We start from the raw sequence: 230,686 nt of genomic DNA, 5'->3' as shown, positions 1-230,686 counted from the left end.
GTCCAGATAATTAGTAAGAAAAAACCATCTCCGATTAAATCTTACTCCCTTCCTTCACCATAACTGCCTTCCTTTTTGGCCGTGCGCGAACCACAATCCCATACCATATATCAACGCCACAACCTCTTAATTTCCTGCCAAATTTGTGATTGTCCTAACTGAGTATTTGGATGAGTTAAAACTCCCTGACTGGGACTAAATAAAAATGCCAGCATAAATAAACCAAAAGCTACTAAAACAATTGCTGGTCCAGAAGGCAGATTAAAAAAATAACTCAGGTACATACCAGTAATACTAGCTACTACCCCAAGGGCTGAACCCAAAATCATCATCTGGTGTAACCGATGGACTAATAAGTAAGCTGTTGCTCCTGGTGTGATTAACATCGCTAGCACCAAGATCACTCCAACTCCTTTGAGGCTAGCGACAATGGTCAAGGCAATCAAAATCATCAGACCAAAGTTTAGCAAGTTGGTTGGTAAACCTGCTGCTTTTGCCCCTAAGGGATCAAAGGTATAATACATTAATTCTTTGTACAGCAGGAGAATAATTGATAGTACAATCGCGGTGATAATGGCTGTATTGATCACTTCTTCATTGGTGACACTCAGAATATTACCGAATAGGAAGTGATTGAGGTCAATTTTGTTATCTTTCTGAATCACGGTAATTAAGGTGATGCCTAGGGCAAAGAAAGCGGAAAACACAATCCCCATGGCGGCATCTTCTTTAATTTGCGATCGCGTCCGGATCCAAGTAATCACGACAGTGCTAACCACCCCAGCAATAAACGCTCCTACAAAAATGTCAGCACCGATCATAAATGCGATCGCTAATCCCGGTAGTACAGAATGACTGATAGCATCTCCGAGTAAGGCAAGTCGCTGTACCATGAGGTAGCTACCAACTGCGGCACAAACGATGCCCACTAATACCGCAGTAATTAGCGATCGCTGCATAAACCCATAGTGCAACGGCTCAATTAAAACCTCTAACATATAGCATTTTTAGGTGAGATGTCAACATAAGATTGATGGTAAAAGGGAACAGGGAACAGGGAACAGGGAACAGTATAAAAGAGCAATAGTAATATTTTTTTGTGCTATCATAAATCAGCTTTAGCATGCATGGCTTTTGCCTTCTTTCACTTTACAGCAACTGGATCTAACCAAAAAACGACTTGACCACCATAAGCCTGTTGCATATTAGCTGCACTCAATACCTCTTGCCTAGAGCCACTAGCAATTAACTCCCGATTCAACAAAATCAAATCATCAAAATTCCTGATCGCTTCTCCCAAATCATGGTGAACGACTAGCACAATTTTTCCGGCATCGGCGAGTTGATGGAGGATAGTAAAAATTACAGCTTCAGTTTTTTTGTCAATACCAGCCATCGGTTCATCAAAACAGAATATATCTGCTTGTTCAGCTAATGCTTTAGCCAGAAAGACGCGCTGCTGCTGTCCTCCCGATAGCTGTCCAATCGGACGATTGCGGTAATCACTCATGCCAACTTGTTCGATGGCATCCGCTGCGATCCGCCGGGATACCGTGGAAAAGCGACGAAACCATCCTGTTTTCCGGACTCTACCCATTAGCACAACATCCCAGACAGTGGCGGGATAAGTCCAGTCAATTTGCGTCCGCTGTGGCATATAAGCCACATTTTCTAACTGTTCGATCAAGGGTTTTCCCTGATACATAGCAAAGCCCGTGGCAGTGGGAACTAACCCCAGCATGGCTTTCATCAAAGTACTTTTCCCTGCACCATTCGGACCAATAATTCCGGTTAATCGTCCTGGTTTGATCTCACAGTTGATATCCCTGAGTGCTTCTACTAGGCGGTAGTGTACACCCAGTTGCCTCAGGGTAATGGTTCCTGTCTGGGACACATGGGTATATCCAGCTTGGTGTTTCCTCTTAGGAGAAGCAAGGTGATGAACCGAGGCAGCATCTGGCATAGAGGGTTCCGGAAACAAAAAATGAAACAAATATGAAAATAGTTTACCATGAACAATGAAAAGAATATGATAAGACTTATGCTGCAAACCCAGTTTCTTAGGCATGTAGCGCCTTCATGAGGCGGTTTCCACGCCAGTTGCTCATGGCGCATGGGTCTGTGTGGGTTACCTGCGTCCGCACCTTGTAAGTCCTGTGGAACGCCAGTCGCTCATGGGGGGAACCCCCAAGACCGGGCTGGATCGCTGTTTCAATCCCCTGAATTCCTTCGTGGGGTATTTTTGAATTTTGAATTGATAATTTTGAATTGGAGCAAAGCGGTTGAGAATAATTACTCAGTCCTACAGTAGAAAGCGCCAATGGTGGCTGACAGTAGTAATCATTTTAGGAGTCTGGATCAGTGGGTGTGATACCACCGGAACAAACCAGAGTGGTATTGATGGCGATGATAAGCCCAATGTAGTTACCACTAGCACTATCCTTACCGACTGGACGAAACAAGTAGGAGGAGATGAAATTGAACTGACGGGTATCCTAAAACCCGGAGCAGATCCCCATGTCTATGAGCCAGTCCCAGCAGATACTATTGCGTTGGAACAAGCTAATCTGATTTTATACAATGGCTACAATCTGGAACCAGCACTAATTAAGCTGATTAAGTCTGCTGGGGTTAACATCAAGAGCTTTGCGGTTGGGGAAGTGGTGTCACCCTTGGATTTTGAATACGAAGGAAAGAAGGAACCGGATCCTCATGTTTGGGGAGATGCTAAAAATGCGATCGCAATGGTGAATGCCATTCGGGATCAGTTGATTGAACTCTCACCGGAGGACAAGGAAGAATTTACCAAGAATGCAGCACAGCTAACTGCTGAATTGAAAAAGCTTGATGCTTGGATTATCCAGCAGATTCAAACTATTCCTCAGAAGCACCGCTACCTAGTCACAACTCATGATGCTTTTCAATATTATGCTAGTGCCTATGGGATACCAGTAGCTGGAAGCTTAATTGGCATGAGTACTGAGGAACAACCCAGTGCTCAGACTGTCAAGGGTTTGGCAGAGGCTATCAAAAAAATTGGGGTTCCGGCGATTTTTGCTGAAACCACGATCAACCCAGCTTTGATCAACACTGTAGCTCAGGAAGCTGGAGTGAAGTTAGCCCCACAAGAATTATACTCTGATTCCTTAGGTGTACCAGGTAGTGAAGCTGATACTTACATCAAAATGTTAATCACTAATACTCACACAGTTGTGGAAGCATTAGGAGGGAACTATCAAACGTTTAATCCAGTTTACTAATGTAGTTTACTAATGCAGTTTACTACTTTCCATAAACTTGTTTTAGTTTTTAATAATTTAGCTCCCTGCTCTCTAGATTCTAGCAAAGGTAGACGAAAATATAAATACCATGGTCAGATTTATGGATTAATTAGGTCTTGCAACCGTTGCTCGTCTTTAATCATGTCAAAATCCGCATCAATATTAATGATAGACTTAAGTCTATCATTCAAACTCATCGCTTGTTCTAAACTGGCAATTGCTGAGTCAATCTCACCGTTTAAGGCATAATAACAAGCTTCGTTGTAGTAAAGATTAGATGAATTTGATTTTACCTGCCGTACTCTTTCCAAACTGTCCCAGGCTTCTTGATAGCGACCAAGTTTGATCAAGGCATAGGCTCTATGGTTCCAAGCATGATGAAAATCTGAGTTGAGCTGAATAACCTGATCATAGGAAATCAGTGCTTTTTCATACTGTTCCATGTATCTGAGAGTATAACCTTGTCCAAACCAACTCCTAAAGTTGTTCGGATTAATTTTAATGGCCTCGGCATGGGCAGCGAGAGATTCTTCATATCGCTTTAATCTCTGCAGGGCTTGGCCTTTTCCTGACCAAGCCACATCGGAATCTGGCTGGAGCTGAAGCGCTTTTTCATAGGATGCGATCGCATCTTCATAGCGATTTTCAATCCAGAGAGCATGCCCTTGATTGATATAGTCATCAACCGTTAAATAAAGCTGGGGATTAGCAGACTTTAACGACTCCAGCTGTTTAGTTAGCTCTTCCAGTTTTTGTTGGACTTCTGGAGCAACAAATTCTTCTTGGATAATCGACGGAGTAATTCGAGAAATTTCGTTAAAAATCTGCTCTTTCTCATGTTGAGCAGCCACAACTAGATGCTGGAGTTGAGAAACAAAATCAGATTTAAGGGTTTCCAGCTCCTGCTTAAAAGCTTCAACTTGTCGTTTTAATTCCGTAGTGACTTCAGCATCAATTTGCTCTTTTATTTTTTGTTCAGCTTCTTCTTGGAATTGCTTTTGCGTCTCAGACACTAATTGGTTGATGATGCTACGACGTAGCAATAGCACTGCCAGACTAGTAACAATAGGAATGGCGATTAGTACTGTAATTAAAAGGTTAAGCAGGTTAATCGTCCAGTCAAAGGTTCGATGAACTTCCGATTGGATCTGATTGCGAATTGTGTAACTTTTCTCTAGATGATCATTAATTAACCTTTCCACTTCCTCCCGTTGTTGGTTCGACAGTAGTGGAGTCGGTGGTGTAGCGTTAGGAAATGATGAATTAGGTTGAGCAATTGCCCCCTCAACTGATAGCAGTAAAGTAGCCAAAGTAATAGCAAGGTTAGGCTTGATTTTCATAACAAGTGATATCAAGTATTGCCAATCCGAATCAACTATGTTTTCATAATTGAGCGACAAGTAATTACATTTTATATACGAGCGCGAACATTTCGGATGTTAGGCAGTACAATTTGGATCTTATTGATGGGCTTTTTTGGGGGTCAACTTGCCCGTCGGTTGGGAGCACCTCCTTTGATTGGCATGATTGTGGTGGGTATCCTAATCGGACCAGAAGTGGGGGATGCGATCGCACTACAAGTCCTAGTTATTGCTGATGACCTACGCACCTTCGCAGTTATGGTCATTTTAATGCGGGCAGGACTAGGATTGGATATTGAGAAACTCATGGAGCAAGGAACTGTTGCGGTAAGGTTAGGCTTTTTGCCCGCCATCACCGAAGCGATCGCAGTAGCTGTTGCTGCCATGATACTGTTTAATTTCGATTTTCCCACTGGATTACTCCTAGGCTGTGTAGTCGGAGCAGAATCCCCCGCCGTGATTGTGCCAGGAATGCTGCGACTCAAAAGTTTAGGCTGGGGCGTAGCTAAAGGGATACCAGATGTGATTCTAACTGGGAGTGCCTTATCCGATGTTTTAGTATTGCTACTCTTCAGTTTGATGGTGAATTTCTTGGCACAAGGAACCATCAACAGTAATGCTCTCCAGTTCCTGCCCCTGCAAGTTCTAATCCAGGTCGCCCTTGGTGTCTTAATTGGATATATCGCTGCTCAGTTAATTATTTTTATAATAACCAAACAAAAGTGGACCGAAACTATCGTCCAAGATACCTTAATTACCGCAGCAATTGCCTTATTATTAGTAGTGTTAGCTAAAAGTATGCCATACTTTTCTGGCTATTTAGCTACCATGGCAATGGGATTTTTCCTAATACAATTAGACCCTCCCTTAGCACGACGCTTGCGAATGGAGTTTAACCATCTGTGGGTAGTAGCAGAGATTATTCTATTTGTCTTGATGGGAGCTAGTATTCAACTGCGGGTATTAGAAACAACCCTGTTACCTGGCATTTTAATCCTAGCCATTGGGTTATGTATCGGTCGGATGGTCGGGTGGTATCTCTCCACATTGGGCAGTAATTGGACTTGGCGAGAGAAACTGTTTTTGTTGCCCGGAAACTCCGCAAAAGCCACAGTACAAGCAGCGATTGGTGGTATTCCCTTGAGTCAAGGGCTAGAAGGAGGTCAGACAATTTTAGCGATCGCAGCCCTCTCAATTTTGATTACCGCACCCCTAGGGGCTTGGGCAATTCCCACCTTTGCCCCTAAACTCTTATCCCAAGACCCTGTAGACCCCACCAAAGTAACCGTTGCCTCTCATACTCTGCTACTAGCCGCTGTCGATACCTCCAGTTTAGCCACCCACGTATTAACTAAAGTAGCAGATTTAGCAAGACGAAGTAATGGGGAAGTTATTGTTTTACATGTGATCACCACATCAAATCAGTTAGAAGTCAAGCAATTAAAGAACCAAACCAAACGCTTGCTCTTAGATATTCGGCATCAGTTTATTACCGTAACCGGTTCGATTCCCGAAGAAATTGTTCGCATAGCCCAAGAGCATCAAGTAACAGATATTGTGCTCGGAAAACGGGGACATCAACCCTGGCAGCAAGTTCGGATCGGTTCCGTATCTCAGGCAGTGTTAGAAACCAGTCCAATTCCAGTAATTTTGGTTGAAGAAGTAGAAATAAACAAAGTCAATTATCCTAGCAAATAACAACTATTGTAGTGATCGAAATGCTATCAGGTGCTAGGCTTTAATAAGGACTAAAACCTAACACCTAAAAGCTAACACCTAAAATCTAACATCTTGCCCTAACCCTAAAAACTAAATTAACAGGGTATTAGTACTTAAGCTATCAGCTATCAGCTAATGCGCGTAGCGCAATCGGTGATTTTGAATAAAATAAGCTGAGCGCTGACGGCTGACTGCTGAATACTTACATTAGTACCGCTCCCAATAAGGCTGAAAACCTCGCCGTTTCAGAATATCTACCTCCAGCCGCAGGATGCGATTATCGAGCTTAGGATTAGCTGTCCCTGTAGACTCTTGCTCTTCCGAGTTGAGTCCTTCAAACCGTTGGAGGGCTGTAAACGGAAAATCTTGGGCAACACTTAATTCAGCCAAATTTTGGCGAGCCGATAAATTCTTTGGCTCCAGTTCTAGTATCTGTTTATAAAACCCCGTTGCCTTAGCATAGTGCTGTTGAGTAAAGCTAATCCCTGCCAAAGCTAGTAAGGCACCAATGTTATCAGACTCCCGTTCTAAAATTTCTTCGTAAGCGTTGCTAGCTAATCGCAAATCCTTCAATCCCATAGCCAATTCTCCCTGCACAAAATAGGCATCAATATTATCAGGATTATCCGCAATCCACTCAGCTATTTCAGCTTTAGCTAACTTAGGCTCTCGCTGTGCTAAAACCTGTAGTCGTCGCAATTGTACAGGAGCATTATCTGGTGAGACCTCTAGTAGAGTAATGTACAGGGTTTCTCGTGCTGGGTCAGCAGGCAAAGCACCCACCAAACTCAACAATTCCGGCGGTGGATCAATAGAAGGCTGAGTCTGTAGCCATTGATTGAGTACCCCTTCCGCTTCCTCTTGGTCAATACCTTTAGTTTGATATGCCACACTAGTACGCCCCAGCTGGGCTAATAAATCATTGGGATCGCGAGATACCAGCTGGTCATAGATAACCAGAGCTTTCTGTGGATCACCTTGGGCAATATAGATTCCCGCTAACCCCCGCAAAGCACCATTGAACAAATTATTATTTGGATTACTCTGAATAATTCTCTGATACCGCTGGATACTAGCATTAAGATTTCCCTGGCGACGGTCAATCTCTGCTAGCAATAATTCCGTACTCTGGTCCGATCCACCAGTAGACGTTGCCCTGTAACTATCAATCGCACTTGTTGCCTGGGCTAGTCGATTCTGCTTTATCAAAATCTGAGCAACACGGAAATGCAAAAACGGTACATCTACCCCTGTAGCCAGCAAATCTTGGTAAACACTCAGCAGTTCTGGCTCAGGAGGGTCTAGACGCAACAAAGCTTGGGCTAAATCTCGCTGCTGAGCTGGTTCACTCGGTAGAGTTTGGGTTATCTCAAGCAACCGCTGTCGCCGTTGAGTTCCGGATAACTGTCCCAATTTACCTTCTAGAATAATCTGCTTCACCAACAAGCTTTGGTTATTCGACTTCACCAACAAGCTTTGGTTATTCGACTGCTCCTCGGTCAACTGCTGATAAAGCTGTAGAGCTGAGGCCCACTGGCTTGGTACCTCACTCATCACATCAGCCACTTCCCTGACTAAAGCAACAGATGGCTTTGGTTTTGAGGCCAGTACCTGACGGTAGAGAGTAACCGCGTCTTCGGTTAGGTCAGAGCGACTCTCACGACGACCAATTTCTGAAAGGGCCCGGGCTAAGGGTAAAGCCGCCTCATCCCTCCCTCGCAACGGTTCTAAGACAGACAAAGCTTCTGTCAGTTGCCCAGAAGCTTGATAAGCTTGAGCTAAATCAGCCCGTAGATAGCTATCATTGCCATAGAATTGGGAAAATTGATTGAGCTGAGCTTCCAATACCTGTACCGCCTGAGCAGGATTCCCAGTTTCCCGTAGAGCCAGAGCATAGGCTCCCGCTGCATTTCCCGGAATCGGCTGACCGTTAGCTTGGTAACGATCAAATAGCTCTAGCCCTTGCTGATAGTCACCACTGTAGGTATAGATTTGAGCAGCACCAACAATGATTTCTGGTGTAGGATTGCTCTCCAGCACAATTTCATAATCAGCTAGGGCTTCCGGAAAACGACCTTGGTAGCCCAGCAGTAAAGCCCGCTGAGCACGAACACCAGTATCATTAGGAGTTAGGTTTAATAAAGTGGTTAGGGCTTCAATCCCATCCGCCTGCCATTCAGCACGATAACCTCCCAATTCTCCTACCGCTTCCAGAGCCTCTTTATTGTTTGGGTCGATGGCTAGGACTTGTTGATAAGCAGCCCAAGCATCGGCATCTCGCCCTGCTCGCTGATACGCTATCGCTAGACCTAACCTCCCTTCCTTCGATTGGGGAGAGCCTTTTAGAGCTTGTTCAAAGGTTGCGATCGCATTATCTACCCATCCTTTCTTTAACAGATCGTAACCTCGGCGTACAGCAGAAGTAACTTGTGCTTGGAGCGCTGGTACCACCGATTCAACTGGGCTGAAGATTAATACTCCTGCTAACCCAAAAACCATCAAAAAGACCCACCAACGCTGCCAGTATAAATTTTTTTTGCCAAGAGAATCGTTATTCATTGGTCAAAAGCATGAAGGATAAACTATCAAGCATGAAGGATAAACTATCAAGGATGAACTATCAAGGATGAATCAGTGTTTATGTTCTATCTATGTCAGCAATTCTATTAGCGAGTAGCTTGAAAAACCTATTACTCATTACTCAGGACTGATTACTGAGCACTCAGCACTCAATCCCACAGATCACTCACATCAAAATCAGCCCTGACTCGAACACCAAGAATTGTATCTGAAAACTCATCTCGTCCTTGCAAAGTCACACCTGCACGCACATTAGGTGAAACACGCACGTCATAGAACAATTCCCAAACATCTGGTACTTTATTACCTTGGTCCCGGCGCAAGTCATCATTAGACAATTGCCGACCATAGCCAAGCCCTAGTCGGTCATCATCCATAAACAAATCTAAGAAGTTCAGACCCACACTGTAGGTATCCCCGCTTTTATCTAAATCAAGATTTTCGTACCAACCATAGCGCCCAAACAGTCCCATCTTGAGGGCAGGAATATATAGTTCTCCGTTAATACCGTAAGCTTGTTCGCGGTCAGAGGACTTCGGACCAAACTCGTTATCCCCTCGGTTCAAAGAAAAAATTTCCTGGAATCCATCTTTCTGAGCATCCCGAGCCGATAGGTAAGTCCCCCGAATGATTGCTGTACCTACCCGGAAAGCTAGCTCTGAAGAAAACCCATCAAACGCAAAATCATCCAGGTCTCGGTCTGAAGAAAAGCCCGCAGCTCTTACTTCCAGGTTGTCGGTTAGATTCCAGTTGAGCAGTACCCCCGGACGAGACGCTATACCTGCTGCTGCCAGAGCAGGATTCGTCTGAAACACCGGGTTAAAGAAATGGGTCGTACTATCTTTAGCAAAGCTATTGCGGTCAAAATAAGATGTCAAATCCATTAGACCAACCACAAAGCGCAGATTAGAATAGCTAGGCACAGAAGTGGTAAAGTAAAGTTCATTGAGACTTAATCCCGTTTCCTCGGTGTCGGAAAAGCCCTCCCCAGTGGTGAGGTCAACTGTGGCACCAAACAAAGCATGGGGAGAAAGGGGATAAGTTCCTTGCAGCCGTAGTCTCGCTGATGTGTCTTCCTGATTCACCAAGGCACCTTGTACGTTTAGGGTCGGAGCTAACGGGTTATCATCCTTAGGGTCAATCTCTGGAATTAATTGACGCTCTGGTGCTTCCTCAAAGTTGGTTTGTGCCAGCTTCTTAGGCTCAATCGATACCCAATCATCTTCACTGGGGTGGAAGTTCTTAGGGTCATATTGCTTGGATAAACCTACAGTCCTATCAAAGTCCCTCAGGCAGCTTTCGTTTGTGTAGCCACAACCAAATTCTTGTCCGCTACTAACCGAGTAGTATTGGCTGTTCGGGTTTGCTTGAAACCTAGCCCTCATCCTCGTGCATGAATCCTTAACAGCCCAGTCCTCCTGGGCCTTTTCAGACAAATTTGTAGAGTTGAACCTGTCCAGCCGGTCTTGGTCTGTGTTGCTCCAGACATTATTCTGTGATGGTTTCGAGGTTTCGCTCTTAGGGCTAAGAGGTTTTTCCGAAACAATTTGATCCGGAAGACTAAGACATAGCCCCGAAAAATGAGCATAGGCTGGTTCTGTTTTCAGACTAGCAACACCTAACAAAAGTGATAGGGTGATCGGGGCTATAAAACCCCATTTGGCTAAGGGGGAAGTCGAGGCAATGGATAATAAGAAGTAACTTAGCCCAACCGAACGCTTTAAGGCGCTCATACTTGGTTGATTAGGATCAATAGCAATAGGGATTTGATTTATGTCTATCATGAGCACCACAATCAATTAAATATAACTGTGCTTAGTTCACATTTATAGGGAATAAACGTTGTTTTACCAGCAGATAAAATATTATCCGTTTTTTTTTCGGTATAGATAATTATGTAGGTTATATAATTACGAAGCTTGATTACTTTGTTCAAAGTATTAGGGTGAATTTTATATCACAAGGTTTGGTAATTAATCCATGTTATTATACCAAGGCTAATAGACTTGATATCACTCTCAAATTCATACAACAAAAAAAATAAATAATTGCTTATTAGGAGATAGTTAACGCCCAATTATTCATCATATAAATAATAGATATGGTTGAAATAGCCGCCTGAAACCATAACATAAAAAAATTAAATCAATAAATAAAAATTAACCAGAGTAAACCTTAATCAGTTTTATTTGATTAAAATAAAATTTAACCTGTTAAAATTTTATTTAATGACATTTTTATGCAAGTATCGGCTATGCACAAAACCTTTATTTTTATTTGGGCAAAAAAAATAGTCAAACAAAATCTGACCCATTTGTTGAAAAGGGTATTTAGCATCTTTATACTCTTACTATTAAGTACTGGATGCACCCAGATTCCATTACCAGGACGGCAATTAACTAATCGATTACTCCGTCAACCTCCCGAAGCAATTTTTCAGCTTACGGTGACCAAATCAGACCGTCCAGGGATCTACACCGTAGCAGGAACCACGAATCTTCCGGAGGAAATTCCCATCACGGTAGCAGCGATTCGCTATTTGCACCCTAATCAACAGCTCTCTTTCAACAGAGACGCAAATTTTATCTATTCAATTCTGGCTTATCAAAATGTCGATGTAAAGAAGGGAAGATGGCAGACCGACTTGAAACTATGGCAAATTGCACCAGACGGTCAGTTTCAAGAAGTCTGGCAAATGGATCAGTCCAAACTTGGCTTATCACTAAAACCAGCAGAGGAAGTAACCTTCCTAGCCACCCTCACCCCCAAAGAGTCCCTCTGGGAACTAGAAGAGGAGTTAAAGAAGCAGCGAATAACCCTAGCAAGCAGCCTGATCAACAATACATCTGATGGTCAACGGTATGTCCAGGCACGTCAAGTTCTGTCCGTTGCCTTACCCACCGGTCAGACCAAACCACCTGAACCTAGACCTGAGGATATTAATCATGGCTGGGGCAAGCGGTATCTGCTGCTACCAGAACCACCGATTATTTATAAGCTTGACAAGCCTAATCAACGTCGAATCGATGCTCCCCTTTCAACTCCTGAGTTTTTACAATGATATCTAGTTTAAGGAGTGATGGAGTAGGGTGGGCAATGTTTTGCCCACCCTACCCATGGAGTCTGTGCGTAAGTCCTGATCTAGTTTAAGGAGTGATGGAGGGATGGAGTGATGGAGTGATCACTCCATCCCTCCGTTCTTGTGCTTAGACAAAAAATAGTGTGGAAAGGGAATTTTCCTGACCCGTTCATCCCCTCAACTGTTCATCCGCTCACCCCTTGAGAGTAGTGATACTAATATCCCCCATCACAACACACTGGCAAGCTAGACGTGCATGAGGATTGTCTGGAGCTAACACATCAAGCAAATCCTGCTCATCAAAGGAGAGCTTATACGTCCACCCATCCCTTTAAAGGCAGCTAATGTTTTATCCATATCCTTAGGTTTGGTTGACCTAGGACAGTGAAAAACTGTTTCGCCCATTAGGGCTAATTCTGTCTTATTACCAATAGTGTTAAAGGCACGAACGTGGTAACATTCTTGATTAGTTTCAACATCTAGCCCATGGCAGATAACTTCGTAATCATCAAAGGGTAAGAAGCAGGGTAATTGCAGCTATTTTGTATAAATTGTACTTGACAAAATAGGTATTTAACATAGTCAGTGATAGGACTAGACAACTCTTCTGGAATGAAGGACACTACAAACAGATGGAATCAGTCCCTTTCACATCCTTTCAATCCTCATGTCAACAGGTTTTGGTGCTCCTAGCATATCCCCTCCTTCGGTTACGCTGAAAAAGCTCAGACTTCGTGTGCTTAAGGAGTTTGAGAGATTGGATGAGCCTCGGGTGAAACGGCAGCCACAGCAAAAACTGGTCGAAATCATAACTATTGCCATCCTGGCCACCCTATCTGGGGCGGATAGCATGGTAGGGATTGAAACCTATGGAAAAGCGAAACGGCAATGGTTAGAGACATTCTTGACATTGCCTCATGGTATTCCCTCACACGATACCTTTTCGAGAGTCTTAGGGTTGATTGACCCCCAGCAGTTGCATGAGTGTTTTTTGAGTTGGGTCGGACATATTACCGACCAGCTGGAGATTAAGCTGATCAACATAGATGGCAAAACAGCCCGTAGCTCCTATGACCGAGAGCATCAACTTAAAGCCTTACATACAGTCAGTGCTTGGGCTTCAGAACACCATCTGGTCTTGGCCCAACAACGGGTAGAGAGCAAGTCGAATGAGATTACAGCCATTCCAGAGCTACTGAATCTATTGGATATTCAGGGTGCGATTATCACCCTAGATGCAATGGGTACTCAGCGCGATCTTGCTGCCCAAATCCGAGACCAAGGTGGGGAGTATATCCTGGCACTCAAAGGGAATCAAGGCAAGCTCCACAAGGCAGTGAAGACATTCTTTAAGGCGGCTGAAAAAAAGCATTGGGAGGGGACCCACGTATAGCTATCACGAGCATACAGAAGCAGGTCATCATCGGACCAACGCATCGACAAGTGTGGGCGGTGCCCATCAGCCAATTGCCCGATTTGCCCAATCCTTCGAAATGGCAGGGCAAAACCTGCGTGGTGATGGTCAAACGAGAGCGACGTCTTTGGAATAAAACGACTACAGAGGTGTGTTTCTACATCACCAGCTTAGGTGCAGATGCCAGGGTTTTAGGGAAGGCGATCCGCTCCCACTGGGGGATTGAAAATAGCCTCCATTGGATCAATGATGTCACCAATGGCTAAGACCATAGCCGTATTCGCACGCCTTCATGGACCAATGAATATGGGACTGCTGCGACGCTTATCGCTGAATTTACTCAAACGAGAACCCTCTAAGCAAAGTATTGCCCAGAAACGCTACCGAGCGGCCATGGATAATGACAAAGTCATAAACCTGTTGCTCAGCAATCATTCCTGTTAGGTTTTGCTAGACCAGCACAGTGAGGACTGCACAACTTCTTAGAGGAAACCACAACAAAGCACATCCCAACCCCATCATGCCGCCAGATTGTTCCGACCCCGTTGGCATGCTCCTTTAACCAACCAAAAATGAGAAATATTGTGGAAAACAAGTCCAATCACTTTAGCTTCGTTGGTTTTCCTGATTTAGATGCGATTGCCCTGGGGTAAGAAGGCATTTGCTGTCACTTCATTGAATAAGATTGTATTAGTTTCAGTAGCAGCAATTAAATAGTAATTCAAAGCCTAATAGAGATGGTTTAGAGCTTTTTGTTGTGAGGGTGAAGCCGCTTCATAGAGGGGGGTACCGTACAGCAGTGAAAGCTCAGGTTCACCCCAGTAATAATCGCTATTGCTGCTATAGTCGAAGTTTTTATACAACTGCTCTATTTTTTCGGTGTAATCCGACTCAGTGTTACGCCGATAATTAACATCCATCAGCTTAAGATTCTTGCGACCATGGACAACTTTTTCTGATGGAGTTGAAAATTGACTTCCTTTTTCTGGTGCTTTATGGGTTTTTAGCATACTATTATCCTTAGGACAAAATTTACGTAATCTACGTAATCTATAAGTTAGATGGTCTCCAGTACCCTGCAGTAGTGTTCATAGTAAACGTGGCAATTGGTAATGGGTAATGGATCAATAGTAATTACAATTACCAATTACTAATTACCAATTACTAAGCTTGACAATATCAATAATTAAAAATTACCAATTTAGGAAAGAGGAACTGGGCGATACTGACTGTAGTAATCTGGCATTTGGAGTCCTTGAATTTTCAAACTTTGTATTCGGTGTAAAAATGCAGCCCCATTCATGATGTGGTGAGCCACATCAACCACACTGCGATTATTTGGAGCAGCGAGGTAAGACCCTTGCACCCAGTTATTAAAGCTGCCCATTGCAGGTCCGCACCAAATCTGATAATCGATTTCTCTGCCTTTCTCCCCTGACTTCGACCAACGCGATGACAATCCTAGGTACCAGCGAAAAATCAGAGCCATTTTTACCTTAGGATTATTGGCAGCTTGTTTTATTTTATCAGGATTTCGTTGGGATATATAAGCTATTGTATCCTCCCAGATAGCTTCGATTTTTCTCTTGAAAATTTGTTTTTCCAGTTTTTCTCTTTCCTGGATAGGAATCGCTTCAATCGAGTCATAGCTTCTATATAACTCAAAGAGTTTCTGCGCCCGTAGGGGGAAGAGGGTACCTTTTTTGAGGACTTGAAGTTTTACCCCCATTTCAAACATATCTGCTGCTGGAGCCATGGTGACATCAGTCATATCAGCTTTAGCCAACACTTCCTTAGTATGTTGAGAGGTTCCAGCTTCAAGGCAAGACTGATTAATAGAGCCAGTCACAACATAAGCCGCACCCATCATAAAAGCAGCTAAGGCTGATTGTGGCGTACCAATCCCACCAGCAGCTCCAACTCTAATGGGGTTTTCATAACCATATTTTTCCTGAATTTCATCCCTCAAGTCCAAGATAGAAGGTAACAGACAAACCAAAGATCGATTATCTGTATGACCACCTGAATCAGCTTCTACGGTGATATCGTCTGCCATGGGAACTTTTTCTGCCAAAGTTGCCTGTAACTCACTGATTAATCCCTGTTCAACGAGTTTTTTAAGAATTTGTCTTGGAGCAGGTTGGAGAAATTTGGCAGCAACTTCTCTTCTGGAGATTTTAGCAATAACTTTATTTTTGATTTCGATTTGATTAGCTGTATTGAGTCCCAATCCAGCAGCTCGATAATAAACAATGTTGGGAGTTAAATCTAGAAATGCAGAGGCTTCTACAGTTTTAACACCATAATTGAGGAATAGATCAACAGCATGGCGTTCAATCGCAGGTTCACTGGGACTATGAATTAAATTAAAGGCGTAGGGACCTTGGGGTAAGGCCTGTTGAATACGCTTAATAGCTGCTTCCAGGCGGGAAGGACTTAATCCGCCAGCACCAAATGAACTCAAAATTTTCTCTTTGCCGAGAGCAATGACCATCTCCTCAGATGCAATTCCACCAGCCATCGCTCCAGTAACATAGGCAGATTTCACCCCATGAAAGGATAAAAAACTGGGATCGCCTAACTGTTGAATTTGTATTGGTGGAACTGCCATCAGCAGTTCTACTTGAGAGCTCTTGCCATTTTCCGAAGGATACCAGTAGCCTTCTTGGGTTATGCCAATCTGTCCTTGGGATCTAACGATATAACAGGACTTCTCTAAATCTAGCAGTTTAGCCTTAATTCCTCGATCATCAAATGCTATCTCATCCAAAGACCCTTTCCAACCTTGATTTTGACCATAAAAACAATTAAAAAATCCGATTTTATGATCCTTTTGATTATTATTTTTGCTTAGAGGTTTATCTAAACAAATGAATGCTTTAGAGCTAGTTTTAGTCATTATAATACAGCTTTTTTCAATTAATTATTAGAAGTCCATTACAGTTACCTGTCAAAACTTTGGTAATATCAAGTCCGATAGCTTATTTTAATTGGGTTTTAACGCTACCAGACTTGATATCAAATCAGGCTAGTTCAGGACTTACGTAAAGACACCAGATATGGAGTATAGTATGATCAGGCTAAATTCATAACTAAAGAAGGTTTTTGAAGTTCTTTAGTTAAATATGAAGATAAACTTTGGTGCTTAATTTTATAAACTGTACATTGATTCAAGTAAGCTAGTTTTTTCATAAAATTCCACACCAAAATGGCACAAGCAATATGGTTTCTTTGGATTCGAGATTTACGACACTGACAAGATTGTATGCCAGTCAATTGTTTAAGTTCCCGGTGAAACTCCTCTATTTTCCAACGATAAGAACAAGTTTATTTTACCTGTTCAATATCTGAGGCAGTTAATTCATTTGTGGCAATGTATTCCGTTCTATTGGTAGAAATAGTAACCCGAAATAACTTCACCTTTTTCTGGGAAGGAAACTTTTTTATTTTGAGCAATTTTCCTTGTTTAACATCTAAATCACTCCACTCCAATGAGTCAATTCTTTTGTATTTTTCTTTACCTCCTGTTTCATCCACCAATCGATTCTTTTTTAAAGGACAGTAGTAGATTTTTTTCCAGTTATCAATTAACGCCATTAGTCTTTGAGTGGCATACCAACTATCCATTAATACCCTTTTAAAGGGGAGTTTCTTATGAAACACAACATTTCTGAGTATATCTTCTACATGGTCTAGTTTAGTTTTTCCATCCTCTTCTGGAGCATATATACGGTAATCTATTACCCAAAATTTCCCAGTTTTAATATTAACATATATACAAGTTACTACTCCTATTCCTCGAACCACACTATGAGTATTACCACTGTATTGTTTTCGCACCAATTCTATTTTATTTGAAGGGTTTTTATCCAACACTGTATCGTCAAATACTAGATAGCCGTCGTCATCTAATTCAATAGATTCTTTGACATTTAACCACAAGGTTTTGGGAGTAATTTTTTCGGTTTTTAAATATCGGTTAATTTGAGCATGACTTAGTTTGGGAAGATGCTCTGCCAAATTAGTTATGGTGTAATTGTTTTGGCTACTCAACAAATATTGACAGTAATCTAGCTTGTCCAATCTTTATTACCATTATTTTTTTAGTTGGTTTCTCCCTTGATCTTATCATTTACTTTATCTGTTTTTACCGTTTAGGGATTGATTTTCTTTTTTATCGGCTTTACACGCTATATATAGCGTGCTTGCGTAAGTCCTGTAGTTAAAAGAGCCCACTGGTCCATGGTATTTAACTCAGGGACGCCCCTTGGACAGGAGTCGGAACTGTCCGTATTATGATTCAGAATCAAGCAACTGCTTTGAAAACGTTACTTGGTGCTGAATAATGTCGCCAATTTGCTTCAATGATTCTTGTTGATTCCTTAAAAAAGCAGCATGGTTTTTGGTGATGTGAGATGTATTATAACTCAGTTTTTTATACTGATTTTTGTATAATTCGCTGAAGTTTACTCCCAGCATCAAATTGTTACTGTTTTGGGCTAACTCTAGACTGTGATTATTCTCCAGCGGTATTTTAAGAGGCGGCTGACCAGAGTTAATTTCTTCGGAGGTTATAACGCTGTAATTTAAAGAAATATTAGCACTATTTTCAGGGTTGATGAGAGTCTTTTTAAGAGTTGGTGAAGTTACAGGTTTAGATGGTTTAAAATTGAGCAAAGTTTGTGGATGTTCCGAAGTCTGATGAATCAGGACTTTTGATGATAGAGCTTCGGCTATTTCCTGGTTAGTATTGGTCAAAATGGTGGACTTAATCGGGCTCCCACCCAAGGTTATAGTTTTAACCATTGAGCGCTGTTTCCCGGAATTTTCTGGTTCCTGAGTATACAGTGGCGACAAATCCAGAGAGACGTGATGACTAACTAGTTTTGCCAAGGCTTTGACAATAGAGGTATGGTCGTTTGAACCTCTTTTATTGAGGGAAACTGTGACATGTTCCTGATCCTTGAGGTTTTCACCAATCCATCTAGAACAAGTACTGCCAGCGCCTACCTCCACAAAGATCTTGGCTCCATTCTCGTAGACTTGGTTAATTAGCCGACGAAAATCGAGGGGCTGACAAAGACCCTTGGCGATCGCGTGACCAATAGCATGACTCTCAAGGGTAATGGGTTTGTAGTCGGCTGCGGAATAAAAAATAGTATCTGGTTGACTGGAGATAGGTAAACTTGTGAGTCTAGCAAGTTCATGGTATTCAGAAGCCATGGCGTCACAATGAAGTACATCATCGGCAGGAGCACGGAAGGCATCGCATTTGAGAGTGTCAATCATCCTCCGACAAGCTTGAGGATCACCAGCAATTACCACTTCTTTTGGCGTATTGATATGAGTAAGATAGACGCGATTCTCATGTTTGAGATATTCCACAACTTGGGATACCGGAGTCATCAGAACATAGGTACTCCAAATTTGTTCGTGCTGATCATCGTTGCCTTGGGGTAATCCCCAATACTCACGAACTGCGTTTTTAGGACCAGACAGTCTTCTGCGAAATATCTCAGAGGAGCTTAAGCCATCGATAGCTTGATCATAGTTACTCCAGACCGACTGACCAATCATCATACTAAGTTCCCCTAGGCTGTACCCAAAGGTAGATTGAGCCTGAACTTGGAAATAATCCCTCATGATTATGGTCAAGAGTCTAACAAAGCCCATTCCAGAGATGAGCATGCTATGGGAATCATCTAACAGTTGCTTTTCAAGGACTTCGACTTGCTTTCTGGATAGGGAATTTAAGCTCCTTGGATAAAAAAGTCTTTCCCTGAGCATCGAAGCCATACTGGCGATATGTTTATCTACCTCCTCGTAGACTTTGGGAAACAGTCGAAAAATATTCTGACCTAGTCCGATATAGGAATTAAAAGCACCAGGATAAACAAATGCAACGGTACCCCGTTTAGCCAGTGGTTTAGCTGTAAAATAGCTTCCCATAGGGGTTTGCCAGTCTTTACCTGTATCAAAAGCTTTGGGAATCCCTTTAATTGCACGCTGGATCTCTCGTTTTAATTCATCGTTGTTGTGTCCAAGAATTGCCAGGGTATAAGCGGCCTGAGAACGTTTTTTAAATGTGGCAAAGGTTTGGCGAGCAGCAGTAGATAGAGAAACACTATTTTCGATAGTTTGTTCTAAATTATGGAGCTGCTCGAGTAACTCCGATTGACCATCAGCAGCAATGGGAAACAGATAAAACGGTGTTTGCTCCAAATAGTTGCTGTTGCGATCGCACTGACTCTGTTCCTCTGACAAAATTATATGGGCATAAGTCCCATCCATTCCCATACCGTTAATTGCTGCTACTCGTTTGGTGCTCTCTGGTTCTAAAAACCAAGCTCTTGATGCACTTGCCACATAAAATGGACTACCTTGCCAAACCTCAGGCATTTTAGGACCAGTCCATTGAGGTGTTGCTGGAATATATCGGTGATAGAGACAGAGTGCCGTTTTGATTAAGCTAGCAATTCCTGAAGCAGCATAGGTATGACCAATATTTGCCTTGACACTACCTATGGCACAACTTAAATCAGCCTTAACAGTTTGATAGGCTTGGGTTAATCCGCAAATCTCTGCCTCATCCTCCTGAGCTACTCCACTACCAAACACCTCTAAATAGCCAATATCCCCAGGTGTGATGTCTGCTTGAGTATGAGCCTGTTGACACGCTTGTATGACAGCTTCAGCCAGAGGCGGTTGCGGGAAGGGATTGACCTGGTCTGATGCGTCACGGGCTTGTACCAAACTCATAGCATCAATCACTGCATAAATACGGTCTTGCTCCTGCTTGACTGTATCAAGACGCTTTAAAACCACAGCGCCAGCCCCTTCACCAACCATCCAGCCATTAGTGTTTTGGTCGTAACTGAGGGTATTGACTCCTGTGTTGACCTTTGCCAATTGGTTTCGCAACAAAACATTTTCCACACTGCCAGCTAGGTCAACAGCACCCACAACCACCGCATCTACCTCCCCAGCAGCGAGTAATAGTTGTGCCGTTTCTAGAGCTTTGAAGGTGGAATTTTCCCCAGCACCGAGGGTGAAGGAAAGCCCGTTGAAATCCCACAGAGCAGAAATACGACTGGCTGTGATCACACCGAGGTAACCGAGATAGTCACTGGTTTTTGCCTGGTGGTGGATGCTATCTTTAACAATGCTTTCTAAGGTATCGATAGCTTCGGAGGTTGAGGATTGATTCGTATCAACAAAACCTTCTTTGAGTTGCCAAGACAGATGCCATCGCTGCTGAAGCTGATGACCAGAAAGTTCGGTTTCTGCAGCGATAATCACTGCCACATTTCCCCCCTCACTTAGTCCTGCATCTTTGATAGCACGCTCGGTTACCTTAAGCATTAGCAGTTGTTGAGGGTTGAGTGTCTCTGCTTCATTGGGCGGTATCTTAAACCGTAATGTATCAATGTCAAAATCTTGGATGTAAGCGCCTAAGGGTGCTTTACCATCTGTCAAGCCATAGTGCTTGAGCAATTGCTTTTGGTCGTCGATTCCCTTCCAGCGTTGCTTAGGAAGGGGCATAAAATGCTGGGTTCCATCATAAATACTACGCTCAAACCCATCCAAGCCATCACAAGAGCCAAAAAAGCTGTCCATGCCCACAATCGCCATCTTAGTAGCCGGCACCGGTGTAGAGGCTTCCGGTTCAAAATCAGGAATTTCTTCGACCTGAGTGGATTGCTCAAGAATCAAATGAGCATTATTTCCGCCAAAACCGAAGGCATTGATGGCTGCGCGTTTAAGCGGTTTATTGTTCGGCCAGGGAGTTGCAGCTCGAACCACTTGCTCCGCTGCAATCACATTATTAGGAGAGCTGAGGGGAGTCGTTATATTAATGGTCGGGGGTATTACACCCTTAGACATACTCAAAATGACTTTAATCATGCTAGCCATACCAGCAGCAGTTAGCAGGTGACCCAAATTAGATTTGACAGAACCCACCAGCATAGATGCTTGATGCTGACCAAAGAAGGTATCTACAGAGCCTAATTCAGTGGTATCACCAAGGAAAGTACCAGTAGCATGGCATTCTAAGTAATCGATGCTCTTTGGACTAATGTTTGCCTCAGCATAAGCTCGTTTATAAGCTAAAATTTGGCCTCGGGGGTTCGGACTCAGCAGGTGCTTTCCCCGACCATCATTGGATAATCCGTTACCACAGATTGTGGCATAAATTTGATCACCATCTCGAATCGCGTCACTGTAGCGCTTGAGCACCACCATACCAATCCCATCGGCTGGGGTTAGACCTTTGGAAGATTGATCTAAGGGTCGGCTGATATCATGTTCAGGGTAACCCTGAACACCAGAAAATAGCATGCGAACATAAATTGGATCGGCATGACTAATGGCTCCCGCTAACATCAAATCAGCTTTGTGGGATAGTAGGTAATGACTTGCCAATTTCACAGCATACAGTGATGAGGAACAGGCCGAGTCTAGGGTATAGTTAATATCGGATAGAGAAAAAGCTTGGGCGACTAACGCTGAGAGCACCCCAGAGTTCATCCCATTATACAGAGATAATTTGGCAGATTTCGGTAATTTTGCCAACTGAAAGTTTTGATTCTGCAAAAGCTCCCTAAGTGCAGCTTCGATAGTGTGCTGATAAATCGATCCAAAGAGTTCATTCGAGAGTGGAGTAAGGCTTGAGAGATTACCCAAAATTACACCACACTTTGAGAGCACACTGTCATTGCTCAAATAATTACTGTCTTGTAGTGCTTGTTTGGCAACATACAGGCACCTTTGGAAGAGAGGATCTAACCCTTCCAGAAGTTCTGACGGCAAGTTGTATCCAGTGACATCGAACGTAAAATCTCGGATATATCCTCCCATTAAGGAGTAGGTTTTATCCGGTTTATTTTTTAATGGATTAAAAAATTTTTCCGGATCAATTCCCATATCCTCTTCAGTTAATAAGGAAGTGGAATCTTTTTGGGTAATCAGATTCTGCCAGAATTCTTCTGGAGTTTTGGCATCAGGGAAAAGGCAAGATAATCCAATTATTGCTATTTTATCCATAGATAATTTGTAAGAAAGAAAATAATCAGTTTAAAAAAATGATAGTTACGGTATTCAATTAATTTCTATTAGAAAATTAGATGCCCTTTGATCCTATAGGATAAATAGTTCCTTTCCAGCCAAGCCAACGGGAGTAGATTTGTCCTTCACGATTATGAGTTATAATATCAACAATGACATTTTTATTGACTTTAGATTTGAGTTCCGTAGATACATAAAATGTTTCTCCCGCTGGAATCATGGCAAATTGTTCAAATTTTTCCGATTGGGCAGGTAACAATTCCTCTTGATGAAAATAATAAATCAAAATTCCAGTCGCGTGTGTCTTAAGATCAGCGATGTAGGGATTGAAATTTTGAATGGGAAACTGCCCTTGTTGTCGGTCACTAATAGATGACCAAGCACAGGCTGCCGTAATTTTTGTAGGAGTTAGATTCAAGACCCGTTTCACCCCCCAAAAGGAAGGGCCATGAAATAAGGAAGATTCTTCACTTTGATATAATGATGATGGAATCTTTTCAGTAATTTTAGAATCTTCCTCAACGTTAGCATTCTCATAAGTGGGAGCACTAGGAATTTCTCTGACTAGCTTAATATGAACCCGATAATGCTCATGATAAGGAATTTTACTTTCTTGTTTTTTCGTCCGAATTTTTGCTTCAAATTCTATTGAACCGTCATTGGTCTTAGCAATTTCTTTCAAATCCAGAATATATTCCCTTGCCAGAGTATGATTGAAAATAATCCCTTTAAAGAACTTGAAATTTGTGTAACTGAAGAATTTGTAACCGGGATAGAGTTGTTCACAGGCATTAATAATCCATCCTACGGCACAAGTAGCTGGCAATACTGGATAACCGCCAATGACGTGATCTTGTAAAAAGGGATTAGCGTCCACTGTCAACTTGCGGCGAATACGATAGCTTCGTAACTCAGGGTTTAACTCCCCTAACACCGGTTCCAGTGGAGTGCCAATCACCACTTGCGCCGTGTCCTGATTGGCACTATCCAGTTCTTTAACTAGCATGTTTGTCCCCACTGGGATCGGAATAATTTCAATGTTGCGCTTAGCAAACGCCTTCTTGAGTCCGGAAGTCACCATACCACTGTCCCAAGGTCCCCAATTGATGGCAACTACATGGCAGGAGGGATGATGTTGCTTGACCAGATGAGCTGATTTGTTGAGAATTTCATTTGCGATCGCATAATCCGACTGACCGATATTTCCGTAAAAACCAGCTACAGAGGAAAATAGAACTAAATAATCCAGTTGACCTGGGCTGACACAACTCAGCAGATTTTGGAAACCCTTTACTTTGGTAGCATAAACCCTTTCAAAATCTTGTTCCGATTTCTTTTCAATTAATTTATCCGCTAAAACCCCTGCTCCGTGGATAATACCGGTAATTGGACCCATGCGCTCAACCACAGTCGCGAGCTTTTGCTGTAAGGCTAAAGCATCGGTTACATCAACATCAATATAGTCTGCCTGACCGCCTGCTTCTTCAATTGCCAAGAGAGTTTTGTGAATTTCTCGACTCGAAACAATTGTCTTAAATACCCGTTGTACTTCCATGGGGGTAGGCTTCTGTCCTTGGCCAAGGATATTGTTCATAATCCGTTTTTTCAATTCAGATTCATCAAAACAATCCTTTGCCCAATCTGGTTCATCTGTCATGATTGATGAACGACCCAGTAGGATAAATTTGCATGGTTGGTGCTGTGCTATCCGAATCACGCACTCAGCGGTAATGCCTTTTGCTCCCCCACTGACAAGAAACACTGATGATTGACTGATTTGAATTGTTTGGATCATAAAGTCTGCCAAGAATTTTAGAATTAATTAATTGATAAATAGTTATGATTATTTAACTCTCATTGTCAGGGGTGTCCAACTAGCCTTTGTGGCACTCCGTCAGGGGTCAAGCTACATTGGCTGAGCAAGCCTCAATAAGACACAAAAGGAAATTGTTAGTAAATATTTATATCGTCTCCTTACTGATTGATGGCTCAGAAAAAATAAAATTTAAAATCATTTTTTCGTTAAAGGTTGTAACATCAAGCAATACACTTCCCCCACGGGCTCTGTTCGCTGCTGCAAAGCTTATTTCTTCTAGTGTAAATGAACCATATTTATTAGGTATATGAACTTTACCAATATTGCTTATAGATACGGTTTATGAGCCTCGATTAGCGTTACTAAATAACTTCTTAGTCAAGGCTGTAATTATCAAAATAACTCTAAATATATTCACTCCCTTCAAACGATATTCGATCTGTTTTTTAACATTCCGAGCTAAATCCCAAAATGATAAATTGCTTTGTAAGGTGTGATATGAGGTAACACCTGAAACTACCATCCCCATGACCTCATCACTGACCACTGGTTCCAAGCGTCTGCGCAAATCAACATAGGATAGGCAACTGACAGACAACCTTTTTTTATTATTTGCTGTGATGCTTTTCGCAGCACTCAACAGCATCGCCCCACACAGGGCACCGTGTACTGTTGTCTTTTCCTTTTTGCAATGATTGATTAACTGTTGGGTTAAGCCTTTGTCTAAGGATTTTTGCACCATACCACAACGGCGTAAATTAATGGGTACGGACTTTTCAAAGCTGAGAGTTTTTGGTCGATGCCAAACCTGATTAAAAATTATTCGTAATAATATAAATGATCTATGCCAAATCCCTTGGAATCCCCTCGTTGATATAGGAATTAACCTATCTATGGGTGGGAGTATCGGCAAGGGAAGTACTGAATTTATTGGTTCCGCACAGTGAATTTTCTGGCAGTAGGTCAAAATTGCTGAGTGCAATTGGACACAAGATAAGGCGTCTGATATGGCGTGGTGGGTTGATGTAATCAGATAGCTCGCACTATTTTCACTCTCAGCACGAACTAGTACTGCCCGCATCAAACCTTTATCACTCTCAATTCCCTGATTCAGCTCTTCGAGAACAACCTCTTGCCAGTGTTCGTTGTAGAGATTTTCAACCACACGCAAAGGAATCTTGGACACCCCTCCAGTTTTAAACCAGAGATTATCTAACGAGCCAACAATACGACAGTTAAGACAAGGGTAACGGTCTTGAATCAGGTCAAGAGCTTGTCTAAGAATTTCTTCACTCAGAGGTCCTTTGACGCGACTCATCGTTACTACATAACTCGATGTAGCAAGGCGATTTAAGATTTCCGTCCCTTCCTCGACAGGAAGTAGCTTTCTGTTTAGGGTTTCTTCTGGGGAAATTTGCGACATTGTTAACATATTCAAGGTTTTGCTTGATTGTTCCAGTTTGTTAAAGTAGACCCTAATTTTTGCTACTCGTTACACTCAGCACTCAGCACTCATTACTCAAGCACTATATAGTAAACTACACCCTGCTTTTTGCCACTAGTTACACTCAGCACTCAAGCACTATATTTAGATGGATGGCTCAGTGCTCAGGGTTACTCGTCCGAGTGAACTATATCCAACTTCAGTAATATAATGGTTAGGATCGTGAAGTTCAGCCATGATGTACTGAGCCGAGCCCTCAGCATTCAGCTCAGGACTCAGATCAATGCCCCGACAAAATACCGATTTCCATTCAATGTTTAGGGTTTTAGTCAATCCAAATAGACCCGCACCAATTGCACCAAAGTTCACGTTTTTTGCTAATCCAAACGCTCCATCAAGACGAGTAACAGTCATGAAACAACTGCGTCCTTGACGCGCTGCTTGATTCAGTGATGGTTTGAGATGTTTGGCAATCAAAAAGACCTGCTTAAGAAGAGCTTTTTCTAGGTCAAGAAAGGTAATCCCATGATTGGGCCCGGTCTCAAGGGCAGGATTGAGATGAATGAATGCAGCAACCGAACCATAGTTAGCAGTAATTGCTGCCAATTGTTGTTTCAAATGCTCCTCACTCAAATCGTTCAACACAATACGACTAACTCCTTTCGGTAAAGGTAGTTGTTCTGCAATCAGGGATTGGGGAAAACTTAAGACCACCACTTTCCAGTCACGGTCTGTTAGGGATTGAGCCAGTTTGGATGTAGTTAGTGAACCATCATCGGTTAACAAAACAATATGCTTGTCAGGTAACGCGAAATCCAAACTATCTGGCTCAGGTAGAGTTTTAAGTTTTACCAAACAGCGTGGAATATTATGATCTAGCTCAAGTTGCTCACTAGAAGGCTGCTGCTGGAACTTTTTTTTTTCAGTCGTCGCTGTCTGCTGTTGAAGATACTCAACAATTTGACCAAGAGTGCGAAGTTCTCCGAGTTGCTCTGGATTCGCTTGAGGCAAATCAGGATACATCTCTTGCAAAGCACCTAGAATTTCGACCCGTTTGATGGAGTCAATGCCTAAATCCGCTTCCATGTCCATATCCAGCTCTAACATTTCCGCTGGATAGCCGGTTTTTTCGCTAACCACATCGAGCAGAGTTTGACCGATGGCGTTAACATCTATAGCTGGTAGTGGTGTGGGATTTTCTAGCGCTATATTGTCACCAACTGGTTTAACCTCATTACTTTCCACTGGCTCAGATTCGATTATTTGCATCTGAGCTAAGTCAGTATCAGTTGTTGCTTCAGGTTGGACAGGGAGAAACTTAGAACCATAGGACTGTAGGTATTCCACGATTTGACCAAGGGTACGCAGTTCTCCAAGTTGCTCTGGATTGGCTTGAGGCAAATCAGGATACATCTCTTGCAAAGCACCTAGAATTTCGACCCGTTTGATGGAGTCAATGCCTAAATCCGCTTCCATGTCCATATCCAGCTCTAACATTTCTGCTGGATAACCGGTTTTCTCGCTAACCACATCGAGCAAATTTTGACTGATGGCGTTAACATCTATAGCTGGTAGTGGTGTGGGATTTTCTAGCGCTATATTGTCACCAACTGGTTTAACCTCATTGCTTTCCACTGGCTCAGATTCGATTGTTTGCATCTGAGCTAAGTCAGTATCAGTTGTTGCTTTAGGTTCGACAGGGAGAACCTTGGAACCATAGGACTGTAGGTACTCCACGATTTGACCAAGGGTACGCAGTTCTCCAAGTTGCTCTGGATTAGCTTGAGGCAAATCAGGATACATCTCTTGCAAAGCACCTAGAATTTCCACCCGTTTAATCGAGTCAATGCCTAAATCCGCTTCCATGTCCATATCCAGCTCTAACATTTCCGCTGGATAGCCGGTTTTCTCGCTAACCACATCGAGCAGAGTTTGACGAATGGCATTAATAGCCGTAGCTGCTGATGCTGAAGATACTACTTTTGCTGTTGGCTCAACCTTGACTTCAGTTACTAAACTTTCCTCAACGGATGTTGAGACATTGCTTAAAGCTGGCTGTGTTTCTGGCTCCTTAACCAGGGTAGTCCTAGGAACAGTTATAAATGCTCTCGAGCTACTTGAGCTATCAGAAAGATTCTGTTTAACTGTTTCTTCTTGCTTTACAACCTCCCCATTGTCAGAGGTTTGGCTATCCTGCTGGTCTACTAACTTATGTTTTGGCTTAGTCGCTGTAGTGAGTTTGGTAGTGCCTGGCAAATTATTGAGACTATCCTGAGCGCTAGTAACTGATGTTGTCACCGTTGTAGGAGTAGGTTGTTTGGTTAACTCCTGATTCCCCACCAATTGATTCCCTACAGCAGTTTCTAGCACTGGTTGATCAACAACCTCACCTGTGAGAAGCTGTTGATACTGCTGTTTTACCAGTTGGAAAAAGTTTTTAGTATAGTCTACCTGATGGTTTAAATATTGTTCATGGACGTTGAGAGTTTGAGCTTGCTGCTGGTGAAACTGCATCATACTGCGCTCTAAGCTCTGTAGGACAACTTGCTTGGTTTGCGCTTGTTGATCAGTTCCGTTGCTGTTGCCAAACAAGGAATGCTGCTGCTGCATCAGTTGAAAAAAGGTTTTGGCATATTCCAGCTGATTGTTCAGATATTGTCCGTGAACCTGTAACGTTTCACCTTGATGCTGACTAAATAACTTCAAGCTGTACTCTAAGCTCTCTAAAAGACGTTGAGAATTTACAGATAGGGTTGGTGTTGAGGGCATGTTCGATTCAAGAGCGGGTTGAGTAAGAGCTAGTGCTGGTTTGGCATCAGACCTGTCATTGGTGCTACTCCCAGAGGAGGTCACAAGATGCCCATTTGGCTTTTGAGTAGGTTGAGTGGGAATTGATGTGGGTTTGCTCTGAGAAGTCTCCATGGGACGTAACCGAGATGTGGGCTGGATGAATGGCGAGAGTGCAATCCTGTTTCTTGGGTTCTGGGCCATAGCCCCCTTGCCATTGCTCTGGCTAGAGCGATGTCCATTACTCAGGGATGGTGTCGATGGAGTAACAACCTTAGTTGAAGAACTCTGCTGATGATTGGCCTTAGCTGTCTTACCATTGCTCTGGCTAGAGCGATGTTCATTACTCAGGGATGGTGTCGGTGGAGTGACAACCTTAGTTGAAGAACTCCGCTGATGATTGGCCTTAGCTGTGTAACTATTGCTCTGGCTAGAGCGATGTCCATTACTCTGGGATGGTGTCGGTGGAGTGACAACCTTAGTTGAAGAACTCCGCTGATGATTGGCCTTTGCTGTGTAACTATTGCTCTGGCTAGACCGATGTCCATTACTCAGGGATGGTGTCGATGGCTTGACAACCTTAGTTGAAGAACTCTGCTGATGATTGGCCTTTGCTGTGTAACTATTGCTCTGGCTAGACCGATGTCCATTACTCAGGGATGGTGTCGATGGCTTGACAACCTTAGTTGAAGAACTCTGCTGATGATTGGCCTTTGCTGTGTGACCATTGCTCTGGCTAGACCCATCTCCATTGGTGAGCATTTGTGTCAGTGAAGTTTCCACTGTAGACCCATGAGTTGCCCCATTATCCTGAGCAAGAGATGTCACTTGATGTCCATCCTGCAAAGCCTTTTCAAAAGCCTTTTTCGTCTTTTCTGACACATAATTAGCGCAATTTAACCGGACATTGAGCCGTTTTTTGTCAGTCTTGGGTGCTGGAGGCTCAATTTGGTAGGGGTCGAGGTTTTTCAAGGGCAAACCAGCAACGCGCAACTGGATAACCGCTTGACGCAATTGGCGATCGCTATCCTGTTGACGACTCGCATTTAAGGCTACGGCGACATGGGGTTTATCACCAAGAATATCCTTTACTAAGTGGGTCAGGATGCTCCGAGGTCCAAACTCAACAAAGCAATACCCCCCTGCATTGTAGATAGTTTCGATTTCCTGCTTGAACAGTACTGACTTGCTTGAATGTACTCCCAAAATGTTTTTAATGTCTTGGGGTTCAGTGGGATAACGCTCCCCAGTCACATTGGTATAAACCGGAATTTTTGCTTTTTTGAACCTAACTGCTTCACTCGCTTGAGCAAAAACTTTTTGGGCATGCCCAATCAGAGGAGTATGGAAGGCAGCGGAAACTGGCAGCAAAGTAGCAGAATACCCTTTTTCAGTCAACAGTTCCTTTACCTTCGCAATTTCTGCTGTTGAACCGGCTAAGACCACTTGGTGATTGGAATTGAAATTGGCAATGGTAACTTGAGGAAAACTATCAATAACCGCTTTGACTCGATTAACTTCTCCGTTCACCGCCAGCATTGCTCCCGGATCAAAATTTGGATCATCTGGGGTTGCCATTGCCTGGCCTCTAGCTTTAACTAGGAAAAAGTAATCCTCATCACTCAAAACTTCAGCAGCCCAGAGAGCAGTGAGTTCTCCAAAGCTGTGTCCAGCAATAAAATCAGGCTTAAATCCTGCCTGTTGTAGAATCTTATAAAGACCAACACTGAAGGCTCCAATGGCTGGCTGAGCATAATCTGTACGTTGCAGTGCTTCAGCCTGGATATGCCGTTGAGCTGTATCAAACACAGGCGCAGGAAAAACCTTTTCTGAAACGGGCTTCAAACTATCCTTGAGGAACAGACTATCCATATAACCATAGGTCTGGCGCAAACAAGGGAAATTCATCACCAGTTCCCGCCCCATTTCTAGATACTGGGAACCTTGACCTGAAAACAGGGCAACGACTTTTCCTTCCAGCTTGATACCACTGTCACGATAGTAGATCCCTTGGGGATGATTCCACGATTGTGCTTGTGGTTTCTTTTTCAGGTAGTTAATAGTTTTTTGTAAGCATCTGCAAGCTTGTATTAGAGAATCCGCCACAAACCCCACTCTGGCTTCAGTGACCGGAATTTCTTCAGCTTTACAGCTATCAATCAGTTCCTGGTAGTGCTCCTCTCCAGTCTTAAATTGTAATTTTTGTAAGGTATCTTCACAACGAGCTAACAATTGCTCTGGTGTTGGCGCAGACAGGAGAATGGACTCGGAAGTGTGGTGTAAACGATAGGCATGATTGTTTTCCTGTTCATATTCTTCTAGAACAACATGATAATTCGTGCCACCAAAGCCAAAAGAACTCACACCAGCACGCCTTGGCCCATCTCCTTGAGCCCGAATCCAGGGTCGGCTTTCAGTATTCAAATAAAATGGTGAATTATCAATATCCAGTGTTGGGTTGGGGTTGGTGATGTTGATAGTAGGTGGCAAGATTTTGTGGTGTAGAGCCAAGGCAGTTTTGATTAGACTAGCTGCACCAGCCGCAGCTTTGGTATGCCCAATCTGGGATTTAACAGTACCGAGAGCAACATACTGTTTTTTGGGGTTGTTTTCACTAAAAACGTCCTTTAGAGCCTTGAATTCACTGGGATCCCCAGCTCTAGTCCCCGTGCCGTGTGCTTCAATCAGGCTGACACTGGTAGGAGAGAAACCTGCATCTTCGTAAGCCCGCTTCAAGGCTTTCGCTTGTCCTTCTGGGCGAGGAGCGTAAATGCTTTTATATCGACCATCACTGGACGTACCAATGCCTTTGATCACAGCATAGATTGTGTCATTATCTCGCTTAGCGTCCTCCAGACGTTTGAGTACCAGCATCCCGATGCCTTCACCCAGCATCATTCCATCCGACTCAGCATCGAAAGGCTTAATAGTCTGGCTTGGCGAGATGGCAGGGGTTTTGCTGAAACAAATATAGGCAAACAGAGAGTTATCCGTATCAACCCCTCCAGTCAGCATCATGTCAGCGCGATGCTCACTCAGCTCACTCATTGCCATTTTTAAAGCACCTAATGAGCTGGCACAGGCGGCATCCACTACACAGTTTGTTCCCCCCAAATCTAGACGGTTGGCAATGCGTCCAGCAATAACATTAGCTAGCATCCCGGGAAAGGCATTTTCGTTCCACTGCACATAGGCTAGCTTGATTTTTTCTACAATTTTTTTAGTATCCTGATCCGATAACCCACTACTTTTTAGGACTTTCTCCCAAATCGGATACTGCAATCTCACTGAAAGTGGTGTACCTAGTTGTTTTCCCAGTGCCGACCCTAGGATCACCCCAGTACGCTCTCGATTAAACTCCCGGGATTTGCCATAGCCCGCATCTTCCATCGCCTCCTTTGCCACTACTAGACTTAACAACTGGGAAACATCTGTTACTTCGAGGATATTCGGAGGGAGCCCAAACTCCATGGGGTTAAAATCGATATGTGGGATAAATCCCCCTTTTTTACAGTAGGTTTTGTCCGGTGCCCTGGGGTCTGGATCGTAGTAGTCGTCTACATTCCAGTGGGACGCAGGAACATCAGTAATGCAGTCGATTTTTGCAATAATATTCGTCCAGTATTCTTGCAAATTTCTGGCTTTCGGTAAAAGCGATGCCATCCCAACAATGGCGATAGGAGTTTGTGGCAGTTTTTGGTTAATATTGCTTGATTCTGTTAATTTATCCGACATCGTGTCTTTCCCTTGGATACGTTGGATCAGATTCTTTTCAAAGCTATCCAAGTCCTCTTGGAGCTGGGCCAATGCCATGTCAAGTTTAGAATTAGACATAGACTGAGTCTTAACCACGGTAAACTAGTTAACTTAATTTATAGTTTCATTTTTTTGTGATAATCAAACTAGTGTTATAAACTGAATTGCCAAGTTTATTTATTTAGTTTTACGGCTTTTAAATAAAAATTAATAGTATTAAAAAATATATTGTTTACCAATTATCACTGCTATTTAAGCTATTGTAAATAGTATGGATTGCCCTAGGGGATGACTTGGATAATATTTTTACAAATTTCATGTGCTGAATGTTTATTCTTGACTGTTTGTAAAGAGACATAAAAAACTACCAAGAGAGGGACGTGTGGGAATAGAGGGAAGTAGGAGAAGAGCAGGGGTGATTGTGTTTTAACCCTCACCACTATTGGCGCTTATTAGACAGGTTTATTTAGCATAAATTAGCCCCTGAATTTCCAGCAAACTACTCTATAGCAGTCCTAAATGATTCGTGAAATATATTGGCCAAAGCAAACGCTGTAACCCTTGCCCAGCAAAGATTCCAGATTTTGCTAATTTTACAAATGATTTAGGATTGCTATATCTGGTTCAGTTATGATTAACAGGTTTTAATTACGGCTTAATTTGACCCTATACCCTTTCAAGTTGTCATCCCCTGAAGTATTCAGCCATCAGCTAAGGCGCTACATGCTTACTGTACTTGCGAGCTATCAGCTATTGATGATTCCTGCAACAGAACTGAGTCAGAAGCAACCCATCACGAAGCGCGTCGCTCACGAAAACAAGCTTATGGGGGAACTCTCTTTATTGATCAGACGTTGGATTAGATTAGCTGTTTGCACAGCATGCCTGTAGCGCCTTAGCTCAGGATTTGATAGGTGAATGCTTACCCTAAAATACCAAACTTTTTTCTCCAGACAAAGTTTATCTATCTAGACCGATAGCAGCAATATACTTGGTATAAATGATAACATTGACCACATTAATCGTAGAAAAATTATCTGAATTTAACCTAGTCAATCTCTACGGGTTGACACCTTGAATCAGATAAACATTCAAGAAATAAAATAATTTTTCCTCAACTAGTAGCACAGGAGTGTCGCCTGTTACCGTTTTTTTCTGTTGAGCTAAACTAGGGTTAGCATCGTCAAATTAGTTTCAATAAGTCATGTAGTTTGACAAATAAATCCAGAGTTACAGGTTGAACTATCACTTAAATACAATAATCATCCCATTTATCAAATATCAGATATCTATTTGATAAATTTTGTATAAATTATTGATTAAGATAATGGCGATTATAGCGTTAGGTAGAGCTTTGAGTCGTCAAACACTAGGACTCTGTCAATTTAGTTTTTAGGCTTAGGGCAAGGTGTTAGATGTTAGCTGTTAGCTGTTAAGTGTTAGGCTTTTACATCCCTCACGGGAAGAAAAATTAGCTCCTAGCCACGGCATCAAATCCCCTGTACCCACTTCACGCCAAATCACCTCCCCTTTTACGGACAATGACTTCTTCGAGATCAGATAGAATTAATCGGCTGCCAGCCTTTAATAACTGTTGGGTTAACTCCTGTCCAAAACCACCCGCTGCACCGGTAATGAGTACAACTGCCTCTCGTAGATGAGTCATATTCCTGATTCGTAATTGATTTATACAGAACTTCTATTAAATCATTCAAAAACTGTGAATGAAATTCCGAAAAATCAAGATCAAGTAATGGTAAAAAATTGGTAAAGACCTAAAATTTACCCGCACAGGCCGATATCGTGCCTATAACGTTAAAAAGTACCTAAAAATAAAAAAGTCTCTTTTCCTCAAGCTTATTAATAAATTGAATCCGTATTTGAATAGACGAAAAATATATATTTTATACAGAGTGATTTTATCCAAATACAATTTTTTATTTTAATTTATCTAGAGTTAATCCCAGAGCCAATTCATTGACAGTTTCAGGTAATAATTAGTATGATTGAGCATTCACTATGTTGTTTCAATAAAGATCTCCAAAATCTGTGGTTGGATAGGCTCGGGGTATGCAACAATTAGTTGAGAAGCTAGCGGCTGCTTAGGTAACTTGAGTTAATTATCTCAGGATAAATATTTGTCTTGGTTGTAACTAATGCCTTGACCACTACCTTACCGTTACCTCTAATAGGGATGACAGACTGTAGCCTCAATCACCCTATATGACTTCAGAAACGGTCATGGTTTTGACCAAAGCCGCCTGGGAGCATAATTTTTCTACCAAGTACAAGGAAGAATAGGGAGTTTTAATTTTGGTGAAAGCCTCCATTTTTGCTACCGCTAATATTTTATTAGCTACTTTAGGAATTTTGGGAGTTGAGGTCAAACCTGCTACATCTCAGTCCTTAAATTTGGCTGATCAGGAACAATCTGATATCAGGAATTTTTTGAGCAGCCTATCGTCAAATAATCCAACTATTTCCAATAATAATTCCTTCTTGAACAGACTATTGCCTTTGCCCATAGTCAACAGCAGAACATCAGGTAGTAGTCAAAGCTCAGATAATATACTAGCGGAATTTATTACTGTCCTGAAAGTAGGCACCCCAGGTCCCGATCCTTTTGTAGGGGATTCAGGGACTAATATCATTTTCACTCGTACTGGCAATGATATTTTACTGGGTGTCGATCCTGGTGCTCCTATACCTGGTCAAGGAGAAATTGATATCTTAATTGGTGGTCCTGATAGTACTAGTGACGGATCGAGCGCCAATGCCCCTACCAGAGACCGATTTTTGTTGGGGGATGAAAATAATCCCTACTACGCTGGCGGTACCGGATTCCGAGGGAAGAAGGACTATGCTTTAATTGGAGACTTCGATCCCAACCAAGATACTATTCGGCTTCACGGCGACTCAAGTAATTATACTCTGAAACCGATCGGACCGAAAAAAAATGGCACAGCCATATATCTGAATAATCCTAGACCTGATCTGATCGCCGTTTTGCCAGGAGCTTCTGGTCTGAGTGTAGATGGTGACTACTTTGAATACGATAATACTCCCCCATCCCAACAACCAGCTTTCGATAATGCTCAGCAGTTGGGAAGTGCCAGTGTTGATATCGCGTTTAACGTTGGTACTGATAGCGTTGGTAATGTATACGTTACAGGATGGACTCAAGGGGATTTGGGCCAATCCAATGCTGGATCTCAAGATGCCTATGTAGCTAAATACAATAGCCAGGGTCAACAACAGTGGGTTAAACAGTTGGGGACTTCTGGTGAGGACCGCTCCTTTGATATTAGCTTTGACAGCAATGACAATGTTTACATTGCAGGCACCACCACGGGTAACTTAGGGGGGTCTGTGGTTGGAGGAGATGATGCCTATTTTATTAAGTTAGACAGTAATGGCAACACGCTGTTGAGTCAACAGTATGGAACTTCCCAATTCGACACTGCCTTTGCCATTGATGTTGATAATAACGGTAATATCTACACTGGGGGATATACTACAGGTGACTTAGGGGGAGTAAATGCTGGATCAGATCAGCCCATTCCCCTGTTTGATGATCCCTATGTGGCCAAGTTTGATAGCAATGGTAACCAGTTGTGGGCTAAACAGTTTGGTACTGTTGAGTTTGACGAACTTTACGGTGTCGCCGCCGACAACAATGGTAATGTCTTTGCTACAGGATTCACTACTGGTAAATTAGGCGAAGAGCATGCTGGCTTGTATGATGGCTGGTTGACGAAGTTTGATAGTAACGGTGAGCAGTTGTGGATTGAGCAGTTTGGTACTTCTAATTATGATTTTGCCTGGGATCTTGCTCTTGATAGCTCTGGTAATGTCTACAGCACAGGATTTACCTTGGGCTCTTTAGGGGGACCGAATGCTGGGTATTATGATGCCTTTTTGGTTAAATATGACACCGATGGCAACCAGCTATGGACTCAACAGATTGGGACTTCTGGTTCTGATAGCGCCTTTGCTATTGACATCGACAGTGACGGCTTTATTTATATTTCAGGAATCACTGATGGTGATTTAGGAGGAACCAATGCCGGACTCAATGATGTCTTTATTGCCAAGTTCGACAGTGACGGTAACCTGTTGATGACTGAGCAGTTTGGAACCCCCGAAGATGACTTTGCCTTATTTGGTATTGATGCCCAGCAGGCTGCTCAGGTTTACTTAGCCGGATTTACTGATGGGTCTTTGGGAGGAGCTAATGCCGGATCCTTTGATGCCTGGGTAGCTAGTTCCAGCCTTTCTGCTGGATCTGTGCCTTCAGCTCCTGAACCCACCACCATTTTGGGTTCCTTAGCCACACTGATTTTTGGTGCTGGGTTCAAGAAAAGACTTGGTAAGAAGTTCCACACCACTGTCTCCAAAAAAAGTACTTAACACGTTTAATCTAAAACCATTAAGCTAACACCAGCAAAACCTTATCATGTAAGTATTCAGCGTGTCGCGTATCAGCGTGTCGCGTATCAGCTTATGGGCAAGCTACTTGGGGTGCCAAAGGCCAACAACTGAACACTGACCACGGGTGCATCTCAATGCATGCAAAAATACGACCATTGAAAGCTAAAAAACTTCTACAGTTCCCTGAGTGATAGATTTACAACTTTGAGATGCACCCCTGACCACTGACGACTGACCGCTGACGCCTGAATGCTTACCTTATGATTTCCTAACTTAGTGATCTACTGAGAGTAGCTAAAACCCAATAGCTAAAACCTGAGCGGTCTTGCTTGAGGGTGTCTTCTACCACTTGATCAGACTTAGTACTTAGGCTCGAAGCTTATTGATTTAGACTGGTAGTGGGCTATAGGATGTGGAGTGTAGTGAGCAAAATTGGAACATTGATTGTTGGGTTTACTGCTTAACTGCTAAGACTTTTCTTAAAGCGATGGAGCAAGGGAACAGGGGAGCCAGTGCGTTCAAAGGAGGCCACCCCACTCGCTATTGCATCAAGACAGTTACAAATTTTTTATATAAAAGTTTTAACTATTACGTTGAACAAAAATTATTCAAAAAAATAATTATCAACTTATCATTCACTTCAATTAAGGGTCCTGGATATGCGGTTTTTTTAAAAATTAAAAAATATTCCCAAAATTCCCTTGCCATAACTTGGAGATCATGACAGAATATTTCAAGGTATAGAAATAGGTTACTTTTCAAATCAATCAAGTTTAATTTAGGGTAATAACCGTTTTTTTTTAAATAGGTTCAGTGCTGTACGGGCAACATTCATAAATAATTTTATTTTTACCAACTTGCCAAACTTTGTAAACACTAGTGCCATCTAGTGATGGTCAAGATCCTATAGGGTTTATCGTACTTATGAGGTAAAGTCAATTTTATTCTCGCTACTCCCTACTCCCTTCCTCCCTTACTCAGGGTGGTTAGGGGGGATTCCTGCTCCCATTAACCCAGGACGAAAGTACCTCACCAAATTCATAAATGCTATATATGTATGATTTGGTTTTATTGCTGAATCAATAGCAAATTTAGCCACTTAAAACCATCCATGTTTCCTGCCTCATGTTCTTAGATGAGGTTAATGTACAACAGAATTTATTATACAGTGAACCCAGTGGCATTGCGATGCACTTCTCCACTACTATTGCCAACTAAGGATTATCGTGCATAAAGAAAGTCAATCATTTACAAACCCTGTAAGTCAATGGTATCTGATTTTCTCAGCAGCTATGACTTTAGCTACTGGGGGGATTTATCTATATGGCTTGCCCCAATTTGAATCGAAACGTCAAGGTTCTATATCAAATTCCCCAGAAAATACCATGGTCATGGTTGGGGTCACTGCCCTTGGACGTCTAGAGCCTCAAGGAGGAGTGACTCGTTTGTCTGCCCCTAATTCTGTAGGAGGTACCCGAGTTGACCAACTTTTAGTGAAGGAAGGAGACAAGATTAAGGCAGGGCAAATCATCGCTCTGCTAGACAGTTATGCTCTTCGTTTTGCTACTTTAGAACAAGCTAAGCAAAAGGTTAAAATTTCCCAAGCTCGTCTGAAGAAAGTCAAAGCTGGGGCTCAGGCAGGAGAAATTTCGGCACAAGAGGCAACGATTGCTCGCTTACAAGCTCAGTTACGAGGGGAAGTGGCGGCACAGGAAGCAACCCTGGCTCGCTTACAAGCTCAGTTACGAGGGGAAGTGGCGACACAGAAAGCAAACCTGGCTCGCTTACAAGCCCAATTGCGTAATGCTCAAGCCGAGTATCGACGTAATCAACAACTCTATCAAGAAGGGGTAATTTCTGCCTCTCTTTTTGACAGTAAACGTCTGCAAGTGGAAACGATTCAAGAGCAAATTAATGAAGCAAATGCTGCTCTGAAACGAACTGTGGAAACGATTCAAGAGCAAATTAATGAAGCAAAAGCGACTCGGCGACGGACTATGGACACCGGTCAAGAACAGATCACTCAAGCAAAAGCGACTCTAGACCGTATTACTGAGGTTCGTCCAGTAGATGTACAAATATCTCAGGGAGAGATTGAGAGTGCGATCGCTGCTGTCAAGCTTGCTCAAGCTGAACTAGATTTAACCTACATCCGTTCTCCTATCGATGGACAAGTCCTGAAAGTTCACACCAAATCTGGAGAAATTATTGGCAGTAATGGGATTGTTGAGCTAGGTCAAACCGACCAGATGTATGTAATCGCAGAAGTCCATGAAACGGATATTAGCAAAGTCCATCTGGGTCAAAAAGCTACTATTAGTAGCGCTGCTTTTGAGGGGAAAATACAGGGAACAGTCGCTGAGATTGGTTTACAAATTGACAGACAACAGGTTTTTGATGTTAATCCTGGATCAGATACAGATCGTAAAGTGGTGGACGTTAAAATCCGCCTTGATGATTCCGTAGACAGTCAACGAGTTGCAGCATTTACGAACTTACAAGTAGAGGTGAGGATTCACCTGTAACTCGGTTAACCAGATTCAGAAGTGTTGAATCGGCAATAAACGTTTATCAAAATGGCTGATGTCTGTCTATCGTTGTTGTCAAGCGATGCAGCGCCGCATCGCTACTCCCTACTCCCATTAACCCAGGACGAAAGTCCCTCACCCCATTTAAAACTACTATATTAAATTCCCCAGACATCTCATTTAGCAAAATGCTTGAATAATGATTCTCCAACTTCCTATTGCCTGGTTACAACTAGCGAGACAAAGAGTTCGTTTTCTGGTTGCTCTAGCTGGTATTGCGTTTATCGTTGTTCTTATTTTTATGCAAATTGGGTTTAATGATTCTCTCTATACTAGTGCTACCAAGGTGCATCAGATTATCAAAGGTGATTTGTTTTTAATCAGTTCCCAATATAAATCATTGACAGCTAAGCAGAGCTTTCCTAGAGAGCGTTTATATCAGGCTCTAGGATTTAATGGAGTAGAATCAGTTAGTCCCTTATATCTAAGATTTGCGAAATTTAAAAATCCCATTACTGATCAAAAGTTCTCAATCTATGTTATTGGCTTTGATCCGGGAAAGCCTGTACTTAATTCCCCGGAAGTTAATCAAAATATGGATATGCTTAAACTTCCTAATGTAGTTTTATTTGACCGGAAGTCTAGATCTGATTTTGGTCCAATTGCTGAGAACTTTGAGCAGGGAAACACGGAACAAACTATCGAAATATTTGGTTTTGCAGCAAGAAAAGGTTATCGAGTTAAGGTTGGAGGCTTGTTTAGTCTAGGACCTTCCTTTGGGGTGGACGGTAATTTAGTAGTTGGCGACTCAACATTGTTCCGGATATTCGATCTCAATTCAGGGATGGTTGATGTAGGAGTCATTACCCTCAAACCTGATGCAGATCCTGCAATGGTTTTAAAAAATTTGAGAAACCACTTATCTAAAGATGTTCTAGTTTTTTCTTATCAAGAATTTATTGACTTTGAAAAAAAGTATTGGCAGACAAGAACTCCCGTTGGATTTATCCTTGGTATGATGCTATTTATGGCCGCAGTTGTTGGTATAGTTATTGTCTATCAAATTCTTCATAGTAATATTTCTACTAACTTAGTTGCCTATGCGACTCTAAAAGCAATTGGCTATCCAAACCAATACTTATTATCTGTAGTATTTCAACAGTCTGTTATATTAGCTGTTTTAGGGTATATCCCAGGATTGACAATCTCTATAGGTCTGTATAATGTTGTCAGGGATGCTACTGGGTTACCAATGGAGATAAGACTTAATCAAGCCTCTATAGTTTTAATAGTAACCATTTTAATGTGTTTTGCTTCTGGTGTCTTGGCTGTTAACAAAATGCGGTCTGCTGATCCAGCTGATATTTTCTAGTTTTCTTATCAAAAGTTTGATAGTTACTAGACAGAAACTTGATAATTACTAGATTATAATCCAAGAAGCCGATGTCCCAAGAAATTTTGATTGATCTAAAAAAACTGAATCATTACTTGGGTCAACGGTCATTAAGGAGCCAAATTTTATTTGACATTAATCTGGAAATAAAATCTGGAGAAATTGTCATTCTAACGGGGCCATCGGGGTCAGGGAAAACAACGTTGTTGACGTTAATTGGAGGATTGCGTTCTGTACAAGAGGGAAGTCTAAAAATTCTAGACCGAGAATTGTATGGCGCTAGTCCTGAACAATTAGTGTCAGTGCGTAGCCACATTGGTTATATTTTTCAAGCTCACAACTTACTAGAGTTCTTGACAGCCCGAGAAAATGTTCAAATGGCGATTGAACTGCATCGAGGCATCTCTCACCGGGAAGCTCGCACTAGAGCTGAAGCTATGCTCCAACTGGTTAAGCTGGGGGATCGAGTTAATCACTACCCTCAAAACCTTTCTGGGGGGCAAAAACAACGGGTAGCCATTGCCCGTGCTTTAGTCAATAATCCCAAATTGGTCTTAGCAGATGAACCAACTGCTGCCTTAGATAGTAAGACAGGTCGAGATGTGGTTGATCTTATGCAACGACTAGCTCATGAGCAAGGATGCGCTATTTTGATGGTGACTCACGATAACAGAATTTTGGATGTTGCTGATCGCATCCTTCGTATGGAAGACGGGTATCTACTCACACCACAGTCACCAGCTAATGACGAAGTAGAAAATGCAAAAGTCGAAAGACAAATTGAAAATTGAAAATTGACAATTGCCATTAACATCAATTAACTGCAATTACCAATTAGTAATTGGCAATTTACTTTTGACTAATTACAAATTATAAATCACTAAAAAAGTAAACAAAATGCTTGAAACTATCCCTGATAAAATCGATCAAGAATGTCATACTGAAGAAGCTATTCAAGCCTGGTTAGTTTCTCAACTCGCCGAAGGACTGGAGGTTGATCCTGAAGAGATAGATATCCAGGAACCATTTGAAAGCTACAACCTAGAATCAGCGGATGCTTTGATTCTTTTAAGTAGATTAGAAAACTATCTTGGCCGTGAGGTATCTCCCACCCTGTTGTGGAACTATCCCAACATCGAAGCCCTAGCAGAACGTTTAGCTGAAGATCCCAATAGTTAAACATCAAGCAGCCAGTAGTGGTAATCATGACCAAAGTTCAGATGAAGGTTAAGAAATGGATGCGATCGCAATTATTGGTCTAGGTTGTCGTTTTCCTGGTGCCAGAAACCCGGAGGAGTATTGGCGGCTCCTATGTAACGGGGTAGATGCCATTACAGAAGTACCAGCCGATCGGTGGGATATCGATGCGTTCTACGATCCTAAACCTGGTACTCCAGGAAAAATGAGTACTCGGTGGGGTGGCTTTTTAGAACAAGTAGATCAATTTGACCCCCAATTTTTTGGAATTACTCCGAGAGAGACAGTTTATATCGACCCGCAGCAGCGACTTTTGCTAGAGGTAGCTTGGGAAGCTCTGGAAAATTCTGGGCAGGTATTAGAAAAACTAGCCCACAGTAACACAGGTGTTTTTGTTGGTATTTCTGCCGGTGATTACCACCAGCGCTTTCAGGAAGGAGGGTATAATGCCATCAATGCCTACATGGGGACTGGCAATGCTTTAAGTATTGCTGCTAACCGCCTCTCCTACTTATTTGATTTTCGAGGACCGAGTATGGCGATTGACACAGCCTGTTCCTCTTCATTGGTGGCTGTACATCTTGCCTGTCAAAGTCTGCAGAGTGGAGAGTCTAATTTAGCCTTGGCGGGTGGAGTTAATCTGCTGCTGTCTCCACAGTTGACCATCATTTTCTCTCAGGCACAAATGATGGCTACAGATGGGCGTTGTAAAACTTTTGATGCTAGAGCCAACGGTTATGTCCGGGGAGAAGGCTGTGGTGTTGTAGTACTCAAACGTCTGGAGGATGCGATTAGAGACAATGACAATATCATTGCTCTGATCAAGGGTTCAGCCCTTAACCAAGATGGCCGTAGCAACGGACTTACCGCTCCCAATGGTCCGTCTCAAGAAGCAGTTATCCGCCAAGCCTTGGCAAATGCTGGAGTGGCACCAGCTCAAATTGACTATGTCGAAGCTCACGGTACAGGCACTCCCCTAGGAGACCCAATTGAGGCGGAAGCACTAGGGGCTGTGTTGAGTCAAGACCGTTCTCCGGACAACCCCTGTATTATCGGTTCCGCTAAAACCAATATCGGTCATCTAGAATCTGCCGCTGGCATTGCTGGTCTAATTAAGGTAGCGCTATCGTTACATCATGGCAAGATACCACCGAGCCTGCATTTCCAAACAGCGAATCCCTATATTGCCTTCGACAAACTTCTGCTTCAGGTACAGCAAAGCCTGACCCCTTGGCCGGAAACCGATGGTCTAGCTTTGGCTGGCTTGAGTTCCTTTGGTTTTGGCGGAACTAACGCCCATATCATTCTAGAGCAAGCTGCCCAAGGGGATGAGGAGTTGGAGAAAAACACAGTTGTTTCTCCTGAGATCTCCTCGTCACCTTATCTGCTTCCCTTATCTGCTCGCAGTCCAGAAGCTCTCATAGCTTTAGCTCAGCAGTATCAGAAACTCGTAACACCAGCAGCGTCTGGTAGCACTGCCTCATTATCAGACATTTGTTATACAGCTAGTGTACGACGTTCTAATCATGACCACCGTTTGTCCCTGGTATTTCAAAACTGTGAGGAACTGACTGAGGGCCTTAAAGCATTTTGCTCTGGAGAAACTTACTCTGGTCTGTCTTGGGGTCGTAAGCAACGGAACCGGCGTCCTAAGCTAGTTTTTGTCTTTTCTGGTCAAGGACCCCAATGGTGGGGGATGGGGCGTGAATTATTATCTACTGAACCGGTCTTTTCGTCCACTATAGAGAAGTGCGATCAGCTGCTACGTTCTTATGCCAACTGGTCACTGCTGGAAGAACTGACTGCTAATGAGTCAACATCCCGCTTGGCAGAAACTGAGATTGCCCAGCCAGCTATTTTTGCCTTGCAAGTCGCTTTAGCTACTTTGTGGCGGTCTTGGGGAATAGAACCCAATGCCATTATCGGGCATAGCGTGGGAGAAGTAGCAGCAGCTCATGTTGCGGGAGCTCTTAGCTTGGAGGATGCAGTAGAAGTTGTTTTCCACCGTGCTCGCTTAATGCAGCAGGGAACAGGTTTTGGGAAAATGGCAGCTGTGGAGTTGTCCGTAGCTGAGGCAGAAGAACTCTTAGCTAAGTATGCCGGTCGTCTGTCTATTGCTGCCATCAATAGTCCTACCTCACTGGTTCTATCAGGTGAAGCAGCAGCCCTGGAAGAAGTGCTTGAGTCCCTTGAGCAGCGACAGATTTTCTGTAAGATGATGCGGGTGAATTATGCTTTCCACAGTCCCCAGATGGAGCCGTATCAAGATCAATTAGTGCGATCGCTTCAAGGAATTACACCTCAAACTGCATCTATTCCAATCATCTCAACCGTTACAGGTCTAGCTCATGAGGGTGAAAATTTTGATGCTGCCTACTGGGGACGCAATATCAGAGAGCCCGTGCATTTTGCCGCTGCCATTGATAAACTGATCAAGACTAAGCATAATCTATTTGTAGAGATTAGCCCCCACCCAGTCCTAGGGATAAATATCTCCCAGTGTCTGAAAAACTCAGACAAAAACGGAACAGTATTGCCTTCTCTACGGCGACAGCAACCGGAAACAGCAGTTATGTTGGGTTCTTTGGGTACTCTCTACACCCAGGGCTACTCAGTAGACTGGAGCCGACGCTATCCATCTGGGGGTCAGTGTGTTTCCTTGCCCTCTTATCCTTGGCAGCGATCGCGTTACTGGTTGGATGTAGTTCCTAACTCAACTGAACAGGAGAGTTCAGGGGTAACCCTAACCGTGAGCATGCCATCAGAACTTAATGGGAAATCGACCCCTAATGATGGTGTCGCACCAGAAGCTAAGCCAAGTCTAACCCGCGCTAAATTGCTGGCAGCAGAACCAGAAGAACGCCACGGACTGTTGGGGTCTTACTTGACAGAATTATTAGCCAGGGTTATGGGAATTGGTGTCAGCCAACTGGACTTACAGCAGCCCCTTCATAGCATAGGACTTGACTCCATAGTGGGTGTTGAGCTCAGGAATCAAATTGAGACTGATCTAGAGGTGCTTGTCCCTCTAGAATACTTCATTGGTTTGAGCATTGAAGATTTTATCACCCAAGTTCTTCTGCTGGTTGTTAAAGAAGCCAACTCATCACCTAATGAAGGAACTGAAGGCAAACCAAGCAGTACGGACTCAATGGATTCAACTAATGAGTCTTCAGGGACAATCACCTCTTCCGAGAAGGTAGTAGCTCAAGCCAATCTTTGGGTCACCCGTCCAAAGCTGAATCCTCACGCAAAACTACGTCTATTTTGCTTTCCCTATGCCGGAGCTGGTGCTTCTATTTTCCGCTCTTGGTTAGAATTTCTACCACCAGACATTGAGGTTTGTTCAATTCAACTGCCTGGGCGAGAGAACCGACTCGAAGAAGAGCCATTTACTCGCCTCTCAGCTTTGATTAAGGCGCTCACACCTGTTTTGCGTTCTTACTTAGACATTCCTTTTGCCTTTTTCGGTCACAGTTTAGGAGGGTTAATCAGCTTTGAGCTTGCCCGTGAGTTACGCAAACAGAATTTACCGAGCCCAGTTCACCTATTTGTTTCTGCAAGCCCTGCTCCTCAGGTACCGGATCTGAATCTACCCATCCATCGACTGCCTGATGATGAGTTTATCGACTCACTAGGTCGTTTAAATGGAACACCAGAGGAAACATTACAAAACCCTGAGCTGATGGACCTATTCCTCCCGGTGTTGCGAGCAGACTTTGCGATTTTGGAAACTTACTTCTACTCCAGTGCAGATCCCCTCGATTGCCCAATCACGGTGTTTGGTGGCAAATCCGACCCCAAAGTCAGTGATTCGCAACTTGAGGCTTGGCGCAAGCAGACCCAGAGAGACTTCACCATGCAAATGTTTCCCGGCGACCACTTCTTCCTGAAGAGCCATGACCAGCTTTTATTGGAAGCGATCGCTACCCAACTTAGCCAACTTGTCAAGGTGATGGAGTGATGGGGTGATGGGCTGATGGGCTGATGGGCTGATGGGCTGATGGGATAGTGTCAAATCCTACTCCCTGATCCAGAGTAGGCTACCACCGAGATACTATTCCTCAGAACAAAGAATAACAATCTTCCTAATCTAAGTGCTAACTACTAACTACTCACTACTAATTACTAACCACTAACCACTATTTTGACAAAGCAGCAAAATCTTTCAACCTTGGCAAAAAGGCCACGCTACGCGAAAAACCGACTAACTTGCAACCTTAAAACAACTAACTTTAAACCCACTAACTTTTAAGCTATTTAAGACTAAAATTATCATGCCTGTTATTGCTGGTACTGCCTTCACCTTTCCCGAGCACTACTATCCTCAAGAAGTGCTAGCCACAGCGGTCAAAAAGTTTTGCATCGCGATGAATCTAGATTTTGATCTAGATACCATCGACCGCTTTTTCACCAATGTCAATATCAAAGGCCGTTATTTCACCCACTCCCTAGATTTCTTCTTTGACCCATCGACTCCCGGAGTCACTGCTGAGCGGTCTATAAACCTTGCTCTCGATAACTTTGAAAAAACTGTGGGGTCATTGTTATCTTCAACCGGCATCGACCCCGAGGAGATCGGATTAATCGCTTCCTCTACACTAACCATTTCGGTTCCCTCCCTGGAAGCTCGGTTAATGAATCGCATTCCTTTCTCACGGTACATTAAACGACTACCAATGTTTGGCTATGGCTGTATGGGTGGAGCAGCAGGTATAGCGCGAGTGACAGAGTACCTAGAGGGACACCCCAAGGATGCTGCAATTTTCTTTGCTGGTGAACTCTCCTCTACTCTGTGGCAGGGTTCGTTGCAAATGGAATTGCAAACAATGATTTCTAAACTACCAGACGACCCCTCTCTGTACAGCGAAATCATTTGCTCTATCGTTACTGCTGCACTGTTTGCTGATGGGATGGGAGCAGTCTTAATGGTAGGTCGCGATCATCCCTTAGCCAAGCCAGGTCAACCTCGGGTAATTGATATTGCCTCAATGTTGCTTCCCAATACCACTCACTTGATGGGAATGGATATTGCCGATACCGGGTTCAAGAATATTCTCAGACCTGAAGTGTCTGACCATCTCAAAGGAGGACTGCGAGAGGTGATTGACCCACTGCTGAACAAGCATAACTTATCAACAGATGATATATCCACCTGGATTGTGCATCCAGGTGGACCGAAGGTAATTAAAACTATACAAGAGGAATTTGGACTGACTCAGGAAGCAGTACAGCTTAGCTGGGACACCCTAGAAAAAATTGGCAATATGTCTTCATCCACTGTGCTCTATATGCTTAATGAAGTCTTATCTCAAGAGCAGCCGAGTCCAGGTAGTTATGGCTTGATGGTCGCAATGGGACCAGGTTTCTCCCAAGAAATTCTGCTATTGCAATGGTAGGAAGCGCTCCATGATTACTAAGGTTCTCTTCACGCTTATTGTAGTTGCGGTGATTTTACAGCGACTGATTGAACTTCGTATCAGCAAACAGAATGCAACATACTTGCTTACTAACGGAGGACGAGAATATGGCTCAAATTCTCTTTGGATAGTAAAAGTATTGCAGGTGAGCTGGTTTGCAGCAATGATTAACGAGGTTTGGTGGTTCAACCGCCCTTTTATGCCAGGATTGGCAGCGATCGCACTGATGCTTACTGTAGCTGGTCAAGGCTTGCGGTATTTATCAATGCGATCGCTAAAAAAGCGTTGGACTCTTGCGATCATCACCTTCCCAGACAACCCTGTAGTTAACTCAGGAATTTACCTTTACCTAAAGCATCCCAATTGGCTAGGAGTAATTCTGGAAATCGCCGCTTTACCCCTGATCCATACTGCTTATTTCACCACTATCGTTTTCAGCATCGCTAATGCTCTATTAATGAGTCGGCGTATTCACACTGAAGAACAAGCCTTAAGCGAAGACACCAACTATGCTGATGTCTTTGCCAATCGACCCCGTTTTATTCCAGTCATTGGATTTATTAAAGGAGCTAATAGTTCTAGATGAGAGTTGGTATTAATCCTGAAAACTTGCTCGAAAAGAGTGCCCTTGCCTTGGGGCAAGTACCCCAACCTGCGATTGAAACTCAAGCTTGCCTGATTCTAGCTCGATCTATCATAGCAGCAACAGAGCTAGGTGTATTTGAAGCCATAGGCTCAAGTTCACTTTCCGCCCAAGAGATTGCTGAGCGGTGTAATCTCAACAAGCATGCCTTAAGCCAGCTTTTAGATGCTCTTGTTGCTACAAATTACCTTGCCAAAGAGGGGGAGTCCTATAGCTTGGCTGTAGTTGCCCGTAAATGGCTACTAAGTGAGAATGAGTCGTCACTTTACGATTTCACCATTAGCCGGGTTTTGGCCTGGGAATGGCTGACCCACTTAGAAGAGTTCATCCGCACTGGAGAGCCTCTGGAATCTCAGGATAAAATGACCCCCCATCACTGCCAACTTTATCATCGGGGTCTGCGCTCAATCGCTAGCCTAGCTGCTCCTGAGGTAGTTCAATACACACCTGTACCAACTCGTGCTCAGAATATGCTAGATGTTGGTGGCTCTCACGGCTATTTTTCAGTAACCCTCTGCCGCCGCTACCCTGACCTTGAAGCGGTCATCCTCGATTTACCTGAGCAGATTGAATATGCACGACCGCTTCTTGCCGAGGAAGGCATGGGCGATCGCGTGGTGTACAAAGCTGGCAATGTTCTTACAGACGATCTAGGCACCAATGTCTATGACTTAGTCTTTATGGCTAACCTAGTACACCAGTTTGATGAACAAACCAATATTGAGCTATTTCAGCGTTTGGCTCAAGCTCTGCGACCTGGAGGCCATCTCGTCGTTCAGAAAACTATACTTCCTTCCAAACAAGATGGACAACTGGGTGGATTGGGGAATTTGTTTTTATCCTTGACCACTGCTGGTAGTAACTGGTCGTTCTCTGAGATCGCTCAATGGCAACAAAAGGCAGGTTTAGTTCCCCGCAAACCGATTCAGTTCCGGCGAACACCAGCCAGTGGTCAACAGGTGGCAGTAAAGCCCTAAGCCTGTTCCACAGACACACTAATTAGTTATTATAGCAGTTCTCAAATATTGAGAACTGCTATATATGTCTATTTTTAATAAAAATTATTTACCATAATTGGGACATAAAACATGTTAAAAGTTTATTACAGAATTATTATTTCCTGTTGGAAAACCTTTGGGATCAGCCACTGGTTTTTTTTATGGGTATTTTTGCCACCCTTAGCTTTTATTTTGGTTAGACTAACCCTGGCTTTAGATGAAATTTTATTTTCTAAGTATCGTGACATTAAAGTGGTGAAACCGATATTTATCATTGGACACCCTCGGAGTGGAACTACTTTCCTCCATCATGTATTAACCCAGACAGAAGAATTTAGCACATTCAAAGCTTGGCATATTTTTGTGCCATCACTTACAGCTCGTATTTTAGTTAAACCTCTGGTTGACTATTTAGTTAAACACAATCTAAACTCCCTGATACCTGATGATATTGGACATGGAATTTATCTTGACAAAGTAGAAGAAGAAGAACTATTATTTCTTCACGAAGCCGATACTCAATTTGTGCTTTTAACAACACCCCTAGCCTTTGATGATCAGGAGCATCCCGAGCTTCGCTTCCATGATCAGCAACCAGCATCTCGTCGTCGAAGTTCAGTAAAATTTTTTGAAAGTTGTTTAAAGCGGCATATCTATTACACAGGGAAAAAACAAGTAATTGCCCAAATTCATTTTTCTACTCACCGTATTAAAACATTGCTAGAAATATTTCCAGATGCCAAATTTATCTATTTAGTTCGTTCACCTCACGAAACAATTCCTTCTCATCTTTCCCTGGATAGAAATTTTATCGATAACCAATGGGGGATAAAAAATATACCACTAGATAAAATAAAACGATATGAACAAAGGCGATATCGCTATAATGTAGACCTTTATCGCTATTTTTATAAGCTTAAAAAAAATCAAGAAATACCAGAAATTAACGTCAGAATTATGCGTTATAATTTATTAATATCTGATTTATATAAAGCCTTCGAAGAAATAGTTAATTTTACGGGAATTAATCCCAGCGAGCAATTAAAATACTCTATCAAAGAACAAGCGCAACAACAGAAAAACTATAAACGCAAACATCGTGTCAGAAATCTTGAAGAATTTAACTTAACAAGAGAGCAGATTATGAAAGACCTTTCATTTGTTTATCAGGAGTATAAATTTGACCAGATCACCAATAAACTATAAATAACAATAAACGGGAGCCACAAACCCTTAAAGACATTTGTGGTATCTACAGGTAACCAAGTTTTTTATCAAACATAGAAATAAGGCTGATAGAGAATATGCAATCTAAAACTAATAATACTGTTTCTGACAAACCTTACCTAAATTTGCTACAAAAAGTAGATTTTAATCCGATCTTTATTATGGGAGATCATCGGTCTGGTACAACTTTATTATACAAACTATTGGTGGCGACGGAGTGTTTTAACTTTGTCAAAGCTTATCATATCCTGAAATATGATGAGCTTTTGTTTAATCATATTAATCAAACTGAAGAACAGGCTATTCAAGAATTAGCGCAACTTTTTAAATCATTGGGGATAAGTAATCGCACTATTGATAAAGTAATTGTAACTCCAAATTTACCAGAAGAGTATGGTTTTATTATTAATAATAAAACCGGAAAAAGAGCAGGTCTAAACCCTAATAATTTACCTATTTTAAAAGAGTTATGCCGCAAAATTCAATTGGTATCCGATCCAGATAAACCTCTGTTGCTGAAGAATCCATGGGATTTTCCAAATTATATGTATGTGAAGAGTGTTTTTCCGGCAGCTAAGTTTATTTTCATTCACCGTAATCCGATTCATATAATCAATTCTAAACTAAAAGCCATACGTCTGATGTTATCTACTAGGTGCGAATACACTGCTCTAATTTCCAGAGATTACAGAAATATATTAAACCAACCGCTTCGACATTTAATCTCTCGAATTTTATATTCACCTTACTTTAACTTCGCATTAAGCAAAGTTACTCAAAAGACTGTTCAATTCCATCATTACTACTTCAATAATATTATTTACTTACCAAAAACAGACTATATTTATATCACATACGAACAACTATGTGATGCCCCTAAAACTACCATTTTAAAGAGTCTAGATTTTCTAAAATTAAAATCAAAATCAAATTTTGATTATGAAAGCGTCATCGAACCACGTCCCATAAACTTATTGCCAGAAGTCACCAAAAAATATGATAAAATTTTCCAGAAGTTAGAACCTTACATGAGGGAAATATCAGGTTCATATGCGGAAGGTTATAAAGAGGCAAAAAAATATGCTGAAATATTGGGTATGTAAAGCTAATAGCATTGTGTAGTCTAAAAAGATAGGTCTCTAATTTGCCAAAAGACCTACCTATTTAAAATTTTACCAACACTCTACGAAAACTACCTAATGGGACTAAGCGCGAGAATTTGCGACAGAAATAGTGCTAATATATATAGCAACTATACAACTTTTGATATACAAATTTATGAGGTGCGACCCGTGGCTAATTAAATTAGCCACGGGTCGCACTTAAGGTTTTAGGGAGCAGGGAGCAGGGAGCAGGGAGCAGCGATGCAGCGATGCACCGCTGCATCAAGACGGGAGCAGAGAATAAAAAAGAGGAAAGAGGGAATAGGCACAAAATAATGTGTACTTCATAGCTACGATAAACGCTATATAGGGTAAACTTTTTAGCTTAAATTTAACCCTTCCTCGTAACAATACTTTCAGGAGTTTTTTGCCCCATTAAGCATCAGGGATTTTGGTAATCTCTTATTCCTAGATTCAATACTTTTGGTTTTGTTGAAACAAAAACTGGTTTACCTGTAGCAACAACCTGTTCGATAATATCAGCAGCTCGACTCACTCCCCCTGCTCGTCTAATTCCCTCTTGTAGCCTCAAAGCATTCTTTTTATAGGAATTTTCGGTTAAGACTCGTTTGATAGCCTTTTGTAACTTCTCCACTCTGACTTTTCCCAAAGGTATTACCTCCCCTGTTCCTGTCCAAGCGATCCGCGCCGCCACTCCTGGTTGATCGTTGGTAATGGGAATAGCTACCATTGGTACCCCATTACTCAATGATTCTAGAGTCGTATTCATTCCTGCGTGAGTGATGGTAAGAGTGGCTTTTTGTAAGAGTTCTAATTGAGGTGCATAGCCAACAACTATGGGATTTCCGGGCAATTCTGGCAAAGATTCTGGACTAGCACTCCCACCTAAAGCAATCACTAATTGAGCATCTAATCCCACACAAGCTTCTGCAATCATTTGAAAAACCCAGAGAAGCCGATTTTGTAAAGTTCCCATAGAAGCATAAATTAATGGTTGTCCAGTCAACTTTTCATAAGGAAAAGGCGCAGGTTCTCGACTCCCTGGATTACTATAAGGCCCTGTGAAATGAAAACAAGACGGTAGTTCTGTTCTAGGAAATTCAAATTCAGCAGGTTGTTGACTTAGTTGAGCCAACTGGGAATAGCTGTGATTGGGATTATGATAGGGATATAAATTCCACTGCTTACGATACTGATCAACAACTTTTCGCATAGATTTGATCACTATAATAGAAAGCAGTGCATAAGCCACTCTGTTACGTAGAATTCCCCACCATGAAGGGTCATAATTCCAGTAGGTTATACAGGGAGGAACACTTATTTCCCGATTCAGCATTAAGGCACTGCATACACTAATAAAAGGAATGTCTAGATACTCAGCAATAGTTCCTCCTTCTGGAGAAACTTGATCGACTAACAATAGGTCTATACCTGCTGCTTTAATTACTTCTGGAGCATCTCGAAGAAATATTTTTGCTACATTGACCATCCTATTCATTGTATACTGAAATGCCTTAAATCCACTCAGATTAGCTAGTTTAATAAATACGTCTTTTGTTGTTCCTTTGGGAAAATCCGACTTGCCAATCACTTGAAATTCTAATCCTGCGGCTAGAACTTTTGGTTGAGCATCTTCAATTCCTAATACGGTGACGCGATGACCACGCTGTTTCAGTTCGTAACCTAAAGTAGTCATAGGATTAAGATGACCAGAAGTAGCAGGACAAATGATGCCAATATGAGTCATTTTATTTTATAAAAAACTATAATAATGTATAATTAATACTAATTAATCGTGTTTAATTAGTGATTTATTACGATTTATAGTAGTATATATTTCGTCGATATCGCCATAGTCAATAGTATATCAATGTTGGGTAGTGATCTCAGAAATAACGGGTTTACCTGTAGCAACAACCTGCTCGATAATATCAGCAGCTCGACTCACTCCCCCTGCTCGTGTAATTGCCTCTTGTAGCCTCAAAGCATTCTTTTTATAGGAATCTTCGGTTAAGACTCGTTTGATAGCCTTTTGTAACTTCTCCACCCTGACTTTTCCCAAAGGTATTACTTCCCCTGTTCCTGTCCAAGCGATCCGCGCCGCCACTCCTGGTTGATCGTTAGTAATGGGAATAGCTACCATTGGTACTCCATTAGTCAACGATTCTATGACAGTATTCGTCCCGCCGTGAGTGATAGTTAGAGTGGCTTTTTTTAAGAGTTCTAATTGAGGTGCATAGCCAACAACTATCGGATTTACCGGCAATTCTGGCAAAGATTCTGGACTAGTACCCCCACCTAAACCAATGACTAATTGCGCATCTAATCCCACACAAGCTTCTGCAATCATTGAAAAAATCGAGAGGAGCTGATTTTGTAACGTTCCCATCGAAGCATATATTAAGGGTTGTCCAGTTAATTTATCATAGGGAAAGGGAATTGATTCTCGACTAGCTGAATTTGAATAATGATACGGACCTGTGAAATGAAAACAAGATGGTAGTTCTTTTCTGGGAAATTCAAGTTCAGGAGGCTCTTGACTAATTTGAGCCAATTGGGAATACTGTTCATTCACATTATTATAGGAAGATAAATTCCATTTTTTACGATGATAACCAATAACTTTTCGCAGAGACTTACTCATAAAATAAACCAGTACATAACCTAGTCTATTCCGTAGAATTCCCCGCCATGAAGGGTCATAATTCCAGGACGTCATAACGGGAGGAACACTTATTTCTCGATTGAAAATTAAGGAACTGGATACACTAACAAAAGGAATGTCTAGATAGTCAGCGATAGTTCCTCCTTCTGGAGAAGCTTGATCGACTAACAATAGCTCTATACCTGCTGTTTTAATTACTTCTGGGGCATCCCTAAGAGACATTTTGGCTACATTTACAAACGAATTGATTGTATACTTAAATGCCTTAATTCCACTGAGATTACCTAGTTTAGTAAATATGTCTTTCGTTGTTCCTTTGGGAAAATCAGACTTGCCAATAACCTGAAATTCTAATCCTGCAGCTAGAACTTTTTCTTGAACATCTTCAATTCCTAATACGGTGACGCGATGACCACGCTGTTTCAGTTCGTAACCTAAAGTAGTCATCAGGTTAAGATGACTAGAAGCAGGAGGACAAATGATGCCAAAATGAGTCATGATATTTGATCAGCAAAAAACGTTTTTAATGGAGTTTATAGCTATAGCGGGATTTAATGGGACTTGATCAAAAATTCAGCTCAAATATACCCTAAACTAGCTTTGTAAGGGATGAATAGGTTCCGATACTTGTCTAACCAATCGATAAAACGACAAGATATGGCTGTACAAACTGCTTCCGCAGCATTCCTAGCGCTGATTGTTAATTGTTAACGGTAGCTAGCATCGAGATAAGTTTATTCCTAACGTTATTCCTAGAGTGGGGGACAATTACTCCTAGGATAGACTGCAGCAGTAACCTCTTGTCTAAGCTAACTATTTTTTGGCGTCTCCCTGTAGAGCGGGAAACGTCTTGATCAAATCACCCTGTTGATGGAAAGCAAGTCTTTGCTGGCAATCACACAAAGTAATTACTATAGTAGTATACTAATATATATCTTGCACTAGCCTCCCAAACCCGTGCATAGTAGGGTTATATAGGGGCTATATAAACGTAGACGCTTTCTTCGACTTGCCTACGGCAAGTCCGACTTCAGTTTTCAAATTAAGTGTGTAACACTTTATTCGAGCTCCATCGATTATAACTTTAAAATAATGCTATTGACAAGTGCAATTTTGGTTATATTAACTAACTTGTTGTTAATTTCATTAGCCAAATCGTCAAGGCATTTTAGCTAAGCTTCTTATTGATTACGGTAGTACTGCCGACTATCAGGATAAATTACGAGACTTTTACCATGACCTATTGTTTGGTAATATTCTCTACCAGCCACTAAATACTCACTCAGTAATTACACTAACTTCATCCATTGTAAAAACTATTTATGTAAGCTTTACACAGATGATACACAATCTTGTTATGATAATTGACAACGAGTGAATTTTTGGTTAATCTAGTATTGGGAAAGTTTTTCTGTCCCTAGAGGGTGTATGCAAGCTGACTATAGTTACCCTTCACTCTTGGATGTCATGGTGCAATGCAAATGAGAATCCACCCCTCATTTTTTTTCAAATAACTTAAAACCGTTTAATTTTTGAATCTCAGCTCCCATTCATTTCTGAGATATCAAATTCAGGGAAGCAGCTACTACCTAAGTTGATTAGGTAATCTTTACTAGTCACATAACCTATTGTACAGTTTTAGTTAGGGTATGGCTGTTATTTGTTTGGAAAATCGATTTTTAGTTAAAAAAATAATTTCACTTCAATAAAACTTTACGGAATCTACCCTAGCTAGGATGTAGCTAACTATTACGCCAAGTCAATCAATCATTAGTATTGATTTTTTTCATCAATTGATTTACAGCGGATTAGATAAAAATGAACTCCACCTACATCAATAGCTACAGGCATGATAAAAAACTAAACCCCCTTTCCTTATTGGCTCAATTATCCAGTCGTCATGCCAATGGATGTTTACAAGTATCTAGTGGTTCAGTTTCTTGGTCAATCTATCTAGAAAATGGTAAATTAATCTATGCCTCAAACTCCATCAACCCCTTTGATCGCCTAGACCATTACTTATCTCGTCTAAGTCGTAGAATTACTACCCTTGTTAGTGCCGTTCGGGTTCAGGTTCGTCTGCTCTTTGAAGCCAACTTAAACAGTACTTCAAGTTATCCTTCAGATTACCAAGCAATTTGTTGGTTGGTCAATCAACATTATCTGAATTCCGTTCAGGCAGCAAGTCTAATCGAAGAATTGGCTGAAGAGGTAATAGGTTCTCTGCTGTCAGAGAAAGAAGGAACCTACCAATTACTTGAGACTAACCCATCTGAGGATTTGCCTAAATTTTGTAGGCTTGACCTTCGCACAATTGTTGAACACTGTTACGAACAGTTACAAAATCAGGCCTCTTCTCAATCAAAGCCAGTGAATAATCCCTATAGCTCTCATTCTGTAGTCCCAATCGGAAATTCTACACCATTGAACTCAATTCACGAATCCTCTCTAAATAACTCGGCTCCATTAGAGCAGAGATTTCAGCATCATACCTCGGTTAATCAACAACCAACGTCTACCAGTAAAACTTACAAGATTGCTTGCATTGATGATAGTACAAGTGTTTTAAATGCCATTAACTCCTTCTTGGAAGATAAAAGTTTCTCTGTTGTCATGATTAATGACCCAGTTAGGGCATTAATGCAAGTTATCCGCATTAAGCCTGACCTAATTTTACTCGATGTTGCCATGCCAAACTTAGATGGTTATGAGCTATGTTCTCTGTTACGAAAGCATTCACTTTTTAAACATACCCCAATTATTATGGTAACTGGCAATACTGGTTTCCTAGACCGAGCTAAGGCTAAACTTGTTGGAGCATCTGGTTACTTGACTAAACCGTTTAACCAATCCGATCTCCTCAAGATAGTGTTTAAACATCTCAACTAATCATTGGGTATCTATCTACTTTATATCTATGAAGGATAAAAAGCTGAATTCGGTGTTGATTTATTCAGACATTTAGGGTGGTTTTATAAAAACATATCCCTCTGTTATAGGTTACTATTATAGGTTAGTCTATTGGTTAGAGTTTACTTAACCAATATCTTGGCAAACTCAGCAATTATATATCAACTCACCAATGATCGGTCTCCTAACATAGGTTTACTTGTGAATTAATGAACACGTCAGCACTAGCCAATATCCCCCAGACCTGGTCTCAGTTAGCTAGTATAACCAAAGCATCTGAACAACACAATAATATCGGGGATGCTTATCTTAAATTTTTGTTAAATGAACAAACCCCTGCGGTTATATCTATGAATCAAGCCCAGGAAGTTCTAGTCTTGCCCCAAGAGCGTCTGACCCCCATGCCAAATATGCCTCTGTACGTACAGGGGTTGATGAATCGGCGTTCTCGTGTGTTGTGGGTAATTGATCTAGCTCAAATGCTAGGTTTACCGACCGTAGAAACCAATGTTCAACAGTACAACATAGTGACGCTCCGTAATCAGTCAGCGTCTTTAGGGGTTGCAGTCCAAAGCATTGAAGGGGTGTTGCGACTAACACCCGATTGTATTCAATCTCCACTGGGACAAGTGTCATCGGGTTTGGTTCCCTACTTACGGGGATGCGCTTTGCAAGAGCAAGAAATTTTGTTAGTACTAGATGGTTTGGCAATTATGGCTTCATCCCTTTTACACAACACCTAATTTAACGGGAATTAACTTAAACTCAAGGGCAGCTGGTAATTATTGATTGTTAATTTAATACTATCCTTTTTTTTAATAGATTTATAAATGCTTTTATAAAAACTAAGTTAGTAGCCAGGTAATGGTGCTTTTTTATGGTGAAAGAATTTGATAAATCAATATATAATGAAATTAATAAGGATTTAACTAGTCAGGGTGTAACCAAAGATAGGTATCGTCACCATGCTGAATTGGACTCAGTTATAAATTTGACTAGCACAGAACCAAGCCAAAACTCGGCTCAGGATGGGGCTGAGCCTATAGGCTCCTCTGAAGCACCTAGCAGTTCCAAACGCTCTGGGGGTCTTAAACTCAGCTTAAAAACTAAAGTAACATCATTATTGATCACCCTAGGCACTATTCCTGTGCTGCTGATTGGCTCTATTGCCTATAACTTAGCTAAGCAATCTATTACCCAAGAAATTTCCCAAAATAACATTGCTAGGGTAGTTAGCCTAGAAGACAACCTCAAGGGCTTCATACAAGACCGCTATGCCGATATTCGAGTTCTAGCTACGCTCCCAGTTTTTACTAATTCCAGTCAACAGCAGACCAGCTCCCTTTCGGAAAGACAATCCCTATTATTAAACCGCTACGAAGACATTTACCAAGTCTACGACAGTATAGCTGTTTTCGACTTAACAGGCAAAGTGATTGCCAAATCTAATCAGACTCCGGTAGATAATCCCAGCTCCCGGTCTTATTTTGAGCAGGTGATCAAGACCAAACAACCGGCGATTAGTCAACCGATACACTCGGATGCGTCTGGTCAGTTATCCCTTTACTTAGCTGCACCGGTACTTGACGAAAATACACAAAAGCTGGTCGCAGTTATCCAATCCCGGATGCCCATCCAATACCTTCAAGATTCGATCAACCTGATGGGCAGCGATCGCGAAGAACTTTACTTAATCAATACCACCAACGGTAAAATTTTTCTCTCCAACCAAAGCAAGATCGTTAATCAGCCCCTAACCAAGGTATTCCCGGACGCCAAAGAACTGCTAACTGCTGATAAACCAAATACTCTAGTCACATCTGATCAGGTCAAAAAGCATCAGGATCTGCTAGCCTATACCCCCTTTCGTAAAATCAACGACTTACCTGACCTGCCCTGGGTAGCAGTCATGGCCACCCCAGATGCGATCGCATTTCTGCCCCAACGGCAATTACTCCTGACCCTGACCCTCGGAACCTCCCTGACCACCTTATTAGTTGCTGCAGTAGCTGTCTATCTCGCTAACCGTTTGACCAGTCCCCTGTTAGCAGCTACCAACGCAGTGAAAGCCCTCGGCGAAGGGGAACTGGATACCCGTTTGGAGCTAGTGGGAACTGATGAGCTAGGGGTACTTGGGTCAAATATCAACCGCATGGCATCTCAGCTACAGACCCTAGTTGCTAACCAACAAGCTTCCCTAAACAAGGCCCAGTTATTTGCTGATGTTGTCACCCATGCTGCCAAACCTGATGAAAAAGCCCATGCCTTTGATTTAGTGGTTAATGCTGCTAAGGAAAAGTTAGCTGCCGAGCGGGTGGTGATCTATTATTTTGACCCAGGCTATCGGGGAACCATTGTGGCTGAAGCGGTAGACTCCCCTTGGCCAAAAGCGATCGCCAACGAAATCACCGATGCTTGTATTCCCAGAAAATTGCTGGAAGCCTACCGCAAGGGCAGGGTTGTGCCCACCAGTGATGTCCAAGCAGAGAAATATTCCTCGGGCCATATGCAGTTGTTGAACCGACTGCAAGTGAAGGCAAATCTGGTTGTCCCGATTGTGGGGGTCGATAATCTAATTGGCTTATTGGTAGCTCATCAGTGTTCTAGGACTCGGGTATGGCGCACCGATGAGATTGACTTTCTACAGGAATTAGCCACCCACTTAGGACTAGCTTTAAGCGGTGCCACTCTCGCCACAGTGAAAACCGCTGAAGCCGATCGAGCTGGGCAAGTCATTGAGATTACCTCCCGTATCCGGCAATCCTTCACAGTCGAGGAAATCTACCAGTCAGCCACCAGTGGCATCCGAGAAGCTCTGAAAACCGACCGAGTTCTAGTCTATCTGTTTGACGAAATAGCCCAAGGAACCATTGTCGCCGAATCCGTGGGTCATGGCTGGCCGAAATCCCTAGGAGCAGAAATTGCTGACCCCTGCTTTGCCCACCAATATGTGGAAAAGTATCAGCAGGGTAGAGTTAGTGCCTTGGATAACATTTACCAGGCCGGCTTGAGTGATTGTTATTTGGGTCAACTTGAACCGTTTAAAGTCAAAGCTCACCTAGTCGCCCCCATCTTAGCAGAGGACAAATTACTGGGACTGTTGGTCGCCCATCAGTGTTCCGGTACCCGGCATTGGGAAGAATCAGACATCAACTTTTTCAGGCAGATGGCCATTCAATTGGGCTTTGCCCTTGAGCAAGCCAAGCTAGTAGAGCAGCTCAAACAAGCCCGCATTGCTGCGGAAGTAGTTTCCCAGGAGCAACAGCAACAACGGGAAGCCCTACAGTTGCAACTGTTAGAACTGGTCAATAAAGTGGAAGGAGCTGCCCAAGGTGACCTCACGGTAAGGGCTGAGATCCTCAGTGGGGAAATTGGCACTGTGGCTGACTTCTTCAATGCCGTCATCGAAAGTCTACGAAGGATTGTTACCCAAGTCAAAACTGCTGCCACTGAGGTAAACCAGTCCGTTGGGGACAATGCTGGAGCTATTCATCAACTGTCTGAAGCCGCTCTCCAACAAACCCAGGAAATCACCAACACCCTAGATTCTGTGGCTCAAATGAGTCGTTCTATTCAAGAGGTAGCTTCTAACGCCCGCCAAGCCGCTGCCGTGGCTCATACCGCTGCCAACACCGCCCAAAGCGGCACCCACGCTATTGAGCGCTCTGTTGCCAGTATTCTAATTTTGAGAGACACAATAGCAGAAACTGCCAAAAAAGTCAAGCGCCTTGGGGAATCCTCCCAGCAAATTTCCCAAGTGGTGGCATTTATTAATCAAATTGCTCTGCAAACCAACCTATTGTCGATCAACGCTGGCATAGAAGCCGCCCGGGCTGGGGAAGAGGGGCAAGGATTTGCCGTGGTTGCCGAAGAAGTTGGGGAACTCGCTGCTCGCGCCGCCACCGCCACTAAAGAAATTGAACAAATTGTAGACAACATCCAACAAGGCACCTCCGAAGTGGTGGAAGCGATGGAACTGGGTACTACCCAAGTGGTCGAAGGTACCTATCTAGTTCAAGAAGCCAAAGACAGTTTTGGTGAAATCCTGAACGTCTCCACCCAAATCGACCAATTCATTCAATCCATATCCCAAGCCACCGTTTCCCAAGCGGAAACCTCAAGCGCTGTGACAAACGTAATGAAAGACATTGCCCAAATCTCAGAACGCACCTACCAGTCAACAGAACATATCTCCCACTCCCTCCAAGACACTGTCAGTATTGCTGAAGAATTACAAACATCGGTTGGCAAGTTTAAAGTTGATCAGAATTATGACTAATGACCACTGACCACTAACCACTAACCACTAACCACTAACCACTACACATGTCACAGGACAAAGAACTGGAAATTCAGCTACAGTTTCTGGAAGAGGCAAAGGAATACTTAGATACCATTGAATCGGTGCTGCTGGGTTTAGCCAGCGCTCCCATTGATAGTCAGAAAATGGATGGGATTCTGCGAGCGGTTCATTCTGTCAAAGGGGGAGCTGGGATGATGGGATATGGCACCTTGAGTCACCTAACTCACCGCTTAGAGGATTCATTTAAAGTTCTCAAGGCTAAGAAAAATGCGATCGCAATCGAAAACCAACTCGAAAGTCTACTCCTACAGGGGGTAGACTGTCTGCGCCAGGTACTCGATATCAACCGCCAGGGGAATCGGATAGACTCCCACTGGCTAGAAACCATAGCTAACCCAGTATTTGATCAACTTCACGAGATTCTAGGGGACCCGGTCGCAGATGATGCTAGCACTATGCTAGGAGCAGAGGATGGCACTAATGTGACTGCCATGCTGTTTGAAACAGAAGTGGAAGGGTGTCTAGCTCGCCTAGAAGGGGTGTTAGCAGACCCCGAAAAGCCCTGCTTGCTAGAAGAAGTGTCCATCATGGCTCAAGAATTAGGCGGGTTAGGCGAAATGCTGCAGCTCGAGGCTTTTAGCCAGTTGTGCGAAGACATCAATCACCAGCTAGAAGCTGCCCCAGACCAAGTGGAAGCGATCGCCCAACAAGCTCTAATGGTGTGGCGGCAATCCCAGGCTTTGGTACTTGTTGGTCAACTAACTCATTTACCCCGCCGCCTCGAAGCTAGGGAGTTTCAGGAGAATGAAGGAGAAGCTACAGAGCCAGGGGTGGCAGAGGAAGCTATATTAGTTGGGGAATTGGAAACCGATCAGCCAGAACTAGTCGGACAAGGGGATGAGGCATACCAGGAAGACCAGCCAGACCAGCCAGACCAGCCAGACCAGCCAGACCAGCCAGACCAGCCAGACCAGCCAGACCAGCAAGACCAAGGGGAAGTAAACGTATTTCAATGGGTGGATAGCAATCTCCATATCTCTTCCCCCTCTGCCTTGTCTTCCCCCTCTGCCTTGTCTTCTCCCCCTCCCTTGTCTTCCCCCCCTTCCCCTGAACCCATCTTCCTGAGGGAGAACAATCAGGAAGACTCCTCAAAAGACCCACACCAGGAAAATACTGTGCGCATTCCTGTGCGACAGTTGGATCGACTCAATGACTTGTTTGGAGAACTGACTATCGAGCGCAATGGTCTTTCGCTGCAACTGGGACGACTGCGCACCCTAGTAGACAACCTCAGCCGCAGGGTCAAGATTCTCGAAGCCTCCAATCACAAGCTCCGCACATCTTATGACCAGATTGCCACCCCAAGAGGAATGACAGCAAGACAGGGGGATGGGGAAACCAGCAAATCCGATGGACTTTTCCTGCCATCTTCCGTATCTTCTCCCGCCGCTTCTGACACTTCCCCTGCTTCCCTAGCTATTACTGTTCAAGGGTTTGATGCCTTAGAGATGGATTCCTACAGCGACTTGCACCTGCTATCAAGGGAGGTGATGGAAACCATTGTTCAAATCGAAGAAGTCACCAGCGACTTGGAATTGACCCTAGACGATACTGATAGCATTGCCCATGAATTAAACAAAACTGCCAAGCAGCTGCAAACCAATCTGACTCAGGTTCGGATGCGTCCCTTATCTGATTTAGTGGGACGATTTTCCCGAGCTTTGCGGGATTTGTGTGTCGAGCATGGCAAACAAGTAGAACTGAAGGTAGTGGGGAAAGGTACCCTGATTGACCGCACCATCCTGGAAACCCTGAGTGACCCGCTAATGCATTTATTGCGCAATGCCTTTGACCATGGCATTGAAGACCCTAGCACCCGTCAGGCTATGGGGAAACCGCCAAAGGGAACTATTGAAATCAAAGCCATCCACAGGGGGAACCAGACCCAGCTTACCCTCCGTGATGATGGCAAAGGCATTAATTTAAGCAAAATCCGAGCCAGAGCAGAGGAAATGGGATTAGACCAGGAGCTGCTCGCCAGCGCCAGTGACCAGGAATTGCTGTCCCTGATTTTTGAACCCGGATTTAGTACCGCTGATCAAGTCACCGACCTATCTGGTCGTGGTGTGGGGATGGATGTAGTGCGCAACAACCTCAAGCAAATCCGGGGGGATATCCGAGTCGATACCCAACCGGGTTGGGGAACGACCTTTACCCTCACCGTCCCCTTTACCCTATCGGTAGCACGCATCCTGTTAGTGGAAAGTAACGGCATGCTATTGGCATTTCCCATCGACGTGATTCAAGAGATGCTGATGCTCAAATCCCAGCAAATCTTAACTACCCTAGGCAACGAAGTCATCAACTGGCAAGGGAAAATGGTCTCCCTGATTCGCCTGAAAAAGTGGCTGAAATTTTACTGTCGCCGTCGGGTCACCACCCTAGAAGAAACCCCGAGCATTAATGAACCTACTATTCTAATTATCAATCAAGCCGAGCAATTAATCGGCCTGTGTGTAGACCGCTCCTGGGGAGAGCGAGAAGTCACCGTGCGTCAAGTAGAAGGAACCCTAGGGTTACCTGATGGATTTAGCGGCTGTACCATTCTCGGCAACGGTCGAGTGGTTCCCCTGGTAGACCCCAATGCCATGGTACGCTGGATAATCAGTTGTCAGCGCACCAGTAACCTAGAGAGTTTATCCCCACAACTTTGCTCCACCTCAAAGGGATTTGTGGAGCAACAACCTCCCTCAATCGGTATACAACCAAGTACCAAAGACACCATCTTAATCATTGATGACTCGATTAACGTGCGCCGGATGTTGGCATTGGGGTTAGAAAAAGCTGGGTATATTGTAGAACATGCCAAAGATGGTCAGGATGGGATAGAAAAACTGCTTCGGGGATTAGAGGTGAAAGCCATTATTTGTGACATCGAAATGCCCCGGCTGGATGGCTACGGCTTTTTAACTCGGGTCAAAGTAGAGCCGAGCTTAAAGACTTTACCCATTATTATGCTCACCTCCCGGAGTGGCTCTAAGCATCGCCAACTAGCTATGACTTTAGGGGCATCTGCCTATTTTTATAAGCCTTACAATGAGCGGGAGTTATTGAAAACTTTAAATGAAATTATGGTAGAAGACGTATTGATTTAATATTGCTGGTAAGATCATGTCCGACAGAGTATGCGATCGCGAAGCGTGGCCTTAGGCCAATCGCATTCGCTAGTTTTGCGTTGTTTATTTTGCGTTGTTTATTTTGCGTTGTTTGTTTTCCGTTGTTTTTGAATGAGTACACACAGCTTTTGAGATCTCCTGCATCGATCCCTTTCCCTAAAAAAAAATAAGAGAGCCGTCTTCAAGCTCTCTTGATCATCAGGGTGCATCTACATAATCACAATATAGCAGATTTTATGAGGGGTGACACCCCTCATATTAATAAGTGATTTACTCAACAGTATTAGTAGTCCATATTGGATCGGGATGGGGCTGATAAATTACAATGTTGCCATCATCCTGGAGCATGAGGTAAGCACCTAGACTCCCACTAGTACCAGAAGACCAAAGTGCCTCAGGGTATCCATAGGTAACAAAATTGCCATCATCCTGCATGATGGTTCTACTCACTGCTTTGCCATGTTGCCCGTTAGCCCACAAAGGGAGTCCAGAACCGTTGTAGAGAACGAGGTTTCCATCTTCTTGCTGAATGAACTTGTATTGACCATTCGGAGAGGTTATGAAATCACCTCTTTTGAGTTCTTCACCTGGGTAAAGTGTAGTTTTAGCTAGTGCAGTGGCAGGGCTGGTTAGAAATAGTGTTGTAACCAAGCACAGTGCTACCAATAGCGTAATTAACAACTTCTTCATCAGAGTCTTTTTAATCCCTAAGTCAGCTCTAAGATTTTCTTCGAGTATAGTAGCAAAAAATACAGAATGCACATCAGATCTAAAGGATTTGTCAAGTAATGCAAGCTAACAAAATGCTTAACATATAAATCAAAAAAAAAATCCATATCATCCCATGCCCTAATTTACCCATTTATCCCTATACCTAGGCTCAAATTGGATTGCGGAAGAGTTACTGAGGGTGGGATATTCTCGAATCAATAATTAGTACAGGGCTTACACAGCAAGACCCTTAAAACCAGGTTTCTCTTATAAGTCAAAGGCTGAAATCGGTGTAATGACCCTCAATAAACGGGTTTGCGCCGTAAGTCCTATAGGATTTCTCGAACGTTACGAATTCATAGGCTTTTTAAACAAATTTTAAGTTTAGCAAATTTCTCTGAACAGAGTCTACCAAAAGTTCAGCCAAGTTGATACATTAATCATAGGCACACAAACCAATCGGAATTCAGGACTGTGCCTCCTGTCCTGAAGAACTTACAGCCCTAAAAACTTAGTCGTAGAGATTAACAAGACATGTAGGGTAAGGTAGGCGTTAAATCAGCATGAATGGGAGTAATTGAGTTTAATTACCACCTACCCTAGACAACTGAAACCATGTCTAGCCCTAATTGGTAGATGTTTTAACTAGCTAGTGGTAATGATCTGAAGCATCTTTGTTCAGTATCTTTAGGCTAGCCAAACTGCTAAAACATCAAAAGCCAAACCACTCAGGAAAGTAAGTAATGGAGGAATATACTTTTTTGTTGAGCGTCGGCTGTAAGACTGTGTAAACCCTAGCTAGATATTTTGTTGAATAAGTATAGCCATGAACCAGGTACCGCTACCTGGTTCATGTTCGTTTTAGCCACTATCAAAAGAAACCTAACACTTTACTAATTAAACAGCCACCCCTTTTTCAGCTCGATCGGCCTCCCTTAGGGCGCGTTATGCTGCCTCTAACACACCAATCTAACTCTGTGCCTGTAAAATTGCGATCGCTATTCTTGCATCCCGGCATACAACAAACGTGCAAATAGCCGTACCCCATCATCCTGCTTCAGCTCTTCATAGGAAGGGGGCTGCCGCAAACCCACCACCCGCAGATCTGCCAGCAATTCCGGATGAAACTGACAGGTAAACGATCGCCGAACGGTTTTACTTTCAAAATCTCTGTAATTGATGCAAGTGGCAGAACACTCTGTCAACACCTCATCATCATCATCCGCCGTCGAGCACAAAATTTCAACAGCATCAGGGAGCTGGATAAGCCAAGACAAAGCACTATTCGCCACAATGTGACGGCTGGGAATGAGAGCATCATGAATTAACCGATACGCCCAGTTTGCAAATAAGATTGCCTCTTCGTTCACCTCGTCCGAATGAAACATTGCAATGTTGAGTTCATGCTCATAGGCAATCGACGTATCAATCACCCCTTCGTGCTCATCAGCGGTAATCTCATGGGCAACAATCAGTGCCTCAGGAACACCGGAGGTCTCATGGTCAGGGGATTCATACTGCCGCAGCTGGCGATCACCAATCTCTTTTGCTTCGTTGTGAGCCACCGCAAACTCCTGATGCTCCCAATTGTCTGCCACCACACGGCCATCCCGCTTCTTGATGACCAGGGATTGCCCTACTGCCTGGATTTCTTGACAGATACGTTGTAAAGCCCTCAAAGCCTTGCCATTGCCATCCCCCTCCAAAACATCTAGAGCTAACACTTCCCTGACTGCCCGACGAATCAGGCTGATGTGAGCCTGAGCCGCAAGCTGGTGCCCTAAACAAATAAATATGGCAGGTGCGCTTGCAGGAGTCCGAGACAGGAGAATTTGCTCAGATAGACGGAGAAGATCCTGATGGGAGCAACTTGCCCCTGCAAAGGTAGAGGGATTCCGGAGAGATGGATCCCCCCCCTCTACCACAATTGCCAATCCTGAGCTGATGACGGGGATCAGTCGCTCCAAATCTAACGGACCTGAGGCCCAATAGGGAAAGAGAATTGAATCACAGTCAGCAACTTTTTGCNTACTCGGGATTTTGGGCAAATTTATCGTTCCCTTACACCAAGGCCGTTAACAAATTGTTAGTGATTTGAGTTGATTGAAGGCGGTTAATTCGTAAGATTTTAATGACTAAATTTGGGCATTTTTCGGGAAATTTTAGTTTATTTCCCTATCCCCCTATCCCCCTATCCCCCTATCTCCAATAATCGTTAACTTACTAAAGTTTGAAACAGCCCTGCCCAGAATTGGGGGGCTAGGGGGGCGAAACCATACCCATAATCAGCAACACCGAAGAAGCTGCATCGCTTTTGTAAAGGTGCCCATTCCACCCACCGGGTCAAACAGCTTTTAGGAAATGCACCTCACTTAACCGTTAGGTTAGGTGGGGTTGTTAATTTTAAATCACTGATAACTTTGTACACTTGGAAAAGTGGATTATTATTTGATCAGCTCAAACCACAACCAGTGCGGTTTTTGATCATAAAAACTCCTATAAAGGAGATAAGCATGCGCGATTTATCAGGTTACCAAGTTACGGAAAAACTCCATGAAAGCACCAACTCCCTAGTCTATCGCGGACATCGGCGGGCAGATCACCAACCTGTTATCCTTAAAATGCTCAAACAGGCTTATCCTTCCCCGGAAAGCATTGCTTGGTTCAAGCGAGAGTATGAAACAACTCAAACTATTAACCTACCCGGTGTAATCGATGTTTACAGCTTGGAAAAGCTAGAAACTAACTGGGTAATGGTGTTAGAAGATTTTGGGGGCGAATCTCTCAATCGGATCATTCCGAAGCAGGAATTCACCATTGCTGAGTTTCTCCACCTGGCCATTGAGATTGTTGACATTCTCGGTCAGGTTCACCAGCAGCATATTATTCACAAAGATATTAACCCATCAAATATTATCTTAAATCAGAAGACTGGTAAGCTTAAGCTAATTGATTTTGGCATTTCAACCACACTGTCGCGAGAAATATCTACCTTTCGCAACCCGAATGTATTAGAAGGAACCCTAGCTTATATCTCTCCAGAACAAACGGGTCGCATGAATCGAGCAATCGATTACCGCACTGATTTTTACTCCCTGGGGGTGACCTTTTATGAATTGCTGACGGGACAGTTACCCTTCCCCAGCAATGATGTTTTGGAATTAGTCCATTGTCATATTGCTAAACAACCGACACCACCACAGGAACTAAAACCAGACATTCCAGCAATTCTTTCGGCGCTCCTGTTAAAATTGATGGCGAAAAATGCTGAAGAACGCTATCTATCAGCCTATCGGATCAAGGCAGATTTAGAAGAATGTCTCAGACAGTGGCAAACCAAAGGGCAAATTGATGCTTTACTGATCGATCAGCACAATGTTTCCGATCAATTTCAAATACCACAAAAACTGTATGGGCGAGAACAGGAGATTTCTACCCTATTAGCTGCTTTTGATCGAGTCAGCCAAGGAGCCAGTGAAATGATGCTGGTTTCGGGGTATTCCGGTATTGGCAAGTCCGTATTAATACAGGAAGTATATAAGCCACTGACTCGCCAACATGGCTATTTTATTTCTGGTAAGTTTGACCAGTTTCAACGAAATATTCCCTACGCTTCCTTAATTCAGGCATTTCGGTCATTAGTACAACAGTTACTCACCGAAAGTGAGGCAGAGATTCACAATTGGCGAGAGAAGCTGCAAGGGGAATTAGGGGAAAATGGACAGGTAATCATTGAATTTCTTCCTGAAGTCGAACTGATTATTGGTCCACAACCACCTGTCCCAGAGCTTCCTCCAACAGAACTGCAGAATCGCTTTAATTTTGTTTTTAAAAAATTTATTAAGATATTTACTCAACCGGAACATCCGTTAGTCATTTTCTTAGACGACTTACAGTGGGCAGATAGAGCTTCCCTGGAATTAATTCAACTGCTGATGACAGCAGCAGATAATAAATATCTGTTTATAATTGGGGCATATCGGGATAATGAAGTAAACGACGTACATCCTTTGAATCAAAGCTTGGAACAGCTTGAAAAAGCAAGAGTAACAATTAAGATAATACTACTTCCCCCCTTAGCGTTAACTGATGTTACCCAACTTATCGTTGATACGTTTTTCGTAGATTCAATAACTGCCAAGCAGCTTGCCCAATTGATACAGGAAAAAACGGGTGGAAATCCGTTCTTCATAAATGAGTTCTTAAAATCTCTGTATTCTGAAGGCTGGTTGTATTTTAACTATCCTTATCAGAAATGGGAGTGGGATATAGAGCAAATAAAAGCGCAACCACTTACAGATAATGTTGTGGATTTGATGACTAAAAAAGTCAAAGAATTACCCACAAAAACTCAGGCAGTATTAAAATTAGCAGCTTGCATAGGGAACCAGTTTGACCTGAAAACACTGGCAGTGATATCTGAAAAATCTATAGGGGAAACTGCAACTGATTTACGGTCAGCACTCCAATCTGGTCTAATTATACCCCTTAGCTATGCCTACCAGTTGGTGGAACTTGATGTAGAAGGATTGTCAAATCAGTTAATTGTAGAATACAAATTTGCCCACGACCGCATCCAACAAGCAGTTTACTCGCTGATTCCCAAAGCAGATACCCAAGCAGTACATCTGGGTATTGGCAAGTTGTTACTGCAAAATACATCCTCTGAAGAATCTGAACAGAAGCTGTTTGAGATTGTTAACCAGTTGAACAAAGGTCGGGAACTAATTGAGCAACAAACAGAGCGAAATGAGTTAGCTCTCTTAAATCTGCGGGCAGGGAAAAAAGCCAAATCTTCAGCTGCTCGTCAACCGGCTTTCAATTATCTCCAGACCGGCTTAAGTTTATTAGGTAACCAGAGTTGGTCGCAGCAGTATAACCTCAGCTTAGATTTGTATATGGAGGCAGCAGAAGCAGCTTATACAATTGGCAACTACGATGAAATGGAGCCCTTGACTGAGATAATCTTGCAAAACGCCCAAACACTGTTAGACAAAGTCAAAGTCTATGAAGTCAAAATCCAAGCCTATTGTGCTCAAAGACAATTTCTAGAAGCAATCAAAACTGGGCTAGACGTTCTGAAATTACTTGGGATCGAATTACCCGAACAACCCAACCAATCTGATCTGACGGGAGAGATAGAGCAGATCAAGTCTGCCTTGGGGGGCAGGCAAGCCCAGCAGCTAATCGACTTACCCCAAATGACCGATCCGTATAAACTAGCAGCTATGCGGATTATGAGCTACTTGTTGAGCTCTGCCTACATAGCAATGAATCAACTCAGCTTGGTAATTTGGTGCCGACAGGTGAATTTATCGATTCAGTACGGTAATTCCCCTGATTCCCCTTTTCCCTATGCCGGTTACGGGCATATCCTCTGTTTATTAGGGGAGCTTGAGGCTGGCTATGAGTTTGGTCAACTGGCTTTGAAGTTACTAGAACGATTTAAAGATAAAACATTCAAAGCAAGAACTTATGTGATGTATAAGGGATTTATCAAGCATTGGAAGGAACCGCTCAGGGACACATCATCTTTATCCATAGAAGCTTATCAAAGTGCGATAGAAACTGGAGATATTGAATTGGCTGCTAGTGTCATGGGTACCTATGCCTATGCTTTGTACCTAAGTGGTGTGGAACTAATCGATGCTAAGAAAGAGACGGCAAAAGCAATTGCAGCTACTATTCAAACTCAGCAGGAAGCTTACCTTCATTGGAATCAAATCTATATGCAGGCTATCCTTAACTTGATGGGAGAAGCAGAAAATCCCTGCCGTTTGATTGGTGAAGCATATGATGAAGAAAAGATGATGCCAGTCCATCTTGCCAGTGGAGATCAAACTGGGATGATGCATGTGTATTCACATAAACTCGCTCTGTGTTATCTTTTCCAGGAATTTCAGCAAGCAGTTGAAAATGCCGACCAGTTTGAAGACTATGCTGCTAATGCTGGCTCATCATTCATCCTTAGCACTGCCTACTTCTATGATGCCCTGGCTCGGCTAGCATTTTATCCTGATGCTTCAGAGACTGAAAGAGCAGAAATTTTGACCAAGGTTGCTGCTAAACAAGAAAAAATGGAACTCTGGGCAAAGCAAGCTCCGATGAATTTTCTGCACAAATTTTATCTAGTCGAAGCTGAACGATCCCGAGTTTTAGGCAAAGATAGCGAAGCTAGAGACTATTACGACCGCGCTATTACCTTAGCCCATAAAAACGACTATCTCAACGACGAAGCCCTAGCTTATGAACTAGCAGGCAAATTCTATTTAGCTAGAAACCAAAACCACGTTGCTCGCCACTACCTACAAGATGCCCACTATACTTATCAAGGCTGGGGAGCTGTGGCTAAGGTAAAGGATTTGGAAGCTCGATACCCACAATTTTTGGCTACAGTTTCAACAGATAGTATTAAAACTAGCTTAAATCCGTCAATTACCGACTCAGGTAAAACTACATCCGGTGTTTTGGATATCAATAGCATTCTCAAAGCATCGCAAACTATTTCTGGGGAAATTATCCCAGACAAGTTGCTGGAAAAGTTAATGAAAATCCTGATTGAGAATGCAGGGGCTCAAAAAGGTTTTCTGATACTGGATAAAGACGGTGATTGGGTAATTGAAGCTGAAGGAACAGTGGATTCTGATCAGGTGACTACATTGCAATACCTGCCAGTAGACTCTGTGGATGCTGCCAGTAAAACCCCGATATTGTCAGTCTCTATCGTCAATTATGTGGCTCGCACCCAGGAAAATTTAGTTTTAAGTGATGCGGCTAATCAAGGACAATTTACTCGTGACCCCTACATTGTTGCCACTCAACCCAAATCGATTATCTGTACTCCTTTGTTAAATCAAGGTAAACTAAGCGGTATTTTATATTTAGAAAATAATTTAACCACAGACGCATTTACCAGCGATCGCATTGAAGTTTTAAGAATGCTTTCTGCTCAAGCTGCTATCTCTATTGAAAATGCTCGTCTGTATGGGCAGTTAGAAGACTATAACCGAAATCTAGAGCTTAAAGTAGAAGAGCGCACTCAAGAACTATCTCAAACTTTGGACGTTCTCAAAGCTACTCAAGCGGAACTAATATTTGAAAACGAGTTACTCAAGAGTGACGAACAAGCGTCGAATTTTGATTATCAAGTGGGGGGAAGTTTACCGATGGATGCTCCCACTTATGTGGTGCGTTCTGTTGACAGAACTCTCTATAAATCATTAAAGCAAGGGGAGTTTTGTTATATTCTCAATCCCCGCCAGATGGGCAAGTCAAGCCTGATGGTACGTATGATTAACCACCTGAACCATGAGGGGATTAGCTGCGCGGCCATCGACCTGACTCGGATTGGCAGCGAAAATGTTACCCCTGACCAATGGTATAAGGGATTGGCAGTAGAGCTATGGCGAAGTTTTGGTTTACGAAGAAAGGTGAATTTAAAAAAGTGGTGGAATGAAGGAGGAGATATTTCTACGGTTCAGCGGTTGAGTCAATTTATTGAAGAAGTCTTGCTGGGTGAGGTTGATCAACCAGATAACAGTTTACCCAATAAACGGGTAGTTTTTATCGATGAAGTTGATAGCGTCTTGGGCTTGAATTTTCCAGTTAATGACTTTTTTGCTCTGATTCGCTCCTGCTATAATCAGCGTACTATCAATCGAGACTATGGCAATTTAACGTTTGCTCTCTTTGGGGTTGCTACTCCCTCTGGCTTAATTACTGACCACCAAAGAACTCCTTTTAATATTGGTCAGGCCATTCAACTGGAGGGTTTTAAAGAGCATGAAGCCCAACCTTTGCTTCAAGGATTAGCAGAGAAAGTGACCAATCCTCAAACACTGCTCAAAGAACTGTTAGCATGGACGAGTGGTCAGCCTTTTTTGACCCAAAAGATCTGTCAATTCATCCGCAGTACTTCATCTGCTATCCCTACCAACAACGAAGCTGAATGGATTGAAAATTTGGTGCGAACCAAGGTGATAGAAAATTGGGAATCACAGGATGAACCGGAGCATTTGAGAACTATACGCGATCGCATCCTGGAGAGTAAACAATCTGTTGGGCTATTGGAGATATATCGACAAATTGTGGAGCAGGGAGAAGTGGTGGCTGTTGACAGTCCAGAGGAAAAGGAATTGCTGTTGTCTGGGTTAGTGGTGAAGCAACAGGGATGTCTGAGAGTCAATAACCGGATTTATGAATCCATCTTTGACCGCAGTTGGGTTGAGCAGCATGTCTAACTGGGATGTTGGATCTTCAATTAAAATAGTAAAGGGAATAGGGAATAGGGAGTAGGGAGTAGGGAGTAGGGAGTAGGGAGTAGGAAACAGAGAGTAGGGAGTAGGGAGTAGGGAGTAGGAAACAGGGGACAAAAATTATCACTCACAATTCATTTAGGTACACTATATAGAGATTATTAATTATTAGTGCTAAGATATTAATTACCAATAAGTTTATCTATTAATTAAGCTGATGAAAGCTGCCATTGTACGTATTGGAGATTCCCAAGGAATTAGAATTCCTAAAGCAATTATTGAAGAATGTGGTTTAGCCAATGTAGTTGAAATAACAGTAGAAGATGGGAAGGTAATCATTTCGCCAGTATCCCAGTCTCGTCAAGGATGGGAAGAAGCGTTTAAAGAAATGGCAGAAAATGGTGATGATGAATTATTAATTGATGATCGGATTAAAAATTATTGGGATGAAGAGGATTGGAAATGGTAGCGATTTCTAAGCCAAAAGATAGTGTTGGGTTTCCTTGCTTCAAACCAAGCTACAAGAGAATGCGATCGCGTAGCGGCTCCAACTTCGATCTTCGATTCGGCGCAAGCGTGTAAGTATTCAACCCGATAGAATTGAATCTAGCGACCAAACCTCTCTGTTAAGCCAATGACAACTTCCCTTGAAGAAGCCCTCAACACGGTTAGTCAACTGCCTCCTGAACAGCAGGCTATGCTGGTTGAAATCATCCAAAACCGTCTGATCGAATCCCGTCGTAAAGAAATTGCTGAGGATGCCAAAGAATCGATTGCTAGATTTAAACAGGGCAAGTTACGACCTCAGTCAGCAGAGACTGTAATTTCTCAATTGCAAAAGGCTCTTGACGAAAACCCATGAGGCAACTGGTACTTACCCCAAAATTTAAGCGGGCTTATCGTAAGTTTGTCTCTCGCAACGCCAAACTCCAGAAACGCATTGAAAACACCCTGAGGCAAATGGAAGAAGATGTTTTTGACCCAAAACTAGGTACCCATTCTCTGAAAGGAGAGTTATTGGGCCTCAAAGCCTGCTCCTGTGGATACGATTGCCGGATTGTGTTTTCCATTGAGACAGACCAACAGATTCAAGATGAAGTAATTATTTTACTCGATATTGGCACCCACGATGAGGTGTATTGAGGGTGCATTGTGGGTATTCCCGTCTTGATGATATTGACCACATTCCCCTAAAAAAGGCGAAGTTCAATCCGCTTACCTAAAGCAGCTAGTGCCCGTTCCAGTGTAGGAAGTTTCGTCCCGTGATCGGGGTTGAGAATGCGCCTGACTTCCTGTTCATCGGTATTGAGAGTATGGGCTAATTGGAGTGATGTGATCCCTGCCTCGGACATGGCCAGGTAAAGGGCAGCTTTTAAGGCAGTCTGAATTGGCACTGGGACTAAATAGTCTCCGCCTGCCGGGGGTGAGGGGTTGGGGATGTCGAGTTGGTCATCAATCCTCGCAGCGATCGCTTCTTCCAAACAGTCCGCTGCTTCAGCCAAGCCTTGTTCCATGGAATCTCCCTGAGTAATAGCTTCTGGCAGATCCTGAAAAGTTACCACAAACCCGCCATCCGACTCGTCAGGGGTAAATGTAGCTGGGAATGAAAATCGACTCATAGTAATGGCATGGTTAAATCTCATCTTCCTGTAGACCAAGCTGACGTAGCATTGCCTTCAATGTCCCAGTCTTGAGTTCATCTTTGGGATTGCGGACAATAGTAAATCGGTCACCAAAATAAAGTGTGACGTGGCTTCCTTTCCCGCGCTTTTTGTCAACACGAGATTCGAGACCACGCTCTCTGGCTAACTTTTTTACCCTCCTAATGAACTCACTTCCTTTCATGATAAAACTATGGGACATTATTGTCCGCTAGTCAAGGGTGAAATGACTCGTGTTGGGTTTATCAAAGATTTGCGATCGCTCTTAGCGGAAGCTTCGCTTCATCCCATAGCGACTCCATTCGCGTAGCGTGGCCCAAAGGCCAAGGAGCATCGCACTTCCTCTCCCTATTCCCTATTCCCTGTTCCCTATTCCCTATTCCCTGCTCCCTGCTCCCTGCTCCCTAAAACCCAAGACTTTGTACCTCACCCAATTGAAAACTTCTATAGTTCAATCAACTCTCCATCAAAATCAACCGCAAAGCATCTAACTGCACATACCATGGCTGAGGCCAAGCTTTAATCTGATGCCATTTTTCCTTGAAAACTTCAGCTTGGAGGTGGTATTGCTGAGGATTGTAGGACTTACCAAGTTTAGTTGGTTTTGCCCCCCTAACCCCCCAACTTTGGGGGGGAATCATGTCAAAGTCCCCCAGAATTGGGGGATTTAGGGGGCAATCTATAACTCCTGTATTCCTAGAAGCAGTATATAAATTCAGATACAGTGTAACTCTGTGCTGGGTTTCACTCATCGTCACCAGCCAACAGGGAAACGTATTGTCGTGATTTGGCTCTTTGAGAAATATCAGATGATGGGCACGGATGCCAACATAAGCCAACGATTTCCTGATCGGTTCTACAACTGAAAGACTACAGTTCCAGTCCAGGGCTTGAATTTTTTGGTGGTCAATAATTTCAACCCGAGAAAAGTTTTTACACTCCGTTAATTGTGCTACCCTAAAGCTAGGAGGATGCTCAAAAATAGCTTCTTTAGAACCAGAAGCAATAACCTTTCCTTCGGAAAGGACTAACAGATTACCACAAACTCGGTAAGCTTCCTCTAATTTATGGGTCACGAAAAGAGTGGCTCCTTGATAAGTAGAGAAAACTTCCGTTAGTAGCATTTCGATCTGATTCCGGAGATAGGTATCAAGGGCAGAAAGGGGCTCATCTAATAGTAACGCTTCTGGTGCGATCGCCATTGCTCTTGCCAAGGCTACCCGCTGCTGCTGTCCCCCAGAAAGTTCGTGAGGATAGCGCTTTTCTAGTCCCTGTAAATGCATCAGTTCAATGTATTTCCATACCCGTTCATTCCTTTGGGCTTTCGGCAATTCCTGCAAGCCAAAGCCGATATTTTGAGCAACATTCATGTGGGGAAAGAGGGCGTAGTTTTGAAACACAAAACCAATGCGACGTTGGTGAGGAGGAAGATTAATACCCTGTTTAGAATCAAACAAAACTCTTCCGTTCAAGACAATGCGGCCTTGAGTGGGTGTAGCCAAACCAGCAATACACCGTAGCGTCATACTTTTACCAGAACCAGAAGCCCCTAAGATACCTAAGGGCTTACCATTAGCAGTAAATTTAGCATCTAGGGTAAAGCTAGAGCTTACCTCTTTTCGTAACTCTACTAAAAGTCCTTGACTTGGTTCTATGTTAGATTTTTTCCCTGTTCCCTGTTCTTTTCCCCCCTGATTAAGGAAAGCTCTAGTCCCCCCCTTATTAAGGGGGGTTAGGGGGGATCCCTTCCTTACTTCTATGTTAGATTTTTTCCCTATTCCCTGTTCTTTTCCCCCCTTAATAAGGGAAGCTCTAGTCCCCCCCTTAATAAGGGGGGTTAGGGGGGATCCCTTACTTACTTCTATGTTAGATTTTGTCCCTGCTCCCTGCTCCCTGCTCCCTGCTCCCTGCTCCCTGTTCCCTGCTCCCTGCTCATAGTTAATGATGGTGATTGCCACGAGAGCGATCGCAACCATGATCAACACCCATAGTAGTGCTTCCCCCATCCTCCCGGCTTGGGCTGCAAAAAAGATAGCGATCGCAATGGTTTGGGTTCTGCCAGGAATACTCCCGGCTAGCATTAACGTAGCGCCAAACTCTCCCAAAGCTCTAGCAAAAGCCAGAACTGTCCCCGCCATCACCCCTGGCCAAGCCAACGGTAGCAACACTTGCCAAAATACCCTACATTCAGAAGCTCCCAAGGTACGGGCACAGTTAATCAAATCCTGATTAACTTGTTTGAAAGCTCCCAGTACAGTTTTATACATCAAAGGAAAGGCAACGACAGTAGCAGCAATCACAGTAGCAGGCCAAGACAAGATTACAGATAATCCCAATTGCCTTAATAGCTGTCCCACTGGGCTATTTCTACCTAGTAACAACAGTAATAAGAAGCCAACTACTGTAGGCGGTAGCACTATCGGAAGGGTTAAGATACTATCAATAATTCCTTTAGCTTTCCCTTGATAGCTAAACATCCAACCCGCTACTGTAATTCCCAGAAAGAAAGCAAAGATAGTAGCCAAGCCAGCAGTCTTTAGGGAAATCCATAAAGGAGATAAATCTTCCATAGTGTTGAACAAAGAGTATGGGTAGTGTGGAAAGTGTGGGTAGTGTGGGCAGAAAAAACGGCATATATAGGGTCTCTAATAGTTATAATGCAAATTCAATTTTATTACCCCGACTCCCGACTCCCGACTCCCGACTCCCGACTCCCTATTCCCTATTCCCTGTTCCCTATTCCCTATTCCCTACTCCCTACTCCCTACTCCCTTATCCGCCATAATAAACCCATACCTCAAAAATATAGTTTTAGCTGAATCACTGATTATAAACTGTACAAACTGGTTAGCATGATCATGGTTTTTAGACTCCTTTAATACTGCTACTGGGTAGATAATCCGGGAGTAAGACTCTGGCGGAGCAGTAGCAACTCGTTTAACTTGGTTTGATACCTTAGCATCTGTTGCATACACCAATCCAGCATCCACATTACCTGTTTCCACATAGGATAGAACTTGACGAACATCTTTGCCAAAAACCAACTTCGGTTTCAGCTGCTCAAACAAATTAAGAGTAGTGAAAACTTCCTTAGCATACTGTCCAGCTGGTACACTTTCCGGGTCTCCCATTGCTATTTTACTAATTTTATCAGAGGTTAAGTCCTGAAAATTAGAGATACCCGTCTGGTCTTTAGGAGTAACTAAAACTACCTGATTATTAAGAAGACTTTGCCTTGTCCCTTCTAGTAAAAGCCCCTTAGATTCCAGAGCATTCATCTGTTTCGGAGCTGCTGAAATAAAAACATCCACTGGCGCTCCCTGTTCGATTTGTTGCTGCAACGAACCAGAGGATGCAAAATTATAAATAATGGTAACATCTGGTGTTTCCTTAGTGTAGAGTACTTTGATAGCTTTCATCGCATCTTGTAAGCTAGCAGCCACTGATACCGTTAGGCTCACCACTTCTGGCTGTTGATTGTTAAAGGTAAGAGCATTGCAAGCTATTAACACTAAGGATAGACTTAAGCACAGAAACCATGATCTAGTTAGGGATTTAATCATAAAAGTTATTAGTAGAGTTATAGCATTTTATAGTAACCGTGATATACATTTAAATTTTCTTCCCTACTCCCTACTCCCTACTCCCTACTCCCTACTCCCTACCCAATTAGATACTTAACAACAAAAAAAAATAGCCGTAGAAATAATGTCCACGGCTATTTCAAGTCCACAGTAAGTGGATTCAAATCGCTATGTCACTCAGTTCCCGAACCTATCGAGAAATGCTCCTATTTAATCATACCGGAACTTTTGTTTTTGCCAAGGGGGGGCAACCCCCCCAGAAACTAACGTTTTAACGGAGCATCCAATACTTAGTGATGATCGTAATCACCTCCCCTGGCATGCCCGTAGGTTGCAGAGGACTCCACTCGGAAGCCTGTGCGTAGTTCATGGCAGACAGGGTATGAATAGTATTAGTTACTCCTTGACGAGGCCCCTTTAAAATGTGCTGAACAGGTTGTTGCTTTGGGAAAAAATCTTCAAGATTAATTCCGGGAATTTGATCTTCAGGATTATTGTCGGGGTTAGGGATAAATTCTTGCGACATAGCTCAATAGTTTAATTTAGTTTATTTGATTATTGTAATGATTATATATTTTATTGTCAAGGGTTTTTAGAATTTTTTTGGGGGGGGTATTTTAATGGTAAAAAAAAGCGATCGCGTAGCGGCTCTTTCAGAGCATCGCAAAGATTATGCGATCGCTTTTTTTGTATAGCGGTCTGTAGGCTAATTAGGTAAACAATTTTTTTTCCCTGTTCCCTATTCCCTGTTCCCTGTTCCCTATTCCCTATTCCCTACCTTTACAGATCAAGTTTAAGCTTGGTGCAATAATATATTATTTATGCTTGCCCCTTTCGCGTCATACCGATACCAGAAAGATAAAGATCAGGAACTTTATAACGTTTAACATCATCTTTAGTACCTTCATAAATAGATAACAAACCCACTTCTCTAGCAAAACTCAATTCATCATATAATTCACTTACATCAGTTGCATAGAAGGGCGAACGTCCTATTCCTTTAAGACAATCAATCAACTCTTGAAGTTCACTAAACTCTTCATTTATCAAAGCATCTAATGCTTTTTCTGATACCTTTTCAAGAGATGAACTCAAAGCCCGTGGTCGGATGATAGTTTTCTGATAAGGATTTCGCTCTTGTTCGTTTATTTCCCAATCTTTCGCCTCAGCAAAAAGTTGTAACAGAGCACGGGGACTATGGTTGTTACTGCCATCAGCAATTCGCTTCCAGACCCAGTTCCGAGTAAAGGCAGATTTACCCCCTTTCATCCGCTCACCAACCAAAAGATTCCAAATTTCAAAGACCTGTGATTCACTCAAATAGTCACTAAAGGCGTCACTACTTGATGACAAATTTGATAACAAACTACCTTGCTGAATTGAGTCTACTACAAGTCCTTTAAATCTATCCGATTTCAGAGCTTGCTTAATTATAACTTTAAAAAAATCTGATCGCTCACGCCATTCAAGGACTACAGATCGCCCGAAAAAGTGACTTTTATTATCGAAACGAAGGCTACGCCAGATATCTTCTCGCAATAGAACTTTGAATTTTAAGTTTTTCATATTGTCCCCTAAGTCAGTAATCAACGAAAGCAGTCCTTCAATGGCTTTAGTGCGTCTTTCTCGATCTGCCTGTGTATTTCCAAATCCTGTATCCAGTCCATCGAAAAGAAGAAGAATAGTAGATTGTGCAGCACCATCGAAACGAGTCAGCCAATCTCTTGCCAATAAACCAATTTGAGATTGTGGTAGTAAATTCTGAAACCATCGGACAAGTTCTAATTCGTTAGTAGGATCAGTTCCTAGAACTTGTGAGACAGCGTCATCTGGTTGAGGCTTCTCTCCACGCCAGGATAGGTGACAGGCAAGACAAGTCTGGAGTAACCAAAAGTCACGCCAGCTTTTTCCCGTAGTTTCTAAAGCCTCATCAATGGCCTTGAAACCTTCAGAGTTAATAACCCACGGGCGATCGCCTTTAAGAGGACTGGGAGATAACACTACAATGGAATCTTGCTTAGAATCTTCCAGGAGGCGGCGGAAAATAGCCGTTTTACCAGTACCTTTACGACCACGGATTAGAACTATGTTAGGCTTAAGGGCGCGATTGACTAACTGTGTTTCTACAAAGGTTTCCAGAAAATTATCTTGGTATTCTGCTGTTCCTGCAGAAAATTCTAATTCCTGTAAAATTTGCCCCTTACTATCGGGTAAACTATCCGGTAGCTCTTCTTCACTAGCTGTAGGGATAAAACGTTCTAACCATTCAGCAACCGGCTCAAAGTCACGCCACGTTTCTTGATTAGATAAGATTTTATCTGATGTAGCAATCTCTTCTCGATAGGGAATAAAATGTGTAATATCTGATTCTTTAATCGGCTCTGATCTCGATTGTTTATCCCTCAGAATAGAGAGCCACTCTCCAATCCATTCAATAGCTCTATGTTGATATCGTTCCACAACTTCTGGTGCTTTACTAGCAGGAATTGGAGACACAATAAATCGTGGCTCTGGAGTAAGCCGCTGTTCAGTTTCAGTTCGTCTAGTCTCAGCAGCAAGCAATGCACGAACCAGTTCACCCGTACCCCTTTGAGCTTGAGGATGAGGAAAGAACACAATAATTGCCAGATCAGCCAAGTCAAACAGGAGCGGTCCATTGAGAGGAGTCATTCCTGTGCGAGCATCTAGTAAAATGACATCAGGTTTGAAAGGAAGACGATCACTACTTAAAATCTGAATCAGTTCACGTAATGGATTTCTATCTTCCCGATACCAAGCTCCAGGTTCCATAAAGCTCAGTAAACGCGCATAATTGGCATTGGGCAAACCTGCCGGAATACAGTAAATCTCATCAGTTTCAGAAACCCTCAGAATATGATTACGGATGTCAGGCTCTTCCCCTTGCTCCAAACTTAGTAACACAAATACCAACCCCTGTTGATCCTTAACCTCGTCTTCCTTTCCAAACAAAGCCGCTAATCCTGGAGCTTCTAAATCCATGTCAACACAAAGCACAGTGCGTCCACGACTAGCAAGAATTCGGGCAGTATAAGCCAGGGCAGTTGAGCGACCAACTCCTCCTCTGAGGGAATAAAATGTTGCAACGATCGGTCGGTCAAGGTCTTCGTCTAGATCCGATGGAAATAGGATTGCTTCAGGATTACTAGAGCCAGAGCGAGAACGAGCCAGAGCTTCAGGCCAAAAGGGTACGTTTTCCAGGGTAGAATCAATGGGAAGAGGGCCAGCCCATTGCTGCTCTTCAGGAGTTAGTAAATCTAACCATTGAATTGTCAATTCTTCTAGCCCCTCTAGAACAATGTTCTTACGTTCTTCTTGGAATTTGTGATCAAATCCTGGGGAAATGACAGCAATACGCCAGCCTAGAAACGGATCCGGTTGAACCCGCAGCTCTGTAATCTCTAAAGCTGCACGTGACATATTTTGATGAATACGCTGTTTGATTTCTGAATGGTTCATCTGCGCCTCCCGGATTTACGACTAATTTTAAACTTTATAAAGTTTGTTAACTGCTTTGCTCCATCTACCAACTCCGCCATTGTCAGGCTACTATTACAGGTTATTTTATAACGTAGGGATGTATCCCAGTTTTCTATAAAAAATGTCTTTGCACCTGTAGAGTCACGGATATCGGAGAGACGAAATCCCGCTGCTTCCCATAAACCCTGTAGATTATGCCCCTGATTGCCATGTTTCGGAAATGATGTATTTCTAGATTGTAATAAAGCCTTGAGACTAGATTCAATGGCATAGCCTGCCATATAAACTGATCCAATTGATTGACTTCTATTTTTGAGTATAGCCTCTGCATCTGCCGCCCGTTCATTTGCAATATCTAGCCAGTCTTTGGAATTATTAGGATCCATTACAAGTATAATTACAATTAATTTGATATATTATAACACAAAAAAAGTACATAATAATGGACTTAACTCGCTCTACAATTATGGTGATATTTTTAGTTGATAGGACTGAACCAGAATCCCTTATTATTTATCCTTTCTTTTCAAAAAAGAACCAGCACCTAAAGCACTAAGTCCCAGCAGCGCTAATCCAGAAGCAGGTTCAGGTACACTGGTTGCATCTGGCTTTGAAGGATCCTCGGTGATAGTTTCCTTAAAATTAGGATTGGGATCAACATAGACAGTTGGAGGTAATAGGGAACCTCCAAGAGTAAAGGTAATTCCTGACTCTCTGTTCCAGGTAAGGATATAAGCCCCGGCATCAAAAGCCCTACCAAAATCGATATCTATAATCCAACTATCAGGGGTAGCGTTAAAGGTAGTAACAAAGGTTCTAGGAGGAAGAGGAAACGGAGAAGGAAACGGTTCAAGAGTAATATCAGAACCGACTTGCTCTAACCCTTCTACATCAAGAAACCAAGAAAGTAATTCTCCTTCAGGATTGTACTCAACAAACCCCTCGTAATCTCTAGTTTTGGGAGGAGGCTCTGGCAGAAAACTAGGAAAATCCGACAATTCAAGTTCGCCACTGAATTCTTGGTTAATTATTTGCTCAGCAGCAGCCGGTAAAACTGCAACAGTAGCAGAGGTTAAAGCGACAGCAGTAGTCACAAGAGCTAATTGGTGATAAATATTAGTCACAGAAAGTATCCTCCTTCAGTATGTATAAAATAATAGGGAATAGGGAGCAGGGAACAGCAAGAAAGAGTTACCAGGATTTTTTTGTTATGATAAATTATTATGATTTATCATAATCGCTTTTAAACTAATAAATTTAGCTTGAATTATAGTCACATAAAAAATAAATGTCAATACTTGATAAAAAGCCCTAAAATTGACGATGCCAAATTGCCTGATTAGTATAGGATTGATAATAGTAATGAATTAATTAATTTTGAAATTAGGCAAAAATTATAATAAAATCCCCATCTCCCCATCTCCCCATCTCTTCATCTCCCCATCTCCCCATCTCCCCATCTCCCCATCTCCCCATCTTCCCATCTCCCCATCTCCCCATCTCCCCATCTCCCCATTTCCCTACTCCCTAAGACGAAAGTCCCTCACCCAATTTAGAACAGTCTATAATATGTAAAGCGCAATAAAAACTAGGAGGTGATCGTGATGCTGCTCAACTACCAATACCAGGCTTATCCAAGTACTCAACAAAAACTAGAACTAAATGATTGGCTACGGATTTGTCGGTACTGGTACAACTGGCAGTTGGGCGATCGCTTTCGGTGGTGGAATGAAAACCGCACTGCTGTTAATTCTTGTCCGTTGATTACTTATCTACCAGAACTCAGAGATAACCCCGGTTATTTCAGTCAAAAAAAGCTGTTACCAATCTGGAAAAAAGACTTGGTGACAGTTGTCCACTCAGGTGAATTGCTGGACTTTACCCGAGTTCCGGCGAATACTTTACAGGACGTATGTAAAAGAGCAGACCTAGCTTTCAGTCGATTCATCAAAGGCGATTGTAATGGTAGTCGTAGCGGAAAACCTAGATTTAAAAATCAAGCTAGATATAGGACTTTAAAGATAGATGGGAAAGACTGTTTTTCTGTAGCCAGAATCGAGAGGAAATGGATATGGCTAAAGATAAGTAAACTCAAGGGCTGGCTCAAAGTACGCCTACATCGTCCGCTGCCCGACGGGTTTAAGATCAAGAATATTCTAATCACCAAGAAAACCGATGGTTGGTACACAACCTTATGCTTAGAAGATTCTACAGTACCAGCGTTTACACCAGAAAGTGTTATTCCCACTTGGGATAATGGCATAGGGTTGGATGCCGTACTTTACGGAGACGATTATCTAGCAACATCTGAAAATACCAAACTACCTTCACTTAAGTCTTACCGTAAGAATCATTCTTATTTAGTAGGACTTACGCAAATCCCTCAATTTAACGCTACCTGTAGGGTGGGCAAAACCTTGCCCACCCTACCCATGGATTCTGTGCGTAAGTCCTATTTAGAAAAGGTACAGACAAAAAAGAATGCCAAGACAAAAGGCAGTAAAGCTAGAAGGAAATTGCAATCCCGTGAAGCGAGAATACATCAACGGATTGCTAGGAGCCGAAAGGATCATGCCTATAAAACAGCTCATGTGCTGGTTAGAACCGGAAAAAAAGTTTTCTATTACGAAAATTTGAACCTTACTGGTTTAAATAAACGAAATAAACCCAAGCCAGATGGGAAGGGTGGATATTTGCCTAATGGACAGTCCGCTAAATCTGGATTAAATAAGTCTTGGTTGGACGCAGGGTTTGGGCAGTTCTTTGAGGTACTGGACTACATAGCTGGAAAAGCTGGAGCAGTAACGAAAAAGTGTAACCCTGCCTATACCTCTCAGCTGTTAAGCTATCGAGACGAGTTTGTATTCACGGATTGCGACCTCCGCGAGTATTGGGATGAGCAAGAAATGTTATTGGTTGACCGCGATATTAATGCCGCAATTAACCTAAAACGAGTGGGGCTGGGCGTGTTCCCCACTATAAAACGCGCTCATAGGGAATCCGGTTATAAATAGCTCTATAACTAATAGTACCTCAAAGGAAGTTTTAGTAGCTCTAAGGAGTGCTAGAAGCTTACACTTCACGGATAGTGAAGTGTAGGAACGTCACCTAGGCAGACCTCAGCTGTGGCAAACATAGGATTGATTCTAAAACGAAGCAATGCCAAAATAACTACATCTTTCCGAAAAACTATCAATATCTAACTTTTGTAAAAACGATAGAACAGATATGGAAGCCGAGTACATTATACAAGCATTGCAACTCGTACCACATCCTGAGGGGGGGTTTTATCGAGAGATGTATCGATCAGATCAGGTCGTAAAGACACCTTTTGGAGTACGGTCTGTTGCTACCTCAATCTATTATCTCCTCCGTAGTGGTGAATATTCATCGTGGCATCGTATCAGGTCTGATGAACTGTGGTTTTATCATGCTGGTGTACCATTGTGTCTCAACTACCTTGACGAGACCGGTTCACAACGGGGCATACTACTGGGAGCCAGTTTGACAGACGGTGCTCATCCTTACTATTGTTTGCCAGGCGGTACATGGTTTGGGGCGATTCCTTCACAAGATGATAGTTTTTCTCTGGTGAGCTGCGTTGTTGCACCAGGCTTTGACTTTGCCGACTTTGAGTTGGCAGAAAGCGGAGTTTTCCCTCAGATCAGCCGGGAGTTATTGTGATTGAGGAGCTGTTATGGGATGGTTCTAGCGAGCCGCTATGGGATTGACCTTGGCCAAAAGGCCACGCTACGCGAATGGTCACGCGGGGCGCGTTCGCAAATTACTCGATTGACCTTTGGTCACGCTGCGCGAACACAAATTAAGCGATCGCATAAAAGAGATGAGTCTAGGTAGCTGTTATGTATCTTTGCTAGGACTATTGAAAGATTGATTGTAAGGAAACAGAGTATCCAGTAATCGGTTCAAGCTCCCCTGCCCATGAACAGTAGGTTGAGTCTTCGGGGCTGGTGATTCTGTCTGCGACTCAGCCGTCGTCTCAGCCTCAATAGTTTCTGTTGTGTTAGTCTCTGTAGAATTGGTATCTGTAGTATTAGTCTCTGTTGTATTAGTCTCTGTTGTCTCTGTAGCCACCGTATTACTGGTGGATGGCACTTGACCATTCACAGATTCCGTGGTAAAGCTGTTTTCAGGTACAGTTGATGACGACTCCTGAGGTTTCTGCTCCAAGCTATCAGGATTTGGTTGAGACTCTTCCGGTAATGGACGCCCCTTATCTCCCAACACCGACGCTGATGGCACCACTTGTAGGGATTCTACAGAATGATTCCAAATTGTGGTCAGGGAGCCAATACTAGCATTAGCGCCAATTTTTCCCTTCCCCACGACCAGAACCCCAGCGCCTAAACTCGCTCCTGATTCCACCTCCAGAGTCCCTTTGTGAGCATGAAGAATTGCTCCCATACCGATACAAACACCGGCTGCAATCGTTATTTTACTATCTCGATCCGCTCGCAAAATTACCCCTGCTGAAATAACAGCACTAGGATCAATGCTCACATTTCCTTCCACGTATATATGAGAATTATTACTCAATTGAAGTTTAGGCAAGTGCATAATTTTTGGCACAGTAGACTTCGCCGCAGTTTTGGGGGTAAAGGGTTTTGGGTAAAGGGTTTTGGGATTAAATTTGACTCTAGCACTATCATTTTTGAGGGCTTCTTTACCGTTGCAAGAAGTCTAATACCTATAAATAAGCTGGTCTTGATTTAAATTAAATGGTTCTCGCAGCAAGGGAGTAGGGGGATAGGGTTTGACGGTTTGTTTTCTAAGGGATGCAGTGCGGTATTGGGGCTTCCCCCCATCTACCCACACTTCCCACACTTCCCACACTTCCCACACTTCCCTATCTGTTCCCTGTTCCCTGTGCTATGCTTATAAATTAAGGCTTTTGAATCAGCGTCTCTAGAACACGCCGTTTAGCTTTCGGATCAATACCAATCAACCGTACATACTCACCCGAATGTTGAACCAAGCAGGTTTCTAGACCTTCAACCACCTCTGAAACCCGAGTAGAGTCAATGGGGGAGCAACTCTGCCAAGAACTGGTGCGGAATCGACGTTTATCCGCATGTTCAGTACCAATCCGATAACCTTGGGACAACAGGTTACGGATCTTCTCAACGATATCTTGACTCAAGGATGAACCAGAAACCTTGCTGCCATTGAATCCTGAGGATTGGGTTGAACGGGGAGTATAGCTATAACTACTACTAGGTTTAGCACCAGGGTTTACCGTGTCCCCAGGTTTTTGAATAATCTTTTCCATCACCCGGCGCTTGGCTTTCGGGTCAATCCCAATCAGTCGGACATACTCACCAGCGTGGTCTGCCAAACAAGCCCCTAGGTCTGCCAAAGCCTGTGATAGGTTATCGGAGCTTATGCCAGGAGCACTCTTCCAGGAACTAGTCCGGAAGCGACGCTCATCAGCATACTCAATACCAATCCGATACCCTTGGGACAACAGTTGACGAACTAGATCATCGACTGATGAGTCTAAGCCATTGCTAGAGAAACCCGCAGTAGGTTGAGGAGCAGAGCTGTAGGGGCTGTAGCTAGTTGAACCAGATCCACTGGAACTCCGAGACACTTGGCCACCCGGTTTTTGGATAATCTCTTCACACACCCGGCGCTTGGCTTTCGGGTCAATCCCAATTAGTCGGACATACTCACCAGCGTGGTCTGCCAGACAATCATCCAAGGCTTGCAGCACTTCTGATTCACGATCGGAGTGTATTCCGGAAGCACTCTTCCAGGAACTAGTACGGAAGCGACGCTCATCAGCATATTCAGCACCAATTCGGTATCCTTGGCCTAACAGTTGACGAACTCGTTGTTGAAGCTCTGAACTTAATCCTGTATTTGAAGACATTGATCTGAAAGATTTATGGGAACTATCAGGGCTACTATGACCATTAGAGTCAGCATTTTCAGCAATTTCCTTGCGGATGGGCATCATGCAGGAATCATCCTCTGCACACTGATAACCCGCCCGCAATGCCTCATTGATTGCCACCACATGGTTAGCAAACGTTCTATCTTGCTCTTCTACATCCGGTAGTCGGTCAGCTTGCTGCTGATTAGTAATCACCGCTCCGGAAGGAACATATTTACCGGGAGGAATTTCGACATCCTGAACAAGGGCATGCATCATCACAATACAGCCCTCGCCAACTCTAGCATTAAACACCGTAGAGCGAAAGCCAATAAAGCAATCATCCCCAACATAAGCAGGACCATGAATCAGGCTCATGTGGGTAATCGATGCATTCTTGCCAATCCACACCGAGTACTCTTTCTGGTCATCCCCAACAACCCGACCTTCTTCAAGACCATGAATCACAACACCATCTTGAATATTGGTACCTTCACCGATGTAAAATGGTCCCCCTTCATCAGCTCGAATCGAGGTTCCCGAGGCAATCAATACATTTGGCCCAATCTCTACATCTCCAATAATGTTGGAAAAAGAATGGACATAAGCTGTGTCATCAATTTTTGGTTCAGCCAGATCCCGTGACCAAGGTGTTGGGGGAGCTGCCTGGGTGCTAAATGCCATAGATGTTTTCCTCCTAATTTTTATTTGAGATACACTGTCATGAAATAGATTTTTGTCAAGCCCCACACTTGAGGATTGGGGTTAGTTATTTCTGCTGCTCCCACTCGGGAAATGTAATCATGCAGAAATTGCTGGATTGTTAATAGTTAACCTCTACCGTTATGGCTTATCGTTACAAATAACTGCTTTGGAAAGCTATAGGGGTCGGGTCAGAATCGAGCAATGGATAACAAGCCATAAGCTACTACCCAAAGCTACTACCCAAAGCTACTACCCAAAGCTACTACCCAAAGCTACTATTGTCCGAACCTACTCACTAATACTGGTCTTTTTTGCTGTAGAGCATGCTATTGTCCACACTGACCGTGTCAATAATCCCCACCACCATAGCGTCGATGGGACGCTTGTCACTCTCACCAACTTGCCGAGCCGCGCTGCCACGGCTGACTAGCACCCACTCATTTATACCAGCACCGACTATGTCAGCAGCTACCTCATACTTGGGCAGTGGTTCTCCTGCATCATCTAGGTATTGCAGGAAAAGGAATTTAGTTCCTCTAAGACTAGGATCTTTATAAGTACTAACGACCGTGCCTCGGACCTTGGCAATTTGCATTGACCTAAATTATTACAGGACTTGGGGTGACAGGACTTGGGGGGAGATGGATTAGGGAGCAGTTATATGGCCAAGCCAAAACTAGTGGATCAAGCAATCTCTCCCCTCATGGTAAGCACATCCCCTACTTGACACCGGCATGTCTTGAATCTCAAATTGGCGGACGATTATGGACGGTTCATCGGACGGATGGCGTTAGTACTCTCCCGGAACTGTTCCACATCTTCGGTATAACGAATTGGTAGAACATACTCCAGGTTTTCGTGAGGTCGAGCAATAATATGGGTAGATAATACCTGACCTCCATTGACACGCTTAACGTTATCAATTCCAGCAGCTACCGAGGCTTGCACCTCAGACACATCTCCCCGCACAATCACGGTTACACGAGCGCTACCAATTTTTTCATAACCCACAAGGGTGACACGAGCCGCTTTCACCATAGCATCTGCGGCTTCTACAACCGCTGGAAAACCAAGGGTTTCCACCATTCCCACAGCAATTGACATGAATTTTACTCCTAGACGTTTATCAAGATTTTGATCAACCCACGCGCTGACCACACGTGGGATGGTTGTGACGGCATATAAGCGCTCTTTGCTAAACCTATAGTCACTGCATACCAACGAGTTCAGCACCCAAGCTTGTGCCAATTGCCTCTAGACTCTCTATGGTTTTTAGGAGCATCTTGGCTAGTAGCTACGGAACTGTTCCACAGCTTCGCTGTAACGAATTGGTAGGACATACTCTAAGTTTTCATGGGGACGAGCGATGATGTGGGTTGATACCACCTTACCTCCATTCACCCGGTTTGCTGATTCTATCCCAGCGGATACGGAAGCTTGCACCTCGGAGACATCTCCCCGCACAATCACGGTTACACGAGCGCTACCGATTTTTTCATAACCCACAAGGGTGACGCGAGCGGCTTTAACCATCGCATCAGCTGCTTCTACAACAGCTGGAAAGCCCTCAGTTTCAATCATTCCAACAGCAATTGGCATTTCGCTTTTCTCCTAGTGGATTAGTCAAATAAGAGTGATTAACGCTCCCTAACTAACCTTGCAGTGTAGTTAGGGCAGTGTAGTTAGGGTTTCTGTGGTATTGCAGATAACTGCAATGTTGCCGGGTAAATCGGCCTTTTCGATACACCGTCAGAACGTGAGCCGACCAACGTCATAGCAGGTAGCTAACTTAGCTAGCTAACTGACCTAGCTAATTCACCTAGCTAATTCAGGTAGCTAACTGTATTGGTCGTGCTTCTGTGCTTCCCTTGCTCCGGTCTTAATCCGCCTCATGGTTAGTTTGGGGGGGATTAAAGGGTGGAGGGGGGTGTGGGTTTGCCTAACCAAAAGTGATTGTTTCCCTGGCCAATAGGCCACGCTACGCTAACACCCCGGCTGAAACAAAGATAGTAGACGGGGAATGCCCTCAACATCTTTGTTTAAAGGACAACCAAAACTAAGCATAGAGAACCTTGGCGTATTTGACAATATAAAATATGATAATACTTCTTAATGAGAGACCTTAACAAAACTTAACATTCCGAGGGGGTCAGCTAGATTAGTTAACGAAAATTCACCGTTTTGGAGAATGGTTGCTTTTGTTTTATAATTTTTTTATAACTTTTAGATAAGTAATCCTCACTAAGCGCCAGAATTTGAGTGCGGTCACCGAGTTCCTGGGTTACGGCACTGGGAACTGGGTCGCTCTAACCTGACTAAGGATAGATGGGTGGATAGATGGGTTGTCAAGCCTGATTTGAGCTTTAATCCCTTAGCTTGATCGGTTGTCAAGCCAGACTTGACCTTGAATAAGTTAGCTTGATGGGTTCTATAAAGGTTACTTGTCATGATTCCAAAAGCAGTGTTTTATGGTAATAATCAAAAAAATATTCGGAAAAAATAAGCCTGGATTATGTCCAAGATAACCCTTAACTGATAAAGTTGTAAAAATAGTAATGATTTAAGACAAATCACCACATTATTAGCTGTAAACCGAGGAAAATCGTCACTTTAAAAAGACGTTTGGGCTAATTAGTACCGATTTTTATTTAATTGATTGCAGAAATGATGAGGTCAAGGCGTGATGACTGAGTTGCTTACTCAGACGATTTGGGTAGTTCCCATTTACAGTTGGATTGGGGCATTTTTAACTATCCCCTGGGCAACAGGAATAGTGCGTCGTACGGGACCGAGACCAGCGGCTTACTTTAACCTGTTGATGACACTTTTCGCCTGCATTCATGGCTGGCTGATCTTCCAAGCTTCATTACAGGAAGCGGTGCAAGAGATAGAGTTTCACTGGCTAATGGTTGCTGATATTGACATATCATTTGTTCTGGAAGTCTCACCAGTGAGTACTGCAGCAATGGAGTTTATCACCAGCCTAAGTCTATTGGCGCAACTCTATGCTCTCGGATATATGGAGAAAGATTGGGGATTAGCTCGCTTCTTTGCCCTGATGGGATTTTTTGAAGGGGCATTGATCGGAATTGTCTTGAGTAATTCCTTATTCCTGACCTATGCTCTGTTGGAGATGCTCACGGTGTGTACTTTGCTCATTGTGGGTTTTTGGTACGCTCAGCCTTTAGCACTCAAAGCTGCCCGAGATGCTTTTCTAACCAAGCGTGTAGGAGATATCTTGCTGCTAGTTGGGGTGGTGAGCTTAGCCACCTTTGCGGGAAGCTTAACCTTTTCAGACTTGTATACCTGGGCTTATTCAGCTAATCTACCGCCACTAGTGGGTAACTTACTGGGATTGGCTTTGATTGCTGGTCCAATTGGTAAATGTGCCCAATTCCCCTTGAATTTATGGTTGGATGAGGCGATGGAGGGACCCAATCCCGCTTCAGTACTGCGGAATTCCTTGGTGGTGACTTGTGGTACTTATGTGCTGATTAAACTGGTGCCGATCGTGACCATGGTCTCACCGTTGACCTTATCGGTGTTAGTAGTTATTGGTACTATCACAGCACTAGGCACCTCAATGGTAGCGATCGCACAAATCGATATTAAGCGATCGCTTTCCCATTCCACCAGCGCTTACATTGGTTTAGTATTTATCGCGGTTGGAATGCAGCGCGCTGATATTGGTGTGATTTTACTGGTTGCCCATGCCTTTGCTAAAGCCTTGATGTTTATGAGCATCGGGGGGGTAATCTTCAACACTAATAACCAAAATTTAGCTGAATTGGGGGGCTTAGGGTCAAAAATGCCCGCTACTAGCACTGCCTTTGCCGTGGGTATCGTTGGTCTGATTGGACTTTTCCCCCTGGGTGGCTTTTGGGCAATGAGTGAAGGGATTAACGCCTTTTGGTTTGATGCCCCTCTTCTGGTCATACCCTTTCTCTTCGTTAACGCAGTTACTGCCTTAGGTTTAGTCCGGGTGTTTCGGCTAGTTTTCCTAGGGAAACCCCAAGCGAAGACCCGTCGAGCACCAGAAGTACCGTGGGCTATGGCCTTACCAATGGTAGCGTTAACCATACTGACATTGCTGGTACCAGTGCTAATACGTCCGATGGAATTGCTATCGGAATGGGAGGATCTCAATCTCCTAGCCGAGGTAACCTTGATAATCTCTGGTGTCGTAGGTTGCACTGCAGGGGCTTTAATTTACCTACCCAGAACCTGGTCGCGGTCAATTCGGATGCCGTTGAAATTGTTCCAAGACCTATTCGCCTATGACTTTTACCTGGACGAACTGTATCGTTACACCATCGTGTTTGCTGTTCTCCTATTTTCCAAGATTACAGCTTGGGTTGATAGATATATCGTTGATGGGTTAGTCAATCTGGTTGGTTTAGGAACAGTATTTAGTGGTCAAAGCTTAAAATACAGCGTTTCCGGTAAATCACAGTTTTATGTACTGACTATCCTATTAGGAATCAGCTTATTAGCAATCTTCATCACCTGGCCCTTGAATCAGTGGTCTTTGAGTAAGTGGTCTTTGGAGCAGTGGTCTTTGTTGATAGGTGATTAGTTGTTCGCGTAGCGTGGCCAATAGGCCAAGGTGAGCAGGTTGAATGTTAGCAGGTTGAAGGTTAGCCCGTTGAAGGTTAGCAGGTTGAAAGTTAGCAGGTTGTTCGCGTAGCGTGGCCAATAGGCCAAGGTGAGCAGGTTGTTCGCGTAGCGTGGCCAATAGGCCAAGGTGAGCAGGTTGTTCGCGTAGCGTGGCCAATAGGCCAAGGTGAGCCCGTTGAAAGTTAGCCCTTTGACTGTTGAACCTTGGCCAAAAGGCCACGCGATCGCTGAAAGCGGGCCTATCGGCAGAGCCGACGCTACGCGAACGTCCATCGCGTTCAACCAATCAACCTTGGCCAAAAGGCCACGCGATCGCTGAAAGCGGGCCTATCGGCAGAGCCGACGCTACGCGAACGTCCATCGCGTTCAACTAAACAACCTGCAACCAAACAACCTTCAACCAAACAACCTTCAACCAAACAACCTTCAACCTTCAACCAAACAACCTTCAACCAAACAACCTTCAACAAACCAACCTTCAACCAAACAACCTTCAACCAAACAACCTTCAACAAACCAACCTTCAACCTTCAACAAACCAACCTTCAACCTTCAACAAACCAACCCCATAACAACAAGTAAACAAATGATTAGGAGACTGGTCGATTTATGTTGAGTGCCTTGATTTTGGTACCAATACTGAGTGCCGCTATAGTGGGGTTTTGGCCCGGGAATGTCACCGCTAAAGCAGCTCGTCAAGTTGCCTTGGTGGTTACTGGTGGTATTTTCCTCTGGTCAGTAATATTGATGACCATGTTTAACCCCGGTGACGTGAATCTACAATTTCAGGAAAATCTTCCTTGGATTCAGGTGATTGGTTTGACCTATAGTTTAGGGGTAGATGGTCTATCGTTGCCCTTACTAATCCTAAATGGTCTGCTAACCGCAATTGCCCTGTACTGCACAGATTCCAACGTCATTCGCCCTAGGTTGTATTACGCTCTGATGCTGTTGCTAAATGGCGCTGTTGCCGGTGCCTTCCTAGCTCAGGATTTACTGCTGTTTTTTATCTTCTATGAGCTGGAACTGATTCCCCTATATTTGTTGATTGCAATTTGGGGGGGTAAGCGCAGAGGCTATGCTGCAACCAAGTTTCTCCTCTACACAGCCCTTTCCGGAGCCTTGGTTCTAGCGTCATTCCTGGGCTTAGTGTTTTTGAGTGGTTCCTCTAGCTTTAGCTACGCCGAGACCAGGGAGCTGGCATCATTACTACCCGTTGCTCAGCAATTAATTCTCTTAGGAGCGGTTCTAATTGGCTTCGGGATTAAAATTCCCTTTGTGCCATTCCATACCTGGTTGCCAGATGCCCACGTGGAAGCATCAACCCCAGTTTCAATTCTATTAGCTGGTGTGCTCCTGAAATTAGGTACCTATGGTTTGTTGCGGTTTGGCTTAGGTTTGTTTCCGGAACCTTGGACAATTCTGGCACCTTGGTTGGGAATTTGGGCAGCAGTGAGTTCCCTTTACGGAGCATTCAATGCCATTGTCCAGAAAGATATGAAAAAAATGGTGGCATATAGTTCTGTCGCTCACATGGCATACATTCTGTTAGCTGCTGCTGCTGCCACTAAGCTAGCGTTGGTAGCCTCAGTTTTGCATATGATCAGTCACGGTTTAATATCAGCGCTACTGTTTTTATTAGTCGGTATCATTTATAAGAAAACTGGCTCACGGGATATCACTATCCTCAATGGTCTATTAAATCCGGAACGGGGTATGCCAGTAGTTGGTAGTTTGATAGTGCTTGGTGTAATGGCTAGTGCTGGTATCCCTGGCATGGTGGGATTTATCTCTGAGTTTCTGGTCTACTGGGGTAGTCTCCAGGTGTTACCAATCCCAACTATCCTATGCATGCTCAGCACCGGTTTAACGGTTGTTTACTTTTTACAACTAGTTGGTGGAGCCTTCTTTGGTCGTCTGGCTAACCATTTAACTGATTTACCAACCGTTAAGTTCACAGAACAATTACCAGGGCTGGTTTTAGCACTATTGATTGTGGTTCTGGGACTACAACCAGGATGGTTACTTAATTTAAGTGAACCGATCACAGCAACTTTGGTAACGACACCACCGAATGTAGCTGTGAATGTATCAAGCAATAGTTGAAGGTTAACAGGTTGTTCGCGTAGCTTGGCCGAAATGTAGAATTTAGAATTTAGAATTTAGAATTTAGAATTTAGAATTTAGAATTTAGAATTTAGAATTCTACATTCTGCATTCTTCATTCTACATTTTGACAGATAACCTTCAACAACCTTCACCCTTCACCCTTCACCCTTCACCCTTCACCCTAATTATTATGGTAGTTAGCCAGAAAACCAAACGAAAGCATCCCTTAGAGGAGTATATAAAGCGACTACAAACTGGTAGTGCCCTGCTATCGGATTCCCCAGAAAACCTGATGGAAGTAGTCGGTATACTTCACAGCTACGGCATTGTTTTAGATGCTTACTCCCGCAATCTTATCTACACTGCAGATCATCAATTTTTAGTATTTTTTCCCTTCTTTAAATACTTCAATGGCGACATTTCATTCTCAAAGCTTTTACGTCATTGGTGGCACGACCGAATTAACTTTGAGTACGCTGAATACTGTATGCGCTCGATGTTATGGCACGGTGGTGGGGGCTTAGATACTCATCTCGATACCGATGAATTTGAGCAGCGATGTGCCGAAGCAATTCAGGCAAAGTTTAAGAGCAATCCCTTGATGCTGGGAATGAACAAGCTATTTCCTGAATTCCTGCCCGAACAAGTGCGAATGCTTGCCTATACCAGTGGATTAGGGCAATTCTGGCGGGTGATGAGTGATATATTCATGTCCCTATCTCAGGGCTATGACGAAGGGGAAATTAAGTCGATTCCCCAAGTAGTAGACCATATTAAAGCAGGGTTAGTCGCAGCAGCAAACAAACCCATTACCTATGCCCCTCAGATTGGCGCTCAAAGGTATGAGATTATTCCCGAATCGGTTGGTTTGACTTTCTTGTCTGATACAGGAGTACCCTATGTAGAGGCAATTTTCTTCCGGGGAACACCCTTTCTGGGGACAGTATCTCTGAATGCCCAAGCCTACCAGATTTCCCCAGATCAAACCCGATTTACCTATGGCGCATTGTATGCTGACCCATTGCCTATTGGTGGTGCTGGAATTCCACCGACATTGCTGATGCAGGATATGAGGCATTATCTACCCAAGTATCTCAGCGATTTTTTTATGCGATCGCATCGGGGTGAAATTGACTTGCGGGTCAAAATTTGCCAAACTTTCCAGAAATCTATGTTTTGTGTCACTACAGCTGCGATTTTGGGGCTAGCACCTCATCCGATGGATACCACGGATCCTGCTGAACTTGAGGAAAATCGAGCCTATTTGGAATACTGGATGGATCGATTGATCCCCTCCCGCTTAAGAGCAGCCAATGGTCAAATGACCAACGCCTAAAACTGCCCATTACCCTGAACTACGTGTTTAAGGGTAGTGAGAGTCTCCAGGCTAATCATGCCGCGAGAATGTCCTTTTTGATTAGACATACCTAGAAACACGGAGTCTCCTGGTTGCGGATTCCGTGAAAATCTTGGTGAAGAATTAATGTAAACCGATGCACTATCTACACCTAAGGCAAACTGACGGCTTTCCTGATAAGAATCTGTCACCAGGCAGTCAGCATGACCACTACTATATTGATTAATCCAAGCAATGCCTGATTCTATAGAATCTACCACTTTCAACGCAATAGTTTTGGTCAAGTAGGCTTGACCCCACTCGGATTCTGCTGCCAAGGTCAATTGTTCAGGAAACTTAGCCACTAGATTGGCATCACCTCTGAGTTCAAAACCGTTTTCCTTGAGGTTGTTCAACAGGGTAACTAAGGCAGAGGTTTTTTGATTCTGATTAATCAGAATTTTTTCAATAGCATTGACGGGATCCGGCTGACTGGCGTGGCTATCTAAAACCATATGCCTAAGCAGATCGACGTTACCATTAGCAGACCAGTAAAGGTAGCAGTTACCAATGGCCGATTGCAAAACTGGTGCAGTTGATTGCTGGATCACCTGCTTGAGCAGGGTTGGTCGTCCGTGGGGAATTACCAAATTCAGATATGGATTTTGAGTGACCAAATCCCGAATCGAAGCTCCCTGTCCAGAGGGGAATAGTTCCAGACATCCCGTTGGCAAACCGACCTCATCCAAAGCATTTTGCAACGCTTGAGCAATCACCTGGTTAGATTGACTGGCTTCGCTACTGCCTTTGAGAATCAGGGAGTTACCAGTTTTGAGACAAAAGCCTGCGGCAATTGCACCTAGTTCAGGGAATGCCTCATAAATTAGAGCAATCACTCCCAACGGCATTAGCTGACAGTAGGTCTGAGATTGGTCAGTTTGATAGGAAGCGTTCATTACCCGCCGGATTGGATCAGATAACTTTCCAATCCTTTCCAGGATCCCGATAGCCATCTGTAGCCTTTCTGGTGTTAGCTTCAGCCAGTCCAAAATTAGGTCTGGCACTGCCATGTCCCTACTGGTTTCCAGATCTAGGGTGTTAGCTTCCAAAATATCATCAAAGGAATTTCGCATTCCTTGAGCCATGGCCTCGATGCCACGAGAGCGCTCTTCTCCCTTGGTGTTTGCCAATGCCCGAGAAGCATGGTGGACACTGGCCATTAAATCATGTAACTTCGAGGCCTTGCTCCCAGAGTCTGTGTTCATTGTTTATTAACGCCGGTAAGCTAGCCAAACCATCATAGCCGGAAGTACTGCTAGCAGTACTGCCAGTAATGCCCAGACTATGATACCTGGCCCTTTTTGGGAGTGAAGTGCCAAAGGCAACCAGACAATCAGCAGAACTAATACAATACCCAACGCTACAGGTAAGTAGCTTTCCCCAAGACTACCATGGATTGTATTCCAACGATGTCCTGTCCAACGCCAAGCTTTTTTATAGGGGTAGTGGGTGGATAGTTGCTCAATCACATAACCACTTTCGTCTACCACAAAAATTTGCTGACAGCGATGGCAGCCAAGGGCTTCTGTCAGTGTAATTGGCACTAAATGACCCCGACGCCGACAAGGGCAGGGATACTCAGAGTTTAAGTCAATCTTTTGACCTTTTTGAGATTGCACAAGCGTTATTAAAAACCAAAAGACATCTGGATGGGATAGGACGATTATTCCCAGGTAATTCCTGGTATTTATTTGCAAAAGTTGTAAACGTATCCATCTTTTTTATGGACTTTAGTCAAATTTTTAACGTGTAAGCTCACGGCCTTTTTCCCTGGAACTGTGTAATTGAAAGAATTGCTTTTACTCCTAGGGTTGACTCTTCCAAACTCACCGGTTAACACATTCTTGGCTATATCTCCACTGCACCAGCCCTTAATCGGCTTTAATGGGTTGTGCCTAATGGGATAGCCATACTTATTGAGCGCTGCCTTCTGTCTACCTCCCTGCCCTTTGCAGGTAACTAATAGTGGTTGATTTGTCCTTAACCATAAAGGCTCAATATCCCCAACACAGGCAGCGTCAATCCAATGCTCTTTAGGAAAACCTAACTTAGTCCGGTTGTACTTGGTTTGTGCTCCGGTTCCAGTAACCACAGACTTGATTGCTCGAAGCACTTTTACTAATTTTTGGCGAGTTGCATTGACTGCCGCTGCATCTTTCAATGGTTGTTTGGCTTTGGTCTTGATTTTCTGAAGTAAGCTTGGTTTCTTGTTCAAAAACTCTTCTATTGGTTTATTACCTTTCCGTTGATTACATTTCTCGCAGGCTAGACAAAGATTGCTCACCCGATTACTTCCTCCCTTAGACTTTGGGTGAATGTGTTCGATTTGCAATGGTACGGATTGTTTACCGCAGTAAGTGCATTCCCTTCCCCATTTTTCTAGTAAGTACTCTCTCACCTCATATCCGCGTCGCTCACCTTGCTGGTACTCAACGCCGCTGATTTCAGGATTCTGCATCTTTTGAGCATCAAATTTAACTCTTTCGATCCAAATCTCGTTAACCGGACAAAATTTGATTAATCGTTTTACCCAAGTCTCAATAGTCAAAATCCTATGCTCTAAACTAGGTGGAAGCCAGCCCTCTGAACGTTTGCGGTTAAGGAATCTTGGCTTTCTGTAACGGGTATTGCGATTACGTCTTCGGTGTCTTACAGCTCTTCTAGATTCTAGTTTTTTCTTGATTAGTCCTCCCCTGTGCTCTAATTCCATTCCCCAAATAACCTGATTGTTTTGGACTAGAGCAAACCCAGTGACCTGGCTACCAGGATCAATTTTTAGTTGACAGTTGGTAACAACAGGATTCTCGTTCGCGCAGCGTCGGCTTTGCAGAATCGCAGTTTTCAAAATAATAGTAAAAGGGTACATCCTAAAAACCGCCGCTTTGCCTTTGTCTAATAACCTTCGTGCCTTCTTTGGTGGAATGGGGTTTAATGGTTGTTTGTTTGTGTCAATGACAAATACATAATTCTGCATTTTTAGTGCATCTCAATTCGGTAATGTTTTCCTCGACAAGGTTGTAATAGCTTGTTAGGTTAACCACACATTTGCCTTCACCTTAATGGTTAACGATAGAGCCAGGGACTGGAGTTCATCCTTGGGTATCTTGACCAAAACAACGTAGGAAACAAATCCTTAGTCTGCAACCTAGTCGGCAATCCCAGAAATTACCGGGAATTGCCTAGGCTTAAACTAGGTGGTTAGGTTTATCAAAAAACCTTTAATTGGTTGGTAGTGCTGCTTGATTTAATTAAATATAGGGACACTACAAAGCCAAGCATGTCCCCATCTATTATATAAGCTTATTCATTGCCACGGTTGGCATCAAGTGGGATGCTTAAGCTTAACACAGCCTCCCTCAGGTTCCCTTACTCTAGGTCTGACAGGTTTATTTACTATTCGCAAGCGGGTAACGCGATTCGAACGCGCGACATTCACCTTGGCAAGGTGACGCTCTACCACTGAGCTATACCCGCACCTCAACTTATCTCCTTCTAGTATGTCAGATCCGCCAAAATTTGTCAACCCCTTCTACTGAGTTTTTAGATTCAAGAAAATTAGGAAAATGTTCCAAGATTAACTCATATGTTAGGAATCAGGGTCAGATTCTGAAGCAATTGTCCAATTTGTCGAGAATGGTAGAGTTTGTTGGCCTAAAGTTCCCTGCTCAGACTCTTCATAGCCTAATATTGACTCTTGACCCCGAAAACTCCGGATCAGGTTAGCCATTTCTATGGCATTCATGGCATAATCCCAACCTTTATTGCTCTTGATTCCCGCCCTTTCTAGAGCTTGCTGCATGGTATCTACGGTTAGAATACCAAAAATAACAGGTACCCCGGTTTTAAAACCGGCAGCAGCAATGCCCTTAGCTACTTCAGCAGCGACGTAATCAAAATGGGGAGTTTGACCCCGAATCACTGATCCCAAGCAAATCACTGCATCATAACGACCGCTAAGAGCAGCTTGCCGAGCCATCAATGAAATTTCAAAGCTACCCGGTACCCAAATATAGTCAACTTGAGTACCTTGGGGATTGGGATCAATGCCATGGCGTTTTAAGCAATCTTTACACCCCTCTAAGAGTTTACCTGTCACTAGGTCATTAAAGCGACCAATGATAATCGCAAACCTCAGGGAGGTAGATGACGTAAAATTTCCCTCGAAAACTGCCATGACTATCGTTCTAAAGGCTGATTACAGTAATAATTTAGGTCTAGCTGAGGGCAATTATAACCTAAACCACCAAAAAGTTGAGGGCACCGACTAGAAGCACTAGAAGCACCCAGACCCCTGAACCAAGCCAAAGCAAGCGTTTTGATTGCTCCCAGTTCTGAGGTGTGGCATAAGCTACTGGTACACCGACTACCAAGACAAATGACAATAGGACTAGGGCAGTGAGTAATAGTTGGAATATAATAGTCATTTTCTGTGCTGATACCTTGACGCTAAACTTTCCTAAAACTTGTTTAAAACAGGCTAATGCCTAGCTAAGCACTATAGATTCTACCAGATGGTTTTACCTTTTCTGCCAAAATTTGTTGCAATCAATGCGGTTTGAACTTTCCGATCCAGGTGATGAGTACGAGGAGTGTGGGGAATGCGAGGAGTGTGGGGATAGGGAATAAAGGGTTAAAAAAGTGTAAACTATTGATAGATTAATAGCATCAATAAAGTCAAAAGGGAGAGATGGGGAGATGGCCAGATGAAATTGATGTTTAGCCTTAATTTCCAGAATTGGTAGACTAATCACTATGGATCTGATTTTGTGTCATACCACTGCTGACTTTGATGCCCTAGGAGCAGCTGTAGGACTGACTCGCCTCAAGCCAGGAGCCAAAGCTGTACTAACTGGGGGGACTCATCCGGCTGTAAGAGATTTTTTGGCACTGCATCGGGATGAGTATGCCCTGATCGAGCGCCGCTCTGTACAATTGGCTCAGATTAATTCCGTAATTATTGTAGATACTCAAAAACGCGATCGCTTAGGGAAAGCAGCTGAGTGGTTAGACTTACCACAGTTAAAGGCTATTGAAATTTACGACCATCATCCCGTACCCCAAACTGATATCCAGGCTACCTATACACAGATTGAACCTGTCGGAGCAACCACCACCTTAATTGTGGAGCAATTACAGCAATCCCAAATCCAGTTAACTACTGCTGAAGCCACGGTGATGGCATTGGGAATCCATGTGGATACAGGTTCCTTGACCTTTGACCAGACAACACCAAGAGATGGGGCTGCTTTGACCTGGTTAATGGAGCAGGGAGCTAATCTGCGGCAGATAGCTCAGTATGTTGAGCCAGGGCTATCTCCTCAATTGGAAAAATTATTTAGGCAATCTCTAGACCTTTTGCAGCGACAAACCCACTTGGGTTACACCATTTCTTGGGTATTCCTAAAGACTCCTGGGCATGTGCCTGGCTTATCCAGTTTGGCATCACGCTTACTAGAAGTAACTGAAAGCGATGCCCTGCTTTTGGGGGCTGAGTATAAACGAAAGTCCAAAGGGGAAACCTTACAACCGGCAGATTTACCAGTTGTAAGGTTTCAGGTTGAAGGTTATTCACCGTTGCCGGTTGGCGGTTTAACGGTTGAAGGTTCTGGAAATTATTATAACAAGCAAAATTTCAAAATACAACCTCCAAGCCAAAATAACCTTGAAACTCAATCCCAGACTAACTTTCAACCAAATAACCTTCAACCAAATAACCTTCAACCAAATAACCTTCAAGCAAATAACCTTCAACCAAATAACCTTCAACCAAATAACCTTCAACCTTCAACCGACACTAACCTACCCTACTCGAAGGCCAAGGGTGAACAACTGTCAACCTCAGTTACAAAGCTGACTATAATTGGGCGGACGCGAATTGAGGGGACGGATTTGAACCAGTTGTTGCAACCCCTAGGAGGGGGTGGACATTCCCAAGCCGCTGCGGTTACCTTACGAGACTGTGATGCCCAGACAATCCTAGAGCAGCTGGTCAACCAACTAAAAGACCAAATTCCCCAACCTCTGACCGCTCGGGATTTAATGTCCTCCCCCGTGCGCACCATTCGCCCCAATACCAAGATTAAGGAAGCCCAGAGAATTTTGTTGCGCTATGGTCATTCGGGGCTTTCAGTAGTAGATAAACTAGACCAGCTGGTGGGAATTATCTCTCGAAGAGACCTGGATTTAGCCTTGCACCACGGTTTTGGCCATGCCCCAGTCAAGGGCTACATGACGAAGGATGTTAAGACCATTACTCCGGAAACCTCGATGGCAGACATTCAGTCCTTGATGGTGACTTACGATATTGGGCGTTTACCCGTTCTAGAGGATGGGCAACTAATGGGGATTGTGACCCGCACTGATGTATTGCGGCAACTGTTTCAGGAAGAGTTGAAGGTTAAGCAGTTGAAGGTTGATGGGTCAAACCTGAAACCGGCTAACCTGAAACCGGCTAACTTAAAACCTCTGTTGGCTTCGCCCCTATGGGAACTTCTGACCATAGCTGCCGAGAAAGCTCAGGAGCGGGGTTGGCATCTGTACCTAGTTGGGGGAGCTGTCAGAGACTTGTTACTAGCGGATGGGAAAAAGCAACTACTCCTAAATGATATAGACTTGGTTGTCGATGGCTTTAACCGCTCAGCGGATGCGATCGCAGGAGTCACCCTGGCCAAGGAACTCCGGAAAATTTACCGTAAGGTGCGCTTGGAAGTACACGGGTCTTTTCAAACCGCTGCCTTGCTATGGCATAATGACCAGACATTTGGCTCCCTTTGTGTAGATATTGCCACTGCTCGTACAGAGTTCTATCCTTATCCCGCTGCTAATCCTCAAGTCGAAGCTAGTTCCATTCGTCAAGACCTTTACCGCCGAGACTTTACCATCAACGCCATGGCGGCAAGGCTGACAAAGGTTAATCCCCAATCTCAATTGCCCCTGTTGGACTTTTTTGGGGGTATGTTAGATTTGCGATCGCAAAAAATTCGAGTCCTACACGCCAATAGCTTTATTGAAGACCCGACCCGAATCTATCGAGCGGTAAGGTTTGCGGTGCGATTGGGATTTGAAATTGAACCCCAAACCAAGGAATATATCCACTATGCCATTGAGAGCGGGGTATATCAGCGCACCCTAGCCGAAAACGCCAAAGTGCCAGCACTCCAAACCCGACTCAAAGCAGAACTTAACTATATGTTGCAAGGCCCCTACTGGGAACCAGCATTGCAATTATTGTTCTCATTGGGAGCGTTGCGGTGTCTTCATCCTACCCTGACCCTAGATAAACCATTATGGTGGCGAGTGCGTTTGGTTGGGCGCTGGCTACAGAGATTTGACCCAAAGCAAACCTTAAGGCACTGGCAGATGCGTTTGGAAGTATTGATTGCTGATCTAGCACCAGAAGAACGGGTGAAGGTGGCCAAGAATCTACAGTTGCCCGTAGACAGTGTTGAGCGTCTTCAAAAACTTGAGGGATTGCAAGGGGATTTCCTAGAATCTCTACCAACATGCCAGCTCAAGAGTCAAATCGTCCACATGTTGCGCGAGTATAAATTACCTACCTTAGTATTGATTGGGGTGCATAGTCCTAGAGCGATCCGACGTAAAATTTGGCAGTATCTCACCACTTGGAGGAATGTTAAACCGCCACTGGATGGCAATGATCTCAGAAAGTTAGGCTATAAGCCAGGAGCACACTATCGGGAAATTCTCGATGCACTCTTAGACGCCACCCTAGACAGGGTGATTCAGGATCAGGCTGAAGCTAAAGCATTTCTGGCCATACACTATCCACCTCTTGACCGAAAACCCTGAGGGCGCAAGCCCCTGGATTCTATCCATGGGGTTAGCCCGAACGGGAATTTATTCCCTAACTGTCCGGGAACTTTTGCCCTGAAATATTGACTATAATAAGCAAAGCAAACGAACCAAGGAGGTGATTTTGAGTGTTAGTTATGGAGTTCAAGGCTGTTCTTAAAGAGCCTCAAGAGTTGGCAATAAACGAAGCTATTAGAACGGCTCGCTTTGTCCGTAACAAGGTACTTCGGTATTGGATGGACAACAAAGGGGTTGGTAGAAAAGAACTCTATCGCTACAACACTCAATTAAGAAACGAGTTCAAGTTTGTCAAAGACCTTAATAGTCATGCTTGTCAGGCATCTGTTGAGAACGTTGAACGCGCTATCAAACGTTTCTTTGATAACTGCAAAAAGAAAGTCCCTGGAAAAAAGGGTTATCCTCGCTTTAAAAAACATTCTAGGTCGGTCGAATATAAGCAATCTGGATGGAAATTATCCCCAGATAAGAAGTCCATCAAATTCATCGACAAGAAAGGGATTGGGCAAGTCAAGCTCAAAGGTACCTGGGACTTGTGGCGTTTCGACCAGAAGCTGATCAAGCGAGTTCGGATTGTTCAAAGAGCCGATGGGTACTATATCCAGTTTTGCGTCAAGGTAGACAACTCTGTTCGCGTTCGCGCAGCGTCGGCTTTGCCGAAAGCGTGGCCTACGGCCTTGCGATTAGAAGCTACTGGCTTTACTGTTGGCCTAGACGTTGGGCTAAAAGAATTTTACACAGACTCTGATGGACATTCCGAGCCTAATCCTAGATTTTACAGAAGCGGTGAAAAACGTTTAAGGTTTTATCAACGTCGGGTTTCTCGAAAAAAGAAAGGCTCTGCTAACCGAAAGAAAGCCATTAATAGGCTAGGCAGGACACACCTCAAAATAAGTAGGCAACGTGAAGAACATGCCAAAAGACTGGCACGTTGCGTAATCCGATCTAACGATCTGGTCGCCTACGAAGATTTGAGGGTCAAGAACTTAGTAAAAAATCACTGTCTCGCCAAGTCTATTAATGATGCAGGTTGGTACCAGTTTCGAGAGTGGTTAGAGTATTTCGGCCAAAAATTTGGTCGGATAACTGTCGCAGTTAATCCAGCCTACACAAGTCAAAATTGTTCTAATTGTGGCGAGGTGGTCAAGAAGTCATTATCAACTCGAACCCATGCCTGCAAATGTGGGTGTCGGCTGGATCGTGATGTTCCTTCGGAACCGCTTCGCGAACACAATGCTGCTAAAAACATCCTAACCAGAGCCTTGAGTACCGTGGGGCACACGGGAACTTATCAAAACGCTTGGGGAGATCTGTCCTCTACTCTTTCTGGCTCCGGCCTGGTTGAGCAAGACGGGTCTATGAGCCAAGAATCCCCCGGCTTCTAGCCGTGGGGAGTGTCAAAAACAATATCTTGACAAAAAATAAGGTAAAAGGTATTAAGGAAAACCGACAAAATAGAACTGATAATGCTAGAATTCATCCGGTCAGATCTAGCCGAATTAACGGCCTACACACCTCATCCTGGGGGCGAGGAAGGGAAAACACCAGAATCAACTGTTCCCCTGGATCACCTGGATACCAATGAATGCCCCTTTGACTTACCAGAAGAGTTAAAGGAAAAATTAGCTTGGAGCTATCAACAGCTGATTCAAGCTAATCGATATCCCGATGGCGGACATGGGGAACTCAAAAATGCGATCGCAGAATACGTTAACGAATCGGCTGCCCTAGACGACCTAATAAAACCAACCCAGATTTCCGTAGGCAACGGTTCCGATGAACTAATTCGTTCTATTTTAATAGCCACCTGCTTAGGAGGAGAAGGCTCGATCCTAATCGCTAATCCCACCTTCTCCATGTATTCTATACTGGCACAGACCTTAGGAATACCAGTAGTGAGTGTCGGGCGTCGGCAAGAAAACTTTGAAATCAAGATCGACGATGCCCAAGCAGCCATTGAACAGACCTTAACAGAAACCACGACCCAACGACCACCAATACGAGTAGTATTTGTGGTTCATCCTAACTCTCCCACCGCCAACCCCTTGACTCTCCAGGAATTAGAGTGGCTACGTGGTCTACCAGAAAATATTTTAGTGGTTATTGATGAAGCGTACTTTGAATTCAGCCAAGCCTCAGTAGTCCAAGAATTAGCCGACCATCCCAACTGGATAGTATTGAGGACATTTTCCAAAGCATTTCGTTTAGCCACTCACCGTGTTGGTTATAGCATCGCTCATCCAGAACTAATTGCTGCTCTCGAAAAAATTCGCTTACCCTACAACTTACCCAGCTTTTCCCAAGCTGCTGCCATACTCGCTCTCAATCACAGACAAACTCTGCTGGCATCAATTCCCGAGATTATCGCCGAGCGAGATAAGTTACTAAAAGCCCTATCAGAACATCCAGCCTTACAGGTTTGGCCAAGTGCTGCCAACTTCATCTACCTGCGTCTAGCACAATCCGGTAACGAGTCTACTAGCAAAGACCTGACTCAGGTAACTCAGGCTATGAAAGATCAAGGCACCCTAATACGTCATACTGGAGGAGGATTGCGGATCACCGTAGGCTCTCCTGAGGAGAATACTCGCACATTGCAACGACTACAAGCGGTCTTCTCCTAATTTACTTATACCAAGTTGCGGTCAAACGTACAACTTTCTCTTCCGCCTATCTCCCTATCTCCCTATCTCCCTATCTCCCTATCTCCCTATCTCCCTATCTCCCTATCTCCCTATCTCCCTATCTCCCTATCTCCCTATCTCCCTATCTCCCTATCTCCCTATCTCCCTATCTNACCCATGAGTGGTGGTAACTTTCTCCCCAGTGGTGACATCCAAATTGAAACCACTCTCCAACCGGATTTACTGCCACAGCTATTAGAAAACGCTTCCACCGCAGAAGAAGCTGCTAACTACCTGCTTGACCTTTGTCAACAACCCGAAAACCCCTTAACAAACAAACTACTCAACACCGAAAGCTGGCTATGCTTATCCGTAAAACAGCAACAACCCAACGGTGAAGTCGGTTATAACACCTTCTGGAACTACCTTAATCCTTCCACCATTAACCACCCAGAAGCTACCAGCGAAGAACTTTCCGCAGGAATTGTTAACTTTTTCCAAGAATGGACCCAAGCCAATTTAGCTGAAGCTACCCAAAACGCTACCTCTGAATTTCTTGAGGGAATTACCAGCATTTTAAACGAATTAGTTGATGAAAAATTCTCCGACACAGAAGAAGATACCACCACAAACCAATCAATCTTTACCGCAATAGTTAACTTTTTTGAATCAGACGAATGGCAATTTGTCAATATACCAGAAACATCAGCCTTGCGTCTTTTATTCCGAGGGGAAAATGGACAATGGACTTGCTACGCCAAAGTCATAGAAGAACAAAGACAATTTGTATTTTATTCAGTTTGCCCCGTTAAGGCTCCAGAAAACAAGCGCCTACCCATTACAGAATTTATCACTCGCGCCAACTATGGCATGATTATGGGTAACTTTGAATTCGATTTAGACGATGGAGAAATCCGCTACAAAACCAGCATTGATGTACAAGAGGACAATCTTAGTTTTGCTTTAATTAAACCAATAGTTTATGCTAACGTGATGACAATGGATGAATATTTACCGGGAATTATGGCAGTTCTTGAATCAGAGGTGGAAGTGAAAGAAGCGATTTCATGGATTGAGGGTTAAGACATATAGCAATTCTACGACTTGTGAGGTACAAATTTATGGGTTTTAGGGAGCAGGGAGCAGGGAGCAGGGAGCAGGGAAATTTTTAAAGCTGCTCCAGCAGCTAATTCATTCGCCACAGCTTGAGGGACAATAACGGAGCCATAAAGTTGTGGGAGTAAATCTAGTAAATTTGTTTGATAGAGATATTAGATTGGTTAGGTATAGTAATCCTAAATCAATTGAGAGAATGTTTGTTACCTGTTCCCTACTCCCTGCTCCCTGCTCCCTGCTCCCTGTTCCCTGTTCCCTGTTCCCTTTGCTATATCAGCAATCACATTAGGCATTCGCTAAATCCTCTGTTAATTCTGCTTCTGTTAATCTGAAAGTGTTGATACCATAGTCACTCAACTTAGATAAAAAAACTACTCGCTCAATACCAGCTAGTTGAGCAGCAGCACCAGAGTAAAGTTTACCTAATTTATAAAGTTTCATCGCAGCACTTAAACATAATTCTTCTCCTAGTGTGGTGTTAGGTTTAAAGCCTGTGCGGTTTCTTCTGGAACAGATAGGGTAAGTTGATACATAATCAAAGGGAAAGCTACTTTGCTATAAATATAGCAATTATCATAGCTATAAGGTACACAATTTCGGGATTTTAGGGAACAGGGAACAGGGAACAGGGAACAGGGAACAGGGAAGAGATAAGAGATAAGAGAGAAGAGGGAAGAGGGAATAGGGAATAGGGAATAGGGATGCGCTGCATCAAGACTGTACCTTATAACTGCCAGAAACGCTATATAGCATTTATCAAATACGTGAGGTACAGTACGTACCGGAAGCGCTACCCCTTTGGTCTAATCGCCGATAGAAACAATTTCCTCAACATGGACAAAGCCAGGCTTTAAAGATAATTGAAAATCTAAAGTACTATTAACGTTAACAAGGATAACTTCGAGGTGCGCAATGGATCTACACAAATCTAAAACTATACTCTTGAGTAGCATACTCTTAGCATACTTGAGTCTCAATGCTTGTAACGAACAAGGGACACCGCCACCGGATACATCCACTTCCTCTCCATCTCCTATAACAGAAGTAGAAACATCCCCAACTCCTACCCAAACTCAAAATACCCCTAAGCAAAGAAAAGTTAAGGTTTTTTTACCCAAGCAACCTCAAAGTAATGAGGATTTTAGGTATGTGGAACCTGTAGTCAGAAGCACCAATAGTCGTGCAGTGGCTACTTTTGCCATTGAACAGTTGATTATTGGTCCGACCACAGCAGAAACTAAAATTGGTTTCACCGAAGCACTAAAACTTAAAGGTAGCTCCAACTGTGGTAAAGATTTTACTCTCTCTATTGCAGCAGAAACCGCCACCCTCAAGTTTTGCCGTGCCATTCCTTCCCCTGGAGTAGGCTATGATGCTAGAGCTACCAGTGCTATTCAATCTACCCTCAAACAGTTCTCAACTATCAAATCGGTAGTTATCCTCAACAAAGACGGCAATTGTTTTGGGGACTTAAGTGGTGAAAACCTCTGTTTGAAGACTGGGAGCAAGAAACAACCGCTTTCTACTAAATCTAAAATAGCAATTAATGGCATTGGCCCCATCACCGTGGGCATGACGGTGAAAGAAGCATCCCAGGCTGGGCAAGTTAAATTAGTGCAAGAAGTTAGTGGTGGAGAAGAGCATGGTTGCTTAATCTACAAGCCAGAAGGAATAGAAAATCTCTGGTTTATGGTGACAGAAGGAAAAATTACCAGGGTAGACACACGTTCTCCACAGATTAGCACAATTAGCGGGATAAAAGTGGGGGATAAGTTAGATAAAATTATGTCTTTGTATCGTAACAAAATAGAACTTGAACCCCATCAATATGTACCGGGTGGTAAATATGCAACCTTCGTACCAACAGATACTTCAGATAAAAATTATCGAGTGATTTTTGAAACCAATCCAGAGGGTAAGGTAACTAGTTTACGCGCTGGTAAACTACCGGAAGTGGCATATGTAGAAGGATGTGTTTAACTCAAGTTGGAAAGAAGTACTGCGCTCTAATGAAGGTGAGCTTCCCTTGGGAGAGCCAACCCAGAATCTAGAAAATCGGCTCTTCGGTACCGGTTATATCATGTCCGGTTGAATACTTACACAGATAGATTCTGATCAAACCAAAAAATCCTCGGATCTCTTTCCTTCTGTTCCCTGTTCCCAGATCCGCTGTTCGCTGTTACCTTCTCCTTATTTTCGATTCCCTATTACCTGGTAAACACGTCAGTAATTTTTATTTAATTCGAGATAATAACTTGACAAAAATATCCGTGGCGAAGTAATATCATTTTGGTTTCATCAGAAACAAACATTAGAGATAAGTTAGGTGATGAAAATCTTAAAAGTTATCAAAAACGGCATGAACTTCAAATTCGCCCAAGCGTTGAAAGTGCTGTGCGCTTTGTTGGTAGCGGCACAACTGTTTTTAACTAGCGCCCCCCCTGCGATCGCACAACCCATTGGCCCTTGTGTACTAGATCCGGCTGATATTGGTGTGCCCTGTACTCGTGATATCAATCCCTGTGGCAATCCTAGCATTTGCCTCTGCCCGGATGGATATTCCTATGATCAATCTGTCGGCAAGTGCATGATCAAAGACATTTCTATGGCAGGCGGTCCTGGAAAACCTGTTGATAGCAAGTGTGCAATCCCACCGCAGGGTATTTGCACCCGAGACATCAATGCGTGTGGCTATCCGAGCATTTGCCAATGTCCTGGAGGAACCGAATACAGTGCGTTGACTGGTTCTTGTGAAGTACAGGTCGGATACTAGAACCTCACTCTGTTAGTAATTCTATCCAATCCCAGGTGATCACAAGTTAGATTCAGATCATAATTAACAGTTGAGGGTTCACTTTCAGCAGTGAACCCTCAACTGAACAGACTTAGCCAGTTTTGTCAACATTAATTAAGTCAGTAATTGTTAATTAAAATAAAAATCCTATTACCCTTGATTTTTAATTAACATTACCTCTATAATTTTTACGCCAGTTTCCTCTGATATCTCTAAAGCCTGAGAAAGCTCGTTCAAAAAGTCTTCTTCCTCATCGGTAATTTCTCCATCTGCTAAGATAATATCAGTGGCGATCGCAAAGGCTGTTCCTTGTAGCTCATAGGGGAGTGATTTCAGGGCTGCACTAAGAAGAGGATAAGAACCTTGTCGCTGCAGGAGCATCAAAATTCGTTCAAACATTCTTGCCATTACATCAGCTGAGTAGCTCCTAAACAGCTGCATTCGAGATAAGGCAGTAATAATGGCTTGTACTTCAGAATTAGTCGCGTATCCGTCAGCAGCAACAGCGATTAATGCGATCGCAGCAAATGCTTCAGCTGGTCCGAGTGTTGTCTGGCTGTGTTGACGACTAATTGAAATTTTATCAAACAGACCCATTTTTGTTGTCTCTTGGAAAAGTACCTTAGTTAATACCAAGATGACATTGGTGACCGCAAATGGAATTAGTGGAAATACTGAACTTGTGACTAGACTTTGCGAAAGTTTCCTATTCCACCTCAAGCAGGGCTATAGTTAATCTGGTTAATCTGACCAATAAACTAGAGTCAATCTCCATCAAGGATAATCACCCCTGTGGCACCAGTAACCCCCGACGTAAACCAGCGAGTTCAGGAACTGCGGCGACTGTTGCAAAACGCTAGTTATGCCTACTATGTCCTCGACAATCCCATCATGGCAGATGCCATCTACGATCAACTCTACCGGGAACTGCAAGAGCTGGAAACAGAGTATCCTGAGTTAGTAACTTCTGATAGTCCAACCCAGCGGGTAGGAGAAAAACCAGCTACTGGTTTTGTTTCCGTGCGCCACAATATCCCACTGTATAGTCTGGATAATGCCTTTAACCTTGAGGAATTTAATCAATGGCAAGAACGATGGCAGCGTCATATTTCTGGTGATATTTCCCAAGACTCAGGACTCAATACTGAATACGTTTGTGAACTGAAAATTGACGGTTCAGCATTAGCACTGACCTATGAAAATGGGATTTTAGTGCGGGGAGTGACCAGGGGTGATGGGTCCACAGGAGAAGATATTACTCAGAATGTCCGCACTATTCGCTCCATTCCTTTGCGGCTGAATCTAGATCAACTTAATCTAGACGAAAATCTAGACCAACTGCCAGCTTTAGTAGAAGTGCGTGGTGAGGCATTCTTACCTCTGGATGTATTTGAGAGGATTAATCAGGAACGAGCACAAGCAGGTGAGCCATTATTTGCTAATCCTCGTAATGCCGCTGCTGGTACGTTGCGCCAATTAGAACCTCGAATTGTTGCTAAACGGCAATTGGCTTTCTTTGCTTATACCTTACATATTCCGAATCAGGATAGTAGTGAGGAGTACACCATCCCAATGCCCAATTCCCAATGGGATGCTCTAGATTTGCTGCAAAAGCTTGGTTTTCCGGTGAATCCCCATCGCCAATGTTGTGCTTCCCTACAAGATGTTCAGGATTATTACAATCATTGGGATGCGAAACGGAAAGATTTACCTTACCTGACCGATGGGGTAGTGGTGAAAATTAATGCTTTCCCGATACAACAACAATTGGGGTTTACCCAGAAGTTTCCTCGTTGGGCGATTGCTCTGAAATATCCGGCTGAAGAAGCTCCCAGTCGTGTGGAAGCAATTACAGTTAATGTGGGACGCACCGGAGCAGTGACACCCTTGGCTATTTTAGAACCAGTGCAATTGGCAGGGACAACAGTACAACGGGCTGCCCTACACAATGGTGATTATGTTGCCCAATTAGATTTGCGAGTTGGGGATACGGTGATTGTACGGAAAGCGGGGGAAATTATCCCGGAGGTGGTACGTGTCTTACCAGAGTTACGTCCTGATCATGCTAAACCCTTCGAGATGCCTACCCATTGCCCTGTTTGTAATCAACCCTTGGTGCGTCCTAAGGGTGAAGCAGTGACTCGCTGTATTAATTCATCTTGTCCTGCTATTGTTAAGGGCACTCTCACCCACTGGGCAAGTCGTAATGCTCTTGATATTAATGGTTTGGGGGAAAAGATTGTAGAACAATTGGTAGACCAAGGCTTGGTCACATCGGTTGCTGACCTTTATGATTTAACCCTAGAGCAGCTGGTGTCATTGGAGCGTATGGGCCATAAGTTAGCCCAGAAGTTGCTAAATGCGATCGCAAAATCCAAAACCCAACCTTGGTCACGAGTCCTGTATGGGTTAGGGATTCGTCATGTCGGTAGTGTCAATGCTCAAACCCTTGCCCAGACTTTCCCTACCATTGAGCAGTTGGATCAAGCAACCGTCACCGATATTGAGGGAATCTATGGCATTGGACCAGAAATTGCTCAGTCTGTCTGGGGTTGGTTTCAGATTTCCAGCAACCAAACCTTGATTACTCGATTGCGAGAAGCAGGTTTACAGTTAGTAGCCTCATCTAAAACAATAGCGCTAGATAATAAACAACCCTTAACCGGAAAAATCTTTGTGATTACTGGCACCTTGCCTACCCTCAAGCGTAGTGACGCGAAAGACTTGATTCAAAACGCTGGTGGTAAGGTTACTAGTGCCGTTAGTGCCAAAACTGATTATTTGGTGGTTGGGAAAGATCCTGGTTCTAAGTTAGAAAAGGCTAAAGCATTAGGAATTACCCAATTACGTGAATCCCAGCTATTAAGATTTACCCAGAAGTTTCCTGCGATTGTGAAGGGAACTATCACCCACTGGGCAAGTCGTAATGCTCTTGATATTAATGGTTTGGGGGAAAAGATTGTCGAACAATTGGTAGACCAAGGCTTAGTCACATCCGTTGCTGACCTTTATGATTTAACCCTAGAGAAGTTGGTGTCATTGAAGCGTATGGGGTATAAGTCAGCCCAAAAGCTGCTAAATGCGATCGCAAAATCCAAAACCCAACCTTGGTCACGAGTCCTGTATGGGTTAGGGATTGGTCATGTGGGTAGTGACAAGGCTAAAACCCTTGCCCAGACTTTCCCTAACATTGAGAAGTTGGCTCAAGCAACCATCTCCGATATTGAGGGAATCTACGGCATTGGACCAAAAATTGCTCAGTCTGTCTGGGATTGGTTTCAGATTTCTAGCAACCAGACCTTGATTGATCGATTGCGAGAGGCAGGTTTACAGTCGATTGACAAGAGACCTCTGACCCGCTGGGCAAGTCGTGATGCTCTTGATATTAATGGTTTGGGGGAAAAGATTGTCGAACAATTGGTAGACCAAGGCTTAGTCACATCCGTTGCTGACCTTTATGATTTAACCCTAGAGCAGCTGGTGTCATTGAAGCGTATGGGGTATAAGTCAGCCCAAAAGCTGCTAAATGCGATCGCAAAATCCAAAACTCAACCTTGGTCACGAGTCCTTTATGGGTTAAGGATTCGTCATGTGGGTAGTGTCAAGGCTAAAAACCTTGCCCAGACTTTCCCTACCATTGAGCAGTTGGCTCAAGCAACAATCCCCGATATTGAGGGAATCTACGGCATTGGATCAGAAATTGCTCAGTCTGTCTGGGATTGGTTTCAGATTTCCAGCAACCAGACCTTGATTGATCGATTGCGAGAAGCGGGTTTACAGTTATAAGGATCACCTTAAACTATAGCGCTATATAAAATCCAACCATTAACCGGAAAAACCTTTGTGATTACTGGCACCTTGCCTACCCTTAAGCGTAGTGACGCGAAAGACTTGATTCAAAACGCTGGTGGTAAAGTTACTAGTGCCGTTAGTGCCAAAACTGATTATTTGGTGGTTGGGGAAGATGCTGGTTGTGACATACTCCTACACTGATCTTTTCAGATTCAGTGTAGGCTTCTTACCAACTCCACCTATTGGTTCGGATACTCGGTAAGCTTTACTTCGGACGGGATGCCCCACCGCCAACTTCAATATATTTTTTGCCGCATTCACGTCCCGGTCTTCCGTGTATCCACAGTGAGGACAAGAATGAATGCGGTCTTTTAATTTTTTTTGAACTTTTTTGCCGCAATTAGAACAGTTCTGACTGGTGTTTCGGGGGTTCACTGCTTTCGTGGCCAGTCCAGCGATCTCGGCTTTGACTGATAAGATTGACAGAAATTGACCCCAACCAGCATCTAAAACTGACTTGGCCATTTTGCTCTTAGCCAGACCCTTAATGTTTAATTTTTCATGAGCCACTAGATCGTGATTGTCTAGTAAGTCTTTCGCGGTCTTAAAATGGAAGTCTTTCCTGGTATCAGCTACCTTTTTGTGAGCCTTTCCCAATTTAAGAACAGCCTTTTTTCTGTTGTTGCTTCCCTTCTTGGAGCGGCTAACGGCTTTCTGAATTTTTTTTAGCCGTTTTTGAGCTTTTCGGTAGTACTGAGGGATGGGTACCTCGGTACCGTCAGATTTGATAAGGAAAGACTTAAGACCCATGTCAATCCCGACAGGATTAGTGACACTGTTGATCGGGATAATCTCCGGTGCAGAGTCATCTTGAATCAACAGGGTAACGTAATAACCATCGGCTTTTCGGGTTATCGTGGCGGTCTTAATTGTGAATCCATCAGGGATTGGTCTGTGATATATCATCTTGACCTTACCAAATTTTGGTAGGGTCAGAATATTGCCGCTAACTGGATTTTTAGACAAGGATGGAAAAGTAAAAGAGCGGTATCTGCTCTTACTCTTGAATCTTGGTTTTCCGCTCCTGTTGCCATTGCAGTCTCCTTTCAGAAACCGCTTAAAAGCCAGATCTACCCTCTTTACACAGTCTTGTAAGACCTGAGAGTGGATTTCTGCATACCAGGGTCTACTTTTCTTTAGTCCAGGTAGTGTCTTTTTCTGAGAAAAATAGTCTGGTTTTTTTCTTAGTTCTGGTAGATAGCAGGTTAGTGGACAGGAGTTAATAGAACAGCGATTCCGCTCATACCAATTAAATCTGTCAGCTAACAAGTAATTGTACTGACAACGCAACATATCAAGCCATTTTTCGATCTTGGCTATTTGATTTTTGTTTAGTCGCAACTTGTACTGGTAAGCTGATATCACTTTACTGTTCTCCTGTCTATCGACCTAAAACCATGCTAGCATGTGGGTGACCAATTGCAAACCCAGAATAGCCCAAAAATTGAAATACAAAAAACTAGTAGTCAGATTGACTGATTTTGAAAAAAGGCAGTTAAGACAAGAGGCCGAGCGGAGGGGTATGACTCCATCTGAGGAACGTAAGAAGCTTCATAGCTCGCCTACCAATACCAAAAGACCCAGTGCAAAATTCATCCCACACTCATGCTACGCATTGAGATGTGGGATGAATTTTGCCGGACGGCTAAGTTAGAAAAGGCTAAAGAATTAGGAATTAGCCAATTAAGTGAATCCCAGTTGTTGGAATTGCTGTAAGTCACCGTATCCCATACCAAATCTATGTTATCGATTCCCGATTCCCTTACTGTGGTTGGTTAAACCGGTCAGGTGATGGCAAGTAAGTCAACCAAAAAACCCCGCGTCTCATGACCGGGGAGTGTTGACAGTGGATTGAAGGTTTAGCGGTAACGACGCTTGCGTCTGCGAGCGATCGCTTTGCGCTTTTTCTTTTCAATGGGAGTCTCAAAGTGCCGTAGACGCTTCATATCAGCAAAAATTCCTGCTTTAGATACTTGTCGCTTAAATCTACGCAGGGCTGACTCAATGCCTTCATTTTCACCGACAACCACTTGGGTCATACTAAATTAATCCTCCTAAATTTGAACAAAAAATTCTACCTATAGTATCATACAATTATACTATCTAGCAAGATTGGTGATAACAAGACGTCATAAGATATTACCAAAAATTTTGGGTAATCGCGCCCTGTCCTTATAGGACGGCTTTTATTTAAACTTTATCTTGACAGTTTGTGATAGGTGTGCTAAAATAAAAATATAAAAGACTAGATAGATACTATCTAACCATAAGTAGACAACGTAAAAAATATGTATCAGATACATATTGCGTAATTTGGTCTAACGACTTAAACGTCTGCCGAAAAATTTAGATAAAAAAAAGTACCTATCTATCTAATATAAAAAAAAGGTACGGTGGGGCACACCGGAACCTGGATCTGAAATGATCTAAACGCTCGGGGAGATTTGTCCTCTACTCTTCCTGGTTCCGGCTGGCCCACGCAAGACGAGTCGTTGATCCAAGAATCCCCGTTCTTATAGGACGGGGAGTGTCAAACCGTCAAATACTGGAAAAAAAGACTATTTCATTAACAATTGCGGTTGATCTCGATGAAGGTAAGGATTCAGCAATCAGCAATCAGCAATCAGCAATCAGCAATCAGCTATCAGCTGACGGCTGACGGCTGACGGCTGATTGCTTACGGATGAAGTTTAGCGATCGCATTTTCAATCAACTCAACTCCTTGCTCAACCGTCTCTATTCTACTGAGTTTCTTACGCAATTCCCCTGCTCCAGGAAACCCTTTCGCGTACCAACTCATGTGTTTCCGGGACTGATAAATACCCCGCTCCCCCTTATAGTGCCATAGACCTTGTAAATGCTCCTTAGCACATTCCAGCAGTTGTACCGGTGTGGTTGGGGGTAACAGTTGTCCGGTTTTCAGGAAATAGTCTATTTCTCCGACTAGAAAGGGATAGCCCAGGGTTCCCCGAGAACACATTACCCCATCAGCACCGGTTTCTTCCAAGCAGCGCACTGCTGCATCGACGGACAAAATATCCCCATTAGCAATCACTGGGATTGACAGCACATCTTTTACCCGCTTAATCCATTCCCAGCGAGCCGAGCCATTATACCCTTGGTCACGAGTACGGCCATGGAGGGTCAACATCTGAGCCCCGGCATGTTCCATACGTTGGGCAAATTCTACCGCATTGATCTCCTGATTAGTCCAGCCAATACGGGTTTTGACCGTTACAGGCACCTCCACTGCCTTGACTACTGATCGTACAATTGCTTCCGCCGTTTCTGGATCTCGCAGTAAGGCAGACCCGCCACCATTTTTAGTAATTTTATTAACAGGGCAACCCATATTGATATCCACAGTATCTGCCCCTTCTGCCACTGCCCTTTGTGCTGCTTGAGCCAGAAAGTCCGGGCGACAGTCGAATAATTGGATACTGATCGGTTTTTCTAATGGGTCTACCTCCATAATCTTGGGCAATTCTCGGAGATACTTTAACTGGCTAGCATGAACCATTTCGGTATACATCATCGACTCAGTGGCGTAGCGACGCACTAGGCGACGAAATACCAAGTCGGTTACTCCAGACAGGGGTGACTGTAAAACCCGGCTGTTGACCTCAACCGAGCCAATTTTAAGGGGTGACGCTAACCGTTGCTGTAATTGTGGAGATAGAACTGCCATGGGTAATGGTGCTGTTTCCGTCGTGATCGCCCTTATTAATAGATAATTGATGCTTTAAAGATACTATAGTGCTGATTATACTTAGCTGATCATACTTATCAGGTAAAGTCAAGTTTCTTACCCCTATTCCCTACTCCCTACTCCCTACTCCCTACCCGGTTTCAGTTTCCTCCACTACTCTCAAGACGGCAAACACAACTGATTTTTTACGGTTCACACCAATCCCAACAGCAGTTAATTTTCGTAAATTAGACACAGGCAAGGCAAGAAAAACGGATAAGGAAAAAAGCAGACATGGGTTTTGACCATAGCAGTCCTAATTGAAACGTGACGGAAATCAGAACTCTGGGTGGATTCTTCCCCAACTTCGGTGATCTTCCCTATGTTCCGACTATCACACCTAATCGAAAATGGCGCTGATTAACCATAACTTTTTTCTTTCCTGCTGCCCCTTGACCGAGAAAATCAGTAGATAATCGGTTATCGAAGAGGGGAGTTTGTTCGCGTAGCGTGGCCTTTGGCCAGGGTAAAATTCATCCCCGTCCTCTTAGGTCGGGGATGAATTTTACCCTCAATGGCGTTAATAAACGAAAAAACTGGGTATCAATCCTACCCGGCTACCCCCGGAACGTTCGCGCAGCGTGGCCAAAGGCCAGGGAAAGTTACGCCCATGGAGTTAACAGCCACTTAGTTGGTTGTGCCTGGGAATCCCCATCCTCTTAGGTTGGGGAGGTTCAATCAATAGAGAACCGTCCCATCTTAGGTTCGGGAAACCACCCTTCATTAGACTGGCAAATAAAGTTCAGTATAAATAATGGTAATCCAACCGATGGTATAAAAACTGGCAACGGTTATTCCTTGAACCAATCTGACGGATCCTTCTCTAATCCTCTCCTACCCTACCAGTATTTGTAGTTATACGCACCCGGAACACTCTTATGGCAAAAGTTGTTGGAATTGACTTAGGTACAACAAACTCCTGCGTAGCAGTAATGGAAGGTGGTAAACCCACGGTTATTGCTAATGCAGAAGGTTTTCGGACAACCCCTTCAGTCGTAGCTTATGCCAAAAATGGCGATCGCTTAGTCGGTCAAATTGCTAAGCGTCAGGCGGTGATGAACCCCGAAAACACTTTTTATTCAGTCAAACGCTTCATTGGACGTAGATACAGTGAAGTCACCAACGAGGCTACCGAAGTATCTTACAAAACTCTCAAGGTTGGTGATAATGTCAAGCTAGATAGCCCAGCTCAAGGAAAGCAATTTGCGCCAGAAGAGATATCAGCTCAGGTGCTACGCAAGCTGGTTGATGATGCTAGCAAGTATCTTGGGGAAACCGTTACCCAAGCGGTAATTACTGTGCCAGCTTACTTCAATGACTCCCAGCGTCAAGCTACTAAGGCAGCGGGTAAGATTGCTGGTGTTGAAGTGCTGCGGATTATCAACGAACCGACTGCAGCGTCTCTGGCTTATGGTTTAGACAAGAAGAGCAACGAAACTATCCTAGTGTTTGACTTGGGTGGTGGTACCTTTGACGTCTCCATTCTAGAAGTAGGTGACGGGGTGTTTGAAGTGTTAGCTACCTCCGGTGACACTCACCTCGGTGGTGATGACTTCGATAAGAAAATTGTTGATCACCTAGCCAAAGAGTTCCAAAAGACAGAAGGGATTGACCTACGTAAGGACAAGCAAGCTCTACAACGTCTGACTGAAGCCGCAGAGAAAGCCAAGATTGAGTTGTCTAGCGTTATGCAAGCTGACATTAACTTGCCTTTCATCACCGCTACCCAAGAAGGGCCTAAGCACCTGGATATGACCTTGACTAGGGGTCAGTTTGAAGATATTTGCTCTGACTTAATCGACCGTTGCCGCATTCCGGTAGAAAATGCTATCAAGGATGCCAAACTCGACAAGAGTGCCATTGATGAGGTGGTCTTGGTTGGTGGTTCTACTCGGATCCCTGCAGTGCAACAGGTGGTCAAGAAGGTACTTGGCAAGGATCCTAACCAGACCGTTAACCCCGATGAAGTGGTAGCGGTAGGTGCTGCTATCCAAGGTGGTGTATTGGCTGGTGAAGTCAAGGATATCCTACTGTTGGATGTCACCCCCTTGTCCTTGGGTGTGGAAACTCTCGGTGGCGTGATGACCAAACTGATTACCCGTAACACCACTGTCCCCACCAAGAAGTCAGAAACCTTCTCTACTGCTGTGGATGGTCAGACCAACGTAGAAATCCATGTTCTTCAGGGTGAGCGGGAAATGTCCTCTGACAACAAGAGCTTGGGAACTTTCCGATTGGATGGAATTCCCCCTGCACCCCGTGGCGTGCCTCAGATTGAGGTAACCTTTGATATTGATGCCAACGGTATCCTTAATGTTACCGCTAAGGACAAGGGCACTGGTAAGGAACAGTCGATCAACATTACTGGTGCGTCCACCCTATCCGATCAGGAAGTAGACCGGATGGTGAAGGATGCTGAAGCTAATGCAGAGGCTGACCAAGAGCGTCGTGAGAAGATTGACCGTAAGAACCAAGCTGATTCTCTGACCTACCAGGCCGAGAAACAGATTAAAGAACTCGATGATAAATTGCCAGCAGCTGATAAGGAGAAGATCGAAGGGTTGATCAAAGACCTGCGAGAGGCAATTACCCAAGAGGATGATGAGAAAATCAAGACTCTGACCACTGAGTTACAACAAGCTCTCTACAGTGTTAGTGCTAACCTCTATCAACAAGCTGAGGGGGCTGCTCAGCCTACTGATGCTGGCGCACCAGGTCCTGATGCTGGTGCTTCTAGTAGCTCTGGTGGTGATGATGTCATTGACGCTGAGTTTTCTGAAAGCAAGTAGGGGTTTGGTAATAGTTAATGGCTAATAGCTAATGGCAGAAAATCCTAAAGGTTAGTCTATCTCTGTCTAAAGTGTAATTAAGGTTGATGAGTGATAAAATGCTCATCAACCTTTTGTTTATTGGATTTTAGGGAGTAGGGAGTAGGGAGTAGGGAGTAGGGAATAGGGAATAGGGAATAGGGAATAGGAAATAGGGAATAGGGAAAAAAATTCTCACAATTACGACACGGATTGCTATATGATAAATTAGTAGCTAAAGTCTAGGCAAAAGGCAAAGGGCTAGAGGGAATAGTCGTCAGTTATTAGAGTTTATTAAAAATAGGGTTATCAGTACTTTTGGCAAAATTAGTAAATCTTTAAAGTAGTTTATATGTGACATTTTTAAAGCATAAAAAATCCAACTTAAATAAACTTTTGCCTCTTGCCTCTTGCCTCTTGCCTCTTGCCTCTTATGAATTCCCGATTCCCGATTCCCTACTCCCTACTCCCTACTCCCTACTCCCTACTCCCTGCTCCCTAAAAACCTTACCCAACTGAAAACCCTATTGTGGATAAACAAACGATTGATTCAATTCAATACCTCCGCTACCAAGCTGCATCTTTGCTAGTTTATCAATCAGTATTGAGTGAAGGAGTAGGTTTAGCGTTTTTGAAACTATTAGAAGCTATGGTGAACAGTGATGTGGATGACATCAGTTGTTTAAAAGCTTATGGTGACTGGTTTCAAGGGTTAGCTAACAAAAACCAAAGTTGGCAAGATTATCTGTTTAGGAAAATCCTGAGGGCTGATAATTCCTTTACCAGGCAAGTGCAAAGTTCTGAATTAGAAACATTACCACCAGCATTGGTAGAGGCAGCTCGTCATGACTTACAAGCTTTACAAAATATCTATAATTGCAGCAGTAAACAACTTTGTAAGTGGGTCAAAAGAGCATCTGTTTTACCGGTTGAACTGGTGCCTTGGAATTGTGAGTCAAGTCAATCAAGGTCTGGGTCTGACCAGATTGATAAACGTACTCAATGGCACGCTGATCTACAAGCTAAACTAAACAATTTAGACAATTGGGCTGATGGCTTGGAAGCGATCGCAGCATACTATCGAGAGTTTGGGACTGGACTTTTTGCTGACTATCAGGGGTTTCGTTGGCAATCGGGTCAGTTGCTTGGTATTGCCAATCCAGATCCGATTAGACTCAGTGAGCTGGTGGGCTATGAATTGGCGCGGACGCAATTGCTCAAGAATACAGAGTTTCTGCTGAAAGGCTACCGAGCCCTGAATGTATTACTTTACGGTAGTCGCGGTTCAGGTAAGTCTTCTTTGGTCAAGGCGTTGTTAAATGAATACGGTGAGCAGGGATTGCGAATTATTGAAGTCCCGAAATCAGAGATGATTGATTTACCGGTAATTACCGAGCAATTGCGAGACCAGCCTCAAAAATTTATTATCTTTATCGATGATTTATCCTTTGAAGAGGATAATGATTCCTACAAAGCTTTAAAGGTAATCTTGGAAGGGAATTTAACGGCACGACCTGCTAATGTTGTGGTTTACGCCACCTCTAATCGACGACACTTGATTCGAGAATTCTTTGAAGACCGTCCCCGTCCTAGCAATGAAGAAGTCCATGGTTGGGATACGGTTCACGAGAAACTCTCGTTTAGCGATCGCTTTGGCTTAACCCTAACCTTTGAGAAAGCTGACCAGAAAACCTACCTCAAGATTGTCCAACATCTAGCTACCCTAGCCCAAATCCCCCTTGAGCCTAGTGAAATCAGACGTCGTGCCTTACAGTGGGCAATCCGAGCCAATGGTTTCTCTGGTAGAACAGCACGACAGTTTATTGATTTTTTACGAGCAGAGGAATTAGGGAGTCGGGAGATGTAGGAGATGTAGGGTGGGCAGTACACAGACCGATTAACTCAGCTTGCTAATCCTGTAGCTAGCTACTGCCCACCTAGTCACAATCAATTCATTCAACTATCTTGATTTGGTATTATATCACACTTATCACATTTATTATAATTATCGCCTTATTTCTTGAATCAACTTCCCCGACTCCCGATTCCCGATTCCCGTTCCCCTCCTGGGAGGGGTTAGGGGTGGGTTCCGATTCCCGATTCCCTACTCCCTACTCCCTACTCCCTCTATTATCATCAATTTTCCATAGGAAAAGCCCCTGGTCGCACGGTGATTAATTTAGTCTTACCGTTACGAAGCACTTCCACCTCTAACTGGGCACCAACCTCTGAGGCTTCCACACCCTGCTGAACCTCAGTGGCATTTTTAACTGCTTTCGACGCAACGGTTTTAATGATATCTCCTGATTTGAAACCAGCTCTCTGGGCGGGGGAGCCTGGCACCACCCGGACGATTAAAACCCCATCATCTTGGTTGACTTTCATGTCAAAGTTTTCGTCGAGATTAATTTTTTCTCTCAACTCTGGGGTCAAGGTCACCATCTGAATGCCTAGGTAAGGATGCTCAACTTTACCTTTAGAAAATAGTTGATTGGCAATCCGTTCCGCAGTTTCCACGGGGATAGCAAACCCTAAGCCTTGGGCATTGGCTCGAATAGCGGTGTTAATCCCAACGACTTCACCAGTGGCATTCAACAACGGCCCACCAGAATTACCAGGGTTAATGGCGGCATCCGTTTGGATAAAGCTGACCCGTTTTTCAGGAACCCCGACTTGGGAACTGGAGCGCCCTAAGGCACTGATGATACCGACGGTTACAGTATTATCTAAACCGAGGGGATTACCAATAGCGATCGCCCATTCTCCTGGAGTCAAATTCTCAGCTTTACCCAAGTTGACTGTGGGCAAGTCCGTTGCTTCAATTTTGACTACGGCTACATCGGTGACTGGGTCAGTGCCCACGACTTGACCGTCAAAGCTGCGACCGTCTTTTAGGGTGACTTTAACTTCCTCTGTGCCTTCTACAACGTGGGCATTGGTAATCAAGCGTCCATCGGAGCTGAGGATAAACCCAGAGCCGGTGCCTTGCTCGATGCGCGGTTGTGGCATGGGCAGGTCATCCCCAAAAAAGCGCCTAAAGAAGGGATTTTGGAAGGGTTGTGGGATATCCCGTGATACCTGACGGGCGGCATCGATTCTCACTACTGCCGGACCTACTTTTTCTACCGCTTTAGCAATGAAATTCAGGTTTTTCTGGGGTGTAACTGTTGATCGTTGTGGCGTGAATGGTTGTAATACTGCTGGAACGATTTGTGGGCGTCTGATTACCTCTTGCTCTGCCATGAGATAGCGACTACCCAAAACCCCTGCACCTCCGCCCAAGCCCAGCAATGTCAGATAAACGGTCAGCTGCTTTAGGGATAAACTCATGGTTCTAGAATTTTTAATAATTGCTTTTGGGGTCTATATACTTACACTTTACTGAAAAATGAGAAGTGTTGACGGAATAATATTTTTGAGTTAGGGAAAATAGGGGGTGGGGAGTGTGGGAGGTGTGGGGAGTGTGGGAGGTGTGGGTAGAGGCATGAATATAGGGTAATATTATATTGTAGCGCTTTTGATAGGAATTTGGTAAACAGAGCTATTGTTTGGTTGTTGGGTTGAGAATGCGATCGCGTAGCGTGACCATTCGCGAAGCGTGGCCTAAAGGCCAAGGTCAATCGCTTTTAGCGGCTCCAAAGGAGCATCGCGTAGCGTGACCATTCGCGAAGCGTGGCCTAAAGGCCAAGGTCAATCGCTTCCTGTGAATTATAATTTCTTTTGATAACTGATCAGTTTTAGGAATAAATCACACAAAATAGCCAATTTTTTCCTAAAATAATTCAAAAATTAGGGATTATTACGGATATCACGCAACCTTTCCAGATTATCACGAAAGGTTACCGTTTTAGGATGATTTGACCCTAACTTCCGCTCTGCAATCTCCAATGCCTCGATATATAGAGGTTCTGCCTGATTGTACTGCTCCTGACTATAGTAGAAATTTGCCAGGTTATTGAGACTATCAGCTATATGGGGATGTTGTTCACCTAAGCAGCCCTTTCTCATCTCCAATGCTTGCATATAGAAGGTTTCAGCCTGATCGTATTGCTCCTGACTATAGTAGAGGTCAGCCAGCCTGTTGAGACTATCAGCTATATGGGGATGTTGTTCACCTAAGCAGCCCTTTCTCATCTCCAATGCTTGCATATAGAAGGTTTCAGCCTGATCGTATTGCTCCTGACTATAGTAGAAATTTGCCAGGTTATTGAGACTGACGACTAAATCTGGATGGTTCTTACCGAGCAACTGCTTTTTCATATCCAATGCCTCGATATATAGAGGTTTTGCCTGATCGTACTGCCCCTGAATATTGTAGAGATTTGCTAGGTTATTGAGAATGTGGGCTACATAGATATGCTTGCGACCCAGCAACTTCTTGTTCATGTCCAATGCCTGCTGATAGAGAGGTTCGGCCTGATCGTATTGCTCCTGACTATAGTAGAGGTTAGCCAGCCTATTGAGACTCTCAGCTATATGGGGATGTTGTTGACCTAAGCAGCCCTTTCTCATCTCCAATGCTTGCATATAGAAGGTTTCAGCCTGATCGTATTGCTCCTGACTATAGTAGAGGTCAGCCAGCCTGTTGAGACTCTCAGCTATATGGGGATGTTGTTCACCCAACCAGTGCTGTCTAATCTTCAATGCCTGCTGATAGAAGGTTTCAGCCTGATCGTATTGCTCCTGACTATAGTAGAGGTCAGCCAGCCTGTTGAGACTCTCGGCTATATGGGGATGTTGTTCACCCAACCAGTGCTGTCTAATCTTCAATGCCTGCTGATAGAAGGTTTCAGCCTGATCGTACTGCCCCTGAAGATTGTAGAGGTTACCCAGGCCATTGAGAATGTGAGCTACATGAGGATATTTTTTACCTAGGCAGGGTTTTATAATATCCAATGCTTGCAGCAATAGGGGTTCGGCCTGATCGTACTGCCCCTGAATATTGTAGAGATTTGCTAGGTTATTGAGAATGTGAGCTACATGAGGATGTTTTTCACTCAGGCGGTGCCTTGCGATCTCCAATGCCTTATGATAGAAATCTTCTGCCTGATGGTAGTCCCCCTGGGCAGAGTAGAGTGCTCCTAAGTTGTTGAGAATATATATTTTATAAGGATGGTCTTCACTCAACAACTTTTTTGTCATCTCCAATGCCTGATCTAAGAGGGATTTTGCCTGATCGTAGCGCTCCTGAATCCCATAGACTCTTCCCAAATTATTTAGACTTAGGACTAGATCAGGATGGTCTTCACTGAGCAGTGTCTTTCTTATCTCCAATGCCTTGAGGAAAAAGGATTCTGAGCGATCGAACAGCCCCTGATCTTCGAGGAATACTGCCAGGTCGTTGAAAGTTTCGGCCACATCAGGATGCTCTTCACCCAGTAACTCTTTTCTGAGCTCCAATGCTTTGACATAGAGGGACTGAGCCTGATCGTATCGCCCCTGATTAAAGTAGATTTCTGCTAGATGGTTGAGACTGGTGCCCACATCGGGATGTTTCTCACCCAGGCGGCTTATGGTTATGTCTAAACATAGCTCCCACCACCGTTCAGCCTGGTTATAGCTACCTTGACCTTCATAGAATCTTCCTAAGCCAGTAAAGAGTGATAGTAAATCTTCATCCCTGATCCAATTAGTGAAGACTGTGGCAGCTTCGGCTAAATGGGGGATGGCGGGTGTCACTGCTGCAATCTGATCACGAGTTGGTGTCTTGGGAATTTCTTTTGCCTTAGCCGCCATTGCCTGACAAAAGCTTTGCTTGTAGGAATCAGCCTCTGGTAATTGAGCGAGCTTGGTCTGGAAGAATTCTCGCATCAGTTGATGGAGTTGATAGGTTTTATGTTCAGTCAGTTGCAACAGATGACGATTGACCAGAAAGCGATCGCGTAATTCTTCTAATTCTTCTTGTTCTTCTTCCCAGTCATCTTAATCTTCAGTTTCGATAACACAAGACTCTACCAGGAACCAATCAAAAGGAGCTTGAGCAAACAGACTCAGAAAACATCCCAACTGCTGGGCTTCTGGTGGCAACTCTTTCCAGGATAATTCAAATGCTGCTGCTACTCCCAACTGAGTTGTCATCTCCCCTTGTTCTGTTGGACAAAGTAATACCTTTGCTGCTAATTTCTTTTTCTCTAAACGTTTCTGAACTTTAGCGATAGTTAAATTCTGATCTAGATCTAAATATCGTCCTACTAATTCCAAACCCAAGGGCAAATAACCCAACCATTCACATAAGGCTTCTGCTTCTGTTAGTTCTTTGTCAATGCGCTCTTTACCAACAAGGGTACACAATAATTCCAATGCTGCTTCTGGGGATAATACATCCAAGTCAATTCGTCGGTAAGAAGCCCCTGGCCGCTGACGACTGGTGACCAGTACTTTGAAACGGGATTGGGCTGGAGGTAAATAGGGTTCAATTTTATTTTTGTAGTCCTTGCCGAAATAAGGCACATCATCCAGCACGATCAATGCTGTTCCCTCTGGCCAATGCCCCCAGCAGTATTCTACCTGTTCGTTGAACTCTAGTTCATCTGGAATCGTTAATCCTAATTTAGTACGGGCAAAATTGACAATTTGAGTCCCGAGATCCAACCCTCGCACTGGAAACCAGCACAACCCACCAGGGTAGTTGTGCTGATATTTCAGAGCATATTGTAGAGCTAACTCGGTTTTGCCCACACCGCCCATTCCGGCAATGGCACAAATTGCTAGTTTATCGGTCTGTTGAAGTTCCCGATGGAGCTGTTCAAGTTGATCTTGTCTACCGACAAAGTGGGGAGTGCCACGATTAGTAATGTTAGTGGGGGGATTTAACTTTGTCCGTTCCCGGTCGGACGACTTCAGCTAATGCTCATGAATACGAATCTCGCCAACATAAACTGTTCCGTTGCTGTCATCCTTTAGGCGCACAGGAGTTTTGAGGCATTCTTTGATAAATTTCTTGACACCAAGATAGACCTGACTGTCTTGAGACTCTGGTTTGCATAGGTCAATATGGTTCTTTGCTATGGCAACCGGCTTAACTTTTTCAATGCCTGGGTTAGCACTATCTGGGTCTACCACTAAAATTCCTTTGAAAGGCTGGGTTTCATAATAGACCTTTGTAGCAATTCCTAAACTCCGAACATGTTCTCGATACCACTCATTTAATTCCCGTAACTGAGGGTGATGAGCTTTTAGTTCCTCCACAGTTACGGTGGTTCGTGTCAAAACGCCAATATTATCAATTAAATTAGCTAGATTAGCACCAGTGTGGGGAGTAGCCAGAAATACAATCCCTGTAGTCTGTTCAAGAATAGCTTGCTTTTGAAAGGTCAACGCACTGTTAAGCATTTTCTTGACTAAAAGCCCGCCCATACTGTGAGTAATAAATACTAATGGACGCTTGCCAAGATCGTGGATATTTAACCAATCTAATAAATTACTGGCTTGATCGAAAAGGGGCATACTGCTGTTGCTTTTCCAGTTTGTCCCTTCAGCGTTATACCCAAAAGACCAGATATTAAGACCTAGCTTATCGTTTCCTAACCAAACTGGCCAGAAGTCATAATCATCCCGTTTTTCCTTAGGATGCCACGTGCTTATCGCATTCCCTCCCAGCCCGTGAACAAACACCACATCTGCCTTGGCAAATGAGTCCTGGTGGCTTGAGATTTTTATCAAGCCGGTTAATTTACTCAAGGATTAGCCTCCAGTTAATTATATAGCATTAACTAGTAGATGCTTTAAACCCAATCTCGATTTAGTTTAACACAGGGAAATATAGGGAGTAGGGAGTAGGGAGTAGGGAGTAGGGAGTAGGGAACAGGGAACAGGGAACAAAAATTATCACAATTCATTACTTTACCGATTTACTGTTTCCGTAGTTCTCGATAAAATTACTTCTCAAAAAAATGCGATTCTCTGAAAGAGACGCTACGCGATCGCATTTCAAAATTTACCCTCTGTTCCCGATTCCCGATTCCCGATTCCCGATTCCCGATTCCCGATTCCCGATTCCCGATTCCCGATTCCCGATTCCCGATTCCCGATTCCCGATTCCCGATTCTAAATTCTTCATTCTTAATTCTTCATTCTTCATTCTTAATTCTTCATTCTTCATTCTTAATTCTTCATTCTTAATTTCATTTTCTTTCAATACCCCCTCAAAAAAAAAAATCTAAAACCCCTTGACACATTTTAATATAATCGTTATGATTATAGTGTTAACTTCAAACAAAGGTTTTAACGATGACTGAAGAGTTTATCCCAAACGAAAACAACAATCCTGAAGAGATTACTCCCGCTAATACTCCTCAGGAACCTTCTCAAAAAAAATACCCAGTTAAGCACATTTTAAAAGGATCACGTAAGGCAATAATCAAGACCATGCATACCCTATATGCGCTGCGTTACGCGGAAATCTCCGAGTGGAGCCCCCTTCAGCCCACTGGCATCTCAGGGGAATTCATCACGATGATGACCAAATACCTGATTATCGATTAAACTAATTTAGGGGGGGGTAACCCCCCTGGCCGAAACATTAGGTCTCATCACATGGGATTGTGTTTAGGTTTGGTTGAAAAATTGTAGTCATCATCAAAACCTCTAGCCGTGGAAAAGATTTCTGCGGCTATTTTTTTTGGAGTTGAAGGTTAGGATGTTGAAGGTTGAAGGTTTAAGGTTAGGATGTTGAAGGTTTAAGGTTAGGATGTTGAAGGTTGAAGGTTAGGATGTTGAAGGTTTAAGGTTAGGATGTTGAAGGTTGAAGGTTAGGATGTTGAAGGTTGAAGGTTAGGATGTTGAAGGTTTAAGATTAGGATGTTGTTCGCGTAGCGTGGCCTTTTGGCCAAGGTTATTAAGGTTGAATTTTGTTCGCCCTTGGTCTTTCAGTAGGGTATAGTAATCAGTTGAGGAATTGTGAGAATTGTTGATGCCATTTCCCTACTCCCTACTCCCTACTCCCTGTTCCCTGTTCCCTGTTCCCTATTCCCTTTCCTTGATAAGCTTTAGCGGAAGCTCTCAGCCAAATGAATGCTCCGGTCGCGAAGGGAATTAGTAGGAAAAGGGTACCAAATGTCAGGGGATGTTCTCTTACATATTCGCTGTAAACCATCAGTCCTATTGCTGACCCACAATAAATTAACCCACACAGGGGAATAGCAATAACTAGTAAAGCAAATTTAGTATCTTTATCCATGGTATAGCGGTTTTTAAGCTAGTAAAGTACAATTTTTTGGGTTTTAGGGAGCAGGGAGCAGGGAGCAGGGAGCAGGGAGCAGGGAGCAGGGAAGGAGAAACAGAAGTCATTGTTCTAGCTTTTTAATAAGAGCAATAATCATTCGACTTTCTTCTTTAAGTAAAGAAACAATTACTTCTATATCTGTTTGCTTAGATAAGCCTACTCTAGAAGATAAAATAATATGTGTTTCTAATTCGTTAATTGAGCCTTGGGCAATATTAAGAAATCTGACGTACTCAGCGGTTGACCTTCTCCCATATCCTTCTGCTATATTAGCCGGAATAGATACCGCAGCTCTCCTAATTTGTTGAACCATGCCGTATAATTCATCTTTAGGAAAAAATTTAGTTAATAAATAACACTTTTCGGCTATATCCATGCCTTTTTGCCAAATTATTAAGTCTTTAAAATTATTAATGTTTGACATTTATAAACTTATTTATTTATAGAGTATAGTGTTTACGGCGGTTTGCATAACTATCAGGTGCACAGGATTGTTTTCCGTCTTATGACTTCCCTCTTCACTGCTCCCTACTCCCTGCTCCCTGCTCCCTAAAAACCCAGAACTTTATACCTAACTGAATGGCAAACCGCTGTATGCTAGTTATAGCACTTTCCCTAAAAAAATGAGGTACATTAAATTTTATTACCCCTGCTCCCTGCTCCCTGCTCCCTGCTCCCTAAAAAATCTACCTCACCTAACTGAAACCCCTATGTTCAGCTTTCCCCAACACATCGATAAAGCTTATAACTGTATTGACCAGCCCACTTTCGAGAGCGCTTTTCTCGAAAACATTGCTGAGAGTCTAGGTCAATTTTGGTACGGAAATTGACTAACCATAAATCTAGTGGTCGTGGCAATTCCATTAATTTTTGTTGCAATTGTTTGACAGAATCCTCGTAACTGGAACTATTCCGGTCACGATCTACTAAGAAAAATTGGGGAAAATCCTTGGAATTACCATTAGAACCATTAGCAACAGCCATACCTTTCAATCCCCAAGCTAATCCCATCATGCGCCCGGTCTGTCCATGGTGTTTGTAGGTCGTTGCGATCGCAACCGGTGCTTCACTTGCTTCCTTAACAATAGACACTAATAGATCCGGGCGTTCGTTTTGAAGATAACCAAGATTCGAGACTGTCACTAATCCACCCAACAGCCCAATCAACCAGACCGCTACCACTATCCTTTTGCCAAAGTAAGACTTATAGCCTTTTTCAGATGAATTGACCTCACTGCCTTTAGCTGCAAGCCCCCTAAATCCCCATCTGTCAAAAAGCGAAGCATCCGCTAATTCCCCCCAGAATTGGGGGGTTAGGGGGGCGGGGGACTTTGACTCAATTTCCCCCCCAAGCGAGCAATCCCTCGCTTGGGGGGTTAGGGGGGCGGAATTTGCTGTATACCCTTTGTCATCCCGATCAGGTACATCGGATTTTGTTCCATTTCCCTGCTCCCTGCTCCCTGCTCCCTGCTCCCTGCTCCCTACTCCCTCCTCTTTCCCCCCCTTATTAAGGTCTTTCCCCCCCTTAATAAGGGGGGTTAGGGGGGATCCCAGCTCTGTCTGCCTCTGACTAAGACTTCCGTACTCTTTCCCCCCCTTAATAAGGGGGGTTAGGGGGGATCCCAGCTCTGTCTGCCTCTGACTAAGACTTCCGTACTCTTTCCCCCCCTTAATAAGGGGGGTTAGGGGGGATCCCTTGAAAACTGCAACAAGTCTAATCTGATTCCAACAACCACCTAAGCTTGCTGCCACCAAGAGGATCACTGCTGGAAAGTAGACGAAGTGAAAACGAGGGGCTGTGCTTAAATCTATACCGAAACCCCAGGTCAAGACTAAACATAACCCAATTGCTGCTAAGACATACTCCCTTAGGATGGTGATAGCGAAACGGTTATGGTGATCGAGTTGCTGTAATTTCAGTCCATAGCGGAGACGGGATACTATCCAAATCACTAGGATTAAAGTAACTATACCGGAAACAATAATAATTCCTAGGGATAGGTCATAGAAAGAAGAAGGTAGCAGTAACACCATACTGAACAGCCATAGTAAGAATCGTCCTATGGGTTCAATCCATCGTGCGATCGCATTTTGGCTATAAATCCATTGGGTAGGGGGACTATCATGAATAGCTTGTAAGGCCGGTATCCACACTAAACATCCCGCTAAGGAACCCATAGCCACTCCATAAATCCGCCACCAGTAAGGTTTGATCAAAGCTAGTCGGTCTTGCTGAGTTTCTCGCCAAGCTTGTCCGAATAATGCGATCGCTTCCGCACCTAAAGTCAGGATAAAGAAATAATGGGTAGCAATCCCGAGACTATTCACTCCCACCCACGCTAACCCTAGCCAACTGGGCAACCGTTCACCACGGTCGATTAACTCTACCGCTTTCACCAAGCAACCCAGAGATGCTATCACCAGCAAAATAGCCAGAGTATAATGACGAGCCTGTTGAGCTAGGAAAATCCCGAAAGGGGACACAGCCATCATTGCTGCTGCTATGTGACCTACCAATAGTGAGCGAAAGGCCAGCCGACCTAGGCAAAAGATAGCTGGAATCGAGATTACTCCCAATAAAGCAGAAAGCGATCGCACTGCCCAAATGGAAACCATACCATCCTCTAATCGGAATAGTTTCAACCACAGATGGGTCAGAGCAAAATAAACTGGCGGATGGGTACTTTCCGTTAATAAATAATGAATAACATCACTAATGCCAGCCTCAGGAGACGGTTTCAGTGGGCTTAATAGCGTTTCTACTCCCATAAACTGATTCAGAGGTAACGAGTAAAAACTGTTGCCCAAGCTAAATACTGTTGTCGCACATTCATCAGTCCAAGGAGGTAAAACCCCTAGACCAGCAAAGCGCAGCAAAGCCCCAATCGTAATCCACAGCAGCAATAATAAAACAGTTTGGGATTTTTTTAAGTACATAAAGGAAAGGGAGTAGGGAGTAGGGAGTAGGGAGTAGGTAACAGGTAATCGGGAATCGGGAATCGGGAATCGGGAATCGGGAATCGGGAGTAGGGAATCGGGAGTAGGGAATCGGGAATAATTGAGCTTAGTGATTTCAATTTTTAGCAATTTTTATTCCTTATTTGTTTTCGTTGATTACTGGATTAATTATGTCAATAATAATGCCTTTTATTAAAAAAACAGTTATCAATCAAAAATTTGGATAGCATTTTAATAATTATTAAACCTAGAAACTTATTAAGTTAATAAGCATTGAAATTTTAGATCTATCCACTTGTTCAAAAGCCTTCAATTGCTCTCCCCATCTCCCCATCTCCCCATCTCCCCATCTCCCCATCTCTCCATCTCCCGATTCCCGATTCCCGACTCCCGATTCCCGATTCCCGATTCCCTACTCCCTACTCCCTACTCCCTACTCCCTACTCCCTACTCCCTATTCCCTATTCCCTTAACGACTAAATAACCGTAAAATTATCCACATTACCAGAGTAGCGATCGCACCAGTGAGAATACTCCAGGCAAAAGCTGGTGTTACTATAAAGATACTATTATTATCAGGGGGTTGTTGTTTAACTAGGACAGTAGCGGTAATGCTACTGGTTGCTACTCCCACACCAGCCAGAGCAATGCTTTGGTGTAAGCTGCGATTACTCTGAGTTTGGTAAGTTTGGGTCATGCCATCTACTGTCCGAATTAGATTTTCTAGTAAGGTTAAACCAGACTTTAATCTGCCATGCTCCATCTCCAATTGTTGCAGATATTGGCTAGCTGCTAAATCCCTAAACTCTCCCAGAATGTGCCAATCACTCCGTTGATAAACCTGTTTTAATTTAATCAATCGTTGTTGGTAATCTTCGATATTGGTTTTAATGGTTTGGGTTTGGGAATCCAGCCTCCCTAAATTAGTAGCATAACGAGACAATAGGTTGAGATTATTGCTTAGTATTTCCCTTAATTTGACTGTATTTTGGGGTAACATACTGATCTGATCAATAGTACTTTTAACTGAGACTAGATCAGCTTTAAGTTCTGCTAGTGGTCTGTTAATTTCACCATAAGCCCAAAGAATTTTGTTACGATAATACAATAGGTAAATTAAGTCTATATAAATGCCAGTAATGGTGTCGATGATAGAATCAATAGACCGCTTTTTGGGAAACAACCAGATTAACAAATGATGGTTGTGCTTGATCGCTTCTGGCTCTGACCAATCGGCGGGAGGACGCCAAAATTCAAATAAAGTCCCCCCTAGCACTTTGCCTTGGGCTTGGAAGTCTCTTGACCAGTCGGATTGAGACACCAGTTGCTTGTAGCATTCTAGGGCAATTTGTGTAGGGTCTTGATCACGGTCACACAGTTGACCCCACATGATCCAAGTTTGACCAATTGCTCCAGGTTGGTGATTGATGTGGGCAAGAATTTCCCCTTGGATTTTCTTAATATTTGTAATGGGTTGGGGGGAATGGTTGGATTGTCTGATACCATCAGCATAGACTCCGGAACAGTTCACCTGAAGGGCGTAAGTGTTACCAATTTGGATAGGGTAGTAGTAGCCTTCCAAAGGACGCTCGAAATGCTTGACCACATCAGCACCCAATAGTTCCACCAAACTAGATTCTGAGCGCTCTGCCTGTTTCAGCTTAGCCAGTAACGTTGGCTCTAGGATCAGGTCTGATTCATCACCCTCGGCATGACCATAGATTCTTTGCCAGAATCGTTCACGGTTGTGATCAATAATTTCCGGGTCTTGCCCTAGACCTTCCCGTAGATCGTAGAGGAATAGGTCAAGATTAGGGTATACTATTTTGCTTAGGTCAGACATTGGCTTACCCTTTCATCAGGATAGTAACAAGGATAGTAACACTGTCACCTATTCCCAACCCTCTCATGAAGTGTAGCTAAGCGCCACCCTACGGGGAAACAGCTAGCCTCTATGCTAGAAAAGAAAAGAATCATCTGGTATCAGGTAAGGTATTCCCGATTAAATTTGCCTATCGCTGGTAGCCAAAAGCCTTGCCCTAGACTAGTGTTTGACCTTTGACCTTTGATTTTTCTCTTGCTTAACACGTTGCTCAAGCATAAATAGGAAAATGCATGAATCAGCTCAACAACGCCTTCACCCTATTCTTGAGTTTGTTGGTTGAAGCAACACCTTTTTTGCTACTGGGGGTTATTCTCTCCAGCTTATTGCTGTTTTTTGTGGATGAGCGCAAGCTAATTGCTAGTATGCCTCGCCACCCCTTTCTAGGAGCAGTTTTTGGTAGTTGTGTCGGCTTTTTGTTCCCAGTGTGTGAGTGTGGTAATGTGCCAGTGGCTAGGCGGTTGCTGAGCCAGGGAGCACCAGCACCAGTAGCAATTGGGTTTTTGCTCGCAGCCCCAACCATCAATCCTGTAGTAATTTGGTCAACTTGGGTAGCCTTTCGAGACCAGCCGGAAATCTGGGTATTGCGAATTTTATTTTCCTTAAGTATTTCCATCTTTATCGGCTGTGTCTTCAGTACTCAGAAAGACTTAGGCCCCCTACTGCAACGAGCAGTGTTTCGCTCTAGACCAAGGAAATTTGCTGAGGATAAGCCAGCATTACTACAATCAGGCTCATATTTACTCGGTCAATCTGGTACACCTTTGCCCTTAGACGCTAATGTCTTAAACACACCCGTTAGCCAGAACATAAATACTAAACCCTTATCTGATCGACTACAGCTCTTTGTCGAAAATGCTATACAAGAGTTTCGGGAGCTAGGCTCAATCCTAGTTTTAGGTAGTGCGATCGCAGCCATCATTCAAGTCGTTATCCCCCGTGATATTATCATTAGCCTCGGTCAAGGACCAGTGATGTCTATTTTGGCCATGATGCTATTGGCCGCTGTAGTATCCATCTGTTCCACTGTCGATGCATTTTTTGCCCTCGCCTTTGCCTCAACCTTCACCAGTGGCTCGTTGTTAGCATTTCTAATCTTCGGACCAATGATTGACATCAAAGCCATCGGTTTACTGTTATCTGTATTTAAAACCAAGTCAATCATTTACCTATTTCTAATAGCAGGGCAATTAACATTTTTATTGACTTTGTTTCTTAATTTGTATGTGAGTTAGGGAGTAGGGAGTAGGGAGTAGGGATTAGGGAGTAGGGAATCGGGAGTCGGGAATCGGGAATCGGGAATCGGGAATTGGGAAAAAATCCTGTGTACCTGATTATGGAATTAAATTATGAAGGATGAATTATTAAGGATGAAGGGTCACGAGTAATTTTAACAGACGTGTTGAATCCAGTAATAAAGGTTTCCCAAAATGTCTCACCTATCCCCACAATCCCCGCGCCCCCGCCTCAATCTCTTAACCCCGACTCCCGACTCCCGACTCCCGATTCCCGACTCCCGACTCCCGACTCCCTAGATTAAATTTTAAATCTTCCTACAATCAATTGACTTGTTAATTATGAATCCATCTAACCATTCAGGACGTTTGTCCAGAAAAAGTTCTTACAGGAGAAACTGGTCAATTCCTCTTTCAGAAGTAATTTCCTTAGCGTTATGGGGAGTTTTATTGTTGAAATCCTGGCTAACTGGTGAGTTAAGTTTGTTAATTCATCCCAATTACTTTAGCTTGGTAGTTATCACTGGTATAATTTTATTGTTAATATCAGGGTTGAGGTTATCCCAACTCCTGAAGTTAGAGCGTAAACACCGATTAGGTAAGGCAGTAACTAGACCAGCTGTTCAACATACAACTTTATTTCCCCCTAGTTGGAGTAGTGGCTTCCTAATCGCTACGGCAATGGTTGGTTTAATCGTGACACCCAAGGCATTTACTAGCCAAACCGCCCTACACCGGGGTATAGCCGACTCCCCCACCATAACGCGATCGCAACCGCAATCCTTTCGCAGTGCTAGCAATCCTGAAAAGCGCACCCTAATTGAATGGATCAAGCTTTTGAATGTTTATCCTGAACCAGATGCTTATACCGGTCAAAAAGTCAAAGTAGATGGTTTTGTAGTAATTGCTCCTAATCTCCCTCCAGACCATCTCTTAATTTCCCGGTTTGTGATTACCTGTTGTGCTGCTGACGCTTATCCTTTGGGTTTGCCAGTAAAACTTAATGAAAACCGTAATGATTATCCCTCCGATACCTGGATCGAGGTTGAAGGTCAAATGATTACTGAAACCTTGGATGATAGACGCCAGCTGGTGATTGAAGCCAGTGGGATTAAGAAAATTCCTGAACCGAAAAATCCTTATTATTATTAGGGAGTAGGGAGTAGGGAGTAGGGAGTAGGGAGTAGGGAGTAGGGAGTAGGGAGTAGGGAGTAGGGAGTAGGGAGTAGGGAGTCGGAGTTGTGAACATTGAATTTAAAATTTACCTCAATTCTCCCCATCTCCCCACACTCCCCATCTCCCCACACTACCTGTGCCCACACTCTCCAGACAGCCGCCAAGACCCATCCGGTGTCACGGTAGTGGGATAAGCAGTCAGAAAGATATTGCCATCAGCATCAATCATCAAGCCTTGAGCTTCTATAATCCGTTTTGGCTTAGGGGTAGTGGGGGGCTTAACGGGGGGCTTCACCAATGCCGTACGGGAGCGATACCGTCCACGGGCAGTGGGACGGCGTATATCTTCCCAAAGGGTATTGCTGCTGATTTCACCTGGGCGAGGGGGTATGCCGCCACGTCCAGTATTGATAAACCTACTGCCAGAGCTATTACCTGGTTGACAGCGCTGGTAAAATTGAGCTTTGCCCGGTTCCGTGGGTAAGCTGTTTGGCTCGCGCTCCAGGAAGTCATTGGTGATGTTGAGAGTTACATTACCGTTTATACTACCAGTGGCATCTAGATCATTGGTGCTATTGCCATCAGTGGCTGGGCGCTCTTCAATATCACCCAAAATGGTGAAGGCATCGATTGTGATATCACCCCCTTGACCCGTTGGAGCTTTGGTAAGGATATCGCTACCATCAGGAGGAGTTGGGGGAAAGGCAATCAGTAATTCGGTCTCAATATCGATGTTGCCGCCCTTGACTTGTGGGAAATTCTGATTCTTAAAAGCCTCAGCAGAAATCTTGCCGGTACCTCGCAGTATGAGCTGATTAGTTGAGATATCTATGTTTCCACCATTTCCCATCGCTTTTGATGAGACACTACTGAACACACCATTGGGACATATATCATCACACAGAGGATCATCTTCAGTCCCTACCCCATCGAAAATCACCTGATCCCGTGCCTTAATTGTGACGTTACCGCCATTTCCTGTGCCTCGTGTCTCAGAAATAATACGAGAACCATTGGTGAGGAAAAGTGACCCAGTTTCTATGTGAACATCGCCGCCATTGCCCTTACCCTCTGGGTTAACCCTACTGAGGATAGAATTAGGACTTTTGTCGAAGGTGACTGTCTCTGTAGCGATAATCTCTACGTTACCCGCATTCCCTTGCCCTTGGGTGTTGGATTGCAGTGAACCAACAGTTAAAGAAACTGACCTTGCCTTAATCTTAATATCACCAGCCTTACCCTCACCTTCATCCTCGATACTAGTGACGGCAGTACCACCAAATTCGGTCTGCCCGGGGCCAAAGGAAACTGTATCACGGGCAAAAATTTCAATATCCCCCGAGTTACCAACGGATTTGTCATTGGATTCGTCATTGGTCTGTCGATCTCCAACTCTGACTTGGAGTTGAGCCCCACCAGTTATAAACAAGGAACCTGTGGTAATCGAAATACCACCACTGTTACCTTCAGCCCCTTCTCTGATAATATTGACTGGACCCGTTGCTCGATCAGATATGTCCCGATCCTCTGGCTGTAGTGCGAATCCGTCGAAGGTGACTGTATCATCAGCAACAATGGTAATTTTCCCAGCATCTGCTTTACCAAAGGTACTCGTTTCGATCTGAGCACCACCTTTGGCAACGAGTGAACCAGTATCGATAGTAATATCCCCAGCTTTTTCGGTGCCAAAGGTATTGCTAAGAATGAAACTTTTGTCAAGAGATAGTTCATCATTTGTAATCACAGTAATATCCCCTGCCGTCCCAGAAGCAGAAGAGGCATCAATGCGTTCGGTTATTTCAATCCCGCCGCGATAATCAATAAAGACCGAGCCACCATTCCCTGAAAATGTCTGGCTCTTCAAGGTATTGAAGTTATTTTTATCCGTACCGTCACCAGTCAGAAGCGAACTAATTTTAAGGGTTTCACTAACTAAGGATTGGTTAGCTTGATACTGATTCGTTAACAATACCAGTCCATTGGGAGCATTAATCGAGACCTCACCAATTTCGATATTTGCACTAGTAGCAGCACTGCCAAAGTTAGGCGCAAGGTTACCACTATCGGTATTTCCTGGAAAACCGCCGAGTAATGTCCAATCTATGCCAGCACGGATATCTAAAGTAGGTCGCTTACTGCCATCAATCACTACAGAGGTTCTCGCTTCGTCCGACAAGGTGACATTAGCCAGACTAGCCAAAAACGGATTGGAGTTACTAGGGCTAATCGCATTATCCCCGGTATCGGTAGAGTTAATTTCGATGTCACCAACGGTAACACTACCTCCTGCCAAAATATGCAGTGATGCTCCGGTATAGTTTCCTAAACTGACATCCCCATTGGCCAGAATAATGGGATCATTGGGACTGATGAAATTTCCTGGGTTACCATCCAACTGCTCAATGATGATATTTCCGCCAACGGTATAGTTAGTATCTCCGGTGATGGGATTAGCAGAGCGCAACCGTAAATCCAACCCAGCCAATAAACCACTATCGGAATGGTTCTTTGCTGCAATAGTAATTAACTGATTTCCCTGAATCAGTAGCGAACCACCAGAGTACGCTTTAAACGGTTGCGCTACACTATCGGTGATGTTGACTGTATCTTCTGCCAACAGAGTCAAATTCCTACCAGCATCCAGTTGACCCTGTAAATCGAGATTGCCTGCTGCTAGGGTCAAGTCTTTTCCAGCAGCTAAATTCCCAGCATTTGTAATTGTTGTCCTGGGGTCATATTTACCATACTGCAATCCTGGAGTAATATTAATCGTTAACAGTGGCGGGGCTTGTGGGGATGTGGCACTAAACTCCAGCCCATCACCAAATACCAAGCTATTAGCAGTAGACGCAAAAAACGAACCAGCTACATCTAATTTTGCCTGGGAGCCAAACACAATGCCATTGGGATTGAGCAAAAACAGATTTGCTGGTCCATCTACTCCCAAAGTCCCTAGAATATTGGATAGATTCCCCCCAGTTACCCTGGTTAGAATATTTTCGATTCCAGAAGGATTAGCAAAATAAACCCGTTGCAGTTCCCCGACATTAAATTCCTGGAAACTGTGAAATAGGTTAGCACCTCGTGTTGCGCCACCTTCGATCTTATCGGCTATTTCTCCTCGGACAGTGGTATTAGGTATCACCACAGAGGATTCATTACCCAATGTCCCATCCGGAACTATTTCAGCCAAGGCATAGTCGGCCAAAACACCGTTTCCCGAAATGGCTAAGGTTACCCCACTTAGGGCGAGGGATATTGCCCTGACCCTTGCTGCAGTGGGGGTGAGCACCAGCTTTCCTGCTGCCATATTCAGCTTCAAGTCATTGCTTGAGATAACTTCTCGGTAATTATACAGCGGTTTGCAATTGCTGTTAGGTACTTTCGTTCTGGGTTTTTAGGGAGCAGGGACTGAGGCCGTAGGCCACTAGAGGGATTAGCCAAGAGCCAAGAGCCAAGAGCCAAGAGTTAAACAATCCTATGTACCTCATTAGTCCTAGAAACGCTATAGTATTCAAAGCTATCAAAAACCAGAATACTTTTTAATTTTTAATTTTTAATTTTTAATTTTTAATTTTTAATTTTTAATTATACCCAGGAGTATTAGTCAATCACCCAAAACCCATTTTTTCGCCAATATTGTTCTAACAGTGCTTGCTCCAAATCCTGAGATTCAATCAATTCTTTAGTTACCAAAATTTCTCCTAATTTTATACCAGTTAAAGACTGGATTTCAAGGGCCGTATTGAGTTGAATAGGAGAAATAAGTCGTTTACGGACTAGAATTTTACCAAGTTGCATGACTGGGTGCTTTTGTTTCAAGTAATAATCCAACATTGGTCATTAGTCAATTTATAATTAACTTTGTAAAAATAAAAAAAGACCAATAACATTTGACAAATAATTGTTAAATGACTTAATCAATAGATGCCCTTGGCGAGGGTCGCCAATCCTGCATAGTCTTTGAACAACCCATTAGTTAATCAGGCGCTTTCTGAAAATTTATGAAAAAGCCGAGAGTAAGAATTTAGAACTTCTGTAGTCACCCTATCTATTCACCTTATCTGTAGGGTGCGTTATTAACTTACCCTACTTCTTGTAGCGCTTAGTGCCCAGTTTTGTGTCAGTCCTGAACTAGATACCGATTTCGATTCATTGATAGCACTGTTTTGCCCTACGGATGCATCTGCTAAAAGCTGTTTGACCCGGTAGGTGGAACGGGCATATTAGTGGAACGGGCATATTAGTGTAACGGGCATCTTGGTGGAACGGGCATCTTGGTGGAACGGGCATCTTGGTGGAACGGGCATCTTGCCCGTTACAATTTCCCACCCTACACAACTATTACCAGTTACCATTCACTACACAGGCTTAAGTGAATCACCGTGAGTGAAGGTCGTGAATTTTGGCTATTATCTTTTGATAATCAGTATTTTTACCCTGTTTATGATAAATTTCCGCTGATTTTTGAAAATTTGCTAGGGCTTCTTGATGCTTTCCTAATTCTCGAAGGCACATCCCACGGTTGTCATAGGCAGCAGCATGGTTGGGGTCAATGTCAATCGCTTCATTCAATTCCAGAATGGCTGCTTGAAATTTGCCCACCACTACATGGCTAATTCCTCTAAAGTAGTAAAAATTAGCACTTTGAGCATTGGTTTCTTTTGGCTGCTGACGTGGCTTAAAAATTCCCATTGGCTTACCTATTGCTACTTCAATTAGTAGGCAGCTACAAACTACTCTGTAGCTACCGATTGAGAGGGTGCATCTCAATGCATGTTGTTTAACGTGGTGGTGCGTTACGGGATGGACTGTTCCAATACTGGCTAATGCGAAAATCAGGGCTAGTCCATCCCTAACGCACCCTACAGAACATTTTCAAATATGAGATGCACCCGATTGAGATGTTCTTGACCAATCCCCAAAATCGCGGGTTTTGGGCATCTAAACATCAGGTTTCAGTCTTGCCTAGTGTGTCTTTGAATACTGGTTCACTGAAAAATATTGGGCTTTGCTATCAAACCCGCCATGGATTTAAGTCCACAGCTCATAGCTAAGGTCGGTTTCAACCGACTCCAACCCTTTATCCCTAGTCCGTTTTAACAGACTTGAGTGATTAGCTAGGGGTAAAACCCCTAGCGGGATAGCAGCGACACCATAGTTTATAGGAGTTTTGTCAGTCAATCAGCCCTGAATAACACGTTAATTGTAATAGAGGTAATAACCTCTATTACAATTAACGACCAGTACGACATCCTATCAGGGTAGAGTAACCAATCCCCACGGCACTTATGCCAGGGGCTTTTAGTAGCCCTGTACAATATCTGTTAGAGAACAGGATAAGTACGAACCTCCGGGCAGGGTTACGCTCTGCCCCAATAATTTAATCATCATAGAACCGTTAAAGTCAGCATCCCCATTCCATCCACAGGCACCACATTTGTAGCGCTTTCGAGACCTGTAAGATTTACCCTTAATTGGATGGATGTGTAGGCATTGATGGCATGTCTGGGAAGTATAACGAGGATTAACAAAGATAACTTTTACTCCAGCCTCTAAAGCCTTATATTGTATAAATTCGCGAAGTTGATAGAATGCCCAATTGTTGGATCTTCTTTTTTCAGTTTTAGATCTTGGCTGGAGGTTTGTTCTTTCCCTGATACCTGTCAAATCCTCCAAGGCAATCACTGCCCCTTGAGATTTTGCCGATTCTACGATGGCCTTACTTACATTGTGGTTGACCCAAGTCTGAAAACGTCTTTCTTTACCTGATAGCCGTTTCTGAAGTTGGCGACATTTGCGCCTACTACTTCTTGTGCCCTTCGAGGCTTTGTGCTGAATTTGTTTCCTGACCCTAGCAAATTTGTCTCTAATCTCGTTTACCTGCTTACCAGAAAAACTGTGGTTTTCGCTGGTAACAGCAATATCTGTGCGACCTAAGTCTACCCCAATTACTTTTTTCGTTTTTTGGGGTTTAGGAGCCTTATTTTTTATTTGAATATGGATGTAATATTGACCATCACGATGCTTGCATAACTGAGCCGATGTAGGTTTTCTCCCTTTGAGTTTGCCAATTTGATAATTCCCAATCTCCAAAAGGAATCTCTCTCTACCACCCACTAAAGTTAAGCTAACAGTTTGCTCTTTTTCCCTGTAGCTAAAAATCCTTGAATCATAATCAGCACTAGTGGGACTGAATTTTGATACAGGCTTGTTTTTGTGTTTAACAGTTTTTCTGTTTGCAGCCACACGTCCACAAACTCTTACTGCTAAATTGGCGCTTAAGTCATAGGTTTCTCTAATGTATTGATAAACCTGAGCTTGTATGGCGTTTTTACTGGTTATGGACGGCTTAACAGCATTATTGGTATAGGCACAAGCATCCGCAAACCCTTCGAGTGTCGCCTCAATTTTATCGGCTTGTTCAGGGGTCGGTTGAATCTTGCAAACTATTGTTAATACTGTGTTTACCATCTCCATCACTTCAAAGGTGACTATATATTTTATTCTACACCAAGATTCTGGATATTCCCGAAGATCTCGCCGCCAACCTCAAGGGTATTGAACCCTTGACCTGCATGTCACGCTGCGCGAACGGTTGGCTCTGGGGGATTATCCCTTCCTATACCTAAAGGCAAGAGCTTCTCATCCCCCGAACCCCCTTTTCTCGGTGAACAGAGAAAAAAGTAATAAGAATAACAAAGAAAAGAAAACGACCGCACAATCCAAGGGAGTTATAAGCTAGGCAGATAGCAAGTTCAATGCTGTAAGGGCCCATGCCACCCAATATAACAGTTCTCAATTGGGTTCGGGAATCGGGAATTGGGAATCGGGAATTGGGAATCGGGAATCGGTAAAAAATCCAGTGTACCTGATTATTCAGCTTTGGGTAGAAATGGGGATTTTAAGTAATTACAGTCCAAAAGCTAATCGTTCCAGCATGAAGAGTACCCACAAGGGTACTGTCAAAACTTTAAAAAGCTACAAAACTAGAAGAAGAAGAAGTTGATTAGAGCTTGTTAATTGGAGATTTATCAACGACAGCAATGTCAGGATTGAGCCTAAGTCTAACGGGCTAGTTTAAAAGCTACCCTTGCCAGCTATCAGCTGTTGATAGCTGAATACTTACTAATCCTTACGAGGATCCCTTCAATCACTAAGTCAATCACTAAGTTAATTACTAACTAATCTGAGGAAAATAGAAATGAAAGAGTTCAACACATTAAGCCTAATGCTAATTATCTATCTGGTTATCTTTATTAGCATTAGCCCTAGAGAAGCCAACAATTTCGTTCAATTTATCCATGAAGCCTGGTAATTGGTAATAGGAATAATTTTTACCTAGGTAACAGGGGCAAGAGTGTGGCGATAGGGGGAAGATGGGGACTTAAGAGTGTTCGTGGGTAAGTCCTGTGGGATAGCCACCCTTGAAAATTTTATGCATAATTTTTGGGGGTTAGCCAGATAAGTTTATAGATACTTAAAAATCGGCTATTAGCCCTCAGCATTTAGCAGGTATTGCCTTAGCTAAATGCTTACGAATTTTGAAACATATCTGCCCCTTAATAAGGGGTTATTCCTGTTGAATAAAAAACCATAATTTGGCAGTTAATAAAATTGCCAACTGCTATATGTTCTCCCGCAATCTCGCATTTATCATCGGCATCAATAACTACACAAACGGCATTTCCTCCCTGAACACCGCCGTAAACGATGCCAAAAAACTAGTAGAAATTCTCCGCACCAAGCATGATTACCAAGTCTGGGTATGCTTAGACGAAGTGGCAACTCTGTCTAACTTCCACAAATTTTTATTTCATATTTTACCAGAACAAGTCACTAAAAATGACCGCTTATTATTTTACTTCGCTGGTCATGGAGTCGCTCTCAATGGGGATGATGGCCCGGCGGGTTACTTAATTCCTCAAGATGCCAAACTGGGGGATACTAATAGTTATCTGCCCATGACCAAGTTACACGATGCTTTAAGTCAATTACCCTGTCGTCATTTCTTGGGTATCCTAGACTGCTGTTTTGCTGGTGCTTTTAAATGGTCAAGCACCAGGGATTTACTAACATCGCCAGAAGTAATTCACCAAGAGCGTTATGACCGTTTTATTACTGACCCAGCCTGGCAAATTATTACTTCCTCAGCCTCGGACCAAAAAGCCCTCGATAACTTTTATTTAGATAGCGAACGCGGTCAAGTCGGCAATCATTCCCCTTTTGCGGCGGCATTATTAGAAGCCCTCGAAGGTGCAGCAGATATAATTCCTCCCGCCAAAAATGGTAAACCGGCTGGAGATGGGGTAATTACAGCAACAGAATTATATTTACATTTACGGGATCGAGTCGAAATACCCACAGAAAAATGCCGGATACGACAAACCCCTGGTATTTGGTGTTTAAATAAGCACGATAAGGGAGAATATATCTTTCTTTCTCCGGGACATGAACTTAATTTACCACCAGCACCACCATTGGATGAGTCACAAAATCCCTACCGAGGTTTAAAGTCCTTTGACGAGAAACACAGTTCACTGTTTTTCGGTAGAACTGAATTAGTAGAAAAGTTACAGGATTTTGTCAAAGCTAATCCCCTGACAGTGGTGTTGGGTGCTTCCGGTTCCGGTAAATCTAGCTTGGTCAAGGCAGGATTAATTCCCAAACTACGGCAAGATAATACCGAGACATGGTGTATTTTGCCACCCATCCGTCCTGGTGAGACTCCCTTACAAGGGTTAAATAAGGCTTTAAGGGATGCCCAATTACCAGAGGTAGCAGCCCAAAACCCCCAGCATAACCTGGCAATGAGCATTGATGTTTGGGCAAAAAATAACCCCAACTCTAAGTTATTACTATTTATTGACCAAAGCGAAGAAATTATTACACTCTGTCAAAACTTAGATGAGCGTAAAGAGTTTTTCCAACAGATACTCACAGCCATAAATGCCCATGGGGATAAATTACGGGTAGTATTAACCCTACGGTCTGACTTTGAACCCCAAGTCAGGGATGCTGGCTTAAAGTTTGTCCCCACAGACTATAACCTGGGAAATACTGTGCTTAAAAATCGTTGGCACAGCAGACGATTTATTGTACCAGGGATGACACGAGGGGAACTCAAGGAAGCGATTGAGAAACCGGCTCAAGCACGGGTAATGTATTTTCAACCCCACGAACTTGTAGAAGAATTGATTAATGAAGTGGCGGATATGCCCGGAGCATTGCCCCTGCTGTCTTTTGCCTTGAGCGAACTTTATTTAAAATATTTAAAACGACAACGGCAGGCACAATATAGAGGAATCACTATTGATCGGGCCTTGACTCAAGCCGATTATATGGAATTGGGGGGAGTAATGCGATCGCTAACTCAAAGGGCTGATCAGGAATATCAGGCGCTAGTTAAAGAAAACCCCGCTTATGAGCAAGTTATCCGTCATGTAATGTTGCGGATGGTTGCCCTGACTGGGGGTGAGTTAGCCCGTAGGCGCGTACTTTTATCAGAACTAGAATATCCGCCTCAGAAAAATGGTTTAGTGAAGGAAGTAATTGAGCGTTTTACCAATGCACGGTTATTGGTGAAAGGAGAAGATACTGATGGTAATCCTTATGTAGAACCAGCCCATGATGCTTTGGTGCGGGGATGGGAAAAGCTACGGCATTGGGTTCAACAAGAGAAAAATCNTTAAAGGCTATTGAACAATTCAACAGTTATAGAAACCGATTTTCTCAATCAATGGTCTTAACAGACGAAGAAGGGGTCATTAATATGACTCCATCCTCAATAAAATTTCGCTTCGGTGGTCCAGAAGGAGATGAGCTAGCAGGAGTGGAGTGTAAAGTTGAAATTGATCAAGACGACCATTGGGAACGCTTCATGCGCTTCATGAATCGGTACGCTCAAGCTAATGGCATGGCTTACGGTGAAAGCAAACCATCTACTGAAGGATAATTACCCATCCTACACATTTCCCCCGGTCTTTGGGTTCCGTCCCAGGTTAACCTAAGCCATAAGTGTGCTATCAGACACGATATCAAGTATCAAGGATGAAGTATGAAAGTCGCAATTACTGGAGCAACAGGATTTGTCGGTAGCCGCTTAGTCGAGCGTCTACAAGAAGAAGGACATCAACCCTTAATTTTAACCCGTGATTCAGCTAAAGCTAGGAAGCAATTTCCTAATATAGAAACTATTGCCTACACTCCCACCGAATCAGGGGATTGGCAAAATGCGATCGCAGGCTGTGATGGTGTAGTCAATTTAGCCGGAGCCCCCATTGCTGAAGAGCGCTGGACAGCAGCCCGTAAGCAAGAAATCCTCAATAGCCGCCAATTAGGTACCCAAAAAATAGTGGAAGCGATCGCTCTTGCTGACCCTAAACCCACGGTATTAGTAAACGCTTCTGCCATTGGTTACTACGGCACTAGTGAAACAGTAACCTTTGATGAAACAAGTCCTGCTGGAGACGACTTTCTGGCAGAGGTTTGTCAAGCCTGGGAAGGGGAAGCCCAGAAAGTCAAAGAAGCTGATGTACGACTAGTGATACTGCGCCTCGGTATAGTTTTGGGCAATGGCGGTGCCTTAGCCAAAATGATACCCCCCTTTCAAATGTTTGCTGGAGGGCCAATCGGTACCGGTCGCCAATGGTTTTCTTGGATTCACCGAGACGATGTAGTGAACTTAATCATAGCTGCCCTAACCAGACCAGACATGGAAGGGATTTTTAATGCCACAGCCCCCAATCCTGTCTTGATGTCCGAACTATGTAACGCCATTGGAGAGGTTCTCAATCGTCCCTCCTGGTTACCAGTTCCCAGTGTTGCCCTAGAAGCCCTGCTGGGAGAAGGAGCCACAGTAGTCTTGGAAGGTCAACAGGTGCTACCCAAACGAACCACTAGTTATGGATGGGAATATCAGTATTCCACAGTAAAGCAAGCTCTAGTAGAGATATTGAAAACTGAAAACTGAAAATTGAAAATTGATCACAATTAACAATTAACAATTTCTCAATGACTAATGACTAATGACTAATGAGTATGACTACTTCTGTGTTGCAGTCATAGCATTAGTGGGAGTCGGAGGAAGTTCCTCTTCCTCTATCTGAGCCGGAACCCGTTCTACTCTAGCACCAAGTTGTCGGAGTTTACCCTCCAAATCGTCATAACCCCGGTCTAAATGACGGAGTCCCTGAATCGTAGTTATTCCTTCTGCCCCTAACCCAGCGACCACAAGTGCAGCAGATGCCCGTAAATCCGTACCCACTACTGGTGCTCCCGACAACATTGGCACACCTCGGATAATCGCATTATTCCCTTTAACCCGGATATCCGCCCCCATACGATTCAATTCGGCAACATGACGCAGCCGATTTTCAAAAACCGTTTCGCTAACCACACAGTTTCCTTCACTCAGAGCCAGCAACGCCGTAAACTGGGCTTGCATATCCGTAGGAAATCCAGGATAAGGCAAAGTTTCAATATCCGTTGCCCTTAGTTTATTGGGAATAATTCGTAAGCGATTGGGTTCTTCCACCATCACCTCACTACCAATTGCCCGTAGCTTAGCAATCACAGCAGTTAAATGTTCCGGTATTACTGGGTAAAGGCTCAGTTCAGAGTGGGTAATTGCCCCAGCTACCAAGAAAGTGCCAGCCTCAATCCGGTCAGGAATAATCGGGTAATCCACCGAATGTAAACTAGAAACCCCAGAGATACTAATAGTTTTAGTACCAGCACCACTAATTTGAGCTCCCATTGCTCGGCAGAAATTCGCCAAATCCACCACTTCTGGCTCTTGAGCAGCATTTTCAAGGGTGGTTTCCCCTTCTGCCAGAGTCGCTGCCATCAGCAGAGTTTCCGTTGCCCCGACACTGGGGTAATCCAGGTAGATTTTTGCCCCCTTTAGCTTGTTGTTACCTGTTCCTTTCACATAAGCATTGACAATCCCATGCTCAATATGAACTTGAGCGCCCATCGCTTGTAGACCCCTGACATGGAGGTCTACAGGTCTAGCACCAATCGCACAGCCACCAGGCAGTGGTATCCGTGCCACTCCCAATCGCGCTAGCATCGGACCAAGGATAAAAAAGCTAGCTCGCAGCTGGCTAACCAACTCATAGGGAGCTTTTGATTGTCCGATATGGCTGACATCTAAATCTAAGATGTCACCATTGCGTTTGAGCTTCACTCCCACAGCAGCAAGAATCTGGCTCATCCGCTCGATATCTACTAGGGAAGGCACATTACGCAGTCGGCAATCTTGAGAACACAGTAAAGCCCCTGCCATAATTGCCAAGGCAGAATTTTTAGCTCCACTAATTTTTACCTGTCCGTGGAGAGACGCTCTACCCCAAATCTTGAGAACCGATTCGTTTTCCTGGGACAGAGATTGGGGATTTATCGGGCTTTGAGAGTGATTAATGGGTCTATCCTCCAAAATCATTGCAATTTCTGGCGAAATGTTAAATTTGGTTTTGATTTTACCTGAAAGTTTTTAAATGTCTAGTTTTCCACGTATCTTGATCGAATGTCAGGTTTTCCACTATACTCAGTAGTTGGCAATGTAAACCGGGAAATTTGCAGGCGTTGCGGCTATCGACAAGTTTCTTGTCCAAAATCCCAGTAAATGCTGTATACTAAAAAACCGGTGAGCTAATAGAGCAAACCCTATAGCAACCCTAAGTTTAATCCTCAACCGTGACAGTTCTGAATCAGAACTGACCACTATCGGAATCACCAGCGATTGCTATAGCGCCAACAAACGCGGAACTGGCGGAATTGGTAGACGCGCTAGATTCAGGTTCTAGTGTTCGCAAGGACTTCCGGGTTCAAGTCCCGGGTTCCGCATAATTAGCCAGACTTGTATGCTGACAAGCACTAAGAATCCCCTAGTCAAGGAAATTCGGAAGCTGCACAGAGTAAAAGGACGTCGGCAGCAAGACCTATTTCTGTTGGAGGGAACCAACCTGTTGGCAGAAGCCTGTGCCGTAGATTATCCCCTAGTCACCCTCTGCTATACACCAGAATGGCTTGAAGCTCATCCACAACTATCCCAAGATGCTTCCGTTCGGTCTCAAAGAGTGGAAGTGGTAAGTCAGTCTGTACTAAAAGCGATCGCTACTACAGTTGAGCCAGATGGAGTAGTAGCCACAGCAACCCGTCTTCCCCTTTCCCCTAAACCCCTCAATTCCCTCTCCCTAGGGCTAGCCCTAGAAACCATACAAGACCCAGGAAATCTTGGAACAATCATTAGAACTGCCGTAGCTGCTGGTGCAGAAGGATTGTGGCTAAGTTCCGATAGTGTAGAGCTAGATAATCCTAAAGTATTGCGAGCCTCAGTTGGTCAGTGGTTCCGTCTTCCCATGGCAGTTACCCCGGATTTGCCCACCCTCGTAGCTCAAGCTCAAGCTCAAGGGATACAAGTAGTGGCCACAGTACCAGATGCTAAGGTCAGTTACTGGGACATAGATTGGCGCTGTCCTAGCTTAATACTCCTGGGCAATGAAGCAGCTGGACTTAAGGAAGAGTTAGTAAACACCACAGATCAGCAAGTTAAGATTCCCCTGATGCCAGGGGTAGAATCCTTAAATGTAGCGATTGCTGCTGCCTTGATGTTGTACGAAGCTAAACGGCAACGTTTTTGAAAGTATTTAGTCTCAAGTTTTAGGTGGGCTGGTTGACTGACAAAACTGTAAGCATAAGCTTACACAAAACTCAACCAGCGTAGTCAAACCACCTTACTTTAAAGGCATCTATAGCAGTCGAAGCCTAGTTTAGGACAGTCACTTTTCCTCAAACCTAGATACAAAGCTAGTTTAACTTCTGACTTCTGACTTCAAACTTCTGACTTCTGCTATAATTTTATGATTTCTATAAAAAATAGTGTTCTTGGAATTCCAAAAACACTATATAAATAATTGCCTTATCAAAAAAACAATAAAGTAGGGTTTATTAAGAACTATCCCCGGTTACCCAACAAGATGGGAATACGGATGATAACTATCCCCAGTTTATTCACACCCGGTGTCGATATAGACTCCCAAAGAAGTGAGATAGCCACTGGCGCTGCCGAAGAATGATTGAATGGTGGGTTGGGCAGCTTTTAAAGTGAATGGCTTTCGGTTTGATGTTGATTGCATAGTACCAAACGGACCATAGGTCTTGCCCTTAAGAGTCTTAAATGTTAATTGGGCAATTAAGGGTTTGTTGCCAGCATATGAATAGTCTGCAACGTAACCATCTACTTCTACTAATGGATCATCTGCACTAAAATTGATGGTGGTCTCTCCGCCGCCAGTACCTCCATTCTGAAATGATTTTCCATTGGCATAACTTACCTTGAAGCCATCAATAATCCACCCATGATGAACCGTGATTTCAGTAATTGGACCTAATGTGCTGGCCTCAGGGAAATTATAAAATTCAGTGGTTGTCCGTCCTACAGGGCCTTCAATAACTTGGGCTTGGGCAGGAGAAACCCCTAGAGTTGTGCTCAGCAAGACTACTGCAGCCAATAGTCCAATAAACTGAAAAAATCGCTTAAACATTACTTAAAACCTCAATCTTTTAAAGGATTTGTAACCCACCCGAATCTAGCAGGTATGCTAGCCAAAATATTGAATTATTTAAAAAAAATTTAGATTTATAAAAAAAATATTATTTTTGACATATTATGGCTCAATATATGCTCAAGATTTCAATGGTAAGAGGCAAGAGGCAAGAGGCAAGAGGCAAGAGGCAAGAGGCAAGAGGGGAAACAGATTCGGGGTTTTATGGTTCAATAAAAAAAGACCATACAGCTTGAAATATCAAATACAAATGCTATATATGAGCAAGCTAAAAGCCATGAAGGGGCGATAGCTTGAGTACAAATGCTCTGCATAAGTGACATACACCCCATCTAACTTAAGTAAGTTTAAAAAAATCTCTAGTTATGACTTGTAACTAATAACAATTAAGGTATTGGAGCTAACTAAAATTTTTTCTATAGCGGTTTCTAGCCTAATGAGGTACACAGGAGTTTTTCCGTGTTCCGTGTTCCCACGTCCGAAGTTCCCTGTTCCCTGTTCCCGATTCCCGATTCCCTGTTCCCGATTCCCTGTTCCCTGTTCCCTGTTCCCTTTGCGATCCTAGATACTTCATACTTCACCCTCCCAATCTTAATAGTTGAGCACTTGCAATCCTGGATTGCTCAAGTTGAAAATAATAAGGACGAAGCATAGCCAATCTAACTCAGGAGATAGATGTGAGTCAAGACTTTGATTACGATTTATTGATTATCGGTGCTGGTGTGGGGGGTCATGGTGCTGCCTTACACGCAGTTAGCTGTGGTCTGAAAACCGCTATTATTGAAGCCGCTGACATGGGCGGAACTTGTGTCAACCGGGGCTGCATCCCTTCTAAAGCTCTATTAGCCGCATCAGGTAGAGTGCGAGAGCTACAGGACGCTCATCATCTCAATGCCCTTGGGATTAAAGTAGCAGGGGTTGAGTTTGACCGAAATGCGATCGCAAATCATGCCAGCAATCTAGTCAGTAAGATTCGTGGTGACCTGACCAACAGCCTAAAACGCTTGGGTGTGGATATTATTAAAGGCTGGGGTAAAGTAGCTGGACATCAAAAAGTAACCGTTGCTACAGACAATGGCGAAAAAACTATCACTGGCAAAGATATTATGATATCCGCTGGTTCAATTCCCTTTGTACCCCCAGGAATTGAGATTGATGGCAAAACCGTATTTACCAGTGATGATGCCATCAAACTAGAATGGCTGCCAGATTGGGTAGCAATCGTGGGCAGTGGTTACATTGGTCTAGAGTTTGCTGATGTCTACACAGCACTAGGGTCTGAAATCACCATGATCGAAGCCCTAGACGACCTGATGCCAACCTTTGACCCTGATATTGCCAAACTAGCCACACGCATCCTGATCAAACCTCGGGACATTGAAACCCACACTGGGGTGCTAGCGATGAAAGTAACTCCCGGTTCCCCGGTAGTAATTGAACTAGCAGATACCAAAACCAAGGAAGTAGTCGATGTGCTCGAAGTCGATGCTTGCCTGGTCGCTACAGGTCGGATTCCCGCCACCAAAGACCTAGGACTAGATGCCGTAGGAGTGGAAACAGACCGGCGCGGTTATATTCCCGTAGATGACACCATGGCAGTACTTTCAGCAGGGGAACCCGTGCCCCATCTTTGGGCAATTGGTGATGCCACTGGGAAAATGATGTTAGCCCATGCCGCATCCGCTCAAGGTATTGTCGCAGTAGAGAATATCTGTGGACGTCAGCGCACCATAGACTACCGCAGCATACCCGCAGCCGCCTTTACCCATCCAGAAATCAGCTACGTCGGCCTAAGCGAACCACAAGCCAAAAAATTGGCCTCCGAAGAAGGCTTTGAAGTATCCATTGTAAAATCATACTTTAAGGGGAATTCTAAAGCGATCGCAGAAGGAGAAGCAGATGGGGTAGCGAAAGTGATCTACCGTAAAGATACCGGGGAAGTCCTAGGAGTCCACATCCTAGGTATCCACGCCTCCGACTTAATTCACGAAGCCTCAAATGCGATCGCAAACAGACAATCGGTCAACTCCCTCGCCTACTTAGTCCATGCTCACCCCACTCTGTCAGAAGTACTCGACGAAGCTTACAAACGAGCTGTAACTCATTAGTCAAAATCCTTTGTTAATTGCTAATTAACAAAGGATTTTGGAACTGACGCACTGAGAAACTGACGCACTGAGGGACTGACGCACTCACGCACTATATAAAACTACTGATGCAAATTCGCCGACGCCCACCTAATCCAGCAGTTAAAATCCAAACCCTGCACTATCAAGTTGCACTACCAGACGATAAACCCCACCATATTCTCGAAGAAATTGTCTGGCACAAAGAGAAAGAAATTGACCAGATGCGGGAAAGTCTGCCTCTAGTGGAGTTGCGTAAGCGAGTACAAACAGCACCACCCCCCCGAGACTTTCTAGCAGCCCTAAAATCAGGAAAGACTAGCCCTGCCCTGATTGCAGAAATCAAAAAAGCATCTCCTAGCAAAGGGGTTATTCGAGAAAATTTTGACCCAGTAGCCATTGCTCAGTCATACAGCCAAGGTGGTGCTAGTGCGATCTCAGTGCTGACAGATCAAAAATTCTTTCAGGGTAGTTGGGAAAACCTGGCAAAAGTTCGTGCTGCTGTAGACTTGCCTTTGCTGTGTAAGGAGTTCATCATCTATCCCTACCAAATGTACATGGCTCGTAGTCACGGAGCAGATGCAGTTTTACTGATTGCAGCCATCCTTTCCGATCAAGACCTGCAATACTTTATCAAAATTGCTAAGACTCTGTCGATCACTCCCTTGATCGAAGTCCATACCCAATCTGAATTAGATCGAGTATTATCTCTCGATGGAGTTACCCTAGTAGGTATAAACAATCGTAACTTGGAAGATTTTTCCGTCGATTTACAAACAACCTGTCAATTACTAGCAGCAAGGGCTAACCAACTACTCGAACGTGGCATTCTGGTAGTCAGTGAATCAGGGCTTCATACCAACGCTCACCTTGATCAGGTAGCATCTGCCGGAGCCACAGCCGTCCTCATTGGTGAGTCATTGGTAAAACAGCCAGACCCAGCAGTTGCTATTGCCAGCTTGTTTAGCCATCAGTGACCCATAGCCCAAAAAAATAGTCAATTTTGATGGCAGACTCCGACTCACCGAGGTACAGCAAATTTCATGGATCCAATTCCCCTTCCATCTTATATTCACTACGAACTGCTGCTCCAACTGCTAGAGCGCCAAACCGCATTTGCTACCAGTCAAAACCCCCAATTGCGAGAGCAGGTTCATGAATTGATCAGTACTCTGCGTAAAGCCCTAGCTCAACAGAAGCAATTAGAACAAAGCTGTCAGCGAGCCAACTTGCCAATGGAGTATCGCTGGTCTCTCAACAGCGTCAAATTGGATGCCCATGACTCAAAAAATGGTTTACCGGATTCAGCAGGAAGACTTCCTAATTAAATTGTCAACTTCATAAATAAAAAACTAAGAAATTTAGTCACAGTATCCAGTTTGAGCCAATATATTTTGAGATTGTTACCTACTCCTGAGGAGCGTCACTCCCACTGTCGGCATCAATAACACATGCTCGCTATGGCTCCGAACTAAAGAGTGTCCTAACTTCAGGATGTCAATATACAAAGACTTTAAGGCAAGTTTAAATCTAGCGTGGCTGGGTCAGTCTTCGTGTAAGCATGGGTGGGGATAACCGCTCCCATGGTCCGGTGGTGAAACGCCAAAGTAACCGCTAAATTAACCTTGAATTTCCGGTTTTGTCCGGTAACATCCAAGACTTAATCGGTCAGTTCAGAGTAACTAACCAATCATCAGATCACAACAACCCTAGATACCAAGACTAACTACAGATGGAAGACAAGCTCAAACTAATGATTCCTGGCCCGACGCCAGTACCAGAACAAGTATTACTGGCCATGGCCAAACACCCGATCGGACACCGTAGTCCGGAATTTAGCGAAATCATGGCAGAGGTGAATGAAAACCTCAAATGGCTACACCAGACCAAAAATGATGTCTTGACTGTAACCGCTAGCGGTACCGGAGTTATGGAAGCTGGTATTATTAACTTCCTCAGTGCAGGCGATCGCGTTTTAGTTGGTTCTAATGGTAAATTTGGCGATCGTTGGGGAAAAATCAGTACTGCTTTTGGTCTGGAAGTGGACACCATTACCGCTGAGTGGGGTAAGCCCCTAGATACCGAGCAGTTTCGTGAAAAGCTAGAAGCTGATACCGAAAAGCAAATCAAAGCCGTAATCGTTACCCACTCTGAAACCTCTACTGGCGTTCTCAACGACTTAGAAACCATAAATCGTTACGTCAAAGACCACGGCGAAGCCCTAATTATTGTTGATGCCGTTACCAGCCTCGGAGCAGTCAATGTACCCATTGATGACTGGGGTCTCGATGTAGTAGGCTCTGGTTCCCAGAAGGGATACATGATTCCCCCAGGACTCGGATTTGTCAGTGTTAGTCCTAAAGCTTGGGAAGCCTACAAAACTGCTACCCTGCCCAAGTTTTACCTAGATTTAGGGACTTACAAGAAATCTACTGCTAAAAACAGCAATCCCTTTACCCCGCCAGTGAACCTAGTTATTGCCCTACAAGCTTCACTGGGCATGATGAAAAGAGAAGGGTTAGAATCAATATTTTCCCGTCACCAGCTTCTGATGCAAGCAACCCGCGCCGCCGTCAAAGCCCTATCATTACCTTTGTTTGGTTCTGATGAGTATGCTAGCCCAGCCGCAACGGCAGTGATTCCCACATCAGTAGAGTCCGAAAAAATTCGTTCTGTGATGAAAAAACGCTATAACATTGCTCTAGCTGGGGGACAAGACCACTATAAGGGAAAAATATTCCGCATTGGTCACTTAGGTTTTGTCTGTGAGCAAGATATTCTTGCTGTCATTGGTGCTCTCGAAGCCACCCTTCAGGAATTGGGACACCAATCCATGACACCAGGAGCAGGTATTGCTGCTGCTGCTAGTGTATTTGCTCAGAACTGATTAACAGTTGAAGGTTGAAGGTTGAAGGTTAAAAGTTGAAAAGTAAAAGTTGAAGGTTAAAAGTTGAAGGTTAAAAGTTGAAGGTTAAAAGTTGAAAATTGACGGTTGAAGGTTGACGGTTGACTGTGTTCTGCGGTAAATGGTCAACCGTCAACTCCTAATAGTCTTTTTAATTTTTAATGAAACTTCCGCCACCTAAGTTCAGTAAAGATGGCGGAATAATTCCTAATTGAGTTTAACACCACCATCAGATCCCAATTCTCAATTGGAACCCAATCACATACCCAATTCCCAAGTTTTCCTGATCAGTACGAAATCCTGAGGAATTAATTAAAGAAGTTTTGGCTCTGCCATAAGAGATCATCCTAATTGACACTCGCCGTCTTGAAAGAACGGCGATTCCCAGATCGACGAGCTGCCTTAAACCACTGTGTCCTAATCTTTGACGCCGCCAAAAAGTAAGCAATATCTAAACCAAAGACCCGTCAAGAACAAGAATTCAGTTTAGTTCACAGTAGACCCAGCGGGCAATTCTCGCGATCGCGTTTGGTTACTTGCTAGAAAGTGCGTGATTAAAGTCCGTTGCTTTCTCATTCACCTGGTTCCGGCGTGCCCCGCCGTACCGTTTTTATCTCAAATCGTGTTTTTGCTTGGTTCACACACCAACGGTTAATTGATGACTGGGTTTTTAAGGAGGACTTTCCCTACCCTCCGAGCATTATTATTTTAAGGTCAAGCAGGGGCGGGTCTCTCTCCCGGTTGCGCCAAGGCCAAAGGCCACGCTACGCGAACGGTTTTTCAACCTGTACTCATGGTTTCAGTATATCCTAGCGCTACATAATCGTCAACCTCAAATACTAGAATTATTTCTAGGGGACTAAATTCGCTAGTCACTTTCATCTCCGCTCGCTTTGTGACGGAGTTTTCAGTGTTTAAATTTCTAATAAAATACATGGGTGATGTGAGGGTATGCAAAAGCCAATGTTTGAAACAGCTGAACAATTTCCGGTCTTGGGGTTACCCGTTCACCTTTTAGACAACTACAGTCACTACTTAGACGATCGTCTCACTAAAGGTCTAGGTAGTCATGTAGTAACTCTAAATGCCGAAATGGCAATCCAGGGAGAGCGCAACCCTGAGCTAGCTGCCGTTATCAAGCAGGCAGAATTGGTGATTCCTGATGGGGCAGGTATTATATTTTACTTACGACTCCACGGTAAAAAAAAGCAGCGCTGTCCAGGAATTGAACTAGCTGAGTCTTTACTGGTCAAGGCTGGACAATACGGAGAATCTTGCCCAGTGTTCTTCTATGGGGCAGCCCCTCATGTAGTCCAAAAAACAGCTAGGGTTTGGCAGAAGAGAGTTCCAAAATTAGCGATCGCTGGAATTAGTCATGGCTACCTCAGTGCAGAAGCAGAGGAAGACTTAAAGCTCACCTTAAAAGAACAACAGCCTAAAATCATACTAGTCGGCTTAGGTGTACCACGTCAAGAATTTTGGATTGCCCAGAATCGCCACCTGTGTCCCCAATCCACTTGGATTGGTGTTGGTGGTAGCTTTGATATCTGGTCAGGGGCTAAAACCCGTGCGCCAGGCTGGTTCCGGAAGAATAATCTCGAATGGTTATATCGGTTGTATCAAGAACCCCACCGTTGGCGGCGAATGATGGTTCTGCCTCAGTTTGCTCTCAAAGCTTTAGGTCAAAGAATGATGGTTCTGCCTCAGTTTGCTCTCAAAGCCTTAGGTCAAAGGTTGGCATAAGCTAATCCCTAATCAATAGAGGTGCAACTATTAGCCTTATAGCTCTCTAAACCTTGTCAAACATTATCCATTATTTTATAATCAAATAAGTTAGTAACTTGTTTAACTTCGGAACACTACCGCCCAACGAAGAACTAAAAGCTTTGGCAGCTGGTCGTAAGTTAAGCGACGTAAAATAATGGACTGAGTGAAGTTACAGTGCGGTTTGAGAGTAGGCAGAAGAGCCTCCATTAATAAAAATANCGATTTCGGTCTTTCGCTGAGTTTGCCCAAGAGCAGCGTCGCCAGTACAACCTGCCAGTCGATTCATGAAATACTCTCTTGAAATTTCCAGTGTGGCAGAGGCGGAAGCCGACAGCGCCTTCCTACGTTTATCCCAAGTCACATCTCCTACCCAGGCTAGCCTTTGGTATTCTGGATTGCTACAAGCAATCGAATCTCTATCGCAATTTCCAAAACGTTGTCCTAATGCAAGAGAGAATAAGTATTTCAGTCAATAAATACGACAATTACTCTACGGTCGGGGACGTAATTCATATCGAATTCTTTTTACCATATTGGAAGAGCAAGAAGGAGCGACCGTTCGCATTCTACACATCCGGCACGCATCACAGCAAACCCTAGGTGAAGAACTAGGCTGATGCCAATTGGCTCGTAGCGATCGTCCCTCTTGTAGGGTGCCTTCCTTGAAGCAATCTGCTGCTTCACCCCACGATTATGAAGAACGCACCACCCAAAACCCTTGATTTTCATGCTTGTTACCCTAAGATTTTCTCTTATATTGTAAGTTACCATAACAAAATCGGACTCATAATGCGATCGCCCGTAGGTTTGGATGACCAAAAAAAAGTTAATTTCTGTTACATTTCTGGTGTATGTAACTCTGACTAGCTAAAAATGAAAGCAATTACGAGTAATCAAGCCAAACACCAATTAGATAAACTAATCGAGCGGGTCATTCTTGATGTAGAACCAACTATATTATGTAATGATCAAGGAAAACAAGCTGTTTTAATGTCTTTAGATGAATTTAACTCTTGGCAAGAAACACTATATTTATTATCCAATCCTACCAATGCCGAACATCTCTTAGAATCAATTGAACAAGCTAAATCTGTAAAAAAGTCAATTAAACAATTAATTTATGAATTAAAATCACTTTTACCGAAGCATATTGGTCTGACTATATTTGGCTACAAGAGAATGATAAAAGGCTGTTAAAAAGAGTTAATTTACTGGTTTACGAGGACCTCAATTCATCAGGTTGACTCAAAGGGGGGATAATGTTGAGGCACGAAACCCAACAATCACGGGCTTTTGCGTAACCTTTCTGACGCTGCACTGGACGGACTGGCGTACGCTTAGTTCGTAACCGTTAGATACCTGCCGCCAGTGAGCTTGAACCTTAGGGTCCCTCACCTCGATTAACTCATAAATTTCTGGAGGATGGGGCTGGCGCACCACGCAGCATCCCTTCTGTACTCAAATCCTCGTCCTCGGTCGCTCCAGTGGATGCCATAACCACCACCGCAAACTTCCCAATTTGAACGTTGATCTGGTGTGGCGTTAAGTAGCCTTGGGTACCAAACTAGAGGTACGGTAATTCTCCGCCCATCCATTAAATCAACACTAATGGTTTCTTCAGTAAAGTAGACATTCTTAACTCTCTCATCCGCTCGAATTGCCAAAATACCCATACCAAGCCTCTAATAGATTTTTCTGATTTTCCTGGACTATCCCTTGCAATTTCCGAAGTTCCTTAGCACTGAAACCAACATTGCTAGCTAGACTGACTGGTTCCAGCCAGAATTTAGCAGATGAAGCATCACGGTCAATATGGATGTACGGTGGTTCATTCGGTTCATGACTGTAAAAGTAGAAACGATAAGGACCGATCCGTAAAATTGTTGGCATAATGGAATAATTCTAACACTATGCTGGTTACCATGTCTTGAACTTTGGCTTGCAGCGCGATCAAGTCGTCTGGTACTGCGTACGCTCTTGTAGGGTGGGTTCGATAACACAAGATCTATCAAGACATTTATTGACAGAATATCACCGAACGCACCATCCCTTACTGGGCTTCATTCATTTTTAATTTTTAATTTTGAACTTTGAATTAATCACTGAATCTTGCTAATAATTCCTCACGGTATAGCTGAGATAACTGTAATATTAAAGCGGAAAATTATTGATTAGATAAGGACAGCATTGGTTCAATAATACCTCTCAGTTGGTCATCAAGAGAATTAAACCTCACTCTCAACAAGTTTTCGATAATCGCAGTGCGCTCCATCCTCAGACCCTGCTGCATACCTTGTTGTATACCCTGTTGTATGCCTGACTGAGTAGCAGCTTCTAATTTTTCTAATAAAAGTGGTGATAAGCGCATCAATTTTCTCTCTGTCTTGCTCTTATAATTCTGTACTTACTTCTAAGTTACTACGCTCAGAAGATAACAACAATAACGTATTTTACCGAAATTGATTTGTTTCTGGCAGTGCTTCTAATTCATCAATGGCCTGTTGTTGGACCCTGCCTCTGCCTAACATTCTCAAGCATAGAGTGTCTAATGTCTTTGGTAATTTATGTATTACGACTAATCCTGTGCGATCGTGTTATACTAAGAGCATCCGTTAGGATCAGAAGGTAAATTAACCGACAATGCAGACCTTACCTTAAAAATGGCATCCTACTCCCTTAACTTGCCGCTTCAACTTCAAGAAGAAGTAGAACAATGTGCTTTGCGTCAAGGCATTTCCCTCGACGACTTTATTTTATGGGCAGTGGCTGAAAAAGTTGCTGTTCTCAAGCATCAATTCCATGACCCAAGCTTTCCCCACATCACTTATCGTCAAGGAGCCAGTGGTCACCCCGTCTCAGTCATTCGTGGGACAGGGATTCGAGTCCAGACAATTGCGATCGCCACCCACCAATGGGGAATGTCTGCCAAGCAGCTGGCCGAGGAATATGGGTTAACTGAAACTCAAATTAACGACGCACTAGGGTTTTACAGCGCACATCAAACCGAAATTGACAGCGCGATTGTAGCTGAACAAGAGAGCGAAGTAGCCAATGTCTAAACTTCGGCAACACCAAAGATGCGGACACGTCCATCAAAGCCTTACAATCAGCCCTAACCGTTCGTGGTCATGATGTTACTCGGACTCCCAATGAATGGATAGCCAAAGATGCAAGTGATGAAACCCAACTTTTGAAGGCAACGGCTCAAGGGCGATGTATTTTTACATTCAACATCAAAGATTTCTCCGCTTTAGCCATACAATACCCAGAACATCATGGCATTATTCTGGCGGCTCAAAGCAGATGGAACTTATCCGACCTGATTAAGGCACTCGAGCGTTTTCTTTTAGAGACTCAATCAGAAGATTGCTTAGGGCAAGTTCGTTGGTTGAATCAATATCGCCCTATTAGCCGTGATGATTAATGGTGAGTACATGAAGGGGAATATATCTGGTTAATCACATATGCTCAAAGTAGATTGTAGGGTGGGCACTTGTGCGATAATCTTTGTTAAAATCCTAGATTTCCAAACACAAGTGCCCACCATTATAGGCAGGGCTATTTCATTCTAATTGTAATCGGAATATGGTATAAAGAGCGCGCAAATTCCCTTTAATGCATCTACTCCTGTGTCTCAAATCGCAATTATAGAAGCCAAAGCTTGACTAGAAGATCCTCGTCGTCGTGCCGGACAGCGCCACACTCTTCCACTGTGCCTAGCGCTATTTACTTTGGCCATGCTCCTTTGGAGCCGCCGGGGGGAGGGTGTGGGGGGGGGGGGGGGGGGGGGGGATGGGGAGAGGGGGAGATGGGGAGATGGGGAGATGGGAAGTGTGAACGCTAATAATTGGTAGAAAAAATAGCTGGAATTACCCTTAATTTGATGATATTAATTTTGATAATTGCCAAAAAAAGTGCCTATAGAGCATAGAAAGAAAGGGGTTGATAAAAAATGCGATGCTAAGCATTGAGCCCCTACGGAATTGACCGTTCGCGCAGCGTCGGGTTTTTCCCGAAAGGTCACGCTAAATGCGATCGCATCAGTTATTTGACTAGGTGATAGCGATCGCTATCCCATCCTGTAGGCGCGAGTATAGCGAACGCGCCCCGCGTGACCAAAGGTCGCGTAGCGTGGCCTACGGCCAATCGCTTTCTTTGTTAACTTAGAGTAGGTTAAGTCGGACTAGAGGAAGTAAAGAACCATGAATGATCATAATCAGATTCAGGACAACCAGTCAACTGACCAGTCAGACGAAAAATTATTCCGACAATGGTATCGCTTTATTGAGGATCATGGATTCACCTGGAAAGGAATTCTTTCTCGATATAAGGGTAACGGAATTCTTGATAAAGTCCTTGATTCCACAAGAAGATTTACTCCTCTGGCAGATGCATCTCAACTTGAGCATTATCTATGTTTTATTAACCAAGACGACCCCTCGGAAGTCCAAGAAAATACGTGGATTATTGAGAAATGCGGTCCAGGTATCTCTCACCCCATCGATCTGAGTTCAACCACGATGTTTTCATCTAAATCCTCTGGTGTAATGAGCAGACCTCTTAGGAAAGACCAGGCCAACTTCACCGAAATTTACCTGTTCCAAGGGAACCGTCGTATCAGCGTGGTAATTGGCTATTTCCCCGATCGCTCCAAGGAGTCAGAGAATCGATGTGTACTCTCCGGGATTTCCTTGTTTCGCGAAGTGAAACTTGACGTTGTCCCATTTCCCTGGTCTAATCAGAGACCAGAGGTAAGTAATCGGGATTATCCGAGCATTAAGGCCATAGATACCCTGGTATTACGATCAGGCACATTTGATGAAATTCCCCTGCCAGATTACCCTGCCCATTGGCCGAAAGACGGTCGATTAATATTTGATTTTCCCGACGGGATTTCCATAAACGTGCCAGAAACCCTTGAGCCTGGTCACGATAGCACTCTCATCGTCAGTTGGAGATACAGCCCTGATAGAATCAAGAGAGGGGTTGCTCACTTCACGGATGATACCCGCGCAGCTGATTTGATTACCCAGGAATGCCTGATTGTCTAACAATAGGGTGGGCAATGTCTAGCAAGCCTTAGTACTAGGATTGACATAAAGGTTTAGTATTGCTGGCCTCAGTGCTAACAAAGCTCCAGATTCGCCATCTAAGATGGTCAGTTGTTTCATAGAGGAAGTTATCTATGAGAGTTGATACCAAAACACCAGAAGCAGTACAAAAAACTGCCACTGCTCCTATAGCTGAAACACAGCAAGAGTTCAACTGGCAGCAGTGCTGGTATCCTGTCACCTTTGTCCAAGACCTGCCCACAGACCGTCCTTACAGCTTCTCCCTGTACGACGAGCCTTTAGTCTTGTTCAGAAACCAAGATGGTAAGCTAGCCTGTTTAACAAACCGCTGCCCTCACCGCGCCGCTAAACTCTCGGACGGACAAATCATTGATGGTAAAATTGAGTGCTTATATCACGGCTGGCAATTTGGTCAAGATGGTCAATGTTTGCACATTCCCCAGTTACCAGAAGATGCCAAGATTCCAGCCAAAGCCTGTGTGCCATCCTTTACGGTTGTGGAACGGCAAGGTATTGTCTGGGTATGGATGGGGAAATCTGAAGCTGCTGATATTGAGGGCATCCCAACTGTAGCGGATTTGGAAAATCCTACAGTTGCCAGCTCAGACTATATGATAGACCTACCCTACGACCAAACCTATTTTATAGAAAATGCCCTCGATCCCTCTCACCTCTTCATCAGCCACGAGGGCACCCTCAGTAGTCGAAAATACGCTCAACCCTTAGAAATGGAAGTCCTGGAAAGTTCTACTTTTGGGATTCGAGGCAGGTACCGAAAAACCAGGCAAAAGAATAGCCCATGGGTAAACCTTGATTTCGTTGCTCCCAATTTAGTGACCTACAAAAGCTCAAGTGGGGAAAAATCAGTTCGTATCGGTGGAGCAGCACTTTATTCCCTTCCTCTAGGTAAAGGCAAATGCCGTATTATTATCAGGAATTATAAGAATTATTCTTTCTGGAAACTGAAGCTACAGCCTCGTTGGATGGAACACTGGTACCGAGACAAATTCTTAGAAGAAGATTTACCACTTGTGGTGGGACAGCAGGCAGAAGTGGAGCGGTTGGGAACAAGCCTAAAGTCTCTGTATTTGCCACTCAAAACATCAGATCTGTTGTTGATTGAGTATCGCAAGTGGCTTGATAAGTTCGGAACATCTTTACCTTTTTATCAAGGCTATTCCACCAGGAAGCTATCCCAGAAAGAATCGGAGGATAATCAACAACCAGCTCCCCTAGACCGATTAAGGCGACATACTCAAATCTGTGGTTCCTGTAATCGAGCCTATCAGGTAACCAACCGGTTAAAAACGACTTTTGTGGGAGTAGCGATCGCATTGGCGGCTTTGGCAATAGTTACGGATGGTTCTGGGACTGAACTAGTTGCTATTTTAGGGTCTGGCTCAGCCGTTGTTATCGCAACAGTTGCCCATCAAGTTAAAACCCATTTCGAGCGTTCTTACACTCGTCATTAAGGCTAATTTTGGCTCAAGGCCATGTAAGCATTCAGGCGTCAGCTATCAGCCGTCAGCTTATTTTATTCAAAAGCTCTTCGGTGTAGCTTGCGCTATGGGCATAAACTGTTGCCGTAGCGTGGCCACAGGCTTTTGGCTGATAGCTGATAGCACCTCAAGTAGCCTGTGCCACGCTACGGGAAAAGCTTTTGAATAAAACAGGTAACCATTCATTTATTATGAGTTAAGTCTGCTGACGGCTGACCGCTGACGGCTGAATGCTTACCTAACAGCTACCAAAAAGATTACCAAAATATGACCGTACCCACCAATAATCCCAAGGAATTTAGACAATTTGAATATTGTGGATGGCAACAGTCAGTAGACCAATATCATTCCTCTTTTTCATCTCTAACTAGCCAAACTATCGAGTCTTTGCTTGATAGTGTAAATGCCGCAAGGGATATGGAATTACTTGATATTGCCACTGGTCCTGGCTATGTGGCTGCCCAGGCCCACAAGCGAGGATGTAAGGTAACGGGGGTAGATTTATCAGACGCTATGGTTGCCAAAGCACGGCAACTGAATCCCCAGATTGACCTACGGTCACGCTACGCGATCGAATTTTTTCAGGGTGAAGCGGAATCGTTACCCTTTCCCGAATCTCAATATCAAGCAGCCGTAATGAACTTTGGAATTTTGCATTTGGCTGAACCAGAAAAAGCATTGGGTGAAGCATTTCGGGTAATTGCTAGCCAGGCCAGGTTTGGGTTTACTGTGTGGAGTAAGCCCGAAAAATCGATAGCGTTGAAGATTATGAATAAGGCGATTGAGACCTATAAAAATACAGATATTACTCTTCCAGAAGGGCCGCCATTTTTTCTGTTTAGTGAACAGGATTATTGCTTCAAGTGTTTGCAAAATTTAGGATTTAAGAATCCTTCTGTGCAGGAAATTCCCCTACTCTGGGAACTTAGCAGTGCCGATGAACTTTTTGATGCTTTTTATAAAGGCACCGCCAGAACAGGTGGGATACTGCGCGCTCAAACTAGTAAATGCCTTGACAATATACGGGCAGCAATTCACCAGGAAACGGCAAGCTATAGGCAAAATAATCGACTGCTTCTGCCTATGTCAGCCATAGTTGTATCTGCTCAGAAACCTTGAACTCTGCCCCAAATGAAGTAATAGGAATTATTCAAAGTAGGACTATAGATCCAGATGGGGAGATAGGGCCCGGGCGTGGGGAGTCTGGGCCCCGGGCGCAGGGAGCGTGGGAGGTGATCCCAGGTCTGGGAGGTGTGGGGATAATACAGAATTTTATTGCTGATCAAACTCTGATTAATTGCCAATTAACTGGGAAATCATTTATTCTGACTCCTGACTCGAAGCTCCTGACTCCTGGATAAAGTTGGTTATGTCGAACTCAAGCTAAGTAGGATTTTTTAGTGCATCGGTGCGAACAAACACGCTAGTAGTCTGCTTACCGCGCCTTACTTTTATCTCTAGTACCTTATTTACTCCACTATTTTCAACAAGGCGCTGTAGTTGTGTAGCATTAGTAACAGGTGTTCCATCAATTTGAACAATTATATCCCCACGACGCATACCAGCATCAGCGGCTGGTGTATCCGGCATTACTTGAACTACCAAGACACCATTGATTTCTGGTAATAGGAAAACAGAATTGGGGTCATTGTTGTTCTCTTGTGCTAGTTCCGGGGTTAGGGTTGTCATCCGAACGCCGATATATGGATGGACAACTTTTTGTCCTTGGGCTAGTTTGTTGGAAATCTCTTTGACTTTGTTGATGGGAATCGCAAAACCAATTCCCATGGCATTAGCCCGAATAGCAGTGTTGATGCCAATTACTTCCCCTGTCGCATTCAACAACGGACCACCAGAGTTTCCAGGATTAATAGCTGCATCGGTTTGAATAAAGTCTAGTCGCTTGTCGGGAATACCTGCCTGAGCGCTGGAGCGTCCTATGGTGCTGACAATTCCCAAAGTCACTGTATTATCTAGCCCTAGGGGGTTACCAACAGCAATAGCCCAATCTCCAACCTGAACTTGGCTCGAATCCCCTAGAGAGGCAATCGGTAAGGAAGTACCGTCAATTTTGACAACAGCTAAGTCGGTGAATTCATCCACACCCTTGACTTTACCATTAAACTTGCGCCCATCCTTGAGGGTAACGGTTACTTTATCTGCATCTTCCACAACATGGGCATTGGTCAGTAGGATACCACTATTGTCAATAATAAAGCCAGAGCCTTGACCTTGTAAACGTCTTTCTTGGGGAATTTGGGTTGAAAAGTCATCACCGAAAAAGCGCCGGAAAAAGGGGTCATCAAAAAAGGGATCCACACGCCTGGACACTGTCCGTTCGGTGTCAATACGCACCACTGCTGCTCCCACCCGATTCACCGCTGCTGTTACAAAACTGCTATTAGTAGTTTGCTGTGGATTCAGCAGTTGTTGGGCGATCAGTGGGGGAGTTACTGAGTCTGTGCTGGGTACAGGAGCAGCCTTGGAGGGAGATACACGATAAACGCCAACTGTCAATAAGACTCCAAGTAAGATAGCCAAGAGATAGTTACTAATTGAGCGAAGCCAAATCGAAAATTTAGTTGATGACATAGTATTATCGTATTCTTCTGGTTAATTTTGGGGAATAGTATTGCTAAGCCAATCCCACCACCTTTAAGCATGGGATTTACTTGGCGGCTAGTGGTTACTAGTCAGTTGTTGCTGACCCTTAGCATTAACCCCTAACTCAAGTCTAGCTTCCCTGAGATTCCTCCCACCCACAGCCAGGAGTGGGTTTCGAGGCAGATTTTTAGGATTGTAGATTAGTTGCTACAAGCATCTAATCGCTCTTTTAAGAGTTATTCCTATGACGTTGGTACTACCTGGGCTAGTTCCAGAAGATTGAGAGAGCTTGACCTCAAGGGGTGATCAGCCCTTGAGACCCGAACAAGTTAGGCTAAGAATTATCGATAATGATATACCCAGGAAGTTGGTTAACCTTGAAATAATAAAACTAATAAAACCGCTATGATTGCGAAAGATAGGGAATATGCCCTGACTCAAGAGCTGAATCACAACCATAGTCAACATACTCATGGTCACGTCCATGATGAAGAATCTCTGAGGCGAATTATCAATCGCCTGTCTCGAATCGAGGGGCATATTCGAGGGATTAAGACTATGGTGCAAGAAAGTCGCCCCTGTCCTGATGTTTTGGTACAGATTGCTGCAGTTCGAGGGGCTTTGGATAAAGTGGCACGAATTATCCTGGATGAACATTTAAGCGAGTGTATCGGTCGAGCCGCTGAGCAGGGCAACATTGAGGTAGAAATTGAGGAGTTGAAAGCGGCTTTAGATCAATTTTTACGTTAGGGCTCAGAGGCTCTATGCTGCTCTACAAACTGACGTAGCCTCAGCAAACTTAAGGTTTGACCCCAATTCAAGGGTAACAAAGACACCCCTTCTAGGCGAGATTGTACCCAACCATCTCCCCAATACCATTCATGATAACCATCAATTCCCTGACTCAAGAGCAGTCTTAAACAGTTCGACTGAACAAGCTCAACGTTGTGTTGTACTGCTACTGGCCCGATGGAAGAAGTAAAGGTCAATCCTAAATCTAGCTGTTCGGGTAACTCGGAAGATAAATTCTCCGGCCACAACCACTGGTGCAGTTGCTCCGTATAGAGCAGACTGTCCCGGATAACAGTGTGTGGTGCTTCGACTTCAATCCTCAGATGACTTTTTTGAAAGATTCCTAGCATTTTGGTTAGATCGTCCTTACTCTTAGGAAATATTTGTGATTAGTGTGAATGAACAGATGGGATAAATCCCGTCTGTTGTTTTCATCCCTAGGCTAAAGGGATAGGGCAAGCAAGGGGCTCGATACTTTCTCGATAATTTGTAAAATAAACATTAATTATATTAAGAAGTGTAAGAGTTTTCTATGGCTGACCAGTTAATTCGCGCCACAGCAGCTTCAGGGGGTATTCGCGCAGTTGGTGTGATTACTACACGCCTGACCGAAGAAGCTAGACAACGTCACCAACTATCCTATGTGGCAACGGCTGCCCTAGGTCGTACCATGTCTGCAGGTCTTCTGCTCGCTTCTAGTATGAAGCGAGCCGAGTCGAGGGTCAATATTCGGATCAACGGCAATGGTCCACTGGGTGGAATTATGGTGGATGCAGGATTAGATGGTAAAGTTCGGGGTTATGTAGACAACCCAGAGGTTGAACTGCCACCGAATAAGCAGGGAAAATTAGATGTGGGTGGTGCTGTTGGTAGGGATGGTTTCCTATACGTGGTTCGGGATGTGGGTTATGGCTATCCCTATTCCAGTACAGTAGAGTTGGTTTCTGGTGAAATAGGTGATGACATCGCTAACTATCTGCTAAATTCGGAACAAACCCCGTCAGCGTTGGTGGTTGGTGTATTTGTAGGTGCTCAAGGGGTAACTGCAGCTGGGGGGATTTTAATCCAAGTTATGCCTAAGGCAGCAACGGATGAGGCATTAGTTCAAACCTTGGAATCTCGCATTACTAAACTATCAGGTTTTACACCGCTACTGCAAGCTAACCAGACCTTACCAGAGATTTTTGAACAGTTGCTGGGGGATATGGAGCTAGTGATTTTTCCAGAAACCCAGATGCTCCATTTTAACTGTGGTTGCTCCTTTGACCGGATGTTGGGGGCTCTGAAAATGCTCGGAAAAGAGGAACTTCAGGATATGATAGAAAAAGACGGTGGAGCTGAGGCAACTTGTCATTTTTGCTCAGAGGTCTATCATGCCAATCCCGATCAACTCTCTCAATTGATAAAAGAATTGTAAACTGGGTAGCTACTGGACTTCCTATTGTAACTGGAAGATTAGAATCCTGACTTGTAAAGGATTGCAAGAAATATGGATCAGCATATAAACTCAACCAGAATTATAAGAACACTACTATAAGATAGGGTGTAGACTCTATATGTGTAAGGTGGGTAAAATCTCAACAACTGAGGTTGCTGTAAACAACCTGCTGTCTTGCGGTGTAGGGAGTGTGGAAGTGAATTATGACCAGAAATAGAGAATTTCCAGACCGTTGGCCAACGTCAAATGGTTCAAGTTCAGGTAAGTTTAATGGATGGCAACCTAACCATAGCGAACCGGTTACTCAACCGATCGTAAACTATCCTGACCTAGGAAACCCATCGACACAGCCCCCCCAGCAATCTGAAAAATTTGGGGTTGGTCAACCAGTAGCTAACTCTGGATTAAACAAATCACAAACTCCCCCGAGACAAGCTCGCTCAGGAAAAACTACTGGAGTAAAAAACCTCTTGCCTCACAGTTGGCAGTTTTGGTCAGCTTTAGTTGTGTTGCTTTTCGGTAGTGCTGGATTTGCTTCAGCAATGATGTTGTTGAGGTTGCCAGCTGTACCAAACTGCCGTGCTGTGTTTTGGCCAACGGCTTCAGCATCGATGCGCCTATCTTGTGCTCAGGTGGCAGCAAATCAGGAAACTGTCCCCCAGTTGCTAAAAGCGATCGCATTAGTCGATGCCCTGCCCGAAGATCACCCGTTACGCCCACAAGTTAACCAATATATAGAAGAGTGGTCACAGGCAATCCTGGAGATTGGGGAAGCTAAGTTTCAAGCTGGTCAGTTCAATGAAGCTCTTAAGATTGCTAAACGTATTCCTTCAAAATCTGTAGCTGGGGCGATAGTACAAAAACGGGTAAAACGTTGGCAGAAAATCTGGTCAAGGGCAGAGGGAGTTTATGAGCAAGCAGAAAAACAGTTGAGGTTATCAAACTGGAACTTAGCATTTCGCGAAGCAGTACGATTGACCTATGTGGACAATGACTACTGGGCTACGGCTAAGTATAACCAGCTAACGGATAAGATTAAAATGGGACGGGAAGACTCGGCTAAGCTGGATAAGGCTTATGAGCTGAGTAGAAGTGGCAATATAGAGAAGATTCTGAAAGCTATTGAAAAAGCTAAGGAAATCACAGAGCAAAGTTATGCCTACAAAGAAGCTCAGGATTTAATAAAAGACTCTGGCAACAAGCTGGTGGAGATTGCTCAGAACAAGCTAGAGCAAGGTAAATGGTCCGAAGTTCTTGACATTGCCTATAAACTTCCGGAAACCATTAAAGTACCTGAACTCAAATCGGATTTAATTGACCTAGCTCATGCCCTATCTCGTGCTGAGTCCGGTACAACCTGGGATTTAGAAGAAGCGATCGCATCTGCCCAAAAGCTCGGATCAGAACGTCCCCTATATAAGAAAGGGCAGCAATTAATTAGCCGTTGGCAACGAGAAGTAGAAGATGTGGCGCGACTAGAGCGAGCCCGAACCTATGCTACCTCGGGTTTAGCCAGTGACTTAAGACTGGCAGTGGCTGAAGTGGAACAGATCCCTCGTGGTAATCCCCGCTATCAGGAAGCACGGGACGAAATTCGAGATTGGACTCGTCAAATTCAGCTGATCGAAGACAGACCATTCCTGGAGCGGGCAACACAACTGGCTAGTTATGGGAGCATCGATTCTTTGCAAGCTGCTGTTCAAGAAGCCCGTAAAATTTCCCGAGGTCGTAGTCTTTACCAGGAAGCTCAAACTAAAATTAATCAGTGGTCTAGAAGTATCCAGCAGCAAGAAGACCAACCTTATTTAGACCAAGCACGCACTCTGGCAATCCGGGGTGATCTATATGCTGCCGTGGCAACTGCCGAACAAATTAAGGCAGGTCGGGCTCTGTACAATGAAGCCCAAAGCAAAGTCAGAAGCTGGAAGTTAGAACTTGAGGGTCAGCAGCGTTTACGGGAAGCTTACCAAATTGCTGAGGCTGGAACTCCACAAGCCCTAAGAAAAGCGATTCGAGTAGCTAGGCAAGTGCCAACCTCAACCAAATCCCGTAGCGAAGCGAGAACAGTAGTCAATCGCTGGAGTTACAAAATCCTATCCATAGCCAGAAGTCGTTCTGCCTATAACCTCTCTGAAGCAATTGCGATCGCAAACATCGTTCCGTCTGGTACTCGCCCTTACCAGGAAGCGCAACGGCAAATGCAATCATGGCGGAAGATTTTAGCCCCACCTCCTCCACCTCCTGTACCCGTAAGACGACCAAGACCGGTTCCGGTTCCATCTACCCCACAAGTGGTGATCCCGAAACCAGTTCCCTCTCCACCATCAGTGGTAAAACCACCATCACCACCAGCCCGCTCCTTCCCAATTGTGGTTCCACCACCGGAAGTTACCTCACCGTCGGGTATCGTAAAACCACCGACTCAGCTAGAGCCGCCTAGGTTTAATCCCCCCGCTGGTAGGAAGATTGAGTTAATTGATACTGACTCTTAAGAGTTTTCGAGGGTACTACAACCGGCTAGGATAAAACCTGTGGAAATTGGACATTAAAAATTCTTAATATTAAATGGAATAAATTCCATTTAATATAGAATACTTTAACTTGTCATCAACCCTCAAATCCCGTCTTGACCAGTTCATTCACGCTCCCCAAACTGAATTCACCCTCATTCTGCTAATTCTACTTTCGGTAGTTCTAGTGGTTTTTGAAGCAAGTCTGGAGGGTGCAAGTTTCATTCATGGAGTGGTCTATGTAAGCGAAGAGCTACTCACGGGTATATTTATCATAGAACTAACGATCCGCTACCTAGTGGCAAGAAACAAACGTCGGTTCTTGCGTCACTACTGGCTGGATATTATTGCTGTGCTGCCTTTGTTACGGGCATTCCGCTTATTGCGAGTGTTACGGATGTTAAGGCTGCTCAGAGTCGGAATTTTGGTAAACCGTAACCTCAACCGCATCTCTTCCTCACTCGCTGCCAGTATTAGTGCTCAGATTGGAGTTTTTCTGATTATCGGCTTAATTACATTAGTCGGTGCTTTAGGGATTTATCTACTGGAGGGAGGACAGAATGAGTCATTTGCTTCCCTAAGAGACTCTTTATGGTGGAGTTTTTTTACCCTAATCTCAGGAGAACCTATTGGTGGTCAACCCCAGACTGATGCTGGACGTCTGATTACCCTCATGGTAGTAATTGGGGGGTTAACCATGTTTGCCGTCTTCACCGGTGTAGTGTCAGCCGTGATGGTGCAACGACTTAGAACAGTCATGGAGGTGAAATACTTGGAACTAGATGAACTGCGCAATCACATTGTTATCTGCGGCTGGAACCGAGGTGGTCACCTACTAATTGAGGAACTCCAGGCAGACTCTGAGCTCAAGCACTATCCAATGGTGGTTGTGGCAGAGTTTACCGACACACCAGAGTCGGAACTCAAGGGAGTTAACCGTTCCCAAATATATTTCTATATTGGTGATTACACGACTATTGATGTCCTCGAAAGTGTGGGGATCTATCATGCCTCACGGGCAATCCTCCTGGCTGATTCTACCCATCCTCGAAGTGACCAAGACCGGGATGCACGGACAGTCCTAGCGGCCTTGACCATTGAAAAACTCCAACCCGGAATCTACACTTGTGCTCAACTCCTTGACCGGAAAAACAATGTCCAACTGCGAGTAGCTGGCGTTGAAGATGTCGTTGTTGTTGATGAACTAGCCAGTCACTTAATTGCTACCTCAGCTCGGAACCTAGGGGCTGTGGACGTGCTGTCAGAGTTGCTAACTGTGCAAGTGGGAAACCAATTCTACAAAATTGTTTTACCACAGAGGTGGGTTGACATTTCGTTCTGGGAAGCTGCTCAGCGGTTGAAAGAGGAGTTTGATACAACTTTGATCGCCATAGAGCGCAATAGCAATGGAGATCGGGAAACCCTAATTAATCCCCCCAAAGATCAAACACTACTGTCTGGCGATCACTTAGTGATTATTGCTCGTAGTTTGCCGAAAATTGGGGTTCCAGTCCGGTGAAGTCTCAACTTTGCGGCAGGTTCTTATGGTGCGATCGCACGTTCGGATCGCCCTAGGGTTCACCATGAGTGGGAATTTTAAAACTAAATAGCCATAATTAATGACCAATGACTAATGTAACAAACTACCCAAAACTTCAGAGCTGCTTCGCTAAACTAACACCTAAAAACCAATTTCCAGGTGCTTGCACATCCTCACTATACAAAAATTGTTCGAAGATTTGTTTGAACTCATCTTTAGAAATAGAACTATCAAGATTGAGATCGAGAGTTTCAAAAGCTTCCTCTATATGAGTTGTATCGATTTGGTAAGCTTGATAAAATAGTCTAAGTTCATCTATCACAATTTTGCCATCTTCATTGCCATCAATGAGCTTGATAAAGGCTTCAGAAAAATCATAATCCAAACGCTTATCGAGGCATTCTAACCATTCACTGAGTTCAATCTGACCATTCCCATTTAAATCAACCTAAGTACAGGACAAAAAATGTAAAGATTGCCGAAAGTCGGCACTGGTTCCGCCGAGTGAGAAGCGAAAAGTTTTGACATTAGTTGTTTACAGAGCATATCGAATTGTGAATAACTGCGACCAAGATATGCCCACCTCCAAAATGCCTAACTTCACCGCAGGCACAATCTTTGTGGTAAAATGAACTCGTACACAGTTGTGTACTAACCAGTAGACATCAAGGGTTCTTTGAAGGTTTTTGCGAGATGAACGCATAGGTGTTGGTTTTACGCCGAAAGGCGCTCGTTACGATGTCCCCCAGAAGCATTGAAATTTGCAACCCCTTTGGTGGACGTCCCGGTCGCCCCGTGCGGATCACCTCATGGCAGATCTCAAACAGCAGGTTGCCATATCGTCGTTCTCCATCGGTTAAGAGATTGAGGCTTCCGGTTTGGTCAATCACCAACGCTCACGACTTTCAACCCCTGCTCAAATAACTGTTGGTCTTTCGGTCCACAGTGCAATTCCCATAGAAATCGACTGCCTCGCTCCATCAAGACCATTGTCCATCCGTGGTGATTCTGAAGCAGGTAGGTTTTTATCTACAATCGTCAACAGCTCATCTCCTTCTATCTCCTGATGAATAAACTGATGGAGCAGGGCATAAAGCATCAGGGTAGGTTTGAGACCCGCTAAACGTCTTTTCCAATCAATTACACTATTTTTTGACACACTGAAGGTTATAGCTGTGGCATTCAGCCCCATATTGACCCTTATGGCTTTAAGAATCACGGATTACCGACTCAGGGGAGTGGTCAGACCCGCCAGTGGCGGCTGCTATGGTCTCGCTGAAATAGATGTCACACTCTCGGCAATGATAAATCGTACGGAAACCATGGTTTTGAGTACTATAGCGGTGGTGAGGGTACACATCCTCACTCCCACATCCAGAACATGGGTAGGAAAATAGTTCGATCATACAACCACCATTGAGGAAAGGCTTCTATTAACTCCAGCATGCCCCTATTTCATGACCTGCAAGGCAAATCTCCTTCACATTCGACGGAACCAGTACCATTACGTCACATTTTCCAACTCTGCGGACAGCGCAGCGAGATCAAGTCCGAACTTTGGTCTACTCCTCCTGTTAATCAGCTAGTCTTTATCGGTTATCATTTAGATACCGATAAACTTCGCCAAAAGTTAAATAACTGCTTGGCTACTTCTGTTACTGTTTAATTTCATCTAATTCAAATTCATGACCTTAGGTAAGTCCGAACCCAACCAGATTGATAAAATTGATCGCAAATTACCAAAACTAAATACCACCCAACAACCTCTCGTTTCTGAAGAAGAGATGCGCCAAGCGGTACGGACTTTACTGTTAGGATTGGGAGAAGACCCAGACCGCGAAGGCTTGAAAGATACTCCTAAAAGAGTGGTCAAAGCCTTGAAATTTCTGACTTCTGGCTATCATCAATCTTTAGACGAACTCCTCAACGGGGCAGTATTTCACGAAAATACCAATGAAATGGTCTTAGTTCGGGACATTGACCTATTTAGCTCCTGCGAACACCATATCTTACCTATTCTCGGTCACGCTCACGTCGCTTATATTCCCGACGGTAAGGTAATCGGACTGTCAAAAATTGCTCGTATTTGTGAAATGTACGGACGACGTTTGCAGGTACAGGAAAGATTAACTGCCCAAATTGCCGATGCCCTTCAAGGATTATTAAAACCAAAAGGGGTGGCGGTAGTAGTGGAAGCAAGCCATATGTGTATGGTAATGCGAGGAGTCCAAAAACCTGGTTCTTGGACTGCCACTAGTGCGGTTAGAGGTGTATTTGCAAATGATCCAAAAACCCGTCAGGAGTTTATGAGTTTAATTCACCACAACCCTGCAATGCATTAATTGATTCGCGTGTCAGCGTGAGAGATGGGTATAAAGCTCATCTCTTTTTTTGATACAATGATTATCGTCATAAAAAAAAACTGCTTATGATTATTGCTGTCGCCAGTCCGACCGGTGGCGGTAAAACCCACTGGATTCGTCAACAAATAGCCCAAACCAATAAACCTGTAGGTTATTTCAGTCCTAAAACCGATTCCGTACCCATTGATGCAATATATCTCCAAAGTGAATACCCTCAACTAAAACTTTATCAGACAGGGGAAGAAGCGGAATTACACAAAACCATTACTTATCTAGAGATTCCCTGGTATTTGGATTTAGCCGGAATTGAACCTTTACTGCAAACTTTTAACCCCCATCGAGTAGCCATAATCCCCGGCGATACAGATAGTACAGAGTTAAATACTTGGGCGGATGAAGTTATTCCAGGAAATAACATCACTAAGCCAACCACAGCTTTGCAGATTCATCGGGGGGTTTTGACGGGGGAAATTTTAGATTTTGATAGTTTAGCTACTTTTTGGCTGGAACTTACTCAAGGTGCTTACGGTGAGGTAGCTCGGGTAAAAGGACTTTTCGACCTAATGGATGGACAAATTTATTATGGTGACTTCATACTAGGGGAATCCGAATTAGCATTTACACCTTTAAAATTACCCCGTTGGTTAAATGGTAAACCAGATCGTTTTAGTGGTTTTGAAATAGTAGGTAGTAATTTAGATAAAGCTGAAATTGTTCAAACTGTCCAAGATTGCTGTCTTCCCGAATCGGCAATTGATTATTACCAACAACAAGTAAAAGAGTCTTTAGAAAGTGAAGTAGAGGTAGAAGTGGTATGAAAATAGCAGTGATATCTTGTATCCATGGTAATTATGCAGCGTTAGATGCAGTTTTACTGGATATTGACGAACAAAAAGCAGAAAAGATTTATTGTCTGGGGGATTTAGTGGGTTATGGTCCCTATCCTAATGCAGTGGTGGAACAAATTCGTTCTTTAGATATTCCCACTGTACAGGGTTGTTGGGATGAAGATATTGTAGAAGGACTAAATGCTTGTGAATGTAGTTATCCTTCCCTGTTGGCGGAAAAAAGAGGTCAAATCGCCCACGAATGGACAAATAAGCACGTCAATCCCGAAGTTAGGGAATATTTAGCCCAACTACCCCATACCTACAAAGAAGATAATCTCTGTTTCGTACATGGTAGTCCTAATAGCAACCACGAATATTTGTTACCCGAAATGGATGCTTTCACTGCTTTAGAAAGAGTTCTCTCCAGCGATGCAGATACATTATTTTGCGGACATACCCACTTTCCCTATGTCCGCACCCTAGATTCTGGACAATTACAGGTTAAAGTTCGTCAACCCAGTAGAAACGAACAACCAACCATAAGTTTTAATAGTCCCCTGAAGCGAATTATCAATGTCGGTTCGGTAGGCGAACCCCGTCATGGTCGTCCCAATGCTACCTATGTTATCTATGATACGGAAACACAAGCAGTAAACTTGCGGGAAGTGGAGTATGACTATCAAACAACCTGCGCTGCCATCTTAGATGCTGGTTTACCACCGATTTTCGCTTGGCGTTTGGCTAGAGGTTTGGAATTTGCTGAAAAAGCCGACGATCCGACTCATGTGTGTGAGAGGTAAATTAAATTACTTAAATATTTAAATTGAAAATCAATGTGGGCAATTTTAAGCGGAATTGAAGGAAATATCGCAGCTTACGAAGCAGTGTTGGCAGATATCAAACGCCAGCGCTTTAAGGTGGAAGCATTGTATATTCTGGGCGATATCGTAGCAGCTAACCAAGATAGCGAACAAGTAATTAAACGAATTCAGAATCCTTTACCTAGAGAATTAGAACCCCAAGTATGCGTAGGCTGGTGGGAAGAACAATGCTTTACTTTACACGGTTTGGGTTCGACAGCAGAACCGACAGAATTAATCGAGCGCTTTGGTAAAGAAACTGCTAAACTTCTTTGGGATTCGGTATCTCGCGAAACCGTACAGTGGTTACGCAACTGTCATTTTGGCTTCTTTGAATTAGATTGTTTGTTAATTCACGGTAGCACTGTTAGCGTCAGCGATGAGTTAACCCCCGAAACCGCACCCTGGAAAATGCTAGACCGCTTGCAAAGAGTCCAGGCAAATTATCTCTTTTGTGGTCGTTCGGGTCAAGTATTTGAATATCAACTACAAGGAGGTTCAGTAAATAGTTCGGTGATGACTTTAGATCGCCAGCAACCCGTGCAAACTATTACTGCTCCCAAAAGAAGAGTTGTTGGTGTAGGAAATGTAGGCAAAGAACCAGGAAAGGCTACTTATACCCTTTATAGTCCAAATAGCGATTTTCTAGAGTTTAAAACAGTTTTTTATGGCAAGAAAAAGGGTTATGGTAATTAGTTTCAGGTTCCTAAAGGTATGGCTAAGTGCATGCAACAGGTAGTCATAGACAACTTTCTGGTAAATGGGTCATCTCATGGCGTTGCTGATTTAGGGGGCTGTAATAAAATCAGATAATCGCGCATTCATTCCTTAATTCAGCAACGCCCAAACGTCGCTGATAATTGCTATAGTAAAAAATATTAGTGCTTAATTGGTGACGGCTTAGCAGCTACCTTGATTTTGAATTTTGAAATCAGCCATGAGAGCAACCAAGGCATGTGACGTTTGATCAGGACAATCAGCTTGGCATAGTTTGTTATTACCTGTTCCCGTTGTCGTCGGGAAATAGCTTTAACAATTTGTTTGGCAGTTTGATCAGCAGAAATCAGAAGCCTGGGGGAAATAGGATCCTGCCAGTCTGAATGCCAAATTCCCTGATTGTCTAGCTGACGAATTTCAGTGGCAACGTATCCTGGACAAATGTGTGTGACCGACACCCCATGGGGAGCCAACTCCTGAGACAACGACTCACACAAAGCCCGGATAGCAAATTTACTCATACTATAAGGAGAATCACCACTCAAGGCAACGTAACTTTTTACGCTACTAATAATGACCAGTCTTCCTTGAGTTTTCTTGAGGTCATCTAAGGTCGCGTAGATGGTACTCAGTACCCCAAAAACATTGGTTTCCCACAGACGTCGATAGTCATTCACCCTGAGGTTTTCCACATTACCCTTCAAAGACCAGCCAGCATTAGCAACAACGATATCAATTTTGCCGAACTTACTACGGGCAAAGGTTGCCGCTTGATCAAGCTCACCATCCTTCGTCACATCACAGGGGATAGCAAGTACACGTTGACCATTAGGATCAATTTGTGAAGCTATGGTTTCTAATCGTTCTGCTCGCCGAGCTAGGAGTACCACATTGGCTCCTTCACGGGCTAATTCTTGAGCAAGAGCTGCTCCAATGCCAGAGGAAGCTCCTGTGATTAGTGCCACTTGATCCTTAAAGTTGATCATCTATTGCTTGCTGAAAGTTAATTTCAATATTGTGAGATTGTATTAAATAATAAAATTTTACTGTATAATATTAAATCCTAAGATAAACACTCGCCTAGTTGAGCTTCAATCGGGTCGCGAACAATCTAACGATATCAGCCCCAAGTTACCGTCCCTAGTATAAGGTCTAATGAATTTCCCTGCTTTTAAGGGTTAAATAAGTTAAATATACCATTTATCCCTAAGTCCTAAAAAATTTTGTGCCAAGGACTTGACACATTTGTAATATGCATGTAGTATAAAAGTAAGGTTAAAGAGAAAACATCGCGCTACAAGGAGGGATGCCCAATGATTCATGTTCGGTTTGAAGGTCGTTCCTACGACATTGCTGAAGGTCAGCTGGGTATAGCCAAAAGTATGAACGATATTGCTGTTAAACAGCAACTTGCGAAGTACTTTGATGTAGCCCCAGAGCGCTTTACCTCTTATGTCATTGACCGCAGTACCAACCGCAATCTGATTATCAGACCTGAAGCGGTTTATGGTTAAGGTTTATGGTTAAAAGGTGTTAGGTTAAACCTTTTGTCCTGTGCCCTGATCTCAAGAAGCCTACAAAGCTTTTGTTATAGCAGTCGCCAGGGCAGGCGCGGACATGACAAAAGTCTCAAACCTAAGTAAGCGCAAGAGTTTGACTTCTGACTTCTGACTTCTGACTTCTGACTTCTGCTATAACTTGCACAGGAGCAATTGTTCCAAATTTCCCCCCGCGCCCTAACCGCTGAAGCTTACATACTACCGAATACGAATCGGAAGGTTATAGGTTCGAATCCTATCAGCGGCGCTATTTGCCGCTGTAGCTCAAATGGATAGAGCATCATTTTATTAAAAGCTTTACTGACTTGCGCGGGGACCCCAATTATAGTGGAAATCAGCTGCCATAACTAAACAACTTTAAAATTAACCGATTCACCTTCGCGCCCTGACCCGGAAAGCTTTCATACTCGCCAAATGGAAAGGCACTTGACTCTAAATCGAGAATATACGGGTTCAAATCCCGTGTGTGATACAACGGCTTTCTGAACTTGCGCGAATTGATTCAACCTTCTAGAAATAATTACCAAATCATGCTACAGAGTGATAAAAGTACTGGTTAAAGGACGGTCGTAAGTTGCTAAAAAGCTTTTGTTAACTTGCACAGGAGCAATTGTTCCAAATTTCCCCCCGCGCCCTAACTGCTGAAGCTTACATACTACCGATCTACTCATCGGAAGGTTATAGGTTCGAATCCTATCAGCGGCGCTATTTGCCGCTGTAGCTCAAATGGATAGAGCATCATTTTATTAAAAGCTTTACTGACTTGCGCGGGGACCCTAATTCTAGTGGTTTTCACTGCCATAACTAAACAATTTAAAAATTGAATTAACTGAGTCACTTTCGCGCCCTGACCCGGAAAGCTTTCATACTCGCCAAATGGAAAGGCACTTGACTCTAAATCGAGAATATACGGGTTCAAATCCCGTGTGTGATACAACAGCTTTCTGAACTTGCGCGAAAGGTAATTCAAAACACTGCTAATAAATCGTAGCTTAGTTGATTTATTTTAGGTAAATTTTTATTAATTATTCAACCTTCAACCTTTAACTAAACAACCCAATAACCAAATAACTAAACAACCAAGTAAATGGCGTTGCTGATTCTGGGTATGGTTTCGCCCCCCTAGCCCCCCAATTCTGGGGGGAACAAAACTCTTAAAGTCCCCCAAACTTGGGGGATTTAGGGGGCTTTAATAAAACCAGATAATCGCGCATTCATTCCTTAATTCAGCAACGCCAAATAACTTATAGATTTATCCAGAAATTACATAGGACCATAGGAGGTGAATCCTATGAAAACTGAAGAGCGTGACCTGCGTTTAGAATTACTAAACAGTTTATTAACTACACCCCATCGTAAGCTGGAGCAAGTAACAGAATTGCACCAACTGATGGTAGAACTTGACCCAATTTTTTACGGTCACTTAGCGGTTTGGTACGAAAATCATGGGGATGTCCGGGACCACAAAGAAGTGTTTTTAGGTCATTTGTTGACTAGCAATTTGACTGAACACCGAGATGCTGGCTTTGTGATGCTGCAAAAATTCCCACCCTACCAGGTGGCACGAGTAGTGGATTTTATGAAGCAGCAGCGCAATAAGGTGCCTCGTTCGGCTCGGACAGCAGTGCGGCGCTACCTTAAAACACGGGAAAAGACTCCAGCATTGTTTGACCGAGCAGCATTGCGGGGTCGAAAGGCGATGAAGCATCTCTATGCTAGTTTACATATTAAGCCTAGCGCTAGAGCAGATGCAGTCTTATTTAAAGACAATCCTCCAGAAGGTTCTTTAGCTTGGATACTCAAGCAGTTAGCGAAAACGGAAACTGCTGCTGAACAGGCGCAATTGATTGTTGAACATAAGATTCCCTACACCATCGCCATTGGTGCTGTGCGCTCTGTCACTCCTACGGTGTTGGTAGCCCTAATTAATTCCATGACACCCCAAGAGGTAATTAATAATCTCAAATCCCTCCAAGGGCGGGGTGCGATGGAACACCCACAGGTCAAGGAGTTGATTGAAGCAAAGCTAGAACAGGCACAGACAAGCGATCGCGTTTCTGCGTTCAAGGCACAAGTTGCTGCTGAAGCTGCTCAGTTAGATACTCAAACTCTTGCTAAGTTAAAACAAGTTACCAATGAGCAAGTAAAGCGCAAAGGTACCATTACCAAGCCCACTGCTCTACTAGTGGACAAGTCCGGTTCAATGGACAAAGCCATTGAAGTTGGTAAGCGGCTGGCAGCCCTAATCTCTGGTATTACTGAAGCTGAGCTGTTTGTCTATGCCTTCGATACCATGCCTTACCCAGTTAAGGCTCAAGGAAAAGAGTTGAGTGACTGGGAACGTGCCTTCAGGCACATCAAAGCAGGGGGTGGGACTAGCATTGGTTGTGGTTTAGAAGTAATGCGCTCTCGAAAGCAGGCGGTTGACCAGATTATCTTGGTTACCGATGAAGGTGAAAACACAGCACCTTACTTTGGTAAAGTTTACAAGACCTACTCTCGTGAATTGGGATTGATGCCCAATGTGATTATTGTGCGAGTTGGTTACTCCTACGACTGGGTGGAAACTACACTGAAGCAGCAAGAGGTGCCAGTAGAAACCTTTACCTTTGCTGGAGATTACTATTCTCTACCAAACCTGGTTCCACTGATGACTCGTCCGTCACGGCTAGACTTATTGATGGAGATTTTGGATACACCGCTACCGGTGCGAAATGATAAGTAGTCGTGATTATTTGAATAAATGTTAACGACTTGTGTGCCCTAACAGCCAGAGCTTACATACATAGTACGAGAGGAAGAGTACCGTTACTCTAACGTAACGGGCGTGAAGCGAGGAAGGCGCAAAGAACCCGGAATGTGGGCTTAGCTTGATCCGCGCTTATTCCCCACGTCCGCACCTGCATGTCGGCGTGGGATGAATGGCGGACAGGAACTTTATTTTTTTATTTTGATCTATAATTTACCTAGCAGGGAAGACAAATTAAGAGCTAACCGCCACCTGCGTGCTTAAAAAATAGAACGAGTTGTATTGTTCCGGTGCGGAGGGGCATCCCGTGTCGTTAATAAAGCTTGTCGAGTATCCGAACCGTTGGGTGGAGTTGGCAAGAAGCCTAAACTGAACTCGAAGAGTCAGTTTAGGAGTATGTCACAAGTAGCCATCATTTAAAGAGTGTGTAGTAACTAACCGGCGGAGTTCCTTTTAAGTGACGAACGCTTTGGCTCTGGCGACTTGCACATTATAGCGCTACGCGCAAGGCAAGAGGCAAAAGGCAAAAGGCAAAAGTTGACTAAAACTGCTTTTGCTGCTTGTATTAATGTCCTAACTTTAATGCGTAGTGCTTTATTTATAACCATCGAGCAGGATCATGGCAAATATCCTCGACCTCATCAATCAAATTGCTGCAAAGGAAGCACAACTGAGTGACAATCAATTCCTCGCTCCCTGTGTACGTGGGGGACGGGTAAGAACTCGTGTAGCTGGAATGATTTATACCTTCTCCCCTAAGCCTCGTAACTTTGAAGGATGGGGTATTTTTCAGCCAGTCAACGAGAAAGTGGCAACTGTGGTGGAAGAGCCAGATGTGTTTCAACTTGATGAGTATTGGCAACTGCTCCAACCGTTGCGTTTACGACTAGCTTATCAATTGTCGGGAAAGACCTGGCTAGGGTATCCAGTCAATGAATCGGATGCTCGTCAGCGCTTTGGCACGGTTAAACCTATTCCTATCCATCTGGTAGAGGGCGGGGTAGCCTTTGAACAAGTGGTAGCTCGTGGGGATGGTAAGGCTTGGTGGTTTCAGCAGCTTGACCGTAAGGGAGATCCGTTACTAGCAGAACAACTTAGAGAGCAGTTAAAGCAAGTAACACCACCTGAAGAACTGGATGTAAAGGGGCTGACACCAGAAATGAGAATAGTTTATGACTTGGTAACACAACAGAGTAAAGATTTTAAAGCTAAAGCTCTGCATCAACGGGATCACAGAAGGCTGGAGCAAGCTTTGGAAATGGGTGGGGGAGCACTGCAACAGTTCCATGACCGGGGAGAATTCTGGCAAGTGCGCTGGAGCACTGCTGACGGTAAACACCACATATCAGCGATATCTAAACAGGATCTGACTGTAATCAGTTCCGGGATTTGTCTAAGTGGACGCGATCGCGATTTTGATTTACAGTCCTTGGTTGGGGTGATTGAGGCACGAGATAATTGGGATTAGGATGATGTCAATTTTTTTCCACGAACAACTCTACCGTACCTCCCAAGTCATGGCTGAGTTACGTGACTACCCCGTGACCGTGTGTGGTGCGGGAGCACTTGGAGCCAATATTACTGAAAATTTGGCTCGTTCAGGGTTTGGAAAGCTCAAGGTTATTGATTGCGATCGCATTGAAGAACGCAATCTTTCTACCCAACCCTACTACCGCTCTGATATTGGTGCCCATAAAGCCAAAATCCTCGCCCATTCTCTCTACCAAGCGGTTGGGGTAAAATTAGAGGCTAAGGTCAAGGAATTAACTAAAGCTAATACCAAACAATTACTGAAGAATTCTACTTTAGTCATTGACACCTTTGATAACAGTGTCGCTCGTCAAGCTGTAAAAGATTACTGTGATAGTTCCCAAACCCCTTGTCTTCATGTTGGGTTAGCAGAAGACTATAGTGAAATCATTTGGAATGAAAATTATCGAGTGCCTTCCCCAGTTAATGATGATATTTGTGATTATCCATTAGCTCGTAATTTAGTGCTAATGACTACAGCAGTTGCTACTGAAGTGATCATTGAATTTATTAGCACAACGAAAAAACTCGACTTCACCTTCACCTTGAAAGATTTAACTATCAAGCCGATATTATAATCCGGTCATCTACCTCGCCCTTGGGGTTTTAGGGAACAGGGAACAGGGAACAGGGAACAGGGAACAGGGAACAGGGAACAGGGAACAGGGAACAGGGAATAGCGCTGCATTGCTATTCCCTTTTGCCTTTTGCCTCTTGCCTCTTGCCTTAATAGGATAACTAATATCCCTAAAACGTTGCTAATAAGCGATGCAGCGCGGTCTTGGGGGTTTCCCCCACTCGCTATTGCATCAAGACATTGCTAGATCTCTACTAATTCTTTATCCATCAACTTAGGATTAGTATCAACTAACTGTCTTTCAATTTCATCCCGGACAATTTGACGATATTCAAGAAAGTGTTCGTTGTGAGCGCATAGAGTAAGGTAATGTTCCCACACAGCTGGATTGTGCCTGAAAATACCAAATAAATGATGCCAGAATTTCCAGCGAGTACTACGCTTAAACCCTTGACGCCAAATTACAGTCCCCAGAGCTTTCAAATCTACCAAATCCGGCATTTTGAATGGGGCTTTGCATTTAGGGGGGCCAAGCTTTAAAAAACATTGATAGGCACGGTCTATATAGCGCTCAGGTTCGTATAGCGTCCAGAATGCTTCGATGTATTCTTGAGCAATCTCCTCAATGGGACGAGTAGGAACAAAGTTCATTAGGGTGGTTTGATTGATATCTTTTTTAGTGTTATCTCGCAAACGCCCTTCTTTTTCTAAGCGATTCCACAGAGCAGTATTAGGTAAAGCTTGTAACATCCCAAACATGGCTGTAGGGATAGCAGCCTGTTCAACAAAACTAATAATCCGGGAACCGGCTCCTTGTTTCTCTCCATCAAAACCAATAATAAACCCTGCCATTGGTCGCAAGCCTGCGCGAATTATTTTGTCTACATCATCGCTTAGAGAGCTGCGAGTATTTTGGAATTTTTTGGTTAGTTTAAGGCTTTCTTCGTCCGGTGTCTCAATTCCTAAAAATACAGCATCAAAGTTAGACTCTACCATCAATTCCATCAATTCTGAATCCGCAGCTAGGTCTACAGATGCTTCAGTATTAAATCGGAAGGGATACTGATGCTCCTTCTGCCATACTTTTAGATCTTTCAGAAGTAGCTTAACGTTACGCTTATTCCCAATAAAGTTGTCATCCACCATAAAGATACCACGCCGCCAGCCTAATTCATAGAGATAATCCAATTCCTTGAGAAGCTGTGCTGGTTCCTTTGTTCGCGGTTTGCGGCCATAGAGAATAATTATGTCGCAGAATTCGCACTGAAAAGGACATCCCCGCGAAAACTGCACTGACATTGAATCATAGGCATCAAGCTCTAACAAATCATAGCGGGGAATGGGGGTTTGAGTGACATCGGGTTTCTCTGTAGTGCGAAAGGTTCCACTAGTTTCCCCTCGCTGTAAAGCTTCTACAAACATCGGTAGGGTGATTTCTCCTTCATCTAGGATTAGAAAATCCACCCCTGCCTTCTTTGCTTCTTCGGGTAAAGAGGTAGGATAAGGTCCCCCAAATGCCACTAATTTACCACGTCGTTTGGCTTCTTTAATTTGGTTTAGGGCATCGGTTTTTTGGACAATCATCGCTGAAATTATCACCAGATCTGCCCATTCAAATTCTGCTTCGGTTACGTCTCGGATATTGCGGTCAACAAGTTTAAATTCCCAGTCTTGAGGTAATAATGCAGCAACAGTAATTAGACCTAAGGGTGGCAATAAAACTTTGCGATTAACTAATTCAAGGATTTTGTCATAAGACCAAAACGTTTTCGGAAATAGCGGATACAGTAATAAGACTCGCATTTAGAGAAATCCTCACACACATGGCCACAGGGCTTATAGCAATCGTACATCCTAAGTAAGTAAGTATTCAGCTATCAGTCATCAGCTATCAGCTATCAGTCATCAGCTATCAGTCATCAGCTATCAGCTATCAGCTATCAGCTATCAGTCATCAGCTATCAGCTATCAGCTTATGGGTTAGGTCACAGGCTTCTAGCCTGTGCCACGCTACTAGATCGGTACTTTTGAATAAAATAACCATGATAGCTGACCACTGACTGCTGACTGCTGACCGCTGACCTAGGGTTTTAATTACGGGTGCAATTATTCACTACACCCCAGACCAAGTAACAAGGTCGGTCCCGACACCCTTAGGAGCTAAAAAGGCTGCTTGTTACCCCCTGAGGTTCACTTACTTACTCTGGTTAGTCTGCTGGTAAGTCTGCCAAGAAAGTTTTACGATTGCCAGATTCCGCCATAAAGTGCTTCTGCGGTTTCGGTTAGAGCGATTCTGGTCAAAGCGGTTGATGTATGTGAGGATGCGATCGCATTCTTTGCTGCTAACTATACTACAAGCCTGGCTCAGTAAACTATCTACTGAAGTAGTTCTACCCTTAGGAGTATACCAATTTGACGCCCATTTGGCATCCTGACCGTTGGGATAATCCCAATCTGACCCCGATTTGGCAGTCTTTCCGTCGGGATAATAATACCAATGTGACCATTTGAGCTGCTGACCGTTGGGATAATACCAATTTGACGCCCATTTGGCTGTTTCGCCATTTGGCCAGTATAACGAAGACCTCTGACCTTGCCTAGAACGTTTACAGGTAACTTGCTGTAAACCTCTAATTGTACTCACAAACTTTCTTCCCTTTTCTGTCATGCTGGCTAGTTCGGCCATGACGGTCAGGTCGAAGCAATCTTGAGAAGAATTTAGTAGTGACTCAATACTTGATGAACGTCTATTACGTCGATTACGTTGATTACTCTGTCTACTTGATGAACGTCGGTTACTCTGTCTACAGTATTTATATTCTAGGGTAGCCAGATTATCGCTATCTAAATTTTCGCGAATCGCCAAGCGACGGACAGCACGAATCTCGCTACATTGATTAGATTTAGAGGTAGCGCTGTCTTGGGGTTTTTCCTCATAAGCGCCTACCGGTGCAGATAGGTTATCGGTTCCTAAGCCAATAGTACATAGGGTCACGAGTGATAATAACACTCGAATTGGATATTTCATGGAGATGAATTTTCCTCAACACATCAATAATCTGAACAGCCAGGATTATCAAATTCCTTGGCTTATCACTGACTACTACAGACGTTAGATGATATCAAAAGTTTCACCATTGAAATAATTTTGGTCGCGATTCAATTTTAAGGATTGAGCTGTCAGTTATTAGCTATCAAAAGTTATGTTTAGGGACTTATAGCAGTTCTCAAGAAATTTAGTATAGGGTTTTAATTAGGGCTGTAATTATTCAGTAAACCCTACACCCAGTGGCTAGGAACTCAAACCCTTAGGAGCTAAAAAGCTGCTTGTTACTCCTTGAGGCTTAATCTGCTACTCTAGTAAGCCTGTCAAGAATTTGCATGATTGACAAATCCCGCAAGAAATTGTCTCTGCTCTCGGTTTCAGAGCGGTTCTGGTCATAGCGGTTCCGGTTATAGCGGTTCCGGTCAGAGCGGTTGATGTATGTGAGGATGCGATCGCATTCTGTGGTGCCAAAAATACTACAAGCCTCGCTCAGTAAACGATCCGCTGAAGTAGTCCTACCCTTAGGGGTATACCAACGTGACCCCGATTGGGCAGTCTGACCGTTAGGATACTTCCACGAACCTGATGACCCGAATTTGGCAGTCTTTCCGTTGGGATACTTCCATTGTGACCCGAATTTAGCAGTCCTTCCGTTAGTATACTGCCATTTTGACCCCAATTTGGCAGTCGTTCCGTTGGGATACTTCCATTTTGACCCTGATTTGGCTGTTTCCCCATTTGGCCACTCTAACGAAGACCTCTGACCTTGGCTAGGACCGTTGCAGATAACTTGCTGTAAACTTTCAATCGTACCCAAAAAGCTTCTTCCCTCTTCTGTCATGCTGGCTAGTTTTGCCATGGCGGTCAGGTCGAAGCAATCTTGAGAGGAATTTCGTGGTGACTGAATACTTGATGAACGTCGGTTACTCTGTCCACAGTACTTATATTCTAGGGTAGCTAGATTATCCCTATCTAAGTTTTCGCGAATCGCCAAGCGACGTACAGCACGAATCTCCCTACATTGATTAGATTCAGCAGATACGTTATTAGTCCCTAAGCTAATAGTACATAGGGTTAAGAGTGATAATAACACTCGAATCGGATATTTCATGGAGATCAATCTTCCTGAACACATCAATAGTATGAACAGCCAAGATTATCAAAGACCCTGACTTCTCACTGGCTAGTAGAGACGTTGGATGATATCAAAAGTTTCAGGGTTGAAATAATCTTGGTAGCGATTCTAAGGTATAGCAGTCGCTAGGGTAGTTAGGAGATGACAAAAGTCTCAAACCTAAGTAAGCGCAAGAGTTTGACTTCTGACTTCTGACTTCTGACTTCTGACTTCTGACTTCTGACTTCTGACTTCTGCTATAAGCATGGAGCTCTCAGAAAATGCTGTTGCATAAAAAATTACCAAAAGGCTGAGAAGTATATAGTTATGTATTCAATACTGAATTTTTGCGAGAGGTCAAGAGTACTAGGTATGATACCGGTATCCAGTGTTAATTGAATTGTTAGGTGCGCTCTTACCATTAAGAATTTAATTCGCCACGGGTCGCACCTGAAGTTAGCATAGATCATCCTCTCATAGTTCATTACCAGGACTTATATCAAATTGGGTAACAAACGCAAACGCGCTGATCTAGTATGGTGTGTTATCAACGCACCCTACCGGTAGATTTTATGGGTAAGTCCTGAGTAATTGACACAATTGACCGATTATTGGTGTAATCTGCAGTGACACGAAACATGCTGAAAACTATACTTATCAACTCTAAAACCAACGAGTTACAGGAAAAAACCCTGAAACCGGAAACTGGGATTCAAGGTGAGTATCTTATTGGTCGTCACTCGAGCTGTGACCTAGTTCTGAATAGTCCTGTAGTCAGTCGTGTACATGCCAGAATCCTATGCCAAGGGGGAAAGTATTACTTTACTGACCTCGGTAGCACCGATGGCTCTCGGATCAATAATGAGGAGATGGATGTTAACCAGAACTGGCTCCTGAGGGAAGAGGATATTATCCGCATCGGTGACTTTGTCCTGCTGGTCAAAGAAATACAGCTGTATGATTCTAAGCAGGAACAGAACCTAGTGGTAGATGACAATAGCACTGGAATGAAGCGGTGGACTAAGGGTAAGATTACTGTCCGCTGTGTGCAAATCATTGATCAGACCCATGATGTCAAGACCTTTCGCTTTGTAGCGGACCCGCCAATGTTGTTCAGCTACAAGCCAGGTCAGTTTGTCACTCTGGATTTGGAGATTGATGGCAAACCAGTTAAGCGTTCCTACTCAATCTCTTCGGCACCCTCACGTCCTTATACTTTGGAAATTACCGTCAAGCGAGTTCCAGCACCAGCCGATAATCCTGATGTTCCAGCGGGTTTGGTGTCTAACTGGTTGCACGACAACATCAAAGTCGGGTCCGAGGTGAGATTAAATGGCCCAATGGGGAAATTTACCTGTGCTGACCATTCTGCTAATAAACTGTTATTTATTTCAGCAGGTAGCGGGATTACTCCGATGATGTCGATGTCTGAGTGGCTTTGTGACATTGGGGCTGATGTTGATATGGTCTTTGTCCACAGCGCTCGTAGCCCAAAAGATATCATCTTCCGTCAGAAATTAGAGTTGATGGGGGCTTTGCACCCTAACTTTAAGCCTGCTATTACCACCACTCGTCCAGAACTTGACCAAGCTTGGTGGGGTTATACCGGAAGACTTAATCAAGCCATGGTGCAACAGATGGCTCCTGATTTTCGCGATCGCATTATTTATGTCTGTGGTCCGAATCCATTTATGGCAGGGGTGAAAGCCATGCTAGCCGGTCTAGACTTCCCGATGGAGAACTACTATGAAGAAAGTTTTGGTGGCAAAAAGCCCTCAAAACGCAAAGCAGTAGAACAGACTCCTGAAGCAGTCAAACCAGAAGGTCGTCCTAAACTGCACTTAGTTAAATCACCCTCAACCTGTTCAGAACCAACTGTAGTCTTTGCTAAGTCTGGGAAAGAAGTCACCTGTGATGCAGAGGATGTGATCCTAGATGTGGCGGAACAAGAAGGGGTGGCATTACCGAGCGGTTGCCGCATGGGAGCCTGTGGTGCTTGTAAGCAAAAGCTTCTAAAAGGGAAAGTCGAGTATGACGAGGAACCTGATGCTCTCGAAGAGGATGAACGGAACGAAGGCATGATTTTGACTTGTGTGGCTCATCCTGTAGGACAAGTGGTAGTTAGCGCATGAGCTAAGCTGTTCAGCATTTAGATTGGGATACCTAAATTGCTCAAAGGGAACAGGGAACAGGGAACAGGGAACAGGGAAAAACCAATTTAAATGCGCATCAGCTTATAGCAGTTCTCAATTGCTGTGAGGTACTTTCGTTCTAGGTTTTAGGGAGTCGGGAGTCGGGAGTCGGGAGTCGGGAGTACCTTATACATTATCTGTTTTTTTACAACAGTCATCTTTTCCCTTTTTGTTACATAAGGTGAATTCTTTATTGGCGCACTTTGCATCTAGTTTTGCGTAACTTGCTAGTGAAATTTCCCGCTTCGTTAGTATAGGATCAAAGTGAATCGACATTCAAGCGTGAATTGTCGTCGTCAAATCACAAAAATTAGTTTGAAGCCAAAATGAGTAAGACAATTTTAATTACAGGAGCAAGCAGCGGTATTGGAAAAGCAACTGCAAAATTGTTCCAGGAAAAGGGTTGGAACGTGGTAGCAACCATGAGAAGTCCAGAAAAGGAAACAGAACTAACTACCCTTGAGAATGTGTTGGTGACAAGACTAGATGTTTTAGACCAAGATTCAATTACAAAAGCCGTTGAGTTAGGTATTGAAAAATTCGACAAAATAGATGTTTTATTAAATAATGCCGGTTATGGTGCTTTTGGTACTTTAGAAGCAACCCCCAGGGAAAATATAACAAGACAATTTGATGTTAATGTCATCGGTCTATTGGATGTAACCAAAGCAATTATTCCCCATTTCAGGAAAAATAAAGATGGTATTTTGATTAATATTTCATCGATTGGTGGCAAAATGACATTTCCATTATTTTCATTATATAACGGAACTAAATTTGCTGTTGAGGGGATTTCCGAAGGTCTGAGTTTTGAACTGGAAGCAATTGGCTGCAAAGTTAAAATTATTGAACCAGGAGTGATTAACACTGATTTTGCTGGTCGCTCCCTTGATATGAGCAACGATGAAAGCCTAACTGAGTATCAAGAATTAATTGGTAAGCTGTTCAAAACTATGGAATCTTTCGGTGAGCAGGCTTCTGAGCCTATGGTTGTCGCTAACGTTATTTATGAAGCAGCGACAGATGGCACTGATAAATTGCGATATACTGCTGGCGAAGATGCCATGATGATGGTAGCTAATCGAAAAGAATTGGATGATAAGACGTTTATCCAAGGTATTAAAGAGCAATTTAGCATCTAGTTCAAATAGAGCGTTTCTCCTGAAGGGGCGAGGAAATAGCCTGGAATTATTGGTATGTAAAGCTAGTATAATTTTGGGCGTTGCTGCTTCAAGGAATGGTATAATACTCAAAAAACCATTCCTTGGATAAGCAACGCCCCAGAGGTAACCAAAGTCCCTTCAGCCATAAAAAAACAAAGCAGAGTCCATACAACTGTTTAGAGTGCAGTGCTTTCAGCCAGTATTAGGTATATTGCTCATCTGCGGGAAAACCAGACCAGTTCCCCTGTGAGCTACTCCCTACTCCCCTTTTAGCAGTTCGCGCTTATTGCTCAAATTCAGCAGCAGTTAGGGAACAATCTCCCCATAGCAACCTTGTTCCAAAGCCAAAGGATTGAAGAGTTAGCAACTATTCTCCGCCAGTGGAAAAATTCTTCTATCATCTGTGATTAAAAGATGTCGAATATTGGCTTTGCGTTAAAATGACAATACCCGGTTTTGATGAAAAAGGAAACCTACCACCTGGCATACATTGGACTACATGGCTAGAATTTCAAGAGCGTTTTGGTACTAACGTAACGCGGTTACGCCAGATAGAAGGACTCAAAAAAGCAATGGAGCAATTAAAGGCAGCGGGATGTAGAACCATTTATATCAATGGCAGTTTTGTCACAAGTAAGCCCAGACCAAATGATTATGATGCATGTTGGGATACAGAAGATGTGGATGTAAATTATATCCTTACTCATGCACCCAGATTACTCAATCCTATCGACCGCGATGCACAAAAAGCTATCTATAAAGGTGAGATTTTTCCTTCAGAGCAGCCAGTGGGCATTTACGAGATGAACTCCCTAGAATTCTTTCAAAAGGATAGGGATAAAAACGCCAAAGGAATTATTGCTATAGATTTATTGAGGTGGGAAGCATGATTAAAAATCAAAGACAGTATGACTACAGCCAAGAATTAGTTCGTCAATTTGAATCTGACTTATCTGTTTATGACGCTCAAGATGAAGATATAAAAAAAAATGATTGTTGGTGGAAGATTAAGCGCGATTCATTACAAAGTCATCTTAATGCTTTAAAAGCCGAAGTTGCTGAATACGAAACCCTCATCAACCATGACGATCGTACTCCAATTGTTCTGAAGCTTGATGATATTAAAAATATCCCACAACTTATTATCAAAGCTCGTATAGCTGCTAATCTAAGCCAAAAACAACTGGCGGATATCGCTGGTTTAACCGAGGAAAAAATCATAGAATATGAAGATAAAGACTACCAAACAGCGAGCCTTATAGATTTTTTGTTTGTCCTTGATGCCCTGAATATTAAGCTCCAAAAAGGTGAGTTTTTAGTTCCTATAGATACTCTCAGAATGTAAGCTATCAGCTATCAGCGTGTCGCGTATCAGCTATCAGCTGATGCGCGCTTGGGCACGCTAGGATCAGGTTAAAAGAATTGACCCAAACAGGATCAGAAATGGGTAACCGTTCGCGTAGCGGCTCGATCCGAGCATCGCTAACCCATTGGTTACCCATAGGTTGGGATCATGCCACCTTCAGCAATGACTCCTTCAAGCGAGTTTGGTCAAACCCCCGCTGATGAAGCAGTACCCAGGATTCGATCAAATCAGGACCATTGACATCCCCAGTTAGTGCAGCACGAAGCGATCGCATAACCAATCCCTTCTTGACCTTGTGCGCTTTTGTGACTTGGTTAATAATCTGCTTAGCTTCCTCTGGAGTCAGCTGTTGGTAATTACCGAGTTGGTCAAGAATAGCTTGCACCACCTCACTAGCACCAGCTTTCTTGAGCTGCTCTACTGCCTGCTCCGTGTACTCAACTGACTCAGTAAAGAACATTCGAGTCATATCTACTGCTTCTGGCAAGCGAGTCAAACTTGGCCCAATCATAGCAGTCAACCGTTCCAGCCAAGGGCGATTTTCCACAGGATCACAGTTGTAGCCAACACTTTCCCAGTAGGGGATTAGCAAGTCCACTAACTCAGATGCACTCATCTGGTGGACATATTGACTATTAATCCAATCCAGCTTAGCCCAGTCAAACTTTGCCCCAGCTGGGTTCACCCGTTCAAAACCGAACTTTTGAGCAGCTTGAGCCAAAGTAAAGATTTCCTGAGTAGAGTCAGGGGGAGACCATCCCAGCAATGTCATATAATTAACCATCGCCTCAGGGGTAAAGCCCATGGCTTTGAAGTCAAAAATAGAGGTTACACCATCGCGCTTGGATAGCTTCCGTCCCTCTTGGTTAAGAATCAGAGGTGTATGGGAAAATTCTGGCACTACACTCCCTAGGGCTTCATAGAGCAAAATCTGTTTAGCAGTATTTGCAATATGGTCTTCACCGCGAATGACATGGGTAATATGCATATCAATGTCATCCACCACCACAGCTAGGTTGTAGAGAGGCTGACCGATATCATTCTCTTGAGATGCCCTAGCAATCACCATATCACCTCCAAGGTCACTGCCTTTCCAGGTGACTTTACCTCGGACGAGATCATTCCAGACAATCTCCCGGTCATTATCAATCATAAAGCGGATCACCGGCTTGCGCCCTTCCGCCTCAAATGCTGCTTGTTGTTCTGGTGTCAAATTGCGATGGCGATTGTCATAGCGGGGGGCTTCTTTTCTAGCCTTTTGAGCTTCCCGCAGTTGTTCTAGTTCCTCAGCTGTGGTGTAGCAGCGATAAGCCAATCCCTGGTCTAAGAGTTGTTGAATAGCAGCACTATAAAGGTCAAGACGTTGGGATTGGAAGAATGGTCCTTCGTCCCATTCCAGTCCCAGCCAAGTTAAACCATCAAGGATGTTTTGGGTATATTCCTCTCGCGATCGCGTTTGATCGGTGTCTTCAATGCGCAGAATAAACTTACCGCTGTGGCGACGGGCAAATAGCCAGTTAAATACAGCGGTTCTAGCGGTACCAATGTGTAAATTTCCGGTTGGACTTGGGGCAATACGGACTCTAACTGTCACAGCTGATTGCTAAGAAGTTAATTACTATAGTCTTTTCGTATCTATTGTACCTGTAACAATCAACTACTCCGGCGGTTATCATCTTTAGGAGCAGTCAAAATTATCCCATATAGCACTAAGCATTAAGGTGTTTGACATTGATACAAGCAGCAAAAGCCGTTATGGTAAACTTTTGCCTTTTGCCTTTTGCCTTTTGCCTTGCGCGTAGCGCCATATTTCTTCTACGGGACTGACGGGGCTCGAACCCGCAACTTCCGCCGTGACAGGGCGGTGCTCTAACCAATTGAACTACAGTCCCAATCTCCGAGCCATTTACTATTATTATGTATGACTGGTGTATTTGTCAAGGCTTTTTTTGAAAAAAACTGAAAAATACTTTGAGCAGTCACCTTAGAGCTCTGAGCTCTCAGCCGATTTACCTTGAGCTCACCCTCGACCAATGATCGAAGGCTCAGTTTATGGCTGGAACCATTATAACCTATCCCAGCGCTTACGCAATAGGGTGGGCTAATCACCCACCCTAGGACTCACTATTATTTTTTCAAGACCAAATACCTTATGTACTGCTATGCCAGAATCACCGTTCTCTGTTGGTATTGGAGACTTTTGAGATTAAAATTGCCTCTGAAGCTGTTCTGCTGAATGGATAAAATCGTTCCAGGCTAAGAATTAATAGGAGCATCAAAACCTGTACTGGCCAAGGTGCCATAGCAAAACCAAATATTAGACAGACAATGGTACTGCCTACTCCCAATAGGCGAGGGATTTCGTGAGAGACTCTCCAAGATATCAAGATGCTCCCTAGGGCAGTTACCAGAAGAATTAGAAAAAGTGGAAGCATATTAATCACCTGTTATAAAAGAAATTCTAGACTTCAATAATTTCCAGACCTCTCAATACCAGACCTCTAAAAATTATAGAGAGGGCTCCCCTCCATCCAATGATGGCGAAAGCCCCCTTTAGATTTAATTTAGCATCTAGCTATACATTTTGTGTGTAAGCTAGAGCACAAAACCTAATAAGTTAAGAAATTGTTGCATAACTTCATGCTAAGTTTTGAAAGTTAATAGTATTGGGCAAAGTGTTGGGCAAAGTGTTGGGCAAAGTGTTGGACAAAAAGTTGACTAGCCACTGCTTGAGGTGATATGTAGCGCGGCAGTCATCTTCATTGTAGCGCTGGATCATTTCGAGAATAGAGTGATTGCCTGTTTTTAACCACTGGTCATACAAACACACACATTCGGAGCCAGTCATATCCGGATCGCGCCACTCAAACCCCAACCATCTAGCCAGATTTTTCAGAGAATAACTCTCCACTGGCATGGTCACAGTATCAATAACTATTTGATGAACATCCACGAAACGATCTAGCAGGGGTCTAACTATATGTCGTGGAGTTTGGTAAAGGGTTGCTAAGCGCTTGACCGTGTCAACTTCATACTTTGAAAAATGGAAGATTGGGGCATCTGGATAACGCTCAACTAAGTCTAAAAATTGTAGCCAGATGAATCCTTCTTGCCAAGAATGTTCTGCGAATAGGTTATGGAAAGTCTCAGTTTCAGTGCGTCGATCAATCACCAACACCCCTAGCAAATACTCCAGGGGCAAATCAGGCTGTGCTTCAATATCAAAATAAAGCTCAACAGATGCTGTCGGTAAAGAGTTTTGATTCGGGAGGTCTGCCGAGATTTTGGCATTACCATTCCCTCGCTCTAGTTGTTGGTATTCAAGTATACTAAAGTAGTGTTTGGGATAGAGCAGCACCCGGTTTTGTACCTGAGATTGGGCTTGCTGCACCAGCTGGAAAGCTACTAAGCTACCAAAGCTTGGCTCTAATTCACTAATTGTGGACGTGGCTAAGGATTCGATTGTGGTTACTCCCAAAGCCTTCAAATCCCGATAGCGGCTGGGTGTTACTCCAGGCAATAGGGAAATGTGCTCTACAGATTTAGCGATCGCATAACAACTGTGATACCAACAGCAAAGACTACACCGCTGACGGGAAATGAAAACCTCTGGTTCTTGTCGCTCCAATAGAGTCTCAATACATTCCGATAGCAGTTGTTCCATCAGTGGCACCCATCGTTCAATTACCACGGTGTAGGACTTTTGGTTACGCAAAATTAATGAGGCAGTGGTCGGCCACTGTCCTTGTACTGCTGCTAACAGCTGAGCACGAAAAGCGGTAAGGATTTTATACTCTGGCTTGGGCCGTTTGCTGAGCTTAATGGTGGTGGGAACATAGATCCAATCACCAAAATTAGAACGTCCCGGCTGTTTGACTAGCAAATCAGGAAAACATAGCAATGTCACCCCGTCACCAGTTGGCATCAACAGTACCCCTCCAGAAATGTACTCTGTCCCTTGTTGCATTAGTTTCAAGGTGGCCTGTGCAGCAGCGTGCCAATCTGTTCTGCGGTAGCGGGGTGAGTGGTGGGGCACAGTAGCCAGAATCTGTTGTTTATGGTCTCGGCTTTTCTGTTGCAGTTTCAGCCGAAAATCTGAGGGTGGGTCTTGCTCTGTGGGATCTCCATAAATGTCCAAAAAAGCCCGACGCCGACAGCGTTTGTAATCTAAAAGTAATGCGTCCGTCAGCAGCATAATTATAGTTTCAGCTAACCCGTCATGGCTGGTAACACTCGCCGCTCCGGTAAGATGTCACCAGCCATGCAGGATGAATCAATCCGGTCAACCCGGATTGATTGATCAATCCAGGGTTTATCCCGCTTTTATTAATTTATGTAAATTTACCGAAACATTGACTGAGCAACCAGGGATTACTTAACAATTATTTACATAAAGGCTTGATTTAATTTTACCGAATCCCACCGCCCAAAAGTCTAGTAATCACGGGCTTTGGCTTTCTAATCAAGGGGAATCAAAGCAAGACTGGCAACGGAATCGACTCTGGCAAAAAAAACTAATTATGACACCGCGCTGGTAAAATCTTTATAAAAGATTAAATCTTTAAGAGATCACTGTAAGAGTCTATCAAAAACAGGAGAACACAAATTGACTTACTCAATCTTGCTTGCTGCTGCATCTGCCGTTCCCAACACCCTGGAATGGAGTCCGACAGTCGGAATCATCATGATTATCTGCAATGTCCTAGCGATTGCATTAGGAAAAGCTACTATCCAGAATCCTAGCGCAGGGCCAGCGTTGCCTATGCCTGAGTTCTTCGGTGGCATGGGTTTTCCCGCATTACTAGCAACCACTAGCCTCGGTCACATCATAGGACTAGGCACTATCTTAGGATTGGCTAACATGGGGATTATCTAGAGCTTAGGAGCTCTAGGGTATAGGGCGAACTGGGATAGTGATGATGGTCAGGTTGATCCAGGGCTGATAATTCACAGCAGATTCTCACCCAGTCACTCGGTCATGCAGTAATCCTAGACACGATTACCCTATACCCGATCTTCTAACAGGTATCCCTGCTTGGCCAATAGTGCTGTACCATAAGCAGCCGCTGTGTGAATAGATGGCAACATCGGTACCATGAGCTGACGCTCTCGAATCCTTGTCCAGGTAGGATTTTTGGCACCACCACCAGCAGTATAGACACAGGTTTTGGGACTTGCTCCGAGCTGTTGTAACAAACGATACCCCCTAGCTTCAATTCGGGCTATGCTTTCAAGGATTCCTTGGAGAAATTCCACGGAATTATCGGGTTTGGGTTCCAATCTTGGGGGGAGATCCGGGTCATTAATGGGAAAGCGATCGCCTGGTCTAAGTAAGGGATAATAATCCAAGGCACTTTCTTGCTCGGGGTCGATTTGAGAGCTGAGACTTTCTAATTCTCTGTCACTGAAAAAGTGGCGTAGTACTGCTCCACCGGTGTTGGATGCGCCACCGGTAAGCCATAAATTTCCCAATCGATGACTGTAAATGCCAAATCTGGCGTCTTCTACACGAGTGGTACTCAATAGTTTCAATACCAAGGTAGACCCAAGGGAGGTTACCGCTTCACCCGGTTGTTTGGCACCACTAGCGATAAATGCGGCAATACTATCGGTGGTACCTGTACAGACTAGACAATCTGGTGATAATCCCAAGCAGTGAGCTACCTCAGGGGTTACAACTCCAACTGGTGTACCCGGGGCGAAGACGTTGGGTAGCATGGGTGACACCGGTAGCTGTTTGATCCAGTCAGGATAGCAAAGATTTTCAGGATTATAACCAAGCTTTAAAGCATTGTGATAATCACTTATGCCTAGTTTTCCATGCAATAGAAAGGCTAACCAGTCCGCTTGATGGAGGAAGTATAGGGGATTAGTTTCAGCACAGATGTTGCTGATCAGATCTGTACAGTCATACCACCAGAGAAGTTTGGCAAGGCTGGAGGTAGCACTTAAAACGACATGGTTGGGAGGAGCAATGGTTCTAAGTTGTTCCATCACAGCTACTCCTCGTGGATCGTTGTAAAGGATGGGTGCATCTACTGGTTGACCGATGCGATCGCATAACAAAACTGTTGCGGAGGTGCCATTAATTGCGATCGCATTAATTTCACCCTTGATTGACTGGGGAATTTGCTCAATCAGGGAAAATAATACCTTCTGCCAGTGTGTTGCGGTATCGATGGTGATGGCTTGGATTGGAAAGGGATATTGAGTCTCGGCAAAGATAGTACCAACAGAGTCTATCACTACTGCCCGTGCGCCAGAGGTTCCGAAATCGATGCCTAGATAGACAGTCATTAGGGATTATGGATTATGGATTATGGATTAGATTATGATGCAACCGTCAACATTCAACCTACCCTAAACCGAGCGCCAAGGGAACATTCAAGCTACCCAGGGTAAACGCATCTAATTTTATGAGTCCTATATATTTCTTTTTATTAAATAAGCACTATATGTTAAAAATGCCTTGTTAACAAGGACAATCAGCCAGGGTTTATTGAGAACTATCCCAGCAATTCTCATTGACCGGTTATATGTATTTCCATAGTTGGGAACATCTGCTCACTTTCATGCTCCAGGGATTGGAGTTAGAACTCCCTCCCAACACTAGTTGATATTTCATACTGAGACTTGCTCGAACTATCCCCGGTTTATTGACAAGATGCGTTTCCCCTGTTAACCTTTATACCTGAAAATCTAAGTAGGTGGATTTAATGATCCCTAAAATAGCGATTGATATTCAAAATGATGAAAACAACTTGAATACAGGCTTCCAGCTTCATTCTCGGATTCTGAGTTTTAAGGTTTATTTATGCCCACCTACTTAATTGCTGGAGAGGTCTAATCTACTCAACTATCATTTTTATTGGAACACAGCAAGGTGGAGACTGCTTTAACACGTAATCCAAATCTAGATATAACTACACTCTTGTCCCCTAACCTGAAGGGTAAGAAAGACCCCACAGATCCCCTGATTGGGCCCCGTCCAGATTGGTGGTGGACTGGGCTGCGACCTACAGAAGTCCTACATGCCATGCCGAACCCAAATCTAGCCACCTGCACGCGCCGCGAGATTCTGGACTACTTCGATAATGGCTGGCTGATGACCGAAGTTTTGTTGTCAGCACTACAGGGAGAACGGGCATTCCTCGACCCACCCTACCACCAACTTCGTCATCCTCTAATCTTCTATCTATGCCATCCAGCCGTGCTTTACATCAACAAGCTTCGGCTAGCTGGACTAATCCATGAGTCGATTGATCCATACTTCGAGCAATTGTTTGAAACTGGCGTTGACGAGATGTCCTGGGACGATATGTCCAAGACTGAAATGGATTGGCCGTCAGTCCGTGAAGTAGTGGAGTACAGACGGAGTACCTACAAGATTGTCCGAGCATTGATTGAAACCCTGCCCGCCCTGGAAGACGGCCATCCACCCATCACTATGGACAATCCCGCATGGGCACTATTCCTAGGATTTGAACACGAACGCATCCACATCGAAACTTCCAGTGTCTTGCTACGAGAGTTGCCACTGTCGGTTTTGCGTCGGCCAGAAGCATGGCCAAACCTGCATCCTTCAGCATTTACAGAGAGTCAGACCGTTGAGAACGAGTTAATCGCCGTTTCCAGCAAGACCGTGACCTTGGGTAAGCCTTGGGAAGAACCCTGCTTTGGTTGGGACAACGAGTATGGTTCACGGCAGGTAAGGGTTCGGAGTTTTCAAGCCAGTCGATACTTAGTCACCAATCGTGAATTCTACGAGTTTGTTGTCGCTGGCGGATACCAGCAACCGAAATACTGGACAGAAGAGGGCTGGGCCTGGAAGCAAAATCGCAATACTAAATGGCCGACCTTCTGGGTGGCTGATGGGCCAGCAGGACTGCACCAGTATCGACTGCGGACGCTGTTTGAGGTGGTGGATCTACCTTGGTCTTGGCCGGTTGCTGTCAACTGGTATGAAGCGAAAGCCTACTGTGCTTGGAAGACTGAGCAGGATAACAGCCCCATCCCTTATAGACTCTTAACGGAAGCCGAACATCATTGCTTGGGCGGGGGCAAGGAGCCAGTTAATTTGAATCTAACTTGGGGATCTCAAACCCCAGTGAATGCTCTACTGCCTAACGAAGCTGGATTTTACGATGTTTTTGGCAATGTCTGGCATTGGTGTGAGGATGATTTCAATCCTTTGGAAGGGTTCCGGGTCCACCGGCTCTATGATGACTTTAGTACCCCTTGTTTCGACGGTGAACATAAGATGATTCTCGGCGGGTCTTTCATAAGTACTGGTGATGAAGCGACCCGGTGGGCAAGGTTTCACTTCCGGCCTCACTTCTTCCAGCACGCAGGATTTAGGCTAGTTCGATCTGATGATGGTGACGCCACCTGCGATGCAGTACTTATTAGTAGCCAAAGCAGTGGGGTTAAAGCCTATGAAGGTGATAAAATTCTAGCAGAAAACCTGATGCTGCATTATGGGTCGGCTGATGAAGCAATGCCCTACAACTTCGGACCGAAGGATGCCGTGGGATTTCCTCAAAGCATTGCCACACTAACCTTGGAGACAGCCGAACACCTGGGAATCAAGACCAATCGGGCTTTGGATGTTGGCTGCTCCGTTGGCGGCTCAACCTTCGAGCTGGCCCGGGGATTCGAGTCAGTGTTAGGGATCGACCTCAGTGCCACCTTTATTGAAGCTGCCGAGACGCTACGTCGCAAAGGCAGACTGGTTTATCGTCGCCGCGATGAAGGGGAAAACACGAGCCAAGCTGAAGTTTGCTTGCCAGAAAACCTGGATCGCAGTCGGGTGACCTTCCGCCGTGCGGATGCCTGTGCGTTGCCCCCTGAACTCGTTGGGTTCGATGTGGTGTTAGCGGCTAATCTGATTTGTCGTCTACCGAGTCCTAGAGCATTTCTCAGTCGGTTGTGCGGCGCACGCGGGCTAGTAAGGTCAGGTGGACTACTGGTACTAGCAACACCGTTCACCTGGGATGAGCGTTTCACGCCACGGGATGCTTGGCTGGGCGGGCATGATGGCAAGGCTTCCTTTGCTACATTACAAGCAGAGCTAAACCGAGATTTTGAATTGCTCGAAACACAGGATATGCCCTTCCTGATCCGGGAACACGCTCGTAAGTTCCAGTATGTTATCACCTTAGTCAGTTTGTGGAAACGGCGTGACAGTTAAAAAATCTCGGAACGTTGGGTCTTCGGTACTTACTGTTATAAATTGATAGTCTAGCACAGTAAGTACCGAAGACAAAAAAAATTTAGAGGATCTTATAAAAATGAACAAATTCAAAGCGATAATCGACAGGGCTAGCAATGAGGCAGATGAGGAACTTAAAACCCTACAGGATCTTGAAATCTTTGTTCTAGATAATTCTGTTCGTGAAACTACTGTGGGAACTGCTCGTGGTCATGTTCTTGAAGATAAAATCAACATCTTAAAGGCTATTGCTGAAACTGAACTCAATGAAGTGATTCTTGGCACTTATGGAGCTAACAGAAACGTTGATGACCAAATTCCAAAACATTGGATTGAGTTGGGGGGATCCTTAGATAATATGTGGGGATTTAGCGAAGCTTACAGTGCTTTAGATAAATATGGAGTTCCCATTGATGAGCCAGCAGATGGATTGTTGGAAATGGTCAACGATCATAAGATGAGTAATGCTATTATCGAAATAGATTTATGTAGTCCTGCCATCAATTATGAGCAGTTCGATCTCAACCAGTTCATTTTAAACCAAGTGGAGTGGGCTAATAAAAATTTGATTCCACGTGGTGAAAAAAAACTCCCTCCACGCATTCTTGTAAATTTAAGAGATTTCGCAAATTTTGAAACCGATACAGAGGGTTTGACCAGAGCTCTACATCTGATTGAATCCTTGGGCAATCTGCCCAGTAATCAGCGTCCCTTTGGACTGATGATTGAGGAACCAACCGGTTTTTTGCTTCCAGAAACTGTAAGCAAACTGACTCGTATTATTCGTGAAACCATGATTTCGGCAAATTGGTCACATGGTAAACTACTGGTTCACGTACATTGTGGTTTTGGCCTTGCAGAGTCAACAGTTTTAGAAGCATTGGCGAATGGTGCTGATGGGATATGGAGTGCCGTTTGCAAGGCCGGGGCAGCTTTAGGGCATTCATGCTCAAGTATTACATTAACAAATCTAGCCCGGCTTGGCAATAAATTTGTAACTCGTACATACAACCTGCCAGCCATTATTAAAGCTGCCCGCAAAGTACATACCATTGCATCAAAAGAACCTGTTCCTAGGGATCAAGAAGTTTATGGTAAGGAAGCCTTCGATCTCGTGTTCGGTGGATGGCATGGATTCATGGGAGATAAAATGGGTGCTGTTGCTAGAATGATTGGTGTTAAGCAAACTATTAGAATCAGTGATTTTGCCAATGCTGAAATGCTAAATCAAGCTATGATTGAACGATTCGGCGAACCAGAAAAAACCGGATGGGATGAAAACTTATGCAAAAAGATGGAAGAAAAAATTGATGAGCACTTACTTCTAGGAAACAGCTTTAACTACAATACCATCATTGGGTTAGCCCAACTGTATGAATATAGTGGAGGATGTATTTCATCATCCATGCTTAAAATTATCACTTCAGATAGCGATATTTCTGATGAACACCCACTTATCATTAGTCTGAAACAACGATGGAAAAAATTGTCAGAAAAAATAAATTCGCCGTCTCATAAAAATCAATAATAACTGACTTCAAATTATAGCATATTTTGGCAAAATCCAGAGATTACTAAAACGATGGAAGAGATACCCATCCATCATTTTCTTGATGATATTTTCACAGGTGTTAATGTCACAGAAAAACCAAGGGAGATGATTTGCAATTTGTTAGATGTTGACGGTAACGGTTATGTATCTTGGCAAGAGTTTGTCTTTCGTTTGAAATGGGCTATACAACAGAAGGGTCTACTCTACTACCCAACACCGGAAGCATTAATTTTGGGAACTTTTGAATTCATCTTACAGGACTTTTCATAGGGATGGAAAGGTGCGCTTGACCCGTGGCGAATTTAATTACGGGTCAAGGGCACCTAAATTGATAATTTATAATTTGGAATTATACTTCATTCTAAATTCTACCAAAATTAAATCTTTAGCCCACTGCAAAACCTGTATATTGCCGTACTTGAGGATGGCGGAAACCAAGTACAATATCGTTTGCGGGAATACCTGCTTCCAGTAAATCGGTAGCAATCCCCTCTTCCGTATCATCGTATTGAATCCAAATTGTGTCACCAATTAAATCTAGGTGAATTGGTGTAGCGTGTAGGTAATAGTCATCATTCCAACCGATGTCTAATACTAAATAGTGTCCTCGCTGATCATCGAAAAGCACTTGAGAGTCATAGCTGTCAGGTAGGGAAGCACGATAGTCAGCGTGTTCCATTAATACTTTTTTGATGATGTCTTGGTAGTTTAATCTGGTATCCATTCAATGAAGGTTTCACTGTGGAGTTGAGGTTGTTTCTTTCAAATTAAGCGATCGCGTAGCGTAGCCCTTCGGGCTACGCTACGCGATCGCATCAAAAAAGCCATTGCTCAAACATCCCCTATAACTGACCCACTGAACACTAAGCAATAAGCACTAAGCACTCAGCAGTCCTTCCTGTCGCGGGTACTCCTGTAAAACCTCCTTCAAATACTTCCCGGTATAGGACTTAGGATTGTTTGCTACCTCCTCTGGTGTTCCAGAGGCAATGACTTCTCCCCCTTTATCCCCACCTTCTGGTCCTAAGTCTATTACCCAATCAGCACAGCGAATCACATCTAAATTGTGTTCAATCACCAAAACAGAATTTCCTTTATCTACCAACCGCTGCAATACATTCAACAAGTGATGAACATCATAAAATGACAATCCTGTTGTCGGTTCATCGATTAAATACAATGTCTTTCCCGTTGCCCGACGTGACAATTCTGTTGCCAACTTCACCCGTTGTGCTTCTCCACCAGATAATGTCGGTGCTGGTTGCCCTAAGTGGATATATCCTAACCCTACATCTACTAAAGTTTGTAACCGAGATGCTGCTCTTGGAATATTCTTAAATACCTCCAATGCTTCTGCCACTGGCATATTTAAAATATCAGCAATGGAATATCCTTTATACTTCACTTGCAACGTTTCTCGATTATATCGCGCTCCCTTACAAACGTCACATTGTACATAGACATCGGGCAAAAAATTCATCTCAATGATATTCACCCCCTGTCCCGAACAAGCTTCGCAACGTCCCCCTTTGACATTAAACGAAAATTGCCCTGGCTTGTAACCTCTAGCTTTAGCTTCAATAGTTTTAGAAAATACCTCTCGAATTGCATCAAACACTCCTGTATAGGTAGCAGGATTAGACCGGGGAGTGCGACCAATGGGAGATTGATCGATTACGATTGCTTTATTAATAGCGTTGAGTCCCTCAACTTGATCCAATTCTTTGGGAAAGGGTACTTTACGAGTCATATGATGTTGTAATGCCGGGTAAAGTAATTCATTGACTAAGGTAGATTTCCCAGACCCAGAGACACCTGTAATGCTAACTAATTTCCCTAGTGGTATCTCTACCTCAATGTTTTTAAGATTGTTACGATGAGCATTTTTAATCACAAAAGAACGACCATTACCCTCTCGACGTTTACTAGGGGTTTCAATTACTTGCCGTTTTGATAAATACGCTCCCGTCAGGGAATTATCACTTTTGATTATAGTCTCTAAATCCCCTTGAGCAACAATTTCTCCCCCATGAATTCCAGCTTTCGGACCAATATCGACAATATGATCGGCAGTACGAATGGTTTCTTCATCATGTTCTACAACAATCAAGGTATTGCCCAAATCCCGCAATTTGATTAGGGTAGTCAGTAACCGTCCATTATCTCTTTGGTGCAATCCAATACTTGGTTCATCTAATACATACAGAACTCCAGTTAAGCCTGCTCCAATCTGAGTCGCTAGGCGAATCCGCTGAGCTTCTCCACCGGAAAGGGTCATGGCTGGACGGTCAAGGGTAAGATAATCTAATCCTACATCAATTAGAAATTGTAATCGGGCTTTAATTTCTTTGAGGGCAAGGTCTCCAATTTGAGCTTGGCGGGGGGATAGTTGTAAGTTATCAATCCGTTGACGACATTGGCGAATTGAGACACTAGTTAAATCATCAATATGATATTGTCCTAACCGCACGGAGAGTGCTTCTGGTTTGAGCCGTTTACCATGACACTCTGGACAGGGTTGATAAATTAAATACTGCTCTAGTTTTTGTTTTGATGCTTCAGAGCTAGTGTCTTTATACTGTTTTTCTAGAATCGGGATAATGCCAGCATAGCGCTTGTAGTATCCTTTTTCTTTGCCATAAGCAGAATCATTTTGAATATAAATTTTTTCGTCGGTGCCGTAGAGCAGAATCTCTTGTTGTTCAGAGGTTAGCTGATTCCAGGGAGTTTTGATTTCAAAACCATAGGCTTCTCCTACGCTATAGAGTAGGGAAATGTAGTAGGTGTTGTCTTTTTCTGACCACGGGGCAATAGCACTATATAATGGTTGAGTAGGGTCAGGTACTACTAGTTCTGGAGAAAAGGTTTGTAAATTACCGATACCGTGACAAAATGGACAAGCACCATAGGGGGAATTAAAGGAAAATAATCGGGGAGATAATTCTTCCATTACTGCCCCATGTTCTGGGCAAGCAAAGTTTTCTGAAAATACGATTTCTTGAGGAATGTCTTGGTCAGATGAACTGCCATTTTTTGGAGGAGTACGTCTATAATTATGATCAGATTTGACTTCTGCTGACTGTGCTGATGTATTATCTAAAACTTGGATAACTGCAATTCCAGTAGAACGTTTTAGGCAAGTAGCAAGGGAATCGGTAATCCGTTCTTGAATACTAGGCTTTTTGATGAGACGGTCAACCACCACTTCAATGTTGTGGGTATAATTTTTATCCAATTCGATGGTATCGGAGAGGTCAAAGGTTTCACCATCGACTCTGACCCGCACAAATCCTTCCGTGGCTAAGCTGGATAATAGTTTCTTGTGAGTGCCCTTTTTGCCTCGGATAACCGGAGCCAGGATATGGAAGCGAGTCCGGTCAGGGAGTTCCATAATGCGATCGCACATCTGGTCGATGGTCTGGGGCGCAATATTGCGATCGCATTTGGGACAATGGGGTTCACCAGCCCGTCCAAACAGTAATCGCAGGTAATCGTAAATTTCCGTAACTGTACCAACGGTGGAACGGGGGTTATGGGATGTAGATTTCTGGTCAATGGAGATAGCGGGGCTTAAGCCTTCGATGGCATCCACATCCGGTTTATCCAGTTGTCCGAGGAATTGACGAGCATAGGCACTCAGGGATTCTACATAACGGCGTTGTCCTTCCGCAAAGATAGTGTCGAATGCCAGGGAGGATTTGCCGGAACCGGAAACACCAGTAAAGACAATAATGCGATCGCGTGGCAGTTCCAGATCAATGTTTTTCAGGTTATGCTGTCTAGCCCCCCGAATCCGAATGGTGTTTTGAGCAGAGTTAGGGGTGTGGTCCTGGGTGTGGTTGAGGTTAGAGGATTTTGGCATGACCGACAGCGGCTTTAAACTCCTTAACAATAGTAGCGCTATCCGTTCCCATAGTAATGTTCAATAAGCATTCAGCCGTTTGCCGGACGCCCTCTAGCTTTCAGCTTCAGCGATCCCAGACTTCAATTATATAGTTTTTGTATAGTTTTCAGTAAGCTCGCGCACACTCCAAAGCCCACTCCCGAGCTCCTGAGCCCCCCTGCCGATTCAATCTATAAATTATAGAGAATAGATACAGCGTTTTTCATAACTATGAGCTACACAGGTTTTTTGCCCTGTTCCGAAGTCCCTGTTCCGAAGTCCCTGCTCCCTGCTCCGAAGTCCCTGCTCCCTAAAATCTATAACGAAAGTACCTCACCCAATTCAAAACCGCTGTATTATAGTTACTTAGAGCTGATTCGTAAAGTAAATCTTAATAAGTCTGAAAGCCTTGCTATGATTGTCTTTTCGGTATTAAATAGTTCAATTGTTCTATTTTAGCGCAAGCCTTATCCTACAAGGTTTAGTGCGAGTTTACGAATCAGCTCTTAAACCGACATGAACTGACCATTACGTCTAAGTCAAATGATATTACTATGGAATCGAAAATTCTGGAACTTTTTGCGCAGTGAAAACCTTGATAAAGTAATGGGGGTTATTATAATAATCATTACCATTAACACCATCACTATATCATGGCTGGAACCAGATATCTCAAAAGCAGATGCTTTCTGGTGGAGCATCGTCACCCTAACAACTGTTGGCTATGGTGATATCACCCCTGTCACAGTTGGTGGTCGCGTTATTGCTATTCTCGATATGTTTGTGGGGATTGGATTCTTAGCCATCTTCACCGCTAGCCTCGCTGGTATTTTTGTCGATCAAAAACTCAAAAATGATCTAGGTATGGGATCTTATAATTTTAACAATCACTTGATTATTTGCGAATGGAATTCTAGAGCAAGATTTATCATCAATGAGTTGCGAAGGTTTCCTAAAACTCAAGATGAGAAAATTATTTTAATTGCTAATATAGACCGGAAGCCTATCGAAGACAATAATTTGTTTTTTCTTAAAGGTAATGTAAGTGATGAAACCTTGATTCGAGCCAACTTGATCCAGGCTAGAACTGTTATAATTTTAGGGGATGACAGTATAGATGACACAGCTCGCGACGCAAAAGTTATACTATCTACCCTGACAGTAGAAAGTATTAATCCCAAGGCTTACACAGTTGTGGAGCTGGTAGATGAAACTCATGTTAAATCCTGTCAGCGGGCTAAGGTTGACGAAATAATCGTTAGTAGTGAGTTAAGTAGTATGCTCATTTCCCAAGCTGCTCTTAACCATGGAATTACCAAAGTTGTCTCTGAAATATTAAGTACTCAAACTGGGAACAAGCTTTATAAAATTGCGATTCCTGACTCTCGGGTTGGTAGTTCCTTTATGGAAGTATTTACGTATATGAAGCAAGCCTATCAAAGTATTGTCTTAGCGGTACAAAAAGGAATTGAAGGAGACGTTATCTCCAATCCACCGACAGATTATAAACTTGAGAATGGTGACTATTTAATTGTCGTTTCTCAACACGAACCACGACTGCTAAAGAAATCTTAAACGAGAAATCTTAAACGTAAGTGTGACCTGTGAACTGTGACCTGTGATGTGTTAAGTAACAATTTGAAATTTGAAATTTGAAATTTTCAATTGACGAATACCCTTCCAGGATAAGTAGTCAACCGCAACTAATATCACGTCGTCATTCCAGGCTGATAGAGGCTGGAAATTATCAGTAAATTATCAGCAAATTTTCAGCCTCTGTTCAGCAACAACTAAACCAAGAAACCAATAATCCTAGTCAAGCTACTAACCTAAAATTATCCACTTGATGGGGTGCCAGCAAAATCAGTTTTGAACACTAAGTTTTGAACACTAAGTTTTGAATACTAAGTTTTAAACACTTAGCTGATTAACTCTACGGATAATGATGTAGCTACATAGATAGTTGAGCAACACACTCATTGACAAATCTACCATATTGATATCATTGATCAGGATCACCATGAAGCATTCAATTATTAAATCACTCAAAATCATCACCATGGTTACGGTAACCTCTACACTAGCCATGGCATCTAGCGCAACAGCAGCTACCCTCAAGGTGACAATTCAAAGCCTGGCACCGGACAACGGCACGTTATTGACTCCAGTCTGGGTAGGTTTTCATAATGGTCTTTTTGATATTTATGATCGGGGTGAGGCAGCTTCACCAGGACTTGAGCGCATTGCTGAGGATGGCAATGCAGCAGTGCTTAGTGAAGAGTTTTTTGCTAGTGGTGCGGGTTCAGTTGATGGGGTAATTCCTGGTCCAAATGGTCCAGTTGCTTCTGGGGATATTGCCCAAGCCACATTTACTGTAGATTCTACTAGCCGTTACTTCAGCTACGCAGCAATGATTCTTCCCAGTAATGATGCTTTCATTGCTAATGGCAACCCCTTGGCTATTGAGATTTTTGATGAAGAAGGTAATTTCACTGGAGCTGACTTTACCGTTCTCGGTTCTCAAGTTCTGGATGCAGGTACTGAAGTTAACGACGAGCAGGAGACGACTACTGCTTTCTTCGGTCAAACTATTCCTGATACCGGTACACCAGAAAACGGAGTTGTCACCCTGCATCCAGGTTTTATTCCAGGTGGACCGATTTTATCAACTCCGGCGTTTGCTCAAGCTGACTTCACAGTGGATGGCTACCAGATAGCACGTATCAAAGTCGAGAAAGTGCCAGAATCTTCTACTACTGGAGGATTACTTGCTATCGGTGGGTTGTTATGGCTGGGTAGCCGCTGGCGTCAGAGTCTTAACAGATTCGCCTAAATCCCTTTGGCAATTGACCATTGACAATTTTAAATTGTTTTCCCTTCTTGATTAACAACACTACATAACTAGTCAACATAAGTAGTGCAACATTTAACCTGTACAAACCTACTCACAAGCAGATAGGACGATGGTATAGCATTAGTTTTAACTAATGGTTGTTGCCGACAAAGCAATGCCAAAAGCATTGCGCTATTTTTATTAATGGAGGCTCTTCTGCCTACTCTCAAACCGCACTGTAACTTCACTCAGTCCATTATTTTACGTCGCTTAACTTACGACCAGCTGCCAAAGCTTTTAGTTCTTCGTTGGGCGGTAGTCTTCCGAAGTTAAACAAGTTACTAACTTATTTGATTATAAAACAGTAGATAATGTTTGACAAGGTTTAGAGAGCTATAAGGCTAATAGTTGCACCTCAACTAGACTCAAGTTGACACTCCCCGGTCATTAGACGCGGGGATTCTTGCTTGGCCGTAGGCCACGCTACGCGAACAATGAGTCAACTTAACTTGCTCAACCAGACCGGAGCCAGGAAGAGTAGAGATCGATTCTCCACAAGCGTTTAGATCTTTCACGTTCGCGTAGCGTGACCTACGGTCAATCCAGGTTCCAGTGTGCCGGAAACGAAACCTTAGTAGAGGGTCGCCTTAGTTAATAAGTTTTGACCCTTTTTCTCATAGCCAGTCCCCTGTAAAGGCGACCCTCTACTTACGGTAACTTCAAACCCCACCGTACCCAAGGCTGTTACGGTCGATGCCTGGTATTATCCAGGGCACCTCCGCTTTCGGCTAAGGCCGACGCTGCGCGAACAGAACTGGACGTGAGACTTTCACCTCATCCAGCTCCTAAGTAGACCTCTCCAAAAACTTGAAAGGGGAGCATGTCACTTATGCAGCAACATTAGTACGCTTATCTGGGGAATGGGGAATGGGGAATGGGGAATAGGTAATAGGGGGAGCATGGCGAGCAGGTCAATTTGGTGAGAACGCTTGAACTAGAGTGTTTTCAGGGTTTGAATAGCGTACATGAGTTATTTTAGTACTAATGTTGCTGCGAATAAGACATGCTCCCCAATGATCCAATCTCCGCGTCCCCGTGTAAAATCTTATTTGTTTGACAATAAAAAACTTATCGTTCCGAAAATTTTATCTAAATCGGTAATAGTAATTCTCAACTTGCTTTTGGTGAATTCATCGGATACTAATTTTCCAAATTGCCATAATTCTCCATCCGTTACGATCCCATACACGGGAAGTTCCTCAGCTTTATTTAATTTTTGCACAGCAATCAACTCAGCTAGACATTGCCCCCATCCCTCACTAAAATCATTCTTTTTTGCTTCAACAACAATGACGATTGGAAAACCCAAGACGGTCTTACCTAATTCTGATTTTATTGAGAACAAGTAATCAGGCGTTCCATTTAGTTTAGCATCGTATGTTATGGACTTGTGGCTCCAAAGAGTATATTTATCAATAAAATCTTTATAAACTTCTCTTAAAATTGGATAAATAATATTTTCGCATCTTGATGATTCAGATGTGTATATATCCATGTTCTGTTCGCTGAATTCAAATTCCTTAACAAACAGATCGGAAGGTTTTAGATCTGTAATTTCAATAAAGTATTTTTCCAAATACTTGATATTATACTCTTCTTGAACTTGAGCAATAGTTTTATAATCACTAAAAGCCATTAATAACTCCTATTTTATTTTCAATCTAACAATCGAGTTTTGAAGCCCGCTAATTATGCCCACTTTACAAGCAATTGTACTAGATCCGATCGCTCCATAACTACACTCCTACAATAAAAACTACTAGCGTTCTGCATTTTACATTGAGAGGCGGCTGTTGTCTTAAGCAGTGCCTCAGAAGTACATACCAACCTCCCTTCGCTGCTGATAAACAGGCAGCTGCCTCTACCCAAGAGGATATCAACGATCAGCGATTGGCCGTAGGCCACGCCTACGGCCAATCGCACTACAAAAGAGCGATCGTGCTCATTATACTTTCAGAACCTTCAGTATTTCATCATTTGCCTGGTACTCATATTTATTTCTGATGAAATTTTCAGCCACTTTCATCCTTGTTAACGTTGATTCCCCGCTGGACAGTTTCTCTTCTTTTGGTACATACACTTTCCTTTGAAAGACGTTCGTAGCTATATAATTTGCCCATGGATCTACTATAATATCCACAGCTACTTTCCAATTACCATTTCCATGGGGCTTAATCTTTACATAAGTATGTCCCCACTTTTGATCTGTTACTATCTGTATCGTATCACGGCTTATCTTGCCTTGATTTGCCAATATCAACGCTGCTTCTATTGCGTTAACATCACAATCACCATATCGTGCAATTCGACAACGGCTGAGATAATCTATTATTTCACTATAATTTCCAGCATTTAGATCAATTTGCTTTGGTTGTATGTATTCTGCTTTTAATTTTTGCAAACGGATTAGTGGGGCATCCGTCTCTTACCCAAATTTATTTTTTTATGGCTTGAGTAACCCCTGATATCCAGTTAAATTGGTACCGTTATCGATCCACTCTGTTGTGTTATTCTTAAATACCTCGGTTTTATTTTTAACTCACCTCCACCTGTATAACCAGTTACTGAAAGTTTCTAAAAATAACTAACTTGATTGGTGTGTTTTTTTAGTATTATATTGCCATATTCACCATTTTTATCTCCTTTACTTGTTTAAGAGCGTAGTTAACTGGATAATCTGCTTATTGATTAGCTCGCCTGTAAACTGCTTCTGTAAATAAGACTATTTCCAAGAATAATTTCTGAATTTTTTGACTTAAAACCCTTTTTCTAGGCGTAGTGGGCCAGCAAGGTTAAAACAGTTCAATCTAAACTCTAACCGATCGCTTGTAAATTCTCAATAACCGCTGTGGGTTCAAACAAATGGGTATTGAGCTGGCCCCCTTGTCAAGAGTGCATAAATCTGGTTCAACAAAGATATGACTGAAAACCCCGTGCAAGTGAAAGATGACCAACTCACCGACCTTCATGAGGTCGAGAAGCTGCGTGTGCTTGTCGGGCAACAGGCTGAAATGATAGCAGCTCGGGAGTTGCAAAATAAAGAGAAGTCCCAAGCGCATCGGTGAATTGGAGGAAGAGTTACGAGGGAAAAAGAAGCTGAATAAAAAGCCCCAACTGAGTGCGAGTAAGCGTGGGCGTAGGCAAGCAGCAGGAGCAACAGCACGGAGACGGAAAACGTCCGCGCCTCAGCTAAAGGTCGTAAGAAAGCTCAGTTCGTGGTGGACAGTTCAGTCCTCCCTCAATTTCTCTATCTTCTGCATAAATCTTAAAATCATACACCTAAAAGCCTCAGAACACGGGGTTTTGGCTTGGGGAATTCGATAAAAGCGATCGCGCTATTTGTCAGGTTTGACTTGGCATAGTGCGATCGCTTTTAGCGGAAGCTTCGCTTCATCGCGAAGCGGAGGCCGAAGGCCACATCGCTTTTTTTACACCAGTCTTTCTCCCCATTTCCCGCCTTTCACGACACCCTACTCCCTACACCCTACTCCCTACTCCCTACTCCCTACTCCCTACACCCTACACCCTACTCCCTACTCCCTACCCCTTGACCAACCGCAAAGTTCAAGAGATAATTTTCTTGTAATTATTTAACAAATCTTAAAATACTAACCTTGCAGTACGAGCCAAGAACCATATCTGACTACTACCGCCAGCGTTCTCGGCTAGTCTGGGGACGCAGGATGGCTTTGGTAGGGGCATTGATTACCTTTAGCATCAGGCTAGGGTGGGATTTCGTCACTGGTAGCCTTGCCCAAAATCAACCTCAACGAGCCTGGGAATTTCGTGAAAAGCTGACTCAACTTGGTCCAACCTTCATTAAATTGGGACAAATCCTTTCCTGTCGTCCTGATATTGTTCCTCCTATTTATTTAGAGGAACTCACTAAATTACAAGACCAATTACCTCCTTTCTCTAATCACATTGCCTATCAGTTAATTGAAGAAGAATTAGGGGATAACTATAACAACATCTATGGCTCACTGAGCGACAAACCCGTAGCTGCTGCTTCCCTAGGACAAGTGTACAAAGGGACACTCAAAACTGGTGAAATTGTAGCAGTAAAAGTGCAACGCCCTGGTCTGGTGGAGTGTATTTCCCTAGATATCTATATCTTGCGGAAAATAGCAGCATGGGCGCAAGAATCAATCTCCTTTGTTCACAGCGACCTAGTAGCACTTATCGACGAACTAGCTATTCGCTTGTTTGAAGAAATGGACTATACCCAGGAAGGTCGCAATGCGGAACGATTTGCCCAACTTTATGGTGACATTAACAATATCGCTGTACCACGTATATATTGGCAATACTCGGGGCGGCGGGTGTTAACCATGGAGTGGATCACTGGGACTAAATTGACGGAACTAGAAACCATTAAAGCCCAGGGATTAGACCCGAATACCCTGATTGATGTAGGATTTCAGTGTTGCTTGCGGCAACTTTTAGAAGAAGGTTACTTCCATGCTGACCCTCACCCTGGCAATTTATTGGCTACCCCTGATGGTAAATTGGCTTATCTTGACTTTGGCATGATGAGCTCGGTAGAACCGTCTTATCGGTATCGCTTACTGGAATCGGTTGTCCATATTGTTATTGGTGATTTTGAAGGTCTAGCACAAGACTATGTGAAGCTGGACTTTTTGCCACCGGAGACAGATGTGACCTCGCTGATTCCTGAACTAACTGATATTTTTGGCGGGGTGATGGAAGCTACTGTGTCAACATTCGGCTTTAATCGTATTATTCGGAAGCTATCCCCCTTGCTTTATAAATATCCATTTAAATTACCCACTTACTACCTCCTGATTTTCCGCAGTGCCGCTACTTTAGAAGGGATAGCGATTAAGCTCAATCCCAATTTTCAGCCCTTCAATGAAACTTATCCCTATGTTGCCCAACGACTGTTGACAGATTCATCCCCTCAATTAAGGGCTTGTTTACAGGAGATTGTGTATCAAGATGGTGGAATTCAATGGCATGTTTTGGAGGAGTTATTAGGTCAGGTGCGCACAAGTAGGGAGTTTGATATTAGTGCGCTCTTACACCAGGGGTTAGAATTTCTCTACTCCGAGCAAGGGAGTATATTGCGTAATGCTCTGGTTGAAGAGATGGTTACCAGTTTAGAGAATCTCTCATACAGGACTCTTGGGCAGATAACTGCATCGGTGGGCTTGGCGGTTAATGTCACTGGAAAATTAGAGTCTCCTAACCTGGAGCGGATGCAAAAGATTGGGGCTATGATTATTGAATCCTCTAGGTTTGACCTAGAATCGGTACCGAAGATGCTGGAACTTTTGTTAAAGCAGGAAACTCAACGTCTAGGTCAGCAAATTGCTTCCGAAATTGCCAAGCGGATGTTTCGGTAACAGAAAAGTTATTGTGCTGCGCCCAGGGAATAGGGAATAGGGAATGATGCGCGCTTGTCACATAGCGCTGCATCTCTTTTTAACTTTTTATTGGGTCACTTTTTATTGGTCAGTTGCTCTGGATTAGGATAATCAGGATAAGAAAATTGTAGTCAGTATTTACATATCAAGTGAGTTCGGTTGAGTTTTCGGTTGTTGCTGATGAAAGCTCAAATCCCTTAACTATTTATAATTTTTGATTGTCGCACGATTAGTAACCTATGTTAACAGATTACTGGATTTATTAGAGCTGATTCGTAAACTCGCTGTAATCCTTGTAGGATAAAGCTTGCGCTAAAATAGAACAATTGAACTATTTAATAACCAAAAGACAATCATAGCAAGCAGGGTAAACGCATCTAAATTTGTATTAAAATTTACAGTGAAAAAATAAACAATAGTATCAAAAATCTAGAATTACCCTGTTGATTCTCAATAAGCGCAACTTATTCTCAATTATTGGCCGTGTTATCCTTGGTCGATTTGAGAGTACTCTACATTCTGGTTTCGTACGCAAATCCGACTTTGATTTTTGTTCAAAGTCAGCGGAAAATTTGTTGACTTTGAACAAAAAAAACTGCTTTAGGATGGGATTTATTCGAATTTCACAAAAAATTGAGTTAATCAATTTTTTGTATGTTACCATTTATACCAAATAAGATGCGTTTACCCTGTCATAGCAAGGCTTTCAGACTTCTTAAGATTTACTTTGCGAATCAGCTCTTAAGGTTTGACTAATGCCGGTTAACCCCTTGAGGGTTGAGGGTTTCTGAGATAGCCTTGATGGCATAAAAGCTTTTGATATATAAATATTTTCGTTTGTCAAGTACATTTTTGACAACATTCAATCGATTACTGTGCTATTCTTTTCAAGTGTGCTGGATAAGCATATTTGTGCTATCTAGTATTTTGTTAATAACTACTAGACTGGCACAACTAAAATAGTTCAATAAATTTTTCAGCTAAACTTTTCCGCTAAACCCTTTTTCAAACTAGATCATAGTATTTTTATAAAGCAACATTTAAGGTGTCCAAGCTCACTACAATAGAATAGGCATCTAGTAAAATTGGGTTTTCAGATGTAATTGACTTTCTAAAACTTAAGGATAAAAAATAATGAAGTCCATAAAGATTACTATTTATGATGATACACTCCGGGATGGGGAACAGCAAGCAGGACTTTTCTTTGATCGGGAAACTAAAGCGAATCTTGCTGATATGATTGCAGCTACTGGGGTTCACAAAATCAATCTCATGCCAGCAATTCATCCGACAGAAGCTTACCTTGTTAACGAACTTATGAGCAAAGGTATGGCTGATAAGATTACTGCTATGACGATGATGGGAACTAAGTTTATTGATCAATCTTTGGAGACTGGCGTTCAGAAAATTTTATTATTTCATGCTGTATCGGATCTGCTACTATTTCTGCGAGACAAGCAAGTGCAGAGCCAGCTGGAATATCAAGGTAAAACGATTGATGATGATATTCCGATAAGCGTGATTGAGCAAGTTCGCTGGTCTATGCTAGAAAAGACATTAAAGCACTTGGAGTATGCACGTGATCGTGGCTTAGAAGTTTATTTTGGTGCAGAGGATGCAAGCCGTGCAGATTTTGATTTTTTAACTCAGTGTATTTCGAAATTTGAACCTTATGTAGAATTCTTTTTACTCGCTGATACAGTGGGATGTCTAACCCCAGAAAAGACCCATTTTTGGCTTAGTAATCTTTTGGAAGTGACCAATGGTGCTCCCCTAGGGGTACACTTTCACAATGACATGGGTTTAGCACTTGAAAATACTCTCCAGGCTATCCATGCAGGCGCGATCGCCGTTTCTGGAACATTTTCGGGAATTGGAGAACGTGCAGGGAATGCCCCTTTAGAGCAGGTTTTAGATGGATTAAGAATGCGTTGGGGCTGGGAAGTTGAAGGAATTAATTATAGTGCTTTGGAAGCTGTCACAGAGGCTTTAGCTCGTCTCGGAGTCCGAGCCAATCCTCCCTACTCTCCTGGAACTCATAGGCAGGAAACGGGTATCCATCTCCATTCATTGCTGTGCGATCGCCATAGCTACACAATCTTTCCTGATCAGGAACCAGAAATCTGGTTTGGCAAGTGCAGTGGGGCGAGTAATTTCAAATATCTCTTTGAGCGTCATTTAAATCAGTCACTGCCCCAACAATGCTACGAGCAACTCCGAACCTCTCTCAAAGAGTTGTCCATTCAAGAACAGCGTAGTTATTCGACATCGGACGTTTTGAGTCTGATAGAACAAGATCTCTTACCGATGTTTCCCCAAATGGATAACGGTGTGGCAGATAGCCAATGTCTCAAAGATCCCAATTTAATCAGATTTCGAGTTGAGCAAATTAGCCAAATGTCTAAGGCAATGCTTAATGCGCTTCTGGAGGTGTTCAATCAGTTTGGTTGCATTATCATTGCTTGCGATGGTGTCTCTAACTTTCGGCAAAACCTGCTTGATATAGGCTCACATTTTGGTCAGATTATGCCTCACCGTATTTCTGATGATGACGGTATCGTAACTGTAACACCCACGCCTGGGGCAAAGTACACGGCTCTAACGGGGCAACCGTTTGACTTTCATACTGATGGGAGTTTTATGCCAGTTCCTCCCAAAGTTGTTGCCCTGCAGTGCATTGTTGCCGCCGACACCGGGGGAGAATCTCAAGTTGTCCAAGCCGAAACTCTCTACAATTTTCTAAAAGAACAGGATCCCATTGGACTTCCAGCACTCTTTGAACCTGATGCTGTAGTAACGACAACCGTTGATGGTGAAGTTTACCGAGGTCCTGTTTTTGTACGCGCAGATAATCGCGTGATGTTGACTTATCGACCCAGCGATCATCAGGTTACAGTGTAAGCCAAACCAAAGGTAGCTCAAGCTTACAATCTTATTCAAGGTTACCTTGAGAATGGGGCAGACGAGTTACAGTACAAACTTCAGCCGGGAGAAATTCTGATCATGGATAATACCCGAATCTTACACACCCGCAAACCATTCAAGGAAAATCAAGGTGCAAAGCGTAAGTTTCATCGTTTATGGCTTGACGGCAAACCTGATCATCACAAACTTGCACAGAATCAACTAAAGTTTGGTTTTAGTATTTCGGGTTAAACATCGTTACCAGCCAGTATTGAGATAACAATTTGAGATAACTTGTTTTGAGTAATTCCTACAAGATGACCTTCTCTGATTTACATCACCGAAAAACGCAAGGCCACTTACGGATGGTTGGGACAGGAGGAGTTGCTCGGAGCCTAACGACAGCGATCGCTAGAATGCTGAGTACTCAGCCTTCAAAGATCCCCAATCAACCAGGCTACCTATTTGATATCAGTTTAAATGAATCATTCTCCTGGGGAGAACAACGAATTGTAGGGGGCTACGAGCATTTGTTGCACCTCGTCCAGCACCATGAATCTCAAGCTACTGCAACCGGACGAGATCTCCGTCAAATTCCCCTGCAAGTCCTCAGCAAAAACAACAGCCATCATTTCAGCAAACAACAGTGGCAAAACTTTTTGGCTCTGATTGATATACAACTGCTCCAAATTCGGAACCCAGCACTTACTTTTGCCTCACAAGTAACTACAACGCTTGATTTGATTCTCGAGCGCTATATTCTAGAATCCAATCGTACTCAATTAGAACTTGCCAAAAACACCGGTGACTTTTCCAAATTACAACTCAGTGCATTCAAAACTGATATTCCAGAGTCTTTTGTGGAACTGATAAAAGTACAAAAAGCTAATCACGCTAAAGACTTTTCCAATCCAGAATTTGACTCCCATTTTTTTAGGATAAACTTTGCTATTCATCGCTGTATCGATCACAATCAAAAGCTAGAAATTTGGCAAGAAGCTCGACAAAAAAATTCCCCAGAAGAGTTAGATCATCACGTGGCTGAACTTGGTTTTCCTGGCTGGGATGTGATGATTGAACAGAGCAGCTTATTGCCATGGTCACAACTCTATCAGCTGCCGAAACTCCTACACGAGCCCTTGGAAACATACAGAACAGGATGGCAAGCAATCCCAAAAGTAATTCAAGCCTGCTCAGTGACCCAAACGCCACTAATTTTGTTTGATGCAACAGATGCACAATTGTTTCCAGACCAGTTCTTGCTAGCTGTACAGCAGGCTCTAGTTATTCTTGGGATCTTACCCTCACCACTGCGAGAACCAAGTAACTTTTCTGCAGAAGATATCACCCAGCTTAGCAATCCAGCTTTCGCAAGAGCGCTACGTTCGAGGCAGCTTCACCAACCCTTAAAAAGTCCAATACCACTTGAGCAATTACCAAAATTTATTCGCCCCAGTCTTACCCAGGCATTCCAGATTTACCTGGATGTCCTGATCAACGGAGGAGAAGCTATTTGGTTTCCCAAAATTGAGAATTTAGATAGATTATTTCATTTTAAACTCTCCCATGGAAAAACTATTCTGGAAACCGACCCAGTTTATGCCTACAGCCGTGCAGTTATCCATCAAATTAAGCAAGGAAAAACTGAATATGTAGAACTTATTCGTCATAAATATCCCGTGTTTGAAGCTTACTATGAAATGATAGACCAGGCAATTGCTTAATCTTGGGGCTCACAGCAAGCCTCAGGTTTGGATAATAAACTAGCAAAGATGGAGGGGTAAATGCCAATCTTTTGCACAACTAAGCCACTGAGCCAGACATTCCACAGAATCAAAGTGAACATTGTTGTGAAGGCAGCTCCAGCCAAACCAAAGAGGGGAATCATAATGGCATTGCCAACAAGATTAATCAGAGCGCAACTACCAGAAGCAACCAAGGTATCATTTTGATGTCCAGTCATCATCATCAGATTACCCACAGAGCCGCAGATGGCACTAATTAGTTGTCCAAAAACTAAGATTCGTAGAGCCCAACTTCCACTGATAAAGTCAGGACCAAATAATCCAAGAATAGGCTGTGAAAGTAAGATAAATGCAATAGAAATCCCTAAAGAAGGCCAAAAAATCCACCAAGTGATCGCAGAAACAATTTTCTGCAAATCGGGTAAATTTTTTTGCGTATATAACGTCGTGAAAGCTGGAGCAGCTAACAGATTGACGCTCTTTAGAATAAGATTGACCCATAAAACAGTTTTACAGGCAGCATCATAAACTCCTACAGCAGAACTACCAAGGATTCCCCCTACCATTAAAGTATCGCTCTCGGTCAAAATTTCTCGGAACGATTGAATCAGTAAGAAAGGAAGTGCAACTTTTAACCACTGTCGAGGTTCATAAATGGCATGGCTAGAAATTATTTCTTGATCAAAGCGATTCCATAACAACATCCACTGTAAGACCACAACAAAGCTCAAAGCGATAACTGCAAATTCAGTCATGGAAGTGCTGTCTAGCATATCGCCTTGTTTTCCCAAATAGAATCCTCCCGCGATCGCTAGAAGTGGCCACGCTATTTTGGAGGGAGTATAACCCAGAATAAGACTATTAGCTCCTCTCGACATATCTTCGTGAAGAAGCATCAATGCTTGAAGAGGAACTAGCCAAATACCTATATAGAGGATATTGGCATAACTAATATTTCGGTAGTAGTCTAGTGTTCTGATAATGCCCATGCTGATCAGGCATATACATAAGCTTATTCCTAGGGTAAATTGCCAACTTCCTAGTAAAATTCCTCGTAAGCGCCCCCAATCTTCCCGGACTCGGTACTCAGCCATAAAACGTAAAACCGTTCGGGGAAAACCGAATCCACTGGGAATTGCTAATAGAGCCGATAGAGCCAAGACAAAAGCGTAGATTCCATATTCTACTTTTCCCATCCAACGGGCTAGAAAAACCTGAGCTAGGTAGGTTAATAGTACTCCCAAAATTTGTAAGGTTAAAGCTGTTAGAGTCCCTTTTTCCAAGTCGTTGAGCCTAACTTGATAACTTGTCCCTGTCTGAGTTGATTGAATCATTAAGGTGAGTACAACTTAAGTTAACTAATTTTACTAATTTTTGATAGGCAAGGACCCCACATTTATCACAATTGATTATAGACATATGTGTGATTGAAGCAAATGCATGTTATAGCACTACGCATTAAGCTTAGGTAGGACATTGTCTTGATGCAGTCACTCGCTCCTAAACTCAGCAAACGTGAGTCTAGCTTACTTCTGACTTCTGACTTCTAACTTCTGACGCTAAGCGTAGCGCTATATTGGCCATTTTTTCTGGCGCTTACCCTGATTTTCAATTCTAAATTCTTAATTCTAAATTCTTAATTCTCAATTCCCTAAAACCTAATACGGTAAGCTAACCGTAAATGTCGTACCCTCTCCCAACTGACTCTTGAGAGAAATCTCACCACCATGAGCTTCCACACATTGTTTAACAATAGCTAGTCCCAAGCCACTACCAGGAATTGTGCCAACATTGCTAGCACGATGGAAAGGCTCAAACAGTTGCGGTTGATCTTCTGGGGGAATGCCCATCCCCTGGTCTTGAATCCGGAAGATAACACATTCTGTCTGAGCAATCAGTTCAAACTGAACGGTTCCCCCTGTGGGTGAGTACTTAATAGCGTTAGTGAGCAAATTGCTAAAAATGTGTCGCAGCAATCTTTCATCCCATAGGGCTTCCTTCAATTCTCCTTGAGTGGTAAAAACTAGCTGATGCTTGTTCTTGCTACTGATTTGTAACTCTTCCACTAATTGGTGACAAAACCGTTTCAAATCCAACCGAGTAGGTTGACACAGGAGTTTGCCGGAATCAGCTTTACTGATTAATGAAACCTCATCCAACAACTGGGCCATGTTTTTGATGGCTGAGCGAATTAGCCGCAAATGAACCAGTTTTTTCTCTTTAGGTAATTGTTCCTCTTTGTCTTGGAGCAATCCAGAACAAAGGAGGATTGTATTTAAGGGATTACGAAAGTCGTGAGAGAGCATGGAAACAAATTCCGCTTTGCGCTGATTGACTTCTTTGGCTCTAACCAACTCAGCGGTTTGTTCCTGAACCTGACTTTCTAGGGCTTGATTTTCTTGTCGTAATGCAACTGCTGCCTGCTTACGTTCAATAGCATAGCGCAAGGAACGAACCAGCATTTTTCCCTTGACTTGCCGCTTGACTAGATAATCTTGTGCTCCTTGACGAACTGCCTCAATCGCTAATTCATCATCATTGGTATTGGTTAGCACTACAATCGGTAAACTAGGCGCTTGCTTGATCAAGGGTCCGAGGGATGCTAGTCCGTGGCTGTCCGGTAGAGTCAGATCTAACAAGATCACATCGTAGGGAATTGACATTGCTCTAGCCTGAGCGATTTCCTGGAGTGCATCCCGCAATCGCTTGACATGAACTAGACTAAACTGCCTGAACTGAGCTTCTTTCAAAAACTCTTGTAACAATCTGGCTTCTGCCAGGTTGTCCTCAATTAACAAGATTTTTACTGACCCTTCAGGCATTACCTTTGAGTATTTCTTCTTTGGGCTTATTGGTCTGGATTTCTCCTTTGATCGAGAATCCTCATTGGTTTCCTTCTTTGTCTTGATGCAAAGCGCGAGTGGGGGAAACCCCCGCAGGTCGGCGCTGCATCGCTTGTGTTAGTCAACCCTGATGTTTAATCCTTAGTGTCTCATGGTTTATGGCTAATCCCTAATCCCTAATCCTTTTATTGTGATGGCAGGGTGACAGTCGAGAGCCAAAAGTCTTCAATTCCTTTGACGATTTTGAATAATTCGCTAAGATTGCGGGATTTGGTGATGTAGCAATTCACATGCAAGTCGTAACTATGGAAAATGTCATCCTGATTTCTTGAGGTAGTTAATACCACCACAGGAATCCGTTTGAGATTAGGGTCAGCCTTAATCTCTGCGAGCACCTCTCGACCATCCTTTTTTGGCAAGTTTAAATCTAGCACGATCAGGTCTGGACGGACGGCATCAGCATACTCTCCTTCTTGGTGTAAGTAAGCCATAGCGTCCATGCCATTTCTGACCGTTACTACCTGGTGGGGTACCGAGCTATTTTTTAACGCTTCTTGGATTAAGCGAATATCGGCTTTATTGTCTTCAACCAAAAATATGATTTTGTGTCTTTCGTCCGTTTCTACGCTCACGCTCGCGTCCCCTTACTGGAATTGTAAAATAGAAGGTGGCACCGTGACCTAGTTCTGACTCTACCCAAATTTTGCCCCGGTGGCACTCCAGAATCTTTTTACAGATAGCCAAACCCATACCTGTGCCAGGATACTCATCCCGGGTGTGCAGACGTTGGAAGATCACGAAAATGCGATCGCTAAACTGCGGTTCAATGCCAATGCCATTATCCTGCACTGAAAATAGCCATGAATCCTCCAGTCGTTTTGCCCCCACATGGATTTCCGGCGGCTGTTCACTGCGGAACTTGATCGCATTACCGATTAAGTTCTGGAACAGTTGCATCAACTGGGTGCTATCAGCCATAACTGTGGGAAAGGGGTCATGGGTAATCACTGCCCCAGTTTCACGGATGCGTCCCCGCAAATTAGCCAGAGCATGGTCTAAGGCCGTCTCCACTTCCGTCAGTTTAAACTCAATGCCCTGCAAATCGACTTTCGAGTAAGCCAACACATCATCAATCAGGGTTTGCATGAGGCTAACTCCCTCAACCGCAAAGGTAATAAACTCGCTGGCATCTTCGTCAAGTCGGTCATTATAGCGCATTTCTAACAGCTGCACATAATTGGCCACTTGATTCAGGGGTTCTTGCAGGTCATGGGATGCCACATAAGCAAACTTTTTCAGTTCCGCATTGGAACGTTCTAGATCCTGAGCCAATTGAGCCAATTCATCAGCTTGACGCAGGACAATATTAATCAGTGCTTTCCTCAGTTCCAGTGCTGTCTTAATTTCTACCTGTTTCCAGGGTAAAGAGGTTAAGCGAACGGTTTCTTTCCACAGTTCAAAGGATTTACGAGGCGACAGTTGCAAAGTACCCTCTGTGTGGGTTGTTTCAAAGGCTTTACTTGGGTCACCCCCCCAATTAACAGTTTGAATCACCTCTGGTCGGAACCACAGCACATAGTTTCTCTTGGAAATGGGGATGGCTAGCAGGCCACTACCAATATCTTTAAACCGTTGTGCATCAGGATAAAGGCGAGGCAGGGAATCGGTATAGAACACCTCTTCATTAACATTCTGTTTCAGCCATTGCACCAAAAACTTCAGGTCTTCTTCACTAGGGGTCTCACCAATAACCGTAAAATTATCCCCAAAACAAATTGCTGCACCTTGAGCACTAGTCAAGTCCAGTAAATTAGGGTCATGCTTAACTAAGCCATCAATAAAGTTTTCTTCTTGGGACATATACTCAATCAATATCGATTGAGTATAGGACAACTTCATCTGATAGTCATAGTCTTCCGTCTCTTCTCGGGCTGAAATTTCTGAGAAGATCACTCGTCCTAAAAATTCGCAAGCTTTGCGCAACTCATAGGATACATACTTAGGGGTTTGATGATGACAAGCAATAAGTCCCCAGAGTTTTTTATCTTTAATCAATGAAATCGTCAAAGACGCCCCAACTCCCATATTGTGGAGGTACTTGATATGACAGGGGGAAGCACTTCTGAGAATCGATAATGTTAAATCAAGGGGACGATTGGTGATGGGGTTATCGGTAGGAAAAATCTCAACAGGTTGGGAATTGGCATCTGGAATTAATCGGATCCAATTGGAACAGAATAATCGTCTGGCTGGTTTAGGAATATCCGATTCTGGATAGTGTAAGCCTAGGTAAGATTCCAGACTGTCTAGTTTTTCTTCCGCAATAACGGCTCCATGGTCATCATCTTCAAATTTATATAGCATCACCCGGTCAAACCCAGTGACCTTTCGCACCTCTTTGACGATGATTTGACAAAAATCCCGGAGATTGGAGGTTTGTTGGAGCTGGTTGATGGAGGCTCGTGCTAGATGATAAAAGCTTAAAAATGGGATAGTCTCCCGGGAAACTGCTGGTTCTAATTCCAGAATCAGACATCCATCTGAGTTACGATGAAATACACCATCAAATACTGCGTAATCATCGCCTTTTTTCCTCACCCAAATTTTAGTAGGATTGATCATATCTAGATTTTCCTCAGATAACCCAGCTTTAATTCTCTCCACTTGAAATGGGTCAAGTACATCTTCTAGGGTTTTTTGTAGCATGGCTTCGGGAGGGATTCCCAAAACCCTAGAGGTATTGTTGCTAACTTGTAAGATTTTTAGCTCAGGCTCTTCCAGTACCAACAGTCCCCCATGAGGCTGAATTTGACCAATCACATGAATCGGTTCGTGATCCAAGTTGGTTTGTTGTACTGGTAAATCTATTCCTACCATAATTCTCCGACCTTAATCCAGGATTATCAACAGTTATACGACCTCTAGAAGGAGGTCTCCTCGATTACCAATATCATTCCAAATACTATTTCTAATACTATTTAGTTTTTTCCTTGTGAATCTTTAACGGAACTTACCTATGACTACCTAGTATTTCCTAGTATATCCCAGTAAGTCAAGGATTAGGTCTAGAGAAATTTTTAAAAAAATATTAAATTTTTTGGTAATGCCTTTAGATCTCCTGCTGTTTATGGGATTCCTCTTGCCATCAAGGGGAATGTTAGGCTTGCTTCTAAAAAAATATTAATAATAATACGTAAAAACTCAATACTTAATAATTTAACTTAACAAAAAACGTTAACTTCTGATGGACAAACGTGAACGCAAATCAGGTTGCTACACATCACTTTCATCTCTCCACACTCCATTAAGGGAGTAGGGAGTAGGGAGTAGGGAGTAGGGGTAACTAAGTTGACTGTACCTCCTGTATGTCATAAGTATGATTAACGCTATAAAAATCTTTCCGATCTCCCCACACCTCCCACACCTCCCACACCTCCCACACCTCCCCATCTCCCCATCTCCCCATCTCCCCATCTCCCCATCTCCCCATCTCCCCATCTCCCCACACCTCCCACACCTCCCACGCTCTTATCCTCTAAAGCCGCAGATGCAATGTGTCGCAAAGCTGATCAAAATAGGATTGAAAGTCTTTTGTGGTTGATAGCTCAGAGGGGAAGATTGCTTGATGGATTGCTTCTCCAACTGCTTTGGCTAACCGTGGTGGTACAGCATTACCAACTTGTCTGTATCGTGATGTTTTAGAACCTTTGAATACAAAATGATCAGGAAAGGATTGGAGTCTAGCTGATTCCCGTACCGTCAGCCGTCTTACCCCTTCAACTGTTCCTGATCTCGGCTTTCCCCCATTCATTAAATGACGGTGATACACCAGTAAAACACCTTCAGGATCAATAATGTGGGTGCGGTAACCTCCCGTAGTAGCGGTAATGGTAGGACTTGGTGCATCGAAATTGATGGGTTTTCCCCCACCCTTGACTAGGGTTCCTGTCCAAGGGGTAGGACGAATAACGGGTTTATTGGCATAGGAAACTTTAGTGCTATTCGGCTCATAGTCGGGAACATCAGTTAAGGCTGAACCTGATGAAATATAGGGATTAGATGTCCCTAACCCATGGCTTTTTAGGGGAAACATAAAATCATTTTTTGTGGCTAAACCGACGAAAAATAGACGTTCACGATACTGGGGAATTCCATAGTATGCTGCTTCTAAAACCTCTACATAAACTGAATAATACAGGGCTTGAAACTGCTGTTCAATCCATTGATAATAATTAAAATTTTTAGAGCTTTTCAACCCAGGCATAGTTTCCATTAAAAATGCCTTGGGTCGAATCTCCCTTACCGCTCGAATAAATTCTGGAACTAAATCCTTAGGGTTGGCTCGGGATAACTGTTTATTTGGGTGTTTGTTTCGGACAGAAAAAGGTTGACACGGTGGGGATCCTACTACTAGGTCAATACCTTTAAATTGAGTAAAGTCTATAGCTCTAACATCGGAGCGAATAACATTAGTGCTAGGAAAGTTTTCTCGATAAGTGGAAACAGCAGATTTATCAATTTCTATTGCTGTGGTGATCTGCCATCCAGCCATATGTAAACCCAGAGAAAGCCCACCTGCACCTGCAAATATATCGATGGCGTTTTTGGAATCATTCATGAGTTAGTGATCAGTTTTTCGCTATCAGCTATCAGCTCGGTAGAGTAGGTTGAGGGAGCAGGGAGTAGGGAGTAGGGAGTAGGGGTAAGAAAATTTACTGTACCTCATAACTATGATCAGGGCTATATTTAGACTAATTGTAGTTTAAGGGTATCAGCTGATTTTGTTATGCCAAATTGCTACATATACCAAAGGGAACAGGGAACAGGGAACAGGGAACAGGGAACAGGGAGTAGGGAGTAGGGAGTAGCGATGCAGCGCGGTCTTGGGGGTTTCCCCCACTCGCTATTGCATCAAGACGGGAGTAGGGAAAAGAGAACAAAAATTCTCACAATTCATTTAGGATTGGTATATTTGATTATTTAAGGTTAGTAAGATTTAAGGTTTAAGGTTTAAGGTTTAAGGTTGCAGGTTTAAGGTTGAAGGTTTAAGGTTTAAGGTTGCAGGTTGAACGCGCACGCGTGTCTAAAGGCCAAGGTTTAAGGTATAAGGTTGTTCGCGTGGGTGCATCTCATATTTGTAAAAAAGTGCGGTAGGCTGCGTTAGGGGCGAGCTCACCAAAAAAAATGGCGTTGCTGAATCAAGGAATGAATGCATGATCATCTGGTTGTGGTCAAGCCCCCTAAATCCCCCAACTTTGATACCGCTGGCGAAATTAATATTTGTTTAGACATAGGTCAACCGGTCGGCCCAAGAGCAGCAAAACGAGAACATCGGGTAGCTGCAAATGGAACTCCCTGCCACCAATTAACCAAACGCACAATAT

General features: G+C 43.6%; 181 protein-coding genes, 3 tRNA genes and 8 pseudogenes. 102 read left to right on the top strand and 90 right to left on the bottom strand.

Annotation, left to right across the window (positions count from 1 at the left end):
• Window positions 1-110: 110 nt before the first annotated feature.
• Complete coding sequence (locus F6K49_RS03460; RefSeq protein WP_293018191.1) at window positions 111-998, bottom strand: metal ABC transporter permease; 888 nt, start codon at window positions 996-998, stop codon at window positions 111-113.
• A gap of 146 nt (window positions 999-1,144) precedes the next feature.
• Window positions 1,145-1,963 carry a metal ABC transporter ATP-binding protein gene (locus F6K49_RS03455; RefSeq protein ID WP_293094378.1) on the bottom strand — a complete coding sequence of 273 codons (819 nt, stop codon included), beginning with the start codon at window positions 1,961-1,963 and terminating at the stop codon, window positions 1,145-1,147.
• A 319-nt stretch (window positions 1,964-2,282) separates the two neighbouring features.
• Between F6K49_RS03455 and F6K49_RS03450 the strand changes: the two genes are divergently transcribed.
• Complete coding sequence (locus F6K49_RS03450; protein ID WP_293094209.1) at window positions 2,283-3,260, top strand: zinc ABC transporter substrate-binding protein; 978 nt, start codon at window positions 2,283-2,285, stop codon at window positions 3,258-3,260.
• Window positions 3,261-3,379: 119 nt separating this feature from the next.
• On the opposite strand, the gene F6K49_RS03445 is transcribed toward F6K49_RS03450, so the two are convergent.
• A complete protein-coding gene (locus tag F6K49_RS03445) occupies window positions 3,380-4,621 on the bottom strand; it encodes a tetratricopeptide repeat protein (protein WP_293094206.1) in 1,242 nt (413 codons plus the stop codon).
• Window positions 4,622-4,717: 96 nt separating this feature from the next.
• On the opposite strand from F6K49_RS03445, the gene F6K49_RS03440 reads away from it, so the two are divergent.
• Window positions 4,718-6,340, top strand: coding sequence for a cation:proton antiporter (locus tag F6K49_RS03440; protein ID WP_293094375.1), 1,623 nt, complete (start codon window positions 4,718-4,720; stop codon window positions 6,338-6,340).
• Between the two features lie 228 nt (window positions 6,341-6,568).
• Here F6K49_RS03440 and F6K49_RS03435 read toward each other — a convergent pair whose 3' ends face one another.
• Both F6K49_RS03435 and F6K49_RS03430 read right to left on the bottom strand, forming a co-directional pair.
• A complete protein-coding gene (locus tag F6K49_RS03435) occupies window positions 6,569-8,920 on the bottom strand; it encodes a tetratricopeptide repeat protein (RefSeq protein WP_293039178.1) in 2,352 nt (783 codons plus the stop codon).
• Between the two features lie 170 nt (window positions 8,921-9,090).
• Entirely contained in the window at window positions 9,091-10,725 is a 1,635-nt protein-coding gene (locus F6K49_RS03430) for a hypothetical protein (protein WP_293065716.1), read from the bottom strand.
• Window positions 10,726-11,195: 470 nt separating this feature from the next.
• On the opposite strand from F6K49_RS03430, the gene F6K49_RS03425 reads away from it, so the two are divergent.
• From F6K49_RS03425 to F6K49_RS03410, 4 genes are all read left to right on the top strand, one after another.
• Window positions 11,196-12,002 (top strand): hypothetical protein, encoded by an 807-nt coding sequence (locus F6K49_RS03425; protein ID WP_293047227.1) that lies wholly within the window; start codon window positions 11,196-11,198, stop codon window positions 12,000-12,002.
• A 685-nt stretch (window positions 12,003-12,687) separates the two neighbouring features.
• Window positions 12,688-13,413 (top strand): ISAs1 family transposase, encoded by a 726-nt coding sequence (locus tag F6K49_RS03420; protein ID WP_293094203.1) that lies wholly within the window; start codon window positions 12,688-12,690, stop codon window positions 13,411-13,413.
• A gap of 59 nt (window positions 13,414-13,472) precedes the next feature.
• A complete protein-coding gene (locus F6K49_RS03415; RefSeq protein ID WP_293094200.1) occupies window positions 13,473-13,700 on the top strand; it encodes a hypothetical protein in 228 nt (75 codons plus the stop codon).
• Complete coding sequence (locus F6K49_RS03410; RefSeq protein WP_293094197.1) at window positions 13,693-13,878, top strand: hypothetical protein; 186 nt, start codon at window positions 13,693-13,695, stop codon at window positions 13,876-13,878. The genes F6K49_RS03415 and F6K49_RS03410 overlap by 8 nt, the downstream gene beginning before the upstream one ends.
• A 284-nt stretch (window positions 13,879-14,162) precedes the next feature.
• On the opposite strand, the gene F6K49_RS03405 is transcribed toward F6K49_RS03410, so the two are convergent.
• The 8 genes and pseudogenes from F6K49_RS03405 to F6K49_RS03370 form a co-directional block, all read right to left on the bottom strand.
• Complete coding sequence (locus F6K49_RS03405; protein ID WP_293064425.1) at window positions 14,163-14,444, bottom strand: hypothetical protein; 282 nt, start codon at window positions 14,442-14,444, stop codon at window positions 14,163-14,165.
• A gap of 191 nt (window positions 14,445-14,635) precedes the next feature.
• A complete protein-coding gene (locus F6K49_RS03400; protein WP_293064422.1) occupies window positions 14,636-16,333 on the bottom strand; it encodes a PfaD family polyunsaturated fatty acid/polyketide biosynthesis protein in 1,698 nt (565 codons plus the stop codon).
• A gap of 176 nt (window positions 16,334-16,509) precedes the next feature.
• Window positions 16,510-17,517 (bottom strand): annotated as a pseudogene (locus tag F6K49_RS03395) (transposase).
• A gap of 210 nt (window positions 17,518-17,727) precedes the next feature.
• The gene (locus F6K49_RS03390) at window positions 17,728-22,479 is read right to left on the bottom strand and encodes a PfaB family protein (RefSeq protein WP_293064419.1); all 4,752 of its coding nucleotides are present in this window, start codon (window positions 22,477-22,479) and stop codon (window positions 17,728-17,730) included.
• A gap of 76 nt (window positions 22,480-22,555) precedes the next feature.
• On the bottom strand, window positions 22,556-24,295 hold the full coding sequence (locus F6K49_RS03385; protein WP_293064416.1) for an SDR family NAD(P)-dependent oxidoreductase: 1,740 nt from the start codon (window positions 24,293-24,295) through the stop codon (window positions 22,556-22,558).
• 361 nt (window positions 24,296-24,656) lie between these two features.
• A complete protein-coding gene (locus F6K49_RS03380; RefSeq protein WP_293064414.1) occupies window positions 24,657-25,739 on the bottom strand; it encodes a condensation domain-containing protein in 1,083 nt (360 codons plus the stop codon).
• Window positions 25,740-25,904: 165 nt separating this feature from the next.
• Window positions 25,905-32,381 carry a type I polyketide synthase gene (locus F6K49_RS03375; RefSeq protein WP_293064412.1) on the bottom strand — a complete coding sequence of 2,159 codons (6,477 nt, stop codon included), beginning with the start codon at window positions 32,379-32,381 and terminating at the stop codon, window positions 25,905-25,907.
• A 1,432-nt stretch (window positions 32,382-33,813) separates the two neighbouring features.
• A complete protein-coding gene (locus tag F6K49_RS03370) occupies window positions 33,814-33,969 on the bottom strand; it encodes a hypothetical protein (protein WP_293064409.1) in 156 nt (51 codons plus the stop codon).
• A 650-nt stretch (window positions 33,970-34,619) separates the two neighbouring features.
• Between F6K49_RS03370 and F6K49_RS03365 the strand changes: the two genes are divergently transcribed.
• The 11 genes from F6K49_RS03365 to F6K49_RS03310 all read left to right on the top strand — a co-directional run bounded on the left by F6K49_RS03365 (window position 34,620) and on the right by F6K49_RS03310 (window position 51,243).
• Window positions 34,620-36,713 (top strand): PEP-CTERM sorting domain-containing protein, encoded by a 2,094-nt coding sequence (locus tag F6K49_RS03365; protein WP_293094372.1) that lies wholly within the window; start codon window positions 34,620-34,622, stop codon window positions 36,711-36,713.
• A 1,313-nt stretch (window positions 36,714-38,026) separates the two neighbouring features.
• Entirely contained in the window at window positions 38,027-39,259 is a 1,233-nt protein-coding gene (locus tag F6K49_RS03360; RefSeq protein WP_293064403.1) for an ABC exporter membrane fusion protein, read from the top strand.
• Window positions 39,260-39,461: 202 nt separating this feature from the next.
• Window positions 39,462-40,634: an ABC transporter permease DevC gene (gene devC / locus F6K49_RS03355; protein WP_293064400.1), complete on the top strand. Its 1,173-nt coding sequence runs from the start codon at window positions 39,462-39,464 to the stop codon at window positions 40,632-40,634.
• Between the two features lie 71 nt (window positions 40,635-40,705).
• A complete protein-coding gene (locus F6K49_RS03350) occupies window positions 40,706-41,446 on the top strand; it encodes a DevA family ABC transporter ATP-binding protein (RefSeq protein WP_293064397.1) in 741 nt (246 codons plus the stop codon).
• Between the two features lie 106 nt (window positions 41,447-41,552).
• On the top strand, window positions 41,553-41,834 hold the full coding sequence (locus tag F6K49_RS03345; RefSeq protein WP_293064394.1) for an acyl carrier protein: 282 nt from the start codon (window positions 41,553-41,555) through the stop codon (window positions 41,832-41,834).
• A gap of 55 nt (window positions 41,835-41,889) precedes the next feature.
• Window positions 41,890-45,816, top strand: coding sequence for an alpha/beta fold hydrolase (locus F6K49_RS03340; protein WP_364300855.1), 3,927 nt, complete (start codon window positions 41,890-41,892; stop codon window positions 45,814-45,816).
• Window positions 45,817-46,129: 313 nt separating this feature from the next.
• Window positions 46,130-47,251 (top strand): 3-oxoacyl-[acyl-carrier-protein] synthase III C-terminal domain-containing protein, encoded by a 1,122-nt coding sequence (locus F6K49_RS03330; protein WP_293064391.1) that lies wholly within the window; start codon window positions 46,130-46,132, stop codon window positions 47,249-47,251.
• Between the two features lie 10 nt (window positions 47,252-47,261).
• Entirely contained in the window at window positions 47,262-47,858 is a 597-nt protein-coding gene (locus F6K49_RS03325) for an isoprenylcysteine carboxylmethyltransferase family protein (RefSeq protein WP_293064388.1), read from the top strand.
• On the top strand, window positions 47,855-48,892 hold the full coding sequence (locus F6K49_RS03320) for a class I SAM-dependent methyltransferase (RefSeq protein ID WP_293064386.1): 1,038 nt from the start codon (window positions 47,855-47,857) through the stop codon (window positions 48,890-48,892). The genes F6K49_RS03325 and F6K49_RS03320 overlap by 4 nt, the downstream gene beginning before the upstream one ends.
• A gap of 111 nt (window positions 48,893-49,003) precedes the next feature.
• Window positions 49,004-50,119, top strand: a complete 1,116-nt coding sequence (locus F6K49_RS03315; RefSeq protein ID WP_293094180.1) for a sulfotransferase — start codon at window positions 49,004-49,006, stop codon at window positions 50,117-50,119.
• A 98-nt stretch (window positions 50,120-50,217) separates the two neighbouring features.
• A complete protein-coding gene (locus F6K49_RS03310; protein ID WP_293094177.1) occupies window positions 50,218-51,243 on the top strand; it encodes a sulfotransferase in 1,026 nt (341 codons plus the stop codon).
• Window positions 51,244-51,685: 442 nt separating this feature from the next.
• Here F6K49_RS03310 and F6K49_RS03305 read toward each other — a convergent pair whose 3' ends face one another.
• Both F6K49_RS03305 and F6K49_RS03300 read right to left on the bottom strand, forming a co-directional pair.
• Window positions 51,686-53,011: a glycosyltransferase gene (locus tag F6K49_RS03305; protein ID WP_293017539.1), complete on the bottom strand. Its 1,326-nt coding sequence runs from the start codon at window positions 53,009-53,011 to the stop codon at window positions 51,686-51,688.
• Between the two features lie 120 nt (window positions 53,012-53,131).
• Window positions 53,132-54,427, bottom strand: a complete 1,296-nt coding sequence (locus F6K49_RS03300; protein WP_293094174.1) for a glycosyltransferase — start codon at window positions 54,425-54,427, stop codon at window positions 53,132-53,134.
• Between the two features lie 1,320 nt (window positions 54,428-55,747).
• Between F6K49_RS03300 and F6K49_RS03295 the strand changes: the two genes are divergently transcribed.
• From F6K49_RS03295 to F6K49_RS03280, 4 genes are all read left to right on the top strand, one after another.
• The gene (locus F6K49_RS03295) at window positions 55,748-56,818 is read left to right on the top strand and encodes a response regulator (protein ID WP_293047221.1); all 1,071 of its coding nucleotides are present in this window, start codon (window positions 55,748-55,750) and stop codon (window positions 56,816-56,818) included.
• 230 nt (window positions 56,819-57,048) lie between these two features.
• On the top strand, window positions 57,049-57,582 hold the full coding sequence (locus tag F6K49_RS03290) for a chemotaxis protein CheW (protein WP_075898296.1): 534 nt from the start codon (window positions 57,049-57,051) through the stop codon (window positions 57,580-57,582).
• Window positions 57,583-57,716: 134 nt separating this feature from the next.
• Window positions 57,717-61,118 carry a GAF domain-containing protein gene (locus F6K49_RS03285; RefSeq protein ID WP_293094171.1) on the top strand — a complete coding sequence of 1,134 codons (3,402 nt, stop codon included), beginning with the start codon at window positions 57,717-57,719 and terminating at the stop codon, window positions 61,116-61,118.
• Between the two features lie 47 nt (window positions 61,119-61,165).
• Complete coding sequence (locus tag F6K49_RS03280; protein WP_293094168.1) at window positions 61,166-64,297, top strand: hybrid sensor histidine kinase/response regulator; 3,132 nt, start codon at window positions 61,166-61,168, stop codon at window positions 64,295-64,297.
• A gap of 291 nt (window positions 64,298-64,588) precedes the next feature.
• Here the strand turns inward: F6K49_RS03280 and F6K49_RS03275 are convergent, their stop codons facing one another.
• Window positions 64,589-65,080 (bottom strand): hypothetical protein, encoded by a 492-nt coding sequence (locus F6K49_RS03275; RefSeq protein ID WP_293064365.1) that lies wholly within the window; start codon window positions 65,078-65,080, stop codon window positions 64,589-64,591.
• 2,462 nt (window positions 65,081-67,542) lie between these two features.
• Here F6K49_RS03275 and F6K49_RS03270 point away from each other — a divergent pair.
• Window positions 67,543-73,269: an AAA family ATPase gene (locus F6K49_RS03270; RefSeq protein ID WP_293094162.1), complete on the top strand. Its 5,727-nt coding sequence runs from the start codon at window positions 67,543-67,545 to the stop codon at window positions 73,267-73,269.
• 20 nt (window positions 73,270-73,289) lie between these two features.
• Here the strand turns inward: F6K49_RS03270 and F6K49_RS03265 are convergent, their stop codons facing one another.
• A complete protein-coding gene (locus F6K49_RS03265) occupies window positions 73,290-73,415 on the bottom strand; it encodes a hypothetical protein (RefSeq protein ID WP_293018893.1) in 126 nt (41 codons plus the stop codon).
• 86 nt (window positions 73,416-73,501) lie between these two features.
• On the opposite strand from F6K49_RS03265, the gene F6K49_RS03260 reads away from it, so the two are divergent.
• From F6K49_RS03260 to F6K49_RS03250, 3 genes are all read left to right on the top strand, one after another.
• The gene (locus F6K49_RS03260) at window positions 73,502-73,753 is read left to right on the top strand and encodes an AbrB/MazE/SpoVT family DNA-binding domain-containing protein (protein WP_293018895.1); all 252 of its coding nucleotides are present in this window, start codon (window positions 73,502-73,504) and stop codon (window positions 73,751-73,753) included.
• Window positions 73,754-73,918: 165 nt separating this feature from the next.
• Window positions 73,919-74,146 (top strand): hypothetical protein, encoded by a 228-nt coding sequence (locus F6K49_RS03255; RefSeq protein ID WP_293018897.1) that lies wholly within the window; start codon window positions 73,919-73,921, stop codon window positions 74,144-74,146.
• Window positions 74,143-74,427, top strand: a complete 285-nt coding sequence (locus F6K49_RS03250; RefSeq protein WP_293018899.1) for a type II toxin-antitoxin system mRNA interferase toxin, RelE/StbE family — start codon at window positions 74,143-74,145, stop codon at window positions 74,425-74,427. The genes F6K49_RS03255 and F6K49_RS03250 overlap by 4 nt, the downstream gene beginning before the upstream one ends.
• Window positions 74,428-74,474: 47 nt before the next feature.
• Here F6K49_RS03250 and F6K49_RS03245 read toward each other — a convergent pair whose 3' ends face one another.
• Both F6K49_RS03245 and F6K49_RS03240 read right to left on the bottom strand, forming a co-directional pair.
• Window positions 74,475-74,903, bottom strand: coding sequence for a hypothetical protein (locus F6K49_RS03245; protein WP_293018900.1), 429 nt, complete (start codon window positions 74,901-74,903; stop codon window positions 74,475-74,477).
• A gap of 13 nt (window positions 74,904-74,916) precedes the next feature.
• Window positions 74,917-75,129: a type II toxin-antitoxin system HicA family toxin gene (locus tag F6K49_RS03240; RefSeq protein WP_293018901.1), complete on the bottom strand. Its 213-nt coding sequence runs from the start codon at window positions 75,127-75,129 to the stop codon at window positions 74,917-74,919.
• 127 nt (window positions 75,130-75,256) lie between these two features.
• Here F6K49_RS03240 and F6K49_RS03235 point away from each other — a divergent pair, with 127 nt between their 5' ends.
• Window positions 75,257-75,436: a hypothetical protein gene (locus F6K49_RS03235; protein ID WP_293018902.1), complete on the top strand. Its 180-nt coding sequence runs from the start codon at window positions 75,257-75,259 to the stop codon at window positions 75,434-75,436.
• Here F6K49_RS03235 and modB read toward each other — a convergent pair.
• Window positions 75,401-77,515, bottom strand: a complete 2,115-nt coding sequence (gene modB, locus F6K49_RS03230) for a molybdate ABC transporter permease subunit (RefSeq protein WP_293019004.1) — start codon at window positions 77,513-77,515, stop codon at window positions 75,401-75,403. The two genes, F6K49_RS03235 and modB, sit on opposite strands and share 36 nt — an antisense overlap.
• A gap of 17 nt (window positions 77,516-77,532) precedes the next feature.
• Here modB and F6K49_RS03225 point away from each other — a divergent pair, with 17 nt between their 5' ends.
• Window positions 77,533-77,730, top strand: coding sequence for a hypothetical protein (locus F6K49_RS03225; RefSeq protein ID WP_293065784.1), 198 nt, complete (start codon window positions 77,533-77,535; stop codon window positions 77,728-77,730).
• Here the strand turns inward: F6K49_RS03225 and modA are convergent.
• Window positions 77,696-78,409, bottom strand: coding sequence for a molybdate ABC transporter substrate-binding protein (gene modA / locus F6K49_RS03220; protein WP_293094156.1), 714 nt, complete (start codon window positions 78,407-78,409; stop codon window positions 77,696-77,698). The genes F6K49_RS03225 and modA overlap by 35 nt on opposite strands.
• A 31-nt stretch (window positions 78,410-78,440) precedes the next feature.
• Here modA and F6K49_RS03215 point away from each other — a divergent pair, with 31 nt between their 5' ends.
• On the top strand, window positions 78,441-78,626 hold the full coding sequence (locus tag F6K49_RS03215) for a hypothetical protein (RefSeq protein ID WP_293018905.1): 186 nt from the start codon (window positions 78,441-78,443) through the stop codon (window positions 78,624-78,626).
• A gap of 174 nt (window positions 78,627-78,800) precedes the next feature.
• Here F6K49_RS03215 and F6K49_RS03210 read toward each other — a convergent pair whose 3' ends face one another.
• From F6K49_RS03210 to F6K49_RS03195, 4 genes are all read right to left on the bottom strand, one after another.
• Window positions 78,801-79,055: a hypothetical protein gene (locus F6K49_RS03210; protein WP_293018906.1), complete on the bottom strand. Its 255-nt coding sequence runs from the start codon at window positions 79,053-79,055 to the stop codon at window positions 78,801-78,803.
• Between the two features lie 293 nt (window positions 79,056-79,348).
• Complete coding sequence (locus F6K49_RS03205; RefSeq protein ID WP_293094153.1) at window positions 79,349-82,006, bottom strand: ParA family protein; 2,658 nt, start codon at window positions 82,004-82,006, stop codon at window positions 79,349-79,351.
• Window positions 82,003-82,413 (bottom strand): HEPN domain-containing protein, encoded by a 411-nt coding sequence (locus F6K49_RS03200; protein ID WP_293094150.1) that lies wholly within the window; start codon window positions 82,411-82,413, stop codon window positions 82,003-82,005. Before F6K49_RS03200 ends, F6K49_RS03205 begins: the two co-directional genes overlap by 4 nt.
• 123 nt (window positions 82,414-82,536) lie before the next feature.
• On the bottom strand, window positions 82,537-83,151 hold the full coding sequence (locus F6K49_RS03195) for a PEP-CTERM sorting domain-containing protein (protein ID WP_293065773.1): 615 nt from the start codon (window positions 83,149-83,151) through the stop codon (window positions 82,537-82,539).
• A 480-nt stretch (window positions 83,152-83,631) separates the two neighbouring features.
• Between F6K49_RS03195 and F6K49_RS03190 the strand changes: the two genes are divergently transcribed.
• From F6K49_RS03190 to F6K49_RS03180, 3 genes are all read left to right on the top strand, one after another.
• Entirely contained in the window at window positions 83,632-85,041 is a 1,410-nt protein-coding gene (locus tag F6K49_RS03190) for a transposase (RefSeq protein WP_293094145.1), read from the top strand.
• 214 nt (window positions 85,042-85,255) lie between these two features.
• Window positions 85,256-85,711 carry a cupin domain-containing protein gene (locus F6K49_RS03185; protein WP_293065767.1) on the top strand — a complete coding sequence of 152 codons (456 nt, stop codon included), beginning with the start codon at window positions 85,256-85,258 and terminating at the stop codon, window positions 85,709-85,711.
• Window positions 85,712-85,729: 18 nt separating this feature from the next.
• Window positions 85,730-85,885, top strand: a complete 156-nt coding sequence (locus tag F6K49_RS03180; RefSeq protein ID WP_293065765.1) for a hypothetical protein — start codon at window positions 85,730-85,732, stop codon at window positions 85,883-85,885.
• A 3-nt stretch (window positions 85,886-85,888) separates the two neighbouring features.
• Here F6K49_RS03180 and F6K49_RS03175 read toward each other — a convergent pair whose 3' ends face one another.
• The 7 genes from F6K49_RS03175 to F6K49_RS03145 all read right to left on the bottom strand — a co-directional run bounded on the left by F6K49_RS03175 (window position 85,889) and on the right by F6K49_RS03145 (window position 91,076).
• Window positions 85,889-86,584, bottom strand: coding sequence for a hypothetical protein (locus F6K49_RS03175; RefSeq protein WP_293094140.1), 696 nt, complete (start codon window positions 86,582-86,584; stop codon window positions 85,889-85,891).
• Window positions 86,585-86,728: 144 nt separating this feature from the next.
• The gene (locus F6K49_RS03170; protein WP_293018914.1) at window positions 86,729-86,890 is read right to left on the bottom strand and encodes a hypothetical protein; all 162 of its coding nucleotides are present in this window, start codon (window positions 86,888-86,890) and stop codon (window positions 86,729-86,731) included.
• A gap of 40 nt (window positions 86,891-86,930) precedes the next feature.
• Window positions 86,931-88,607: a ribulose bisphosphate carboxylase small subunit gene (locus tag F6K49_RS03165; protein WP_293094137.1), complete on the bottom strand. Its 1,677-nt coding sequence runs from the start codon at window positions 88,605-88,607 to the stop codon at window positions 86,931-86,933.
• Between the two features lie 316 nt (window positions 88,608-88,923).
• Window positions 88,924-89,223 carry a EutN/CcmL family microcompartment protein gene (locus F6K49_RS03160; protein ID WP_008185074.1) on the bottom strand — a complete coding sequence of 100 codons (300 nt, stop codon included), beginning with the start codon at window positions 89,221-89,223 and terminating at the stop codon, window positions 88,924-88,926.
• A 167-nt stretch (window positions 89,224-89,390) separates the two neighbouring features.
• Window positions 89,391-89,732 (bottom strand): carbon dioxide-concentrating mechanism protein CcmK, encoded by a 342-nt coding sequence (locus F6K49_RS03155; protein WP_293018921.1) that lies wholly within the window; start codon window positions 89,730-89,732, stop codon window positions 89,391-89,393.
• A 183-nt stretch (window positions 89,733-89,915) separates the two neighbouring features.
• Complete coding sequence (locus F6K49_RS03150; RefSeq protein ID WP_008185070.1) at window positions 89,916-90,227, bottom strand: carbon dioxide-concentrating mechanism protein CcmK; 312 nt, start codon at window positions 90,225-90,227, stop codon at window positions 89,916-89,918.
• 666 nt (window positions 90,228-90,893) lie between these two features.
• On the bottom strand, window positions 90,894-91,076 hold the full coding sequence (locus tag F6K49_RS03145) for a hypothetical protein (RefSeq protein ID WP_075902542.1): 183 nt from the start codon (window positions 91,074-91,076) through the stop codon (window positions 90,894-90,896).
• Between the two features lie 235 nt (window positions 91,077-91,311).
• On the opposite strand from F6K49_RS03145, the gene F6K49_RS03140 reads away from it, so the two are divergent.
• Window positions 91,312-93,204: an NAD(P)H-quinone oxidoreductase subunit F gene (locus F6K49_RS03140; RefSeq protein WP_293094134.1), complete on the top strand. Its 1,893-nt coding sequence runs from the start codon at window positions 91,312-91,314 to the stop codon at window positions 93,202-93,204.
• On the opposite strand, the gene F6K49_RS03135 is transcribed toward F6K49_RS03140, so the two are convergent.
• Window positions 93,201-93,410: a hypothetical protein gene (locus F6K49_RS03135; protein ID WP_293094130.1), complete on the bottom strand. Its 210-nt coding sequence runs from the start codon at window positions 93,408-93,410 to the stop codon at window positions 93,201-93,203. The genes F6K49_RS03140 and F6K49_RS03135 overlap by 4 nt on opposite strands.
• 32 nt (window positions 93,411-93,442) lie before the next feature.
• On the opposite strand from F6K49_RS03135, the gene F6K49_RS03130 reads away from it, so the two are divergent.
• From F6K49_RS03130 to F6K49_RS03120, 3 genes are all read left to right on the top strand, one after another.
• The gene (locus F6K49_RS03130) at window positions 93,443-93,619 is read left to right on the top strand and encodes a hypothetical protein (RefSeq protein WP_293065748.1); all 177 of its coding nucleotides are present in this window, start codon (window positions 93,443-93,445) and stop codon (window positions 93,617-93,619) included.
• Between the two features lie 235 nt (window positions 93,620-93,854).
• The gene (locus F6K49_RS03125) at window positions 93,855-95,351 is read left to right on the top strand and encodes an NADH-quinone oxidoreductase subunit M (protein WP_293018928.1); all 1,497 of its coding nucleotides are present in this window, start codon (window positions 93,855-93,857) and stop codon (window positions 95,349-95,351) included.
• A 193-nt stretch (window positions 95,352-95,544) separates the two neighbouring features.
• Window positions 95,545-96,690 carry a CO2 hydration protein gene (locus tag F6K49_RS03120; protein ID WP_293035939.1) on the top strand — a complete coding sequence of 382 codons (1,146 nt, stop codon included), beginning with the start codon at window positions 95,545-95,547 and terminating at the stop codon, window positions 96,688-96,690.
• Here the strand turns inward: F6K49_RS03120 and F6K49_RS03115 are convergent.
• The 6 genes from F6K49_RS03115 to psbZ form a co-directional block, all read right to left on the bottom strand.
• A complete protein-coding gene (locus F6K49_RS03115) occupies window positions 96,687-97,955 on the bottom strand; it encodes a glutamate-5-semialdehyde dehydrogenase (protein ID WP_293018932.1) in 1,269 nt (422 codons plus the stop codon). The genes F6K49_RS03120 and F6K49_RS03115 overlap by 4 nt on opposite strands.
• Window positions 97,956-97,961: 6 nt before the next feature.
• Complete coding sequence (locus tag F6K49_RS03110) at window positions 97,962-98,369, bottom strand: hypothetical protein (RefSeq protein WP_293018933.1); 408 nt, start codon at window positions 98,367-98,369, stop codon at window positions 97,962-97,964.
• 68 nt (window positions 98,370-98,437) lie between these two features.
• Entirely contained in the window at window positions 98,438-99,724 is a 1,287-nt protein-coding gene (gene iscB / locus F6K49_RS03105; protein ID WP_293018935.1) for an RNA-guided endonuclease IscB, read from the bottom strand.
• A gap of 428 nt (window positions 99,725-100,152) precedes the next feature.
• Window positions 100,153-100,224, bottom strand: a tRNA-Gly gene (locus F6K49_RS03100).
• 112 nt (window positions 100,225-100,336) lie between these two features.
• Window positions 100,337-100,924, bottom strand: a complete 588-nt coding sequence (gene ribH / locus F6K49_RS03095) for a 6,7-dimethyl-8-ribityllumazine synthase (protein WP_293018937.1) — start codon at window positions 100,922-100,924, stop codon at window positions 100,337-100,339.
• A gap of 61 nt (window positions 100,925-100,985) precedes the next feature.
• A complete protein-coding gene (psbZ, locus tag F6K49_RS03090) occupies window positions 100,986-101,174 on the bottom strand; it encodes a photosystem II reaction center protein PsbZ (RefSeq protein WP_070394766.1) in 189 nt (62 codons plus the stop codon).
• 328 nt (window positions 101,175-101,502) lie between these two features.
• Here psbZ and F6K49_RS03085 point away from each other — a divergent pair, with 328 nt between their 5' ends.
• The 5 genes from F6K49_RS03085 (at window position 101,503) to F6K49_RS03065 (ending at window position 108,609) form a co-directional block, all read left to right on the top strand.
• Window positions 101,503-104,559: a CBS domain-containing protein gene (locus F6K49_RS03085; protein ID WP_293094124.1), complete on the top strand. Its 3,057-nt coding sequence runs from the start codon at window positions 101,503-101,505 to the stop codon at window positions 104,557-104,559.
• Window positions 104,560-104,690: 131 nt separating this feature from the next.
• Complete coding sequence (locus F6K49_RS03080; RefSeq protein ID WP_293094121.1) at window positions 104,691-105,965, top strand: transposase; 1,275 nt, start codon at window positions 104,691-104,693, stop codon at window positions 105,963-105,965.
• Window positions 105,966-106,046: 81 nt separating this feature from the next.
• On the top strand, window positions 106,047-107,204 hold the full coding sequence (locus F6K49_RS03075) for a histidinol-phosphate transaminase (protein WP_293094118.1): 1,158 nt from the start codon (window positions 106,047-106,049) through the stop codon (window positions 107,202-107,204).
• A 15-nt stretch (window positions 107,205-107,219) separates the two neighbouring features.
• Window positions 107,220-108,287: a YbjN domain-containing protein gene (locus tag F6K49_RS03070; RefSeq protein WP_293094115.1), complete on the top strand. Its 1,068-nt coding sequence runs from the start codon at window positions 107,220-107,222 to the stop codon at window positions 108,285-108,287.
• 151 nt (window positions 108,288-108,438) lie between these two features.
• Window positions 108,439-108,609: a hypothetical protein gene (locus tag F6K49_RS03065; protein ID WP_293024443.1), complete on the top strand. Its 171-nt coding sequence runs from the start codon at window positions 108,439-108,441 to the stop codon at window positions 108,607-108,609.
• On the opposite strand, the gene F6K49_RS03060 is transcribed toward F6K49_RS03065, so the two are convergent.
• On the bottom strand, window positions 108,606-108,761 hold the full coding sequence (locus tag F6K49_RS03060) for a UPF0175 family protein (protein WP_293024442.1): 156 nt from the start codon (window positions 108,759-108,761) through the stop codon (window positions 108,606-108,608). The two genes, F6K49_RS03065 and F6K49_RS03060, sit on opposite strands and share 4 nt — an antisense overlap.
• Window positions 108,762-109,232: 471 nt before the next feature.
• On the opposite strand from F6K49_RS03060, the gene F6K49_RS03055 reads away from it, so the two are divergent.
• Window positions 109,233-110,300 (top strand): hypothetical protein, encoded by a 1,068-nt coding sequence (locus F6K49_RS03055; protein ID WP_293094112.1) that lies wholly within the window; start codon window positions 109,233-109,235, stop codon window positions 110,298-110,300.
• Between the two features lie 349 nt (window positions 110,301-110,649).
• The gene (locus tag F6K49_RS03050; protein WP_293079807.1) at window positions 110,650-111,093 is read left to right on the top strand and encodes a hypothetical protein; all 444 of its coding nucleotides are present in this window, start codon (window positions 110,650-110,652) and stop codon (window positions 111,091-111,093) included.
• 171 nt (window positions 111,094-111,264) lie between these two features.
• Here the strand turns inward: F6K49_RS03050 and F6K49_RS03045 are convergent, their stop codons facing one another.
• Window positions 111,265-111,711, bottom strand: a complete 447-nt coding sequence (locus tag F6K49_RS03045) for a tellurite resistance TerB family protein (RefSeq protein WP_293024436.1) — start codon at window positions 111,709-111,711, stop codon at window positions 111,265-111,267.
• Between the two features lie 195 nt (window positions 111,712-111,906).
• Between F6K49_RS03045 and ligA the strand changes: the two are divergent.
• The 3 pseudogenes from ligA to F6K49_RS03030 all read left to right on the top strand — a co-directional run.
• Window positions 111,907-113,979: pseudogene (gene ligA, locus F6K49_RS03040) on the top strand (NAD-dependent DNA ligase LigA); the annotation flags it as partial.
• Between the two features lie 27 nt (window positions 113,980-114,006).
• A pseudogene (locus tag F6K49_RS03035) lies at window positions 114,007-114,408 on the top strand (helix-hairpin-helix domain-containing protein); the annotation flags it as partial.
• A 66-nt stretch (window positions 114,409-114,474) separates the two neighbouring features.
• A pseudogene (locus F6K49_RS03030) lies at window positions 114,475-115,086 on the top strand (helix-hairpin-helix domain-containing protein); the annotation flags it as partial.
• A 12-nt stretch (window positions 115,087-115,098) separates the two neighbouring features.
• On the opposite strand, the gene F6K49_RS03025 reads toward F6K49_RS03030, so the two are convergent.
• From F6K49_RS03025 to dusB, 3 genes are all read right to left on the bottom strand, one after another.
• Entirely contained in the window at window positions 115,099-116,331 is a 1,233-nt protein-coding gene (locus tag F6K49_RS03025; protein WP_293024434.1) for a transposase, read from the bottom strand.
• 494 nt (window positions 116,332-116,825) lie between these two features.
• Window positions 116,826-117,005 (bottom strand): 30S ribosomal protein S21, encoded by a 180-nt coding sequence (gene rpsU / locus F6K49_RS03020; RefSeq protein ID WP_008186741.1) that lies wholly within the window; start codon window positions 117,003-117,005, stop codon window positions 116,826-116,828.
• A gap of 638 nt (window positions 117,006-117,643) precedes the next feature.
• Complete coding sequence (gene dusB, locus F6K49_RS03015; protein WP_293094109.1) at window positions 117,644-118,654, bottom strand: tRNA dihydrouridine synthase DusB; 1,011 nt, start codon at window positions 118,652-118,654, stop codon at window positions 117,644-117,646.
• A 938-nt stretch (window positions 118,655-119,592) separates the two neighbouring features.
• Here dusB and dnaK point away from each other — a divergent pair.
• The 4 genes from dnaK (at window position 119,593) to F6K49_RS02995 (ending at window position 123,699) form a co-directional block, all read left to right on the top strand.
• Entirely contained in the window at window positions 119,593-121,503 is a 1,911-nt protein-coding gene (gene dnaK, locus F6K49_RS03010) for a molecular chaperone DnaK (RefSeq protein ID WP_293037681.1), read from the top strand.
• A gap of 372 nt (window positions 121,504-121,875) precedes the next feature.
• Window positions 121,876-122,040 (top strand): hypothetical protein, encoded by a 165-nt coding sequence (locus F6K49_RS03005; protein WP_293094106.1) that lies wholly within the window; start codon window positions 121,876-121,878, stop codon window positions 122,038-122,040.
• Between the two features lie 10 nt (window positions 122,041-122,050).
• Window positions 122,051-123,388, top strand: a complete 1,338-nt coding sequence (locus F6K49_RS03000; protein ID WP_293094103.1) for an ATP-binding protein — start codon at window positions 122,051-122,053, stop codon at window positions 123,386-123,388.
• Between the two features lie 98 nt (window positions 123,389-123,486).
• Entirely contained in the window at window positions 123,487-123,699 is a 213-nt protein-coding gene (locus F6K49_RS02995; protein WP_293018222.1) for a hypothetical protein, read from the top strand.
• On the opposite strand, the gene F6K49_RS02990 is transcribed toward F6K49_RS02995, so the two are convergent.
• From F6K49_RS02990 to F6K49_RS02970, 5 genes are all read right to left on the bottom strand, one after another.
• A complete protein-coding gene (locus tag F6K49_RS02990; RefSeq protein ID WP_293094100.1) occupies window positions 123,658-124,851 on the bottom strand; it encodes an HhoA/HhoB/HtrA family serine endopeptidase in 1,194 nt (397 codons plus the stop codon). The genes F6K49_RS02995 and F6K49_RS02990 overlap by 42 nt on opposite strands.
• Before the next feature lie 41 nt (window positions 124,852-124,892).
• Entirely contained in the window at window positions 124,893-125,141 is a 249-nt protein-coding gene (locus F6K49_RS02985; RefSeq protein WP_293094097.1) for a hypothetical protein, read from the bottom strand.
• A gap of 169 nt (window positions 125,142-125,310) precedes the next feature.
• Entirely contained in the window at window positions 125,311-127,374 is a 2,064-nt protein-coding gene (locus tag F6K49_RS02980; protein ID WP_293094094.1) for a tetratricopeptide repeat protein, read from the bottom strand.
• A gap of 69 nt (window positions 127,375-127,443) precedes the next feature.
• The gene (locus F6K49_RS02975) at window positions 127,444-128,316 is read right to left on the bottom strand and encodes an NB-ARC domain-containing protein (RefSeq protein WP_293094364.1); all 873 of its coding nucleotides are present in this window, start codon (window positions 128,314-128,316) and stop codon (window positions 127,444-127,446) included.
• Between the two features lie 48 nt (window positions 128,317-128,364).
• Window positions 128,365-129,201, bottom strand: coding sequence for a hypothetical protein (locus tag F6K49_RS02970; protein ID WP_293094091.1), 837 nt, complete (start codon window positions 129,199-129,201; stop codon window positions 128,365-128,367).
• A 212-nt stretch (window positions 129,202-129,413) separates the two neighbouring features.
• Here F6K49_RS02970 and F6K49_RS02965 point away from each other — a divergent pair, with 212 nt between their 5' ends.
• Together F6K49_RS02965 and F6K49_RS02960 are read left to right on the top strand one after the other, a co-directional pair.
• Entirely contained in the window at window positions 129,414-129,683 is a 270-nt protein-coding gene (locus F6K49_RS02965; protein WP_293094088.1) for a hypothetical protein, read from the top strand.
• 67 nt (window positions 129,684-129,750) lie between these two features.
• Window positions 129,751-130,005, top strand: a complete 255-nt coding sequence (locus tag F6K49_RS02960; protein WP_293094085.1) for a hypothetical protein — start codon at window positions 129,751-129,753, stop codon at window positions 130,003-130,005.
• Window positions 130,006-130,668: 663 nt separating this feature from the next.
• Here F6K49_RS02960 and F6K49_RS02955 read toward each other — a convergent pair.
• The 3 genes from F6K49_RS02955 to F6K49_RS02945 all read right to left on the bottom strand — a co-directional run bounded on the left by F6K49_RS02955 (window position 130,669) and on the right by F6K49_RS02945 (window position 133,831).
• Window positions 130,669-130,809 carry a hypothetical protein gene (locus F6K49_RS02955; protein ID WP_293018229.1) on the bottom strand — a complete coding sequence of 47 codons (141 nt, stop codon included), beginning with the start codon at window positions 130,807-130,809 and terminating at the stop codon, window positions 130,669-130,671.
• The gene (locus tag F6K49_RS02950; protein ID WP_293018231.1) at window positions 130,806-131,168 is read right to left on the bottom strand and encodes a four helix bundle protein; all 363 of its coding nucleotides are present in this window, start codon (window positions 131,166-131,168) and stop codon (window positions 130,806-130,808) included. Before F6K49_RS02950 ends, F6K49_RS02955 begins: the two co-directional genes overlap by 4 nt.
• Before the next feature lie 290 nt (window positions 131,169-131,458).
• Window positions 131,459-133,831, bottom strand: coding sequence for a glycosyltransferase family 39 protein (locus tag F6K49_RS02945; RefSeq protein WP_293094079.1), 2,373 nt, complete (start codon window positions 133,829-133,831; stop codon window positions 131,459-131,461).
• Window positions 133,832-133,997: 166 nt separating this feature from the next.
• Here F6K49_RS02945 and F6K49_RS02940 point away from each other — a divergent pair, with 166 nt between their 5' ends.
• Window positions 133,998-134,186, top strand: coding sequence for a hypothetical protein (locus tag F6K49_RS02940; protein WP_293094072.1), 189 nt, complete (start codon window positions 133,998-134,000; stop codon window positions 134,184-134,186).
• Here the strand turns inward: F6K49_RS02940 and F6K49_RS02935 are convergent.
• Window positions 134,172-135,545: a hypothetical protein gene (locus tag F6K49_RS02935; RefSeq protein ID WP_293094066.1), complete on the bottom strand. Its 1,374-nt coding sequence runs from the start codon at window positions 135,543-135,545 to the stop codon at window positions 134,172-134,174. The genes F6K49_RS02940 and F6K49_RS02935 overlap by 15 nt on opposite strands.
• Window positions 135,546-135,817: 272 nt before the next feature.
• Between F6K49_RS02935 and F6K49_RS02930 the strand changes: the two genes are divergently transcribed.
• Both F6K49_RS02930 and F6K49_RS02925 read left to right on the top strand, forming a co-directional pair.
• Entirely contained in the window at window positions 135,818-136,819 is a 1,002-nt protein-coding gene (locus F6K49_RS02930) for a permease (RefSeq protein WP_293018236.1), read from the top strand.
• 342 nt (window positions 136,820-137,161) lie between these two features.
• On the top strand, window positions 137,162-137,971 hold the full coding sequence (locus F6K49_RS02925; protein ID WP_366514119.1) for a TIGR03943 family protein: 810 nt from the start codon (window positions 137,162-137,164) through the stop codon (window positions 137,969-137,971).
• Here the strand turns inward: F6K49_RS02925 and F6K49_RS02920 are convergent.
• The 5 genes from F6K49_RS02920 to F6K49_RS02900 all read right to left on the bottom strand — a co-directional run bounded on the left by F6K49_RS02920 (window position 137,931) and on the right by F6K49_RS02900 (window position 144,469).
• Window positions 137,931-138,068 (bottom strand): hypothetical protein, encoded by a 138-nt coding sequence (locus tag F6K49_RS02920; RefSeq protein WP_293094059.1) that lies wholly within the window; start codon window positions 138,066-138,068, stop codon window positions 137,931-137,933. The two genes, F6K49_RS02925 and F6K49_RS02920, sit on opposite strands and share 41 nt — an antisense overlap.
• 57 nt (window positions 138,069-138,125) lie before the next feature.
• Window positions 138,126-141,305: a filamentous hemagglutinin N-terminal domain-containing protein gene (locus F6K49_RS02915; protein ID WP_293094051.1), complete on the bottom strand. Its 3,180-nt coding sequence runs from the start codon at window positions 141,303-141,305 to the stop codon at window positions 138,126-138,128.
• Window positions 141,306-141,598: 293 nt separating this feature from the next.
• Window positions 141,599-141,832 carry a hypothetical protein gene (locus tag F6K49_RS02910; protein ID WP_293018244.1) on the bottom strand — a complete coding sequence of 78 codons (234 nt, stop codon included), beginning with the start codon at window positions 141,830-141,832 and terminating at the stop codon, window positions 141,599-141,601.
• 543 nt (window positions 141,833-142,375) lie between these two features.
• On the bottom strand, window positions 142,376-142,690 hold the full coding sequence (locus F6K49_RS02905; protein WP_293018245.1) for a tetratricopeptide repeat protein: 315 nt from the start codon (window positions 142,688-142,690) through the stop codon (window positions 142,376-142,378).
• A 609-nt stretch (window positions 142,691-143,299) separates the two neighbouring features.
• The gene (locus F6K49_RS02900; protein WP_365939903.1) at window positions 143,300-144,469 is read right to left on the bottom strand and encodes a transposase; all 1,170 of its coding nucleotides are present in this window, start codon (window positions 144,467-144,469) and stop codon (window positions 143,300-143,302) included.
• Between the two features lie 1,127 nt (window positions 144,470-145,596).
• On the opposite strand from F6K49_RS02900, the gene F6K49_RS02895 reads away from it, so the two are divergent.
• The 3 genes from F6K49_RS02895 to F6K49_RS02885 all read left to right on the top strand — a co-directional run bounded on the left by F6K49_RS02895 (window position 145,597) and on the right by F6K49_RS02885 (window position 148,967).
• A complete protein-coding gene (locus F6K49_RS02895; protein WP_293094045.1) occupies window positions 145,597-147,687 on the top strand; it encodes a caspase family protein in 2,091 nt (696 codons plus the stop codon).
• Between the two features lie 47 nt (window positions 147,688-147,734).
• The gene (psb28, locus tag F6K49_RS02890; RefSeq protein ID WP_293094040.1) at window positions 147,735-147,950 is read left to right on the top strand and encodes a photosystem II reaction center protein Psb28; all 216 of its coding nucleotides are present in this window, start codon (window positions 147,735-147,737) and stop codon (window positions 147,948-147,950) included.
• A 102-nt stretch (window positions 147,951-148,052) separates the two neighbouring features.
• Window positions 148,053-148,967: a TIGR01777 family oxidoreductase gene (locus tag F6K49_RS02885; protein ID WP_293094035.1), complete on the top strand. Its 915-nt coding sequence runs from the start codon at window positions 148,053-148,055 to the stop codon at window positions 148,965-148,967.
• 72 nt (window positions 148,968-149,039) lie between these two features.
• Here the strand turns inward: F6K49_RS02885 and murA are convergent, their stop codons facing one another.
• Window positions 149,040-150,440 carry a UDP-N-acetylglucosamine 1-carboxyvinyltransferase gene (gene murA, locus F6K49_RS02880; RefSeq protein WP_293020129.1) on the bottom strand — a complete coding sequence of 467 codons (1,401 nt, stop codon included), beginning with the start codon at window positions 150,438-150,440 and terminating at the stop codon, window positions 149,040-149,042.
• A 320-nt stretch (window positions 150,441-150,760) separates the two neighbouring features.
• Here murA and F6K49_RS02875 point away from each other — a divergent pair.
• Window positions 150,761-150,844 (top strand) — tRNA-Leu (locus tag F6K49_RS02875).
• Between the two features lie 17 nt (window positions 150,845-150,861).
• A complete protein-coding gene (locus F6K49_RS02870) occupies window positions 150,862-151,641 on the top strand; it encodes an RNA methyltransferase (protein WP_293020128.1) in 780 nt (259 codons plus the stop codon).
• A gap of 366 nt (window positions 151,642-152,007) precedes the next feature.
• Here the strand turns inward: F6K49_RS02870 and F6K49_RS02865 are convergent, their stop codons facing one another.
• Entirely contained in the window at window positions 152,008-152,544 is a 537-nt protein-coding gene (locus F6K49_RS02865; protein ID WP_293020127.1) for a jacalin-like lectin, read from the bottom strand.
• Window positions 152,545-153,024: 480 nt separating this feature from the next.
• Between F6K49_RS02865 and F6K49_RS02860 the strand changes: the two genes are divergently transcribed.
• The 8 genes from F6K49_RS02860 (at window position 153,025) to F6K49_RS02825 (ending at window position 160,560) form a co-directional block, all read left to right on the top strand.
• Entirely contained in the window at window positions 153,025-153,219 is a 195-nt protein-coding gene (locus F6K49_RS02860) for a hypothetical protein (RefSeq protein ID WP_293064854.1), read from the top strand.
• Between the two features lie 23 nt (window positions 153,220-153,242).
• Complete coding sequence (lpdA, locus tag F6K49_RS02855) at window positions 153,243-154,673, top strand: dihydrolipoyl dehydrogenase (protein ID WP_293020125.1); 1,431 nt, start codon at window positions 153,243-153,245, stop codon at window positions 154,671-154,673.
• 104 nt (window positions 154,674-154,777) lie between these two features.
• Complete coding sequence (trpC, locus tag F6K49_RS02850) at window positions 154,778-155,668, top strand: indole-3-glycerol phosphate synthase TrpC (RefSeq protein ID WP_364301183.1); 891 nt, start codon at window positions 154,778-154,780, stop codon at window positions 155,666-155,668.
• 66 nt (window positions 155,669-155,734) lie between these two features.
• Window positions 155,735-156,019, top strand: a complete 285-nt coding sequence (locus tag F6K49_RS02845) for a DUF5340 domain-containing protein (protein WP_293020122.1) — start codon at window positions 155,735-155,737, stop codon at window positions 156,017-156,019.
• A gap of 404 nt (window positions 156,020-156,423) precedes the next feature.
• Window positions 156,424-157,578, top strand: a complete 1,155-nt coding sequence (locus F6K49_RS02840; protein WP_293020121.1) for an alanine--glyoxylate aminotransferase family protein — start codon at window positions 156,424-156,426, stop codon at window positions 157,576-157,578.
• 981 nt (window positions 157,579-158,559) lie between these two features.
• Window positions 158,560-159,339: a WecB/TagA/CpsF family glycosyltransferase gene (locus F6K49_RS02835; protein ID WP_293020119.1), complete on the top strand. Its 780-nt coding sequence runs from the start codon at window positions 158,560-158,562 to the stop codon at window positions 159,337-159,339.
• Between the two features lie 308 nt (window positions 159,340-159,647).
• The gene (locus F6K49_RS02830; protein ID WP_229415183.1) at window positions 159,648-159,839 is read left to right on the top strand and encodes a hypothetical protein; all 192 of its coding nucleotides are present in this window, start codon (window positions 159,648-159,650) and stop codon (window positions 159,837-159,839) included.
• Window positions 159,840-160,236: 397 nt separating this feature from the next.
• A complete protein-coding gene (locus tag F6K49_RS02825; protein WP_143727455.1) occupies window positions 160,237-160,560 on the top strand; it encodes a type II toxin-antitoxin system Phd/YefM family antitoxin in 324 nt (107 codons plus the stop codon).
• 208 nt (window positions 160,561-160,768) lie between these two features.
• Here F6K49_RS02825 and F6K49_RS02820 read toward each other — a convergent pair.
• The 3 genes and pseudogenes from F6K49_RS02820 to F6K49_RS02810 form a co-directional block, all read right to left on the bottom strand.
• A pseudogene (locus F6K49_RS02820) lies at window positions 160,769-161,036 on the bottom strand (DUF2442 domain-containing protein).
• Window positions 161,008-161,253 carry a DUF4160 domain-containing protein gene (locus F6K49_RS02815; protein WP_293094023.1) on the bottom strand — a complete coding sequence of 82 codons (246 nt, stop codon included), beginning with the start codon at window positions 161,251-161,253 and terminating at the stop codon, window positions 161,008-161,010. The pseudogene F6K49_RS02820 and the gene F6K49_RS02815 overlap by 29 nt, the downstream one beginning before the upstream one ends.
• Before the next feature lie 274 nt (window positions 161,254-161,527).
• Entirely contained in the window at window positions 161,528-161,731 is a 204-nt protein-coding gene (locus F6K49_RS02810) for a hypothetical protein (RefSeq protein ID WP_143727456.1), read from the bottom strand.
• 292 nt (window positions 161,732-162,023) lie between these two features.
• Between F6K49_RS02810 and F6K49_RS02805 the strand changes: the two genes are divergently transcribed.
• The 4 genes from F6K49_RS02805 (at window position 162,024) to F6K49_RS02790 (ending at window position 165,907) form a co-directional block, all read left to right on the top strand.
• Window positions 162,024-162,422 (top strand): DUF433 domain-containing protein, encoded by a 399-nt coding sequence (locus tag F6K49_RS02805; RefSeq protein WP_075896551.1) that lies wholly within the window; start codon window positions 162,024-162,026, stop codon window positions 162,420-162,422.
• Window positions 162,423-162,454: 32 nt separating this feature from the next.
• Window positions 162,455-162,787 carry a DUF5615 family PIN-like protein gene (locus F6K49_RS02800; RefSeq protein WP_071986962.1) on the top strand — a complete coding sequence of 111 codons (333 nt, stop codon included), beginning with the start codon at window positions 162,455-162,457 and terminating at the stop codon, window positions 162,785-162,787.
• 778 nt (window positions 162,788-163,565) lie between these two features.
• Window positions 163,566-164,414 (top strand): DUF3598 family protein, encoded by an 849-nt coding sequence (locus F6K49_RS02795; RefSeq protein WP_293028742.1) that lies wholly within the window; start codon window positions 163,566-163,568, stop codon window positions 164,412-164,414.
• 134 nt (window positions 164,415-164,548) lie between these two features.
• Window positions 164,549-165,907, top strand: a complete 1,359-nt coding sequence (locus tag F6K49_RS02790) for a Rieske 2Fe-2S domain-containing protein (protein WP_293094017.1) — start codon at window positions 164,549-164,551, stop codon at window positions 165,905-165,907.
• Between the two features lie 66 nt (window positions 165,908-165,973).
• Here the strand turns inward: F6K49_RS02790 and F6K49_RS02785 are convergent, their stop codons facing one another.
• Window positions 165,974-166,120 (bottom strand): hypothetical protein, encoded by a 147-nt coding sequence (locus tag F6K49_RS02785; RefSeq protein WP_293094011.1) that lies wholly within the window; start codon window positions 166,118-166,120, stop codon window positions 165,974-165,976.
• An 81-nt stretch (window positions 166,121-166,201) separates the two neighbouring features.
• Between F6K49_RS02785 and F6K49_RS02780 the strand changes: the two genes are divergently transcribed.
• Window positions 166,202-167,053 (top strand): class I SAM-dependent methyltransferase, encoded by an 852-nt coding sequence (locus F6K49_RS02780; RefSeq protein WP_293094006.1) that lies wholly within the window; start codon window positions 166,202-166,204, stop codon window positions 167,051-167,053.
• A gap of 264 nt (window positions 167,054-167,317) precedes the next feature.
• Here the strand turns inward: F6K49_RS02780 and F6K49_RS02775 are convergent, their stop codons facing one another.
• The gene (locus F6K49_RS02775) at window positions 167,318-168,526 is read right to left on the bottom strand and encodes an HhoA/HhoB/HtrA family serine endopeptidase (protein ID WP_293080382.1); all 1,209 of its coding nucleotides are present in this window, start codon (window positions 168,524-168,526) and stop codon (window positions 167,318-167,320) included.
• Between the two features lie 417 nt (window positions 168,527-168,943).
• Here F6K49_RS02775 and F6K49_RS02770 point away from each other — a divergent pair, with 417 nt between their 5' ends.
• Entirely contained in the window at window positions 168,944-169,288 is a 345-nt protein-coding gene (locus F6K49_RS02770; protein WP_293094002.1) for a metal-sensing transcriptional repressor, read from the top strand.
• On the opposite strand, the gene F6K49_RS02765 is transcribed toward F6K49_RS02770, so the two are convergent.
• Entirely contained in the window at window positions 169,285-169,680 is a 396-nt protein-coding gene (locus F6K49_RS02765; RefSeq protein ID WP_293093999.1) for a hypothetical protein, read from the bottom strand. The genes F6K49_RS02770 and F6K49_RS02765 overlap by 4 nt on opposite strands.
• Before the next feature lie 182 nt (window positions 169,681-169,862).
• Between F6K49_RS02765 and hslO the strand changes: the two genes are divergently transcribed.
• The 3 genes from hslO to F6K49_RS02750 all read left to right on the top strand — a co-directional run bounded on the left by hslO (window position 169,863) and on the right by F6K49_RS02750 (window position 174,797).
• Window positions 169,863-170,747 (top strand): Hsp33 family molecular chaperone HslO, encoded by an 885-nt coding sequence (gene hslO / locus F6K49_RS02760; RefSeq protein ID WP_293029480.1) that lies wholly within the window; start codon window positions 169,863-169,865, stop codon window positions 170,745-170,747.
• A gap of 224 nt (window positions 170,748-170,971) precedes the next feature.
• On the top strand, window positions 170,972-173,260 hold the full coding sequence (locus F6K49_RS02755) for a chromosome segregation ATPase (RefSeq protein WP_293029477.1): 2,289 nt from the start codon (window positions 170,972-170,974) through the stop codon (window positions 173,258-173,260).
• A gap of 109 nt (window positions 173,261-173,369) precedes the next feature.
• The gene (locus tag F6K49_RS02750) at window positions 173,370-174,797 is read left to right on the top strand and encodes an ion transporter (protein WP_293029474.1); all 1,428 of its coding nucleotides are present in this window, start codon (window positions 173,370-173,372) and stop codon (window positions 174,795-174,797) included.
• Between the two features lie 136 nt (window positions 174,798-174,933).
• On the opposite strand, the gene F6K49_RS02745 is transcribed toward F6K49_RS02750, so the two are convergent.
• From F6K49_RS02745 to F6K49_RS02740, 3 genes and pseudogenes are all read right to left on the bottom strand, one after another.
• Complete coding sequence (locus F6K49_RS02745; RefSeq protein ID WP_293093996.1) at window positions 174,934-175,203, bottom strand: EF-hand domain-containing protein; 270 nt, start codon at window positions 175,201-175,203, stop codon at window positions 174,934-174,936.
• A gap of 12 nt (window positions 175,204-175,215) precedes the next feature.
• Window positions 175,216-175,266, bottom strand: a pseudogene (locus F6K49_RS53190) (hypothetical protein); the annotation flags it as partial.
• 87 nt (window positions 175,267-175,353) lie between these two features.
• Window positions 175,354-176,224, bottom strand: a pseudogene (locus F6K49_RS02740) (IS1 family transposase).
• Between the two features lie 38 nt (window positions 176,225-176,262).
• Here F6K49_RS02740 and F6K49_RS02735 point away from each other — a divergent pair.
• From F6K49_RS02735 to F6K49_RS02715, 5 genes are all read left to right on the top strand, one after another.
• Entirely contained in the window at window positions 176,263-176,484 is a 222-nt protein-coding gene (locus tag F6K49_RS02735) for a GTP-binding protein (RefSeq protein WP_293029468.1), read from the top strand.
• A gap of 19 nt (window positions 176,485-176,503) precedes the next feature.
• Entirely contained in the window at window positions 176,504-177,160 is a 657-nt protein-coding gene (gene folE / locus F6K49_RS02730; RefSeq protein WP_293029465.1) for a GTP cyclohydrolase I FolE, read from the top strand.
• Window positions 177,161-177,246: 86 nt separating this feature from the next.
• Window positions 177,247-177,999 carry a GTP-binding protein gene (locus F6K49_RS02725; protein ID WP_293017553.1) on the top strand — a complete coding sequence of 251 codons (753 nt, stop codon included), beginning with the start codon at window positions 177,247-177,249 and terminating at the stop codon, window positions 177,997-177,999.
• Window positions 177,996-178,811: a metallophosphoesterase family protein gene (locus F6K49_RS02720; protein ID WP_293093993.1), complete on the top strand. Its 816-nt coding sequence runs from the start codon at window positions 177,996-177,998 to the stop codon at window positions 178,809-178,811. Before F6K49_RS02725 ends, F6K49_RS02720 begins: the two co-directional genes overlap by 4 nt.
• Window positions 178,812-178,844: 33 nt before the next feature.
• Entirely contained in the window at window positions 178,845-179,567 is a 723-nt protein-coding gene (locus F6K49_RS02715; protein WP_293093990.1) for a metallophosphoesterase family protein, read from the top strand.
• A 182-nt stretch (window positions 179,568-179,749) separates the two neighbouring features.
• Here the strand turns inward: F6K49_RS02715 and F6K49_RS02710 are convergent, their stop codons facing one another.
• Entirely contained in the window at window positions 179,750-180,574 is an 825-nt protein-coding gene (locus tag F6K49_RS02710; protein WP_293093987.1) for an SDR family oxidoreductase, read from the bottom strand.
• Between the two features lie 327 nt (window positions 180,575-180,901).
• Here F6K49_RS02710 and F6K49_RS02705 point away from each other — a divergent pair, with 327 nt between their 5' ends.
• The 4 genes from F6K49_RS02705 (at window position 180,902) to F6K49_RS02690 (ending at window position 186,004) form a co-directional block, all read left to right on the top strand.
• The gene (locus tag F6K49_RS02705; RefSeq protein WP_070393156.1) at window positions 180,902-181,102 is read left to right on the top strand and encodes a hypothetical protein; all 201 of its coding nucleotides are present in this window, start codon (window positions 180,902-180,904) and stop codon (window positions 181,100-181,102) included.
• A 1,336-nt stretch (window positions 181,103-182,438) separates the two neighbouring features.
• Window positions 182,439-183,872: a vWA domain-containing protein gene (locus tag F6K49_RS02700; RefSeq protein WP_293093985.1), complete on the top strand. Its 1,434-nt coding sequence runs from the start codon at window positions 182,439-182,441 to the stop codon at window positions 183,870-183,872.
• Between the two features lie 643 nt (window positions 183,873-184,515).
• Entirely contained in the window at window positions 184,516-185,364 is an 849-nt protein-coding gene (locus F6K49_RS02695; protein WP_075899835.1) for a hypothetical protein, read from the top strand.
• 4 nt (window positions 185,365-185,368) lie between these two features.
• Window positions 185,369-186,004, top strand: coding sequence for a ThiF family adenylyltransferase (locus F6K49_RS02690; protein WP_293094352.1), 636 nt, complete (start codon window positions 185,369-185,371; stop codon window positions 186,002-186,004).
• Between the two features lie 242 nt (window positions 186,005-186,246).
• On the opposite strand, the gene F6K49_RS02685 is transcribed toward F6K49_RS02690, so the two are convergent.
• The 3 genes from F6K49_RS02685 to F6K49_RS02675 all read right to left on the bottom strand — a co-directional run bounded on the left by F6K49_RS02685 (window position 186,247) and on the right by F6K49_RS02675 (window position 190,160).
• On the bottom strand, window positions 186,247-187,806 hold the full coding sequence (locus F6K49_RS02685; RefSeq protein WP_293093980.1) for a B12-binding domain-containing radical SAM protein: 1,560 nt from the start codon (window positions 187,804-187,806) through the stop codon (window positions 186,247-186,249).
• A gap of 391 nt (window positions 187,807-188,197) precedes the next feature.
• The gene (locus F6K49_RS02680; RefSeq protein WP_293093976.1) at window positions 188,198-189,031 is read right to left on the bottom strand and encodes a hypothetical protein; all 834 of its coding nucleotides are present in this window, start codon (window positions 189,029-189,031) and stop codon (window positions 188,198-188,200) included.
• A 316-nt stretch (window positions 189,032-189,347) separates the two neighbouring features.
• Complete coding sequence (locus F6K49_RS02675) at window positions 189,348-190,160, bottom strand: hypothetical protein (protein ID WP_293093973.1); 813 nt, start codon at window positions 190,158-190,160, stop codon at window positions 189,348-189,350.
• Between the two features lie 629 nt (window positions 190,161-190,789).
• On the opposite strand from F6K49_RS02675, the gene F6K49_RS02670 reads away from it, so the two are divergent.
• Window positions 190,790-192,295: an FHA domain-containing protein gene (locus tag F6K49_RS02670; protein ID WP_293093970.1), complete on the top strand. Its 1,506-nt coding sequence runs from the start codon at window positions 190,790-190,792 to the stop codon at window positions 192,293-192,295.
• A 146-nt stretch (window positions 192,296-192,441) separates the two neighbouring features.
• On the opposite strand, the gene F6K49_RS02665 is transcribed toward F6K49_RS02670, so the two are convergent.
• Window positions 192,442-192,564 (bottom strand): hypothetical protein, encoded by a 123-nt coding sequence (locus F6K49_RS02665; protein WP_269087005.1) that lies wholly within the window; start codon window positions 192,562-192,564, stop codon window positions 192,442-192,444.
• A gap of 117 nt (window positions 192,565-192,681) precedes the next feature.
• Here F6K49_RS02665 and F6K49_RS02660 point away from each other — a divergent pair, with 117 nt between their 5' ends.
• The 3 genes from F6K49_RS02660 to F6K49_RS02650 all read left to right on the top strand — a co-directional run bounded on the left by F6K49_RS02660 (window position 192,682) and on the right by F6K49_RS02650 (window position 194,863).
• Entirely contained in the window at window positions 192,682-193,497 is an 816-nt protein-coding gene (locus F6K49_RS02660) for an SDR family oxidoreductase (RefSeq protein ID WP_293093967.1), read from the top strand.
• 461 nt (window positions 193,498-193,958) lie between these two features.
• Window positions 193,959-194,408: a hypothetical protein gene (locus tag F6K49_RS02655; protein WP_293093964.1), complete on the top strand. Its 450-nt coding sequence runs from the start codon at window positions 193,959-193,961 to the stop codon at window positions 194,406-194,408.
• Window positions 194,405-194,863, top strand: a complete 459-nt coding sequence (locus F6K49_RS02650) for a DNA-binding protein (RefSeq protein WP_293093961.1) — start codon at window positions 194,405-194,407, stop codon at window positions 194,861-194,863. Before F6K49_RS02655 ends, F6K49_RS02650 begins: the two co-directional genes overlap by 4 nt.
• A 166-nt stretch (window positions 194,864-195,029) precedes the next feature.
• Here F6K49_RS02650 and gltX read toward each other — a convergent pair whose 3' ends face one another.
• The 4 genes from gltX to F6K49_RS02630 form a co-directional block, all read right to left on the bottom strand.
• The gene (gltX, locus tag F6K49_RS02645) at window positions 195,030-196,478 is read right to left on the bottom strand and encodes a glutamate--tRNA ligase (RefSeq protein WP_293093958.1); all 1,449 of its coding nucleotides are present in this window, start codon (window positions 196,476-196,478) and stop codon (window positions 195,030-195,032) included.
• Window positions 196,479-196,702: 224 nt separating this feature from the next.
• Window positions 196,703-196,776 (bottom strand) — tRNA-Asp (locus F6K49_RS02640).
• 279 nt (window positions 196,777-197,055) lie between these two features.
• The gene (locus F6K49_RS02635; protein ID WP_075899859.1) at window positions 197,056-197,319 is read right to left on the bottom strand and encodes a hypothetical protein; all 264 of its coding nucleotides are present in this window, start codon (window positions 197,317-197,319) and stop codon (window positions 197,056-197,058) included.
• A 203-nt stretch (window positions 197,320-197,522) separates the two neighbouring features.
• Entirely contained in the window at window positions 197,523-199,079 is a 1,557-nt protein-coding gene (locus F6K49_RS02630) for a TM0106 family RecB-like putative nuclease (protein WP_293093953.1), read from the bottom strand.
• A 411-nt stretch (window positions 199,080-199,490) separates the two neighbouring features.
• On the opposite strand from F6K49_RS02630, the gene psaK reads away from it, so the two are divergent.
• Window positions 199,491-199,760, top strand: a complete 270-nt coding sequence (gene psaK / locus F6K49_RS02625; RefSeq protein WP_075899863.1) for a photosystem I reaction center subunit PsaK — start codon at window positions 199,491-199,493, stop codon at window positions 199,758-199,760.
• Window positions 199,761-199,888: 128 nt separating this feature from the next.
• On the opposite strand, the gene F6K49_RS02620 is transcribed toward psaK, so the two are convergent.
• A complete protein-coding gene (locus F6K49_RS02620) occupies window positions 199,889-201,181 on the bottom strand; it encodes an FGGY-family carbohydrate kinase (RefSeq protein WP_293093950.1) in 1,293 nt (430 codons plus the stop codon).
• Window positions 201,182-201,767: 586 nt separating this feature from the next.
• Between F6K49_RS02620 and ovoA the strand changes: the two genes are divergently transcribed.
• The 3 genes from ovoA to F6K49_RS02605 all read left to right on the top strand — a co-directional run bounded on the left by ovoA (window position 201,768) and on the right by F6K49_RS02605 (window position 205,917).
• Window positions 201,768-204,074, top strand: a complete 2,307-nt coding sequence (gene ovoA, locus F6K49_RS02615; RefSeq protein ID WP_293093947.1) for a 5-histidylcysteine sulfoxide synthase — start codon at window positions 201,768-201,770, stop codon at window positions 204,072-204,074.
• Between the two features lie 100 nt (window positions 204,075-204,174).
• The gene (locus F6K49_RS02610; RefSeq protein WP_293017576.1) at window positions 204,175-205,623 is read left to right on the top strand and encodes a hypothetical protein; all 1,449 of its coding nucleotides are present in this window, start codon (window positions 204,175-204,177) and stop codon (window positions 205,621-205,623) included.
• A 54-nt stretch (window positions 205,624-205,677) separates the two neighbouring features.
• A complete protein-coding gene (locus F6K49_RS02605) occupies window positions 205,678-205,917 on the top strand; it encodes an EF-hand domain-containing protein (RefSeq protein WP_293064743.1) in 240 nt (79 codons plus the stop codon).
• A gap of 115 nt (window positions 205,918-206,032) precedes the next feature.
• Here F6K49_RS02605 and F6K49_RS02600 read toward each other — a convergent pair whose 3' ends face one another.
• Together F6K49_RS02600 and uvrA are read right to left on the bottom strand one after the other, a co-directional pair.
• Window positions 206,033-206,371 (bottom strand): XisI protein, encoded by a 339-nt coding sequence (locus F6K49_RS02600; protein ID WP_293017336.1) that lies wholly within the window; start codon window positions 206,369-206,371, stop codon window positions 206,033-206,035.
• 153 nt (window positions 206,372-206,524) lie between these two features.
• Entirely contained in the window at window positions 206,525-209,509 is a 2,985-nt protein-coding gene (gene uvrA / locus F6K49_RS02595; protein WP_293064739.1) for an excinuclease ABC subunit UvrA, read from the bottom strand.
• A 252-nt stretch (window positions 209,510-209,761) separates the two neighbouring features.
• Between uvrA and F6K49_RS02590 the strand changes: the two genes are divergently transcribed.
• The 3 genes from F6K49_RS02590 to F6K49_RS02580 all read left to right on the top strand — a co-directional run bounded on the left by F6K49_RS02590 (window position 209,762) and on the right by F6K49_RS02580 (window position 212,363).
• Complete coding sequence (locus F6K49_RS02590) at window positions 209,762-209,989, top strand: hypothetical protein (protein WP_293080378.1); 228 nt, start codon at window positions 209,762-209,764, stop codon at window positions 209,987-209,989.
• A 147-nt stretch (window positions 209,990-210,136) separates the two neighbouring features.
• Complete coding sequence (locus F6K49_RS02585) at window positions 210,137-211,105, top strand: potassium channel family protein (RefSeq protein WP_229415318.1); 969 nt, start codon at window positions 210,137-210,139, stop codon at window positions 211,103-211,105.
• Between the two features lie 445 nt (window positions 211,106-211,550).
• Window positions 211,551-212,363 carry a spondin domain-containing protein gene (locus tag F6K49_RS02580; RefSeq protein WP_293017340.1) on the top strand — a complete coding sequence of 271 codons (813 nt, stop codon included), beginning with the start codon at window positions 211,551-211,553 and terminating at the stop codon, window positions 212,361-212,363.
• Between the two features lie 1,105 nt (window positions 212,364-213,468).
• On the opposite strand, the gene F6K49_RS02575 is transcribed toward F6K49_RS02580, so the two are convergent.
• A complete protein-coding gene (locus tag F6K49_RS02575; RefSeq protein ID WP_293064734.1) occupies window positions 213,469-214,059 on the bottom strand; it encodes a hypothetical protein in 591 nt (196 codons plus the stop codon).
• Between the two features lie 309 nt (window positions 214,060-214,368).
• Complete coding sequence (locus tag F6K49_RS02570) at window positions 214,369-214,824, bottom strand: hypothetical protein (RefSeq protein WP_293093939.1); 456 nt, start codon at window positions 214,822-214,824, stop codon at window positions 214,369-214,371.
• Window positions 214,825-215,341: 517 nt separating this feature from the next.
• On the opposite strand from F6K49_RS02570, the gene F6K49_RS02565 reads away from it, so the two are divergent.
• From F6K49_RS02565 to F6K49_RS02545, 6 genes and pseudogenes are all read left to right on the top strand, one after another.
• The gene (locus tag F6K49_RS02565; protein ID WP_158517248.1) at window positions 215,342-215,488 is read left to right on the top strand and encodes a hypothetical protein; all 147 of its coding nucleotides are present in this window, start codon (window positions 215,342-215,344) and stop codon (window positions 215,486-215,488) included.
• 296 nt (window positions 215,489-215,784) lie between these two features.
• Window positions 215,785-216,009 (top strand): hypothetical protein, encoded by a 225-nt coding sequence (locus F6K49_RS02560; protein ID WP_293093936.1) that lies wholly within the window; start codon window positions 215,785-215,787, stop codon window positions 216,007-216,009.
• A gap of 28 nt (window positions 216,010-216,037) precedes the next feature.
• Window positions 216,038-217,789, top strand: coding sequence for an AarF/ABC1/UbiB kinase family protein (locus tag F6K49_RS02555; protein ID WP_293093933.1), 1,752 nt, complete (start codon window positions 216,038-216,040; stop codon window positions 217,787-217,789).
• 1,155 nt (window positions 217,790-218,944) lie between these two features.
• The gene (locus F6K49_RS02550) at window positions 218,945-220,711 is read left to right on the top strand and encodes a TauD/TfdA family dioxygenase (protein ID WP_293093930.1); all 1,767 of its coding nucleotides are present in this window, start codon (window positions 218,945-218,947) and stop codon (window positions 220,709-220,711) included.
• A gap of 18 nt (window positions 220,712-220,729) precedes the next feature.
• Window positions 220,730-220,966 (top strand): annotated as a pseudogene (locus F6K49_RS53185) (TauD/TfdA family dioxygenase); the annotation flags it as partial.
• 47 nt (window positions 220,967-221,013) lie between these two features.
• Window positions 221,014-222,438 (top strand): hypothetical protein, encoded by a 1,425-nt coding sequence (locus F6K49_RS02545; RefSeq protein ID WP_293093927.1) that lies wholly within the window; start codon window positions 221,014-221,016, stop codon window positions 222,436-222,438.
• On the opposite strand, the gene F6K49_RS02540 is transcribed toward F6K49_RS02545, so the two are convergent.
• The 7 genes from F6K49_RS02540 to F6K49_RS02510 form a co-directional block, all read right to left on the bottom strand.
• A complete protein-coding gene (locus F6K49_RS02540) occupies window positions 222,435-223,793 on the bottom strand; it encodes an oligosaccharide flippase family protein (RefSeq protein ID WP_293093924.1) in 1,359 nt (452 codons plus the stop codon). The genes F6K49_RS02545 and F6K49_RS02540 overlap by 4 nt on opposite strands.
• Before the next feature lie 324 nt (window positions 223,794-224,117).
• A complete protein-coding gene (locus F6K49_RS02535) occupies window positions 224,118-225,281 on the bottom strand; it encodes a hybrid sensor histidine kinase/response regulator (RefSeq protein WP_293093922.1) in 1,164 nt (387 codons plus the stop codon).
• A 206-nt stretch (window positions 225,282-225,487) separates the two neighbouring features.
• Window positions 225,488-225,895 (bottom strand): response regulator, encoded by a 408-nt coding sequence (locus tag F6K49_RS02530; protein ID WP_229415320.1) that lies wholly within the window; start codon window positions 225,893-225,895, stop codon window positions 225,488-225,490.
• On the bottom strand, window positions 225,888-228,179 hold the full coding sequence (locus F6K49_RS02525; RefSeq protein ID WP_293027553.1) for an ATP-binding protein: 2,292 nt from the start codon (window positions 228,177-228,179) through the stop codon (window positions 225,888-225,890). Before F6K49_RS02525 ends, F6K49_RS02530 begins: the two co-directional genes overlap by 8 nt.
• A gap of 509 nt (window positions 228,180-228,688) precedes the next feature.
• Complete coding sequence (locus F6K49_RS02520; protein ID WP_293093919.1) at window positions 228,689-228,826, bottom strand: hypothetical protein; 138 nt, start codon at window positions 228,824-228,826, stop codon at window positions 228,689-228,691.
• A gap of 11 nt (window positions 228,827-228,837) precedes the next feature.
• Window positions 228,838-229,920 (bottom strand): DNA cytosine methyltransferase, encoded by a 1,083-nt coding sequence (locus F6K49_RS02515; protein WP_293093914.1) that lies wholly within the window; start codon window positions 229,918-229,920, stop codon window positions 228,838-228,840.
• 153 nt (window positions 229,921-230,073) lie between these two features.
• Window positions 230,074-230,202 (bottom strand): hypothetical protein, encoded by a 129-nt coding sequence (locus tag F6K49_RS02510; protein ID WP_293027561.1) that lies wholly within the window; start codon window positions 230,200-230,202, stop codon window positions 230,074-230,076.
• Window positions 230,203-230,686: the final 484 nt, after the last annotated feature.

It is taken from the genome of Moorena sp. SIO3I6 (assembly GCF_010672095.1).
This window is presented reverse-complemented; position numbering and strand designations above follow the sequence as displayed.

What these genes read in the sequence shown, in the direction of transcription:
- F6K49_RS02770 (WP_293094002.1), top strand. Translation starts at nt 168,944, where the DNA reads ATGATTGCGAAAGATAGGGAATATGCCCTGACTCAAGAGCTGAATCAC.
- F6K49_RS03405 (WP_293064425.1), bottom strand. Translation starts at nt 14,444, where the DNA reads ATGCTAAAAACCCATAAAGCACCAGAAAAAGGAAGTCAATTTTCAACT.
- F6K49_RS03460 (WP_293018191.1), bottom strand. Translation starts at nt 998, where the DNA reads ATGTTAGAGGTTTTAATTGAGCCGTTGCACTATGGGTTTATGCAGCGA.
- hslO (WP_293029480.1), top strand. Translation starts at nt 169,863, where the DNA reads ATGGCTGACCAGTTAATTCGCGCCACAGCAGCTTCAGGGGGTATTCGC.
- F6K49_RS03325 (WP_293064388.1), top strand. Translation starts at nt 47,262, where the DNA reads ATGATTACTAAGGTTCTCTTCACGCTTATTGTAGTTGCGGTGATTTTA.
- F6K49_RS03115 (WP_293018932.1), bottom strand. Translation starts at nt 97,955, where the DNA reads ATGAACACAGACTCTGGGAGCAAGGCCTCGAAGTTACATGATTTAATG.
- psbZ (WP_070394766.1), bottom strand. Translation starts at nt 101,174, where the DNA reads ATGACTATTATATTCCAACTATTACTCACTGCCCTAGTCCTATTGTCA.
- rpsU (WP_008186741.1), bottom strand. Translation starts at nt 117,005, where the DNA reads ATGACCCAAGTGGTTGTCGGTGAAAATGAAGGCATTGAGTCAGCCCTG.
- F6K49_RS02915 (WP_293094051.1), bottom strand. Translation starts at nt 141,305, where the DNA reads ATGGCAGCAGGAAAGCTGGTGCTCACCCCCACTGCAGCAAGGGTCAGG.
- F6K49_RS02950 (WP_293018231.1), bottom strand. Translation starts at nt 131,168, where the DNA reads ATGTCAAACATTAATAATTTTAAAGACTTAATAATTTGGCAAAAAGGC.
- F6K49_RS02655 (WP_293093964.1), top strand. Translation starts at nt 193,959, where the DNA reads ATGACAATACCCGGTTTTGATGAAAAAGGAAACCTACCACCTGGCATA.
- F6K49_RS02920 (WP_293094059.1), bottom strand. Translation starts at nt 138,068, where the DNA reads ATGTTCACAACTCCGACTCCCTACTCCCTACTCCCTACTCCCTACTCC.
- F6K49_RS03210 (WP_293018906.1), bottom strand. Translation starts at nt 79,055, where the DNA reads ATGTCGCAAGAATTTATCCCTAACCCCGACAATAATCCTGAAGATCAA.
- F6K49_RS02715 (WP_293093990.1), top strand. Translation starts at nt 178,845, where the DNA reads ATGTGGGCAATTTTAAGCGGAATTGAAGGAAATATCGCAGCTTACGAA.
- F6K49_RS02665 (WP_269087005.1), bottom strand. Translation starts at nt 192,564, where the DNA reads ATGCAAAGTGCGCCAATAAAGAATTCACCTTATGTAACAAAAAGGGAA.
- dusB (WP_293094109.1), bottom strand. Translation starts at nt 118,654, where the DNA reads ATGGCAGTTCTATCTCCACAATTACAGCAACGGTTAGCGTCACCCCTT.
- F6K49_RS02550 (WP_293093930.1), top strand. Translation starts at nt 218,945, where the DNA reads ATGAAGTCCATAAAGATTACTATTTATGATGATACACTCCGGGATGGG.
- F6K49_RS03305 (WP_293017539.1), bottom strand. Translation starts at nt 53,011, where the DNA reads ATGACTCATATTGGCATCATTTGTCCTGCTACTTCTGGTCATCTTAAT.
- F6K49_RS03180 (WP_293065765.1), top strand. Translation starts at nt 85,730, where the DNA reads ATGGTTCTAGCGAGCCGCTATGGGATTGACCTTGGCCAAAAGGCCACG.
- F6K49_RS02925 (WP_366514119.1), top strand. Translation starts at nt 137,162, where the DNA reads ATGAATCCATCTAACCATTCAGGACGTTTGTCCAGAAAAAGTTCTTAC.
- F6K49_RS02935 (WP_293094066.1), bottom strand. Translation starts at nt 135,545, where the DNA reads ATGTCTGACCTAAGCAAAATAGTATACCCTAATCTTGACCTATTCCTC.
- F6K49_RS02660 (WP_293093967.1), top strand. Translation starts at nt 192,682, where the DNA reads ATGAGTAAGACAATTTTAATTACAGGAGCAAGCAGCGGTATTGGAAAA.
- F6K49_RS03320 (WP_293064386.1), top strand. Translation starts at nt 47,855, where the DNA reads ATGAGAGTTGGTATTAATCCTGAAAACTTGCTCGAAAAGAGTGCCCTT.
- iscB (WP_293018935.1), bottom strand. Translation starts at nt 99,724, where the DNA reads ATGCAGAATTATGTATTTGTCATTGACACAAACAAACAACCATTAAAC.
- F6K49_RS02865 (WP_293020127.1), bottom strand. Translation starts at nt 152,544, where the DNA reads ATGTTTAAGCGATTTTTTCAGTTTATTGGACTATTGGCTGCAGTAGTC.
- dnaK (WP_293037681.1), top strand. Translation starts at nt 119,593, where the DNA reads ATGGCAAAAGTTGTTGGAATTGACTTAGGTACAACAAACTCCTGCGTA.
- F6K49_RS03190 (WP_293094145.1), top strand. Translation starts at nt 83,632, where the DNA reads ATGCTGCTCAACTACCAATACCAGGCTTATCCAAGTACTCAACAAAAA.
- F6K49_RS02885 (WP_293094035.1), top strand. Translation starts at nt 148,053, where the DNA reads ATGAAAGTCGCAATTACTGGAGCAACAGGATTTGTCGGTAGCCGCTTA.
- folE (WP_293029465.1), top strand. Translation starts at nt 176,504, where the DNA reads ATGACCTTAGGTAAGTCCGAACCCAACCAGATTGATAAAATTGATCGC.
- F6K49_RS02540 (WP_293093924.1), bottom strand. Translation starts at nt 223,793, where the DNA reads ATGATTCAATCAACTCAGACAGGGACAAGTTATCAAGTTAGGCTCAAC.
- F6K49_RS03200 (WP_293094150.1), bottom strand. Translation starts at nt 82,413, where the DNA reads ATGGATCCTAATAATTCCAAAGACTGGCTAGATATTGCAAATGAACGG.
- F6K49_RS03050 (WP_293079807.1), top strand. Translation starts at nt 110,650, where the DNA reads ATGAAAATCTTAAAAGTTATCAAAAACGGCATGAACTTCAAATTCGCC.
- F6K49_RS03390 (WP_293064419.1), bottom strand. Translation starts at nt 22,479, where the DNA reads ATGGATAAAATAGCAATAATTGGATTATCTTGCCTTTTCCCTGATGCC.
- F6K49_RS03250 (WP_293018899.1), top strand. Translation starts at nt 74,143, where the DNA reads ATGAGGCAACTGGTACTTACCCCAAAATTTAAGCGGGCTTATCGTAAG.
- murA (WP_293020129.1), bottom strand. Translation starts at nt 150,440, where the DNA reads ATGATTTTGGAGGATAGACCCATTAATCACTCTCAAAGCCCGATAAAT.
- F6K49_RS02900 (WP_365939903.1), bottom strand. Translation starts at nt 144,469, where the DNA reads ATGGTAAACACAGTATTAACAATAGTTTGCAAGATTCAACCGACCCCT.
- F6K49_RS03385 (WP_293064416.1), bottom strand. Translation starts at nt 24,295, where the DNA reads ATGATCCAAACAATTCAAATCAGTCAATCATCAGTGTTTCTTGTCAGT.
- F6K49_RS02930 (WP_293018236.1), top strand. Translation starts at nt 135,818, where the DNA reads ATGAATCAGCTCAACAACGCCTTCACCCTATTCTTGAGTTTGTTGGTT.
- F6K49_RS02700 (WP_293093985.1), top strand. Translation starts at nt 182,439, where the DNA reads ATGAAAACTGAAGAGCGTGACCTGCGTTTAGAATTACTAAACAGTTTA.
- F6K49_RS03205 (WP_293094153.1), bottom strand. Translation starts at nt 82,006, where the DNA reads ATGAACCATTCAGAAATCAAACAGCGTATTCATCAAAATATGTCACGT.
- F6K49_RS03165 (WP_293094137.1), bottom strand. Translation starts at nt 88,607, where the DNA reads ATGGCATTTAGCACCCAGGCAGCTCCCCCAACACCTTGGTCACGGGAT.
- F6K49_RS02585 (WP_229415318.1), top strand. Translation starts at nt 210,137, where the DNA reads ATGGGGGTTATTATAATAATCATTACCATTAACACCATCACTATATCA.
- F6K49_RS03225 (WP_293065784.1), top strand. Translation starts at nt 77,533, where the DNA reads ATGGGTAGTGTGGAAAGTGTGGGTAGTGTGGGCAGAAAAAACGGCATA.
- F6K49_RS02845 (WP_293020122.1), top strand. Translation starts at nt 155,735, where the DNA reads ATGGATCCAATTCCCCTTCCATCTTATATTCACTACGAACTGCTGCTC.
- F6K49_RS02755 (WP_293029477.1), top strand. Translation starts at nt 170,972, where the DNA reads ATGACCAGAAATAGAGAATTTCCAGACCGTTGGCCAACGTCAAATGGT.
- F6K49_RS03260 (WP_293018895.1), top strand. Translation starts at nt 73,502, where the DNA reads ATGAAAGCTGCCATTGTACGTATTGGAGATTCCCAAGGAATTAGAATT.
- F6K49_RS03315 (WP_293094180.1), top strand. Translation starts at nt 49,004, where the DNA reads ATGTTAAAAGTTTATTACAGAATTATTATTTCCTGTTGGAAAACCTTT.
- F6K49_RS02780 (WP_293094006.1), top strand. Translation starts at nt 166,202, where the DNA reads ATGACCGTACCCACCAATAATCCCAAGGAATTTAGACAATTTGAATAT.
- F6K49_RS02590 (WP_293080378.1), top strand. Translation starts at nt 209,762, where the DNA reads ATGAGCTACACAGGTTTTTTGCCCTGTTCCGAAGTCCCTGTTCCGAAG.
- F6K49_RS02815 (WP_293094023.1), bottom strand. Translation starts at nt 161,253, where the DNA reads ATGCCAACAATTTTACGGATCGGTCCTTATCGTTTCTACTTTTACAGT.
- F6K49_RS02790 (WP_293094017.1), top strand. Translation starts at nt 164,549, where the DNA reads ATGAGAGTTGATACCAAAACACCAGAAGCAGTACAAAAAACTGCCACT.
- F6K49_RS03330 (WP_293064391.1), top strand. Translation starts at nt 46,130, where the DNA reads ATGCCTGTTATTGCTGGTACTGCCTTCACCTTTCCCGAGCACTACTAT.
- F6K49_RS03345 (WP_293064394.1), top strand. Translation starts at nt 41,553, where the DNA reads ATGCTTGAAACTATCCCTGATAAAATCGATCAAGAATGTCATACTGAA.
- F6K49_RS03160 (WP_008185074.1), bottom strand. Translation starts at nt 89,223, where the DNA reads ATGCAAATTGCCAAGGTCCGAGGCACGGTCGTTAGTACTTATAAAGAT.
- F6K49_RS02965 (WP_293094088.1), top strand. Translation starts at nt 129,414, where the DNA reads ATGCGATTCTCTGAAAGAGACGCTACGCGATCGCATTTCAAAATTTAC.
- F6K49_RS03270 (WP_293094162.1), top strand. Translation starts at nt 67,543, where the DNA reads ATGCGCGATTTATCAGGTTACCAAGTTACGGAAAAACTCCATGAAAGC.
- F6K49_RS03075 (WP_293094118.1), top strand. Translation starts at nt 106,047, where the DNA reads ATGCTAGAATTCATCCGGTCAGATCTAGCCGAATTAACGGCCTACACA.
- F6K49_RS02695 (WP_075899835.1), top strand. Translation starts at nt 184,516, where the DNA reads ATGGCAAATATCCTCGACCTCATCAATCAAATTGCTGCAAAGGAAGCA.
- F6K49_RS03310 (WP_293094177.1), top strand. Translation starts at nt 50,218, where the DNA reads ATGCAATCTAAAACTAATAATACTGTTTCTGACAAACCTTACCTAAAT.
- F6K49_RS03380 (WP_293064414.1), bottom strand. Translation starts at nt 25,739, where the DNA reads ATGTCGCAAATTTCCCCAGAAGAAACCCTAAACAGAAAGCTACTTCCT.
- F6K49_RS02535 (WP_293093922.1), bottom strand. Translation starts at nt 225,281, where the DNA reads ATGCCTGAAGGGTCAGTAAAAATCTTGTTAATTGAGGACAACCTGGCA.
- F6K49_RS03140 (WP_293094134.1), top strand. Translation starts at nt 91,312, where the DNA reads ATGACTGAGTTGCTTACTCAGACGATTTGGGTAGTTCCCATTTACAGT.
- F6K49_RS02830 (WP_229415183.1), top strand. Translation starts at nt 159,648, where the DNA reads ATGAAATACTCTCTTGAAATTTCCAGTGTGGCAGAGGCGGAAGCCGAC.
- F6K49_RS02635 (WP_075899859.1), bottom strand. Translation starts at nt 197,319, where the DNA reads ATGCTTCCACTTTTTCTAATTCTTCTGGTAACTGCCCTAGGGAGCATC.
- F6K49_RS02690 (WP_293094352.1), top strand. Translation starts at nt 185,369, where the DNA reads ATGTCAATTTTTTTCCACGAACAACTCTACCGTACCTCCCAAGTCATG.
- F6K49_RS03455 (WP_293094378.1), bottom strand. Translation starts at nt 1,963, where the DNA reads ATGCCAGATGCTGCCTCGGTTCATCACCTTGCTTCTCCTAAGAGGAAA.
- F6K49_RS02765 (WP_293093999.1), bottom strand. Translation starts at nt 169,680, where the DNA reads ATGCTAGGAATCTTTCAAAAAAGTCATCTGAGGATTGAAGTCGAAGCA.
- F6K49_RS02725 (WP_293017553.1), top strand. Translation starts at nt 177,247, where the DNA reads ATGATTATTGCTGTCGCCAGTCCGACCGGTGGCGGTAAAACCCACTGG.
- F6K49_RS02515 (WP_293093914.1), bottom strand. Translation starts at nt 229,920, where the DNA reads ATGAATGATTCCAAAAACGCCATCGATATATTTGCAGGTGCAGGTGGG.
- F6K49_RS02710 (WP_293093987.1), bottom strand. Translation starts at nt 180,574, where the DNA reads ATGATCAACTTTAAGGATCAAGTGGCACTAATCACAGGAGCTTCCTCT.
- F6K49_RS02735 (WP_293029468.1), top strand. Translation starts at nt 176,263, where the DNA reads ATGCCCCTATTTCATGACCTGCAAGGCAAATCTCCTTCACATTCGACG.
- F6K49_RS03125 (WP_293018928.1), top strand. Translation starts at nt 93,855, where the DNA reads ATGTTGAGTGCCTTGATTTTGGTACCAATACTGAGTGCCGCTATAGTG.
- F6K49_RS02825 (WP_143727455.1), top strand. Translation starts at nt 160,237, where the DNA reads ATGAAAGCAATTACGAGTAATCAAGCCAAACACCAATTAGATAAACTA.
- F6K49_RS02910 (WP_293018244.1), bottom strand. Translation starts at nt 141,832, where the DNA reads ATGTTGGATTATTACTTGAAACAAAAGCACCCAGTCATGCAACTTGGT.
- devC (WP_293064400.1), top strand. Translation starts at nt 39,462, where the DNA reads ATGATTCTCCAACTTCCTATTGCCTGGTTACAACTAGCGAGACAAAGA.
- F6K49_RS03435 (WP_293039178.1), bottom strand. Translation starts at nt 8,920, where the DNA reads ATGAATAACGATTCTCTTGGCAAAAAAAATTTATACTGGCAGCGTTGG.
- F6K49_RS03240 (WP_293018901.1), bottom strand. Translation starts at nt 75,129, where the DNA reads ATGAAAGGAAGTGAGTTCATTAGGAGGGTAAAAAAGTTAGCCAGAGAG.
- F6K49_RS03420 (WP_293094203.1), top strand. Translation starts at nt 12,688, where the DNA reads ATGTCAACAGGTTTTGGTGCTCCTAGCATATCCCCTCCTTCGGTTACG.
- F6K49_RS02680 (WP_293093976.1), bottom strand. Translation starts at nt 189,031, where the DNA reads ATGAAATATCCAATTCGAGTGTTATTATCACTCGTGACCCTATGTACT.
- F6K49_RS02805 (WP_075896551.1), top strand. Translation starts at nt 162,024, where the DNA reads ATGGCATCCTACTCCCTTAACTTGCCGCTTCAACTTCAAGAAGAAGTA.
- F6K49_RS03440 (WP_293094375.1), top strand. Translation starts at nt 4,718, where the DNA reads ATGTTAGGCAGTACAATTTGGATCTTATTGATGGGCTTTTTTGGGGGT.
- F6K49_RS03055 (WP_293094112.1), top strand. Translation starts at nt 109,233, where the DNA reads ATGGATCTACACAAATCTAAAACTATACTCTTGAGTAGCATACTCTTA.
- uvrA (WP_293064739.1), bottom strand. Translation starts at nt 209,509, where the DNA reads ATGCCAAAATCCTCTAACCTCAACCACACCCAGGACCACACCCCTAAC.
- ribH (WP_293018937.1), bottom strand. Translation starts at nt 100,924, where the DNA reads ATGGCAGTTTTCGAGGGAAATTTTACGTCATCTACCTCCCTGAGGTTT.
- F6K49_RS03155 (WP_293018921.1), bottom strand. Translation starts at nt 89,732, where the DNA reads ATGTCAATTGCTGTGGGAATGGTGGAAACCCTTGGTTTTCCAGCGGTT.
- F6K49_RS02580 (WP_293017340.1), top strand. Translation starts at nt 211,551, where the DNA reads ATGAAGCATTCAATTATTAAATCACTCAAAATCATCACCATGGTTACG.
- F6K49_RS03425 (WP_293047227.1), top strand. Translation starts at nt 11,196, where the DNA reads ATGCACAAAACCTTTATTTTTATTTGGGCAAAAAAAATAGTCAAACAA.
- F6K49_RS02630 (WP_293093953.1), bottom strand. Translation starts at nt 199,079, where the DNA reads ATGCTGCTGACGGACGCATTACTTTTAGATTACAAACGCTGTCGGCGT.
- F6K49_RS03245 (WP_293018900.1), bottom strand. Translation starts at nt 74,903, where the DNA reads ATGAGTCGATTTTCATTCCCAGCTACATTTACCCCTGACGAGTCGGAT.
- F6K49_RS02610 (WP_293017576.1), top strand. Translation starts at nt 204,175, where the DNA reads ATGAACAAATTCAAAGCGATAATCGACAGGGCTAGCAATGAGGCAGAT.
- F6K49_RS02990 (WP_293094100.1), bottom strand. Translation starts at nt 124,851, where the DNA reads ATGAGTTTATCCCTAAAGCAGCTGACCGTTTATCTGACATTGCTGGGC.
- F6K49_RS02565 (WP_158517248.1), top strand. Translation starts at nt 215,342, where the DNA reads ATGACTGAAAACCCCGTGCAAGTGAAAGATGACCAACTCACCGACCTT.
- F6K49_RS02620 (WP_293093950.1), bottom strand. Translation starts at nt 201,181, where the DNA reads ATGACTGTCTATCTAGGCATCGATTTCGGAACCTCTGGCGCACGGGCA.
- F6K49_RS03300 (WP_293094174.1), bottom strand. Translation starts at nt 54,427, where the DNA reads ATGACTCATTTTGGCATCATTTGTCCTCCTGCTTCTAGTCATCTTAAC.
- F6K49_RS03350 (WP_293064397.1), top strand. Translation starts at nt 40,706, where the DNA reads ATGTCCCAAGAAATTTTGATTGATCTAAAAAAACTGAATCATTACTTG.
- F6K49_RS03145 (WP_075902542.1), bottom strand. Translation starts at nt 91,076, where the DNA reads ATGACAAGTAACCTTTATAGAACCCATCAAGCTAACTTATTCAAGGTC.
- F6K49_RS03120 (WP_293035939.1), top strand. Translation starts at nt 95,545, where the DNA reads ATGGTAGTTAGCCAGAAAACCAAACGAAAGCATCCCTTAGAGGAGTAT.
- F6K49_RS02840 (WP_293020121.1), top strand. Translation starts at nt 156,424, where the DNA reads ATGGAAGACAAGCTCAAACTAATGATTCCTGGCCCGACGCCAGTACCA.
- F6K49_RS03185 (WP_293065767.1), top strand. Translation starts at nt 85,256, where the DNA reads ATGGAAGCCGAGTACATTATACAAGCATTGCAACTCGTACCACATCCT.
- F6K49_RS03375 (WP_293064412.1), bottom strand. Translation starts at nt 32,381, where the DNA reads ATGTCTAATTCTAAACTTGACATGGCATTGGCCCAGCTCCAAGAGGAC.
- F6K49_RS02600 (WP_293017336.1), bottom strand. Translation starts at nt 206,371, where the DNA reads ATGGATACCAGATTAAACTACCAAGACATCATCAAAAAAGTATTAATG.
- F6K49_RS03290 (WP_075898296.1), top strand. Translation starts at nt 57,049, where the DNA reads ATGAACACGTCAGCACTAGCCAATATCCCCCAGACCTGGTCTCAGTTA.
- F6K49_RS03295 (WP_293047221.1), top strand. Translation starts at nt 55,748, where the DNA reads ATGAACTCCACCTACATCAATAGCTACAGGCATGATAAAAAACTAAAC.
- F6K49_RS03085 (WP_293094124.1), top strand. Translation starts at nt 101,503, where the DNA reads ATGGATCTGATTTTGTGTCATACCACTGCTGACTTTGATGCCCTAGGA.
- modB (WP_293019004.1), bottom strand. Translation starts at nt 77,515, where the DNA reads ATGGAAGATTTATCTCCTTTATGGATTTCCCTAAAGACTGCTGGCTTG.
- F6K49_RS03280 (WP_293094168.1), top strand. Translation starts at nt 61,166, where the DNA reads ATGTCACAGGACAAAGAACTGGAAATTCAGCTACAGTTTCTGGAAGAG.
- F6K49_RS02575 (WP_293064734.1), bottom strand. Translation starts at nt 214,059, where the DNA reads ATGGCTTTTAGTGATTATAAAACTATTGCTCAAGTTCAAGAAGAGTAT.
- F6K49_RS02705 (WP_070393156.1), top strand. Translation starts at nt 180,902, where the DNA reads ATGATTCATGTTCGGTTTGAAGGTCGTTCCTACGACATTGCTGAAGGT.
- F6K49_RS02785 (WP_293094011.1), bottom strand. Translation starts at nt 166,120, where the DNA reads ATGAATGGTTACCTGTTTTATTCAAAAGCTTTTCCCGTAGCGTGGCAC.
- psb28 (WP_293094040.1), top strand. Translation starts at nt 147,735, where the DNA reads ATGGTCTTAACAGACGAAGAAGGGGTCATTAATATGACTCCATCCTCA.
- F6K49_RS03340 (WP_364300855.1), top strand. Translation starts at nt 41,890, where the DNA reads ATGGATGCGATCGCAATTATTGGTCTAGGTTGTCGTTTTCCTGGTGCC.
- F6K49_RS02525 (WP_293027553.1), bottom strand. Translation starts at nt 228,179, where the DNA reads ATGGTAGGAATAGATTTACCAGTACAACAAACCAACTTGGATCACGAA.
- F6K49_RS02955 (WP_293018229.1), bottom strand. Translation starts at nt 130,809, where the DNA reads ATGACTTCTGTTTCTCCTTCCCTGCTCCCTGCTCCCTGCTCCCTGCTC.
- F6K49_RS02870 (WP_293020128.1), top strand. Translation starts at nt 150,862, where the DNA reads ATGCTGACAAGCACTAAGAATCCCCTAGTCAAGGAAATTCGGAAGCTG.
- F6K49_RS03360 (WP_293064403.1), top strand. Translation starts at nt 38,027, where the DNA reads ATGACTTTAGCTACTGGGGGGATTTATCTATATGGCTTGCCCCAATTT.
- F6K49_RS03445 (WP_293094206.1), bottom strand. Translation starts at nt 4,621, where the DNA reads ATGAAAATCAAGCCTAACCTTGCTATTACTTTGGCTACTTTACTGCTA.
- F6K49_RS03255 (WP_293018897.1), top strand. Translation starts at nt 73,919, where the DNA reads ATGACAACTTCCCTTGAAGAAGCCCTCAACACGGTTAGTCAACTGCCT.
- F6K49_RS02810 (WP_143727456.1), bottom strand. Translation starts at nt 161,731, where the DNA reads ATGCGCTTATCACCACTTTTATTAGAAAAATTAGAAGCTGCTACTCAG.
- F6K49_RS03060 (WP_293024442.1), bottom strand. Translation starts at nt 108,761, where the DNA reads ATGAAACTTTATAAATTAGGTAAACTTTACTCTGGTGCTGCTGCTCAA.
- F6K49_RS02775 (WP_293080382.1), bottom strand. Translation starts at nt 168,526, where the DNA reads ATGTCATCAACTAAATTTTCGATTTGGCTTCGCTCAATTAGTAACTAT.
- F6K49_RS03150 (WP_008185070.1), bottom strand. Translation starts at nt 90,227, where the DNA reads ATGCCAATTGCTGTTGGAATGATTGAAACTGAGGGCTTTCCAGCTGTT.
- F6K49_RS02650 (WP_293093961.1), top strand. Translation starts at nt 194,405, where the DNA reads ATGATTAAAAATCAAAGACAGTATGACTACAGCCAAGAATTAGTTCGT.
- F6K49_RS02960 (WP_293094085.1), top strand. Translation starts at nt 129,751, where the DNA reads ATGACTGAAGAGTTTATCCCAAACGAAAACAACAATCCTGAAGAGATT.
- F6K49_RS03370 (WP_293064409.1), bottom strand. Translation starts at nt 33,969, where the DNA reads ATGACTCATCTACGAGAGGCAGTTGTACTCATTACCGGTGCAGCGGGT.
- F6K49_RS02795 (WP_293028742.1), top strand. Translation starts at nt 163,566, where the DNA reads ATGAATGATCATAATCAGATTCAGGACAACCAGTCAACTGACCAGTCA.
- F6K49_RS03400 (WP_293064422.1), bottom strand. Translation starts at nt 16,333, where the DNA reads ATGACTAAAACTAGCTCTAAAGCATTCATTTGTTTAGATAAACCTCTA.
- F6K49_RS02835 (WP_293020119.1), top strand. Translation starts at nt 158,560, where the DNA reads ATGTTTGAAACAGCTGAACAATTTCCGGTCTTGGGGTTACCCGTTCAC.
- F6K49_RS02605 (WP_293064743.1), top strand. Translation starts at nt 205,678, where the DNA reads ATGGAAGAGATACCCATCCATCATTTTCTTGATGATATTTTCACAGGT.
- F6K49_RS03410 (WP_293094197.1), top strand. Translation starts at nt 13,693, where the DNA reads ATGGCTAAGACCATAGCCGTATTCGCACGCCTTCATGGACCAATGAAT.
- F6K49_RS03285 (WP_293094171.1), top strand. Translation starts at nt 57,717, where the DNA reads ATGGTGAAAGAATTTGATAAATCAATATATAATGAAATTAATAAGGAT.
- F6K49_RS02720 (WP_293093993.1), top strand. Translation starts at nt 177,996, where the DNA reads ATGAAAATAGCAGTGATATCTTGTATCCATGGTAATTATGCAGCGTTA.
- F6K49_RS02905 (WP_293018245.1), bottom strand. Translation starts at nt 142,690, where the DNA reads ATGGGAATTTTTAAGCCACGTCAGCAGCCAAAAGAAACCAATGCTCAA.
- F6K49_RS03045 (WP_293024436.1), bottom strand. Translation starts at nt 111,711, where the DNA reads ATGGGTCTGTTTGATAAAATTTCAATTAGTCGTCAACACAGCCAGACA.
- F6K49_RS03430 (WP_293065716.1), bottom strand. Translation starts at nt 10,725, where the DNA reads ATGATAGACATAAATCAAATCCCTATTGCTATTGATCCTAATCAACCA.
- F6K49_RS02675 (WP_293093973.1), bottom strand. Translation starts at nt 190,160, where the DNA reads ATGAAATATCCGATTCGAGTGTTATTATCACTCTTAACCCTATGTACT.
- F6K49_RS02685 (WP_293093980.1), bottom strand. Translation starts at nt 187,806, where the DNA reads ATGCGAGTCTTATTACTGTATCCGCTATTTCCGAAAACGTTTTGGTCT.